At 65.2% G+C, this 224,978-nt stretch carries 214 protein-coding genes, 4 tRNA genes, 1 pseudogene and 1 riboswitch (1 of these 220 running past the window's edge); of the genes and pseudogenes, 127 read left to right on the top strand and 92 right to left on the bottom strand.

The genetic code is table 11. The features are described from left to right. From pyrF to dnaN, 4 genes are all read right to left on the bottom strand, one after another. Window positions 1-549, bottom strand: the 5' portion of a protein-coding gene (pyrF, locus tag GGQ64_RS07590; protein WP_183801581.1) for an orotidine-5'-phosphate decarboxylase. 150 nt of this gene lie to the left of the window's left edge; the window shows 549 of its 699 coding nt (coding positions 1-549); it begins with the start codon at window positions 547-549; the stop codon falls past the left edge of the window. A gap of 2 nt (window positions 550-551) precedes the next feature. Beyond that, window positions 552-1,136, bottom strand: a complete 585-nt coding sequence (locus GGQ64_RS07585; protein ID WP_183801577.1) for a histidine phosphatase family protein — start codon at window positions 1,134-1,136, stop codon at window positions 552-554. Window positions 1,137-1,146: 10 nt separating this feature from the next. Next, on the bottom strand, window positions 1,147-1,749 hold the full coding sequence (pmtA, locus tag GGQ64_RS07580) for a phospholipid N-methyltransferase PmtA (RefSeq protein WP_183801574.1): 603 nt from the start codon (window positions 1,747-1,749) through the stop codon (window positions 1,147-1,149). A gap of 206 nt (window positions 1,750-1,955) precedes the next feature. Further along, window positions 1,956-3,074: a DNA polymerase III subunit beta gene (gene dnaN, locus GGQ64_RS07575; RefSeq protein WP_183801570.1), complete on the bottom strand. Its 1,119-nt coding sequence runs from the start codon at window positions 3,072-3,074 to the stop codon at window positions 1,956-1,958. Between the two features lie 257 nt (window positions 3,075-3,331). Between dnaN and rsmI the strand changes: the two genes are divergently transcribed. The 9 genes from rsmI to gshB all read left to right on the top strand — a co-directional run bounded on the left by rsmI (window position 3,332) and on the right by gshB (window position 11,750). Continuing rightward, a complete protein-coding gene (rsmI, locus tag GGQ64_RS07570) occupies window positions 3,332-4,255 on the top strand; it encodes a 16S rRNA (cytidine(1402)-2'-O)-methyltransferase (RefSeq protein ID WP_183801567.1) in 924 nt (307 codons plus the stop codon). Then, window positions 4,245-4,613 (top strand): YraN family protein, encoded by a 369-nt coding sequence (locus tag GGQ64_RS07565; RefSeq protein WP_183801565.1) that lies wholly within the window; start codon window positions 4,245-4,247, stop codon window positions 4,611-4,613. Before rsmI ends, GGQ64_RS07565 begins: the two co-directional genes overlap by 11 nt. Window positions 4,614-4,743: 130 nt before the next feature. After that, a complete protein-coding gene (locus GGQ64_RS07560) occupies window positions 4,744-6,042 on the top strand; it encodes an extracellular solute-binding protein (protein WP_183801562.1) in 1,299 nt (432 codons plus the stop codon). A 182-nt stretch (window positions 6,043-6,224) separates the two neighbouring features. After that, a complete protein-coding gene (locus tag GGQ64_RS07555; RefSeq protein ID WP_183801559.1) occupies window positions 6,225-7,106 on the top strand; it encodes an ABC transporter permease subunit in 882 nt (293 codons plus the stop codon). A gap of 8 nt (window positions 7,107-7,114) precedes the next feature. Then, window positions 7,115-7,957 (top strand): sn-glycerol-3-phosphate ABC transporter permease UgpE, encoded by an 843-nt coding sequence (gene ugpE / locus GGQ64_RS07550; RefSeq protein WP_183801556.1) that lies wholly within the window; start codon window positions 7,115-7,117, stop codon window positions 7,955-7,957. A gap of 10 nt (window positions 7,958-7,967) precedes the next feature. Beyond that, window positions 7,968-9,104, top strand: a complete 1,137-nt coding sequence (gene ugpC, locus GGQ64_RS07545; RefSeq protein ID WP_183801553.1) for a sn-glycerol-3-phosphate ABC transporter ATP-binding protein UgpC — start codon at window positions 7,968-7,970, stop codon at window positions 9,102-9,104. Then, window positions 9,101-10,093, top strand: a complete 993-nt coding sequence (locus GGQ64_RS07540; RefSeq protein ID WP_183801549.1) for an endonuclease/exonuclease/phosphatase family protein — start codon at window positions 9,101-9,103, stop codon at window positions 10,091-10,093. Before ugpC ends, GGQ64_RS07540 begins: the two co-directional genes overlap by 4 nt. Window positions 10,094-10,197: 104 nt before the next feature. After that, window positions 10,198-10,698 carry a cupin domain-containing protein gene (locus GGQ64_RS07535; protein WP_183802583.1) on the top strand — a complete coding sequence of 167 codons (501 nt, stop codon included), beginning with the start codon at window positions 10,198-10,200 and terminating at the stop codon, window positions 10,696-10,698. Window positions 10,699-10,805: 107 nt separating this feature from the next. Continuing rightward, window positions 10,806-11,750, top strand: a complete 945-nt coding sequence (gene gshB, locus GGQ64_RS07530) for a glutathione synthase (protein WP_183801546.1) — start codon at window positions 10,806-10,808, stop codon at window positions 11,748-11,750. Window positions 11,751-11,808: 58 nt separating this feature from the next. On the opposite strand, the gene mutM is transcribed toward gshB, so the two are convergent. Further along, on the bottom strand, window positions 11,809-12,699 hold the full coding sequence (gene mutM, locus GGQ64_RS07525; protein ID WP_183801542.1) for a bifunctional DNA-formamidopyrimidine glycosylase/DNA-(apurinic or apyrimidinic site) lyase: 891 nt from the start codon (window positions 12,697-12,699) through the stop codon (window positions 11,809-11,811). A 140-nt stretch (window positions 12,700-12,839) separates the two neighbouring features. Between mutM and ubiE the strand changes: the two genes are divergently transcribed. From ubiE to coaBC, 5 genes are all read left to right on the top strand, one after another. Then, window positions 12,840-13,619, top strand: a complete 780-nt coding sequence (ubiE, locus tag GGQ64_RS07520) for a bifunctional demethylmenaquinone methyltransferase/2-methoxy-6-polyprenyl-1,4-benzoquinol methylase UbiE (RefSeq protein WP_183801539.1) — start codon at window positions 12,840-12,842, stop codon at window positions 13,617-13,619. A 140-nt stretch (window positions 13,620-13,759) separates the two neighbouring features. Then, complete coding sequence (ubiB, locus tag GGQ64_RS07515; RefSeq protein WP_183801536.1) at window positions 13,760-15,334, top strand: 2-polyprenylphenol 6-hydroxylase; 1,575 nt, start codon at window positions 13,760-13,762, stop codon at window positions 15,332-15,334. Between the two features lie 164 nt (window positions 15,335-15,498). Beyond that, the gene (locus GGQ64_RS07510) at window positions 15,499-16,464 is read left to right on the top strand and encodes a phytanoyl-CoA dioxygenase family protein (protein WP_183801533.1); all 966 of its coding nucleotides are present in this window, start codon (window positions 15,499-15,501) and stop codon (window positions 16,462-16,464) included. Window positions 16,465-16,575: 111 nt separating this feature from the next. Next, on the top strand, window positions 16,576-17,337 hold the full coding sequence (locus GGQ64_RS07505; protein WP_246422489.1) for an ion channel: 762 nt from the start codon (window positions 16,576-16,578) through the stop codon (window positions 17,335-17,337). Between the two features lie 105 nt (window positions 17,338-17,442). Next, the gene (gene coaBC, locus GGQ64_RS07500; protein WP_183802580.1) at window positions 17,443-18,669 is read left to right on the top strand and encodes a bifunctional phosphopantothenoylcysteine decarboxylase/phosphopantothenate--cysteine ligase CoaBC; all 1,227 of its coding nucleotides are present in this window, start codon (window positions 17,443-17,445) and stop codon (window positions 18,667-18,669) included. Window positions 18,670-18,716: 47 nt separating this feature from the next. Here coaBC and GGQ64_RS07495 read toward each other — a convergent pair whose 3' ends face one another. Continuing rightward, entirely contained in the window at window positions 18,717-19,547 is an 831-nt protein-coding gene (locus GGQ64_RS07495) for a class II glutamine amidotransferase (RefSeq protein WP_183801527.1), read from the bottom strand. Between the two features lie 202 nt (window positions 19,548-19,749). Between GGQ64_RS07495 and GGQ64_RS07490 the strand changes: the two genes are divergently transcribed. The 3 genes from GGQ64_RS07490 to GGQ64_RS07480 all read left to right on the top strand — a co-directional run bounded on the left by GGQ64_RS07490 (window position 19,750) and on the right by GGQ64_RS07480 (window position 21,796). Further along, the gene (locus GGQ64_RS07490) at window positions 19,750-20,154 is read left to right on the top strand and encodes a GFA family protein (RefSeq protein WP_183802576.1); all 405 of its coding nucleotides are present in this window, start codon (window positions 19,750-19,752) and stop codon (window positions 20,152-20,154) included. Between the two features lie 120 nt (window positions 20,155-20,274). Next, a complete protein-coding gene (locus GGQ64_RS07485) occupies window positions 20,275-20,910 on the top strand; it encodes a DUF1326 domain-containing protein (protein WP_183801524.1) in 636 nt (211 codons plus the stop codon). 19 nt (window positions 20,911-20,929) lie between these two features. Continuing rightward, window positions 20,930-21,796: a DUF2182 domain-containing protein gene (locus GGQ64_RS07480; RefSeq protein WP_183801521.1), complete on the top strand. Its 867-nt coding sequence runs from the start codon at window positions 20,930-20,932 to the stop codon at window positions 21,794-21,796. A 49-nt stretch (window positions 21,797-21,845) separates the two neighbouring features. On the opposite strand, the gene GGQ64_RS07475 is transcribed toward GGQ64_RS07480, so the two are convergent. Next, window positions 21,846-23,429: a peptide chain release factor 3 gene (locus GGQ64_RS07475; RefSeq protein WP_183801519.1), complete on the bottom strand. Its 1,584-nt coding sequence runs from the start codon at window positions 23,427-23,429 to the stop codon at window positions 21,846-21,848. 97 nt (window positions 23,430-23,526) lie between these two features. Here GGQ64_RS07475 and dut point away from each other — a divergent pair, with 97 nt between their 5' ends. Together dut and GGQ64_RS07465 are read left to right on the top strand one after the other, a co-directional pair. After that, window positions 23,527-23,997 carry a dUTP diphosphatase gene (dut, locus tag GGQ64_RS07470; protein ID WP_183801517.1) on the top strand — a complete coding sequence of 157 codons (471 nt, stop codon included), beginning with the start codon at window positions 23,527-23,529 and terminating at the stop codon, window positions 23,995-23,997. Window positions 23,998-24,010: 13 nt separating this feature from the next. Then, complete coding sequence (locus tag GGQ64_RS07465) at window positions 24,011-24,907, top strand: GNAT family N-acetyltransferase (protein WP_183801514.1); 897 nt, start codon at window positions 24,011-24,013, stop codon at window positions 24,905-24,907. A gap of 127 nt (window positions 24,908-25,034) precedes the next feature. Here the strand turns inward: GGQ64_RS07465 and GGQ64_RS07460 are convergent, their stop codons facing one another. Further along, on the bottom strand, window positions 25,035-25,478 hold the full coding sequence (locus GGQ64_RS07460) for an Lrp/AsnC family transcriptional regulator (RefSeq protein WP_183801511.1): 444 nt from the start codon (window positions 25,476-25,478) through the stop codon (window positions 25,035-25,037). Between the two features lie 123 nt (window positions 25,479-25,601). On the opposite strand from GGQ64_RS07460, the gene GGQ64_RS07455 reads away from it, so the two are divergent. Continuing rightward, complete coding sequence (locus GGQ64_RS07455; RefSeq protein WP_183801507.1) at window positions 25,602-26,501, top strand: DMT family transporter; 900 nt, start codon at window positions 25,602-25,604, stop codon at window positions 26,499-26,501. A gap of 61 nt (window positions 26,502-26,562) precedes the next feature. On the opposite strand, the gene GGQ64_RS07450 is transcribed toward GGQ64_RS07455, so the two are convergent. After that, window positions 26,563-27,081 carry a Dps family protein gene (locus GGQ64_RS07450; protein WP_112600020.1) on the bottom strand — a complete coding sequence of 173 codons (519 nt, stop codon included), beginning with the start codon at window positions 27,079-27,081 and terminating at the stop codon, window positions 26,563-26,565. Between the two features lie 312 nt (window positions 27,082-27,393). On the opposite strand from GGQ64_RS07450, the gene GGQ64_RS07445 reads away from it, so the two are divergent. Both GGQ64_RS07445 and cysK read left to right on the top strand, forming a co-directional pair. Then, on the top strand, window positions 27,394-28,011 hold the full coding sequence (locus GGQ64_RS07445) for a LysE family translocator (RefSeq protein WP_183801504.1): 618 nt from the start codon (window positions 27,394-27,396) through the stop codon (window positions 28,009-28,011). Between the two features lie 205 nt (window positions 28,012-28,216). Further along, window positions 28,217-29,185, top strand: a complete 969-nt coding sequence (gene cysK, locus GGQ64_RS07440; RefSeq protein ID WP_183801501.1) for a cysteine synthase A — start codon at window positions 28,217-28,219, stop codon at window positions 29,183-29,185. 462 nt (window positions 29,186-29,647) lie between these two features. Here the strand turns inward: cysK and GGQ64_RS07435 are convergent, their stop codons facing one another. Continuing rightward, window positions 29,648-31,180 (bottom strand): YifB family Mg chelatase-like AAA ATPase, encoded by a 1,533-nt coding sequence (locus tag GGQ64_RS07435; RefSeq protein ID WP_183801498.1) that lies wholly within the window; start codon window positions 31,178-31,180, stop codon window positions 29,648-29,650. 532 nt (window positions 31,181-31,712) lie between these two features. Between GGQ64_RS07435 and rpsT the strand changes: the two genes are divergently transcribed. The 3 genes from rpsT to GGQ64_RS07420 all read left to right on the top strand — a co-directional run bounded on the left by rpsT (window position 31,713) and on the right by GGQ64_RS07420 (window position 35,121). After that, window positions 31,713-31,979, top strand: a complete 267-nt coding sequence (rpsT, locus tag GGQ64_RS07430) for a 30S ribosomal protein S20 (RefSeq protein WP_183801495.1) — start codon at window positions 31,713-31,715, stop codon at window positions 31,977-31,979. Window positions 31,980-32,855: 876 nt separating this feature from the next. After that, complete coding sequence (gene dnaA / locus GGQ64_RS07425) at window positions 32,856-34,403, top strand: chromosomal replication initiator protein DnaA (protein WP_183801492.1); 1,548 nt, start codon at window positions 32,856-32,858, stop codon at window positions 34,401-34,403. Window positions 34,404-34,647: 244 nt separating this feature from the next. Beyond that, on the top strand, window positions 34,648-35,121 hold the full coding sequence (locus tag GGQ64_RS07420) for a VOC family protein (RefSeq protein ID WP_183801489.1): 474 nt from the start codon (window positions 34,648-34,650) through the stop codon (window positions 35,119-35,121). 40 nt (window positions 35,122-35,161) lie between these two features. Here GGQ64_RS07420 and hemW read toward each other — a convergent pair whose 3' ends face one another. The 4 genes from hemW to rph form a co-directional block, all read right to left on the bottom strand. After that, window positions 35,162-36,358: a radical SAM family heme chaperone HemW gene (gene hemW, locus GGQ64_RS07415; RefSeq protein ID WP_183801486.1), complete on the bottom strand. Its 1,197-nt coding sequence runs from the start codon at window positions 36,356-36,358 to the stop codon at window positions 35,162-35,164. A 10-nt stretch (window positions 36,359-36,368) separates the two neighbouring features. Then, complete coding sequence (gene rdgB, locus GGQ64_RS07410) at window positions 36,369-37,013, bottom strand: RdgB/HAM1 family non-canonical purine NTP pyrophosphatase (RefSeq protein WP_183801483.1); 645 nt, start codon at window positions 37,011-37,013, stop codon at window positions 36,369-36,371. An 11-nt stretch (window positions 37,014-37,024) separates the two neighbouring features. After that, window positions 37,025-37,465, bottom strand: coding sequence for a VOC family protein (locus tag GGQ64_RS07405; RefSeq protein ID WP_183801480.1), 441 nt, complete (start codon window positions 37,463-37,465; stop codon window positions 37,025-37,027). Window positions 37,466-37,554: 89 nt separating this feature from the next. Next, on the bottom strand, window positions 37,555-38,271 hold the full coding sequence (gene rph / locus GGQ64_RS07400) for a ribonuclease PH (protein WP_183801477.1): 717 nt from the start codon (window positions 38,269-38,271) through the stop codon (window positions 37,555-37,557). A gap of 241 nt (window positions 38,272-38,512) precedes the next feature. Here rph and hrcA point away from each other — a divergent pair, with 241 nt between their 5' ends. Further along, the gene (gene hrcA, locus GGQ64_RS07395) at window positions 38,513-39,592 is read left to right on the top strand and encodes a heat-inducible transcriptional repressor HrcA (RefSeq protein WP_183801474.1); all 1,080 of its coding nucleotides are present in this window, start codon (window positions 38,513-38,515) and stop codon (window positions 39,590-39,592) included. Window positions 39,593-39,854: 262 nt separating this feature from the next. After that, window positions 39,855-40,463, top strand: a complete 609-nt coding sequence (grpE, locus tag GGQ64_RS07390; RefSeq protein WP_183801471.1) for a nucleotide exchange factor GrpE — start codon at window positions 39,855-39,857, stop codon at window positions 40,461-40,463. 267 nt (window positions 40,464-40,730) lie between these two features. Here the strand turns inward: grpE and ptsN are convergent, their stop codons facing one another. The 6 genes from ptsN to lptC form a co-directional block, all read right to left on the bottom strand. Further along, on the bottom strand, window positions 40,731-41,195 hold the full coding sequence (ptsN, locus tag GGQ64_RS07385; RefSeq protein WP_183801468.1) for a PTS IIA-like nitrogen regulatory protein PtsN: 465 nt from the start codon (window positions 41,193-41,195) through the stop codon (window positions 40,731-40,733). Between the two features lie 75 nt (window positions 41,196-41,270). Continuing rightward, on the bottom strand, window positions 41,271-41,846 hold the full coding sequence (hpf, locus tag GGQ64_RS07380) for a ribosome hibernation-promoting factor, HPF/YfiA family (RefSeq protein WP_183801465.1): 576 nt from the start codon (window positions 41,844-41,846) through the stop codon (window positions 41,271-41,273). A 451-nt stretch (window positions 41,847-42,297) separates the two neighbouring features. Continuing rightward, entirely contained in the window at window positions 42,298-43,827 is a 1,530-nt protein-coding gene (gene rpoN, locus GGQ64_RS07375; RefSeq protein WP_484549458.1) for an RNA polymerase factor sigma-54, read from the bottom strand. Between the two features lie 500 nt (window positions 43,828-44,327). After that, window positions 44,328-45,113 (bottom strand): LPS export ABC transporter ATP-binding protein, encoded by a 786-nt coding sequence (gene lptB, locus GGQ64_RS07370; RefSeq protein WP_183802572.1) that lies wholly within the window; start codon window positions 45,111-45,113, stop codon window positions 44,328-44,330. Between the two features lie 31 nt (window positions 45,114-45,144). Continuing rightward, window positions 45,145-45,708, bottom strand: a complete 564-nt coding sequence (locus GGQ64_RS07365; protein WP_183801459.1) for an LptA/OstA family protein — start codon at window positions 45,706-45,708, stop codon at window positions 45,145-45,147. Window positions 45,709-45,715: 7 nt separating this feature from the next. Then, entirely contained in the window at window positions 45,716-46,384 is a 669-nt protein-coding gene (lptC, locus tag GGQ64_RS07360) for an LPS export ABC transporter periplasmic protein LptC (protein ID WP_183801456.1), read from the bottom strand. Window positions 46,385-46,613: 229 nt separating this feature from the next. Between lptC and sppA the strand changes: the two genes are divergently transcribed. The 3 genes from sppA to GGQ64_RS07345 are packed head-to-tail and all read left to right on the top strand — an operon-like array spanning window position 46,614 to window position 48,289. Beyond that, complete coding sequence (sppA, locus tag GGQ64_RS07355; protein ID WP_183801452.1) at window positions 46,614-47,564, top strand: signal peptide peptidase SppA; 951 nt, start codon at window positions 46,614-46,616, stop codon at window positions 47,562-47,564. Window positions 47,565-47,591: 27 nt separating this feature from the next. Next, entirely contained in the window at window positions 47,592-47,894 is a 303-nt protein-coding gene (locus tag GGQ64_RS07350; RefSeq protein WP_183801449.1) for an integration host factor subunit beta, read from the top strand. A 53-nt stretch (window positions 47,895-47,947) separates the two neighbouring features. Further along, window positions 47,948-48,289, top strand: a complete 342-nt coding sequence (locus GGQ64_RS07345) for a DUF1049 domain-containing protein (protein ID WP_183801446.1) — start codon at window positions 47,948-47,950, stop codon at window positions 48,287-48,289. A 303-nt stretch (window positions 48,290-48,592) separates the two neighbouring features. Here GGQ64_RS07345 and GGQ64_RS07340 read toward each other — a convergent pair whose 3' ends face one another. Next, the gene (locus tag GGQ64_RS07340) at window positions 48,593-49,042 is read right to left on the bottom strand and encodes an SRPBCC family protein (protein WP_183801443.1); all 450 of its coding nucleotides are present in this window, start codon (window positions 49,040-49,042) and stop codon (window positions 48,593-48,595) included. 140 nt (window positions 49,043-49,182) lie between these two features. Between GGQ64_RS07340 and GGQ64_RS07335 the strand changes: the two genes are divergently transcribed. From GGQ64_RS07335 to olsB, 5 genes are all read left to right on the top strand, one after another. Beyond that, window positions 49,183-50,349 (top strand): RsmD family RNA methyltransferase, encoded by a 1,167-nt coding sequence (locus GGQ64_RS07335; protein ID WP_343059438.1) that lies wholly within the window; start codon window positions 49,183-49,185, stop codon window positions 50,347-50,349. Then, window positions 50,349-51,215 (top strand): TrmH family RNA methyltransferase, encoded by an 867-nt coding sequence (locus GGQ64_RS07330; protein WP_183801440.1) that lies wholly within the window; start codon window positions 50,349-50,351, stop codon window positions 51,213-51,215. Before GGQ64_RS07335 ends, GGQ64_RS07330 begins: the two co-directional genes overlap by 1 nt. Continuing rightward, window positions 51,212-51,715, top strand: a complete 504-nt coding sequence (gene lspA, locus GGQ64_RS07325; RefSeq protein WP_183801437.1) for a signal peptidase II — start codon at window positions 51,212-51,214, stop codon at window positions 51,713-51,715. Before GGQ64_RS07330 ends, lspA begins: the two co-directional genes overlap by 4 nt. A gap of 56 nt (window positions 51,716-51,771) precedes the next feature. Continuing rightward, the gene (locus tag GGQ64_RS07320; RefSeq protein ID WP_183801434.1) at window positions 51,772-54,051 is read left to right on the top strand and encodes a hybrid sensor histidine kinase/response regulator; all 2,280 of its coding nucleotides are present in this window, start codon (window positions 51,772-51,774) and stop codon (window positions 54,049-54,051) included. Window positions 54,052-54,191: 140 nt separating this feature from the next. Continuing rightward, window positions 54,192-55,070, top strand: a complete 879-nt coding sequence (olsB, locus tag GGQ64_RS07315; RefSeq protein ID WP_183801431.1) for a l-ornithine N(alpha)-acyltransferase — start codon at window positions 54,192-54,194, stop codon at window positions 55,068-55,070. A gap of 80 nt (window positions 55,071-55,150) precedes the next feature. On the opposite strand, the gene GGQ64_RS07310 is transcribed toward olsB, so the two are convergent. After that, window positions 55,151-57,436 (bottom strand): NADP-dependent malic enzyme, encoded by a 2,286-nt coding sequence (locus GGQ64_RS07310; RefSeq protein ID WP_183801428.1) that lies wholly within the window; start codon window positions 57,434-57,436, stop codon window positions 55,151-55,153. A 129-nt stretch (window positions 57,437-57,565) separates the two neighbouring features. On the opposite strand from GGQ64_RS07310, the gene mutS reads away from it, so the two are divergent. From mutS to GGQ64_RS07285, 5 genes are all read left to right on the top strand, one after another. After that, a complete protein-coding gene (mutS, locus tag GGQ64_RS07305; RefSeq protein WP_425488498.1) occupies window positions 57,566-60,304 on the top strand; it encodes a DNA mismatch repair protein MutS in 2,739 nt (912 codons plus the stop codon). A 164-nt stretch (window positions 60,305-60,468) separates the two neighbouring features. Then, on the top strand, window positions 60,469-61,215 hold the full coding sequence (locus GGQ64_RS07300) for an SDR family oxidoreductase (protein ID WP_246422475.1): 747 nt from the start codon (window positions 60,469-60,471) through the stop codon (window positions 61,213-61,215). A gap of 152 nt (window positions 61,216-61,367) precedes the next feature. Continuing rightward, window positions 61,368-64,193: a [protein-PII] uridylyltransferase gene (locus GGQ64_RS07295; RefSeq protein ID WP_183801419.1), complete on the top strand. Its 2,826-nt coding sequence runs from the start codon at window positions 61,368-61,370 to the stop codon at window positions 64,191-64,193. Continuing rightward, complete coding sequence (gene murJ / locus GGQ64_RS07290; protein ID WP_183801416.1) at window positions 64,190-65,776, top strand: murein biosynthesis integral membrane protein MurJ; 1,587 nt, start codon at window positions 64,190-64,192, stop codon at window positions 65,774-65,776. The genes GGQ64_RS07295 and murJ overlap by 4 nt, the downstream gene beginning before the upstream one ends. Continuing rightward, the gene (locus GGQ64_RS07285) at window positions 65,773-66,177 is read left to right on the top strand and encodes a VOC family protein (RefSeq protein ID WP_183801413.1); all 405 of its coding nucleotides are present in this window, start codon (window positions 65,773-65,775) and stop codon (window positions 66,175-66,177) included. The genes murJ and GGQ64_RS07285 overlap by 4 nt, the downstream gene beginning before the upstream one ends. A gap of 28 nt (window positions 66,178-66,205) precedes the next feature. Here GGQ64_RS07285 and GGQ64_RS07280 read toward each other — a convergent pair whose 3' ends face one another. Then, a complete protein-coding gene (locus tag GGQ64_RS07280) occupies window positions 66,206-66,700 on the bottom strand; it encodes a YcbK family protein (RefSeq protein ID WP_183801410.1) in 495 nt (164 codons plus the stop codon). 302 nt (window positions 66,701-67,002) lie between these two features. Here GGQ64_RS07280 and trpS point away from each other — a divergent pair, with 302 nt between their 5' ends. From trpS to trmB, 15 genes are all read left to right on the top strand, one after another. Next, window positions 67,003-68,067, top strand: a complete 1,065-nt coding sequence (gene trpS / locus GGQ64_RS07275) for a tryptophan--tRNA ligase (RefSeq protein ID WP_183801407.1) — start codon at window positions 67,003-67,005, stop codon at window positions 68,065-68,067. Window positions 68,068-68,193: 126 nt separating this feature from the next. Then, window positions 68,194-68,682: a universal stress protein gene (locus GGQ64_RS07270; protein ID WP_183801404.1), complete on the top strand. Its 489-nt coding sequence runs from the start codon at window positions 68,194-68,196 to the stop codon at window positions 68,680-68,682. 116 nt (window positions 68,683-68,798) lie between these two features. After that, window positions 68,799-69,368 (top strand): NifU family protein, encoded by a 570-nt coding sequence (locus tag GGQ64_RS07265; RefSeq protein ID WP_183801401.1) that lies wholly within the window; start codon window positions 68,799-68,801, stop codon window positions 69,366-69,368. A gap of 30 nt (window positions 69,369-69,398) precedes the next feature. Then, on the top strand, window positions 69,399-70,061 hold the full coding sequence (gene tsaB / locus GGQ64_RS07260; protein ID WP_183801398.1) for a tRNA (adenosine(37)-N6)-threonylcarbamoyltransferase complex dimerization subunit type 1 TsaB: 663 nt from the start codon (window positions 69,399-69,401) through the stop codon (window positions 70,059-70,061). A gap of 3 nt (window positions 70,062-70,064) precedes the next feature. Further along, window positions 70,065-70,559, top strand: a complete 495-nt coding sequence (locus tag GGQ64_RS07255) for a GNAT family N-acetyltransferase (protein WP_183801395.1) — start codon at window positions 70,065-70,067, stop codon at window positions 70,557-70,559. 68 nt (window positions 70,560-70,627) lie between these two features. Then, window positions 70,628-71,056 (top strand): Fur family transcriptional regulator, encoded by a 429-nt coding sequence (locus tag GGQ64_RS07250; protein ID WP_183801392.1) that lies wholly within the window; start codon window positions 70,628-70,630, stop codon window positions 71,054-71,056. Between the two features lie 39 nt (window positions 71,057-71,095). Next, window positions 71,096-71,884: a lyso-ornithine lipid O-acyltransferase gene (olsA, locus tag GGQ64_RS07245; RefSeq protein WP_183801389.1), complete on the top strand. Its 789-nt coding sequence runs from the start codon at window positions 71,096-71,098 to the stop codon at window positions 71,882-71,884. Window positions 71,885-71,967: 83 nt separating this feature from the next. Beyond that, window positions 71,968-73,368, top strand: coding sequence for a tRNA (N6-isopentenyl adenosine(37)-C2)-methylthiotransferase MiaB (gene miaB / locus GGQ64_RS07240; RefSeq protein WP_183801386.1), 1,401 nt, complete (start codon window positions 71,968-71,970; stop codon window positions 73,366-73,368). Window positions 73,369-73,396: 28 nt separating this feature from the next. Continuing rightward, window positions 73,397-74,452: a PhoH family protein gene (locus tag GGQ64_RS07235; RefSeq protein ID WP_183801383.1), complete on the top strand. Its 1,056-nt coding sequence runs from the start codon at window positions 73,397-73,399 to the stop codon at window positions 74,450-74,452. A gap of 21 nt (window positions 74,453-74,473) precedes the next feature. Continuing rightward, window positions 74,474-74,977: an rRNA maturation RNase YbeY gene (ybeY, locus tag GGQ64_RS07230; RefSeq protein ID WP_183801381.1), complete on the top strand. Its 504-nt coding sequence runs from the start codon at window positions 74,474-74,476 to the stop codon at window positions 74,975-74,977. 12 nt (window positions 74,978-74,989) lie between these two features. Beyond that, window positions 74,990-76,204: a hemolysin family protein gene (locus tag GGQ64_RS07225; protein WP_183801364.1), complete on the top strand. Its 1,215-nt coding sequence runs from the start codon at window positions 74,990-74,992 to the stop codon at window positions 76,202-76,204. 141 nt (window positions 76,205-76,345) lie between these two features. Then, entirely contained in the window at window positions 76,346-77,932 is a 1,587-nt protein-coding gene (lnt, locus tag GGQ64_RS07220) for an apolipoprotein N-acyltransferase (RefSeq protein ID WP_183801361.1), read from the top strand. A 146-nt stretch (window positions 77,933-78,078) separates the two neighbouring features. Beyond that, on the top strand, window positions 78,079-78,495 hold the full coding sequence (locus tag GGQ64_RS07215) for a helix-turn-helix domain-containing protein (protein ID WP_183801358.1): 417 nt from the start codon (window positions 78,079-78,081) through the stop codon (window positions 78,493-78,495). A gap of 177 nt (window positions 78,496-78,672) precedes the next feature. Next, window positions 78,673-79,929 carry a methionine adenosyltransferase gene (metK, locus tag GGQ64_RS07210; RefSeq protein ID WP_183801355.1) on the top strand — a complete coding sequence of 419 codons (1,257 nt, stop codon included), beginning with the start codon at window positions 78,673-78,675 and terminating at the stop codon, window positions 79,927-79,929. 83 nt (window positions 79,930-80,012) lie between these two features. Further along, window positions 80,013-80,714, top strand: coding sequence for a tRNA (guanosine(46)-N7)-methyltransferase TrmB (gene trmB, locus GGQ64_RS07205; protein ID WP_183801351.1), 702 nt, complete (start codon window positions 80,013-80,015; stop codon window positions 80,712-80,714). Window positions 80,715-80,732: 18 nt separating this feature from the next. Here trmB and GGQ64_RS07200 read toward each other — a convergent pair whose 3' ends face one another. Beyond that, on the bottom strand, window positions 80,733-80,990 hold the full coding sequence (locus tag GGQ64_RS07200; RefSeq protein ID WP_183801348.1) for a BQ00720 family protein: 258 nt from the start codon (window positions 80,988-80,990) through the stop codon (window positions 80,733-80,735). A gap of 137 nt (window positions 80,991-81,127) precedes the next feature. Continuing rightward, on the bottom strand, window positions 81,128-81,559 hold the full coding sequence (locus GGQ64_RS07195; protein ID WP_183801345.1) for an Hsp20 family protein: 432 nt from the start codon (window positions 81,557-81,559) through the stop codon (window positions 81,128-81,130). 182 nt (window positions 81,560-81,741) lie between these two features. Here GGQ64_RS07195 and GGQ64_RS07190 point away from each other — a divergent pair, with 182 nt between their 5' ends. Beyond that, window positions 81,742-82,686 (top strand): nucleoside hydrolase, encoded by a 945-nt coding sequence (locus tag GGQ64_RS07190; protein WP_183801342.1) that lies wholly within the window; start codon window positions 81,742-81,744, stop codon window positions 82,684-82,686. Between the two features lie 61 nt (window positions 82,687-82,747). Here the strand turns inward: GGQ64_RS07190 and GGQ64_RS07185 are convergent, their stop codons facing one another. After that, on the bottom strand, window positions 82,748-85,090 hold the full coding sequence (locus GGQ64_RS07185; protein WP_183801339.1) for a methyl-accepting chemotaxis protein: 2,343 nt from the start codon (window positions 85,088-85,090) through the stop codon (window positions 82,748-82,750). A gap of 229 nt (window positions 85,091-85,319) precedes the next feature. On the opposite strand from GGQ64_RS07185, the gene GGQ64_RS07180 reads away from it, so the two are divergent. Continuing rightward, on the top strand, window positions 85,320-85,982 hold the full coding sequence (locus GGQ64_RS07180) for a phosphoribosyltransferase (protein WP_246422471.1): 663 nt from the start codon (window positions 85,320-85,322) through the stop codon (window positions 85,980-85,982). A gap of 51 nt (window positions 85,983-86,033) precedes the next feature. On the opposite strand, the gene GGQ64_RS07175 is transcribed toward GGQ64_RS07180, so the two are convergent. Both GGQ64_RS07175 and spdA read right to left on the bottom strand, forming a co-directional pair. Further along, window positions 86,034-86,672 (bottom strand): DUF1236 domain-containing protein, encoded by a 639-nt coding sequence (locus GGQ64_RS07175; protein ID WP_183801337.1) that lies wholly within the window; start codon window positions 86,670-86,672, stop codon window positions 86,034-86,036. A gap of 105 nt (window positions 86,673-86,777) precedes the next feature. Next, a complete protein-coding gene (gene spdA, locus GGQ64_RS07170) occupies window positions 86,778-87,581 on the bottom strand; it encodes a 2', 3'cyclic nucleotide phosphodiesterase SpdA (RefSeq protein ID WP_183801334.1) in 804 nt (267 codons plus the stop codon). Between the two features lie 205 nt (window positions 87,582-87,786). Between spdA and GGQ64_RS07165 the strand changes: the two genes are divergently transcribed. Beyond that, window positions 87,787-88,821: a proline racemase family protein gene (locus GGQ64_RS07165; protein ID WP_183801331.1), complete on the top strand. Its 1,035-nt coding sequence runs from the start codon at window positions 87,787-87,789 to the stop codon at window positions 88,819-88,821. A 46-nt stretch (window positions 88,822-88,867) separates the two neighbouring features. Here the strand turns inward: GGQ64_RS07165 and GGQ64_RS07160 are convergent, their stop codons facing one another. After that, window positions 88,868-89,476: a sel1 repeat family protein gene (locus GGQ64_RS07160; protein WP_183801328.1), complete on the bottom strand. Its 609-nt coding sequence runs from the start codon at window positions 89,474-89,476 to the stop codon at window positions 88,868-88,870. Window positions 89,477-89,617: 141 nt separating this feature from the next. On the opposite strand from GGQ64_RS07160, the gene GGQ64_RS07155 reads away from it, so the two are divergent. Beyond that, entirely contained in the window at window positions 89,618-90,250 is a 633-nt protein-coding gene (locus tag GGQ64_RS07155; RefSeq protein WP_183801325.1) for a FecR family protein, read from the top strand. Window positions 90,251-90,269: 19 nt separating this feature from the next. On the opposite strand, the gene GGQ64_RS07150 is transcribed toward GGQ64_RS07155, so the two are convergent. Both GGQ64_RS07150 and GGQ64_RS07145 read right to left on the bottom strand, forming a co-directional pair. Further along, complete coding sequence (locus GGQ64_RS07150) at window positions 90,270-92,165, bottom strand: CHASE2 domain-containing protein (protein ID WP_343059437.1); 1,896 nt, start codon at window positions 92,163-92,165, stop codon at window positions 90,270-90,272. A 5-nt stretch (window positions 92,166-92,170) separates the two neighbouring features. Beyond that, window positions 92,171-92,878, bottom strand: a complete 708-nt coding sequence (locus GGQ64_RS07145; RefSeq protein ID WP_183801322.1) for a Crp/Fnr family transcriptional regulator — start codon at window positions 92,876-92,878, stop codon at window positions 92,171-92,173. Between the two features lie 265 nt (window positions 92,879-93,143). Here GGQ64_RS07145 and GGQ64_RS07140 point away from each other — a divergent pair, with 265 nt between their 5' ends. The 3 genes from GGQ64_RS07140 to GGQ64_RS07130 all read left to right on the top strand — a co-directional run bounded on the left by GGQ64_RS07140 (window position 93,144) and on the right by GGQ64_RS07130 (window position 95,435). Next, complete coding sequence (locus GGQ64_RS07140; RefSeq protein WP_183801319.1) at window positions 93,144-93,584, top strand: DoxX family protein; 441 nt, start codon at window positions 93,144-93,146, stop codon at window positions 93,582-93,584. 142 nt (window positions 93,585-93,726) lie between these two features. Next, window positions 93,727-94,425: an orotate phosphoribosyltransferase gene (locus GGQ64_RS07135; RefSeq protein WP_183801317.1), complete on the top strand. Its 699-nt coding sequence runs from the start codon at window positions 93,727-93,729 to the stop codon at window positions 94,423-94,425. A gap of 83 nt (window positions 94,426-94,508) precedes the next feature. Continuing rightward, window positions 94,509-95,435: a carbohydrate kinase family protein gene (locus GGQ64_RS07130; protein ID WP_183801314.1), complete on the top strand. Its 927-nt coding sequence runs from the start codon at window positions 94,509-94,511 to the stop codon at window positions 95,433-95,435. 165 nt (window positions 95,436-95,600) lie between these two features. On the opposite strand, the gene pgi is transcribed toward GGQ64_RS07130, so the two are convergent. Then, the gene (gene pgi, locus GGQ64_RS07125) at window positions 95,601-97,226 is read right to left on the bottom strand and encodes a glucose-6-phosphate isomerase (protein ID WP_183801311.1); all 1,626 of its coding nucleotides are present in this window, start codon (window positions 97,224-97,226) and stop codon (window positions 95,601-95,603) included. Between the two features lie 143 nt (window positions 97,227-97,369). Beyond that, on the bottom strand, window positions 97,370-99,070 hold the full coding sequence (locus GGQ64_RS07120) for a long-chain-fatty-acid--CoA ligase (RefSeq protein ID WP_183801307.1): 1,701 nt from the start codon (window positions 99,068-99,070) through the stop codon (window positions 97,370-97,372). Between the two features lie 250 nt (window positions 99,071-99,320). Here GGQ64_RS07120 and GGQ64_RS07115 point away from each other — a divergent pair, with 250 nt between their 5' ends. Next, a complete protein-coding gene (locus tag GGQ64_RS07115) occupies window positions 99,321-99,746 on the top strand; it encodes a BA14K family protein (protein WP_183801304.1) in 426 nt (141 codons plus the stop codon). A 166-nt stretch (window positions 99,747-99,912) separates the two neighbouring features. Next, window positions 99,913-101,082: an AI-2E family transporter gene (locus GGQ64_RS07110; protein ID WP_425488497.1), complete on the top strand. Its 1,170-nt coding sequence runs from the start codon at window positions 99,913-99,915 to the stop codon at window positions 101,080-101,082. A gap of 278 nt (window positions 101,083-101,360) precedes the next feature. On the opposite strand, the gene GGQ64_RS07105 is transcribed toward GGQ64_RS07110, so the two are convergent. After that, window positions 101,361-101,436: transfer RNA gene (locus tag GGQ64_RS07105), tRNA-Thr, on the bottom strand. Between the two features lie 122 nt (window positions 101,437-101,558). Next, the gene (locus GGQ64_RS07100; protein ID WP_183801297.1) at window positions 101,559-102,521 is read right to left on the bottom strand and encodes an NAD(P)H-dependent flavin oxidoreductase; all 963 of its coding nucleotides are present in this window, start codon (window positions 102,519-102,521) and stop codon (window positions 101,559-101,561) included. A 284-nt stretch (window positions 102,522-102,805) separates the two neighbouring features. Between GGQ64_RS07100 and GGQ64_RS07095 the strand changes: the two genes are divergently transcribed. Further along, complete coding sequence (locus GGQ64_RS07095; protein ID WP_183801294.1) at window positions 102,806-103,987, top strand: serine/threonine-protein kinase; 1,182 nt, start codon at window positions 102,806-102,808, stop codon at window positions 103,985-103,987. 12 nt (window positions 103,988-103,999) lie between these two features. On the opposite strand, the gene ppk2 is transcribed toward GGQ64_RS07095, so the two are convergent. Continuing rightward, window positions 104,000-104,881 (bottom strand): polyphosphate kinase 2, encoded by an 882-nt coding sequence (gene ppk2, locus GGQ64_RS07090; protein ID WP_183801291.1) that lies wholly within the window; start codon window positions 104,879-104,881, stop codon window positions 104,000-104,002. 137 nt (window positions 104,882-105,018) lie between these two features. Between ppk2 and phoR the strand changes: the two genes are divergently transcribed. The 7 genes from phoR (at window position 105,019) to phoB (ending at window position 112,785) form a co-directional block, all read left to right on the top strand. Continuing rightward, window positions 105,019-106,299: a phosphate regulon sensor histidine kinase PhoR gene (phoR, locus tag GGQ64_RS07085; protein WP_425488499.1), complete on the top strand. Its 1,281-nt coding sequence runs from the start codon at window positions 105,019-105,021 to the stop codon at window positions 106,297-106,299. A 191-nt stretch (window positions 106,300-106,490) separates the two neighbouring features. Beyond that, window positions 106,491-107,525, top strand: a complete 1,035-nt coding sequence (locus GGQ64_RS07080; RefSeq protein WP_183801284.1) for a substrate-binding domain-containing protein — start codon at window positions 106,491-106,493, stop codon at window positions 107,523-107,525. Window positions 107,526-107,609: 84 nt separating this feature from the next. After that, complete coding sequence (gene pstC / locus GGQ64_RS07075) at window positions 107,610-109,091, top strand: phosphate ABC transporter permease subunit PstC (RefSeq protein WP_183801281.1); 1,482 nt, start codon at window positions 107,610-107,612, stop codon at window positions 109,089-109,091. After that, on the top strand, window positions 109,088-110,410 hold the full coding sequence (gene pstA / locus GGQ64_RS07070; protein ID WP_183801278.1) for a phosphate ABC transporter permease PstA: 1,323 nt from the start codon (window positions 109,088-109,090) through the stop codon (window positions 110,408-110,410). Before pstC ends, pstA begins: the two co-directional genes overlap by 4 nt. Window positions 110,411-110,424: 14 nt before the next feature. Further along, the gene (gene pstB, locus GGQ64_RS07065) at window positions 110,425-111,240 is read left to right on the top strand and encodes a phosphate ABC transporter ATP-binding protein PstB (protein WP_183801275.1); all 816 of its coding nucleotides are present in this window, start codon (window positions 110,425-110,427) and stop codon (window positions 111,238-111,240) included. Window positions 111,241-111,297: 57 nt separating this feature from the next. Next, window positions 111,298-112,011, top strand: coding sequence for a phosphate signaling complex protein PhoU (gene phoU / locus GGQ64_RS07060; protein WP_183801271.1), 714 nt, complete (start codon window positions 111,298-111,300; stop codon window positions 112,009-112,011). Between the two features lie 90 nt (window positions 112,012-112,101). Continuing rightward, complete coding sequence (phoB, locus tag GGQ64_RS07055; RefSeq protein ID WP_183801268.1) at window positions 112,102-112,785, top strand: phosphate regulon transcriptional regulator PhoB; 684 nt, start codon at window positions 112,102-112,104, stop codon at window positions 112,783-112,785. A 95-nt stretch (window positions 112,786-112,880) separates the two neighbouring features. On the opposite strand, the gene GGQ64_RS07050 is transcribed toward phoB, so the two are convergent. After that, a complete protein-coding gene (locus GGQ64_RS07050; protein ID WP_183801264.1) occupies window positions 112,881-113,399 on the bottom strand; it encodes a GcrA family cell cycle regulator in 519 nt (172 codons plus the stop codon). A 423-nt stretch (window positions 113,400-113,822) separates the two neighbouring features. Between GGQ64_RS07050 and GGQ64_RS07045 the strand changes: the two genes are divergently transcribed. The 3 genes from GGQ64_RS07045 to GGQ64_RS07035 all read left to right on the top strand — a co-directional run bounded on the left by GGQ64_RS07045 (window position 113,823) and on the right by GGQ64_RS07035 (window position 117,195). Beyond that, complete coding sequence (locus tag GGQ64_RS07045; RefSeq protein WP_183801260.1) at window positions 113,823-115,016, top strand: aspartate aminotransferase family protein; 1,194 nt, start codon at window positions 113,823-113,825, stop codon at window positions 115,014-115,016. Window positions 115,017-115,052: 36 nt separating this feature from the next. Continuing rightward, a complete protein-coding gene (gene argF, locus GGQ64_RS07040) occupies window positions 115,053-115,970 on the top strand; it encodes an ornithine carbamoyltransferase (RefSeq protein ID WP_183801257.1) in 918 nt (305 codons plus the stop codon). A 235-nt stretch (window positions 115,971-116,205) separates the two neighbouring features. Next, window positions 116,206-117,195, top strand: a complete 990-nt coding sequence (locus GGQ64_RS07035; protein ID WP_183801255.1) for an Hsp33 family molecular chaperone — start codon at window positions 116,206-116,208, stop codon at window positions 117,193-117,195. 84 nt (window positions 117,196-117,279) lie between these two features. On the opposite strand, the gene apaG is transcribed toward GGQ64_RS07035, so the two are convergent. Both apaG and GGQ64_RS07025 read right to left on the bottom strand, forming a co-directional pair. Beyond that, window positions 117,280-117,672: a Co2+/Mg2+ efflux protein ApaG gene (apaG, locus tag GGQ64_RS07030; protein WP_183801252.1), complete on the bottom strand. Its 393-nt coding sequence runs from the start codon at window positions 117,670-117,672 to the stop codon at window positions 117,280-117,282. 216 nt (window positions 117,673-117,888) lie between these two features. Beyond that, on the bottom strand, window positions 117,889-119,073 hold the full coding sequence (locus GGQ64_RS07025) for an O-succinylhomoserine sulfhydrylase (RefSeq protein ID WP_183801249.1): 1,185 nt from the start codon (window positions 119,071-119,073) through the stop codon (window positions 117,889-117,891). Window positions 119,074-119,115: 42 nt separating this feature from the next. Continuing rightward, window positions 119,116-119,194: riboswitch (SAM riboswitch) on the bottom strand. A gap of 73 nt (window positions 119,195-119,267) precedes the next feature. Here GGQ64_RS07025 and GGQ64_RS07020 point away from each other — a divergent pair. From GGQ64_RS07020 to GGQ64_RS06990, 7 genes are all read left to right on the top strand, one after another. Next, the gene (locus GGQ64_RS07020; RefSeq protein ID WP_183801246.1) at window positions 119,268-120,365 is read left to right on the top strand and encodes a 2'-deoxycytidine 5'-triphosphate deaminase; all 1,098 of its coding nucleotides are present in this window, start codon (window positions 119,268-119,270) and stop codon (window positions 120,363-120,365) included. Between the two features lie 307 nt (window positions 120,366-120,672). Next, a complete protein-coding gene (locus GGQ64_RS07015; RefSeq protein WP_183801242.1) occupies window positions 120,673-122,052 on the top strand; it encodes an ABC transporter substrate-binding protein in 1,380 nt (459 codons plus the stop codon). A 1-nt stretch (window position 122,053) separates the two neighbouring features. Next, complete coding sequence (locus tag GGQ64_RS07010; RefSeq protein ID WP_183801239.1) at window positions 122,054-122,992, top strand: carbohydrate ABC transporter permease; 939 nt, start codon at window positions 122,054-122,056, stop codon at window positions 122,990-122,992. A 3-nt stretch (window positions 122,993-122,995) separates the two neighbouring features. Then, window positions 122,996-123,829 carry a carbohydrate ABC transporter permease gene (locus GGQ64_RS07005; protein WP_183801237.1) on the top strand — a complete coding sequence of 278 codons (834 nt, stop codon included), beginning with the start codon at window positions 122,996-122,998 and terminating at the stop codon, window positions 123,827-123,829. Beyond that, complete coding sequence (locus GGQ64_RS07000) at window positions 123,826-124,896, top strand: ABC transporter ATP-binding protein (protein ID WP_183801234.1); 1,071 nt, start codon at window positions 123,826-123,828, stop codon at window positions 124,894-124,896. Before GGQ64_RS07005 ends, GGQ64_RS07000 begins: the two co-directional genes overlap by 4 nt. Beyond that, window positions 124,884-125,663, top strand: a complete 780-nt coding sequence (locus tag GGQ64_RS06995; RefSeq protein WP_183801231.1) for a GntR family transcriptional regulator — start codon at window positions 124,884-124,886, stop codon at window positions 125,661-125,663. The genes GGQ64_RS07000 and GGQ64_RS06995 overlap by 13 nt, the downstream gene beginning before the upstream one ends. Before the next feature lie 121 nt (window positions 125,664-125,784). Beyond that, the gene (locus GGQ64_RS06990; protein ID WP_183801227.1) at window positions 125,785-127,416 is read left to right on the top strand and encodes an arylsulfatase; all 1,632 of its coding nucleotides are present in this window, start codon (window positions 125,785-125,787) and stop codon (window positions 127,414-127,416) included. Window positions 127,417-127,447: 31 nt separating this feature from the next. On the opposite strand, the gene GGQ64_RS06985 is transcribed toward GGQ64_RS06990, so the two are convergent. Then, window positions 127,448-128,656, bottom strand: a complete 1,209-nt coding sequence (locus GGQ64_RS06985) for an ROK family transcriptional regulator (RefSeq protein WP_183801224.1) — start codon at window positions 128,654-128,656, stop codon at window positions 127,448-127,450. A 201-nt stretch (window positions 128,657-128,857) separates the two neighbouring features. Between GGQ64_RS06985 and GGQ64_RS06980 the strand changes: the two genes are divergently transcribed. The 5 genes from GGQ64_RS06980 to GGQ64_RS06960 are packed head-to-tail and all read left to right on the top strand — an operon-like array spanning window position 128,858 to window position 133,240. Further along, a complete protein-coding gene (locus GGQ64_RS06980) occupies window positions 128,858-129,934 on the top strand; it encodes a Gfo/Idh/MocA family protein (protein ID WP_183801221.1) in 1,077 nt (358 codons plus the stop codon). After that, on the top strand, window positions 129,934-130,764 hold the full coding sequence (locus GGQ64_RS06975; protein WP_183801218.1) for a sugar phosphate isomerase/epimerase family protein: 831 nt from the start codon (window positions 129,934-129,936) through the stop codon (window positions 130,762-130,764). Before GGQ64_RS06980 ends, GGQ64_RS06975 begins: the two co-directional genes overlap by 1 nt. After that, window positions 130,761-131,570, top strand: coding sequence for an alpha/beta fold hydrolase (locus GGQ64_RS06970; RefSeq protein WP_183801215.1), 810 nt, complete (start codon window positions 130,761-130,763; stop codon window positions 131,568-131,570). Before GGQ64_RS06975 ends, GGQ64_RS06970 begins: the two co-directional genes overlap by 4 nt. A 3-nt stretch (window positions 131,571-131,573) precedes the next feature. Then, a complete protein-coding gene (locus tag GGQ64_RS06965) occupies window positions 131,574-132,275 on the top strand; it encodes a ribulose-phosphate 3-epimerase (protein ID WP_183801212.1) in 702 nt (233 codons plus the stop codon). After that, entirely contained in the window at window positions 132,257-133,240 is a 984-nt protein-coding gene (locus tag GGQ64_RS06960; protein ID WP_183801209.1) for an ROK family protein, read from the top strand. Before GGQ64_RS06965 ends, GGQ64_RS06960 begins: the two co-directional genes overlap by 19 nt. 21 nt (window positions 133,241-133,261) lie before the next feature. Here the strand turns inward: GGQ64_RS06960 and GGQ64_RS06955 are convergent, their stop codons facing one another. The 8 genes from GGQ64_RS06955 to GGQ64_RS06920 form a co-directional block, all read right to left on the bottom strand. Continuing rightward, a complete protein-coding gene (locus GGQ64_RS06955) occupies window positions 133,262-133,987 on the bottom strand; it encodes an SDR family oxidoreductase (protein WP_183801206.1) in 726 nt (241 codons plus the stop codon). 62 nt (window positions 133,988-134,049) lie between these two features. After that, window positions 134,050-134,826, bottom strand: coding sequence for an SDR family NAD(P)-dependent oxidoreductase (locus GGQ64_RS06950; protein ID WP_183801203.1), 777 nt, complete (start codon window positions 134,824-134,826; stop codon window positions 134,050-134,052). A 23-nt stretch (window positions 134,827-134,849) separates the two neighbouring features. Continuing rightward, window positions 134,850-135,581: an SDR family oxidoreductase gene (locus GGQ64_RS06945; protein WP_183801200.1), complete on the bottom strand. Its 732-nt coding sequence runs from the start codon at window positions 135,579-135,581 to the stop codon at window positions 134,850-134,852. An 89-nt stretch (window positions 135,582-135,670) separates the two neighbouring features. Beyond that, a complete protein-coding gene (locus GGQ64_RS06940) occupies window positions 135,671-136,435 on the bottom strand; it encodes an SDR family NAD(P)-dependent oxidoreductase (RefSeq protein ID WP_183801197.1) in 765 nt (254 codons plus the stop codon). A 45-nt stretch (window positions 136,436-136,480) separates the two neighbouring features. After that, complete coding sequence (locus GGQ64_RS06935) at window positions 136,481-137,752, bottom strand: D-tagatose-bisphosphate aldolase, class II, non-catalytic subunit (RefSeq protein WP_183802560.1); 1,272 nt, start codon at window positions 137,750-137,752, stop codon at window positions 136,481-136,483. A 2-nt stretch (window positions 137,753-137,754) separates the two neighbouring features. Then, window positions 137,755-138,756 carry a tagatose kinase gene (locus tag GGQ64_RS06930; RefSeq protein ID WP_183801194.1) on the bottom strand — a complete coding sequence of 334 codons (1,002 nt, stop codon included), beginning with the start codon at window positions 138,754-138,756 and terminating at the stop codon, window positions 137,755-137,757. Window positions 138,757-139,021: 265 nt separating this feature from the next. Beyond that, a complete protein-coding gene (locus GGQ64_RS06925; protein WP_183801191.1) occupies window positions 139,022-140,218 on the bottom strand; it encodes an ROK family protein in 1,197 nt (398 codons plus the stop codon). A gap of 111 nt (window positions 140,219-140,329) precedes the next feature. Continuing rightward, window positions 140,330-141,214 carry a sugar phosphate isomerase/epimerase family protein gene (locus GGQ64_RS06920; protein WP_183801189.1) on the bottom strand — a complete coding sequence of 295 codons (885 nt, stop codon included), beginning with the start codon at window positions 141,212-141,214 and terminating at the stop codon, window positions 140,330-140,332. Between the two features lie 433 nt (window positions 141,215-141,647). On the opposite strand from GGQ64_RS06920, the gene GGQ64_RS06915 reads away from it, so the two are divergent. From GGQ64_RS06915 to GGQ64_RS06870, 10 genes are all read left to right on the top strand, one after another. Next, window positions 141,648-143,081, top strand: a complete 1,434-nt coding sequence (locus GGQ64_RS06915; RefSeq protein WP_183801178.1) for an extracellular solute-binding protein — start codon at window positions 141,648-141,650, stop codon at window positions 143,079-143,081. 129 nt (window positions 143,082-143,210) lie between these two features. Beyond that, on the top strand, window positions 143,211-144,104 hold the full coding sequence (locus tag GGQ64_RS06910) for a carbohydrate ABC transporter permease (protein ID WP_183801175.1): 894 nt from the start codon (window positions 143,211-143,213) through the stop codon (window positions 144,102-144,104). Then, window positions 144,091-144,927, top strand: coding sequence for a carbohydrate ABC transporter permease (locus tag GGQ64_RS06905; protein ID WP_183801173.1), 837 nt, complete (start codon window positions 144,091-144,093; stop codon window positions 144,925-144,927). The genes GGQ64_RS06910 and GGQ64_RS06905 overlap by 14 nt, the downstream gene beginning before the upstream one ends. A gap of 4 nt (window positions 144,928-144,931) precedes the next feature. Then, window positions 144,932-145,153 (top strand): DUF2160 family membrane protein, encoded by a 222-nt coding sequence (locus tag GGQ64_RS06900; RefSeq protein ID WP_183801170.1) that lies wholly within the window; start codon window positions 144,932-144,934, stop codon window positions 145,151-145,153. 9 nt (window positions 145,154-145,162) lie between these two features. Continuing rightward, entirely contained in the window at window positions 145,163-146,206 is a 1,044-nt protein-coding gene (locus GGQ64_RS06895) for an NAD(P)-dependent alcohol dehydrogenase (RefSeq protein ID WP_183801167.1), read from the top strand. A 15-nt stretch (window positions 146,207-146,221) separates the two neighbouring features. Beyond that, entirely contained in the window at window positions 146,222-147,286 is a 1,065-nt protein-coding gene (locus tag GGQ64_RS06890; protein WP_183801164.1) for an ABC transporter ATP-binding protein, read from the top strand. 122 nt (window positions 147,287-147,408) lie between these two features. Then, the gene (locus GGQ64_RS06885; RefSeq protein WP_183801161.1) at window positions 147,409-148,797 is read left to right on the top strand and encodes a rhamnulokinase; all 1,389 of its coding nucleotides are present in this window, start codon (window positions 147,409-147,411) and stop codon (window positions 148,795-148,797) included. Next, window positions 148,794-149,564, top strand: coding sequence for a DeoR/GlpR family DNA-binding transcription regulator (locus GGQ64_RS06880; RefSeq protein ID WP_183801159.1), 771 nt, complete (start codon window positions 148,794-148,796; stop codon window positions 149,562-149,564). The genes GGQ64_RS06885 and GGQ64_RS06880 overlap by 4 nt, the downstream gene beginning before the upstream one ends. A 78-nt stretch (window positions 149,565-149,642) precedes the next feature. Next, window positions 149,643-150,314, top strand: a complete 672-nt coding sequence (locus GGQ64_RS06875; RefSeq protein ID WP_183801155.1) for a class II aldolase/adducin family protein — start codon at window positions 149,643-149,645, stop codon at window positions 150,312-150,314. Window positions 150,315-150,354: 40 nt separating this feature from the next. Then, window positions 150,355-151,128 carry an SDR family NAD(P)-dependent oxidoreductase gene (locus tag GGQ64_RS06870; protein WP_183801152.1) on the top strand — a complete coding sequence of 258 codons (774 nt, stop codon included), beginning with the start codon at window positions 150,355-150,357 and terminating at the stop codon, window positions 151,126-151,128. Between the two features lie 117 nt (window positions 151,129-151,245). On the opposite strand, the gene GGQ64_RS06865 is transcribed toward GGQ64_RS06870, so the two are convergent. The 4 genes from GGQ64_RS06865 to GGQ64_RS06850 all read right to left on the bottom strand — a co-directional run bounded on the left by GGQ64_RS06865 (window position 151,246) and on the right by GGQ64_RS06850 (window position 154,393). Then, entirely contained in the window at window positions 151,246-152,040 is a 795-nt protein-coding gene (locus GGQ64_RS06865; protein WP_183801148.1) for an inositol monophosphatase family protein, read from the bottom strand. A gap of 36 nt (window positions 152,041-152,076) precedes the next feature. Beyond that, window positions 152,077-152,973 (bottom strand): ROK family protein, encoded by an 897-nt coding sequence (locus GGQ64_RS06860; protein ID WP_183801145.1) that lies wholly within the window; start codon window positions 152,971-152,973, stop codon window positions 152,077-152,079. A 272-nt stretch (window positions 152,974-153,245) separates the two neighbouring features. Then, on the bottom strand, window positions 153,246-153,755 hold the full coding sequence (locus GGQ64_RS06855; RefSeq protein ID WP_183801141.1) for a glycosyltransferase: 510 nt from the start codon (window positions 153,753-153,755) through the stop codon (window positions 153,246-153,248). Further along, entirely contained in the window at window positions 153,752-154,393 is a 642-nt protein-coding gene (locus tag GGQ64_RS06850) for a glycosyltransferase family protein (protein WP_246422468.1), read from the bottom strand. Before GGQ64_RS06850 ends, GGQ64_RS06855 begins: the two co-directional genes overlap by 4 nt. Before the next feature lie 338 nt (window positions 154,394-154,731). Here GGQ64_RS06850 and GGQ64_RS06845 point away from each other — a divergent pair, with 338 nt between their 5' ends. Together GGQ64_RS06845 and GGQ64_RS06840 are read left to right on the top strand one after the other, a co-directional pair. Next, window positions 154,732-154,974, top strand: a complete 243-nt coding sequence (locus tag GGQ64_RS06845) for a hypothetical protein (RefSeq protein ID WP_183801138.1) — start codon at window positions 154,732-154,734, stop codon at window positions 154,972-154,974. 290 nt (window positions 154,975-155,264) lie between these two features. After that, window positions 155,265-155,338: transfer RNA gene (locus GGQ64_RS06840), tRNA-Gly, on the top strand. Between the two features lie 102 nt (window positions 155,339-155,440). Here the strand turns inward: GGQ64_RS06840 and GGQ64_RS06835 are convergent. Next, window positions 155,441-157,414: a glycosyltransferase family 2 protein gene (locus GGQ64_RS06835; RefSeq protein ID WP_246422466.1), complete on the bottom strand. Its 1,974-nt coding sequence runs from the start codon at window positions 157,412-157,414 to the stop codon at window positions 155,441-155,443. 96 nt (window positions 157,415-157,510) lie between these two features. Between GGQ64_RS06835 and GGQ64_RS06830 the strand changes: the two genes are divergently transcribed. Then, on the top strand, window positions 157,511-158,311 hold the full coding sequence (locus GGQ64_RS06830) for a transporter substrate-binding domain-containing protein (RefSeq protein WP_246422464.1): 801 nt from the start codon (window positions 157,511-157,513) through the stop codon (window positions 158,309-158,311). 61 nt (window positions 158,312-158,372) lie between these two features. Here the strand turns inward: GGQ64_RS06830 and GGQ64_RS06825 are convergent, their stop codons facing one another. From GGQ64_RS06825 to GGQ64_RS06805, 5 genes are all read right to left on the bottom strand, one after another. Then, window positions 158,373-158,786 carry a tellurite resistance TerB family protein gene (locus GGQ64_RS06825; RefSeq protein ID WP_183801132.1) on the bottom strand — a complete coding sequence of 138 codons (414 nt, stop codon included), beginning with the start codon at window positions 158,784-158,786 and terminating at the stop codon, window positions 158,373-158,375. Window positions 158,787-158,798: 12 nt separating this feature from the next. After that, the gene (locus tag GGQ64_RS06820; protein WP_183801129.1) at window positions 158,799-159,638 is read right to left on the bottom strand and encodes a thermonuclease family protein; all 840 of its coding nucleotides are present in this window, start codon (window positions 159,636-159,638) and stop codon (window positions 158,799-158,801) included. 16 nt (window positions 159,639-159,654) lie between these two features. Beyond that, on the bottom strand, window positions 159,655-160,311 hold the full coding sequence (locus GGQ64_RS06815; protein ID WP_183801126.1) for a S24 family peptidase: 657 nt from the start codon (window positions 160,309-160,311) through the stop codon (window positions 159,655-159,657). Window positions 160,312-160,409: 98 nt separating this feature from the next. Then, entirely contained in the window at window positions 160,410-161,300 is an 891-nt protein-coding gene (locus GGQ64_RS06810; protein WP_183801123.1) for a DMT family transporter, read from the bottom strand. A gap of 170 nt (window positions 161,301-161,470) precedes the next feature. Continuing rightward, entirely contained in the window at window positions 161,471-161,905 is a 435-nt protein-coding gene (locus GGQ64_RS06805; RefSeq protein WP_183801120.1) for a hypothetical protein, read from the bottom strand. A gap of 401 nt (window positions 161,906-162,306) precedes the next feature. On the opposite strand from GGQ64_RS06805, the gene GGQ64_RS06800 reads away from it, so the two are divergent. Continuing rightward, window positions 162,307-163,185: a DMT family transporter gene (locus GGQ64_RS06800; protein WP_343059435.1), complete on the top strand. Its 879-nt coding sequence runs from the start codon at window positions 162,307-162,309 to the stop codon at window positions 163,183-163,185. Window positions 163,186-163,272: 87 nt separating this feature from the next. Here the strand turns inward: GGQ64_RS06800 and GGQ64_RS06795 are convergent, their stop codons facing one another. The 3 genes from GGQ64_RS06795 to GGQ64_RS06785 all read right to left on the bottom strand — a co-directional run bounded on the left by GGQ64_RS06795 (window position 163,273) and on the right by GGQ64_RS06785 (window position 165,433). Next, a complete protein-coding gene (locus GGQ64_RS06795) occupies window positions 163,273-163,626 on the bottom strand; it encodes an EF-hand domain-containing protein (RefSeq protein ID WP_183801115.1) in 354 nt (117 codons plus the stop codon). A gap of 18 nt (window positions 163,627-163,644) precedes the next feature. After that, window positions 163,645-163,893: a hypothetical protein gene (locus GGQ64_RS06790; protein WP_183801113.1), complete on the bottom strand. Its 249-nt coding sequence runs from the start codon at window positions 163,891-163,893 to the stop codon at window positions 163,645-163,647. A gap of 367 nt (window positions 163,894-164,260) precedes the next feature. Continuing rightward, entirely contained in the window at window positions 164,261-165,433 is a 1,173-nt protein-coding gene (locus GGQ64_RS06785; protein WP_246422458.1) for an acyl-CoA dehydrogenase family protein, read from the bottom strand. 138 nt (window positions 165,434-165,571) lie between these two features. On the opposite strand from GGQ64_RS06785, the gene GGQ64_RS06780 reads away from it, so the two are divergent. The 5 genes from GGQ64_RS06780 (at window position 165,572) to GGQ64_RS06765 (ending at window position 170,646) form a co-directional block, all read left to right on the top strand. Continuing rightward, window positions 165,572-166,264: a winged helix-turn-helix transcriptional regulator gene (locus tag GGQ64_RS06780; protein WP_183801111.1), complete on the top strand. Its 693-nt coding sequence runs from the start codon at window positions 165,572-165,574 to the stop codon at window positions 166,262-166,264. A gap of 214 nt (window positions 166,265-166,478) precedes the next feature. Then, the gene (locus GGQ64_RS06775) at window positions 166,479-167,534 is read left to right on the top strand and encodes a Tim44 domain-containing protein (protein WP_183801107.1); all 1,056 of its coding nucleotides are present in this window, start codon (window positions 166,479-166,481) and stop codon (window positions 167,532-167,534) included. A 189-nt stretch (window positions 167,535-167,723) separates the two neighbouring features. Beyond that, window positions 167,724-167,858 (top strand): hypothetical protein, encoded by a 135-nt coding sequence (locus tag GGQ64_RS28060; protein ID WP_281380500.1) that lies wholly within the window; start codon window positions 167,724-167,726, stop codon window positions 167,856-167,858. A 259-nt stretch (window positions 167,859-168,117) separates the two neighbouring features. Beyond that, complete coding sequence (locus tag GGQ64_RS06770) at window positions 168,118-168,612, top strand: DUF6790 family protein (RefSeq protein WP_183801104.1); 495 nt, start codon at window positions 168,118-168,120, stop codon at window positions 168,610-168,612. A 231-nt stretch (window positions 168,613-168,843) separates the two neighbouring features. Then, the gene (locus GGQ64_RS06765) at window positions 168,844-170,646 is read left to right on the top strand and encodes an arylsulfatase (RefSeq protein ID WP_343059434.1); all 1,803 of its coding nucleotides are present in this window, start codon (window positions 168,844-168,846) and stop codon (window positions 170,644-170,646) included. Window positions 170,647-170,787: 141 nt separating this feature from the next. Here the strand turns inward: GGQ64_RS06765 and GGQ64_RS06760 are convergent, their stop codons facing one another. Beyond that, window positions 170,788-171,837, bottom strand: a complete 1,050-nt coding sequence (locus GGQ64_RS06760; protein WP_183801101.1) for a GlxA family transcriptional regulator — start codon at window positions 171,835-171,837, stop codon at window positions 170,788-170,790. Window positions 171,838-171,876: 39 nt separating this feature from the next. Here GGQ64_RS06760 and GGQ64_RS06755 point away from each other — a divergent pair, with 39 nt between their 5' ends. Beyond that, window positions 171,877-173,118 carry a class I SAM-dependent methyltransferase gene (locus tag GGQ64_RS06755; protein WP_246422455.1) on the top strand — a complete coding sequence of 414 codons (1,242 nt, stop codon included), beginning with the start codon at window positions 171,877-171,879 and terminating at the stop codon, window positions 173,116-173,118. 30 nt (window positions 173,119-173,148) lie between these two features. On the opposite strand, the gene GGQ64_RS06750 is transcribed toward GGQ64_RS06755, so the two are convergent. The 3 genes from GGQ64_RS06750 to GGQ64_RS06740 all read right to left on the bottom strand — a co-directional run bounded on the left by GGQ64_RS06750 (window position 173,149) and on the right by GGQ64_RS06740 (window position 178,717). After that, window positions 173,149-175,359, bottom strand: coding sequence for a 3-hydroxyacyl-CoA dehydrogenase NAD-binding domain-containing protein (locus GGQ64_RS06750; protein ID WP_183801098.1), 2,211 nt, complete (start codon window positions 175,357-175,359; stop codon window positions 173,149-173,151). Window positions 175,360-175,530: 171 nt separating this feature from the next. Then, window positions 175,531-176,739: an acetyl-CoA C-acetyltransferase gene (locus GGQ64_RS06745; protein ID WP_183801095.1), complete on the bottom strand. Its 1,209-nt coding sequence runs from the start codon at window positions 176,737-176,739 to the stop codon at window positions 175,531-175,533. Window positions 176,740-176,920: 181 nt separating this feature from the next. Beyond that, on the bottom strand, window positions 176,921-178,717 hold the full coding sequence (locus tag GGQ64_RS06740; protein WP_183801092.1) for an acyl-CoA dehydrogenase C-terminal domain-containing protein: 1,797 nt from the start codon (window positions 178,715-178,717) through the stop codon (window positions 176,921-176,923). 473 nt (window positions 178,718-179,190) lie between these two features. On the opposite strand from GGQ64_RS06740, the gene GGQ64_RS06735 reads away from it, so the two are divergent. The 3 genes from GGQ64_RS06735 to GGQ64_RS06725 all read left to right on the top strand — a co-directional run bounded on the left by GGQ64_RS06735 (window position 179,191) and on the right by GGQ64_RS06725 (window position 185,139). Continuing rightward, window positions 179,191-183,024, top strand: coding sequence for a peptidoglycan-binding protein (locus GGQ64_RS06735; RefSeq protein WP_183801089.1), 3,834 nt, complete (start codon window positions 179,191-179,193; stop codon window positions 183,022-183,024). Between the two features lie 394 nt (window positions 183,025-183,418). Then, window positions 183,419-184,345, top strand: a complete 927-nt coding sequence (locus tag GGQ64_RS06730) for a TSUP family transporter (protein ID WP_183801086.1) — start codon at window positions 183,419-183,421, stop codon at window positions 184,343-184,345. Continuing rightward, entirely contained in the window at window positions 184,342-185,139 is a 798-nt protein-coding gene (locus GGQ64_RS06725; protein WP_183801083.1) for a TIGR02186 family protein, read from the top strand. Before GGQ64_RS06730 ends, GGQ64_RS06725 begins: the two co-directional genes overlap by 4 nt. 19 nt (window positions 185,140-185,158) lie before the next feature. On the opposite strand, the gene GGQ64_RS06720 is transcribed toward GGQ64_RS06725, so the two are convergent. Further along, complete coding sequence (locus tag GGQ64_RS06720; RefSeq protein WP_183801080.1) at window positions 185,159-185,665, bottom strand: winged helix-turn-helix transcriptional regulator; 507 nt, start codon at window positions 185,663-185,665, stop codon at window positions 185,159-185,161. Window positions 185,666-185,770: 105 nt separating this feature from the next. Here GGQ64_RS06720 and GGQ64_RS06715 point away from each other — a divergent pair, with 105 nt between their 5' ends. Beyond that, window positions 185,771-186,328: a dihydrofolate reductase family protein gene (locus tag GGQ64_RS06715; protein ID WP_183801076.1), complete on the top strand. Its 558-nt coding sequence runs from the start codon at window positions 185,771-185,773 to the stop codon at window positions 186,326-186,328. 3 nt (window positions 186,329-186,331) lie between these two features. Here the strand turns inward: GGQ64_RS06715 and pdeM are convergent, their stop codons facing one another. Both pdeM and GGQ64_RS06705 read right to left on the bottom strand, forming a co-directional pair. After that, window positions 186,332-187,063 (bottom strand): ligase-associated DNA damage response endonuclease PdeM, encoded by a 732-nt coding sequence (gene pdeM / locus GGQ64_RS06710; RefSeq protein ID WP_425488496.1) that lies wholly within the window; start codon window positions 187,061-187,063, stop codon window positions 186,332-186,334. Between the two features lie 7 nt (window positions 187,064-187,070). Beyond that, window positions 187,071-189,647 carry a ligase-associated DNA damage response DEXH box helicase gene (locus GGQ64_RS06705; protein ID WP_183802540.1) on the bottom strand — a complete coding sequence of 859 codons (2,577 nt, stop codon included), beginning with the start codon at window positions 189,645-189,647 and terminating at the stop codon, window positions 187,071-187,073. A 178-nt stretch (window positions 189,648-189,825) separates the two neighbouring features. Between GGQ64_RS06705 and GGQ64_RS06700 the strand changes: the two genes are divergently transcribed. Both GGQ64_RS06700 and GGQ64_RS06695 read left to right on the top strand, forming a co-directional pair. Next, the gene (locus GGQ64_RS06700; RefSeq protein WP_183801070.1) at window positions 189,826-190,326 is read left to right on the top strand and encodes an RrF2 family transcriptional regulator; all 501 of its coding nucleotides are present in this window, start codon (window positions 189,826-189,828) and stop codon (window positions 190,324-190,326) included. 37 nt (window positions 190,327-190,363) lie between these two features. Continuing rightward, on the top strand, window positions 190,364-190,825 hold the full coding sequence (locus GGQ64_RS06695; RefSeq protein WP_183801067.1) for a carboxymuconolactone decarboxylase family protein: 462 nt from the start codon (window positions 190,364-190,366) through the stop codon (window positions 190,823-190,825). 67 nt (window positions 190,826-190,892) lie between these two features. Here GGQ64_RS06695 and GGQ64_RS06690 read toward each other — a convergent pair whose 3' ends face one another. After that, a complete protein-coding gene (locus tag GGQ64_RS06690) occupies window positions 190,893-191,528 on the bottom strand; it encodes a DUF6198 family protein (RefSeq protein ID WP_183801063.1) in 636 nt (211 codons plus the stop codon). A gap of 73 nt (window positions 191,529-191,601) precedes the next feature. Further along, window positions 191,602-192,570, bottom strand: coding sequence for a methyltransferase (locus tag GGQ64_RS06685; RefSeq protein WP_183801061.1), 969 nt, complete (start codon window positions 192,568-192,570; stop codon window positions 191,602-191,604). A 168-nt stretch (window positions 192,571-192,738) separates the two neighbouring features. Between GGQ64_RS06685 and GGQ64_RS06680 the strand changes: the two genes are divergently transcribed. Together GGQ64_RS06680 and GGQ64_RS06675 are read left to right on the top strand one after the other, a co-directional pair. Then, window positions 192,739-193,005, top strand: coding sequence for a DUF6460 domain-containing protein (locus GGQ64_RS06680; RefSeq protein WP_183801058.1), 267 nt, complete (start codon window positions 192,739-192,741; stop codon window positions 193,003-193,005). Window position 193,006: 1 nt separating this feature from the next. Then, window positions 193,007-193,510 (top strand): CAP domain-containing protein, encoded by a 504-nt coding sequence (locus GGQ64_RS06675; protein WP_183801056.1) that lies wholly within the window; start codon window positions 193,007-193,009, stop codon window positions 193,508-193,510. A 74-nt stretch (window positions 193,511-193,584) separates the two neighbouring features. On the opposite strand, the gene GGQ64_RS06670 is transcribed toward GGQ64_RS06675, so the two are convergent. Beyond that, window positions 193,585-194,667, bottom strand: a complete 1,083-nt coding sequence (locus GGQ64_RS06670; RefSeq protein ID WP_183801053.1) for a quinone-dependent dihydroorotate dehydrogenase — start codon at window positions 194,665-194,667, stop codon at window positions 193,585-193,587. Window position 194,668: 1 nt separating this feature from the next. Continuing rightward, window positions 194,669-195,013: a DUF952 domain-containing protein gene (locus GGQ64_RS06665; protein WP_183801050.1), complete on the bottom strand. Its 345-nt coding sequence runs from the start codon at window positions 195,011-195,013 to the stop codon at window positions 194,669-194,671. 108 nt (window positions 195,014-195,121) lie between these two features. Between GGQ64_RS06665 and GGQ64_RS06660 the strand changes: the two genes are divergently transcribed. After that, the gene (locus GGQ64_RS06660; RefSeq protein WP_183801047.1) at window positions 195,122-195,550 is read left to right on the top strand and encodes a hypothetical protein; all 429 of its coding nucleotides are present in this window, start codon (window positions 195,122-195,124) and stop codon (window positions 195,548-195,550) included. A gap of 61 nt (window positions 195,551-195,611) precedes the next feature. Further along, the gene (locus GGQ64_RS06655) at window positions 195,612-196,268 is read left to right on the top strand and encodes a response regulator transcription factor (RefSeq protein ID WP_183801044.1); all 657 of its coding nucleotides are present in this window, start codon (window positions 195,612-195,614) and stop codon (window positions 196,266-196,268) included. A gap of 65 nt (window positions 196,269-196,333) precedes the next feature. On the opposite strand, the gene GGQ64_RS06650 is transcribed toward GGQ64_RS06655, so the two are convergent. Then, on the bottom strand, window positions 196,334-199,837 hold the full coding sequence (locus GGQ64_RS06650; protein WP_183801042.1) for a PAS domain-containing hybrid sensor histidine kinase/response regulator: 3,504 nt from the start codon (window positions 199,835-199,837) through the stop codon (window positions 196,334-196,336). 202 nt (window positions 199,838-200,039) lie between these two features. On the opposite strand from GGQ64_RS06650, the gene mscL reads away from it, so the two are divergent. From mscL to galE, 3 genes are all read left to right on the top strand, one after another. Next, window positions 200,040-200,471 carry a large conductance mechanosensitive channel protein MscL gene (gene mscL, locus GGQ64_RS06645; protein WP_183801038.1) on the top strand — a complete coding sequence of 144 codons (432 nt, stop codon included), beginning with the start codon at window positions 200,040-200,042 and terminating at the stop codon, window positions 200,469-200,471. Window positions 200,472-200,638: 167 nt separating this feature from the next. Next, window positions 200,639-201,805 carry a pyridoxal phosphate-dependent aminotransferase gene (locus tag GGQ64_RS06640; protein ID WP_183801035.1) on the top strand — a complete coding sequence of 389 codons (1,167 nt, stop codon included), beginning with the start codon at window positions 200,639-200,641 and terminating at the stop codon, window positions 201,803-201,805. A 68-nt stretch (window positions 201,806-201,873) separates the two neighbouring features. After that, window positions 201,874-202,866: a UDP-glucose 4-epimerase GalE gene (gene galE, locus GGQ64_RS06635; protein ID WP_183801032.1), complete on the top strand. Its 993-nt coding sequence runs from the start codon at window positions 201,874-201,876 to the stop codon at window positions 202,864-202,866. A 151-nt stretch (window positions 202,867-203,017) separates the two neighbouring features. On the opposite strand, the gene GGQ64_RS06630 is transcribed toward galE, so the two are convergent. From GGQ64_RS06630 to GGQ64_RS06595, 8 genes are all read right to left on the bottom strand, one after another. Next, complete coding sequence (locus tag GGQ64_RS06630) at window positions 203,018-203,314, bottom strand: chorismate mutase family protein (protein ID WP_183801029.1); 297 nt, start codon at window positions 203,312-203,314, stop codon at window positions 203,018-203,020. Between the two features lie 352 nt (window positions 203,315-203,666). Further along, complete coding sequence (locus GGQ64_RS06625) at window positions 203,667-203,885, bottom strand: hypothetical protein (RefSeq protein WP_183801026.1); 219 nt, start codon at window positions 203,883-203,885, stop codon at window positions 203,667-203,669. A 311-nt stretch (window positions 203,886-204,196) separates the two neighbouring features. Beyond that, the gene (locus tag GGQ64_RS06620) at window positions 204,197-204,439 is read right to left on the bottom strand and encodes a hypothetical protein (RefSeq protein WP_183801024.1); all 243 of its coding nucleotides are present in this window, start codon (window positions 204,437-204,439) and stop codon (window positions 204,197-204,199) included. Between the two features lie 151 nt (window positions 204,440-204,590). Further along, the gene (locus GGQ64_RS06615; RefSeq protein ID WP_183801021.1) at window positions 204,591-205,760 is read right to left on the bottom strand and encodes a M20 aminoacylase family protein; all 1,170 of its coding nucleotides are present in this window, start codon (window positions 205,758-205,760) and stop codon (window positions 204,591-204,593) included. Window position 205,761: 1 nt separating this feature from the next. Beyond that, window positions 205,762-206,586, bottom strand: coding sequence for an ABC transporter permease (locus GGQ64_RS06610; protein WP_183801018.1), 825 nt, complete (start codon window positions 206,584-206,586; stop codon window positions 205,762-205,764). Further along, on the bottom strand, window positions 206,583-207,314 hold the full coding sequence (locus tag GGQ64_RS06605) for an ABC transporter permease (protein ID WP_183801016.1): 732 nt from the start codon (window positions 207,312-207,314) through the stop codon (window positions 206,583-206,585). Before GGQ64_RS06605 ends, GGQ64_RS06610 begins: the two co-directional genes overlap by 4 nt. A 61-nt stretch (window positions 207,315-207,375) precedes the next feature. Continuing rightward, window positions 207,376-208,158 carry a transporter substrate-binding domain-containing protein gene (locus GGQ64_RS06600; RefSeq protein WP_183801014.1) on the bottom strand — a complete coding sequence of 261 codons (783 nt, stop codon included), beginning with the start codon at window positions 208,156-208,158 and terminating at the stop codon, window positions 207,376-207,378. Window positions 208,159-208,189: 31 nt separating this feature from the next. Next, entirely contained in the window at window positions 208,190-208,963 is a 774-nt protein-coding gene (locus GGQ64_RS06595; RefSeq protein WP_183801011.1) for an ABC transporter ATP-binding protein, read from the bottom strand. Between the two features lie 247 nt (window positions 208,964-209,210). Between GGQ64_RS06595 and GGQ64_RS06590 the strand changes: the two genes are divergently transcribed. The 5 genes from GGQ64_RS06590 (at window position 209,211) to GGQ64_RS06570 (ending at window position 214,390) form a co-directional block, all read left to right on the top strand. Continuing rightward, complete coding sequence (locus GGQ64_RS06590; protein WP_183801008.1) at window positions 209,211-210,089, top strand: dimethylarginine dimethylaminohydrolase family protein; 879 nt, start codon at window positions 209,211-209,213, stop codon at window positions 210,087-210,089. Then, window positions 210,086-210,715, top strand: coding sequence for a TetR family transcriptional regulator C-terminal domain-containing protein (locus GGQ64_RS06585; RefSeq protein WP_183801005.1), 630 nt, complete (start codon window positions 210,086-210,088; stop codon window positions 210,713-210,715). The genes GGQ64_RS06590 and GGQ64_RS06585 overlap by 4 nt, the downstream gene beginning before the upstream one ends. A 15-nt stretch (window positions 210,716-210,730) precedes the next feature. After that, complete coding sequence (locus GGQ64_RS06580) at window positions 210,731-211,921, top strand: pyridoxal phosphate-dependent aminotransferase (protein ID WP_183801001.1); 1,191 nt, start codon at window positions 210,731-210,733, stop codon at window positions 211,919-211,921. After that, window positions 211,918-213,522, top strand: coding sequence for a 5-guanidino-2-oxopentanoate decarboxylase (locus GGQ64_RS06575; protein WP_183800998.1), 1,605 nt, complete (start codon window positions 211,918-211,920; stop codon window positions 213,520-213,522). The genes GGQ64_RS06580 and GGQ64_RS06575 overlap by 4 nt, the downstream gene beginning before the upstream one ends. A 118-nt stretch (window positions 213,523-213,640) precedes the next feature. Beyond that, window positions 213,641-214,390: a DUF1003 domain-containing protein gene (locus GGQ64_RS06570; RefSeq protein WP_183800995.1), complete on the top strand. Its 750-nt coding sequence runs from the start codon at window positions 213,641-213,643 to the stop codon at window positions 214,388-214,390. Window positions 214,391-214,752: 362 nt separating this feature from the next. Here GGQ64_RS06570 and GGQ64_RS06565 read toward each other — a convergent pair whose 3' ends face one another. From GGQ64_RS06565 to GGQ64_RS06515, 11 genes and pseudogenes are all read right to left on the bottom strand, one after another. Beyond that, window positions 214,753-216,192, bottom strand: coding sequence for a DUF6923 family protein (locus GGQ64_RS06565; protein ID WP_183800992.1), 1,440 nt, complete (start codon window positions 216,190-216,192; stop codon window positions 214,753-214,755). 179 nt (window positions 216,193-216,371) lie between these two features. Continuing rightward, window positions 216,372-216,447 (bottom strand) — tRNA-Phe (locus tag GGQ64_RS06560). 224 nt (window positions 216,448-216,671) lie between these two features. Then, window positions 216,672-216,867 (bottom strand): annotated as a pseudogene (yacG, locus tag GGQ64_RS06555) (DNA gyrase inhibitor YacG). 16 nt (window positions 216,868-216,883) lie between these two features. Next, window positions 216,884-217,504, bottom strand: coding sequence for a Maf-like protein (locus tag GGQ64_RS06550; RefSeq protein WP_183800989.1), 621 nt, complete (start codon window positions 217,502-217,504; stop codon window positions 216,884-216,886). A gap of 51 nt (window positions 217,505-217,555) precedes the next feature. Next, window positions 217,556-217,774: a translation initiation factor IF-1 gene (gene infA / locus GGQ64_RS06545; protein ID WP_004435948.1), complete on the bottom strand. Its 219-nt coding sequence runs from the start codon at window positions 217,772-217,774 to the stop codon at window positions 217,556-217,558. Window positions 217,775-217,913: 139 nt separating this feature from the next. Continuing rightward, on the bottom strand, window positions 217,914-218,390 hold the full coding sequence (locus tag GGQ64_RS06540; RefSeq protein WP_183800986.1) for an arsenate-mycothiol transferase ArsC: 477 nt from the start codon (window positions 218,388-218,390) through the stop codon (window positions 217,914-217,916). 5 nt (window positions 218,391-218,395) lie between these two features. Then, window positions 218,396-218,863 carry a UPF0262 family protein gene (locus tag GGQ64_RS06535; protein ID WP_183802536.1) on the bottom strand — a complete coding sequence of 156 codons (468 nt, stop codon included), beginning with the start codon at window positions 218,861-218,863 and terminating at the stop codon, window positions 218,396-218,398. Window positions 218,864-218,879: 16 nt separating this feature from the next. Next, window positions 218,880-220,178 (bottom strand): histidinol dehydrogenase, encoded by a 1,299-nt coding sequence (gene hisD / locus GGQ64_RS06530; protein WP_183800983.1) that lies wholly within the window; start codon window positions 220,176-220,178, stop codon window positions 218,880-218,882. Between the two features lie 121 nt (window positions 220,179-220,299). Continuing rightward, a complete protein-coding gene (locus GGQ64_RS06525) occupies window positions 220,300-220,737 on the bottom strand; it encodes a DUF2948 family protein (RefSeq protein ID WP_183800980.1) in 438 nt (145 codons plus the stop codon). A gap of 308 nt (window positions 220,738-221,045) precedes the next feature. Then, window positions 221,046-222,338 (bottom strand): UDP-N-acetylglucosamine 1-carboxyvinyltransferase, encoded by a 1,293-nt coding sequence (gene murA / locus GGQ64_RS06520; RefSeq protein WP_183800977.1) that lies wholly within the window; start codon window positions 222,336-222,338, stop codon window positions 221,046-221,048. A gap of 268 nt (window positions 222,339-222,606) precedes the next feature. Then, window positions 222,607-222,846 (bottom strand): hypothetical protein, encoded by a 240-nt coding sequence (locus GGQ64_RS06515; RefSeq protein ID WP_183802641.1) that lies wholly within the window; start codon window positions 222,844-222,846, stop codon window positions 222,607-222,609. A gap of 157 nt (window positions 222,847-223,003) precedes the next feature. On the opposite strand from GGQ64_RS06515, the gene GGQ64_RS06510 reads away from it, so the two are divergent. Continuing rightward, window positions 223,004-223,078, top strand: a tRNA-Thr gene (locus GGQ64_RS06510). 90 nt (window positions 223,079-223,168) lie between these two features. After that, window positions 223,169-224,740 carry a tyrosine-type recombinase/integrase gene (locus GGQ64_RS06505; protein WP_183800974.1) on the top strand — a complete coding sequence of 524 codons (1,572 nt, stop codon included), beginning with the start codon at window positions 223,169-223,171 and terminating at the stop codon, window positions 224,738-224,740. The last annotated feature ends 238 nt before the right edge of the window (window positions 224,741-224,978 follow it).

The raw sequence follows: 224,978 nt of genomic DNA, 5'->3' as shown, positions 1-224,978 counted from the left end.
CTTGTCGGCGCCCGCCGGCCGGATGCCGGGCGTCACGATCGCCATGTCCGCTCCGACGATGCCGCGCACGGCGGCTGCCTCCTCGGCCGAGCAGACGATGCCGCCCATGCCGGCGGCGCGCGCCTGTTCCGCCCGGCGCAGCACCAGCCTGTGCGGGTCGGTTTCGTAACCGGCTTCGATCAGGTCTTCTGCGTCCATCGAGGTCAGCACGGTGACCCCGAGCAGGCAAAGACCGGAGCCCCTGGCCGCCTCCACCGCCGCCCGCATCGCCTTCGGATAGGCGTGCAGCGTCAGCATCGACATCCCCATCCTGGCGATGTTCTCGACGCCCTTCGCCACCGTGTTGTCGATGTCGAGCAGCTTCATGTCGAGGAAGACCTTTTTGCCTTCCTGCGCCAGGTCGCGGGCGAACTCCAGCCCGCCGGCAAAGACCAACTGGTAGCCGATCTTGTAGAAGAGCACGCTGTCGCCGAGCGCGCGGACCTTCTCCTCGGCCTCAGTCACCGTCGGCACGTCCAGTCCGACGATCAGACGCTCGCGCGCTTCCATGCTCAGATCCCCCGCCACGATTCCATCGCCGTCCAGTCGCATGTGACGGTGCGATCTTCAAGCCGGAAGGCGAAAAGATTGCCGCCGCTCCCGGGCTGGTCGTGGCTGCGCGCGATCGGCAGTCCCTCCAGGTGGCATTTGAACAGCGTCCCAACCCCGCCATGTCCAACGAAGGCGATCGGTTGCGTCGCGTCGTGCGCTTTCAGGATGGCGTCGACCTGCGTGACGATCCGTGCCTGGGCGTCGACCGCCCGCTCCCAGCCGCGAAAGCTCTCCGTCGGATGGGCGAAGAACCAATCGGCCGCGTCCTGGAAACGGTCGGGCGGGAGGAAACCGGTGGCGCTGCGATCGTTCTCGCCCATGCCGTCGACGGTCTCGACCGTAACCCCGGCGGCACGCGCAAGGATGTCTGCGGTCTCGACCGCCTTCACTTCGTCGCTGGAGACGATGCGCCGCAGCGAGCGGACCCAGGCCGATTGCGCCGCCTGCTCCGCGCGCTGGCGCCCGATGTCAGAAAGTCCCCATTGGGGAACCGGCACGTCCGGTTCGATCCGGACCTGCGGATGGGTGATGTAGAGAGCAAACATCGCGGCAGCTCTAATTCGTCTTGCGATAGACCCAGAGCTGCGCCGGCGGAATGTTGCGCACGACGAAGTCGAGATGGCTGATCTGGTATCGGTCGGGCATCGCGGTCACCGGCGACACCGGCCCGTAGGAGATCTGCACGACCGGACGACCGGCCGGGATGCGCCGCAGGAGATCCTCGATCAGCGCCACGCGGCGGTGCATCGGGAAGTTCAGGAGCGGAACCGCCGAGATGACGCTGTCGAACTGGACGTCCTTCAGCGGGCCGAGCGTATTGTCGAGATCGAAGGCGTCGCCATTGATGAATTTCACGCCCTCGAAGCGCTCGACGAGATGGTTGTAGAAGTCGGTGGAGAACTCGATCGAGACGATCTTGTCCGGCGCCATGCCCGCCTCGAGGATCGCCTTGGTGATGGCGCCCGTGCCTGGGCCGAGCTCGAGGACGGGACGGTGCGAACGCGGATCGATCACACTTGCCATCCGGCGCGCCGCCACCGAGGAGGTCGGAATGATGGAGCCGACCGCGCGCGTGTTGCTGATCCAGCCCTTGAAGAAGCGGATCTCCTCGTCAAATTTCTTGCCGAGCCGTTCCTTCACCTTCACACGCAAACTCATGTCGTCCCCCGGTGTGGCCGTCAAGGAAATCGATCCGGCGCCCGTGTGGACCGGATCCCCTGAACCGTGTCTATTCCATGGCACACTATGTGTCGCCGTTTGCGTCAAAAACAAGTCTGTTCGCGCCGGATCAACAGCTTGTAGCCAAAAAGAAAAACGGCGGACCATCCGGCCCGCCGCTTCGATTTCACAACTGGTCACATATGCTAGACGCGCATCGGCATCAGCACGTAGAGCGCGTCGTCGCCGGCAAGGTCGCGCACCAGCGTCGGCGAACCGGGATCGGCCAGCATGAACACGGCCTCTTCGCCGGTGAGTTGCGACGTGATGTCGAGCAGGTACTTCGCGTTGAAGCCGATCTCCAGCGGGTCGCTCTCGTAGCCGACCGGCAGTTCCTCGGTGGCGCTGCCGGAATCGGGATTGTTGACCGTCAACGTCATCTGGCCCTCGCTCAGGGCCAGCTTCACCGCGCGACCGCGCTCGGAAGAAATGGTGGAGACGCGGTCGACCGCCTGGGCGAAGGACTGGCAGTCGATCTTCAGCTCCTTGTCGTTGCCCGCGGGGATGACGCGCTGGTAATCGGGGAAGGTGCCGTCGATCAGCTTCGAGGTCAGCACCACCGAACCGATGGTGAAGCGGATCTTCGCATCCGACACTTCCACGGTGACGACGAGGTCGGGATTGTCGACCAGCTTCTGCAATTCGCCCACGGTCTTGCGCGGGACGATGATGCCGGGCATGCCCTCCGAGCCCGAAGGCGCCTCCACGTCGGCGCGCGCCAGCCGGTGGCCATCGGTCGCGACCGCGCGCAGCTTCAGCTTGCCGTCACTTTCGATCGTGTGGACGAAGATGCCGTTCAGGTAGTAGCGCGTCTCCTCCGTCGAGATCGCGAACTGCGTGCGGTCGATCAGCATCTTCAGTTCCGTCGCCTTGAGGCGGAAGGTATGGCTGAAGCTGCCGGCGGTGAGATCCGGGAAGTCGGACTGCGGCAGGCACTGCAGCGAGAACTTCGAGCGTCCGGAAGTAACCGTCATGGCGCCGCCGTCCGGCGTGTTGGCCAGAAGCACCTCGGAGCCGTCCGGAAGCTTCCGCACGATGTCGTAGAGCAGGTGGGCAGGAACCGTCGTCGCACCGGCTTGCTCCACCTGGGCCGGCGTCGCCTCGGTGATTTCAAGGTCCAGGTCGGTCGCCTTCATTTCCAGGCTGCCCGCGTCCGCGCGCAGCAGCACGTTCGAAAGGATCGGGATCGTGTTGCGCCGCTCGACCACGCGATGAACGTGGTTCAGCGACTTCAGGAGGTTGGACCGTTCGATGGTGATGCGCATGGGAGTATCGCTTTCGACCGCTCTGCCCGCCGGCTGGGCCGGCGCGGCGTCTTCTTGTTTGCCGGCTGGCGCCGGAAGGATGTGGACGGGCAAATTGGCAGATTTAGCCTCCAAAATGCAAGAGGCTTGGCGATCGTTACAGGGGATACAGCGGCACGCAGGCGCCCCCGCGCCCTTGCGGCCCGTCTTCGCCTCGACCATAAGGAGACGGAGGCCGCCCCGACATCTGGAGGCGCTAGCAGGAATGTAAGCCCGCAATGCAGGAACAGCCGCAAAGGGAGGCAGCACCGCCTGCCCGCCACTACCGCGTCCACGGCACGCTCGTAGCCGCGCGCCCGCTCGAGCCTGCGCTCTATCTCGTCGCGACCCCGATCGGCAATCTGGGCGACATCACCCTGCGTGCGCTGGAAACGCTCGCCGGCGCCGACGTGCTCGCCTGCGAGGATACCCGCGTCACCCGCGTGCTGCTCGACCGCTATGGCATCGCCACCCGTCCCTATGCCTATCACGAGCACAATGCCGACGAGGTCGGCCCGAAGCTCGTCGCGGCGCTCGACGAGGGCAGGTCCGTGGCGCTCGTCTCCGACGCCGGCACGCCGCTCGTTTCCGATCCCGGCTATCGCCTCGGCCAGCTCGCGCTCGCAGCCGGCCACAAGGTCGTGCCGATCCCCGGCGCCTCGGCGCCGCTGGCAGCGCTCGTCGGCTCCGGCCTGCCGAACGACGCCTTCCTCTTCGCAGGCTTTCTGCCGACGAGGGACAAGGCCAGGCGCGACCGCCTGGGCGAACTCTCCATGGTGCCGGCGACGCTCGTCTTCTTCGAATCCCCGCATCGCATCGGCGCCACGCTTGCCGCCGCAGCCGACGTGCTGGGCGCCGATCGCCCCGCCGCCGTCTGCCGCGAGCTCACCAAGACCTTCGAGGAGTTCCGCCGCGGCTCCCTCGCCGGGCTCGCCGCCCACTACGAGGAAAACCCGCAGGTCAAGGGCGAGATCGTCCTGGTCGTCGGCCCCCCGGCCGAACCGCCGCCACCGCCGGCAGCTGATGTCGATGCGCTTCTGTCGGCGCTGATGCGCGACATGCCCGCCGGCAAGGCTGCGACGGAGGCAGCCCGCCAGACCGGCATGCCCCGGCGCGAGCTCTACCAGCGCCTGCTCGAGCTGAAGGCGGGCGATGGCGACTGAGGCGGAAAAAAAGCTTCGCCGCCGGGCCTTCCGTCGCGGTCACCGCGCCGAGCTCGCAGCCGCCCTCTACCTGTTCGCCAAGGGCTACCGCATTCTCGCGATCCGCTACCGCACCAGGGCCGGCGAGATCGATATCATTGCCCGCAAGGGCGATCTCATCGCCTGTGTGGAGGTCAAGGCGCGGGCGAGCGAGGAGGGGGCGGTCTTCGCCGTGACCGGATCGGCCCAGCATCGCATCCGCGCGGCAAGCGACGTCTGGCTGGCCCGCCAGCCGGATGCCCATCTCCTCTCTGTCCGCTACGACATCGTCGCCGTCCTCCCCTGGCGCCTGCCGCGACACCTGCCGGACGCGTTCTGATCGCGCAAAAGGGAAAGCGAAACGAACGTCATGTGAATTGTAATCGTGCTGCCATGAAACTGTTACGCGCCCGTCATGGTGGCGCAATAGGCACCACTCCACCGATGTAACCGGTGGAGAGGATCCTTCCATGATCAAGCAGTTTTCCTTCGCAGCAGTCTCGCTTGCACTGACCGCGACCTCGTCGCTCGCCGCGACCAATATCTCCTGGTGGCACGGCATGGCCGGCCGTAACGGCGAGGTCATCAACGAGGTGGCCCAGAAGTTCAATGCCTCGCAGACGGCCTGCGCGCTGACGCCGGTCTCCAAGGGCACCTATGAGGAGGCGCTTGCCTCCGGCATCGCCGCCTTCCGTTCCGGCGAGCAGCCGAACATCCTGCAGGTCTTCGACGCGGGTGCGGCCACCATCATCAACGCCAAGGGCGCCGTCGTCCCCGCCGAGGACCTGATCAAGGAAGCCGGCTACGACTTCGACCGCAACGCCTTCATCGAGGGCGTGCGCTACTTCTACGCCGACAGCGACGGCAAGTTCGTCGGCATGCCGTTCAACTCGTCCGCGCCGATCATGTACATCAACGACGAGGCGCTGAAGAAGGCCGGCGTCGCAGCACCCAAGACCTGGGAAGAATTCGAGGCGGCTGCCCCGAAGCTGAAGGAGGCGGGCTTCATCCCGCTCGTCCAGTCGCAGCTGACCTGGGAATTCACGGAAAACTTCTTCTCGCGCAACAACATCCAGTTCGCCACCAACAACAACGGCTACGACAGCGTCACCGACACCACGCTGAAGGTCACCGACCCGAACCTCGTCATGATGTTCGAAAAGCTGAAATCGTGGGCTGACGAGGGCTACTTCGCCTACTACGGCGCCGGCTGGAACGACAATCAGAAGCCGTTCGAGGAAAACAAGGTCGCGCTGTGGATCGGCTCGTCGGGCTCTTTCGGTGGCCTCCAGAAGACCGCGCAGATGCCGTTCTCGGCAGACTTCCTGCCCTACTGGGGTTCGATCGCCGGCGCCGGCACCAACTCCTTCATCGGCGGCGCGGCCCTGTTTGCCATGTCCGGCAAGCCGGCCGAGGAAAACAAGTGCGTGGCCGATTTCTTCCAGTTCCTGACCTCGCCGGAAATCCAGAAGTTCTACCATCAGGCAACCGGCTACGTCGCGATCACCACCGCGGCCTACGAACTGACCAAGTCCGAGGACTACTATGAGAAGACCCCGGCCGCCGAAGTCGGCATCAAGCAACTGATGCTGCCGTCCGGCGAATGGTCGAAGGGCTATCGTCTCGGCTTCTACCCGCAGATCCGCGAGATCATGGAGCGCGAATACGGCCGCATCTTCTCCGGCGAGACCACCGTCAAGGACGCCTTCGACACCATCGAGCGCGAAGGCAACGAGCTGCTCGCCCGCTTCGCCAAGACGACTGGCTGAGGTTGCAGGGCTGCCGGCTGGCAGCCTCTTCTCCCCTCGGGGAGAAGGTGGCCCGAAGGGTCGGATGAGGGGGTGGCGAAGCCCCCTCATCGCCTCGCTACGCTCGGCACTTCTCCCCGAGGGGAGAAGAGGGCATCTGCCGCGCCCGCCGCCGTGCACACCTTCCTGACCAAGGTTCGACAATGAAGCGCGTCCAGTTCTCCTCGCCGCTGCTGCCTTACCTGTTCCTGGCGCCGCAGCTGGCGGTCATCGTCATCTTCTTCTACTGGCCGTCCGTGCGGGCGATCCAGTCCTCTTTCTATCTGGAGGACCCCTTCGGCTTCGGCTCGACCTTCGTCGGCTTCGACAACTACATCGGCACGCTGCGCAATCCCGAATATCTCGCCATCGCCCGCTTCACGGCGATCTTCACCGCGCTCGTCACCTTCTTCTCGCTGGCGCTCGGGCTGCTGCTGGCGGTCAAGGCCGACGCGGTGATCCGCGGCAACGCCGCCTACAAGACGCTGCTGATCTCGGTCTATGCCATCGCCCCGCCGGTCGCGGGCCTGATCGGCATGATGTTCTTCGACCAGCACATCGGCCCCTTCGTCAAGATCGCCGCCTTCTTCGGCTGGGAGATGAAGGTGGGCCTCAGCTATTTCGACACTGCGTTTGCGATGATCACGGTCGCCGTCTGGAAGCAGATCCCGTACAACTTCATCTTCTTCCTGTCCGGCCTGCAGGGGCTGCCCGCGTCGGTGCGCGAGGCCGCCGCCATCGACTGCCGATCCGGCATCAAGCGCTTCTGGACCGTCATCTTCCCGCTGCTGGCGCCGACTGCCTTCTTCCTGCTGATCATCAACGTCACCTACGCGCTCTTCGACACCTTCGGCGTCATCGACGTGATGGTGAAGGACAAGGCGGCCAACAACCCGATCACGCTGGTCTACAAGGTCTACATGGACGGCTTCCGCGGCAACGATATCGGCGGCTCGTCGGCCCAGTCGGTGATCCTGATGCTCGTCGTCTTCGTGCTCACCGTGCTGCAGTTCCGCTTCATCGAGCGGCGCATCCACTACACTTGAGGCGCCCCATGTACCGAACCCGCATCCTCGACCATCTCGTCCTCGTCCTCGGCGCCCTGTTCCTGACACTGCCGGTGGTCGTCGCGCTGATGACTTCCACCCACGAAGCGGCCACCATTCACTCCAAGGGGCTGATGCTCTCCCCGGGTGGTCATTTCGTCGAGACCTACGAGACGGTGCTGACGCGTCAGGGCGGCTTCACCGGCCAGGTCACGGGCGCACGGATGATGATGAACTCGTTCATTCTCGGCATCGGCTTCGCGCTCGGCAAGATCACGCTCTCGATGCTGGCCGCCTATGCGATCGTCTACTTCCGCTTCCGTTTTGCCACGCTCGCCTTCTGGGTGATCTTCACCACGCTGCTCCTACCGCTCGAAGTGCGCATCATGCCGTCCTACGAGGTGATGAGCGGGCTCGGCCTCATCAACACCTATACCGGCCTGATCGTGCCGCTGCTGGCGTCCGCCACCGGAACCTTCTATTTCCGCCAGTTCTTCAAGTCGGTGCCGGAGGAGCTTCTGGAGGCCGCCCGCATCGATGGCGCCGGGCCGTTCAAGTTCTTCATCGACGTGCTGGTGCCGTTGTCGAAGACGATGGCTGCGGCGATCTTCATCATCATGTTCGTCTATGGCTGGAACCAGTATCTCTGGCCGATGCTGATGACCACGGACGAGCGCTTCTTCACCCTGATGCGCGGCATCAAGCAGATTCTCCAGGTCTGGATCGGCTCGCAGATCCCCGACTACAACGAGGCCTTCGCCCTGGCCGTCCTCGCCATGCTCCCGCCGGTCCTCATCGTCGTGGTCTTCCAGAGCTGGTTCATCAAGGGCCTCACAGAGAGCGACAAGTAAGGAAACGTCGATGGCAACGATCGAGATCGACAAGGTATCGAAGATCTATCACGGCGGCGTGCCGGCCGTCAGCGAGGTCGACATTGCGATTGACGACGGCGAGTTCATCGTCCTCGTAGGTCCGTCCGGCTGCGGCAAGTCGACCCTCCTGCGCATGGTGGCGGGGCTCGAGACGATCTCGAGCGGCACGGTCAGGATCGGCGGCCGCGTCGTCAACGACGTCGAGCCAGCCGACCGCGACATCGCCATGGTGTTCCAGAACTACGCGCTCTATCCGCACATGACCGTGCGCGAAAACCTCGCCTACGGCCTGAAGAACCGCCGCACGCCGAAGCCCGAGATCGAGACGCGCGTGGCGGAAGCCGCCCGCATGCTGGAGCTCGGACCATATCTCGACCGCAAGCCGCGCGCCCTTTCCGGCGGCCAGCGCCAGCGCGTCGCCATGGGCCGCGCCATCGTCCGCCAGCCGTCGGCCTTCCTGTTCGACGAACCGCTTTCCAATCTCGACGCCAAGCTGCGCGTCTCCATGCGCGGCGAGATCAAGCGGCTGCAGCGCCGCGTCGGCACTACTTCGCTCTATGTCACCCACGACCAGCTCGAGGCGATGACGCTGGCCGACCGGCTCGTCGTCCTGAACGGCGGCCGTATCGAGCAGGTCGGCCGCCCCCTCGACGTCTACCACGCGCCGGCCTCCACCTTCGTCGCAAGCTTTATCGGTTCGCCCGCGATGAACCTCGTCCAGGGTGAACTGCACGGCAGCAGGTTGGCGATCGGCCCGGCGCTGATCGACTTAGGCCAGGCGGTACCGACGCAGGGACCCGTCACCGTCGGCTTCCGCGCCGAGGACCTGCAGGTCGCCGCAATTGCGACCTCCGGCAACGCCTCGATCGGTGAGGGCATCCTGCCGCTCCGCGTCGACTACGTCGAGGAACTGGGCTCGCAGCGCCTCGTCCATGGTGTGGTGGGCGACCAGGCAGTCACGGTTGCGCTCTCCTCCGACGCGCCGCTTTCGGGCGAGATGCCGGTCGCGATTGCGATCGGCCGGCTGCATTTCTTCGATGCCGGGACCGGTCGCCGGCTTGCCTGGTCGGGCAGCGAGCCGCATCGCACGGCGACCGCCGCCGGGCGACTGGAGAATGTCCGATGATCCGCGCCACCGTTCCGGCACTTGCACCCGCCCCCGCCGAAGTCCGTGCCGAAGTAGCCACACTGCCGCGCACGATCGCCGCCCATGACGAGAAGATGGACAGGCTGTCGTTCATGAACGCGATCGAGACGGGCGGGGTTGCCACCGCGTCCGGCCCGCTGGCCTTCCCCTTCGACGTTGCGGCCTGGAACCTGGAGCGCTGCCTGTTTCCCGAAGAGACCGCCGGCATGCTGCAGCGGTCACAGGCACCGGTCGTGCTCGTCTCCGAGATGGATGACGGCATGGCCCGCACCGGCCAGCGCAAAACCACCGCCGACCTCGCCGGCCTTCTCGGCATGACATATGCCTACGGCGTCGAGTTCCTGGAACTCGGCCTCGGCTCGGCCACAGAGCGCGAATTCTGCAAGGACGACTTCAACCTTCACGGCTTCCACGGCAATGGCCTTATGGCAGCCATCCCGCTTGCGCAGCCCTTCATGCTGCGCCTCGAAGGCGAAAGGCTCTGGTTCATCGACGGCGGCGACCAGCCGCGGCTCGGCGAACGCATGGCGATCGGTGCGGTGATCGAGACGGAAGCCGGCCCCTTTGCCGCAGTCTCCGTTCATCTCGAAAGCGCCACTACCGCTGCCTATCGCGAGCGCCAGTTGGTCGGCCTCATCGATGCGCTCGACGAGGCCTTCCCCGGCCTGCCCCTCCTGATCGGCGGCGACTTGAACACCGGCAACCACGCCGGCGGCGATTTCGAGGCGGAGGGCCTGTTCCGGCAGGCGGCCGCGCGTGGCTTTGCCCGTCACGGCGGTCCGCTCACGCAGATGACTACGCGCCCGAGCCTGATCACCCGCTGGCCGGAGCGGGCGATGAAGCTCGACTGGTTCCTCGCCAGCGGCCTTGTCGTCGGCGAGACCCGCATCGTCCCCTCGCTCGACGAGACCGGACGCCCTCTCTCCGACCACGACCTGATCGTCTGCTGCATCGAGGGGTTCGAATAGACCTGCCCGGAAAGAGACACGATCGCTAGAATTTTAACGTCCGCATGAACCCGCCTCGAACCTTCTTCGTCTATGTGATCGGGGACGACGGAGAGGGGACTTCGATGGTTCTGAAACTGATGCTTGCCAGCGCGATCGGCATGGCGGTGCGGACGATCCCGGCAAAGGCATTGCCGCAGCGGCCGCTGATCGCCGCCTCCATGGACGAGTTGGAAATGGCCGATGCGCCGATCGAGCCGTCCTGGATCCTCGAAGGAACACCGCGCGCGCGCCTCGCCCTTCACTCGCGCGGACACGACGACCAGTCGACCACCGCGATCTGGGACTGCACGGCCGGCACCTTCCGTTGGTATTTCGGCTGGGACGAGACGGTGATGATCCTGGAGGGGGAGGTGCATGTCGTCACCGAGGACGGCACCGAGCGCACGCTGCGCGCCGGCGATATCGCCTATTTCGCCGGCAAGACCTGGGCCACCTGGCGCATTGACAGCTACGTCCGCAAGATCGCCTTCTGCCGCAAGCAGTTCCCGGCCCCGGTGGCGATGCTCCTCAAGGTTCGCGATATGATGCGGGCGGGCGGTGCCCGCGGCGGCCTGACCGCCTGATCCTTCGGACATGAAGGCGCTCTTTGACGGGCTGTGCAGGCGCGCCGCCCGTTGCCTTTGCCGGGCGACGGTCCTAAATGGGACCGGCAATCCGTGAGGAACTATCCATGGCAAAGATCAAGAACGTTGCGGTCCAGATGGACCATGTGTCCACCGTCAACATCGCAGGCGATTCCACCTTCGCCATGAGCCTCGAGGCCCAGGCCCGCGGCTACAATCTCTTCCACTATACGCCCGACAGGCTCAGCCTGCGCGACGGCACGGTCTTTGCGACGGTCGAGCCGATGACGCTGCGCGAGGTGAAGGGCGATCACTACGAGCTTGGCGCGCCAGAGCGGATCGACCTGTCGACGATGGACGTGGTGCTGCTGCGCCAGGATCCACCCTTCGACATGGCCTACATCACCTCCACCCACATGCTGGAGCGCATCCACCCGAAGACGCTGGTGGTCAACGACCCGGCCTGGGTGCGCAACTCGCCGGAGAAGATCTTCGTCACCGAATTCGCCGACCTGATGCCGGAGACGCTGATCACCCGCGATCCGGGCGAGATCCGCCGCTTCCGCGACGAGATGGGCGACATCATCCTCAAGCCGCTCTACGGCAACGGCGGCGCCGGCGTCTTCCACTCCACTCGCGACGACCGCAACCTGTCCTCGCTGCTCGAGATGTTCGGCCAGATGTTCCGCGAACCCTTCATCGCGCAGGCCTACCTGCCCGACGTGCGCAAAGGCGACAAGCGCATCATCCTCGTCGACGGCGAGCCGGTCGGCGCGATCAACCGCGTTCCCGCCGAGCACGACAGCCGCTCCAACATGCATGCCGGCGGCCGCCCAGAACCCACCGAGCTGACGAAGCGCGAGGAGGAGATCTGCGCGCGCATCGGCCCGGCGCTGAAGGAGCGCGGCTTCCTGCTCGTCGGCATCGACGTCATCGGCGACTACATGACCGAGATCAACGTCACCTCGCCGACCGGCATTCGCGAAGTGAAGAAATTCGGCGGCGCCGACATCGCAAGCCTGTTGTGGGATGCGATCGAGAAGAAGCGCTAGCCGCAAGGAGGCGCCAGACGCGCCAGCGCCGTCATGCCCAGTCACGTCGCGGATGCGGCTATTTCTGGCAGCTCACGCAGCGGAAGGTCGAGCGTCCACCCTGGACGATGCGGTTGACGGTGCCGCGGCAGCCGGGCGTGCGGCAGGCCTCCCCCTCGCGGTCGTAGACCGAAAACGAATGCTGGAAATAGCCGAGCGAGCCGTCGGCGCGGATATGGTCGCGCAGCGTCGATCCGCCGGCCTCGATCGCATCCGCGATCACCGCGCGGATCGCCTCCGTCAGTGTCAGCAGTTCGCGCCGCGGCTTGCCCGCCGCCGTCACCAGCGTCCCCGCCGCCCGTTCGGGCGAAAGATGGGCCCGCCACAGCGCCTCGCAGACATAGATGTTGCCGAGCCCGGCGATGGTCTTCTGGTCGAGCAGGGCCGCCTTCAGCGGCTGGCTACGGCCGCGAAGCCTTGCCGCCAAATAGGCGGCGTCGAGCGTGTTGCCCGTCGGTTCCGCGCCGAGGTCGCGCAGGTAAGGGTGCTCGGAAAGCCCCTCGCGGCGGGCGAGGTCCATGAAGCCGAACCGGCGCGGATCGTTGTAGATGACGCGCTGTGGCCCGTCGGCGGTGTCGAGGTGGAGTACGACATGGTCATGCCGCTCGTCCTTGCCGCGCGGCATGTGGAAATCGCCGGGCACGGCCTCTTCCTGCGGTCCCGCGACGCGGAAGGAGCCGGACATGCCGAGATGGGCGATGACCACGTCGCCGCCGTCGAGATCGATCAGCAGATACTTCGCCCGCCGCCCGAGCGAGATCACCCTGCGCCCGGCCAGCGCGTCCGCGAAACCGGCAGGGAAGGGAAAGCGCAGGTCCGGCCGGCGCAGCTCCGCACGCGCGATCACCGCGCCCTCCATCACCGGCGCCAGCCCGCGCTTGACCGTCTCCACTTCCGGCAATTCCGGCATCGCAAGCTCCTGAAGCGATTTAACCCTGCGACGCATTTGCCGCCGCTTCGCAATTCCCTATCGCCGATCTTTATCCTATATACCAGCCCGACGATGCCGCGGGACGACCGGCCCGGCGGAGCGCAACAGTGGAGACGGACATGAGCGATCGGGAACGCACCTCGGCGGATGGCGGCATGGAAACCTCCTACGGCTTCCGGCAGGTGGCTGAGGGCGAGAAGCAGGCGCTCGTCAACGATGTCTTCCACAAGGTGGCCAAGCGCTACGACATCATGAACGACATCATGTCCGCAGGCCTTCACCGCGCCTGGAAGGATGCGATGATCGCAGCGCTCAACCCGCGCAAGGAGGCGTCCTACCGCACGCTCGACGTCGCCGGCGGCACGGGCGACATCGCCTTCCGGATCGTCGAGGCGTCCGATCGCCTCGCCCATGCCACCGTGCTCGACATCAACGGCTCGATGCTCGCCGTCGGCGCCGACCGCGCCGCGAAGAAGGGGATTGCGGCCAATCTCGATTTCGTCGAGGCGAACGCCGAGGAACTGCCGTTCGAGAACAATTCCTTCGACGCCTACACGATCGCCTTCGGCATCCGCAACGTGCCGCGCATCGATGTGGCGCTGTCTGAGGCCTATCGCGTGTTGAAGCGCGGCGGCCGGCTGCTCGTCCTCGAATTCTCAGAAGTCGAGGTGCCGCTGCTCGACCGCGTTTATGACGCCTGGTCGTTCAAGGCGATCCCGCAGTTCGGCAAGATGGTGACCGGCGAGGCCGAGCCCTACCAGTACCTGGTCGAATCCATCCGCAAGTTCCCCAACCAGGCCGACTTCGCCGAGATGATCCGCGCAGCCGGCTTCTCCCGCGTCAGCTTCACCAACTATACCGGCGGTATCGCAGCGCTGCATTCCGGCTGGAAGCTCTGACGCATGCCGCAGTCCGCTGACAGGCCCCCGGTCGCCCGAACGAAGACGTGCCCCACGGCATGCTGCGCCGCACAGGCCGCCGGCGGTTCCGCAGATCTCGCCGGATATGAAGCGCACAGCCGTTCGCGTGGTGGCGCCGCATGACCAATCCCACGGCCTATTTCCGCCTTGCCCGCGTCGGCTGGGTGCTCGTGCGCGAAGGCGTCGTCACGGAACTGCCGTTGCAGGAGCTTCCGGCCTCCGCCCGCTTCCTCGCGCGCGTCGTCGGCCTGTTCGCCCGCCGTCGCAAGCCCGGCGAGGGCCGCAGCGCCCGCCTCGCCCACGCGATCGAACGGCTCGGCCCGTCCTACGTCAAGATGGGCCAGTTCCTCGCCACCCGGCCCGACGTGGTCGGCGTTGCGATTGCCGAAGACCTCTCCGCTCTGCAGGACCGCATGGCGACCTTTCCGATGGCGGAGGCGAAAGCCACCGTCGAGGGCTCGCTCGGCCGCCCGGTCAGCGATCTTTATGTAAGCTTTGACGAACCGATCGCGGCCGCCTCCATCGCCCAGGTCCATCCCGCCGTCGTCCGCGACAAGGACGGCGAGCGCCGCGTCGCCGTCAAGGTGATCCGGCCCGGCGTGCGCCAGCGCTTCGTCCACGACCTGCAGGCGATGTATGCTGCCTCGCACCTGCAGGAGCGCTTCCTGCCGCACACCCGCCGGCTGAAGCCGGTCGAGGTCACGCGCACGCTGGAGCAGACCACCAAGGTCGAGATGGACCTGCGGCTCGAGGCGGCCGCCCTGTCCGAGCTCGGCGAGAACACCGCGGGCGATCCCGGCTTTCGCGTGCCGAAGGTCGACTGGGAGCGCACTGGCCGCGACGTCGTCACCATGGAGTGGATCGACGGCGTCAAAATGTCGGACATCGAGGGCCTGCGCGCAGCCGGCCACGACCTCAACGCGCTCGCCGACAGCCTGATCCAGTCCTTCCTGCGCCATACGCTGCGCGACGGCTTCTTCCATGCCGACATGCACCAGGGCAATCTCTTCGTCGATCCGGAAGGACACATCGTCGCCGTCGACATGGGCATCGTCGGACGGCTCGGGCGCAAGGAGCGCCGCTTCCTGGCGGAGATCCTGTTCGGCTTCATCACCCGCGACTACGTGCGTGTGGCGAACGTCCATTTCGAGGCCGGCTACGTGCCCTCGCACCACGACGTCGCCAGCTTCGCCCAGGCGATCCGCGCCATCGGCGAGCCGATCCACGGGCAGCCGGCCGAGACGATCTCCATGGCCAAGCTTCTCACGCTCCTGTTCGAGGTCACCGAACTGTTCGACATGGAGACGCGGACCGAGCTCGTGATGCTGCAGAAGACCATGGTCGTGGTCGAGGGCGTGGCGCGCACGCTGAACCCGCGCTTCAACATGTGGAAGGCTTCCGAGCCCGTGGTCGGCGGCTGGATCCGCGACAATCTCGGGCCGAAGCGCATCCTCGCCGACCTGCGCGACGGGGCGCACGCCGCGCTGCGCCTGGCCGAGGCTGCCCCCGAGATCGCGGCAAAGGCCGAGAAACTCTCCCTCGACCTTAGCGCCATGGCGGACAAGGGCTTCCGTTTCGACGAGGCCACCGCCGAAGCGATCGGCAAATCCGAGGCCCGCCACGGCCGCGCCGGCCGTGTCGCGCTGTGGGTGATCGCGGCGACGCTCGTCTATATCGCCTGGGTGGTCAGTTGATACCACGGCCGGCCGGCCTACGTTTCGTTAATCATGCCGGTTCGTCGAATGTTAACGCCTTGCCCGCAACGTCCATGCTGCACCGCAGCACAAATCCACCGCCGCCGCGTGGTCGTGTGTGCGATTGAAGATCGTCCTTAAGGACGGTCCGGTAAGGATGCACCATGCGCACCATGTCTAGACCACAACCGAAAGACCTCGAAGCCATCGCCCGCAGCGGGGGCCGTTTCAGCCGCATCGCGGCGCGGATTCCCACCTATCTGACCGACGTGCGGGAAAATCCCGCCTGGCTGCCGATGTTCCTGCTGGCGCGGACGATGCCCTTCCGCCGGGCCCATTGGCTGACCTCCAGGCCCGTGCCGGCCGCGGACAAGGGGGAGACGTCGATGTTCGGCGATATCCGCGCCGAGGACGTCGCCGTGGAACTGAAGAGATCGGGCATTTTCTACGGCCTGGTCCTGCCGGCCGAGATCCAGCAGGAGATTGCCCGCTTCGGCCGGGATACGCCCTGCTTCGGCAATTTCGAGCGCAGGCTCGAATTTGTCGCCGGCGACCACGCGGAGGCCGAGCGCCGCTTCGGCCGCACGATCCTGAGCGGTCATCATTTCGAGCGCGTTCTGCAATGCGAGGCGGCGGTCGCGGTCCAGAAAGATCCGCTGCTGCTCGACATTGCGCGGCACTATCTCGGCGGCGAGGCAAGGCTGATCACCACGCGGACCTGGTGGAGCTTCCCGACGAAGACGGCCTCGGAGGCCGACCTCAGCCGCGCCTCGTTCAAGTTCCATTTCGATCTCGACGACTGGCGGATGCTGAAGTTCTTCTTCTACCTGTCCGATGTCGACCAGGATGCCGGCCCGCACGTCTATGTCCGCGGAAGCCACAACCGAAGGCACATCAAGCATCAGTTGACCCTGCTCGTGGGGCACCCGGCAGGCGAGGTCCTTGGCTACTACGGGGCCGAGAATGCCGTCACCATCACCGGCAAGGCGGGTTCCGGCTTCGTCGAGGACCCGTTCGGTTTCCATATGGGAACACTGGCGAAGAACACGCCGCGCCTGATGATGGAAGTCGGCTTCGGCGTGTCGAAGCCGTCCAGGCGCCGGTACCACGGCGAGCCGGTGGTCCGGTAGATGATCCTCCTCCCGGTGACGCTGGCTGTCTCCGGCGCCGCTTGACCCGGGGGAGGCGCGACATACATTGGCGCCATGGCTGAGCGAGCGCATTCCGGGGAACAGGTATCGATGATCGAGGGGTTGCGCCGGCACCTGCGCGGCCTCTATTACGGCAGCGATCCGCGTGCCATCGCCTTCCAGTTCGGCATGATGGTCGTCGATCTCGCCATCATCGTCTTCTTTTTGACAGGGCCCTATCTTCGCGCCGGCCACGCCTATCTGTTGGTCGACTATGTCGTCGCCGTCATCATCGCCTTCGAGATCCTGGCGCGCATGCTGGTGGCCCCCACCTTGCGCTACTGGCTGGCCCGGCCGATGACCTGGGTCGACCTCTTCATCCTCGCCACGCTGCTCTTTCCCAACCAACTCGCCAACTTCGCCTTCCTGCGCGCGCTGCGCATCTGGTCTGTGAGCCAGAGCCGCCTGTTTTCGCTGATCCTGCGGCGGCAGGGCCTCTCCGACTACGAGGACACGATCCAGGCCTGCGTCAATTTTCTCGTGTTCCTCTTCGTCGTCACCGGTTTCGTCTATTCGACCTTCTTCTATGCCGACAACGTCAGCGGCTTCGTCGATGCGCTCTATTTCACCGTCGCCACCGTGACCACCACCGGCTTCGGCGACATCACGCTGCCGGGAACGCTTGGAAAGCTCACCTCCATCGTCACCATGATCATCGGCATCTCGCTGTTCGTGCGGCTGGCGCAGACGATCGTGCGGCCGCACAAGGTCTCGTTCGCCTGCCCGCAATGCGGTCTCCAGCGCCACGACGCCGATGCCGTGCACTGCAAGGCCTGCGGCCATGTGCTCAACATCCCCGACGAGGGCTCGTGACGGTTGGCCGCGCGGCGCCGAACGCGCGGCCGCTTGGAAACGGGTGGCGAAAGCGTTAGGAACGCATCAGACCTCATTCCGCCGGAGCGGCACATGACCCTGCCCATGACATTGAAGGACAAGCGCATTCTCCTGATCATTTCGGGCGGGATCGCGGCCTACAAGAGTCTCGACCTGATCCGCCGCCTGCGCGAGCGCGGCGCCCGGGTGATCCCGCTCATGACCGCCGGCGCGCAGCAGTTCGTCACCCCGCTCGCCGTCGGCGCGCTTGCTGCCGGCCATGTCTACACTGACCTCTTTTCGCGGGAGGACGAGCAGGACGTTGGGCATATCCGGCTGGCGCGCGATTGCGACCTCGTGCTCGTCGCCCCCGCCACGGCCGACCTGATGGCCAAGATGGCGAACGGACTGGCCGACGACCTCGCATCGACCGTGCTCCTCGCCACCGATCGTCCGGTGCTGATCGCGCCGGCGATGAACCCGAGGATGTGGGCGCATCCGGCGACGCTGCGCAATGCCGAGACGCTGGCCGGCGACGGCATCGGCTTCGTCGGGCCGAATGCGGGCGAGATGGCGGAGGGCGGCGAGGCCGGGCTCGGACGCATGGCCGAACCGCTGGAGATCGTCGCAGCCGTCGAGGCCCACATCGGTGGCGATGGCGGCAAGGTCTCCGGGCCGCTTGCCGGTAGGAAGGCGATCGTCACCTCCGGTCCGACGCACGAGCCGATCGATCCCGTGCGCTACATCGCCAACCGCTCTTCCGGGCGGCAGGGCCATGCGATTGCCGCGGCGCTGGCGAAGCTCGGCGCGGACGTCACCCTCGTCTCTGGCCCGGTCGGGATCGCCGATCCTCCCGGCATCCGAGTCGTTCATGTCGAACGCGCCGAGGAGATGCTGGAAGCGGTCCTGGCCGGCCTTCCGGCCGACATCGCCGTCATGGTCGCAGCGGTCGCCGACTGGCGCGTCGCGACCACAGCGGGAGAGAAGATCAAGAAGAAGCCCGGCGAGGCGCCGCCGCCGCTGCAGCTTGCGGAGAACCCCGACATCCTCAAGACGGTCGGCCACCATGCGCAGCGGCCGAAGCTGGTCGTCGGGTTTGCGGCCGAGACGCAGAACCTGGAGACGAATGCGCGCGAGAAGCTGAAGCGCAAGGGCGCCGACCTGATCGTCGCCAACGATGTCTCGCCCGGGACCGGCATCATGGGCGGCAGCCGCAACAGCGTGCGCGTCGTCTCGAAAGCCGGCATCGATGCCTGGCCAGACCTGTCGAAGGAAGAGGTGGCCGAGCGGCTGGCTGCACTGATCGCCGAAAGGCTGGCGGCGTTGTCGTAAGGCCCGCCATCAGCGGTCCGTCGATGGCATTCGCTAAAGAAGGTGGCTCAGCCGGCGACGGCGAGTTCCGGCCTTGCTTGTTCCGGCTGCGGCGCCGGGCGGCCGGCGGGCGAAAAGAGGCGGACGTCGACACCGTCCTCGCCGAGCACCACGGCGCTGCCGTCCGGTATCTCGACCCAGGCGTCGGTGTCGTCGTTCAGCGGTTCGGAGACGAGGCAGTAGCCGCCGGCCCCGCCCATCGGCGCCGCATAGAGCGTCGGTGCTCGCAGGTCGGTGGCGTAGCGGATGGCATAGAGCGTGCGGCCGTCCGTGAGCGCGGCCGTGAAGCGGACCAGTTCCCGCCGTTCCAGGTGCCGCGCCAGCCGCTCGACGAAGGCGATCGTCTCGCCGATCGCCGCCAGCGGATCCTCCGCCAGGCCGAACTGCAGGGCGAGCAGGAACAGCAATTCCGAATCCGTCGCCCCGGTACGGGCCGCGTAGAGGTCGTTGTCGAGCATCGTCTCCATCGGCCGGCGCAGGTGCTCGAAATCGGCGATCTGGCCGTTGTGCATGAAGGACCAGACGCCGTGGACGAAGGGATGGCAGTTGTCGCGCCGCGTGCCGCCGCCGGTCGCGGCCCGGACATGGGCGAGGAACAGGGGCGAGCGGATCTGCCGGGCGATGCTTTTCAGGTTGCAGTCCGACCAGGCCGGCAGGATATCGCGGTAGCGTCCGGGTTCGGGCCGCTCCCCGTACCAGGCGATGCCGAAGCCGTCGCCATTGGTCGCCGTCTTGGCGCGGGTCGCGCAATGAGACTGCTCGATCAGCGAATGCGCCGGCGAGGAGACGAGCTCCTCGAGAAACTGTGGTTCACCGCGGTAAGCTGCCCAACGGCACATAGGTTCAACTCGCTTGGCTGCCGGCCGCAACGGCCGAAGGGGAGGAATGCATGTGCACCTGCGAGAATCATCGAAAAAGGGTAAAAATGCGTTAACGGAAGTAAATGGCGCGGAAACCATTTGCGCCATCGCGGGTCAGTTCGCAGCGGACGGCGCAGGCCGGCCCGTTGGCGTCGGACAAAACGGCGCGGAGGAGGTCGACATGCGCATCGACGGACAATGCCATTGCGGGCACGTGACCTATGAGGCGGAGATCGATCCCGACATCGTCTCGATCTGCCATTGCAAGGACTGCCAGCGCATGACGGGGTCCGCATACCGGGTCACCGCGCTCGCGAGGGCAGAGGATTTTCGCCTGACCGGGGGCACGCCCACGCTCTACGTGAAGGTCGGCGACAGCGGCAACCGAAGTCTCCAGTACTTTTGCCCGATCTGCGGATCGCCCTGCTATCGCGCCGGCGAGGGCGAGGATGCCAATGAGGTCGGCATTCGGGTGGGCACGATCAACCAGCGCCGGGATCTTGTTCCGAAGCGGCAGATCTGGTGCCGATCGGCCCTGCCGTGGGCCATGGATATCACCGGGCTGCCATCCCGGGACGATGAATAGCTACGGTCGGGACTGCCGGGTAACGACCTTGGGTACAGGCGGGTCGCGCTGGACAAGGTGTGCTTGCGGGTATTAAATTACGATCCGGTAATATACCAAGCGCGCGCAGCGGAGGGCGTCATGACGAATGTCAGTTGGAAGCTCCAGGGACGCGAATTCATCCATTGCAACTGTGCCTATGGCTGCCCTTGCCAGTTCAACGCACTGCCCACGCACGGACAGTGCCATGCGATCGGCGCGATCGACATCGAGGACGGGTTCCACGGCGACACCCGCCTCGACGGGCTGAAGATCGGGTTGATCGCCGCCTGGCCCGGGGCGATCCACGAAGGCGGCGGCCAGTGCGTGCCGATCGTCGACGAGCGCGCGACCCCCGAGCAGCGCGAAGCCTTGCTGCGCATCATGAGCGGGGAGGATACGGAGCCCGGCGCCACCTTCTTCGCCGTGTTCGCCACCACCTTCGACACCGTGCACGAGCCGGTCTTCACCCGGATCGACTTCACAGTCGACGTCGACGGCCGAACGGCGCGCGTCGATATCCCCGGCTGGATAGATGCCCGGGCCGAACCGATCCGCAATCCGGTGACCGGCCAGGAGCATCGCGCCCGGATCAACCTGCCGCACGGCTTCGAGTATGACGTCTGCGAGATCGGGCGCGGCTGGGCAGAGACGAAGGGGCCGATTGCGCTGTCGCTCGCCGACAGCCACGCCCATTTCAGCACGCTGCACATGACCGGCGCCGGCGTCGTCCACTAGGCCCGGAGCCATGGAGGCCATGGGGGATCCGGCACTCGAACGGCTGCTCAGGCGTGACCGCGTGATCGTCGCCGTGTGTCTCGCGGCGATGACAGTGCTGGCCTGGCTCTACCTGCTCACGCTCGCCCGTTCGATGGGCGCCGTGCCCTTGCCGGCGGACGATGCCGGCACCATGGACGGCATGCCGGGCATGGAGACAATGCCCGGCATGGACATGGCCGGCATGGCAATGACGCCCGTGGCTGCAGCCGGATGGACCGCGAACGACACGGCGCTGGTGGTTGCCATGTGGTTCGTGATGATGGTGGGGATGATGCTGCCGTCCGCCTCGCCGATGATCCTGCTCTACGCCCGGGTCGGGCGGCACGCGGCCGCGAAGGGTACGCCGATCGCCGCCACCGGTTTCTTCTGCGCAGGGTATCTGGCGATCTGGTTCCTGTTCTCGCTTGCCGCCACTTTCGGCCAATGGCTGCTGGAGCGGGCGCTGCTGCTGACGCCGATGATGGAGAGCGCGAGCCCCTTTCTCAGCGGCGTGCTCCTGGTCGCCGCCGGGCTCTATCAGTGGACGCCGCTGAAGGGCGCCTGCCTCGGCAAGTGCCGTGCGCCGGCCGCCTTCCTGCAGGCCGCAGGCGGCTTCCGGCGCGACACGGCCGGTGCCTTCCTGATGGGCATGCGCCACGGCGCCTATTGTGTCGGCTGCTGCTGGCCCTTGATGCTTCTGCTGTTCATCGGCGGAGTGATGAACATCCTCTGGATCGCCGCGATCGCGATCTTCGTGCTGGCGGAGAAGCTGCTTCCCGGCGGCGACCGGATGGGCCGCGCCGCCGGTGTGCTGCTGGTCGTCGCCGGTGCCTGGCTCATGGCGCGCGGGTTTTTGCCAGTCTGACGGGGGCAACCGGAACCGGCATTCGCGACGCCGATCGCCTCACTCCTGCTTATGCCGCCTTGGCGACGTGATACTCCTTGATCGCGACCATCTTGATGGCCGGATAGCGTTCGGCCTCGTAGCGCAGCGAAAAAGCGTCCTGCGCCAGGAACACCGGGTCGCCGTCGAGGTCGCGGGCGATGTCGCCGCGCCGGGCGGTGACGAACTTGTCGAGATCGGCGGCACTGTCCGCCGAGATCCAGCGGCAGACGGAGAAGCGCGACATCTCGAAGGACACGGGAAGGCCATATTCGGCCTGCAGCCGTTCCTTCAGCACGTCGAGCTGCAGGGCGCCGACCACGCCGACGATTGCGGGCGAGCCGTCCTCCGGCGAAAACAGTTGCACGACGCCTTCCTCGGCCATCTGCTGCAGGGCTTCCTTCAGCTTCTTCGCCTTCATCGCATCCTCGAGACGGACGCGGCGGAGGATTTCCGGAGAGAAGTTGGGCACGCCCTCGAACACCAGCGCCTCGCCCTCGGTCAGGGTATCGCCGATGCGCAGGGTGCCGTGGTTGGGGATACCGACCACGTCGCCGGCATAGGCGGTATCCGCCAGCTGGCGCTGCGAGGCGAAGAAGAACTGCGGAGCGGTCAGGCCGAGCTGCTTGCCCGTGCGCGCCAGCCGCGCCTTCATGCCACGCTCCAGCTTGCCCGAGCAGACGCGGGCAAAGGCGATGCGGTCGCGGTGGTTCGGATCCATGTTCGCCTGGATCTTGAACACGAAGGCAGTCATCCGGTCTTCCGCCGCATGCACCGTCCGGATGTCCGCCACCTGGTCGCGCGGCGGCGGGGCGATGGCGCCGAGCGCGTTGATGAGGTCGCGCACGCCGAAGTTCCGAAGCGCCGAGCCGAAGAACACCGGCGTCAGGTGCCCCTCGAGGAAGGCCTTCTGGTCGAAAGGCTTGCAGGCTTCGATCGCCAGCGTCAGTTCGTCGATGAAGGCCTCGCGCTCGTTCTCCGGCAGTCGGTGCGAGGCCATCTCGGGATCGTTGACCTTGGTCAGTCGCTCCTGCGTGTCCGCGCCGCGCACCTCGTTGGTGGAGAGGTGGTAGGAGCCGCAGAAGGTCTTGGCGCGGCCGATCGGCCAGGTGACGGGAGCGCAGTCGAGCGCCAGCTTCTCTTCCACCTCGTCGAGAATCTCGAAGGGATCGCGGCTTTCGCGGTCCATCTTGTTGATGAAGGTGATGATCGGGATGTCGCGCATGCGGCACACCTCGAACAGCTTCAAGGTGCGCGGCTCGATGCCCTTGGCGGCGTCGATCACCATGACGGCCGCGTCCACCGCCGTCAGCGTGCGGTAGGTGTCGTCGGCGAAGTCCTCGTGGCCGGGGGTGTCGAGGATGTTGAAGACGTTGCCTTCATACTCGAACGTCATCACCGAGGTGACGACCGAGATGCCGCGCTCGCGCTCGATCTTCATCCAGTCCGAACGGGTCTGGATGCGATCCTTCTTCGCCTTGACCTCGCCGGCGAGCTGGATCGCGCCGCCGAACAGCAGCAGCTTTTCGGTCAGCGTCGTCTTGCCCGCGTCCGGGTGGGCGATAATAGCAAAGGTGCGGCGGCGGGAGACCGCCTCGGCGAGACTTTCGGCCATGCGATGAAAATCCTGTTGATCGGGCGCTATGTAACGGTTCCGTGGAAAACTTTCAATTCGCGTTTGACCCGGACAGCCGGCGATCCGCAAATGGGCCATGAACATGCACGCCGCCTCCCAACCGACCCTGAACCTCGTCCGCCTGCCGCATGGCGCGGGCCTCGATCTGCCCGCCTACGAGACGGCGGGCGCTGCCGGCATGGACCTGCGCGCCGCGGTCGCGGACGGCGAGCCGCTGGTGCTGGCGCCGGGTAGCCGCGCGCTGGTGCCGACCGGCTTCGTCTTCGAGATACCCGCCGGGTTCGAGGCGCAGGTGCGTCCGCGCTCCGGCCTCGCCTTCAAGTGTGGCATCACCTGCCTGAACACGCCCGGCACGATCGACAGTGACTATCGCGGCGAGGTGAAGGTGCTGCTGGTCAATCTTGGCGAGACGGACTTCTCGATCGAGCGCGGCATGCGGATCGCCCAGATGGTGGTCGCGCCCGTGGTGCAGGCGAGGGTCTGCGAGGTCTCGCAGGCGGGGGCGACCGAGCGCGGCGCCGGCGGCTTCGGCTCGACCGGGGTATAGCGGGGATGGCCGCATGACCGGAGACCGCGCCGGGCTGGCCTACCGCGAGGATTATTTCGACGATCCGGCCGGCTGGGCGGCGGTGAAGGCGCTGCTCGTCGCCGTGTTCGACGTCGACGTGAGCCCGCTGGACCGGATGGGCGGGCACGACCGAACGTTGATGTCCTCGGCCTGGTTCGACGGCGGCGGCCGGTGCGTGGCGAACTTTTCGGCCTTTGTCATGCCGCTCGTGATCGACGGGCGGCCGGTCAACGCCGCCGGCCTCCAGTCCGGCGCGGTCTTGCCGGAGTATCGCGGCCGGGGCCTGTTTCGCGATCTCGTCCGCCGCACGCTGCAGCGCTGCGAGGACCGCGGCTTCGAGGCGATCGTGCTCTATACCGGCAAGCCGGGCCTCTACGCGCCCTATGGCTTTATGACCCTGCCGGAACATCGCTTCGTTGGCCCGGCGCCGGCCCCGGTCGATGCGAAGCCGTCCTGCCGGACGCTCGACATGGCCGACCAGCGCGACCTGTCCCTCCTTCGCGGCCTGCTGGAGGAGCGTGCGCCGGTCTCGCAACGTTTCGCCGTGACCCGGAACACGCAGACGTTCATGCTCAACACGGCGCTGGTCGAAGACGTGACGCTGAGCCTCCTGCCGGCATTCCCGGCCGCCGTCGCCTGGCGGCACGAGCGGGAAAGCGGCGTGTTCACGCTGCTGGACGTGGTCGGCACCCGCATGCCCCCGCTCGCCGCGATCCTGCAGGCGCTCGGATTGCAGCCGCGCAGCGTCGAAATCCTGTTTCCGCCCGACCGGATGGACTGGGAGGGCGAAAGCATCGCCGAAGACCATGATCTCCGCTTCATGCTGCGCGGCCCGCCCGGTCTCGCGCCAGCCGGCCCTTTCCGCCTTTCGCCCATGGCGGAGTTCTAAAGCGCGTCGCGATCTTTCAGATTCGCTCCTGCGCTTTAGGCCTTTGATTTTGCGCATGTCGTAGTCGCAAAACCGCTGCACACTTTTGCGCGACATGCTGTAAGCAGGCGCTGGACCCCGCCCGGCCTCACGGCAGGAAGGCGGGCAGCCGTCGCTTCACCGGCGTGGACTTGACGATGGATGTATTCGTTTGCGCGCGCTCGGCGATGCCGTCGAGCAGCGTGTCCAGCTCTTCCATGCTGCGCAGATGCAGGCGCGCGATGAAGCAGTCGTCTCCGGTGACCTTGTCGCATTCCACGCATTGCGGCATCTCCTGGATCAGCCGTTCGACGATGTGCAACTGGCCCGGCATCGGCCGCACCCGCACGATCGCCTGAAGCGTATAGCCGAGCGTCCGCGCATTCACGTCGATGGTGAAGCCGTCGATCACGCCGCGCTCTTCGAGCTTGCGCAGCCGCTCCGCCACGCTCGGCGACGAAAGCGCCGTGGCCGCCGCCAGTTCCTTCAGCGACAGTCGCCCGTTTTCTGCCAGAAGCGACAGCAGTCGCCTGTCGGTGTCGTCGAGGGTCATGAAAGCTTCTCCCGAAAGTTACCTTACATAATAAGGAGAATGGAGAAAAAGTCATAATTAAAATCATGGAGTAGATCAATGCCGGCTTCTATCCTGACGGCCTTGCTTCAAAGGATCCGGATCATGGATAGACAGGTTCGCACAGGCGCAATCGAGATGACGGCGGCCATGCTGATTTCCGGGACGATCGGCCTGTTCGTCCTCGCTTCCCATCAGCCCGTGATCAACGTCGTCTTCTGGCGCTGTGCGATCGGGGCGGTGTGCCTTGCGCTGGCGTGCGGCTACCTCGGCCATCTGCGCCGGGGCATCCTGACCGGGCGGCGCCTCGCCGTCGCCATTGCCGGCGGCATGGCCATCGTTGCCAACTGGATCCTGCTGTTTGCGGCCTATCCGCTGGCATCGATCTCGATTGCGACGACGGTCTATAACACCCAGCCCTTCATGCTCCTGGGCCTCGGCGCGCTGTTTCTCGGCGAAAGGATCACCGCGACCAAGCTGTTCTGGCTCACGCTGTCGTTTGTCGGAATGGTCGCGATCGTGCAGGCGGGCCCGGGCGGCGGCGGCAGCGAATATGCGCTCGGCATCGTTCTCGCGCTGGGTGCTGCCTTCTTCTATGCGCTCGCCGCGATCGCGGCCAAGGGGTTGAAGGGCACGCCGCCGCATCTGATTGCGCTCGTCCAGGTTTGCACCGGCGCCGTCCTGCTGGCGCCGTTTGCGGATTTCTCCGAGATGCCGGCCACGACATCGGCCTGGTCCAGCATCGTGGCGCTCGGCGTGGTCCATACCGGGTTGATGTATGTCCTGCTCTACGGCGCGATCCAGAAGCTGCCGACGCACATCACCGGCGCACTCTCCTTCCTCTATCCCGTCGTCGCGATCGCAACCGATCACATCGCGTTCGGACACGCGCTGGAACCTGTCCAGGTCGCCGGCGCGGCGGTGATCCTGCTTGCGGCGATGGGCATGAACCTCGGCTGGTCTCCGGGGCGGCTTTTGCGGCGGGCCACGCCCGTGTCACGCTGAAGCCTTCCGACAGCAAACGGCCGCCTTTCGGCGGCCGGAGCGCTTGCGAAACCTTGCGGGTCTACTTTGCCTGCCGCGTCGTTTCGAACAGGAACCAGGTGCGGCGCTCGGCCTCGTCGATCCAGTTCTCGAGCAGGCTCGCGGTGGCGACGTCGTTATGCTCGTCGCACAGGTCGTGCGTCTCGCGCAGGAGCGAGACCAGGTGCTTGTTGTCTTCCAGGAGCTCGGCCAGCATGTCGCCGGGGGTGACGTAGTCGGCATCGTTGTCGGGGATGCGCTGCAGGCGCGCCGCATGGCCGACGGATCGAAGCGTGGTGCCGCCGATCTTGCGGGCGCGTTCGGCAATGTCGTCGGTCGTGGCGAAGATCTGTGCGGCCTGCTCGTCGAGCAGCAGGTGGTAGTCGCGGAAGTGCGGGCCGGAGACGTGCCAGTGGAAATTCTTGGTCTTCAGGTAGAGCGCGAACATGTCGGCAAGCAGCGTCGTCAGCGCGGCGGAAATATCGGTGATCGCGTTCGAGGCGAGGCCCGACGGCGTCTTGAGCGGGGCAGTCCTGCGCTTTTCGGCGGAACCGGTGGACATGGAGGCTCTCCTTCTGTTTCTGGCGCGAGAATAGGGCGGTGCAGGCCCCGCGCATGTGTCGGCAGCATCGCCGACCTGCCAGCGGCGGCCGGCCACAACAAGCTAGGGCGCAGCGCATGTTCTTCAACGGCTGCGCGTTCCATATCAGCGCCCCTTCTCGGCTGTGTGACATCGGGTCGCGTTCGGCGGCATCCCGCGCTCGCGCGAGGGCAGGCGGGCGACGGCACGGGGGGCCTGCTTGAAACCGCAGCGACACCGGCGTAGAGAGGGCGACAGAAAATCTCCCGGACGTCTATTTCAAGAGCGGTTGCCATGACACTTGCAGCATTGCTTGCCTATAGCGGGGCGCTCTTCATCGCAGCCGCGATCCCGGGGCCCGGCATCACCGCGATCGTGGCCCGCGCGCTCGGCTCCGGCTTCCGGGAGACCTTCTTCATGGGGCTCGGGCTGATCCTGGGCGACATGATCTACCTGACGGCGGTGATCCTGGGGCTCGCCTTTATCGCGCAGACGTTTACGACGGCCTTCATGGTGATCAAGATCGCCGGCGCCCTCTATCTCGGCTACATCGCCTGGAAGCTCTGGAAAACGGGGCTCGTGCCGCAGGAAATCCAGGCGCGGGGCTCGTCGAGCATGGCGATGTCGTTTTTGTCCGGCCTACTGGTGACGCTCGGAAACCCCAAGACGATGCTCTTCTACGTCGCGCTCGTGCCGACGCTGATCGATCTCGCCGCGATCGGTCTTGACGAGTACGGACTGCTGCTGGCGGCGACCTTCATCGTCCTGCTGGTCGTGCTGATCCCCTATATGGCGCTCGCGTCCCGCGCCCGGCTGCTCCTGAAAAGGCCAACCGCCCTGCGGACGCTGAACCGCATCGCAGCCGGCGTCCTCGCCAGCACGGCGGCCTACATCGCAACGCGCGCTGCTTGAAATATCGCAACGCGCGTTGCGTGAAATAACGCAGCCCGCGCTGCGTGAAATATCGCAGCCCGCGCTGCGTGAAATAAAGATCTTTGCGCAACCCGGATGGGAAGCGCTTTTTTCCAGTCCGGCGACAACGCGTGGACGATCTGACACTGGCCTGCGGTCGCCTTAGAACCTATTCTCCCTCCAACAGCAGAAAAGGGAGACCAAAATGCCTGAGATCCGCAAGCCCGGCCGCGGGCGCGTCTATGCCTCCATCACCGAGACGATCGGCGACACCCCGATCGTCCGCCTTGACAAACTGGCGAAGGAGAAGGGCGTCAAGGCCAACCTTCTGGCCAAGCTGGAGTTCTTCAACCCGATCGGATCGGTGAAGGACCGCATCGGGGTCGCCATGATCGAGGCGCTGGAGGCGCAGGGCAGGATCACCCCCGGCAAGACGACGCTGGTGGAGCCGACCTCCGGAAACACCGGTATCGCGCTCGCCTTTGCCGCTGCCGCCAAGGGCTACAAGCTGATCCTGACCATGCCGGAAACCATGTCGATCGAGCGTCGCAAGATGCTGGCGCTGCTCGGCGCCGAGCTCGTTTTGACCGAGGGGCCGAAGGGCATGAAGGGGGCGATCGCCAAGGCAGAGGAACTGGTCGCGACGCTGCCTGACGCGGTCATCCCGCAGCAGTTCGAAAACCCGGCCAATCCCGAGATCCACCGCAAGACGACGGCGGAAGAGATCTGGAACGACACCGACGGACAGGTCGACATCCTCGTCTCCGGCATAGGCACGGGCGGCACGATCACCGGCGCCGGCCAGGTGCTGAAGGCGAAGAAGCCCGGGTTCAGGGTGGTTGCCGTCGAGCCGGCCGACAGCCCGGTTCTTTCGGGCGGCAATCCCGGACCGCACAAGATCCAGGGGATCGGCGCCGGCTTCGCGCCCGCCATCCTCGACACGAAGGTCTATGACGAGGTTGCCACCGTCACCAACGACGAAGCCTTCGAGATCGCCCGGCTCGTGGCCCGGCTCGAGGGCGTGCCGGTCGGCATTTCCTCGGGCGCGGCACTGGCAGCGGCGATCAAGGTGGGCGGCCGTCCGGAAAACGAAGGCAAGACCATCGTCGTCATCATTCCCTCCTTCGCCGAACGCTATCTTTCGACGGCGCTGTTCGAGGGTCTCGGCGGCTGATCGATTCCTCCCGGCTGAAATGGATCGGGGCGCGCGCGCCGCGCGGGCGTCCCGTTCAGGCGTCGTGCACAGGCGTTCGCGGATCACTCCGTGAACGTCGCCAGGTTGTCGAGCGTCGATCGCAATCCGGTCTCGCCTCGATCTTCCAAGCGGTTGTCGCCCGCGAAGGCGAGTGCTGAACCGGATCACCGCCGCGATCCCGCGGTAGGCCGCCCGGTTGACGGAGTGACAACGGACGCTGCTTGCAGCAAGGCCCAAGGCGGGATGTTCCCGTCATCCTTCCCAACGTATCCGACGCCATGGCGAACTGCGAGACTGGACACTGGCAGTCTCCGGGCAACAGTCTCCAGAGGGCAGTCCGTGGACTTCCTATGTACGCAGTCCACCGATCCGCCCGCGACAGCCATCACCGCCGCCGGATGGCCTGTCGCAGCAGCGGGCAACATCATCGGCTCGCGGACGTCAGGCGGCGGCAGCCAGCCGCTCGCCGGCGATGCGATAGGAGATCGCCTCGGCGAGATGGATGCGGCCGACGATGTCCTTCCCGTCCAGGTCGGCGAGCGTCCTGGCGACTTTGAGGACCCGGTGGTAGCCGCGGGCGGAAAAGCGCATCTTCTCCGCCGCATCCCTGAGAAGCTGCAGGCCGCCCGGGTCCGGCTCGACGATGCGTTCGATCAGCGCCGTCGAGGCACGGGCATTGGTGGAGACCTGCGGATGGCCGAGGGTCGCAAAGCGATCGCGCTGGGCCTCGCGTGCCCGGGCCACGCGGCGTGCTATGACCGCGCTCGGCTCGGCGGGCATCGGCCGGATCAGGTCGGCCGCAGACACGGCCGGCACGTCGATGCGGATGTCGATGCGGTCCATCAGCGGGCCGGAGATACGCGCCTGGTAGTCGGTCATGCAGCGCGGGCCGCGGGCGCAGGATTGTCCCGGCTCGCCCGCCATCCCGCAGCGGCAGGGGTTCATGGCTGCGACCAGTTGGATCGCCGCCGGATAGCTGACCCGGTGGTTTGCGCGGGCGATCACGCATTCGGCGGTTTCCAGCGGCTGGCGCAGCGCGTCCAGGGCCTGCGGCGTGAATTCGGGAAACTCGTCAAGAAACAGCACGCCGTGATGGGCCAGCGACGCCTCGCCCGGGCGGGCGCGCAGGCCGCCGCCGATGAGCGCAGCCATGGTCGCCGAATGATGCGGGGCACGAAAGGGCCGGCGATCTGACAGGCGGCCGCCGGCAAGCTGGCCGGCGATCGAATGGATCATCGAGACTTCCAGCAGTTCGGTGGGCGCCAACGGCGGCAGGATGGAAGGAAGGCGGGAAGCCAGCATCGACTTGCCCGATCCGGGCGGGCCGACCATCAGCAGATTGTGGCCGCCGGCGGCAGCGACTTCCAGCGCCCGCTTGGCGCTTTCCTGCCCCTTGATGTCGGCGAGGTCCGGCATGTCCGCCGGTGCCGCGCGGATGGCCGGCTCGGGCCGCGACAGCACCTGCGTGCCGCGAAAGTGGTTTGCGAGCGCGATCAGGCTGCGGGGCGCAACGATGTCGAGTTCCGCCCCCGCCCAGGCAGCCTCCGCGCCGCTGTCGGCCGGGCAGATCAGGCCCTTGCCGAGGGCGTTGGCCCCGATCGCGGCCGGCAGCGCGCCGGAGATCGCGGCGATCGTGCCGTCGAGATTGAGTTCGCCGATGACGACATAACCCTCCAGCGCATCGGCAGGAATGGCGCCGAGCGCCGCCATCAGGCCGAGCGCGATCGGCAGGTCGAAGTGGCTTCCCTCCTTGGGTAGGTCGGCAGGCGCGAGGTTGATGGTCACCCGCTTGGCCGGCAGCGAAAGCCCCGACGCATGCAGGGCCGCCTGTACCCGTTCCCGGCTTTCGGCGACCGCCTTGTCCGGCAGGCCGACGATCTGCATCCCGATCTTCCCCGGCGCCACCATCACCTGGACGTCGACCGGAACGCCGTCAATGCCCTGAAACGCCACCGTGCTCACCCGTGCCACCATGACAATCCCCAAAATAACCCGGCATCATGCCGCTCGAAAGGGAGGGTGGGAGAAGCCCGAGCGTTCCGGTCGTCGCGGCCGGCACACCGGCATCCGTCCCGACACGGAGGTTGTCTTCAATCATCCCTCAAGTCATGGTTGCTACACTTGCATGAGAAAAGGAATATAACAAGAACAATTATCGAACAAAGGCGCGAATTGTTCCCGTATGAGATGTATGCGGTTGTGGAAGCGGAACAACCGTGGACAAGTCGCCAACGGCTGCCTCCGATTGCCGGCCTGTTGGAGGCAGACGGAGCCAACGCGCAGGCGCAAAGCCCGCATTCTGAATCGGTCCGGCGGGAATTGCTCGCGGCATTTCTTCAATTTGCTCGTTGACGGGCCTGCCAATTCCCGCTATACGCCGGCCCACAGTTTGGAAAGCCACTTCCAAGGTTTTCCGATAGTACTCCCGAATTGCTTGGATGACAGGTCGCAGTGACCCGGCACGGCGAAGGTGGAGTTCGTGTCCGGTTTCTGAAGAGAGGCATCCATGGCCAATACGACTTCGGCAAAAAAGGCGACCCGCAAGATCGCCCGCCGCACTGAAATCAACAAGGCTCGCCGTTCGCGTGTCCGCACTTTCGTCCGCAAGGTCGAGGAGGCACTGGCCTCCGGTGATGCAGCGGCAGCAGCCGCTGCGCTGAAGGCGGCACAGCCGGAACTGATGCGCGCCGCGACGAAGGGCGTCGTCCACGCCAACACCGCGTCCCGCAAGGTTTCGCGACTCGCACATCGCGTGAAGGCACTCTCTGCCTGATTTGCATCAGTAGCTATGCGATTTTGATAGAGCCCGGCGTTTTCGCCGGGCTTTTTCTTTGCCTTTTTGACGCCGCTATGGTTAACGCGCAAGGCTGCCTCATGTCAGTGGCATGACAGAAAAAAGAAAACGAATTCAGATATTTATAAGAGGATGCTCGCTGGGCGCCTACCTGGGGTGGGGGCAATTGCGGCGGACCGCGAGTCAAGAAAATTATTATTTTTTTCGATTCGCGCTCTCGTTGAAACGGCCGATGAAACAAAGCCATTGATTCATAATGGATTCTTCTGCAGGCCCCGGTTTGCGAGACAAATTGCGTGTAAGGAGTCAACGGCTGCCCGTTAATTTTGCTGAAAATTCGGCATTGATCTTGCCGTTTGATCCTGCCTAAATGCCTTCCACAGGGGGCGTACACACAAGCGTAGACGAAACGCCAAACACTGCCGTTGAAGGCTGGTGCGCGGATGTTTTAACCCTGTGCGGAGTGCATAGCTCCGGTTCATCAGGACACCTGAAGCAGGAGACCGGCTGCCCGTCTGGGTTTGGCCGGAGCGGTCGAGTTTTGCCGCTGGTCAGCTTCGCCCGATGCTGTTGCGAGGACGGCGGCAGCGGGGAAGGTGGACGAGAGCGAATGTGAGTGAGAGTGACGGCCGCGCGATCTGTACGAGGAGTTCGCGTTGCCGGATGGGCGGAAGACGGGTGGCCATCGGCCGGCTCGTCCAGGCCCCAGTTTGCTGGTCGCGTTCAGGAGTGGGGCGATGCGACCGGCAAAACCGAGTCCGCGCTGCCGATGGCTCCGGTAGAGGCGGCTGAGGATGGACCATGCGGCGCCGGCATGAAATGCCGGTGCGTCGACTGAACTTGAAAGGCGGCACAATGCAAGGAAATACGGCCACGTCTGTCGGTGCATATTCGAACGGGGACGATGCACTGAAGGCAATCACAGACGGCAGCGGGAAGCCAGGCGAAAAATCCGAGACACGGCATGACGCTCTCTTTGAACGGGTCAGCGCGCGCCTCAAGGCGCAGGTCGGCCAGGACGTCTATGCCAGCTGGTTCGGCCGGCTGAAGCTCCATTCCCACTCCAAGACCGTTGTTCGGCTCTCTGTGCCGACGACCTTTCTCAAATCCTGGATCAACAACCGCTATCTCGAACTGATCACGTCGCTCTTCCAGCAGGAAGAGCCGGAGATCATGAAGATCGAGATCCTGGTGCGAACGGCCACCCGCAGCGTGCGCGCCGGCATAGAGGAGGCCGTGGCAGCCGTGGAGACCGCTCCGGCTTCCCAGGCGCGTCGCATGGCCGGTCCGCAGACGGTTGCGCAGGCCGCAGCCGGCCTCACGGAAAAGGCACAGCAGCGCCAGCCGAGCCACGGCCCGCTGTTCGGCTCGCCGCTCGACGCGCGCTACACCTTCGACACGTTTGTCGAGGGCTCGTCCAACCGCGTGGCGCTCGCCGCCGCAAAGACGATCGCCGAGGCCGGCGCCAGCGCGGTTCGCTTCAATCCGCTCTTCATCCATTCCAGCGTCGGCCTGGGAAAGACGCATCTTTTGCAGGCGGTCGCCAACGCGGCGCTGGCCAGCGCCCGCAGCCCGCGGGTTGTCTACCTGACGGCTGAATACTTCATGTGGCGCTTCGCCACGGCGATCCGCGACAACGATGCGCTGTCGCTGAAGGAGACGCTGCGCAACATCGATCTCCTGGTTATCGACGACATGCAGTTCCTGCAGGGCAATTCGATCCAGAACGAATTCTGCCACCTGCTGAACATGCTGCTTGATTCCGCCAAGCAGGTGGTGGTCGCGGCCGACCGTGCCCCCTGGGAGCTGGAATCCCTTGATCCGCGCGTACGGTCCCGCCTGCAGGGCGGCGTTGCCATCGAGATGGAAGCGCCGGCCTACGAGATGCGGCTCGAGATTCTCAAGCGCCGCCTCGAGGTTGCCCGCCTGGAAGATGCTTCGCTGGAAATCCCGGCGGAAATCCTCAATCACGTCGCGCGCAGCATCACCGCAAGCGGCCGTGAACTGGAGGGTGCCTTCAACCAGCTGTTGTTCCGGCGCACCTTCGAGCCGAACCTCACGGTCGAGCGCGTCGACGAGCTTCTGGCGCACCTGGTCGGCGCCGGCGAACCGCGCCGCGTGCGCATCGAAGACATCCAGCGCGTGGTGGCCAAGCACTACAACGTCTCGCGCCAGGAACTGGTCTCCAGCCGACGCACGCGCGTCGTCGTCATGCCGCGCCAGATCGCCATGTATCTGTCGAAGACGCTGACGCCGCGTTCCTTCCCGGAAATCGGCCGCCGCTTCGGCGGACGCGATCATACGACCGTGCTGCACGCGGTCCGCAAGATCGAGGACCTGATCGCCGGCGACACCAAGCTGAGCCACGAGATCGAACTGCTCAAGCGGCTGATCAACGAATAGTATCCTTGAAGCCTGGGGGTGCGGCCCTTGAGCCCGGGAGCGCGAGGCCCCGGGCTCTTTTTTGTTTGCGGTTGCTGAGCCGGATAGAGGTTCGCAGGAAGATTGCGAATCCGGGTGTTTTCATGGCGCCGGCACCTTCTTTCCACGCAGGGGAAGAAGGCGAAATGGCGTGCATGGGCTGGACAAAAGCGACTTGCCTCATATTTCGGAAGGGCACGGGGCCGTAGAGCGAAAGGACCATGTGATGGCGAAGAACACGATCTGCCTTTGGTACGACAAGGACGCCGAGGCGGCCGCCCGCTTTTATGCCGAGACGTTTCCCGATAGCGCAGTCGGTGCCGTCATTCGCGCACCCGGAGACTATCCCTCCGGCCAGCAGGGAGACGTGCTGGTCGTCGAATTCACCGTTGCGGGCATCCCCTGCATCGGCCTGAACGGCGGCACTGCGTTCCAGCACAACGAAGCCTTCTCGTTCCAGATCGCAACGGACGACCAGCAGGAGACCGACCGCTATTGGAACGCCATTGTCGGCAATGGCGGGCGGGAAAGCGAGTGCGGCTGGTGCAAGGACAGGTGGGGCGTGTCCTGGCAGATCACGCCGCGCATCCTGACCGAAGCGCTCGCGATCGGCGGCGACGAGGCAAAGCGCGCCTTCGACGCGATGATGACCATGAAGAAGATCGACGTGAAGGCGATAGAGGCGGCCCGGCGCGGCTGAGACGCTGCCGCGCCCGGCTTCAGGCGTGGGAACGTCGCCTTCAGCAGGCGAGGTCAGCAACCACCGCGTCGAGGATCAGCATGCCTGCGGGCGTGCAGCGCAGGCGCGAATTGCCGAGGCGCTCGATGAAGCCGTGGTCGATCAGGAACTGTTCGCGGTCAGGGTCCGGTCCGCGGCCGGCGAGCGCCTGCCAGCGGGCGAGATCGACGCCCTCGGTCAGGCGCAGGCCCATCAGGAGTAGTTCGTCGGCCTGTTCGGAAAGCGCCAGCACCTCCCGGTCGACCATGCCGTGGCCCTCCGCTTCGACCCGGCCGAGCCAGGTCTCGGGATGGCGCTCGGTGGCCGTCGCGACCTTGGCGTCGCCCGCAGACAGCCGGCCGTGGGCGCCGGGGCCGATGCCGACATAGTCGCCGTAGCGCCAGTAGGTGAGGTTGTGCCGGCTTTCCGCGCCCGGGCGGGCGTGGTTGGAAACCTCGTAGGCGGGCATGCCCTCGCGGGCGGTGATCTCCTGCGTCGCCTCGTAGAGGATTGCCGACTGCTCGCCGTCCGGAACCACCAGCTTGCCGGCCTTGTGCAGGCCGTAGAAGGGCGTGCCCTCCTCGATCGTCAGCTGGTAGAGCGACAGGTGGTCGACGGCATAGGAGACGGCCTGCTTCAGCTCCGCGTCCCATTTGGCGACCGTCTGGTTCGGCCGCGCATAGATCAGGTCGAAGGACATGCGCGGAAAGATCTCGCGCGCCAGCCGGATCGCCTTCAGCGCGTCGTCGACGTCGTGTAGCCGTCCGAGGAACTTCAGGTCGCGGTCGTTGAGCGCCTGAACGCCTAGCGAGACGCGGTTGACGCCGGCTGCGCGGTAGCCGCGGAAGCGTTCGGCCTCGACGCTGGAGGGGTTCGCCTCCATGGTGATCTCGATACCGTCCGGCATGTGCCAGTAGCGGCCGATGCCCGAAAGGATGGCGTCCACGGTCGAAGGCAGCATCAGCGACGGCGTGCCGCCGCCCATGAAGATGCTGGTGACGGTGCGCGGGCCGGTCAGCCGCCGCATCGTCTCCATCTCCGCCAGGAAGGCAGCGACGAAGCGGTCCTGGTCAACCGGCTGGTGGCGGACATGGCTGTTGAAGTCGCAATAGGGGCATTTGGCGGCACAGAAGGGCCAGTGCACATAGACCCCGAAGCCGGGATCCAGCGGATCGCCGGTGACCGGCTGCCTCGTTGCAAAGGGAGTGACCGCCGTCATCGGTTTGCCTTCAAGCGTCCAGGCAGGTTTCGACGAAGCGCTTGAAGGCGCGCGCCCGGTGCGACAACGCCTGCGCCTGGCCCGGCTTCCAGCCGTGCTTTTGCTCCGCGCTCATCTCGCCGAAGGTCACCGCGTGGCCCTCCGGCTGGAAGACCGGGTCGTAGCCGAAGCCCTGGCTGCCGCGCGGCGGCCAGACGACCGTGCCGTCGATCTCGCCGCGGAACATTTCGGTATGCCCGTCCGGCCAGGCCAGGCAGAGCACGGAGACAAAGCGGGCGGTGCGGCCCGCGGGCGTCGTGGCGCCCTTCTCCGAGAGCGCCTTTTCCACCTTATCCATCGCCATGGCGAAATCGCGGCTGCCGTCTTCCTTCTCCGCCCAGTTGGCGGTGTAGACGCCTGGCGCGCCGCCGAGCGCGTCGATGACGAGCCCGGAATCGTCGGAGAGGGCGGGAAGCCCTGCAGCCTTGGCTGAGGCCAGCGCCTTGATCGCCGCATTCTCCTCGAACGTCGTGCCGGTCTCGTCCGGTTCGACGAAGTTCAGGTCGGCGGCGGATTTCGCTTCGAATCCGAGCGGGCCGATCAGGTCGCGGATCTCGCGGATCTTGCCGGCGTTGTGGCTGGCGACGACGATCGTTCGGGTATCAAGCTTGCGCATGTCTGTTCCTGTCAGGTCGTGTCCCCGTGGTCCAGTCCCCAGAGGCCGGGCTCGGCGCATTCGAGGCTGTTTCCGGCGGGGTCGCGGAAATATATGGAGCGGGCGCCGTTCGGCCAGCGGAAATCGGCCTCGATGGCGACCCCTGCTTCTTTGAGCTTTTCCGCCCAGAAATCAAGCGCTGCGGCCGATGCGCGAAAGCAGACGTGGCCTTGTCCCGTCATACCGTGTGCGGGGACCGGGAATGCTTCCGCAGTCGGCGGCACCACCGTCTCCTTCGGGTTGAAGATCAGAAGCACGCCCTGGCCGCAGCGATAGAAGACATGGCGGTCCGCGTGCCGGGTGATCCTCTCCAGTCCCAGCAGCCCGCCATAGAAGGCTTCGGCCGCGTCCAGGTCCTCGGCATAGAGGGCGGTCTCGAGGATGCCGTCGAGAGGATGCTGCGGGTCGGCCATTGGTCTCCTCCTGTCCTTCTCCCCGCTGGCGGGGAGAAGGTGCCCGAAGGGCGGATGTCGGGCAAGGGGGCTGTTCGCTCCCCCGCCTCTCAGGCGATCGCCTGCTTCTGCATCTCGACGAGATCGGCGATGCCGGCCTTGGCGAGCGCCATCAGGCTTGCAAACTCCTCGTCGGTGAAAGGCTTGCCCTCCGCCGTTCCCTGGATCTCGACGATGCCGCCCGAACCGGTCATGACGAAGTTCGCGTCCGTCTCGGCCGCGGAATCCTCCAGATAGTCGAGATCGATCACCGACTGGTCGGCGAAGATGCCGCAGGAGATCGCGGCGACATGGTCCTTCAGGACCTTCTCGACCTTGATCATGCCGCGCGTCTCCATCCACTTCAAACAATCGTTGAGGGCGATCCAGGCGCCGGTGATCGATGCCGTGCGCGTGCCCCCATCGGCCTGGATGACGTCGCAGTCGATGGTGATCTGCCGCTCGCCCAGCGCGGTCAGGTCGACGACAGCGCGCAGCGAACGGCCGATCAGGCGCTGGATCTCCTGTGTGCGGCCACCCTGCTTGCCGGCCGCCGCCTCGCGCCGCATCCGCTCGCCGGTGGCGCGCGGCAGCATGCCGTACTCGGCTGTGACCCAGCCCTTGCCGCTGTTCCTGAGCCACGGCGGCGTCTTTTCCTCCAGGCTTGCGGTGCAGAGCACATGGGTATCGCCGAACTTCACCAGGCACGAGCCTTCCGCATGCTTGGAGAAATTGCGCTCGAAGGAAACCTTGCGCATCTGATCGGTCTTTCTGCCTGACGGCCGCATCGTGTACTCCGTGTTCGCTTGAAATCTGCGGCTGCTTCTAGCGCATCGGCCGGAGAATCGAAATCGAATTTCGGTCCGGATGTCGCTTCATTCGATCGGGCGCAGGCGCTCCGGCGAAAGAGAGGCTTCCGAACCGGCGCGATTTCAGGGTATTGCGGCACGGCGCGGATGCAATTGTCCTTGTGCGGGGCCGGGGGCCACCCCTATATTCAGGCGCAATGGCAATGTTTGTTTGATCGGCATGGTACTGAGGACTCCCGCGGACACGGACATCTATGCGTCGCTTGACGAACGCGCGGGCGAGATATTCCGGCGGATCGTCGAGAGTTACCTGGAGCGTGGCGAGCCGCTCGGATCCCGCAACCTTTCCCGCATCCTGCCGATTTCGCTTTCGCCTGCCTCCGTGCGCAATGTGATGGCTGACCTCGAGGCGCTGGGGCTGATCTATTCGCCGCATGTCAGCGCCGGGCGGTTGCCGACGCAGATGGGACTGCGATTCTTCGTCGATGCGTTCATGCGCGTGGGCGGCGTGTCCGACGAGGACAGGGCCTCGATCGAGCGCCACGTCCATCGCCCGGGCCACGGCCAGAGCGTCGAGACGATGATGACGGAGGCGAGCAGCATGCTGTCGGGGGTGTCGCGCGGCGCCGGCATCGTCATCACCACCAAGAGCGATTCAATTCTCAAGCATGTGGAGTTCATCAGGCTGGAGCCGACCAAGGCGCTGGTCGTGCTCGTCGGCGAACACGACCTGGTCGAAAACCGCATCATCGATCTTCCGGCCGGAACCACCAATTCGCAGCTGACGGAGGCTGGCAACTTTCTCAACGCCCATCTGGCGGGCAACACCATCCTGGAGGCGCGCACCAAGCTCGAGCGGCTACGCCAGACCGTTCGCCAGGAACTGGACCAGCTTTCCCAGGACCTCGTCGAGCGCGGGCTCGCCGTCTGGTCGGGCGGCAACGACGCATCGAATCCGACCCGGCTGATCGTGCGCGGGCGGGCCAACCTGCTGGAGGGGCTTGCCGGCGCCGAGGATGTGGACCGGCTGCGGATGCTGTTCGACGACCTGGAGAAGAAGGACAGCCTGATCGAGCTTTTGAACCTCGCCGAGACCGGTCCGGGCGTCCGCATCTTCATCGGTTCGGAGAACAAGCTGTTCTCGCTCTCGGGCTCTTCGTTGATCGTGGCGCCCTATCGCGACGGCGAGGAGCGGATCATGGGCGCCGTCGGCGTGATCGGGCCGACGCGGCTCAACTATTCGCGCATCGTGCCGATGGTGGACTACACCGCGCAACTGATGTCCCAGCTCTCCCGTTGACGCTGGAGCATGTCGCGCAAAAGACCGCGATTTTGCCGAGTTCGGCGAAGGAGCCTTGATTTTTTCGCCGCGAAGCTCGATATCCGCCTCAACTCCCTCTCATTGTCCCCGCAGGTTGAAGCTGCGCGGACGGCTGGGGAATGAAGGAGCGCCGCGCCGCCTGAAGGGTTGTGCCGGCTCGCTCCGCCCGTTTAACCCATGCGCGGCCCGGCGCATCGCGATAGATCCCGGGACAGGCCGCTTTCTCAATCCGGAGAAAATCATGACCGACGATACCAGCAAGCACGCACCCGAAGCCGCCAATGACGAGGCCGAGATCGCCGCTGTGTCGCCAGAGACCGATGCAACCGAGGCAGAAGCCGATCCGGTCGACCAGCTCGTGGCGGAGAACGCGGAATTGCGCGACAGGTACCTGCGGCTTGCCGCCGAGATGGACAATCTTCGCCGCCGCACCGAGCGCGACGTCAAGGACGCCAAGTCCTATGCGATTTCGGGATTTGCGCGCGACATGCTCGCTGTCTCCGACAACCTGCGGCGAGGTCTCGATGCCATCCCGGCGGACGCACGCGAGACGGGCGACGCCGGGCTGAAGGCCCTGATCGAAGGCGTGGAGATGACCGAGCGCGCGATGCTGTCGGCGCTGGAACGCCACGGCGTTCGCAAGCTGGAGCCGATCGGCGAGAAGTTCGACCCGAACTTCCATCAGGCGATGTTCGAGGTGCCGAACCCGGAAGTGCCCAACGGCACCGTGCTGCAGGTGGTGCAGGACGGCTACAAGATCGGCGATCGCGTCCTCCGGCCCGCCATGGTCGGCGTCTCCAAGGGCGGCCCCAAGGTCGCCGCAGGCGGCGACAAGCCCGATCAGGCCTGAAACCCCGCCAAATCAGCAATCGACAAGTTCGAAACCCGGCATCCTCGCGGCTGCCGGGTTTTTCTTTGAGCGGAAAGCGGGGAAGTGCGTTGCAGCCGTGAGGCGAAAGAAAACCGGCCCGCCACAAGGCTGCCGGTTTTTCTTGTCTCCATGCCGCCGATCAGGGGCGACGGCGCTGACCTGTCGGGAGCTTCCATGCACAAAAAGCCCACGCCAAGGAAGAACGCAGAGCGCGCTCCCTCTGTGTGCCTCCGGCCGGCGGCCCGATCAGGCGGCGTTGGACGCCTGTTCCTCGCTCAGGCAGGCGTAGATCGCCGTGGCCGAATCCGAGGAGCGCAGCTTCGCCACCATGGCCGGATCGCGCAGCACCCGGGCGATGCGCGAAAGGGCCTTGAGATGATCGGCGCCCGCACCTTCCGGCGCGAGCAGCAGAAAGACCAGGTCGACCGGCTGGTCGTCCAGGGCTTCGAAGTCCACGGGCGTCTCCAGGCGGGCGAAGAGGCCGGTGATCTGGTCCAGCTCCTTGAGCTTGCCATGCGGGATGGCGATGCCGTTGCCGACCCCGGTCGAGCCGAGACGCTCGCGCTGGAGGATGACATCGAATATCTCGCGCTCCGGAAGCCCGGTGATCTTCGCCGCTTTTATTGCCAGTTCCTGAAGTAGCTGCTTCTTCGAATTGGCTTTCATAGCCGGAATTATCGCACTCTGCTGCAGCAAACCTGCCAATGCCATTCTCTTGTCCTCGTGAGCCGCAGTGAAGGATTGAAGCGGAAAGCGCCCAGCCCCCGGACGCTTTCCCCTGCCACTTTAGCCTTTGATATTGGCTGCATCTATCCAGCCAATATTTCCGTCGTTTCGTCTGTAGACGATATTGAGCTGCTCCTGGCCGACGCTACGGAAGAGCAGGACCGGTTCGTCCGTCATGTCGAGCGCCATGACGGCGCTCGCAACGGACATGGTCTTCAGCTTCTTCGTGCTTTCCGCAACGATCGTCGGTGCGTAGTCGGCCGGAAGTTCATCCGTGTCATCCGGTATGGCGTCCACGACGGCGTAGGCGACTTCCGCATAGGCGTCATGGCCGTTTCCATTGTGGTGGTCCTTGAGCTTGCGCTTGTACCGCCGGAGGCGCTTTTCAATCCGATCGGAAGCCGCGTCGAACGCGATAATCGGATCGTTCGCCTCGCCATTGGCCTGCAGGGCGGCACCGGTGTCGAGGTGAACCTTGCAGTCTGCGCTGAATCGCGAACCGGATTTTTCCACGGTGACCTGGCTCGAATATCCTCCATCGAAATACTTGGTTACAGCCGCCCCGATCTGCTCTTCAATTCGCAGCCGGAATGCATCGCCGATTTCCATATGTTTGCCGGATACACGCACACTCATGGAGCTTCCTCTCAGATTGTGATTTGCGTGTCACAGTCTATTCCAACCGGACCCGTCATCCAAGCACTTCACGCGAGCAACACTTTTTCGCCTGTCGTACCGGGGAAAACGGGCATACCAGATCCGGCCTGTCTTCTCGCTGGAATTGGGGCGGGCATCTATCCCTTCCTTTCCCGAGAGTCAACAGCGCCGGCCGGAACAGGCCGGACACATTCTCGCCATCAATGATAACGGCACCGATGAAAAATGGATCCATCGGACGATACCGATCGCCGCCGCGATGGCAACGACGATCCCGCAGGCCGCGCTAACGCCTTGGTTTGCATCGGCCTTCTGCGGTGCCCGACGACGCCCGCCGCCAGGCACGAATGCGTGAAGCGACGGTGAGGCGTCGTGCTTGGACTTTCACGTCGATTTGTTCGGAATGGGAACTGCGGCGCTGACGCCGGCGTCAGAAGCCGGCAGCCTTGGCTAGCGCCCGCTTCTCGCGGCGGCGCTGGACTGAAGAGGGGATGTTCATCGCCTCGCGGTATTTCGCGACCGTGCGGCGGGCGATGTCCACGCCCCCCTTCTTGAGGATATCCACGATGTCGTCGTCGGAGAGCACGTCTTCCGGCGTCTCCTGGGTGATCATCGTGCGGATCCGGTGGCGCACGGATTCCGCCGAATGCGAATCGCCGCCGCCGGAGGCGCCGATGGACACGGTGAAGAAGTATTTCAGCTCGAACAGGCCGCGGGGCGTCAGCATGTACTTGTTGGACGTCACGCGGCTGACGGTCGATTCGTGCATCTTGATGGCCTCGGCGACCGTCTTCAGGTTGAGCGGCCGCAGATGATCCACCCCATGCATGAGGAAGGCGTCCTGCTGGCGAACGATTTCGGTCGCCACCTTCATGATCGTCTTGGCCCGCTGGTCCAGGCTTCGGGTCAACCAGTTGGCGCTTTGCAGGCATTCGTTGAGAAAGGCCTGGTCGTCGCTCGCCCGGTCGGACCTGCACGAGACGGAGGCATAGTATTCGTTGTTGACCAGGACGCGCGGCAGTGTCTCGGGATTGAGCTCGATGATCCAGCTTCCGTCCGGTGCGGTCCGCACGACGATGTCGGGGACGACGGATTCGCTGACGCCCGCCTGGAAGCGTGTCCCCGGCTTCGGATCGAGCTTGCGGATCTCCGCCAGCATGTCGATCAGGTCTTCCTCGTCGACGCCACACAGGCGCTTCAACGTGGCGAAGTCGCGGCGGGCGAGAAGCTCGAGGTTGCCGATCAGCGCTGCCATCGCAGGATCGAAGCGGTCGCGGGCGCGAAGCTGGATCGCCAGGCATTCGGCAAGCGTGCGCGCGAACACGCCGGGAGGATCGAACTGCTGCAGGGTATCGAGCACGCGCTCGACCTCCTGCAGCGGCTTTCCGAGCTTCAGCGCGGTTTCGGCGAGGTTCGAACTCAGGTAGCCGGCTTCGTCCAACTGGTCGATCAGGTGACCGGCGATCAACCGGTCGATCGGTGCCGTGAGCGAGAACGGGACCTGGGCTTCGAGGTGGTCGCGCAGCGTGGTCTGCCCGGCGATGAACTCGTCGAGGTCGTAGCCCTGGCCGTCGCAGTCTCCGGCACCCGGCATCGACTTCCACTGGCCGAGCAGTTCCGGTGCGTCCGCTGCCTTTGGGCCGGCGTCGTCGGGAAACACGTTCTCCATGCTGGTGTCGAAGGAGTCCGCCATGCTTTCGGTCCGGCCCGCCGTCGCCGATTCGTAGAGGTCGCCGGCATAGCCGTCCGCGGCAAGCTCGCCACTTGCGGCGGGGCGCTCCTCGTTGACGGAGTAGTAGTCGCTCTCTGCATGGACGACGTCGTCGCCGCCCCGCGCATTGTCGTCGCTCGACGCAAGTTCAAGCAGGGGATTGCGCTCGACTTCGTTTTCGATGAACTGCGTCAATTCCAGGTGCGTCATCTGCAGCAACTGGATCGACTGCATCAGTTGTGGCGTCATCACCAGAGACTGGCTTTGCCGCAGAAGAAGGCTGGCTGCGAGTGCCATGCGGACGCTCATACTCCCTTACGCCGCCGCATGTCGCTCGAAATTCAACAAGGACGCCGTACGCAAGCGCAGTCCTTTGCGGAAATCGATACCGATCTCCGCAACGGTCGATGCGCAGTTTCACAATTCTGATGCTGCTCTGAGCGCCCTCCAAGGGCTGCGCGGTGCAGCATGTACCCCAGGTCCACCGTCCCAAAACCGGTCCCGGACAGGCCGTGTTGCGGTGTTGGCTCCGGCGCGTGGAGCTCAGCTCCCACCCCCGGAATTCAGACTGGCCCAAAAATTGCTTTTTTATCGGATTTGGTCAAGCAGCCGTTGCGCGATAAGGTGAATTTCGTCGCTTCCGCGGTGGCAAAAGCGTGAAAATGCCGCGGTTCTGCCCTCCCTGCACGAAAGACGGCCGCCGCCGCCCCTGAAAATCCAGTGGTGGCGTGAAAATGCGTGAAAGAAGCCTAGAGGCTGAAATTGTCGCCCAGATAGAGACGGCGCACGTCGGGATTGGCGACGATGTCGTTTGCGCGGCCGTGGGTCAGCACCTCGCCGGCGTGGATGATGTAGGCGCGGTCGATCAGGCCCAGCGTCTCGCGGACGTTGTGGTCGGTGATGAGAACGCCGATGCCGCGCGACGTCAGGTGGCGCACCAGCGCCTGGATGTCGGCCACCGAGATCGGGTCGACGCCCGCAAACGGCTCGTCGAGCAGCATGAAGGTCGGATCGGTGGCAAGTGCCCGGGCGATCTCGAGCCTGCGGCGTTCGCCGCCCGAAAGGGCGATCGCCGCCGATTTGCGCAGGTGCGAGATCGAAAATTCGGCCAGCAGGCTGTCGAGCTTGCGCTCGCGGCGCGCCCGGTCGCGGTCGTGTACCTCGAGGACGGCGCGGATGTTCTGCTCCACAGTCAGCCCGCGGAAGATCGAGGCCTCCTGCGGCAGGTAGCCGACGCCGAGACGGGCGCGTCGATACATCGGCATCGTCGTGACGTCGTTGCCGTTGAGCTCGATCGTTCCCTCGTCCACCGGCACGAGCCCGGTGATCATGTAGAAACAGGTCGTCTTGCCGGCACCGTTGGGCCCGAGCAGACCGACCGCCTCGCCGCGCCGCACGACGAGCGACACGCCGTTGACCACGCGCCTGCCGCCGTAGCTCTTCGTCAGGTTGCGGGCAATCAGGGTGCCTTCATAGCGCGACGTGTCGGCCGTGCGCCGGATGAGCGGCTCGGCCTTCTTCACGCGGCGGGACATGCGGGAGAGGGAAACAAGGGACACGGCGTCGTCAGTTCGCGGTTTTGCGGGATTTGGGGTCGAGCTGTATCATGACCCTGCCGCCGCAGGCGTCGAGTTTGGCTTCGCCCGTGCGCATCAGCACGGTGAGCTGGCAGCCGACGAACACGTTCTTGCCTTCCGAAAGCACGACCTTGTCGCCCTTCAGCACGAACACCTCGTCGATGAGGTTGAAGGTGCCGGTATCGGCGGTGGCTTCCTGCGTGCCCGACTGGAGGAACACCTTGTCGGCAACCTCGATCTTCTCGATGTCGGCATCGCCGCTCGAGATCGAGCCACCGCCCTGGGCGGTGTAGTGAACCACCATGCTGCCGGCCTGCAGGGTCGTGGTGCCCTGCACCACCTTGACGTTGCCGGTGAACTGGGCGGTGTTGGACTGCTGCTGGATCTCCAGCTTGTCGCTCTGGATCTGGATCGGCTGGTCGTTGGACAGCTGAAGCCCCTTCAACTGGCTCTTCGTTTCCTGCGCGCCCGCAGTCGTTGCGGCAAGCAGGAGACCGGCTGCGAGAAGCGGCAGGATGGCATGTCTTTGCGCGGGTTCAGAAAATGCGGACATCGTGGCCCTACTTCTCTCTGTTGCGGATAGCTGCGGGATCGACATTGACGACGACGTCTCCCTCGAAGACGACGGTTCGCCCTTTATCCGTCATTCGCAGCGACTGCGCAACAATCGAAGCTTCCTTGGACTGGATGGTGACGGGCTGCTGGGTCGACATGCGGCCGCCATTGATGTCGAGATGGGCGTCGCGGAAGGCGGCCTCGAGGCCGGTGTTGAGGCGAATGGTGAAGGGCGCGGTCATGTCGAGGATGTTGCGGCCGCGGTCGTAGATGCCGGTGACGGCGTCGACCTGCGCAACCATCTTGTCGTTGACCGGCATCTGCGCCTTGATGTTTTCCAGCTGGATGATGTCGGGATTCTTCATGTCCTGCAGCGCCCGGTCGGCTTTCATCGAGTAGCTGATGCCGTCACGGTTGCGACCGGCAATGGCGGGATTTTTCATCACCACCTTGCCGTCCTCGATCGTGGCGCTTTCGACCTCGAGTTCGTCGGGAATGTATGTGCTGACGATGGAGACGATGGCGAAGGCGGCGGCGATCACAAGGCCGATCACCGGCAGCGCGATCTTCAGCACGCGCACGCGCGCCGAATGGCGCGCCGCCCGACGGTATGTCTCCGTCATGCGGCTCTCCGGCTGCCCTGCGTGATGCGTATCTGCGACTGTTGTCAGCATAAGCCTTGTTCGATGTCTGCGGCCCCAAGGCCCGTGCCGGCGCAGTCGCCTGTGCCCCGAACCATAGTAACGCGCCCCATATGGCAATTATTCCAGAAGAAACAATGGATGTGTAGATTTTGATGCGAATGATTTGCTATCTGCCCGGCTAATGCCATATCGATGGGGCATTTGGCAAATGGCGCCTTCGCCGTCGGCCATGAAAAATCACCGCACGGGGAATTTGCAGATGGATCAGTCCGCTATAGCCGATCGTCGGCAGTTGCGCCGCAAGCTCACCTTCTGGCGGGTCGCCGCCGTGCTGCTTGCGGCTGCCGCCGCATTCGTCGCAGTGGCTGTCAACTGGGAGACCGGTGCGGCCCAGAACCACATCGCGCGCGTAAAGATCAGCGGCATCATCCAGGACGACACCGAGCTTCTCGAGCGGCTGGAGCGGATCGAGCGCAACGACCGCGTCAAGGCGCTGGTGGTGTCCATCACCTCGCCGGGCGGGACGACCTATGGCGGGGAGGTCATCTTCAAGGCGCTGCGCAAGGTGGCCGAGAAGAAGCCGGTCGTTGCCGATGTGCGCACGCTTGCCGCGTCCGCGGGCTACATGATCGCAGCCGCCGGCGACACGATCATCGCCGGCGAGAGCTCGATCACCGGCTCGATCGGCGTGATCTTCCAGTATCCGCAGATCAAGCCGCTGATGGACAAGCTCGGGGTCTCGCTGGACGAGGTGAAGTCGGCGCCGCTGAAGGCCGAGCCCTCTCCGTTCCATCCGGCCAGCGAGGAGGCCAGGGCGATGATCCGCCGCATGGTCGACGACAGCTTCGCCTGGTTCGTCGATCTGGTCGCCGACCGCCGCAAGCTGCCGCGCGAAGAGGTCCTGCGGCTTGCCGACGGCAGCATCTATACCGGCCGGCAGGCGCTCCAGGCCAAGCTCGTCGACAAGCTCGGCGGCGACGACGAGATCCGCGACTATCTTCAGACGCGGGACGTCAGCCGCAGCCTTTCCGTGATCGACTACGAACCGCCGCGGCGCTCGGGCCTGTTCGGCATCGGCATCGACTCCGCCGATCTGCTGAAGGGGTTGCTCGGGCTCGACGTCGGCCCCTCGAACGCGATCGAAAAGCTCGGGGGCGAAAAGTTGTTCCTTGACGGTCTTGTCTCTGTTTGGCAGGTTGGACGTGATTGAAAAGACACGCGTTTTGAGGGGACAACAGTGATCAAGTCAGAATTGGTACAGATCGTCGCCGCTCGCAATCCGCATCTCTATCACCGCGACGTGGAGAACATCGTCAACGCGGTGCTGGACGAGATCTCCGATGCTCTCGCCGCCGGCAACCGGGTCGAGCTGCGCGGCTTCGGTGCCTTTTCGGTCAAGAACCGCCCGTCGCGTTCCGGCCGCAACCCGCGCACCGGCGACAGCGTCTTCGTCGAGGAGAAGTGGGTACCCTTCTTCAAGACCGGCAAGGAGCTGCGCGAGCGGCTCAACCCTAATCACCTGGACGACGACGCCGATTGATGTCGGCGCCGCGCCGCGGTCCATCGACAGTTCCGTTTGCGGGAGGCGGCCCCATGGCCAGGAAAATCGTCAACATCGTCGTGCTGGTGCCGGTCGCGATCGTGCTCATCGTGCTCTCGGTCGCCAACCGTCAGCCGGTGCGCATGGCGCTGAACCCGTTCAGGCCCGAGGATTCGGTTCTCTCGATGACCGCGCCTTTCTTCGTCTTCCTCTTCCTGGCGCTGTTGCTCGGCATGATCATCGGCGCCGTCGCCACCTGGATCAGCCAGCACAAGTACCGCAAGCGCGCCCGCGTCGAGGCCACCGAGGCGGTCAAGTGGCAGACCGAGGCGGACAAGCAGAAGGCCCGCGCCGAAACGCTCGCCTCCCAGACGGCTCTGCCGCCGCCGAAGTAGGAAGGGGTACCGCTGGCCTTGTGGTGCCCGCCGCCCCCTCATCCGGCGCTGCGCGCCACCTTCTCCCCGATGGGGAGAAGAGGGAACGCGAAGTAGTGCCATAGCCGAGCGGAGTTGCTGCGGCTTCGGGCGATGTCTCATCCAAGCAGAAAACGCATGTGACGGACGTGATCCGGGCAGGGCCGAGCAACGGTCTCCCTCTTCTCCCCAGCGGGGAGAAGGTGGCCCGAAGGGCCGGATGAGGGGGCTTTCCCGCACACTCTGTGCCCGCTGCCTCCCCCACATTTGACGGAGAGAGCTCCCTTAAGCGACGCCGCCGTTCAGGCGGGTGCCGAGATCGGCGAAGAACTGCGCGGCGAGCTTCTTCGAGGTGGAATCGATCAGGCGGGAGCCGAGCTGGGCCAGCTTGCCGCCGATCTCGGCGTGGACCGTGTAGGACAGCAGCGTCTCAGTGCCCTCGTCGGTCAGCATCACGTCCGCCCCGCCCTTGGCGAAGCCGGCAATCCCGCCCTTGCCCTCGCCGGCGATGGTATAGCTCTCCGGCGGATTGAGGTTCGACAGCGTCACCTCGCCCTTGAAGGTGGCGGAGACCGGCCCGATCTTGATCTTGACGGTGGCCTCGAGTTCGGTCGGCGACGTCTGGCTCAGCGACTGGCATCCGGGAATGCAGGCCTTCAGTGTCTCCGGGTCGTTCAGCGCGGCCCAGACGGCTTCGCGCGGGGCGGCGATGCGCTCCTCACCTGTCAAGTCCATGGCGTCTCTCCTCCTGAACCGCTCGCTTGATTTATCGCAGATCGGAAAGCGCTTTGCCAAGTGGGAGAGGGGTGCTATTTGGTCTCGCTTTCCCGCGGATCTGCGTCCGCTTTCCAAAAAAGAACCAGACGGACCGCGACGTGAAGGACAGGAACCGCCGGCAGAAGAAGGGCCCCGCTGCATCGGGTGCGGCGCACGCCAGCGATCGCGCCCGGCCGGCTGCGTCTGCCAAGGCTCCCGCCAAGCCGGAGATGAAGGGCGGCCCCAAGCATCCGGGTCCCGCGCGGACACTTGCAAAAACACGCAATGTCGCAGCCGATACGGCGCGCACCCGCCCGCAAAAGGTGGTCGAACAGCCCTCCGAGCCACCGCGCCCGGTGAGAGTGCATGCCGGCGACAAGCCGACCGAGCGGGTTCCGGTCATCCTCGAGACGGCCGGCACCGACGACTATCGCCTGATCGACAGCGGCGACGGCGAAAAGCTCGAGCAGTACGGGCCTTACCGGATCGTGCGGCCCGAGGCGCAGGCCCTCTGGCCGCGGAGCCTGCCGGCGCACGTCTGGGACCGGGCGGATGCCGTCTTCACCGGCGATACCGACGAGGACGGCATGGGGCGCTGGCGTTTCCCCGGCGCGGCACTCGGCGAAACCTGGCCGATGCGGCTGCTGGAGACGGATTTTTACGGCCGCTTTACTGCTTTTCGCCATGTCGGCGTCTTTCCCGAGCAACTGGCCCACTGGAGCTGGATGAAGGCGCGGATCGAGGCTGCCGGCCGGCCGCTGAAGGTGCTGAACCTGTTCGGCTATACCGGCGTCGCCTCGCTGGTGGCCGCGCGTGCCGGCACCGAGGTCACCCATGTCGACGCCTCGAAGAAGGCGATCGGCTGGGCGCGCGAGAACCAGGCCCTGGGTCGCGGCGAGAAGCTGCCGATCCGCTGGATCTGCGAGGATGCGATGAAGTTCATCCTACGCGAGGAGCGCCGCGGCAGCCGCTACGACATCATCCTCGCCGACCCGCCGAAATTCGGCCGCGGGCCGAACGGCGAGGTCTGGCAGTTGTTCGAGGGCCTGCCGCTGATGCTCGACATCTGCCGGGAAATCCTGTCGCCGAAGGATGCAGCCCTGGTGCTGACGGCCTATTCCATCCGGGCGAGCTTCTATTCGATCCACGAACTGGTGCGCGAGACCATGCGCGGCCGCGGTGGGCTGGTCGAATCTGGCGAACTCGTCATCCGCGAGGGCGGCCTCGACGGCAGCGTAGCCGGCCGCGCTCTTTCCACGTCCCTTTTCAGCCGGTGGACTTCCTGATGAGCGAGCATCGCCACGAGCACGACAGGGGTCCGCACCGCGTGGGCCAGGTCAAGGAGGTGACGAGCCTCGCCAATCCGATCGTAAAGGACCTCAAGGCGCTCGCCCAGAAGAAGACGCGCGACGAGACGAAGACGTTCATGGCCGAGGGGCTCAAGCTGGTGATCGACGCGCTGGAGCTCGGCTGGGCCATCCGCACGCTGGTCTATGCCAAGGCCGCCAAGGGCAAGCCGCACGTAGAGCAGGTCGCTGCGAAGACGTTCGCCAGGGGCGGACTGGTGCTGGAGGTCAGCGAGAAGGTGATGTCGGCCATCACCCGGCGCGACAATCCGCAGATGGTGGTGGGCGTCTTCGAGCAGCGTTATACGCCGCTGAAGGACCTGCGCCCGGGCACCGGCGAGACCTACGTGGCTCTGGATCGCGTTCGCGACCCGGGGAACCTCGGCACCATCATCCGCACCGCCGACGCGGCCGGCGCCTCCGGTGTCATCCTCGTCGGCGATACGACCGATCCGTTCTCGCTGGAAACGGTCCGGGCGACGATGGGATCCGTCTTCGCCATGCCCGTCACCAAAGCCTCGGTCGCCGATTTCCTGCGCTGGAAGAAGGAGGCGGGCGTGAAGGTCGTCGCCACGCACCTGGCCGGCGCCGTCGACTATCGCACGATCGACTACAAGGGGCGGCCTGTCGTTCTCCTGATGGGCAACGAACAGGCCGGCATTCCCGACGAACTGGCGCAGGCGGCCGACGCGCTCGCGCGCATCCCCCAGGCCGGCCGCGCCGACAGCCTCAACCTGGCGATCGCGACCGGCGTCATGCTGTTCGAAGCCCGCCGTCATCTCCTGTCCCTGGACGGCTCCGAATGAACGATCGCATACCGTTGTTTTCCAGGCCGATCCCGGTCGCCATGTTCATCGTGCTCGCGGTGCTGGTCGACCAGCTCGTGAAATTCGCTGTCGAGGCCTGGCTGCCGTTCCAGCAGCCGGTTCACGTCTTGCCGATGCTGGCGCTCTACCGCACCTACAACTACGGCGTCGCGTTCTCGATGCTGTCGGGCATGGAGGACTGGTTCATCGTCGGCCTGCGCCTCGTGGTCGTCGCCTTCGTCAGTTGGCTCTGGTGGCAGACGCCGAAGGCGAGGGGGGTGGCGCATGCGGGCTATGCGCTGATCATCGCCGGCGCGATCGGCAATCTCGTCGACCGCTTCCTGTACGGATACGTGATCGACTACGTGCTGTTCTACACCTCGACCTGGTCGTTCGCCGTCTTCAACCTCGCAGACAGCTTCATCACCATCGGTGCCGGCCTCATCCTGCTGGACGAACTGTTGCTGATGCGCCGGCGCAAGGCACCCGCCGATCGTTAAAATGCGAGCGGTTTGCTGAAGCGGTTCTGAACGCTTGGCATGCTATCTGCGCCTGCATGAGCGAACCAGCCAAGCTCCAGGACAGGCTCCGGGCGGAATTCGCGGACGAGCCGAACGACGACAGGGGAGCGCCGCGCAACGACGGCGGCGAGCCGGGCGATAGTGTGCGCGCGGCCCGGTCTCCGGCCGATGTCGCGGGCCAGGCGCCCTTCGACCAGGCATTCACCTCGGCGATCGTCGCCGGCCTGACACTGCTTTCGGCCGGGCTCGTGCTGGTCACCGGCATCCTCCAGGACTTCCACATCGCGGCGTTCGGCCTCGGGACGATCGGGATCGCCGGCTCGATCCTGCTGATCCGGCACGGATTGCACAGCGCACAGCGAAGCGGCCGTCACGCAGAGCATAGTCACGACCTCTACTGGGAGCAGAACGAGACGGCGGCGGTGACGGCGGCGATCCACGACATCCTGCGCGACATCGTCATGGTTCGTTCGCTGGACGGAAAGATTCTCCGCGCCAATGCCGTGATCAGCGACCTCGTCGGCATCATCGATCCGACGGGGCTGTCCTGCAGCGAGATAGGGCTGGATTTCCGCTCTCAGGCGCTGCCCTATCACTACGACGTCGAGATCGCGACGCCGGGCGGTCCGCGCATCTATGCCTGGCACGACATCACCATCCGCGATCCGGCGACCGGCGAACTGGTGATCCACAGCATCGCCCGCGACGTCACCGAGGAACGCCGTGCGGAGAACGAGCGCGAGATCGCACGGCGCCGGGCGGAGATGGAGAGCGAGACGAAATCCCGCCTGCTCGCCACCGTCAGCCATGAAATCCGCACGCCGCTGTCGGGTATCCTCGGCATGTCGCACCTGATCGGCCAGACGCGGCTGACGGCGGAGCAGAAGAACTACCTCGCCGGCATCCGCCAATCCGGCCACGCACTGGTGCAGCTCGTCGACGACCTGCTCGACTTCTCCACGATCGAGGCGGGGCGCTTCCAGCTTCGCCCCTGCGAGGAGCCGGTGCGTCCATTGCTGGAAAGTGTCGTCGAGATGCTGTCGCCGCGGGCCCACGAGAAGGGGATCGAGATCGGCTCCTTCGTTTCCGCCGACGTGCCCGCCGTCATGCTCTTCGACGGACCGCGGCTCAGGCAGGTGCTCTACAACGTCATCGGCAATGCGGTGAAGTTCACCCCCGCGGGAGGGGTCTATCTCGAGACGATGCTCGAGGGCGAGCATATCGTCGTCACGATTGCAGACACCGGCCCCGGCATGACGGCGGAGGAGCAGGCGCGCGTGTTCGAGGCCTTCGAGCAGGCGGGTGGCGTCTCCCAGCGCCGCGGCGGCGCCGGGCTCGGGCTCGCGATCTCGGCGCGCATCCTGCGCGAGGCCGGCGGCGCACTGACGCTTGCGAGCGAACTCGGCCGCGGCTCCACCTTCACGATCCGGATGCCGGCGGCGCCCTCGCTCGCCCCCGTCACCGGTCGTTCCGGGCCGCTGCGCGGCTCGGCCGTCTTCCTGTTCGCCCCGGAAGGGCCGGTCTCGAAGGCCCTGAAGCGGACCATCGAGACGCTCGGCGGCACCTGCCGCCATGTCGCCGAGGTAAACGAGGCGCTGGAGATCGCCCAGGGCGCGGTGGCTTTTCCGCTGACCGACATCATCGTCGACAATAGGCTTTCCGGCGATTTCCGGCGGGAGCTGTTGCACCTTCCGGTCTTCGCCGACGCCTGCATCCGCCGCGTCTATCTCGTCAACCCGGAGGAGCGCACAGGCCGGGCGATCGGCAACGGCGAGGGCTATGACGCCTGGCTGATCCGTCCCTTGCGCGAACGTTCACTGGTGGAGGTCCTGCGCGGGCGCATGAAGGGCATCGAGATCCGCGACGCGATCAACGACAACCGCCCGGTCCTGAGCGAGCCGCCGGCAGACGACCTCCCGCCAGAGCCGGATCGGCCGGCCGGCCGGGTGCTCCTGGCCGAGGACGATCCGATCAATGCGATGCTGGTGCGCTCGATGCTCTCGAAGGCGGGCTTCGAGGTCATGCTCGTCGAGGATTTCCCGGCGCTGCTTACAGCCCTCGGCGAGGGCAGGGTTCGGCCGGACATCGTCATCACCGACGTCGGCATGCCGGGCGGCGAAGGGCGCGAGGTGATCCGCGCGATCGCTTCCGGAAAGGGAGCAGTGCCGCTCATCGTGCTGACCGCCGACCGGCGTGCGGCGCTTCACCAGGAATTGATCGCCTTCGGCGCGGCCTGCGTCATGGTCAAGCCCGCAGAGCCGCCGGCGTTGCTTTCCGAGGTCTCCCGGCTGATGGCCGCGCGCGTGTCGAACTAAGTTCGCTGCTGCCCCTGATTGTGGCCTGCATGTCCTTGCCGGCCGGCGTGCACGGTCCTATGGTCCCGGTCGCGTGGATGTCACCATCCTGTTGCAGATTCGTGTTTAAAGACGCGCAAATCAACGCAGGAAGGTGGCCCATGACCGTGGAGATCGCAGAGCCCAACGTGGTGACCGAAACCGTACCGCCGACGTGCCAGCTTCCTGTGCGCAGGTCTGCCGAGGTGCTCGGCCGGATCGGCACGCTCGAGACGCGCCTGGCCCTGAAGAACAGCGAGATCGATGCCGCCCAGGCCGTCCGCTATCGCGTCTTCGTCGAGGAGATGAACGCCCAGATTGCCCCCGATGCGATGCGCCGCCGGCGCGACATCGACGCCTGGGACATGGTCTGCGACCACTTGCTCGTGCTCGACACTGCGATCGAGGGCGACCCGGAAGAGCAGATCGTCGGCACCTACCGCCTACTGCGGCAGGACGTGGCCAGGGGCTCGGGCGGCTTCTACTCGCAATCGGAATTCGACGTCGAGACGATGATTGCCCGCCATCCGGACAAGCGTTTCATGGAGCTCGGCCGCTCCTGCGTCCTGCCGCAGTACCGCACCAAGCGCACGGTCGAGCTGCTCTGGCAGGGCGCTTGGGCCTATGCGCTGAAGCACGGCGTCCAGGCGATGTTCGGCTGCGCCTCGTTCGGCGGCGTCGTCCCCGAGGAGCATGCTCTGGCGCTGTCCTTCCTGCACCAGAATGCTCTGGCGGGCGGGGAATGGGCCGTCAGGGCCCATGAGGACCAGTATCGCACCATGGACCTCGTGCCGAGCGAGGCCGTCAATGCACGGCGCGCGCTCGCCGCCATGCCGCCGCTGGTCAAGGGCTACCTGCGGCTTGGTGCGATGATCGGCGACGGCGCCGTCGTCGATCATGCCTTCCGCACCACCGACGTCCTGACCGTGCTGCCGATCGGCAGCATCTCTGGCCGCTACATCAACTACTACGGCGCTGACGCCGGGCGGTTTGCCAGCTGAGGCAATCCATCATTTCCCCGGTCAAAGGTTTTGAATGACAATCCCTCCCGTTGCCGGGAGGGATTGTCGTATCGAAGCCCTCAAACCCCGGCGTTGTACGCCGCGAGCGCCGCCATGTTGACGATATCGCTGTCCTTTGCGCCCATCGAGACGATCTGGACCGACTTGTCGAGGCCGACCAGCAGCGGGCCGATCACGGTCGAGCCGCCGAGTTCCTGCAGCATCTTGGTCGAGATCGCCGCTGAGTGGAAGGCGGGCATGACCAGCACGTTGCCGGGGGCGGAGAGGCGGCAGAACGGATACTGCTCCATGATCTTCGGGTTCAGCGCCACGTCGGCGGCCATCTCGCCGTCGTACTCGAAATCGACGCGCCGCTTGTCGAGGATCTTCACCGCCTCGCGCACACGCTCGGAGCGCTCCCCGGAAGGATTGCCGAAGGTCGAATAGGCGAGCATCGCCACGCGCGGTTCGTAGCCGAGCCGGCGGGCGAGACCGGCGGCCTCCTCGGCGATGTCGGCCAGTTCCTCCGCGTTCGGCATGTCGTGCACGGCGGTATCGGCGACCAGCACGGTGCGGCCGCGGCAGAGCGCCAGCGAGGCGCCGATGACGCGGTGTCCCGGCTTGGCGTCGATGCAGCGGCGCACGTCTTCCAGCGCGGTCGAGTAGTTGCGCGTCAGGCCCGTCACCATCGCATCCGCGTCGCCGAGCGCGACCATGCAGGCGGCGAAATGGTTGCGGTCGTTGTTGATCAGGCGCTGGGCATCGCGGAACAGGTAGCCGTTGCGCTGGATGCGGGCGTAGAGATAGTCGGTATAGGCGTCGTTGCGCTTGGAAATGCGCGCGTTCAGAAGTTCGATGCCGGGCCGGTCGAGATCGATGCCGGCACGCTCGGCGGTGTCGCGCATGCGCTCTTCCCGGCCGACCAGGATGGCGGTGCCGAGCTGCTGGTTGGTGTAAGAGACGGCGGCGCGCATCATCTGCTCTTCCTCGCCCTCGGCGAAGACCACGCGCTTGGGATGCCGGCGCACGCGCGCATAGATGCTTTGCAGCGTCGAGGCGATCGGGTCGCGCCGCGCCTTCAGTTCACGCGCATAGGCGTCGAGGTCGAGCAGCGGCCGGCGGGCGACGCCGGTGTCCATCGCCGCCTTCGCCACGGCCACCGGGATTGCCGAGATCAGGCGCGGGTCGAAGGGGACGGGGATGATGTACTGCGCGCCGAAGCGGGGCCGGTTGCCCTGGTAGGCGGCGGCGACGTCGTCGGGCACGTCCTCCTTGGCGAGGTTTGCGAGCGCCTCGGCGGCGGCGATCTTCATCGCGTCGTTGATCGTGGTGGCGCGCACGTCCAGCGCGCCACGGAAGATGTAGGGAAAGCCGAGAACGTTGTTGACCTGGTTCGGGTAGTCCGAACGCCCCGTGGCGACGATCGCGTCGTCACGGATGCGGGCGACCTCCTCCGGGGTGATCTCGGGGTCCGGATTGGCCATGGCGAAGATGATCGGATGCGCCGCCATCGAGCGCACCATCTCGGCCGTCAGCGCCCCCTTGGCCGAAAGACCGAAGAACACGTCGGCGCCATCGAGCGCTTCCTGCAGGCTGCGCCGGTCGGTCTTGACGGCATGGGCCGACTTCCACTGGTTCATGCCCTCCTCGCGCCCCTGGTAGATGACGCCCTTGGTATCGCAGAGGATGACGTTTTCGGGATTGAAGCCCATCGACTTGATCAGCTCGACGCAGGCGATCGCGGCAGCACCCGCGCCGTTGCAGACGAGCTTGGTCGTCTTGAAATCGCGGCCGGTCAGCGTCAGCGCGTTCGCCAGGCCCGCGGCGGCGATGATGGCGGTGCCGTGCTGGTCGTCGTGGAAGACGGGGATGTCCATCAGTTCGCGCAGGCGCTGCTCGATGATGAAGCAGTCCGGCGCCTTGATGTCTTCCAGGTTGATGCCGCCGAAGGACGGACCGAGATAGCGCACGCAGTTGATGAACTCGTCGACATTTTCCGTATCGACCTCGAGGTCGATGGAATCGACGTCGGCGAAGCGCTTGAAGAGTACGGCCTTGCCCTCCATCACCGGCTTTGAGGCGAGCGCGCCGAGATTGCCGAGGCCGAGGATGGCCGTGCCGTTGGAGATAACGGCGACCATGTTGCCGCGGGAGGTGTAGTCGTAGGCGCGCGAGGGGTCTTCCGCGATCGCCTTGACGGGGACGGCCACGCCCGGCGAATAGGCCAGCGACAGGTCGCGCTGCGTTGCCATCGGCTTGGTCGGGGTGATCTCGAGTTTTCCGGGACGACCCTGCGCGTGGAAATCCAGCGCTTCCTGATCGGTCACGCTTGCAACCGCCCGCTTCGTCTTGCCTGTCTGCGCCATCGGTCTCCCCCCAATGCATTTCCGGTCAACCTCTTGTGGGCAGCAGGCCCTGCGCCCCCTTGAGGTGTTGTCTTCTATAGCGACAGGCGGATAGGGTGACACCTCTTTTTTGGGATGAACAGCTTTTCCGTGAACGACCAGATCGTGCGCCCCGGCGACATATTGACGACCTCCGAACTTGCCAGCGTGGCGAGCCGTGCATCGGCGACGCCGATGATGGAACAGTATATCGAGATCAAGGCCAACAATCCCGATTGCCTGCTGTTCTACCGCATGGGCGATTTCTACGAGCTGTTCTTCCAGGACGCTGCCGACGCCTCGCGTGCGCTCGGCATCACCCTGACCAAGCGCGGCCAGCACCTGGGGCAGGACATCCCGATGTGCGGCGTACCGATTCATGCCGCCGACGACTACCTGCAGAAGCTGATCGCGCTCGGCTTCCGCGTCGCCGTCTGCGAGCAGGTCGAGGATCCGGCAGAGGCCAAGAAGCGCGGCTCGAAGTCGGTCGTCCGCCGCGACGTCGTCCGTCTCGTTACCCCCGGAACGCTGACAGAGGAAAAGCTGCTCTCGCCGTCCGACGCCAACTACCTGATGACGCTGTCGCGCATCCGTGGCGGCGCCGATCCGGCTTTGGCGCTCGCCTGGATCGACATCTCCACCGGCGTCTTCCGGCTGGCTGAGACGACCGGGCAGCGGCTCCTGGCGGACATCCTGCGCATCGAGCCGCGCGAACTGATCGTGCCCGACACGCTGTTCCATGATCCCGAGTTCCGTCCCGTCGTCGACGTGCTTGGCAGGGTCGTCGTTCCCCAGCCGGCGGTGCTGTTCGACAGCGCGACGGCGGAGGGCAGGATTGCCCGCTATTTCGACGTCGGCACGCTCGATGGTTTCGGCACCTTTTCGCGCGCCGAGCTGTCGGCGGCCTCTGCTGCGATCGCCTATGTCGAGAAGACGCAGATCGCCGAGCGCCCGCCGCTCGGGCTGCCTGAGCGCGAAAGTGCGGCCTCGACGCTGTTCATCGACCCGGCGACCCGGGCCAACCTCGAGCTAGTGCGCACGCTCTCCGGCGAGAAGAGCGGCACGCTCCTGAAAGCAATCGACCGGACGGTGACGGGCGGCGGCGCGCGGCTGCTGGCCGAGCGGCTGATGTCGCCGCTGACCGATCCTGAGCCGGTCAACGAGCGCCTGGATTCGATTGCGGCCCTTGCCGCCCGTCCTTCCTTTGCCTCCGACCTGCGCGATGCGCTGAAGCTTCTGCCGGACATGCCGCGTGCGCTCTCCCGGCTGGCGCTCGGCCGCGGCGGCCCGCGCGACCTCGGCGCCCTGCTGCAGGGGCTGCGGGCGGCCTCAATGGTCGCCGGCATGATGGCGGGCGAGGATCTGGAGGGCGAGCTGGCCGCGGCCCGCAAGCACATCGAGGCCCTGCCGGGGGAGCTGGTCGAACGGCTCGCTTCCATGCTCGGCGACGAGCTGCCGCTGCTGAAGCGCGACGGCGGCTTCATCCGCGAGGGCGCGGACGCCGAGCTAGACGAGATGCGCGCGCTGCGCGACCAGTCGCGCCGGGTGATCGCCGGCCTGCAGCTGCAATATGCCGAGGAGACCGGCGTCAGGTCGCTGAAAATCAAGCACAACAACGTGCTCGGCTACTTCATCGAGGTCTCGGCCGGCAACGCTTCGGCGCTCACCGAGGGCGGCGAGGCCAAGGCGCGCTTCATCCACCGCCAGACCATGGCCGGCGCGATGCGCTTCACCACGACCGTGCTGTCCGAGCTGGAGACGAAGATCGCCAACGCCGCCGACCGGGCGCTGGCAATCGAGCTTGCGGCGTTCGAGGTGCTGACGGAGGCGGTGGTGGCGCAAGCCGATGCGGTCAAGGCGGCCGCACGCGCCCTGTCGGTCGTCGATGTCTCGCAGGGGCTTGCGGTCCTTGCCGAGGAGCAGGCCTATTGCCGCCCGGTCGTCGATCGCTCGAAGATGTTTGCGATCGCGGGCGGTCGCCATCCGGTCGTCGAGCAGGCGCTGCGCCGGCAGGCCGGCAATCCTTTCGTCGCCAATGCCTGCGACCTCTCCCCGCCAAGCGGCGAAGGCGACGGGGCGATCTGGCTCCTGACCGGCCCGAACATGGGCGGCAAGTCGACCTTCCTGCGCCAGAACGCCCTCATCGCGATCCTGGCGCAGATGGGATCCTATGTTCCCGCCGAAAGCGCCCATATCGGCGTCGTCGACCGCCTGTTCTCGCGCGTCGGCGCCTCGGACGACCTGGCGCGGGGCCGCTCGACCTTCATGGTCGAGATGGTGGAGACGGCGGCGATCCTCAACCAGGCCACCGAGCACTCGCTGGTGATCCTCGACGAGATCGGCCGGGGAACCGCGACCTTCGACGGCCTGTCAATCGCCTGGGCCGCCGTCGAGCACCTGCACGAGGCAAACCGTTGCCGCGGCCTGTTCGCCACCCACTTCCACGAGCTGACGGTGCTCTCCGAGAAGCTCGCCCGCCTTTCCAATGCGACGATGCGGGTGAAGGAGTGGGACGGCGAGGTGATCTTCCTGCACGAGGTCGGCCCCGGCGCCGCCGACCGGTCCTACGGTATCCAGGTGGCGCGGCTGGCCGGTCTACCCGCCTCCGTCGTGGCGCGGGCGAAGGACGTGCTCGCCAAGCTGGAAGACGCCGACCGCAAGAACCCGGCAAGCCAGCTGATCGACGACCTGCCGCTGTTCCAGGTGGCGGTGCGGCGCGAGGAGGCCGGGCGGGCTGCGGGCATCTCGAAGGTCGACGAGATGCTGAAGGGCCTCAGTCCCGACGACATGTCGCCGCGCGAGGCTCTGGAGGCGCTCTATGCGCTGAAGAAGGAAGCCGGCGCACGTTAGGGTTTCGCGGCACCATGCAGCGGATGCCACCAACGGCGACTTTCGGCCCTGAGCGGGCATCGAAGGGCCGATCTGGATATGTCGTTGATTGGTGGATTGCTGACTGACGGATTTTTGTGGCCTATGCGTTATGAGCGGAATATCGCTGCGAGAACCGAGCCGGGATGGGAGCGTCAGTGCAAGGCAGAAAGATCGTTATCACAGGAGCGAGCCGTGGACTTGGTCGGGCTTTGGCAATTGTGGCCGCGTCTCAGGGAGCACTTCCGATCCTTCTAGGGCGCTCTCTGGATGCCTTGCAGGAGGTGAGCGACACTATTTCAAGCAACGGAGGGCCGCGAGCCGATAGTTTTGTCTGTGATCTTTCGAGCCCTCGGTCCATCGCCAGCGCGGTGAACAAGATTGCAATGATGCATCCTGATATCGATGTATTGGTCAACAATGGCGCGCAGTTCACGACAGGCAGTCTGGAAGACCATACTGACGAACAGATCATGGCCGTGGTGAACTCGGCGGTCGCGGGCACCATGATCCTGACGAGAGAACTGTTGCCTTTGCTGAAAGCGAGGGCACGTGCGGACATCCACAATGTCGTTTCGATGTCGGGTTTGCCATATGCGAGGTTCGTTGGCGCTTCGCTTCCGTTCAGGGCAGCGAAAGCGGCGCAAGATGGCTTCACTCAAGGTTTGGTAGAGGAGCTTCAAGGAAGCTCCATTCGTATCACCTCGATCTATCCGGGTATTATTGAGGACGTTTCCCCGGTCACGGCAGACTGGCAGAGGCAGCGTGGGATCGACGAGGGCCTAACCAACAAGGAAGTGGTCGACGCGATTATCTACGCCCTATCCGCGCCTGCGAACGTCTCGTTGCGCCAGATTGTTATCGAGCGTACCCGTTCAGACTTCCTATTGTAGCTTGGTCGATCCTTCGGGTGCTATAGCCCACGCACTCGCCCCAAGGCTATGACTGTCGCTTGCGGCCAAAAAGGGCTATAGCCCTTCTGCACCGACAGGTGACCACAGGCAGAAGGGCAGCAGGCGGCCGCAATTCGATGGACAGTAAAGTAATGGTACCGGCCCATTCGGGCCTGCTCGACGTCGCCGCCCTGCGGGCAAAGTGCGAATTCATCGCCAGCACGAATGCCGAACAGCGCGACCGCATGCGCCAGGCGCTGCTGGCCGAGCTGAAGAAGGCCTATCAGTTGGGGCGCGAGCAGGCGCGCGAGCTTCTGTTTGCCGACGGCAGCGGTCTTGCCTGCGCCGCCCGCCTCTCCTGGCTGCAGGACCAGCTGATTTCCGTCGTCCACGATTTCGCGCTGAACCATGTGTTCAATGCGGCGATGGCGCCGCAGGCCGCCCGCATCACGGTGACCGCCGTCGGCGGCTACGGTCGCGGCACGCTGGCGCCGGGATCCGACATCGACCTTCTGTTCCTGCTGCCGCCCCGGCCGCAGCCCTGGAGCGAGCCGGCGATCGAGTTCATGCTCTACCTGCTCTGGGACATGGGCTTCAAGGTCGGCCACGCCACCCGCAGCATCGAGGAGTGCATCTCGCTATCCAAGGGCGACATGACGATCCGCACCGCGATCCTTGAGGCGCGCTACCTGTGCGGCTCGCTGCCGCTGTTCGACGAGCTCTCCGTCCGCTTCGAGCGCGAGATCATGCGCGGCACTGGGCCGGAGTTCATCGCCGCCAAGCTTGCGGAGCGCGACGAGCGCCACCGCAAGGCCGGGGACACGCGCTACCTGGTGGAGCCGAACATCAAGGAAGGCAAGGGGGGGCTGCGCGACCTGCACACGCTCTTCTGGATCGCCAAGTACTACTACCACATCCGCGACCCGGAGGATCTGGTCAAGCTCGGCGTCCTGTCGCGCCACGAGTTCAAGCTGTTCCGGAAGGCCGACGATTTCCTATGGGCGGTGCGCTGCCACCTCCATTTCCTCACCGGGAAGCCCGAGGAACGCCTGTCCTTCGACGTCCAGGCCGAGATCGCCGCCTGCCTCGGCTATCAGCCGCATCCGGGGCTGTCGGCGGTCGAGCGCTTCATGAAGCACTATTTCCTCGTCGCCAAGGATGTCGGCGACCTGACGCGCATCTTCTGCGCGGCGCTGGAGGACCAGCAGGCCAAGGAAGCGCCGGGCATCACCGCCGCCATCAGCCGCTTCACCCGCCGCAACCGCAAGATCCCGGGCTCGCTCGACTTCGTCGAGGACCGCGGCCGCATCACCATCGCCACCCCGGATGTGTTCAAGCGCGATCCGGTCAACCTGATCAGGCTCTTCCACATTGCCGACCTCAACGGGCTGGAGTTCCACCCCGACGCCCTGAAGCTGGTCACCCGGTCCCTCCGCCTGATCAACAACGCGCTGCGCGAGGACGACGAGGCCAACAGGCTGTTCCTGTCGATCCTGACCTCCCCGCGCGACCCGGCCCTGATGCTGAGGCGGATGAACGAGTCGGGCGTGCTCGGCCGGTTCATCCCCGAATTCGGCAAGATCGTCGCGATGATGCAGTTCAACATGTATCATCACTACACGGTCGACGAGCATCTGATCCGCTCCGTGGGCGTGCTTTCCGGCATCGAGCAGGGACGCGAGACGGAGGCGCATCCGCTGGCCGCCATGCAGGTCATGCCCAGCATCGAGGACCGCCTGCCGCTCTATGTTGCGGTCCTGCTGCACGACGTGGCCAAGGGCCGGCCGGAAGATCATTCGGTCGCCGGCGCCCGCCTGGCGCGAAAGCTCTGCCAGCGCTTCGGCTTGACGCCGAAACAGACCGAGCTCGTCGTCTGGCTGATCGAGGAGCACCTCGTCATGTCGATGGTGGCGCAGACCCGCGACCTGAACGACCGCAAGACCATCATCGACTTTGCCGACAAGGTGCGCTCGATGGAGCGGCTGAAGATGCTCCTGGTGCTGACCGTCTGCGATATCCGCGCGGTCGGCCCGGGCGTCTGGAACGGCTGGAAAGGCCAGTTGCTGCGAACGCTCTACTACGAGACCGAGCTCGTGCTGTCAGGAGGCTTCTCCGAGGTTTCGCGCAAGGAACGGGCGAAGGCCGCGCGCGAGGCGCTGTCGGAGGCGCTCGCCGACTGGAGCCAGAAGGACCGCAGGGCCTACACCCGGCTGCACTACGATCCCTACCTGTTGACGGTTTCGCTGGAGGAACAGGTGCGCCACGCGGGCTTCATCCGCGGCGCCGACAAGGCCGGCCAGGCGCTGGCGACAATGGTGCGCACGGATAGCTTCCATGCCATCACCGAGATCACCGTGCTCTCTCCCGACCATCCGCGGCTCCTGGCGGTGATCGCCGGCGCCTGTGCCGCTGCCGGCGCCAACATCGTCGACGCGCAGATCCACACCACCTCCGACGGCCGCGCCCTGGACACGATCCTCGTCAATCGCGAGTTTCCCGACGATGCCGACGAGATGCGTCGCGCGGCCAACATCGGCAAGATGATCGAGGACGTGCTTTCGGGCCGCAAGCGCCTGCCGGAGGTGATCGCCAACCGCACCCGCGGCCGCAAGCGCTCCAAGACCTTCACCGTGCCGCCGGCGGTGACGATCTCCAATGCGCTGTCCAACAAGTTCACCGTGATCGAAATCGAATGCCTCGACCGGCCGGGTCTTCTGTCCGAGGTGACGGCGGTGCTGTCCGACCTGTCGCTCGATATCGCCTCGGCCCACATCACCACTTTCGGCGAGAAGGTGATCGACACCTTCTACGTCAACGACCTGCTCGGCCAGAAGATCACCAACGAGAACCGCCAGGCCAACACTGTGGCCAGGCTGAAGGCGGTGATGGCCGAAGAGGCCGACGAGGCGCGCGACCGCATGCCGTCGGGCATCGTCGCACCCGCCGGCGCGCAACCGGGGATCAGGGTCGCGGAATGAGCCTTGTCAAGAAATTCGCCACCGTCGGCGGCGCGACGCTCGGCAGCCGCATCCTGGGCTTCGCCCGCGAAACGCTGATGGCGGCGGCGCTCGGCACCGGCCCGATGGCGGATGCCTTCTATGCCGCCTTCCGCTTTCCGAACCTGTTTCGCCGCCTGTTTGCCGAAGGCGCCTTCAACGCCGCCTTCGTGCCGCTCTTTGCCAAGGAGATCGAGGCCGGCGGTATCGACGGCGCCAAGCGCTTTTCCGAGGAGGTCTTCGGCGTCCTCTTCACCGTGCTGATGCTCATCACAATCGCCATGGAACTGGCGATGCCGCTGATCGTCGCCTGGGTCATCGCGCCGGGTTTCGTGGGCGACCCCGAAAAGTTCGACGTGACGGTCAGGCTCGCCATCGTCATGTTCCCCTACCTGATGTGCATGTCGCTGACGGCGATGCTCTCGGGCATGCTGAACTCGCTGCACCATTATTTCGCCGCAGCCGTGGCACCGATCTTCCTCAACCTCGTGCTGATCGGCGCGCTCGGCTACGGGCTCTACACCGGTGCCTCGCCGCTGGATACGGCCTGGTATCTCGCCTGGGGTGTGCTGGTTGCCGGCATCCTGCAGATGGTGGTGCTCTATGCGGGGGTCCTGCATGCCGGCATGCGCATCGGCTTCCGCTGGCCGAAGATGACGCCGAACGTCAAGCGGCTGCTCTGGCTGGCGCTGCCGGCCGCCGTCACCGGAGGCATCACCCAGATCAACCAGATCATCGGCCAGATGATCGCCTCGACCAGGGAGGGCGCGATCTCGGCCTTGCAATATGCCGATCGCGTCTACCAGCTGCCGCTCGGCGTGGTCGGCATCGCCGTCGGTGTCGTGCTGCTGCCGGAACTGGCGCGCGCGCTGAAGGGCGGGCAGGAGCGGGAGGCGGCCAACCTGCAGAACCGGTCGTTGGAATTCGTCCTGTTCCTGACGCTGCCGGCCGCCGCAGCCCTCTGGGTCATCTCCGACGAGATTGTCCGCGTCCTCTACGAGCGCGGCGCGTTTTCGCCCGAGACCACCTCCATCGTTGCAGGCACGCTGGCGATCTACGGCCTCGGCCTGCCCGGCTTCGTCCTGATCAAGGCACTCAATCCCGGCTTCTTCGCCCGCGAGGACACCAAGACGCCGATGCGCATCACGCTTTTCTCGGTGGTGGTCAATTGCGTGCTGGCTGTCTCGCTCTTTCCCTATTTCCACGAACGCGGCATCGCCACCGCCGAGGCGACCTCGGGTTGGCTGACGGCGATCTTCCTGTTCGTGACGCTGGTGCGCCGCGGCCACTGGCCGCTGGACAAGGCGCTGGCCTGGCGCGTGGCGCGGCTGGTGATGGCCGCCCTCGTCATGGGCGCATGCCTGCACTACGCCTCGGGGCTGATGGCGACGCGGCTCGCCTCCACCGCCTCGCTGCTCGAGCAGGTGGCTGCGCTCGGCGCCCTGATCGGGCTGTCGATGGTGATCTATTTCGGCGTGGCCTTCCTGATCGGCGGTGCCGATCTCGGCATGATCCGCCGCAACATCAAGCGCAAGACCAAGCCCGCGCCGGAGAGTGGCGAATGAGAGGACGGATCGCGCTCGTCACGCTCGTGGTGCCGGACTACGACCGCGCGATCGCCTTCTATTGCGGCGCGCTGCGCTTCGACCTCGTCGAGGACACGCAACTGCCCGACGGCAAGCGCTGGGTGGTCGTGCGGCCCAAGGGGGGCAACAAGGGCGGCGATGGCGCGGGCCTGCTTTTGGCGGAGGCCGTCGGCGAGGCGCAGATGGCTGCGATCGGCCGGCAGGCGGGTGGCCGTGTCGGCTTCTTCCTCCATACCGGCGATTTCGAACACGACTTTTCTGCCTTCGTCGCCGCAGGCGTCCGTTTTCTGGAGCAGCCGCGCACGGAGGCCTACGGCACCGTTGCCGTCTTCGAGGATCCCTTCGGCAACAAGTGGGACCTGCTGCAGCCGGCGGCCTGATCGCCGGTGCATCGATCCCGCCCGCGCCTCAGCGCATGGCGACGACCTTCGATTTCGACTTGTTCAGCTTGGCGAGACCGCGCCCGCGCGCGCCGCAATAGTTCCAGCGTCGCTTCGGTCCGACGTCGACATGGACGATGCCGTTGCAATAGGTGCCGATGCCGCCGATGCCGGGTGCGGTCTTTGCCGCAGCGATGATGCGACCGACCGAGACGCCGGGCACGCGGATGTCGGCCGCCATGCACTTGCGGTGATAGGAACCCCGCCTGCCGCCTGACCGGTTGCCGGAGGTCACCAGAGGACGCCTGCCGGTCTGTGCTGCAATATGGGCGAGCACGGCGTGCAGCCGGCCGGGAAAACAGCGATGCTGGACCCGCGGCGTCTGGGTCGCATAGGCGAGCGTAACCCGCCCCTTGTCCTTCTTGAAGTTCAGTTTGGTCTCCTCGCCCGCCTGCGCGCCGTCGATGGCGAGCGTCGAAAGCGCGAACAGGCCGGCCAGTAGCATGGAACATGCTCTCCGCATGATACCTCTCCTGATCAGGTCGGTCAGCAAAGCTGACCGGGATACCTCCACCCCCGGAGAGAACTGAAATCCCAAAATTGGCTTTTGTGAGGATTTTATTACTAATGTTAGTTAATACTTAAGGAGTATTAAGGGCACGCCGCGATTGTGCCGTCTTGGCGCCACGATCGCTGCCCGGACCGTGTCGGGATAGCGTCCCCGATTGCACCCTTGATTGTGTTTCGGCCGCCGTGCATAAGCGCGCCCGTGAACCAGTTGCAGCACCCGCTGCTTGGGCCCTCCACCAGCCTCACGAGGACATCATGACCGCTTTCAAGCCGCTCGTCTTTTCCGGCGTTCAGCCGACGGGCAACCTCCATCTCGGCAACTATCTCGGCGCCATCCGCAAGTTCGTCGCGCTGCAGGCAGACAACGACTGCATCTACTGCGTCGTCGACCTGCACTCGATCACCGCCCAGCTTGTCCACGAGGACCTGAAAGGGCAGATCCGCTCGATCGCGGCAGCCTTCATCGCTTCCGGCATCGATCCGGAAAAGCATATTGTTTTCAACCAATCGGCCGTGCCGCAGCATGCCGAACTGGCCTGGATCTTCAACTGTGTGGCCCGCATCGGCTGGATGAACCGGATGACCCAGTTCAAGGACAAGGCCGGCAAGGATCGCGAGAACGCCTCGCTCGGACTGCTCGCCTATCCGAGCCTGATGGCCGCCGACATCCTCGTCTACCGTGGCACCCACGTTCCGGTCGGCGACGACCAGAAGCAGCACCTGGAACTGGCCCGCGACATCGCCATGAAGTTCAATCTCGACTTCAGGGACAATATCCGCGCCACCGGCACCGGCGTCGACATCCTGGTCGGCGACGAGCCCGTGCACGCCTACTTCCCGATGGTCGAGCCGATGATCGAGGGCCCGGCGCCGCGCGTCATGAGCCTGCGCGACGGCACCAAGAAAATGTCGAAGTCCGACCCGTCCGATCTGTCCCGCATCAACCTTATGGATGATGCCGAGACGATCTCGAAGAAGATCCGCAAGGCCAAGACCGACCCCGAGGCGTTGCCTTCCGAGGCCGAGGGGCTGAAGGGACGGCCGGAGGCGGAAAACCTCGTCGGCATCTATGCCGCCCTGTCAGACAGGTCGAAGGCTGACGTGCTGTCCGAGTTCGGCGGCCAGCAGTTCTCCACCTTCAAGCCCGCGCTGGTCGATCTTGCCGTCACCGTCCTCTCGCCGATCACCGCCGAGATGCGCCGGCTGATGGACGACACCGCCCATATCGACGCCATCCTCAGGAACGGCGGCGAACGGGCCCGCGCCCGGGCGGAGAAGACCATGGCCGAGGTCTCCGACATCATCGGCTTCCTGCGCTGAGACGTTAGGCGCCGGAGGCGCCTCTTCTCCCCGGGGGGAGAAGAGGGAGGTGGAGGTTTCTGGCCAATTCCCATCGCCCGGATTTGGTATAAGCTGGGGCTGAATCAGGGCGAAGGTGAGTGAGAAATGGTATCGACACGACTGTCACGCCTGGAGGGCCACCGGCGGAAGTTCCTGGCGATCGTCGACGAGACGCCCGAGTGCCAGCGCGCCACGCACTATGCGGCGTCGCGGGCGAGGAACTCCAACGGCGCCGTCGTGCTGCTCTATGTGATCCCGACCGGCGATTTCCGCGAATGGCTGGGCGTTGAGGAGATCATGCGCGCCGAGGCGCGCGAGGAGGCCGAGGCCATCGTCGCCAAGGCGGCCCAGACGGTGCGCGAAAGCCTTGGCATCGAGCCGGAGATCGTCATCCGCGAAGGTAGCGCGGCCGACCAGATCAATGCCCAGATCGAGGAGGACCGGGACATCGCGATCCTCGTCCTGGCGGCGGGCTCCGCCAAGGAGGGCCCCGGACCCCTGGTGTCGTCGCTTGCCGGCCGGGCCGCTTTCCCGATCCCGGTCACCGTCATTCCGGAGACCCTGACCGACGAGGAAATCGACGCGCTGAGCTGATGTCACGATTCCGGCGGCCATGCCTTGATGCGGCGGCCGGAAAAGCCTATTTTCTTTTGAATAGTTCTAAACATTCGCCGCGGAGCCTTGAACCCCGACGGCATGGAGACGAAACGATGTTCATCCAGACCGAGACGACGCCGAACCCGGCAACCCTGAAGTTCCTTCCCGGCAAGGTCGTGCTGGAAGAGGGAACGGCGGAGTTCCGCGACGAGACCGAGGCACAGGCAGCGTCGCCGCTGGCCGCCCGCCTGTTCGGCGTCCCCGGCGTCACCGGTGTCTTCTTCGGCTACGACTTCATCACCGTCACCAAGGACAGTGCCGACTGGCAGCACCTGAAGCCGGCGATCCTCGGCACGATCATGGAACACTTCATGTCCGGCCAGCCGATCCTGGCCGGCGGCGCGCTCGGCGGCGACGAGAGCGACGAGGACGAATTCTACGACGAAGGCGACGAAGCCATCGTCGCAACGATCAAGGAACTGCTCGCAACCCGCGTCCGCCCCGCAGTCGCCCAGGACGGCGGCGATATCACCTTCAAGGGCTATCGCGACGGTCGCGTCTATCTCAACATGAAGGGCGCCTGCTCGGGATGCCCCTCTTCAACCGCCACCTTGAAGCACGGCGTGCAGAACCTGTTGCGCCATTTCGTACCGGAAGTTCAGGAAGTTGAAGCGATCATGTGATTTCCGGCACCCCTCTCGCGGGTGCCACCGATGATCCTGCTGGCGATCGATACGTCCGGCAGCGGCTGCTTCGCGGCCATCCACGATAGCGACAGGAACGTCACGCTCGGCATTGCCGGGGAAGAAATCGGCCGCGGCCATGCCGAGCGGCTGATGGATTTCATCGACGTCGCGCTCGAAAGGGCCGGCGTCGAACTGTCTGCAGTCGAGCGTATCGCCGTGACCATCGGGCCGGGCTCTTTCACCGGCATCCGCGTCGGCGTGGCGGCGGCCCGCGGACTGTCTCTGGCGCTGGGGGTTCCCGCCGTCGGTGTTTCGACGCTGGCAGCGATCGCAGCGGCGCATCTTTCCGGCCATCCGGCGACGCCCGTATTCGCCGCGATCGACGCCAAGCGCGGCGAGGCCTATTGCCAGGCCTTTGCCGCCGACGGTTCGGCGATCACAGAACCGCTGATCCTGCCGCTCGAAGAAGCGCGATCGGCAGCCGATGCCTCCCGTGGGGCCGTCATCGGCTCGGCAGCGCCGCTCCTTGCCGGAACCACCGGCGAGAGCGAACCGCCCCGGCCGATCCCGATCGAGGTGGTGGCCCGCCTCGGCGTGCTGGCCGACCCCGTGGCCGACAAGCCGAAACCACTCTATCTCCGTGGCCCGGGCGCCAAGCCCCAGGCCGGTTTTGCCATTGCGAGGGCGTGATCCGTGTCACTGACCGACTTCTTCCTCCGCAAGCCGCCCGAATTCGAGATCTTCCCCATTGAGCCGGAGGATCGCGGGGTGATCGCGAGCCTGCACAAGGCCCGCTTTGCCCGCGCCTGGAGCGACGGCGAGTTCCATTCGCTGCTGTCGCAGGACACCGTGTTCGGCTTCATCGCCTGGCAGACCAATGCGTCCGGCCGTCCCTCGGGCGGATTCGTCCTGGCGCGCGCGGCGGCCGGCGAGGCGGAGATCCTGACGATCGGCGTCGATGCCCGCTTCGAGCGTGCCGGGCTCGGCTGGCGGCTGATGCAGGCCGTCCTGCGCGAGGCGCGCATGCGCGGCGCCGAGGAGATATTCCTCGAGGTGGACGAGGGAAATCTCGCAGCGCTCAGGCTCTATGAGAAGCTCGGCTTTGCCAAGGTCGGCGAGCGCAAGGCCTACTACGAGCAGGCCGGTCGCCGGTCCACGGCGCTTGTCATGCGGCGCGATCTTCGCTAGTCCCCTTCTGGCAGGGCCGCATGTTCGGGTGCAGCCCTGGACGTGCTTGCGATGGGACCTGGGACGACATGACGGAAGTGGAAAAAACGCTGGAAGAGCTTTGCGTCGAGCGCGGCATGCGCATGACCGAGCAGCGTCGCGTGATCGCCCGCGTTCTGGAGGGCTCCGCCGATCACCCGGACGTCGAGGAACTCTATCGCCGTTCCGCCGAGGTCGATCCGCGCATCTCGATCTCCACGGTCTACCGCACCGTCAAGCTGTTCGAGGACGCCGGCATCATCGAGCGCCATGACTTTCGCGACGGCCGCTCGCGCTACGAGACCGTGCCCGAAGAGCATCACGACCACCTGATCGACCTGAAGACGGGTACCGTCATCGAGTTTCATTCGCCGGAGATCGAGGCGCTGCAGGAGAAGATCGCCCGCGAGCACGGCTTCCGGCTGGTCGATCACCGACTCGAGCTCTACGGCGTGCCGCTCAAGAAGGAGGGCGAGTAGGGCGGTCGCATGGTGCCATCGCCTGCTTGCAGGATCTGATTGATCTCCTGGCTTCGCATCGTCCTTGTCCTCCTCTGCCTGGCGATCGTGACGCTGGCGTTGCTTCCGGCCCAACTCCTCTGTCTCCGCTTCGATCTGAAGCCCCGCCGCCGCATCCCGCGGCTATGGCATCGGGTGGCCTGCGCGCTGCTCGGGCTGAAGGTGCGGGTGCACGGCTCGCCGGAGAAACGGCGGCCGCTGATGCTGGTTGCGAACCACGCCTCCTGGAAGGACATTCTCGTGCTCGGCGCGATCGCCGACGTCGTCTACATCGCCAAGTCAGAGGTGCGCGACTGGCCGGTGTTCGGCCTGCTCGCACGCCTGCAGGCCTCGATCTTCGTCGTGCGCGAGGAGAAGCGCAAGACCGGCGAGCAGGTGAGCGAGATCGCGCGGCGGATGGCGGACGGCGAGATCGTGGTACTGTTTCCGGAAGGCACGACCTCGGATGGAAACCGGCTGCTGGAAGTCAAGACGTCGCTGTTCGGCGCGGCAGCCACCGCGGCGGCCCAGGTGCCGGGCGGGACGGTTTTCATCCAGCCCGTCTCGATCGCCTATACCGGGATCCATGGCATGGCGATCGGGCGCTATCACCGGCCGATCGTCGCATGGCCTGGCGACATCGAGATGGTGCCGCACCTGTTCGGCATCCTGAAGGAGGGCGCCTTCGAGATCGACGTCGATTTCGGCGAGATGATCCCCTACGATGCCTCCGGCAATCGCAAGGCGCTGAGCCGCGAGGTGGAGAGGCGCATTCGCACGATGCTGGGCGACAGGCTGCGCGCCCGATGACCGCCACCACCGTACCGGCCCGTTCACCGGCTTTCGATCGACAGGGCTTCAATTCCCGGGCTTTTTCGACTAAGGACCCGCCCATGACAGACCAGATTTCCGCAAGCCGGGCGACCGAGCAGCCGGCCACCGCTCCACGCAGCAGCCGCAAGGTGTTCGTGAAGACCTATGGCTGCCAGATGAACGTCTATGACAGCGAACGCATGACGGATGCGCTGTCGAAGGACGGCTATGAGCCGACGACGACGATCGAGGACGCGGACCTCGTGCTCCTCAACACCTGTCACATCCGCGAGAAGGCGGCGGAGAAGGTCTATTCCGAGCTCGGGCGCCTGCGCGACATGAAGAAGGCGCGTGCCAAGGACGGCCGCGAATTCGTGATCGGCGTCACCGGCTGCGTCGCCCAGGCCGAAGGCAGCGAGATCCTGCGCCGGGCGCCGGCCGTCGATCTCGTGATCGGCCCGCAGACCTATCATCGTCTCCCCGAGGCGCTGAGCCGTGCCAAGGAGGGCGAGCGCGTCGTCGATACGGACTACGCGATCGAGGACAAGTTCGAGCATCTGCCGGCACCGAAGAAGGCGCAGACGCGTGCCCGCGGGGTCACGGCGTTCCTGACTGTGCAGGAAGGCTGCGACAAGTTCTGCACCTTCTGCGTCGTACCCTATACCCGCGGCTCCGAGGTCTCCCGGCCGCTTTCCCAGATCGTGGCGGAGGCGGAGCGGCTGGTCGAGGCCGGGGTGCGCGAGATCACGCTTTTGGGCCAGAACGTCAACGCCTGGCACGGTGAAGGCGGAAACGGCGTGGAGATGGGACTGGGCGCCCTGCTTTCCCGCCTGTCGGAGATCGAGGGACTGGCGCGCATCCGTTACACCACCAGCCATCCGCGCGACATGGACGAGGCGCTGATCGCAGCCCACCGCGACCTGCCGAAGCTGATGCCCTACCTGCACCTGCCGGTGCAGTCCGGTTCCGACCGGATCCTGAAGGCGATGAACCGGCGCCACACGGCAGCCGACTATGTCGCCCTGATCGAACGCATCCGCACCGTCCAGCCGGACCTCGCCATTTCCGGCGACTTCATCGTCGGCTTCCCCGGCGAGACGGACGAGGACTTCGAGGACACGATGGCACTTGTCCACAATGTCGGCTATGCGCAGGCTTTCTCCTTCAAGTACTCGATCCGGCCGGGCACGCCGGGTGCGGAGATGGACGGACACGTTCCCGAGGGTGTAAAGTCCGAGCGCCTGGAGAGACTGCAGGCCCTGCTGTTCCAGCAGCAGACCGCCTTCGCCGCAGGATGCGTCGGCAAGGAGATCGATCTTCTGCTCGAAAAGCCGGGCCGGATGCCCGGGCAGCTCGTCGGACGATCGCCTTGGCTTCACCCTGTTAATGTTGATGCAAACGGCTCCGAAATCGGTGACATTATAAGGGTACGAATCACCGGTGCCGGCCCGAACAGCCTTTTCGCCGAGGCGATTGGTTGAGGGGCGGACAGCAAGGGAGCGTTGCCGCTTGAACGGACACGAATTGATGACGACATCGCCGCGCCAGTCGAAACCGCCTGCGACAGACGCAAATCACTTCGTGCTCACCTTCGAAAACAACCGATACGCAAGCGAGCTCTTCGGTCAGTTCGACCAGAACCTCAAGCTTCTGGAACAGCGGCTGCAGGTCGAGGCGCGGCCCCGCGGCAATTCGGTCTCGATCAGCGGCGACATCGTGGCGACCAACCAGGCCCGCCGCGCGCTCGACTATCTCTACGGACGGCTGCAGAGCGGTGGCTCGGTCGAACTCTCCGACGTCGAGGGTGCGATCCGCATGGCCGTTGCCGCCGACGACCAACTCCTGCTGCCGACCATGGAGCGCAAGGCCAAGCTGACCATGTCGCAGATTTCCACCCGCAAGAAGACGATCGTCGCCCGCACGCCGACGCAGGATGCCTATATTCGCGCGCTGGAGCGCTCGGAGCTCGTCTTCGGCGTCGGGCCCGCCGGCACCGGCAAGACCTATCTCGCCGTCGCCTATGCGGCGCAGCTGCTGGAGCGCGGCGCGGTCGACCGGATCGTGTTGTCGCGACCGGCGGTGGAGGCGGGCGAGCGGCTCGGCTTCCTGCCCGGCGACATGAAGGAAAAGGTCGACCCCTATCTGCGGCCGCTCTATGATGCGCTCTACGACATGATGCCGGGCGACAAGGTCGAACGCGCCATCACCGCCGGTGTCATCGAGATCGCCCCGCTGGCCTTCATGCGCGGGCGCACGCTGGCGAATGCCGCCGTCATCCTCGACGAGGCGCAGAACACGACCTCGATGCAGATGAAGATGTTCCTCACCCGCCTCGGCGAGAACGGCCGCATGATCGTCACCGGCGACCCGAGCCAGATCGACCTGCCGCGCGGCACGAAATCCGGCCTGGTCGAGGCGCTGCAGATCCTTCGCGGCGTCGAGGGCGTTTCGGTGGTGCGGTTCAAGGACGTCGACGTCGTCCGCCATCCGATGGTGGCGCGGATCGTCCGAGCCTATGAGTCCCAGAGCGCCGTTCAGGACGAAAGCGAGCACATGGACCGCTGAGGCGGTCCTGCCAAAAGATCGATGAGCGAAATTGAGATTCAGATCAGCGTCGAGGCGGGCCCCTGGCCCGCCGAGAAGACGCTCCTTTCCATGAGCGAACGCGTGATCGTAACGGCCGCGCGCCATCTTGCGCGCGAAGAGGGGCAACCCCTGCCGGGTACGCCCCCCGAACTGTCCTTGCTCTTCACCGACGACGCCTCGATCCGCACGATCAACGCCGAATGGCGTGGGCAGGACAAGCCGACGAACGTGCTTTCCTTCCCGGCCTTTCCGGTGCAGCCCGGCGACATGCCGGGCCCGATGCTCGGCGACATCATCCTGGCGCACGAGACTCTGACGCGCGAGGCGGCCGAAATGGGCAAGCCGTTCGAGGAGCACCTGACACATCTTTTGGTGCATGGATTTCTGCACCTCTTCGGTTATGATCATCTGGAAACCGACGAGGCCGAAGAAATGGAAGGGCTGGAGACTCGCATTTTGGGCGAGCTTGGCCTATCTGATCCGTACGGGGACGACCCGGTTTGACAGTTTGGAACAATGAGCGATTTGAGATCACAGCCGCTTTCGGCTGATACCGACGAGGCCGGTGCCTCGGAACAGGATGACGGGGGCAGTACGCCCAGGCCGGAACCGCAGGCGAGTCCGGCAAGGAATTTCTGGTCACGCGCGATGCGCTTCTTCAGAAGCAGCGATGCGTCGTCGCTTCGCCACGACCTGGCAGAAGCGTTGAGGACCCCGGCCCCCGAGGGGGATGCCGCCTTTTCGCCCGAGGAACGGGCGATGCTCCACAACATTCTCCGTTTCCGCGAGGTTCGGGTCGAGGACGTGATGGTGCCGCGTGCCGATATCGAGGCGGTGGAGCAGGACATCACCATCGGTGAACTGATGATGATCTTCGAGGAATCCGGCCATTCGCGCATGCCGGTCTACTGCGAAAGCCTCGACGATCCGCGCGGCATGGTCCACATCCGCGATCTTCTGGCCTACGTGACCAAGCAGGCGCGCAACAAGCGGCGCAACGGCACGAAGGCCGCAGCCTCCCCGAAGGTGGCAATCAGCGCCAGGTTGGCCGCCGGCGCCAAGGCGGCGAACGGCGTTGCCGCGGCAACAGCCGGAGAAAAGCCGGCAAAGACGCCGAAGGCGGAATTCGACCTGGCCCGGATCGATCTGACCAAGACGGTCGTCGAAGCCAGCATCATCCGCCCCGTGCTGTTCGTGCCGCCCTCCATGCTGGCCTCCGACCTGATGGGCCGGATGCAGGCGACGCGCACGCAGATGGCACTTGTGATCGACGAATACGGCGGAACCGACGGCCTGGCCTCGCTCGAGGACATCGTCGAGATGGTCGTGGGCAATATCGAGGACGAGCACGACGACGACCAGGCGACGATCACGCGCGTTTCCGACGACGTCTTCATCGCCGATGCGCGCGCCGAGCTCGAGGAGCTTTCCGAGACGATCGGCCGCGATTTCGACATTCGCGAGCAACTCGAGGACGCCGATACGCTGGGCGGCCTCATCTTCGGCTCCCTCGGCCGCATACCGGTGCGCGGTGAAGTCGTCCAGGCGCTGCCGGGGTTCGAGTTCCACGTGCTCGATGCTGATCCCAGGCGCGTCAAGCGCGTGCGCATCACCCGTAAGCGTTCTTCTCCCACCCGCAGGCGTCTGGCGAGGCCGGAAGGCGAGGGGCAGCTTCCGCCGCCCCAGGAGCATGTGCTCACCGAGGACGGCAAGACCGAAGGCAATGCCTGAGGACAGCAGGCGTCGGCCAGACGGCCGGCGGTTTCCCGATGCCGTTTCCGCATCCCCTGTATTCTGCCGACGGCGCGCGACAAGCGCTGCTTTTTTTGGAAGACTTGCCGCGCTGATTCGCGATGGTTCGAGAGAGGCGGCATGACACGTCTGGCGGGGAGGGTGATGCTGTTGTCCGGTTGGGCCCGGGCGCTGACGGCATTCCTGGCGGGATTGTTCGGCGTGCTGGCGCTGCAGCCCTTCGGCTTCTTCGCAGCCCTGTTCGTATCCTTTTCAGTCCTGGTCTGGCTGCTCGACGGCGCCAGCGGCAATCCCGATGCGGGGTTCGTCCGCAGGCTCGCGCCGGCATTCCGCGTCGGCTGGTGCTTCGGCTTCGGCTATTTCCTGGGCGGGCTCTGGTGGCTCGGCAACGCGCTGCTCGTCGATGCCGAGGCGTTCGCCTGGGCATTGCCGCTGGCGGTTATCGGCCTGCCCGCCATCCTGGCGTTCTACTACGGATTTGCCGCAGCACTTGCGCGCCTGTTCTGGTCGGATGGCGTCGGGCGCATTTTCGCGCTCGCCGCGGCCTTCGGTGTCGCGGAGTGGCTGCGTTCGTTCCTGTTTACCGGCTTTCCCTGGAACGCCATCGGCTACGGCGCAATGCCGATCCCGCTGATGATGCAGCCGGCGCGCATCATAGGCGTCGCCGGCATGAATGTGCTGGCGGTGTTCGTCTTCGCAGCCCCGGCGCTCCTGTGGACGGGACGGGGCAAGCGGCTCGGGCTGTCGATCGCAGGGTTGCTCCTGGTGCTGCAGGCGGGTTACGGTTTCTATGCGCTCCGGGTGATGCCCGAGCCTGCCGATACCGATGTGACGGTCCGCCTGGTGCAGCCCAACATCGACCAGGCCGGCAAGTGGGACGACGCCAATCGCGTGGCGATCTTCGAAAAGCACCTAGCCCTCAGCGGCGCCCCGCCCTCCGGCGAGAAGCGGCCGGACATCATCGTCTGGCCGGAGACATCCATCCCCTTCATCCTGACGGACAATCCCGACGCGCTGACGCGCATCGCCGCTGTCCTGCAGGACGATCAGGTGCTGATCGCAGGCGCTGTGCGGACCGAGGACGCGGGCGCCGGCAAGGAGCCGCGTTACTACAACTCCATCTATGCGATCGACGGGACCGGCCAGATCCTGGGCGCGACTGACAAGGTGCATCTCGTGCCCTTCGGCGAGTACATGCCGTTCGAGGATCTCCTGAACTCCTGGGGCGTCAGCGCCGTGGCCACGCTGCCCGGTGGTTTTTCCGCCGCGCGCGCGCACCAGGTGCTGGCTCTGCCCTCCAACCGCTCGTTCTACCCGATGGTCTGCTATGAGGCGATCTTTCCCGATGAGATCGAAGCCGCCGCCTATTCCACCGATGCCCTGCTGAACGTCACCAACGATGCATGGTTCGGCGACACCCCGGGTCCCTACCAGCATTTCCATCAGGCGCAGGTGCGTTCGGTCGAGACAGGGCTGCCGCTGGTGCGGGTCGCCAATACCGGAATTTCCGCCGTCGTGGACGCAAAAGGCAGAGTTGTATTAGGGCTTCCTTATAATATGGAAGGCTTTATAGATGCAACCATTCCGGGAAAGAACGCTGCGTTTCATGACACTGTGTCACGAAACCTGTGGTTTTGGTCTGCAGTTGCAATTTTTTTCGGAATAGGGGCGTTTTCTCGCATTGGTTTTATCCGGCATGCGAATTGACCAAAAACCCCTAAAATTGCATAGTGGCAAATACCGGCATTTTATAAGTATTATAAAGTCCGAAAAGTTCTCGGATACAACGTGACGTTAAGGCTTATGATAGATGCCGGGTAAATGGGGCCATTTCGTGCGTTAGGACAACAGCAATGATGGAAAACAAAAAGAAGCCGAACCCGATCGACATTCACGTCGGTAGCCGGATCCGCCTTCGCCGAACCATGCTTGGTATGAGCCAGGAAAAATTGGGCGAAAATTTGGGGATCACCTTCCAGCAGATCCAGAAATACGAAAAAGGCACCAACCGCGTCGGCGCGAGCCGTCTGCAGAACATTTCCAGCATACTCAACGTGCCGGTTTCGTTTTTCTTCGAGGATGCGCCGGGGGACAACACCGGAAACCAGCCGGGAATGGCCGAAGCGTCCAGCTCGAATTACGTGGTCGACTTTCTCTCCTCTTCGGAGGGGCTGCAACTCAACCGGTCCTTCGTCAAGATCAGCGATCCCAAGGTTCGCCGCAAGCTCGTGGATCTCGTGAAGGCGCTCGCCGCCGAGGCGGAGGAATAGACGTTCGCCTCGACAGAAAAACTCATGCAAGAAAACGGCTCCTTTTGGAGCCGTTTTCTTTTTGCGGGCTCATTGGGGAAATAATCGCATATAAAGATATGTTTATGTCGTTCTGTGCTTGTTTTTCGACCTCGAACTGACTAATACGGGACACATCTTCATTGAGGGGAATCCCGTATGCGCAGCAATTACCTCTTCACCAGCGAGTCCGTGGCCGAGGGGCATCCCGACAAGGTTTGCGATCGCATTTCCGACGAGATCGTCGACCTGGTCTACCGCGAGGCGGCCAAGACCAAGTATGATCCCTGGACGGTCCGTATCGCCTGTGAAACGCTGGCGACCACCAACCGCGTCGTGATTGCCGGTGAGGTGCGCCTGCCGCCGAGCCTTCTGAAGAAGGACAAGGATGGCAACGACGTCATCAACCCCTCGAAGTTCAAGTCCGCGGCACGCAAGGCAATCCGCGACATCGGCTACGAGCAGAGCGGCTTCCACTGGAAGAGCGCCAAGATCGACGTGCTTCTGCACGCCCAGTCCGTCGATATCGCCCAGGGCGTGGACAGCGCCGCCGACCAGCAGGGCGAAGAGGGTGCGGGCGACCAGGGCATCATGTTCGGCTATGCCTGCCGCGAGACCGCCGAGCTGATGCCGGCGCCGATCTATTACTCCCACCGCATCCTGCAACTGCTCGCCGACGCCCGCAAGAACGGCAATGGCGACGTCGCCAAGCTCGGCCCCGACGCCAAGAGCCAGGTGACGGTGAAGTATGTCGACGGCAAGCCCGCCGAAGTCGCCTCGATCGTGCTTTCCACCCAGCATCTCGACGGCAGCTGGGATTCCAAGAAGGTTCGCCAGGTTGTCGAGCCCTATATCCGCGAGGCGCTGGCCGACATCAAGATCGCCGGCGACTGCAACTGGTACATCAACCCCACGGGCAAGTTCGTCATCGGCGGCCCGGACGGCGACGCCGGCCTGACCGGCCGCAAGATCATCGTCGATACCTACGGCGGTGCCGCTCCCCATGGTGGCGGCGCCTTCTCGGGCAAGGACACCACCAAGGTCGACCGTTCGGCTGCCTATGCCGCGCGCTACCTGGCCAAGAACGTCGTGGCAGCGAGCCTTGCCGAGCGTTGCACGATCCAGCTGTCCTACGCCATCGGCGTGGCCCAGCCCCTGTCGATCTATGTCGATCTTCACGGCACCGGCAAGGTGACCGAGGACGAGGTCGAGGCCGCGATCCGCAAGGTCATGGACCTCTCGCCCTCGGGAATCCGCCGTCACCTCGACCTGAACCGGCCGATTTATTCCAAGACCTCGGCCTACGGCCATTTCGGCCGCAAGGCCGGGCGCGACGGTTCCTTCTCCTGGGAGAAGCTCGATCTCGTCAAGCCGCTGAAGGAAGCGCTGAAGGCCGAGACGGCCAAGGCGGCCTGATCGGCCTTTACGGACCCTGTTTGAAGACTGTAAAGCGGGTGCCTCCCATGGGAGACGCCCGCTTTTATCGTGAGAGACCCGTCATGACAGAACAGCCGCACCCGACACGCGCCACGGAAGCCTTTTTCGGACGCCGCAAGGGAAAGCCGCTTCGCGAGGCCCAGGCACGCCGGCTCGACGAGGTTCTGCCGACGCTGGCTCTCGACCTGTCGCAGCCGGCACCGGAGAGGCTCGCCGCTCTTTTCTCGGTCGACCCGCAGCGGATCCGGCTGGAGATAGGCTTCGGCGGCGGCGAGCACCTGATCCATCGGGCAGTCGAGAACCCGCAGACCGGCTTCATCGGCGTGGAGCCGTTCGTCAATTCCATGGCGAAGCTCGTGGGGCGGATCGAGGAGACCGGCGCGCGTAACATCCGCCTCCACGACAATGACGCGATGCAGGTTCTGGACTGGCTGCCACCGGCCTCGATAGACCAGGTCGACCTGCTCTATCCCGATCCGTGGCCGAAGAAAAAGCACTGGAAGCGCCGCTTCGTATCGCGTGCCAGCCTCGATCGCTTTGCAAGGGTGGTGAAGCCCGGCGGGCTCTTCTGTTTCGCGTCCGACATCGACACCTACGTCAACTGGACGTTGGCCCATTGCGCGGCGCACCCCGCGTTCGAATGGACCGCCGACAATGCCGCCGACTGGCTGACGCCTTTTGCCGGCTGGCCGGGCACACGCTACGAGGCGAAGGCCAAGCGCGAAGGTCGTAGCTCGGCCTATCTCACCTTCAGGCGGGCCTGAGCCCGCCACGGTTCTTTGTCAGTGCAGGCTGACGGTGCGAAGTTCGTCCTCGGCAGCCTTGTAGAAGGTGCTGGAACGGTTGTCCGTCAGGAGAATAGGCGTGCCGTCTGCGCCGAAGAGCGCCCAGAGGTCGAGAGTGGGATCGATATCCGGCGCTTCGGGGAAGCAGCGCGAAACCTCGTCGGCGCGCATCTTGCGGATATAGCCCACTTCGCCCGCGCCCAGATGGGCGAGGTCCGCCTTGGTGACTTGAGGGGTAATGGCTTTCAGTCCCATGTTTGCCTCCTGGCATATGCCGGATTGGCTACCGGCCTGCCGAATGCCCGCCGTCGATATGACCTGTCGGTGCATCCGGAAAATATCCGTATGTGGGTGAAGCTCCGGCGGGTGTTCCCGCAGGAACGGCACTTGGTCTAGTCTGGTACGGAAATGTTAATTTTCCTTACCATGCGCTCGGGTTCGGGCCGTGCAAGGTCGATGGCGAGAAGGCCGTTGCGTAGCTCGGCGCCCAGCACCCGCATGCCGTCGGCAAGGACGAACATGCGCTGGAACTGCCGCGCGGCAATGCCCCGGTAGAGGTAGTCCCGCTCTTCGCTGTCGGTCTGGCGACCGCGCACGATGAGCTGGTTCTCCTCCGTCGTCACTTCGAGTTCCTCTTCCGAAAAGCCGGCCAGCGCGAGCGTGATGCGAAGCCGTTCCGGGGAGCCGGAAGCGCCATCGGCGCGAATGCGTTCGATGTTGTAGGGAGGGTAGCCGTCATTGCCCTTGGCGATCCGCTCGAGAGTTTTCTCCATGGCGTCGAAGCCGAGGAGGAGTGGGCTGGCAAAAGGCGTAATTCGGCTCATGTCGTTAGTCCTTGGTTTCAAGCGACTTGTTGAGGGACCCGCATTCGGCATCCCTGCATGAGGCAATATGGGTGTTGCCCTGCACCCGTGCAAGACGCTTGCGAAGTGCCGTCCGGCAAATATAGTCGCCGTTTCGCCGCGTCCTGCCGGTGCGGCAACACGATTCGGAGAAGTGAAGGCCCATGTCGCAACCAAGAAAGATCATCATAGACACCGACCCGGGCCAGGACGATGCCGCGGCGATCATGTTGGCCTTCGGCAGCGCCGACGAACTGGAGGTGCTGGGGATCACCGTCGTCGCCGGCAACGTTCCCTTGAGCCTGACTGCGCGCAATGCCCGCATCCTCTGCGAGCTCTGCGGGCGCCCGGACGTCAAGGTCTTCGCAGGCGCCGATGCCCCCATCAGGCGTCCCCTCGTCACCGCGGAGCACGTCCACGGCAAGACGGGTCTCGACGGTCCGGATCTCAAGGAGCCGACCATGGCGCTGCAGGACATGCACGCGGTGGATTTCATCGTCGAGACGATCCGCAGCGAGCCGCCCGGCTCAGTGACGCTGTGCACGCTCGGACCCCTGACCAACATCGCTCTCGCCCTGGAAAAGGCGCCGGACCTGGCAGGCCGGATAGCCGAGATCGTCATGATGGGCGGCGGCTTCTTCGAGGGCGGCAACATCACGCCGGCCGCGGAGTTCAACGTCTATGTCGACCCCGAGGCGGCCGATGCGGTGTTCCGGTCCGGCATCCCGATCGTCATGATGCCGCTCGACGTCACCCACAAGGTCCTCACCCATCGCACCCGGGTGGAGAAGTTGCGTGCGATCGGCACGCAGCCCGCGCTGGCCCTCGTCGCCATGCTGGAGTTCTTCGAGCGTTTCGACGTCGAGAAATACGGCTCCGACGGCGGGCCGCTGCACGATCCGACGGTGATCGCCTACCTGTTGCGGCCGGAGCTTTTCAGCGGGCGGCAGTGCAACGTCGAGGTCGAGACCACCTCGCCCCTGACTGCGGGCATGACGGTCGTCGACTGGTGGCAGGTCACCGGCCGCAACTCAAATGCCCGGGTCATGCGCGAGATCGACGCCGACGGCTTCTTCGACCTTTTGACCGAGCGCGTGGCGCGGCTCTGACGTAAAACGGCGCCGCAGGGGCGGCGCCGTTCGCTTTTCTTCCTCAAGCGCAGTTCCCGGCTCAGAACTCTTCCCAGTTGTCCTGTGCAAGTGCGGTGTTGCCGGCCACCTGCGGGACTGTGCGGGGAGCGGCGGGACGGGAGAACGCCGAACGGGGCGCCGTTGCAACCGGAGCGGTTGCCCTCGCTGGACGCTGGGGCTGGCGCGCGGCTGCTGCCTGGGCCTGCCCGGTGCGGAAGCGGGCGACGAGCGACTGCAGCGTGCGCGCCTCCTCGTTCAGCGAGACGCTGGCGGCGGTCGTTTCCTCCACCATCGCCGCATTCTGCTGGGTCACCTGGTCCATCTGGTTGACGGCCGAGTTGATCTCCTTGAGGCCGACCGCCTGCTCGGAGGCAGACGACGAGATCTGCCGGATCAGGCCGTTGATCTGCATAACCTGCTCGGCGATCTTCTCCAGCGCATTGCCGGTCCGGCCGACGAGATCGACGCCCTCGCGCACCTGCGTTTCGGAGGCATTGATGAGGGTCTTGATCTCCTTGGCGGCATTTGCCGAGCGCTGTGCCAGTTCGCGCACTTCCTGGGCGACGACGGCGAAGCCCTTGCCGGCGTCGCCGGCGCGGGCGGCCTCGACACCGGCGTTCAGAGCCAGAAGGTTGGTCTGGAAGGCGATCTCGTCGATGACGCCGATGATGTTGGAGATCTCGCTGGAAGACGTCTCGATGCCCTTCATGGCGGCGATCGCCTTCTGGACGACTTCGCCCGACCGGCCGGCGTCCTCGCTGGCCGTGGCGACCGACTGGGCGGCGACGCGGGCGTTCTCCGCGCTCGAATTGACCTGGGAGGTCAGCTGGTCGAGGGCGGCGGCCGTTTCTTCCAGGCTTGCGGCCTGCTGCTCGGTGCGATGCGAAAGGTCGGCGGCGCCGTTGGAGATTTCGTTGGTGCCGTTGCCGATGTTGGAGACCGACGCATTGACGGTGCCGATCGTCTCCTCGAGGCTGCCCATGGCGGAATTGAAGTCGCTCTTGAGCTTTGCATATTCGCCCGGGAAGTCGTCGGAGAGGCGGTAGGACAGTTCGCCGGCAGAAAGCCGCGAGAGCCCTTCGGCAAGCCGCGAGACGATGTCGCGCTGCAGGGCGCCGGAGGCCTGGCGCTCCGCTTCCGACCGGCTGCGCTCGCTCTCGGTCATCTGCCGCTGGTTCTCCGCGTCCGCTTCGAGGCGCTTGGTATCAGCGAGCTGGTGGCGGAAGCCTTCGAGCGCCTTGGCCACCGCGCCGGTCTCGTCCGAACGCTCCTGGCCGGCGATCGGCGTTGCGTATTCCCCGCGGCCAAGCCTGTCGACGTCGGCAACGAGGCTTGAAAGCGGCTTCTGCACGAAGTGGCGGACGGCGAGCCACAGGCCGAGCAGCACGACGCCGAGCACGATCACGCCACCAAGGACCATCATGACGGTCTGGTCGCGGACCGGTGCAGCGGCCGCCGAATGCGGGATGTCCACGAGGACGGCCCAGGTGGTGTTCACGCCAGGCAGCTCGACCGGATAGACGACGCGGTCGAACGGTTCCTGGCCGTCGGAGGAGAGATTGGCGATGAAGCCCGGCTTCTGCGCGCCGAGGGCCTCCTTGACGATATCGCTGCCGGCGCCGTCATAGTCCTTCATCAGAAGGTCCGGCTGCGGCGGAACGAGCCATTGGCCCGTCTGCGTCAAAACGAGAACGCGGCCGGAGCCGAACGGGTGCAGCGCGGAGACGCGCTCGGCCAGCGTCGAAAGACGGACATCGACGCCGCTGACGCCGATCAGCTTGCCGTTGGACAGGACCGGGTAGGCGATGGAAGCCATCGAGACGTTGTCTCCGGTCGTGCTCTCGGCATAGGGCGGGCTCATGGCGCCCTTGCCGCTCTTGGCCGCGAGCGCGTACCAGCCGCCCTCATAGTCGGACTCGAAGGTCGAGAAGGTCAGGCCGCCCTCCTTGTTCTTCGTCCAGTAGGGGTTGAACGTGCCGTCCTTGCTGCCGGCGAGCTCCTTGTTTCCGACATACTCGGAGGAGTTGCCGTCGAAGGCGTCCTTCTCCGCAGCGAACCAGCTGCCGAAGGCGAAGTCGTTGGCCTCGGCGCCGACCCGCAGCATGTCGATGACCGCCTTGCGGTCGAGGTACTGGCCCTCGTGTCCCTTGGCGATGATGCCTGCGTTCGAGCGGGCAGCGCTTGCCAGTTCCCCGATGGCGCCGGCGACGTCTTCGGAAATGGCACGGGCCTCGCTGTTGGCTTCATTAAGGATCAGCGCTTCGACGCGACCCTTGGACTGCGAGATCAGGATGAAATTCGATGCAAGCAGGACGACGGCGATCGTTCCGCCGGTAACTGCAATCAGCTTTGTCGCGAGCGACTTGGGCCGTAGGTTGAACATGAAATCCTCACAAGCTGAGACGTTCGCCGCGCGGGTGCGCGGCGGCAGGACGCAATCGAAATGGGGATGGCTCCATCATGGAGAACGGGACAGGCCGACCGGCTCCCGGGGGCGGATCCGGCTTTCCGCCAGCTATCCGTCCAAGCACTTCAAATATCTGCAAGTCCTTAATGAATTTGATATGATGCGGCTCGAATTCCAGCCTATCGCCCCCTCCAGGAGGGCGGAAATGCCCGACGGACAGCAGTTCGAGGATCGCCCGGATGCGGGGCGAAAATTGGCCGCGGTGCTTGCCGGCGAAAGGATCGGGCAGCCGGTCGTTCTCGCCGTCCCGCGGGGCGGCGTCCCCGTGGCCGCCGAGATCGCGGCCGTGCTCGGCGCGGAGATGGATCTTCTGTTCGTGCGCAAGATCGGGGCGCCGTCAAACCCCGAGGTCGCGATCGGGGCGATCGCCGGAAGCGGCGAGCCGCAGGTCGTCCTGAACGAGGAACTCGTCGGCTTGAGCGGCGCCACAGTGGCCTATGTCGACGCCGAGGCGGCCAGGCAGCGGACGGAGATCGATCGCCAGCGCCGGAGGTATCGGGGCGACAGGGTAGAGATCCCGCTCGAGGGCCGCAATGTCATCGTCGTCGACGACGGCGTGGCGACCGGCGCTACCCTGGCTGCGGCGCTGAAAGCGCTCCGGCTGCAGGAGGTTGCCTCCATCACCCTGGCGGTGCCGGTCGGCCCACCGGAGACGCTTCGGCTTCTGGCGCGCTCGGCCGACCGTATCGTATGTCTGAGGCAACCGGCCGGCTTCCGCGCCGTCAGCTGCCACTATCGCGACTTCCCCCAGGTTAGCGACCAGGAGGTGATCGATCTCATGGCGCGCGCTGTGGCGGGCCCGTCATAGAAAAACGGCCCGCAAGCTGCGGGCCGTTCGTCTGCGTCAGGTCGTTCGGCTTCAACGCGTCCAGAGGATCTGGCGGCTGCCGCGGTCGACCAGCACCGGACGGTCTTCCACATAGATGTAGCCGTAGTCCGGGCTTTCCGGGACCGCGACGATATCGACGTCCTCGGGGACGACGGTGCCGGCCGCAACCGGCCCTTCGAGAATAACCGGGCCGACCGGGTGACGCTCGATATAGGTGATCGTCGTCTCGGGGATCGGCGGAGCGACGCTGCCGGTCGCCTGCACTTCGTCGACATAGACGACCTGACGGTCGTCAGTCCGCACGATCACCGGCCGGTTCTCGACATAGACGTACGAGAATTCAGGCTGGTCGGGGATCGGCGTCAGCACGACGTCCTCGCGCAGGCGCGTCTCGGTCGTCACGGGCCCGTCGAGCACGACAGGCTCCACCGGGTTTTCCATCACATAGACGCGTGTTTCCTGCGGAACGGCCGAAGCAGCACCAAGCGTTGCGCCGGCAACCCCGCCGATAGCGGCGCCGACCGGACCGCCGACAAGCGCGCCCGTCAATGCGCCGGCAGCACCACCGGTGGCCGCTGCCGCGCCCGGATTTTCCTTACGCTCCTCCGCGTGGGCCATCGATGCGCCGGCGATCGCGAGCGCAACGCCCGTCATCAGAATCTTGTACATGGGTATCTCCTTCCGATTACTGGATCTGTGTGTCCCTTCGCCCAACAGAACGTGGCGCAGGGCTTACGGTTCCCTCGTTACGGAAAGAGGCCGGGTAACGAAGTGTTACGCGATCACGCTGTCGCGCCGCGCAATTTCATAGTCTTCGGTGTGGACCTGCAGGCCCTCGGGCGTCAGCACGACGATGCCGTAGGCGCCGGGCTCGTCCACCGACAGCGAGGGATTTGGGGTGTCGAAGGGCATCGGCTGCTGATGCACCGGGCTCTTGAAGATGGAGAAGGGAATGCCACGATGCGAGCCGCCGATCGTGCGGTGGACGTGGCCGGCGAAGATGTGGCGGACGTTCCCGTGCCGCAGCACCACCTCGTAGAATGCCGCCTCGTTCGTCAGGCGGATCGTGTCCATGCCGGTGAACCCGGTACGATGCGGCGGGTGATGCATGAAGAGCAGCACCGGCTTTCCGGTTTCCGCAAGCCGCTGGCCAAGCCAGGCAAGGCGCCGGTCGCAGAGTAGTCCGGCATGGCTGGCCGGATAGTCGTAGGGCGGGGCGAACAGCGTATCGAGCAGCAGCACCCGGCAGTCGTCGAAGTCGATCGCCTGTTGCACGAAGCCGTCCGCGTCGGGCGTGACGTGATCGAATATGTCCAGGAAGCGCTCGCGATTGTCGTGGTTGCCGATCGTGATGGCGGCCGGCGGAACGAGCGTCGACAGCAGCGCCTTGAGCCGCCGGTAGGAGGCCGTGTCGGCCCGGTGGGTGAGGTCGCCGGTGAAGATCACCCGATCGGCGTCCGCATGATAGCGGTTCACATGGTCGATCCCCTTGCGCAGGCGTTCGAACGGGTCGAGGCCGATGATGGTGGTGCCCTCGGGCGTCATGGGGAGGTCGGTGAAGACGATGAGCTTGGTCATGAAAAGGTCCATGGAGAAAGGTGGCGGCGGAATGTCTCCGGCGGCGATGCAGCGGTCAAGCCCGCAGGCGATCGGGGTGCCGATGGGGCCGCTCCGGGGACTGGGGGGTGAGGCGATGAAAGCAGTTGGATTGCGCCCCGCCGTGATGTAGCAGGTAGGCGATCGGTGCCGCAGCGGCGGCGCGGGACAAGAGTGGAGTAGCGCGATGAGATGGAAACGCACGATCCAGCTTCTGGACGTTCATTGCGAGGGCGAGATCGGCAAGGTCGCGATCGGCGGGGTACCGAAGATCCCCGGCAACTCGATCGCCGAACAGCTCAACTACATCAATACCGTGGACGACAGCCTGCGCCGTTTCCTCTGCCTGGAGCCGCGCGCCGCAGCGACCGGCTCGGTGAACCTGCTTCTGCCGGCCAAACGCCCCGAGGCCGATGCGGGCTTCATCATCCTCCAGGCCGATCAGGCCCATGCCTCCTCCGGCTCCAACTCCATCTGCGTGACGACGGCGCTGCTCGAGAGCGGCATCGTGGAGATGAAGGAGCCGGAAACGGTGGTCGTGCTCGACACCGCCGCCGGTCTCGTCAAGGCGACGGCAACCTGCAGCGACGGCCGCTGCGAGAAGGTCAAGCTCACCATGGTGCCGTCCTTCGTCCATGAGCTCGATGCCGAGATCGATACGCCCGACTGGGGGCGTGTGCGCTTCGACATCAGCTACGGCGGTATCTTCTACGCGCTGGTCGATGTCGAGCAGATCGGCACGACGATCGAGAAGGCCAACGCGCGCAAGCTGGTCGATGCCGGCATGGCGCTGAAGGACCTGATCAACAAGACCATGCCGGTCGTCCATCCGGAAATTCCGGAAATCAGCGGCATCGCCTATGTGATGTTCCGCGAGCGCGAGGCGGACGGGACGATCCGCACGGCGACCACGATGTGGCCCGGCCGCATCGACCGCTCTCCCTGCGGCACCGGCAATTCCGCCAATCTCGCGACGCTGCATGCGCGCGGGAAGGTCAAGGTGGGCGACACTTTCCGCTCCCGCTCCATCATCGGCTCGCAGTTCGAGGTGGGCCTTGAGGCTGAAACCGAGGTGGCCGGCCGCAAGGCGATCATCCCGACGATCACCGGTCGCGGCTGGACATTCGGGCTGCATCAGGTGGCGCTCGACCCGACCGACCCGCTGGCGAACGGCTTCGCCATGACCGATACCTGGGGCCCGCAGGCCGGCGAGATCGGCTGACGCCGGGCGAGGGCCGGCTGGCACCGCGCGACCCGCGGGCGCAGTGTCACTGGGCGCCGTTGAACGGCGCGTCCGGGGCTTGCGGAAAATCGGCGACGAGGGCTGCGATCTCGTAGCCGCCGGCGGCGGCCGCATCGAGCCACACGGCGGCCTTGCCGGCATCCGACGCCGTGCCGATCCCGTCGCGATAGGACATTCCCAGCGCATAGGCGCCGAGCCGGTCCCCGGCTTCGGCCGATTGCCGGTAGAGCGCGTGGGCGGCGGCAAGATCGCCCTTCCTCTGTAGAAGCTGCCCGTAGCGCACCATGGCGACGGTGTGGCCGCCTTCCGCCGCCTCGCGGTAGAGGTTCTCCGCTGCGAGCCCCTGACCGCCCTGCTCCAGCGCGCGGGCGAGCTGGAAGGCGAAGCGGACCCCGCCGCCGGAATTGTAGGCTTCGCGGCAGGCCGAAAGCGCCACGCCGAGCGTGATCTGCCCGTCCTCGATCGGCGGGAAGGCCGGGTTGCGGGTGCCGTCGTGCCGGCTGGCGGCTGCGGCATCGCATTGGTCTTCGATCGAGAGCCCGGATGCGCCGGCAGGCCCAGCAGGCACTGTCGCGATCAGGGTCGTCGCGATGAAAAAAGCAATCCCGGCCGTTTTCGTTCTGGTGGTACGCAAGTTCCGTCTCCCTTACCTATGCACAGGATAAACGTCGCTTGCGTGCGGATTTGTTCCCGAGGGGACAGGCCTGTATCCTTTCGCGGGGCATAGTCGGAACTTCGCCCGACGCACGCGCGGGAAGAGACAAAGAGGTTCATCATGCTGGACAATAGACATCGCGTGGTCGTCGACCGCCGCACGTTCATTGCAGGCGGCGTGCTGGTCCTGACGGCCTTCGCCGGTGACGCTGCGGCGGCCACGGCGGTCATCGGCACGGTCGACGAGGTGCGCGGCACGGTCAGCCGCCGGGCGAGCGGCAAGCTCGCAGCGATGGGGGTCGGTGCCGACATCATGGATCGCGACGTCGTTCTCACCGGTGACGGCAGCTTCGCCGAAATGACGCTCGGCGAAGCGACGAAGCTCCTGCTCGGCAGCCATACCGAGCTGCTCGTCGACAGCTTCATCGCCGACCAGGGCGGCACGATCGAACTCGGCACCGGCGGGATGATCTTCGACCGGCCAGAGCAGCAGCCGAAGATCGACCTGACCGTGCGCACCGCCTTCGGCATGATCGGCGTGCGCGGCACGAAGTTCTTCGCCGGGCCGAACAGGAGCGCCTTCGCCGTCTTCGTCGAACGCGGCCTGGTCAGCTTCACCGCCGCCGGCGTCACGCGCGCGGTCGGGGCGGGGCAGGGCATCGACGTCGTTGCGGCCGGTGATCCGCCCGGCCCTGTGGTTCAGTGGGGCGAGGCGCGCATCCGCGAGGCCTATGCCAGCATCGGCGTCCGCTGACCGCTTTCGCTGTCGACGGTCAGATCGGCCCGCCGGGAGCCTCGTCGACAGGAGCCACATCGTCAGGAGTGAATATCTCCATCGGCGCGATCCCGCGGATTTCGTGGACGCCGAGCGAGCGGAGCGACCGGGCCGTCTCGGTGGCGGCCGCGGGGCCGATGCAGATGGCGGTGCCGAACAGCTTGTTGGCCTCCTGCAGTCGCGCTGCGACATTCATGGCTTCGCCGTGCGCCGTGTAGTCCAGCGTGCTGCCGGGGCCGATGTCGCCGAGCACCACGATGCCGGTCTCGATGCCGATGCGGGTGCGGCCGAACTCCACCTCGGAAAACTGCGGTCGCCGGCGCATCTCCTCCGTCAGCGCCCGGATTGCCCGCGCGCAGTCGATTGCCCGGTCCACGTGCCTGTCGAGGTCCTCCGGCGCGTTGAAGAGCGCATGCACCGCATCGCCCACGACCTTGTTGACCATCCCGCCGTGCTCGGCGACCAGCGTGTTGACCTCGCGGTAGTAGACGTCGAGCAGGGCCACCAGCCTCTGCGGCCCGATCCTGTGGGAGAGGCCGGAAAAGTCCTCGATATCGGTGAAGACTGCGGTCACCTGGCGTTCCTCTCCACCGACGCGCTCGAGGCCCGGATTGTCGAGATAGCGCGATACGACCGAGGGGGGCAGGTACTGCCCGAAGCGCTGGCGCGCGGTCTGCTCGGCGCGGCGAACGTCGGCGAACTTCAGGATACCGGTGACGAGCAGAACGGCGGCCAGCGCCATGGCAATCGCCGGCGCATCGACGAGCAGGCCGCTCTGGCGATAGATCAGCGCCGAGCCGGCGACCGTGGCGACGATCAGCCCGAGGCCGGCCGCCGCGGCATGCGTCGGGCGCATGCGCGTGACGGCGAGCGCCCCGGCGATGCCGGCAACCAGCGCAAATGCCGCTTCCCACCGGACGAGGAGCCGGTCGCGCGAGGGGACGAAGCCGGTCAGGATCGCAGTGGCGACATCGGCGTGGATCTGCACCGATGGTTCGAGCGGCATGGAGGCGCTGGCCCTGAGCCCGCCGAGCGTCGGCAGGCTGCTGCCGACCAGCACGACCTTGCCGCGGATCCGCTCGGGCGCGACGTCGCCGTTCAGCACATCGATGGCAGACACCGTGCGGCGGGCGATGCGCTGCGCGTCCGAGGCGGCAAAGCGCAGGCTTCCGTCGTCTTCCAGGCGCAGCAGCCGCGCGTCCAGGCGGATCCATGCCGGCGTTCCGCCGAGCACCGGGGTTCCCGCACCGGCGGCACGCCGCGCAACCTCGAGCCCCAGGGCGGGGTAGGGTGCATTGTCGACGATGGTGTAGGCCGCGACGCGTCGCACGAGCGCATCGCTGTCTCCGACGAAGAACGCCGCGGCAGCGGCGGCAGACCTGTTCTGGAAGAGGGGGCAGGATGCCTCGGTTCCTTCGACGAACCAGAGGTCCGGAATAGCCACCGGCCGCTGCACGGCAAGCTCCGGCACCGGCTGCGGGGGCCGCTCGGTGCCGTCGCCGACCAGAAAGCCGAGAATGGTCGGAGCCCGGCTGATCGCTTCCGCCAGCGCCCCGTTGGCGGGATCTGCCGGTTCGCAATGGCCGCTGAAGACGAAGTCGAGCGCCACCGCGGCCGGTGCGGCGTCGGCCAGCGCATTGACGAGTTCGGCCGACTGCGCCCGGCCCCAGAGCTCGCCGGGGGTGGCCTGGGAGGACCTGCGGTCGACATCGACGACCAGCAGCCGATCCGTCTCCGGCGCGCTGACTGTCTGCGTGAGTGCGTCGAAGAACAGCTCGCGCTGCCGCGCGAGCAGGGTATCGGCGAAGGCATAGATCAGGAATGCGCCGAGCAGGCTTGCGAGGGTTCCGGCAAGAAGTGGCTTCCCGCCGAAAGATCGCAGGCCAAAGGGCACCGCCGCTACTCGTCTTCCGGCTCGGCCACCGAAAGCAGCCTGCCGGTATGGCAGAAGATGATGCCGTCGGCGGTGCGGCGGATGGCGCCCGCGTCCTCCAGTGTGAGGATCGAGCGGTTGATCTTGGGTCTGCTCGCGCCGACGATGCTGGCGATATCCGTCTGGCTGAGCGCGAGCTGGAGATTGGCGCTTTCCGGCAGTTCGTTGCCGTGAATGTTGCGCAGCATGGCGAGGAAGAAGCGCGCCACGCGCGAATCCAGGTCGTAAAGCGCGATCGTCTCCAGTTGCTCGGTCGTCTCGCGCAGCTTCGTGCAGAGATAGTGGATGATCGACTGGTAGGATTGAGCATTGCGGGTCAGCACATCGAGGAAGTCGCGCTTGCTGATCACGTATCCCTCGGCCGCGATCATGGCGGTTGCGTCCGCCGAACGAGGCTGACCGTCGAGGATCGCCAGTTCGCCGAAGATCGAGCCGGCCTCCAGGTGCCGCAGTGTCAGCTCCTTGCCCTGCGGGGTCAAAAGCGAGATCTTGATGCGGCCGGAGATGACCACGATCAGGTAGGTTCCCTCGTCGCCGCGCTGGAACAGCACCGTCCCCGCCTTCCACTTGCGGTAGTTCGCGATCGTAGCGATGTCGGCGATCGTTTCCTTGTTGAACCCCTCGAAGATCGGAAACGAACGCCAGAATGCAGTGCTTCTCGTGACCTCGTTCATGTGCGACGTCCCCGGTTGCCGGGCGAAATCCCGGTAGTCCCCCTACATTGGCGGGCAATTCTTCCCGCACTCGGCTGCTGCTTGCAACAGAAAACTCCACAAGACAAGCCAGGTGTGGCCGGCTATGGTTTTCGCGTGGGCCGTGCGCCGAATCGTTTCGTCGTGCTGAAATGTTGAACGATGTGTCCACCTTGCGACGGTCTAGTGTAAACGCAACGATCTGGTAAGAATTCCTGCAACGAAATCCAACCGCCAGGAGCCTGCCATGCCTCACAACCTCGTCGTCCTCGTCGGACGCATTCTTCTCGCCGCCATGTTCATCCTCGCCGGCTATCCGAAGCTGCTCGACCCGTCGGGCACCGCCGGCATGATCGCCGGTGCCGGCCTCCCGGCCGCGACCGCGCTCGCTTATCTGACCGGCCTGTTCGAACTCGTCGCCGGCCTGTTCATCCTCGTCGGCTTCCAGACGAAGATCGCAGCCTATCTCCTGGCCCTCTTCTGCGTGTTCACCGCGCTGGTGTTCCATAGCGGCCCGATCAATGTTCCCGATTTCCCGGAAGGCGCAAACAACCTGCTGACCATGTTCAACGGTCTGATGATGATGAAGAACCTGACGATCGCCGGCGGTTTCCTCGTCCTCGCAGCCTTCGGCCCCGGCTCGATCTCGGTCGATGCCCGCCGCGGTGTCGCCCCCCTCGTCGCCTGAAGCATCCCGTCTTTTCTAGACGAGCCTCCCCGGTCCCGCTGGGGAGGCTTTTTTGTGTCCGGTGACGCGGTCGATTGCCGGTTCGTCTGGCATCGCGAGCCGCTAGCTGCTATGCGCTCAAAAACGCCGAAGGAGAGGTTCCATGTTTTCCAATTCGTTTCCGGATCGCGACACCATGGCGGAACTGCTGGCCCGCATGCTGTGGGAAATCAAGGCGGTCCATTTCCGGCCCGAAGAGCCCTACAAGCTGGCATCCGGCATGGCGAGCCCGGTCTATATCGATTGCCGCAAGCTCTTGTCCTACCCCCGCATCCGTTCGGCCGTGATGGACTTCGCAGCGGCCACGCTCCTGCGTGACGCGGGCTTCGAGCAGTTCGACGTGATCGCCGGCGGCGAGACGGCCGGGATCCCGTTCGCGGCACTTCTGGCCGACCGGCTCGGGCTGCCGATGATCTATGTTCGCAAGAAGCCGAAGGGCCACGGCCGCAATGCGCAGATCGAAGGCGTGATGCCCGAAGGCGCGCGCGTGCTCGTCATCGAGGACCTGACCACCGCCGGCGGATCGATGTTCACCTTCATCGACGCGATCCGCGAGGCCGGCGGCGTCGTCGAACACGGCATGGCGCTGTTCTACTACGGCATCTTCGCCGAGGCGGGGGCGCGTTTTGCCAACGGCAAGGTCAAGCTGCATCACGTCTCCACCTGGCGTAGCGTGCTTGCGGTCGCCCGCGCGCAGAAGCTCTTCGACGAGGGGACGCTCGCATCGGTCGAGGCCTTCCTCAACGCGCCGCTCCTGTGGTCGGCCGACCACGGCGGCGTGAGCGCGCTGCCGACGTCCTGAGCCGGGGCCTTTAAGACAAAAGCTGCTGGCGTTTTTTCACGCCGTCCATTAAATCGATTGAAAAATCGTTGGAGGATGATTTCATGATCCTGTGTTGTGGCGAAGCGCTGATCGACATGCTGCCGCGCACCTCGACGCTCGGCGAGGATGCCTATGCGCCCTATGCGGGCGGGGCGATCTTCAACACCGCGATCGCGCTCGGCCGCCTCGGCGTGCCGGCCGCCTTCTTCACCGGCCTGTCGGACGACATGCTCGGCGACGTGTTGCGCCAGGCGCTCGCCGGAAGCCACGTCGACTACAGCCCCTGTGCCACGCTCTCCCGCCCGACCACGGTCGCCTTCGTGAAGCTGGTCGACGGTCAGGCGACCTATGCCTTCTACGACGAGAACACCGCAGGCCGCATGATCGGCACGGAGAACCTGCCGGTTCTTGGCGACGATTGCGAGGCACTGCATTTCGGCGCCATCAGCCTCATCCCCGAGCCCTGCGGTTCGACCTATGAGGCGCTGCTCATGCGCGAGCACGAAAAGCGCGTCATCTCGCTCGATCCCAACATCCGTCCCGGCTTCATCAAGGACAAACAGGCCCACAGGGCGCGCATCGAGCGCATGGCCGCCCGCTCCGACATCATCAAGTTCTCCGACGAGGACCTCGAATGGTTCGGCATGCACGGCAGCCATGACGAGCTCGCCGCGCAATGGCTGGAGCGCGGCCCCAAGGTCGTGGTCATCACCAAGGGCGCTGACGGCGCCGACGGCTACACGAAGGACCTCAAGGTTTCTGTCGCAGGCGAGAAGGTCGAGGTCGTGGATACGATCGGCGCCGGCGACACCTTCGACGCCGGCGTGCTGGCATCGCTGAAGCGCAACGATCTGCTGACGAAGGAAAAGGTCGCCTCGCTCGGTGAGACAGGCCTGCGCGACGCGCTTACCCTCGCCGCAAAAGCCGCCGCCGTCACCGTCTCACGCGCCGGCGCCAACCCGCCTTGGGCCCGCGAAATCGGCCTGTAATCACCAGGTCTGCGCTCGTTGCCTGCTATGCAAATGGCCCCTCACCCTAACCCTCTCCCCGCAAGCGGGGCGAGGGGACTGAGACGCTGCGGCAACCGCCTTCTCCCCGCCTGCGGGAGAAGGTGCCGGCAGGCGGATGAGGGGCAGCCCTCACGCAAGCGCCTCTTACTTCGCAGCCTTCAGCAGCGCCGCGACCAGCCCGGCGGTGGACGAATCGTGACCGGCGGCGCTTTCCTTGCCCTCGACCACCGGCAGCAGCCCGGTCGCCAGTTCCTTGCCGAGCTCCACGCCCCACTGGTCGAACGAATTGATGTTGAACAGCGCGCCCTCGACGAAGACGCGGTGCTCGTAGAGGGCGATCAGGCGTCCGAGCGCAAACGGGGTGAGTTCGTTATGGACCATCGTGATCGACGGACGGTTGCCCGAGAAGACACGGTGCGGCGCGATCCTGTCGGCCTTCGCCTCGTCCATGCCCTTGGAGGTCAACTGCGCCTTGGCTTCGTCGAGGGTACGCCCCTTCATCAGCGCTTCCGACTGCGCCAGGCAGTTGGCGATCAGCAGTTCGTGCTGGTGGCGCAGGTTCTTCTCGTGGCCGTTGGCGGCGATCATGAACTCGGCCGGAATGACGTCCGTGCCCTGGTGGATCAGCTGGTAGAAGGCGTGCTGGCCATTGGTGCCGGGCTCGCCCCAGACCACCGGCCCGGTCTTGCCTTCGACCGGCGCGCTGTCCATCGTCACCGACTTACCGTTCGATTCCATGTCGAGCTGCTGCAGATAGGCGGGAAAGCGCAACAGCCGCTGGTCGTAGGGCAGAATCGCCCGCGACGGGTATCCGAGGACGTTGCGGTTGTAGTAGCCGATCAGGCCGAGCAGCATGGGGATGTTCTGGCGGAACGGCGCCGTGCGGAAGTGGTTGTCGATCGCATGCCCGCCGGCGAGGAATTCGCCGAACTTCTCCTTGCCGATGGCGATCATCAGCGGCAGGCCGATCGCCGACCAGAGCGAATAGCGCCCGCCGACCCAGTCCCAGAAGCCGAACACCCGTTCCCCGGCGATGCCGAAGGCGGCCACCTTGTCGAGCGCGGTGGAGACGGCGCAGAAGTGGTGGCCGACGGCGACCTCGCCGAGCTTGCCGGCGATGAAGGCGCGCGCCGTTGCGGCATTGGTCATCGTCTCGATCGTGGTGAAGGTCTTCGAGGCGACGATGAAGAGCGTCGTCTCCGCCTCCAGCAGCTTCAGCGTGTCGGCGATGTGCGCGCCGTCGATGTTGGAGACGAAGTGCAGGCGCGGCCCGTCATGGTAGGGGGCAAGCGCCAAGGTCGCCATCACCGGGCCGAGATCGGAGCCGCCGATGCCGATATTGACCACGTCGGTGATCTTCTTGCCGGTCGCGCCCGCAAGCTTGCCCGAACGGATGCCGTCGGAAAAGGCGCCCATGGCGTCGAGCACGCCGTTCACGTCTGGCATCACGTCGCGGCCGTCCACCAGCACCGGCGTGTTCGAGCGGTTGCGCAGGGCGGTATGCAGCACCGCGCGCTCCTCGGTGATGTTGATCTTCTCGCCGGCGAACATGGCGTCGCGCTTCTTCTCCACGCCCGCTTCCCTGGCCAGCGCCTCGAGCCCGTCGAGCACGCGACCGTTGACCGCGCATTTGGAAAAGTCGAACAGGAAGTCGTCCAGCGTCACGCTGAAACGGGCGAAGCGTTGCGGATCTGCGGCGAAGGCGGCACGGATGTCCGTGGCGTTGGTGTCCTTCGCGGTGGCTTTCAGCGTTTCGACGAGCGCGTTCATGACAGTCTCCCTGCATCGCAACATGGCTGGTGCGATACCTAGGCGGTTTGCATGACGCGAATCAAGGGCGGCAAGTCGCTTTCAGGCGAAGATAGCCGCTTTTCCGGCGGGTATTTAAATCGATTTATGTGCCGGCCTTTCGACTAGGGACGCAGCTCCCGCCGCAGGATCTTGCCGACATTGGATTTCGGCAGCTCGTTGCGGAACTCGATGTAGCGCGGGCGCTTGTAGTTGGTCAGGTTGTCGGCGCAGTGTGCCTTCACCGCCGCCTCGGTGAGGTCAGCGTCCCTGCGCACGACGAAGAGCTTGACCGCCTCGCCGGAATGCTCGTCCGGGATGCCGATCGCCGCGCATTCGAGGATGCCGGGCATAGTCATCGCCACCTCTTCCACCTCGTTGGGGAAGACGTTGAAGCCGGAGACGAGGATCATGTCCTTCTTCCGGTCGACGATCTTGACCAGCCCTCTCTCATCCATGAAGCCGATGTCGCCGGTGCGGAAGAAACCGTCAGCGGTCATCGCGCGGGCCGTCTCGTCAGGACGCTGCCAGTAGCCGGCCATCACCTGCGGACCACGGATGCAGATCTCGCCGACATCGCCGACCGGCAGCGAGCGGCCGTCGTCGTCGCGAATGTCCACGTAGGTGGACGGGATCGGCATGCCGATCGTGCCGGTGAATTCGGTCGCGTCCAGCCGGTTCGCCGTCGCCACCGGCGAAGTCTCCGAGAGCCCGTATCCTTCCGCGATCGGGCAGCCGGTCATCTTGTGCCAGCGCTCCGCGACGGGCCGCTGGACGGACATGCCGCCGCCGAAGGTCAGCGCCAGGTTCGAGAAGTCGATCTTCTGGAAATCCGGATTGTTCATCAACGCGTTGAACAGCGTGTTGAGGCCGGGGAAGACGTTGACGCGATAGGTCGCCATGTCCTTGACGAGGGCGGGGATGTCGCGCGGATTTGCGATTAGGATGTTGGTGGCGCCGGTCAGGAGGCCGGCGAGCGAATTCACCGTCAGCGCGAAGATATGATAGAGCGGCAGGGCGCAGAGGAAGACCATCCGCTCCGGCCTCTGCCTGCCGAGGAAGGCGGTCTCCAGCCAGAGGCCCATCTGCTCCATGTTGGAAAGCAGGTTCGCATGCGTCAGCATCGCGCCCTTGGAAACGCCCGTGGTGCCGCCGGTATATTGCAGGAAGGCGATGTCGGTGCGGGCGACCGTCTTGTCGCCAAGGGTCAGGCCGGCCGCCTTCGCCATCACCGACGAAAACGGGTGATGGCCCGGCAGCGACCACGCTGGCACGAGCTTCTTGACCTTGCGCACGATCACGTTGACCACGAGGCCCTTCAGGCCCAGCATGTCGCCCATGCTGCAGACCACGACGTCCTTCACCCCGGTCCTGCCGATCGCCTGCTGGACGGTGTGGGCGAAATTCTCCAGCACGAACAGGACCTTCGCGCCGGAATCGTTGAGCTGGTGTTCCAGTTCGCGCGGCGTGTAGAGCGGATTGACGTTCACGACGGTGAACCCGGCGCGCAGGATGCCGTACACCGTGACCGGGTTCTGCAGGATATTGGGCATCATCACCGCGACGCGGTCGCCCTTGACCAGGCCGCGCGACTGCAGCCAGGCGCCGATCCGCGCCGATTGCGCCTCCAGCTCCCGGAAGCTCAAGGCCTTGCCCATGCTGATGAAGGCAGGGCGGTCGGCATATTTCTGGCAATAGTGGACGAGTGCGTCGCCGATCGATTCATAGGCCAGCGGCGGGATCTCGGCAGGAGTACCGGGCGGATAGGAGGCGAGCCAGATCCTGTCCGAAGAGGGTCCGGTCCGATCCTGAACGGTTGCTGCCATGTATGTCGATCCTCCCTCGCATGCCCGGTCGCATTGCTGCCGTATAAGCGCAACCGGCAGGTCCTCCAACCTCCCGGTGCGGCAGCATGATGCCTTTGCTCCATGTCATCAAGCACAATCGCTATATAACCTTGACGTAAACGTCAACAAGTGAACCATGGAACTCCACCGCTGATCAGGGCCTGCTGGTAAGCCGGTCGCATCCGTGGGAAAATGTTGATGCAGCCGAACGCCGGAAGGAGGCAACAAGATGGGCCAACATACCGGTCTGGTGGTTTCGACGCTGCTCCTGGCCTTCCTGGCCGCCGTGCCGGCGTCTGCCATCGATGCCCTGCGCCCCCGTCATGGCCCGGTCGTGGTCGGCCAGGATCCCGTGGATGCGCTCGGGATTGCCCGCAATCCCGTCGACAGCTTGCGCGGCGCCCCGACCTACCGCGGCCTTCGCGGCTATTCGACCTACCGCGACGGCTACTATCGCCATCGCAACGGCTACTGGTATCCGCGATGGGCCTTCGGCACCGGCGAGATGCTCGGCGACGTCACCGTCGGGCCCGGCGCGCCGGTCTATGGGATGACACCCCAGCGATGGTGCGCCAATCGCTACCGGAGTTACCGGCTTTCGGACAACAGCTACCAGCCCTTGAGCGGGCCGCGACGAACCTGCGTGCCGCGCTAGCCCCTGATTCCTGGTATCCCATGCCGATCCCGATTGCGGCCGGGGCAAAAATATCTCGCACCGGCAAGGTTTTCTTTGCCGTGACATCAGACACTGGTATCACCATATGAGGCAATGCGCCCCGAATTGCGTGACGTGCGGAGCCGCATCGAACAGGAGGAACACGGTGCACCAGCCCGAACTGCGCAACATCCGCCACGAACCGCGCCTGCTGGGAGCTGCGCGGACGACCGGCGTTGCCCTGATCTCCTCGATCTCTGCCGCGCGCTGGCTGCTGTTTCTCGTCATCATTGCCGGCGTCTATTTCTTCCACGGCTTCGTCGTGCCGGTCCTTGCCGCGCTGGTGATCGCCACGGCCAGCTGGCCGCTGTTCTGTCGGCTGCGCCTGGCGCTCAACGGGCAGCGCACGCTGGCTGCTGCGATCGCCATCCTGCTGATCCTCGCCTTCATCATCGTGCCCATCATGTTCGCCGTCACCTACGCTTTCCAGGAGGTGCGGGAGTGGATCGGCTGGGCGGTGGCGACAAACAAGACCGGAGCCCCCGTACCGGAATGGATCCGCGCCCTGCCGGTGGTGGGTGAGTGGATGGCCAACCGCTGGACCCAGCTTCTCGATCATCCCGGCGCGGTCGGCGAACTGACGCAGATCGTCAGCGGCGCCAACATCGCCAATATCTATCGCGTCGCACTGGCCGCCGGCGGCGCGGCCTTCCATCTGCTCCTGACGACGCTGTTCATGCTGATTGCGCTCTTCTTCATCTATCGTGACGGGGAAAGTTTCCTGTCGCAGGTGGACAGCATCGGCGAACGCATCCTGCCGATGCGCTGGGAGCGGATCTCGCGCATCGTGCCTGCCACGATCAGCTCCACCGTCACCGGCATGACGCTGATCGCGATCGGCGAGGGCATCGTGCTCGGCATCGCCTACTGGATCGCCGGCGTCCCCTCAGCCGTCACCCTCGGCGTGCTGACGGGGCTGATGGCGCTCTTTCCCGGCGGTGCGCCGCTGGCCTTCACGCTGGTGTCGATCTACCTCGTCGCCAGTGGATCGGCCGTCGCCGGCACCGCCCTCTTCCTCTGGGGCTCCATCGAGCTCTTCATCGTCGACAAGACACTGCGCCCGAAGCTGGTCGGCGGGCCGATCAAGCTGCCGTTCCTGCCCACCTTCTTCGGCCTCATCGGCGGGGTGAAGACCATGGGCTTCCTCGGCCTGTTCATCGGCCCCGTGCTGATGGCGCTCCTGGTCGCCATCTGGCGCGAATGGGTCCGCGAGGTCGAGATGACCGAGGAACCGGCGGTCATCGAGAAGGCGGCCGAGAAGACCGCAGCGGAATAGCCTGCCAGGAGGCGGACATTCGGCGGCCACGGGTCAGGCCGGGGCTGCATCGGATCGCGCGCCTTCGGCGGACGCATCGAGAGTTGCGCTTGCCGGCCGAGCCATAGTGGCAGAGCGCTCTGCTACCGGATCTGCAATGGCAGGCCTCAAGCCGTGAACCGTCCCACGCCGTTCGCGATTTCACGGTCCATCAAGCAACCTTGGCTGCTATTTCGGGGCACACCGCGCATTCCGCGGCTAGATAGTCGCGCAATGGCTCGGGAATCGGGAATGAGAAATGGTGCCGCTTGCAGGACTCGAACCTGCGACCCCATCATTACGAATGATGTGCTCTACCACCTGAGCTAAAGCGGCCCGCTCCGGCCCGAAGCATCGTGGGCCGGAATGTGTGGCGCTGATAGCCGCATTGCGGCAAGATTTCAAGTCATCTGTTTCCGCTCCGGCAATTTTCTCCCCTGCATCCGGGAATGCGGGCTTCAGAGGGCAGCGAGGCGCTCGCGGGCGGTCCCGTATTCCTCCTCCAGGCGCGCCACGAAGGTCCCGGTGCTCGTGATCTCCTTGACGGCGCCAATGCCCTGGCCGCAGCCCCAGATATCCTTCCAGGCCTTGGCGCCGGTCTCGGCCTTCTCGAAATCCATCTTGGTCGGGTCGGCTTCCGGCAGGTTGTCCGGGTCGAGGCCGGCGGCGCGGATCGACGAGCGCAGGTAGTTGCCGTGGATTCCGGTGAAGGAGTTGGAATAGACGATGTCGGCCGCACTCGCCTCGACGATGGCCGCCTTGTAGGCCTCGCTGGCGCGCGCCTCGGTCGTGGCGATGAAGGGGGAGCCGATATAGGCCATGTCCGCGCCCATCGCCTGCGCAGCGAGGATTGCGCTGCCTGTGGCGATCGCACCGGAGAGAACGAGCGGCCCGTCGAACCAGGCGCGGATCTCCTGGACGAGCGCGAAGGGCGACAGCGTGCCGGCATGCCCGCCAGCCCCGGCGGCCACTGCGATCAGCCCATCGGCGCCCTTGCGGATCGCCGAGTTGGCGTGGCGGTTGTTGATGACGTCGTGCAGGACGATACCGCCATAGGAATGGATGGCGTCGTTGACTTCGGGGACGGCGCCGAGCGAGGAAATGACGACCGGCACCTTGTATTTGACGCACAGCATAAGGTCGTGCTCGAGCCGCCGGTTCGACTTGTGAACGATCTGGTTGACGGCAAAGGGGGCGGCCGCGCGATCCGGATGCCGCGCGTCGTGGTCGCGCAGCGTCTCGGTGATCTCCGCCAGCCACTCGTCGAGCTGCGATTCCGGCCGGGCATTCAGCGCCGGAAAGGCGCCGACCACGCCCGCCTTGCACTGCGCCAGCGTCAGCGCGGGATGCGATATGATGAAGAGGGGGGAGGCGATGACGGGCAGGCGAAGCTTGTCGCGGAGAATGGTAGGCAGGGTCATGTCGCGGTCCGGGCTATAGTTACGTTTACGGAAACGTCAATAGCAGCGTTCGCCGTCGTTGGAAAGGTGTGGTGCCGGCTGCCCGGCATGTCGCATCGACAGTGTGGGACGCGGGAAACGGCAGCCCTCGCCGTTATCCCCGGCAGCGACTTGCCTTGCGTCATCCGAGACTTGCGGAAAGTGACGTCAACGTTTACCGAATTGTTAACAGGCAATAAACGAAGACGCCTTGGCTTCGTTTGCCCGCGCGGCATGGGCCGTGCGCGGGCACCCAGGGAGGCAATGTGAGCGGACTGGAACAGGCCATCAGAAGCGCTTTGGCGCGTGCCGAAAGCGGCAATCCCGAAACCCGCGCGCGGATCTATCAGTCGGCCCGCAATGCGCTCGAGGCGGGCCTGCGAAAGCAGGAGATCAACGATCCCGAAGCGATCGCGGCCCAGCGCCATCGCCTGGAAATGACGATCCGCCAGATCGAGGGCGAACAGCGCGCAGCGCTGAAGGCCGAGCGCCAGGGCCCAGTCTCCGGAAGTCCAGTCTCCGGCGGTCCTGTCGCCGACAGCCCAGAATCCGCGTCGCGCCCGCTGGCGGCAGGCGACGTGAGATCCCCCGCCTCGGACGTCCCGCGCACGGCGAAAGAACCACCGGTTGCCCCGGCGGTTGACCGGGAGCCCACGCTCGACGAGATCCGGCCGGAGCGTAGCGACGGTTTCGGGCCGGCTGCGAAAGCGCCGAATTCGACCGCGCGGCAACCGGCGCCCGAAGCGGAATCTGTTGTCGCCGCCTCGCCGCGCGTCGCCAAGGCGCCGCGGCGCCGGGGGCGGTTTTTCTCCTTCCTGCTCGTCGTGGCGACCCTTGTAGCCGTGTTGGGAACGGCTGCCTGGTGGATCAGGAGCAGCGGCCTGCTCCTGCCGCCGTCCGAGCGCGACGGCAGCGTCGCCAACCCGCCGCAAAGCGTGAGCGGGGAGGATTCCCCGGCGGGCCAGCCGGGCGGCGAGGCGCTCGACACGCACAACAGCTTCTCCGCCGAGTGGCGCGAGGTCTTCGACCCTGCCGACACCAGCGCCCTGTCGGCGTCAGCCGGCGGCCGGTTCGAACCGGTCAGCACGGACGAGGGGCCGGCGGTCAGGCTCGTCTCGACATCGGCGGACCGCGAGGGTGCCGTCGCGGTCGCCGTCGCGCCCGAGGTGCTGCAGGCGATGGCGGGAAAGACCTCGACGATCGCGCTGACCGTGGAGCCGGACAGCGGCAAGCCGGTTCAGGTCTCCGTCGAATGCGACTTCGGCACGCTCGGCAATTGCGGCCGCCACCGGTTCGCCGTGGCCGACCGCACCGACCTTCTGTTCCAGGTCACCTTCGAGGGTTCGCTTTCGCCGAGTGCGGCGGGCCGTCTTCTGATCAACAGCGATGTCACCGGCGCCGGATCGGGCGTCAACCTCTTCGCCGTCCGCATCCTCCCGGGCGAGTGACCGGGCGCGTCCCTATTTCAGGAATTTCGGCCCCGAGCCGATGATCTTGTCGTCGATCTGGCCGATCGCCTTCTTGTCCTTGCCGTCGTAGTCGAGCCGGTCGAGGATGCAGCGGATCGCGTTGATCCGGGCGCGACGCTTGTCGTTGGCGCGCACGACCGTCCACGGCGCCCAGGGCTTGTGCGTTTCCTCGAGCATGCGGTCGCGCTTCTCGGTGTAGTCGTCCCACTTGGCCAGCGCCGCGATGTCCATCGGCGACAACTTCCAGGTCTTCAGCGGGTCGTGCCGGCGGTCGTGGAAGCGCTTGATCTGCATCTCGCGGCCGATGTCGAGCCAGAACTTGAAGAAGACGATCCGGTCGGTGATCACCATCCGCTCGAAGTCGGGCGTCTCGACCAGGAATTTCTCGTACTGCTCCGGCGTGCAAAAACCCATGACGGGCTCGACGCCCGCGCGGTTGTACCAGGAGCGGTCGAACAGCACGAATTCGCCGGCGGTCGGAAACTGGGCGACATAGCGCTGATAGTACCATTGGCCCTGCTCGGTCTCGGTGGGCTTGGCGAGCGCCACCACCCGCGCCGAGCGAGGGTTGAGATAGGCGCGGGTGACGAAGATCAGCCCGCCTTTTCCCGCGGCATCCCGCCCCTCATAGACTGAGATCACCCGCTTTCCGGTCGCCTGCAGCCAATACTGTGCCTTGACGAGCTCGATCTGCAGCCGCTCCAGCGTTTCCTCGTATTCGTCCTTGTCGAGCTTCTTCTCATAGGGAAAGCCGCCGGAGGAGAACGCCTTGTCGTCGACCCACGCCGGAAGCTTCGGGTCGTCGATGTCGAAGCTGCGCTTCTTGCCGCCGATCTCGATTTCCACGGGTTTGATGTCGGGAAACGTGACCATGCTTTAAGCTCCTCCGCGCGACGGTGCGGCGAGGAGGCCACATCTGGATTGCGATTTCAAGCGCACCGTGAAAAACATGTCATGAAATCAGGTTAGGTCTGCCTGTTGACGAAGAATCACGGAGCAGGCCGATGCGGATGAGGAAGGGAATTCTGGTGGAAGAGCGCGGGTCGACCGTCCGGTGGCTCTTGGCCCAGCTCTGGGACGAGCGCGTCCTCCTGGCTGCAGTCGTCTTCACGGGCTTTCTCATGTGGATGGGCGGCATACCGGCCGGCTGGATCGCCTTCGTCGTCATGCTGCTGGCGCTCGCCGGCTTCGCACGCGGCGAACGCCTGGAGGGCCTTGCGCCGGCGGCGACCGCCCCGGCCCTGCGCACGGAGACGGAGACGACCGATGGGCTCGATGCGATCGCGGCGCTGATCGACGCGCTCGACATGCCCGTGCTGATCGTGACCGCCGACGAGACGGTCCGGCTGCAGAACCGCGCCGCCACGGCGCTGTTCGGGCCGATCCCGCGCAATGCCGACCTCGCCGGGCGCATCCGCGCGCCGGGAATCCTCGACATGGCGCGCGACGTGATCGCGAGCGGGCAGGCACGGGAGACCGAGCACTCCGAACGGCTGCCGTCCGAGACGGTCTATATCGTCCGCGCGGCCCCGATGCCGGCCCTCGACCACCGTCTCGGTGCGGGACGCTATATTCTGATCACCTTCCGCGACGTCTCCCAGGCGCGCAGGATCGACCGGATGCGATCGGACTTCGTCGCCAATGCCAGCCATGAGCTGCGTACGCCGCTGGCCTCGCTCAGGGGCTTCATCGAAACCCTGCAGGGGCCGGCGAGGGACGACCACAAGGCGCACGAACGCTTTCTCGGCATCATGCACGACCAGGCGACGCGGATGAGCCGGCTCGTCGACGATCTCCTGTCGCTCTCGCGGCTGGAGCTCAAGGCCAACATCGCGCCCGACCAGATGGTCGAGCTCGGCGCCCTGCTCGGGCATGTGCGCGACAGCCTGCAGCCGTTCGCCGCCGATCTCGGCGTCGAGATTTCCCTGGATCTTCCGCCCCACCCGGTACAGGTCGCAGGCGACCGCGACGAACTGATCGAGGTCTTCGAGAACCTCGTCGAGAACGCCTGCAAGTATGGCCAGGAAGGCAAGCGGGTCGAGGTGCGCCTTTCCGCGGCCGAAGGCGGCAACACCGAAGTGTCCGTCACCGATTTCGGCCCGGGCATCGCGCCGGAGCACGTCCCGCGCATCACGGAGCGATTCTATCGCGTCAATGTCGAGGCCAGCCGCTCGAAAAAGGGCACCGGCCTCGGCCTTGCCATCGTCAAGCACATCCTGACCCGCCATCGCGCGCGCCTTGCGGTGAAGTCCGAGATCGGCAAGGGCACGGTATTTGTCGTCAAGTTCTGACACAAAGAACGTTCGTCCCCGGTTTCTTTGAAAAATAAGACAGCGTTCCCAATGGTTTGCACTGTCATAAATGTTTCGTCAAACTGACATAAAAGCTATGACGATCGGGCGCTAGACAGGAGCCGCTGATCGACGGCAGGCATGAGCCGACCGCCGGCCTACCCACACAAGCCCATAACGGGAGAATTCAAATGAAATGTGTTAGCCTCACCGTAGCCGCGCTGGCTGCCTCGGTTGCCTTCGCTGGCGTTGCCGCTGCGCGCGACCAGGTCCAGATCGCCGGCTCCTCCACGGTCCTGCCCTATGCCAAGATCGTTGCCGAGACCTTCGGCGAGACGTTTGGCGACTTCAAGACGCCGGTCGTCGAATCCGGCGGCTCGGGCGCCGGCCTGAAGGAATTCTGCAAGGGCGTCGGCGAGGATACGATCGATGTCGCCAACTCCTCGCGCCCGATCAAGGACTCCGAACTCGAGGCCTGCAAGGCTGCCGGCGTGACGGACGTCCAGGAAGTCAAGATCGGCTATGACGGCATCGTCTTCGCGACCGACGCCGGTCTCGCAGACATCGCCTTCGTGCCCGCCGACCTCTACAAGGCGCTCGCTGCCGAGGTGGTCGTCGACGGCAAGCTCGTCGCCAACCCCTACAAGAAGTGGTCCGAAGTGAACCCGGCTCTGCCGGACGTCGACATCGCAGCCTATATCCCGGGCGAAAAGCACGGTACCCGCGAAGTCTTCGAAGAGAAGGTTCTGGCCAAGGGCTGTGAAGACTCCGGCGCTGGCGAAGTGATCAAGGCTGCCGTTGCCGACAAGACCGAGCAGTTTGAAAAGTGCGTCGCAGTCCGCAAGGACGGCGTGGCTGTCGATATCGACGGTGACTATTCCGAAACGCTTGCCCGCATCGCCGCCAACAAGACCGGCGTCGGCGTCTTCGGCCTGTCCTTCTACGAAAACAACGCCGACAAGCTGAAGGTTGCCACCGTCAGCGGCATCACGCCTTCGGTCGAGACGATCTCGTCCGGCGAATACCCGGTCTCGCGCCCGCTGTTCTTCTACGTCAAGAAGGCACACATCGGCGTTGTTCCGGGCCTGAAGGAATATGTCGAGTTCTTCGTGTCCGACCAGATGATCGGCCCCGACAGCCCGCTGGCTGAGTACGGCCTCGTCTCCGCTCCCGACGCAGAGCGCGAAGAGATCCGCTCGGCTGTCGAAGGCGGCAAGACCATGTAATGAAAACGGAATCGGCGCAGGGCACACCCTGCGCCGATTCCGCCTTTCCGCACTGATACCGCGTAAGGCAGCTGGGACATCCGCATGAGCACGACGCTTCTATTTGCCATCCTTCTGGTCATCGCTGCGGTGGCCTATGTTCTGGGACGCATGCGGGCGGGGACCCTTTCGCAAGGGCGGTCCTCGGCGCTTCATTCGCGTCCGAACTACTACGGTGCCTTCGTGGCGCTGGTGGCCTTCCTGCCGCCGCTGATCCTTGTCGCCATCTGGCTCGCGGTCAGCCCGTTCGTCATCAATTCGGCCGTTAGCGACACCTTTCCCGAAGAGGTGAAGGGACAGTCCCAGGCCCAGCAGAGCCTCGCCTTCGGCATGGTCAAGACTATCGCGCGCGGCCTTCCATTGCTGTCGGAAGAGGAGGTGCGCGCCGTCAAGCAGGATCCGTCGAGCCTGCAGTCGGTCTTCGCCGGCAAGGGCTTCGCGGTTGCCGCCGAGGCTCAGTCCTACATGCTGGATTCCGCTGCCACGCTGAACGCGAAGTCGCAGACGAGCCGCACGGTGCTGGCAGCACTTGCGCTCGCGCTGTCCGCCGCCGGCGCATTCTTCGCTCTGCGCGTGGTCACACCCCGGTTCCGCGCCCGTAACCAGGTCGAGCGCGTCATGCTGTGGGCGCTTCTACTCGCGTCCTCCATAGCCATCCTGACGACTGTCGGCATCGTCGCCTCGATGCTGACCGAGGCGCTGCGCTTCTTCAGCGCGGTGCCCGCCTACGAATTCTTCTTCGGCACGGTGTGGGATCCGCGCTTTGCCGGCGCCGGCGCAAGCTCCAGCGGCCAGTTCGGCCTGATCCCGCTTCTGGCAGGCACGCTCTATATCGGCTTCGTCGCCATGCTCGTTGCGGTTCCGGTCGGCCTGTTCGCGGCGATCTACATGGCGGAATATGCGAGCCCGCGCATGCGCTCGCTGGCAAAGCCGTTGCTGGAAGTGCTGGCCGGCATTCCGACGATCGTCTACGGCTTCTTCGCGCTCGTCACCGTCGGTCCGTTCCTGCGTGACCTCTCCGCTCAGATGAGCGGGCTCCTCACCGGAAACTACGCCAGTTTCATCCAGGCCCAGAGCGTGATCACCGCCGGCATCGTCATGGGCATAATGCTGATCCCCTACGTGTCGTCCCTGTCCGACGACATCATCACCGCCGTGCCGCGGGCCCTGCGCGACGGCTCGCTCGGCCTCGGCGCCACCCGGTCGGAAACGATCAAGCGCGTCATCCTGCCGGCGGCCCTGCCGGGCATCGTCGGCGCACTGCTGATGACGGCCTCGCGCGCGATCGGCGAGACGATGATCGTCGTGCTCGCCGCCGGTGTCGCCGCGCGGATGCAGATCAACCCGTTCGAGCCGATGACGACCGTGACGGTGAAGATCGTCAACCAGCTCACCGGCGACCTCGAGTTCACCTCCCCGCAGACGCTCGTGGCCTTTGCGCTCGGCATCACGCTGTTCTGCATCACGCTGGCGCTCAACATCTACGCGCTCTACATCGTTCGCAAGTATCGGGAGCAGTACGAATGACCGAGATCGTCTCACAGGCTTCCGGCCAGCTCACCTCCACGGCGCCTGCGCGCCGCGACATCGGCATCCGCCGCCGCTACGCCGCCGAACGCCGCTTCCGCTTCTACGGGCTGGCAGCGATCGCCTTCGGCCTGGTCTTCCTGTTCCTGCTCCTGTGGTCGGTCGTCGGCAAGGGCTACACCGCCTTCTGGCAGACCGAGCTCACCCTGCCGATCACCTTCTCGCAGGAGATCATCGATCCCAACAACAAGCGCGAAACCGATCCCAAGGTGCTGCAGGCGGCCAACTATCCGGTGCTGGTCCGCAACGCGCTCGCCGAAAGGCTCGGCGTCGCCTCGAGCGACCGGGCGGCGCTGCGCCAGGTGTCGGGTCTGTTCTCCGACAGCGCGCGCGTCGAACTGCGCGACATGGTGATCTCCGACCCGTCGATCATCGGCAAGACCCTGCCCGTGACGGTACTCGCCAGCGCCAATATCGACAGCGCCTTCAAGGGCCAGTTCGACATGACCGTCGACGAGGGCAGCCGTCGCGTCTCCGACCAGCAGGTCGCCTGGATGGACCAGCTCGTCAAGGATGGCGTGCTCGCCAAGGGCTTCAATACGGGCCTCTTCGTCAACGGCAATTCCAGCCGCCCGGAAGCGGCAGGCCTCGGCGTGGCGCTGGTCGGCTCGCTCTACCTGATGGGCATCGTGCTGGTCCTGTCGCTGCCGATCGGCGTCGCGGCCTCCATCTACCTGGAGGAGTTCGCGCCGAAGAACCGGCTGACCGACCTGATCGAGGTGAACATCAACAACCTCGCAGCCGTCCCCTCGATCGTCTACGGTCTGCTCGGGCTTGCCGTCTTCATCAACTTCGCCGGCCTGCCGCGGTCCGCGCCGCTTGTCGGCGGGCTGGTGCTGACGCTCATGACGCTGCCGACGATCATCATCGCCACGCGTGCGGCCCTTCGCGCCGTGCCGCCCTCGATCCGGGCGGCGGCGCTCGGCCTCGGCGCCTCGAAGATGCAGACGACCTTCCACCACGTGCTGCCGCTCGCCATGCCCGGCATCCTGACGGGCACGATCATCGGCCTGGCGCACGCGCTCGGCGAAACCGCACCGCTGCTTCTGATCGGCATGGTCGCCTTCGTCGCCAACGTTCCCGCCACGCCGCTCGACCCATCGACGGCGCTGCCGGTACAGATCTACATGTGGGCGAACGAGGCCGAGCGCGCCTTCGTGGAGCGCACCTCCGGCGCGATCATCGTGCTGCTCGTTTTCCTGATCATCATGAACCTGGGCGCCATCCTGTTGCGGCGTCGTTTCGAACGCCGCTGGTAGTAGGGTAGAAACAGATGAACATCATGACCGAAGCTGCGACCGAAGAACTTTTGGAAAAGAAGATGAACGCTGTGCCCCTGAAGATGGTCGGCAAGGACGTCTCCGTCTACTACGGCGACAAGCGCGCCCTGTACGACGTGAACCTCAATGTCCGCGAGAACACCGTGACCGCGCTGATCGGCCCCTCGGGCTGCGGCAAGTCGACGTTCCTGCGTACGCTGAACCGCATGAACGACACGATCGACGGCTGCCGCGTCACCGGCTCGATCACGCTGGACGGCGATGACGTCTACGACCCCTCGATCGATGTGGTCGAGCTTCGCGCCCGCGTCGGCATGGTGTTCCAGAAGCCGAACCCGTTCCCCAAGACAATCTACGAGAACGTTGCCTACGGCCCGCGTATCCACGGACTGGCGAAGTCCAAGGCCGACCTCGACCTGGTGGTCGAGCACAGTCTGCAGAAGGCGGGCCTCTGGAACGAGGTCAAGGATCGCCTGCAGGAGGGCGGCACGGGCCTTTCCGGCGGCCAGCAGCAGCGCCTGTGCATCGCCCGCGCCGTCGCCGTCAGCCCGGAAGTGATCCTGATGGACGAGCCCTGCTCGGCGCTCGACCCGATCGCCACGGCCAAGGTCGAGGAACTGATCCACGAACTGCGGGCGAACTTCACGATCGTCATCGTCACCCACTCGATGCAGCAGGCCGCCCGCGTCTCCCAGCGCACCGCCATGTTCCACCTCGGCAACCTCGTCGAGGAGAACGACACCGACAAGATGTTCACCAATCCGGACGACCAGCGTACGCAGGACTACATCATGGGTCGCTTCGGCTGACGCCTGCCGTCGCCAGCATGGACCATGGGCGCCCGCGCCAGTTGAGGACCAAGAGACATGACACCGACCCATATCGTTTCGATCTACGATGAAGAACTGAAGTATCTCACCCGCCGCATCTCCGAGATGGGGGGCACGGCCGAGCAGATGGTGGGCGACAGCGTGCGCGCGCTGGTCAACACCGACATGGCGCTGGCGCAGAAGGTGATCTCCGAGGACGTCATCCTCGACACCGCCGAGCGGCAGATCAACGAGAAGGCGATCGTCACGATCGCCAAGCGCCAGCCGATGGCGGCCGACCTGCGCGAGATCATGGGGGCGATCCGCATCGCCGCCGACCTCGAGCGCGTCGGCGACCTCGGCAAGAACACGGCCAAGCGCGTCATCGCGGTGCAGGGTTCCAGCATTCCGCGCAATCTCGCCCGCGGCCTGGAGCACCTGGCCGAGCTGGCGCTGATGCAGCTCAAGGAAGTCCTCGACGTCTATGCCTCGCGCAACATCGAGAAGGCCAAGGAGATCCGCGAGCGCGACGACGAGATCGACGCGATCTACACCTCGCTGTTCCGCGAACTGTTGACCTACATGATGGAAGATCCGCGCAACATCACGCCCTGCACGCATCTGCTCTTCTGCGCCAAGAACATCGAACGCATCGGCGACCACGCGACCAACATCGCCGAGACGATCTTCTACATGGCGACCGGCTCGCAGCCGGAAGGCGAGCGTCCCAAGGACGACCACACCACGTCTGTAGGTGCCATCGAGGAATAACGATCGTCGAACGCGTGCTGATCGACGCGGCGGCGAGTGGCCGTCCAGGGCGGCCGCCGACGGGCCGCGCGGACCAGGAGTGAGCAAGGCATGGTTCCAAAGATTACCGTGGTCGAAGACGAGGAGGCGCTGAGCGTCCTCCTGCGCTACAACCTCGAGGCCGAGGGCTTCGAGGTCGATACGATCCTGCGCGGCGACGAGGCGGAGATCCGCCTGCAGGAGCGCCAGCCGGACCTTCTGATCCTCGACTGGATGCTGCCCGGCGTGTCCGGCATCGAGCTTTGCCGGCGCCTGCGCCAGCGCTCGGAGACCGAGCGTCTGCCGATCATCATGCTGACGGCGCGCGGCGAGGAGAGCGAGCGCGTCCGGGGGCTTGCCACCGGCGCGGACGACTACGTGGTCAAGCCCTTCTCGACGCCCGAGCTGATGGCGCGGGTCAAGGCGATGCTGCGGCGTGCCCGGCCCGAAGTCGTCTCGACGCTTCTCAAGTGCGGCGACATCGAGCTCGACCGGGAGACCCATCGCGTCCATCGCCGCTCGCGCGAGGTACGGCTGGGGCCGACGGAATTCCGCCTGCTCGAGTTCCTGATGGCATCGCCTGGCCGCGTCTTCTCCCGCTCGCAGCTTCTCGACGGCGTCTGGGGTCACGACATCTATGTCGACGAGCGAACCGTCGACGTCCATGTCGGCCGCCTGCGCAAGGCGCTGAACTTCTCCAACATGAGCGACGTCATCCGTACGGTTCGCGGCGCAGGCTATTCGCTCGAAGCATGAACGGGGCGACGGTCACTGCCTAAACGAAAAACGGGCCCGTCATAGGCCCGTTTTTCGTTGTTCCGTATGCTGCTGCCAAGGGCGGCAGCCCGCGATCAGCGCGCCCGCCGGCGTTCTGCCGAGGGCTGGTAGGCCAGCCGCTGGTGGTAGGTGCAGTAGGGGGAGTTGTCCGGGGACTCGTTGCCGCAGAAGTGGAAGTCGTCCTTCAGCGGGTCGCCGTTCGGCCACTTGCAGGTGCGTTCGGTCAGTTGCGTCAGCTCGAGGCGGCGCGACATCGGCACGACGACGTTGGCGACGGTCCGGGTGACCGGCTGTTCGTCATATTCGAAGGCGACCTCTTCCTTGGTGACGACAGCGCCGGTCGGGCGGGCGACCGTGCGGGTCGCAACGCGTGGGGCGAAGTTCGTCGGGCGCGGGGCCGTAGCCGGGCGCTTGGCGCGGGTGGCCGTCGGTGATCCGCCGGCCTTGGCCCGGCCGGGCAGGGAGAGGCGGTGGACCTTGCCGATGACCGCATTACGGCTGACGCCGCCGAGTTGTGCTGCGATCTGGCTGGCGCTCAGCCCCTCGGCCCAAAGCTTCTTCAGCTTCTCGACCCTCTCGTCGGTCCAGTTCATCTCCGTCGTCTCCTCGTTCCAGCGATCGTTGCCGAGAATCCATCGGCGCTGCCCGGATTACTCCGCAGCACGAAATGCTCTGATACTGTTGGTGACTAGTTCCGCCGCATGCAGTCTAGCAATTGAGTTTTAACCTACCGGTAGGGGGACTCTGTGACAAGAGTCGCCGGAATCTGCCCGAATCGATTTCCCGGTTTTCCCCAACTTGCTCGCCAGGTGTGACTCACTTGCGACACTTCGCCGGGGATCCGAATCCTCACGTAACGGCATATTAAGGCGGATTTCATCGCCCCGCCGTTTGTTGACAATAACCGCTGAAATGCCGATAGTGCGGCCCGCCGCCGTAAGGCGGCATTTTCGATTTTTCCGCACTGGAAAGATCCGGGATCCATTTCCGCATCCGCTGCGAAGGAGATACGCGCCATGGCTGATGCCACGCCGCTCTACGAGACCTATCTGCGTGCACCGCTGCGCTTCGAGCGCGGCGAGGGCGTCTGGCTGATCGCAGACGACGGCTCGCGCTATCTCGATTTCGCAGCCGGCGTCGCGGTCAATTCGCTGGGCCACGCCCATCCGCATCTGGTCGAGAGCCTCAAGGCGCAGGCCGACAAGGTCTGGCACCTGTCGAACCTCTACGAGGTCCCCGGGCAGGAGACACTCGGCAGGCGCCTGACCGCGGCCACCTTCGCCGACAAGATCTTCTTCACCAATTCCGGCGCCGAGGCCCTGGAATGCGCGATCAAGACGGCGCGGCGCTACCAGTATGCCAAGGGCACTCCCGGCAAGTTCCACATCATCACCTTCGAGGGCGCCTTCCACGGCCGCACACTGGCCACGATTGCCGCCGGCGGTCAGGAGAAGTACCTGGAAGGCTTCGGCCCGAAGGCGCCGGGCTTCTACCAGGTTCCCTTCAACGATATTGCCGCCCTCAAGGAGGCAATCACCGAGGAGACGGCGGCGATCCTGATCGAGCCCGTGCAGGGCGAGGGCGGCATCCGCGTCGTCTCGAACGAGTTCCTGCGTGAGCTGCGCTCGCTCTGCGACGAATACGGCCTGCTTCTCATTTTCGACGAGGTCCAGTGCGGCGTCGGCCGGACGGGCAAGTTCTTTGCCTATGAATGGTCGGGCATCGCGCCGGACATCATGGCGGTCGCCAAGGGGATCGGCGGCGGATTTCCGCTGGGCGCCTGCCTTGCGACCGAAGAGGCGGCCTCGGGCATGGTCCCGGGCACGCACGGCTCCACCTACGGCGGCAACCCGCTCGCCATGGCCGTCGGCAACGCCGTGCTCGACGTCGTTCTGGCGGAGGGCTTCCTGGAACATGTACGCGACGTCGCCCTCGTGCTGCGCCAGGGCCTTGCCTCGCTGAAGGACCGCTTTCCCGATGTCGTCGAGGAAATCCGCGGCGAAGGCCTCATGCTCGGCATCAAGGCGAAGGTGCCGTCGGCGGATCTGCTGAAGGCGGTTCGCGCCGAGCATCTGCTGCTGGTGCCGGCGGGCGAGAACGTGCTGCGGCTGCTGCCACCGCTGATCACCACCGCCGAGGAGGCCCGCGAGGGCCTGGCGCGGATCGAGCGCGCCGCGGAGAAGCTGAGCGCGGAAAAGAGGAAGGCCTAAGGCGCGAGCCGGGCGATTGAGCAGGATTGAAAGAGCATGGCAGGCACCAGACATTTCCTCGACCTCTCCGCCATGACGGCTGGAGATCTCCGCACGATCATGGACGATGCTCTCGTACGCAAGGCCGCCACCAAGGCGGGCACGGCCGACAAGCCGCTCGCCGGCAAGATGCTGGCGATGATTTTCGAGAAGCCGTCCACGCGCACCCGCGTCTCCTTCGATGTCGGCATGCGCCAGCTCGGCGGCGAGACGCTGTTTCTGTCCGGCACTGAAATGCAGCTCGGCCGCGCCGAGACGATCGGCGACACCGCGAAAGTGCTGTCGCGCTATGTCGATGCGATCATGATCCGCACCACCGACCATGCCCGGCTGCTGGAGATGGCCGAGCACGCGACGGTGCCGGTGATCAACGCCCTGACCGACCTGACCCATCCCTGCCAGATCATGGCCGACATCATGACCTTCGAGGAGCATCGCGGTCCGGTGAAGGGGCGCACCATCGCCTGGACCGGCGACGGCAATAACGTACTGCATTCCTTCGTCGAGGGCGCCGCCCGTTTCGGCTACCGGATGAACATGGCCGTTCCGCTCGGCTCGGAGCCGGCGGACAAGGTTCTCAACTGGGCGCGCAACAATGGTGGCGACATCATGCTCTGCCATGACGCCGACCGGGCCGTCGCGGGCGCCGACGTCGTCGTCACCGACTGCTGGGTGTCGATGAACCAGGAGCACCGTGCCCGCGGCCACAACATCTTCCAGCCGTTCCAGGTCAACGAGGCGCTGATGCAGAAGGCGGGCAAGGAAGCCCTCTTCATGCACTGCCTGCCCGCCCATCGCGGCGAGGAGGTCACCGACGAGGTCATCGACGGCCCGCAGTCCGTCGTCTTCGACGAGGCCGAGAACCGCCTGCACGCGCAGAAATCGATCCTGGCCTGGTGCCTGAGCGCGATCTGACCGGCACGCCGGGCGGCGGCGCCTGCGAGGGGCGAACCGGCTATTGAAATTGCGGGAGCCTGCCACGATCTATGGCCCAACCCGCTGTCGTCGCGGTGCCGCTGCTGGCATCGCACTGCCGGATATGGAATCATCCCGGCGGTCACGACGCAGAATCACTGAAGAACGCAACCCGTCGCAGGCGGATGTGACCAACGTCCGGCCGCGTCGACATGTTGCGTCGAAGGAGCGAATGATGGCTCAGCCAGCCCCCAAACTCGGCGAACTCGATTTTGCCGGCGACGATCACGTCGTACCTTTTCAGGTCGAAGGCCTCGATGTCCGCGGCCGCGCGGTCCAGCTTGGCGCGATGCTCGACGCGATCCTCGAACGGCACGACTATCCGCAGCCGGTTGCCCGCCTCCTGGCCGAGGCGATCGTCCTGACCGTCCTGCTCGGCACGTCGCTGAAGTTCGAAGGCAAGCTGATCCTGCAGACCAAGAGCGACGGCCCGGTCGACCTGTTGGTCGCCGATTTCTCCAGCCCGGAGAACGTGCGGGCCTATGCCCGCTACGACGCCGATGCGCTGCAGGCGGCCGTCACCGAGGGCCGGACCGCGGCGCACGAACTGCTCGGCAAGGGCATCCTCGCCTTCACGATCGACCAGGGCGCCCATACGCAGCGCTACCAGGGGATCGTCGCCCTCGACGGCCATACGCTGGAGGAGGTCGCAGGCGTCTATTTCCGCCAGTCGGAACAGATCCCGACGCGCGTCCGCCTCGGCGTGGCCGAACTCTATGTCCGCGGTGACGACGGAAAGACGCGCCATCGCTGGCGGGCCGGCGGCATGGTCGCACAGTTCCTGCCCGAGGCGCCGGAACGTATGCGCCAGGCCGACCTTCCGGGCGGCGATGGCGAGGAGGCCGGCCACAAGATCGCAGAAGACGACAAGTGGGCCGAAGCCCGCACGCTCGTCGAGACCATCGACACCGACGAACTCACCGATCCGAACGTCGGCACGGAGCGCCTGCTGTACAGGCTCTTCCATGAAAGCGGTGTCAGGGTCTATCCGCCACAGCGGGTGCTCGACCAGTGCTCCTGCTCGCGCGACAAGCTGAAGACGGTGCTTTCCGGCCTGTCTGCAGAGGAGGTCGAGCACACGGCAACCGACGGCCATATCGAAGCGACGTGCGAGTTCTGCTCGACGACCTATCGTTTCGAGGTTTCCGAGGTCGCGCCCGCCTGATGCCCGCCTGATGCCCTGTGCCCCGTAAGGGCCCGGGGCCAGAGCGCAGGGTCCCGCGCTCCTGCAACGAGGCCGGCGACGGCCTCAGTTCAGGGTGCGGGACTGGCCAGGCGTGTCGAGCGAGAAGGCGGGAATTGCGACGTCGAACGCCTCGCCGGAGGGGGTCTGCATCTGGTAGTGGCCGAACATCATGCCGGACGGTGTGTCGAGCGGGCAGCCGGAGGAATATTCATAGGTATCGCCCGGTTCCAGGATCGGCTGCTCGCCGACGACGCCGGGACCGGTCACCTCGTCGACCAGGCCGTTCTGATCGGTAATGTGCCAGTAGCGGGCGATCAGCGTGATGGTGTCATCGGAATGGTTGGAGATGACGATCCGGTAGCCCCAGACATAGCGGCTGTCGTCCGGATCGGATTGCTCCTCCAGGTAGTAGGGCTCGACCGTCACCTCGATATCGCGGGTCAGCGCTCTGTACATTCTGATGCCTTGGCTTGTACCTGTTGCGACCGTTGCGCCCGCAGGATGCCGGGCAGGCATGTGCGAGCGGACGGAGGCGCTTTCGAATATTCACGTCCGCTCATTGGTTGCCACGTCTGCCGCGGCCGGATCAAGTTAAATGTGCCGGTGGGACGGCCACCTTTTGGCGGAACGGGACACGCTGCAAATTGCGATGCGTGTCCCACGGTCAGGCGCTCAGCCCCTGACCTTTTCCAGGGCCTGGGCGAAGTCGGCCAGGAGATCCTCGCCGTCCTCGATGCCGGCCGACAGCCGGACGGTGCCGGGCGAGATGCCAAGTTCGGCACGGGCCTCGTCGGTGAGGTTCTTGTGCGTCGTGGTGCCGGGGTGGGTGATGAGGCTCTTGGCATCGCCGAGGTTGTTGGAGATCTCGACGATCTCCAGTGCGTTCTGCAGGGCGAACGCCGCTTCCTTGCCGCCCTTCAGGTGGAGGCAGACGAGCGTCGAGCCCCCCGACATCTGTTTGGCGACAATATCGGCCTGCGGATGGTCCTTGCGGCCGGGATAGATCACCTGCTCGACCTTGGGATGGCCGGCGAGGAAATCGGCGATCTTCGAGGCGTTCTCCGTCTGCTGCCTGACGCGCAGCGGCAGCGTCTCGATGCCCTTCAGCAGCGTCCAGGCATTGAAGGGCGACATGGCGGGCCCTGTGTGGCGGAAATAGTCCTGCAGGCTTTCCTCGATCCACTCCTTGTCGGAGAGCACGATGCCACCCAGGCAGCGGCCCTGGCCGTCGATGTGCTTCGTCGCCGAATAGACGACGATATGCGCGCCGAGTTCCAGCGGCTTCTGGTAGAGCGGTGTGGCAAAGACGTTGTCGACCACCACCTTGGCGCCGATCTGGTTTGCGAGCCTTGCCACGCCGGCGATGTCGACCACCTCCAGCGTCGGGTTGGTGGGGCTCTCCAGGAAGAAGACCTTGGTGTTCTTGCGGATCGCCTTTTCCCAGTTGGCGAGGTCGCGCCCGTCGACGAGCGTGAATTCGATGCCGTAGCGCGGCGCCAGCGTCTCGACCACCCAGCGGCAGGAGCCGAACAGCGCGCGCGCGGCGACGATGTGGTCGCCGGCCTTGACCTGGCAGAGGATCGCCGCTGCCACCGCGGCCATGCCCGAGGCCATCGCGCGGCCTTCCTCGGCGCCTTCGAGCAGGCACATGCGGCGCTCGAACATGTCGTTGGTCGGGCTGCCGTATCGCGCATAGATGAAGCCGTCGGTCTCGCCCTTGAAGCGCGCTTCCGCGGCCTCCGAGCTCTCATAGACGAAACCCTGCGTCAGGAAGATCGCTTCGGAGGTTTCGGCATGCTGCGAACGCATGGTGCCACCATGGACGAGTTGGGTAGCCGGGCGCCAGGACTTGCTCATCGGATCATTGCCTTCCAAACAAAAAAACCGGCCGCAATGCAGGCCGGTTTTCACCCGGCCTTTTTAGCTACTTGTTTAACGTGGCTGCAAGCCGACCGGCCAAATCACCACGGGATATCCGGTCCATACTGCGTGGCGGCGCTTGCGTCAATTGCCGGCATTTGGTTTTGTCGGCCAACTTGAAGGATAGTCTCATGACCGCTGCTACAGGGATACTGGCCGACCGCGCCATCAGGGCGCTGTTCGACGCCGGCAGGTTGAAGAGCGAGGCGGCGCTGGACGCGGACCAGGTGCAGCCGGCGAGCCTGGACCTGCGCCTGGGATCGACGGCGTTTCGCGTCCGCGCGAGCTTCCTTCCCGGCCCCTCGCATCTCGTTGCCGACAAGCTCGACCGGTTGAAGCTGCATGTCGTCGATCTTTCCGAAGGCGCCGTGCTCGAGACGGGCTGCGTCTATATCGTCCCGCTGATGGAAAGTCTCGACCTGTCGAAGGAGCTGTCCGCCTCCACCAATCCCAAGAGTTCTACCGGCCGGCTCGACATCTTCACCCGCGTTATCACCGACCGCGCCCAGGAGTTCGACAAGGTCCCGGCCGGCTACTCGGGCCCGCTCTACCTGGAGATCTCGCCGAGAACCTTCCCCATCGTCGTCCGGCGCGGCTCGCGCCTGTCGCAGATCCGCTTCCGCAAGGGCAACGCGCTGCTTTCGGACGCCGAACTGCTCGCCCTGCACAAGACCGACACGCTGGTTGCGAGCGACAAGCCGAACGTCTCAGGCGGCGGCATCGCCCTTTCGATCGACCTGAAGGGCACCGGACCCGAGGGGCTCGTCGGCTATCGCGGCAAGCACCATACCGCCGTTGTCGATGTCGACAAGAAGAACCAGCACGATGTCTTCGACTTCTGGGAGCCGCTGTTCAGCCGCGGCCGCAACGATCTGATCCTTGACCCGGACGAGTTCTACATCCTCGTCTCGCGCGAGGCCGTGCACGTGCCGCCGGTCTACGCCGCCGAGATGACCCCGTTCGACCCGCTCGTCGGCGAATTCCGGGTCCACTACGCCGGCTTCTTCGACCCCGGCTTCGGCCACGCCGCCGCCGGCGGCTCCGGCAGCCGCGCGGTCCTCGAAGTCCGCAGCCACGAGGTCCCCTTCATCCTCGAACACGGCCAGATCGTCGGCCGCCTCGTCTACGAGCGCATGCTCGAACTCCCAGAAAGCCTCTACGGCTCGGGACTGGGTTCGAACTACCAGGCCCAGGGGCTCAAGCTGTCGAAGCATTTCCGGGCGGGGTAAGGGGCCCCCTCTTGAGCCTGAGTTCCTGTTCGACGCACAGGGTGCCAAGACAGGGATCGCGTGGTCGAGCGCTGAGAAAAAAGTTATGACATATTCGTTTTGTGTCGATCATTTTTCTATTAATTCGGTAAACTAAGTTCTCCTGTGCCTCGCACCAATAGAGCCGATCTGGTCCTATCAGCGCGTCGCATAACGACTTGTCGCAACGGGAGAGCATTGTCATGCGGATTAAAAGTTATAACTTATTTGACGCGTCAAAGCTTTTGAGCCAACCTGACGGGGTTCCATCATACGAAGGGAGGATCGGATGAACGGAATGTCGTTTACGCGCAGAAGCGTCCTGAAGGGATTGGGTGCGTCGGTCGCCTTTCCCTTGATCGCCAATCGCGCTTTCGCGCAGGAAAGCGATCTTGGCGCCTATCAATCCGCCAAGATCGACTGGCGACAGGCCGAAGGCGAAAACATTACGGTCGCCGTCATCCCGGCCGGGTATTTCGAGAACCTCATTGCGCTTGCGCCACAGTTCCAGGCGTTGACCGGCGTCAACGTCCGTTTCGAAAAGGTGCCGCCGGCGCAGATCCGCCAGAAGGCCGTGCTCGACCTGACGGCCGGGACGGGTACCTATGCCACCCATGCGGCGGATCCGATGTATTATCCGCTCTACCAGGCAAATGGCTGGGTGGACGATCTCACGCCCTATCTCGACGATCCGGCCCTGACGGACAAGGCCTGGTTCAAGCCGGAGGATATCGTTCCGGCCTGGCTGTCGGCCAACTCGATTGACGGCAAGGTCTACGGCATCCCCTATGATGGCGAAGTCACGCTCCAGGTCCTGCGCAAGGATCTGCTGGAAGCCAAGGGCCTCAAGCCGGCCGAGGATCTCGATGCATTCCTGGCCAATGCCAGCGAACTGCATGCGCCGAACGACCGGGTCTGGGGCACGGCGCTGCGCGGCGTAGCGGGTGCGGGCCAGAACGTCTACATCTATTCTTCGCTCTTCCGCTCCTTCGGCGGCGACTGGCTGCCGGGCGGCAAGTTGACCGTCAACGGCCCGCAGGCCGAGGCGGCGCTCGCGTGGTACGTCGACACGATGAAGACCTATACCCCGGCTGCGGCGCAGAACTGGAACTGGCCCGACATCGCCGATGCCTTCTCGCAGGGCACGCTGGCGAGCTATGTCGATGCCCATTCCTCGGCATCCGTGATCAACAATCCCGAGAAGTCGCAGGTGATCGGCAAGATCGCCTATGCCCGCTGGCCGAAGGGTCCCTCGGGCAAGCGGGTGAGCTCGATCTGGAACTGGGGCTTCCCGATCAACGCCAAGCTGTCGGATGCGCAGAAGAAGGCCACCTGGCTCTTCATCCAGTGGGCCGCGAGCGCCGAGACCCAGATTCGCACCTCCTACAGGTTCGAAGGCGCAACCAAGCGCTCCGGCGTCAACCGGCTCTCGCTCTGGAGCGACCAGGATTATGTCGAGACGGTCAGCAAATTCGGCGACAATTTCGTCGAGGCCACGCTGACGGCGCTGAAGGACGATACCGATGTCGACTGGCGTCCGCGGGTTCCGCAATGGCCGGCCGTCGGCGATGCGGTGGCAACCGCCGTGGCGTCCGCGCTTGCCGGGCAGGCGACGCCCAAGGCGGCACTCGACGCCGCCCAGCAACGCGTCGAAGGCTTCTTGAAGTGACATGAGCATGTCGGCTGCGCAGGGCATAGGGGAGCGGGATCCGCTCCCCCACGCTTCCGATCACGACCGGACCGCGCTTTCACGCGAGCGCCGCTTCGCGGCCGCACTGCTCGCGCCCGCCTTCCTGGCGCTGATCGCCACCACCACCTTCCCGCTGCTCTTCCTCGTCTGGATCAGCACCCGGCGCATGGATCTCGCCATGCCCTTCATGGATGGCTTCGTTGGGTGGGAGAACTACCGCCAGCTCTTCGCAGATCCCCGCTTCTGGGAATCCCTGGTCCTCAGCCTCGTCTATACCGTCGGCACCGTCGTGCTGCAGGTCGTCATCGGCCTGGCGCTGGCGCTGCTGGTCATCCGCATGAAGCGGGGACAGGCCCTGTTCCGGATGGTCGCCATCCTGCCCGTCGTGCTTTCGCCGGCGGTCGTCGGCATGGTCTGGCGCAGCTTCATGCTGACACCGGAATTCGGCGTGATCGACTATCTCGCCATCACCGCGGGCCTCGGCAGCCGGAACTGGCTCGGCGACCCGACGCTGGCGATGGTCTCGGTCATCGTCATCCATACCTGGCAATGGACGCCCTTCGCCTTCATGGTGCTGCTGGCGAGCCTCGCCTCGCTGCCCGACGATATCTATGAAGCCGCGCGGATCGACCGCGCCAACGCCTGGCAGCGTTTCATTCGCATCACGCTGCCCCTGCTCAGGCCCGCCATCGTCATGGTCGTCATCATGCGCACCATGGTGGCGCTGACCGCGTTTGCCGCGATCTACACCGTGACAACGGGCGGGCCGGGCACGGCGACCGAGATCCTCAATCTCTATGCCTACCGGAAATCCTTCACCGAACTCTCGCTCGGCTATGGCGCGACGCTGGCCGTGGCGTTGCTCGTGCTCACGCTGGCGATCTCGGCCCTTCTCTTCGTCATCCGGCGAAAGGACTAGGCCATGCGGAAAGCTCGCAACATCGCCATGTTCCTGGTCACCCTGGTCTTCGTCGTGGCCTGGGCCTTCCCCATCGCCTGGAGCGTGCTCAACTCGTTCAAGACGGAGCGGGACATCCTCGCCTACCCCCCGCGTTTCGTGTTCGAGCCGACGCTTGCGGCCTATCGCGAGGTGCTGTTCGGCGCCCAGTCGATCCTGCCGAATCTCTGGAGCAGCATGGTCATCTCGGTCGGAACCACGGTGCTGACCATGGTGCTCGCCATCCCTGCCGCCTATGCGCTGGCGCGGCTGCGCGTGCCGGGCCGCCGCATGACGGGCTTCTACATCCTGGTGACCCAGATGCTGCCCCCGGTCGGCATCATCATTCCCTATTTCCTGCTTCTCAGGAACATCGGCTGGATGGCTACCTATCACGGCATCATCATCATCTACCTGTCCTTCTCGCTGCCCTTCGCCATCTGGCTGATGGTCTCCTATTTCGAGGACATCCCCTTCGAGATGGAGGAGGCTGCCGCGGTGGACGGCGCGAGCCGCCTGGTCACTCTGAGAAGGATCATCCTGCCGCAGGTCAGGGGCGGCATCGCGGTCACCGTCGTCTTCGTCTTCCTCAATGCCTGGAACGAGTTCCTCTTCGCCGTCGTGCTGAGTGGAAACACGGTCCGGCCTGTCACCATCGCCATGTTCAATTTTGTCTCCGTCGAGCAGACCCTCTGGGCACAGCTCGCCGCCGTTTCGGTCATCGCCATGCTTCCCGTCGTCATCCTGGGCATCGTCGCCCAATCGCATATCGTCAAGGGCCTCACCGTCGGGGCAGTGAAGGGCGGAGGCCGCCGATGAGCCGGAGCGGTGCCGTTAATTTCGAAGGCGTGGCCAAGTTCCACGGTCGCTTCGCCGCCCTCAAGGGCGTGGATTTCGCAATCGAGCCGGGCGAGTTCTTCGCGCTTCTCGGCCCCTCGGGCTCCGGCAAGAGCACGACGCTGCGCCTGATGGCGGGGCTCGACAAGCCCTCCCGCGGCCGCATCCTGTTCGACGGCAAGGACGTGACGGCGCTCGATGCGCAGCACCGCGACGTCGCCATGGTGTTCCAGAGCTACGCGCTCTATCCGCATATGTCGGTGGCGCAGAACATCGCCTTCCCGCTGGAGATGGAGAAGACGCCGAAGGCGGAGATTGCAGGCAAGGTGGAGGAGGCGGCGCGAAAGGTCCGCATCGAGCATCTCCTCGACCGTCGCCCCGGCCAGCTCTCGGGCGGCCAGCAGCAACGCTGCGCGCTCGCCCGCGCCATCGTGCGCAAGGCCTCGCTCTTTCTGCTCGACGAGCCGCTCTCGAACCTGGACGCCAAGCTGCGGCTCGAAACGCGTGGCGAGCTGAAGCGCCTGCAGCGCAACCTCGGCGTGACCACGGTCTATGTCACCCATGACCAGGAGGAGGCGCTGACGCTGGCCGACCGGATGGCGGTGTTCATGGAGGGTGAGATCCGCCAGATCGGCAGTCCGGCCGAAGTCTTTGCGAAACCGAATTCCATCGACGTCGCCGCCTTCATCGGCTCGCCGCCGATGAACCTGCTGAAGGCCACGCTGAGGGACGGGATCCCCACCGTCGACGGCACGGTGCTGAACATCAAGGCGCTGGACAGACCAACGGGCAATGTCGTCGTCGGCGTCCGCCCTTCCGCCGTCCGTCTCGAAGCCGAGGGCATGCCGGCCACGGTCGATCTCGTCGAGAACCTGGGCGACAACGCCGTTCTCGAACTCGCCTTCGCCGGCACGACGGTGCGGGCGCGCGTGGCCGATCCGCTTGCCTATCGCGAGGGCGACACGGTCCACATCCGCTTCGATGCGAAAGACGTCCATCTCTTCGACGCCGAAAGCGGTTGCCGTCTGGAGGTCACATGGCAGGCGTAGAGACTCCGCTCAAGGGCATGGCCGACGCGATCGACAGTTCGAGCCGCGTGCCGCTGCACGTCCAGGTGAGAAGGCTGATCCGGGAACAGACGCTCGCCGGCGCGCTCGTCGATGCCGAGGGCCGGCTGATGACCGAAGCCGAGCTCGGAGCCCTCTTCGGCGTGAGCCGCATCACCATCCGCAACGCGCTCCAGCCGCTCGTAGAGGAGGGCCTGTTCTCCCGCACGCGCGGCAAGGGCACCTTCCTGCGCTCCTCCGAGATCGAGAACTGGAGCGGCAAGCTCATGGGCTTCGTGGAAACCGTCCGCGAGGCTGGCCTTGAGCCGGGTTCGGAACTCCTGCACCAGGGCATGACCAACCGGCACGACGCCGAGGTCGCCGCCGCCATGAAGGAGCGCGCCGTCTTCGAACTGCGCCGCATTCGCCTCGCCGACGGCACGCCGATCGCGATCGAGCACGCCTACTATCCGCCGGATCTCGGCCTCGAACTCCAGAGCCGCGACCTTTCCAGCGCCGCCATCTACCGCATCCTGGAGGACGAACTGGGCTTCGTGATCAAGGAGGCGATGCAGACGATCGAGGCAAGGCTCGCCGATGCGGAACAGGCAAGGCATCTCGGCGTCGAGCCCGGCACGCCGCTGACATCCGTCGAGCGCCTGACCATCGACGAGGACGGGCGCCCGCTGGAGCTCCTGCGCGCGGCCTATGTGCCCGAGCGCTATCGGCTCTCGATCAAGCTCACCCGCCGGCGCGCCGACCGCGACTAGAGCAAGCCGCGCAAAAGTGCGCACCGGTTTTGCGGCAACGGCATGCGACAAAACCAAAACTGAAAGCGCGTAAAGCGAGTCCGAAGGACCGCGACGCGCTTTGGAACAAGAGGACCCTGTCATGGCCAAGACGAAACCCGACATCATCATCATCCTGAACGACGACATGGGCTTCTCCGACATCGGCTGCTATGGCGGCGAGATCGAGACGCCGAACCTCGACAGGCTGGCGGCCGGCGGACTGAGCTATTCCCAGTTCTACAACACCGCCCGCTGCTCGCCCTCGCGCGCCTCGCTGTTGACGGGGCTCCATCCGCACCAGACCGGTATCGGCATCCTGACCTATGACACCGGACCGGAAGGCTATGCAGGCGACCTCAACCGGCGTTGCGTCACGATCGCCGAAGTGGTGAAGGAGGCCGGCTACGGCACCTATCTCAGCGGCAAGTGGCACGTCGCCAAGAACCTCACCGAGCCCACCGATTCCTGGCCGATGCAGCGCGGCTTCGAAAAGTTCTTCGGCACGATCATCGGCGCCGGCAGCTTCTACCACCCCAACACCCTGACCCGCGGCAACGAGAGCGCCGAACACGAGGCGACCGAAAACCCGGAGTTCTTCTATACCGACGCGATCAGCGACCAGGCGGCCGCCTTCATCCGCGACCATCATCGCGACACGCCGGACAAACCGCTCTTCCAATATGTCGCCTATACCGCCCCGCATTGGCCGCTCCATGCCCATGACGAGGACATCGCCAGATACAAGGGCCGCTTCGACGAAGGCTGGGACAAGCTGCGCGAACAGCGGCTGGAGCGTCTCGTCCGGGCCGGCATCATCGACGCGTCCTGGGTGCTGACCGAACGCGACCCGACCCAGCCGGCCTGGGAGAATGCCGAAGAGAAGGAATGGCTGTTGCGCTGCATGGAGGTCTATGCCGCGCAGATCGACCGGATGGACCAGGGCATCGGCCGCATCGTCTCGGCACTCGAGGAAACCGGGCGGCTGGACAACACGCTGTTGCTCTTTTTGTCCGACAACGGCGCCTGCGCCGAGGATATCCCCGAGGGCGTGAACGTGCAGTCTCTCGTCGACGATCTCATGATCGCCCAGGCCGAGACCCGCGACGGCCGCCCCGTGCTTCTCGGCAACGATCCCTCCGTCATGCCCGGGCCGGAGGACACCTACCAGAGTTATGGCGTCGCCTGGGCCAACATGTCCAATGCGCCCTTCCGTCTCTACAAGCACTGGATCCACGAAGGCGGGATCGCAACGCCGCTGGTTGTTCATTGGCCGAAGGGCATTTCCGATCAGGGCGGCGTCCGCCACGTGCCGGGGCAACTTCCCGACCTGATGGCAACAGTGCTCGAGGTCAGCGGAGCGGCCTATCCCCGCACCTACAAGGACAACGACATCCTGCCGCTCGAAGGCGTCAGCCTCGTAAAGTCCTTCGGCGCCGACTACGAGCGTCAGGAACCCCTCTTCTGGGAGCACGAAGGCAATGCCGCCGTGCGCGTCGGCAAATGGAAGCTCGTGCGCAACTATCCCGGCGACTGGGAACTCTACGACATGGACGCCGACCGGACGGAGACCCGCGATCTCGCCGCTGCCCATCCCGAACGGGTCGCGCAGATGCTGGCGCTCTATGAGGAGTGGGCAGCGCGCTGCGGCGTGATTCCGCGCGAGAAGATCCTCGAGGAAATGAAGAAGCTCGGCGGGACCGCGTTCTGGGAGAAGGACGAGGACGAGGAGTAATACGGGCCGAAGCTTTGCTCCGCGCGCTGGGTTACGGCCGGTGCGTGCGCGGCGGGGAATTGCTCTTGAACACGAGGGCCTCGTCGACGGCGAACATCGTTCGATGCATCTGCATCGCGCCGCCGAGCGCCGGGCCTTCGAGGCCGAGGGGGGAGAGGACAATTTCGGGGATCGGCTGGTCGCCGAACAGGTTCGACCGGATGCGGGCGAACACGTCGTCCCGGCAAAGCTGGAACAGCGGGGCGACGGGGCCGCCGAGCACGATGCGCGAGGGATTGAAGATACTGCTGATGATGGCAAGGCCGCGGCCGAGATAGAACGACCAGTCGGCTGTCGCGGCTGCCGCGGCCGCCGTTCCGCGGGAAGCCTCCTCGATGAAGTCCTCGATCGTCCGTGCGTCGCCGCCATAGTGGCGATGCCGCGCCATGATCGCATCGCGACCGATGAAGCTTTCGAATGAGCCCGCCAGTGTCGCGACCTTGGCAAAACCCTCTTCGCCCAGGATCATGTGCCCGAACTCGCCGGCATAGCCGTCGTGGCCTCGCAGCAACCGACCCGACGCCATGATCGCCCCGCCGACGCCGGCATCGAGGAAGACATGGATTTCGGTGTCCGGCGCGAGCGCGTCGCTCTTGTACCCGTCCGCGATCGCAAACGCTTTGGCATCGTTTTCAGCAACGATTGTCGGCATCTCCGGCAACCGGTCCCTCAGGTGGTCGATGATCGGGACGTCGTGCCATCCGAGAAACGGCGCGCGCAGCACCCTGCCGGCATTGTCGATCACGCCGGGAAGCGTGACGCAAAGGCCCTTCAATGGGTGGGTCGACTCCAGCGGCCGGCAAATTTCTCGCACGTTGCCGGCCAACTGGTCCAGCGCCGTCGTGACGTCGCCCGGAAGCGCCTGAAGCGGGAAGTGACGCTCGGAGACGATGTTACCGGAAAAATCCAGGGCGACCACGCTGATCCGTCCGACGGCGATCTCCGCGCCGAGAAAGAGCGCATGCGTGGGGTTCAGGCGGACGAGCGTGCCCGGTCGCCCTGTCCCCGCGCTCTTGTCGTCCCCGGCACTGTCCTCGATGATCAGGCCCTCAGTCGCCAGGCTGGCAACGATGTTCCCGGCCGTCGATCTGGTGAGGTCCAGTTCGCGCGCGATGCTTGCCCGGCTCGCACTACCAAGACGAAAGACGACATCGAGGACCCGCATTTCGTTGATGTGCCTGACGGCGCGGGGCATCGACATGCAGTGTTCCTCTATCGAGAGAATTCGGCGGCCGGTGCGCGCCCACCTTGACATCTATAGGATAGCATGTTTGTTTTCAATCCAAACAAAGTGGAGCGCCGACCGGGGAGGGTCGCATTCGGTTTTGCTTCAGGACTGCGGCCGGCGCTGCCGGGCCGCTTGGGCGCAGGCGAAGCTCCGACGACAAGGCGAGGAACGGGAATGCCGGAAAAGCAGCCAAGGCGGCTCAGGGTGGGGGTGCTCGGCGCGGGCCAGATTGCCCAGGCGGCTCATTTCGAAAGCTGCACCAAGGCGATCAATGCCGACCTCTATGCGATTTGCGACGTGGCGGACGACCTGCGCGAGCGCATGGTGATCACGCACGGCGCGGAAAGGGGGTATGACGACTACGACCGGATGCTCGCCAATCCCGATGTCGACGCCGTCATCGTTGCGACAGCCGATCCCTTTCACGTACCTGCCTCGATCCGCGCCTTGGAAGCCGGCAAGCACGTTCTGTGCGAGAAACCGCTCGGGTTGACGGTCGAGGAATGCCTCGAGCTGAAAGCGGCCGTCGCACGGTCCGGCAAGGTGCTTCAGGTCGGGCACATGAAGCGCTTCGATGCGGGGCTGCAGGCCGCGAAATCCTTCATCCGCGACGAGATGGGCGAGGTGGTCGCGCTCAAGGCATGGTATTGCGACAGCACGCACCGCTATCCGATGACAGACGCGGTGCAGCCGCTGATCGTCACCAGCGCCAACGCGAGAAGGCCGGCAACCAATCCGAAGGCGGATCTCCGCCGCTACTACATGCTCGCGCATGGATGCCATCTGATCGACACCGCACGCTATCTCGCCGGCGATATCGTCTCCGTGCAGGCGCGCCTGTCCGAGCGGGCCGGCATCTGGTGCTGGTTCGTGGACGTCGCGTTCGCTTCCGGCACGCTCGGCCATCTCGACCTGACCGTCCAGGTGCGGATGGACTGGCACGAAGGCTTCCAGATCTACGGGCAGAACGGCAGCATTCTCGGCAAAACCTATAACCCCTGGTACTACAAGTCGAGCGACGTGGACATCTTCCGGGAGGGGGATGGCGCGACCCACCGCGTTCTCGGGGCGGACGGCCACTTCTACCGTCGCCAGCTCGAAGGATTTGCCCGTACCATCCTCGACGGAACGCCGATGGAGGGTGCGGACGTCGATGACGGCCTCGCCTCCGTGCAAGCCATGGTCGCCATTGCCCGTTCCGCCGAAAGCGGCAAGCCCGTCGCTCTCGCCGATGTCGACGGTGGCGTCTGATGAAGCTTGGAATTTTCGCCAAGACATTCGAAGGAACGGATCCCGGCACGGTGCTGGCAGCCGTCGCCGATGCCGGCTACGCCTGCACGCAGTACAACATGTCCTGCTCGGGGCTACCGCCCATGCCGGATGCGATCAGCGATGCGCAGGCGCAATCGGTCGCCCATGCCGCCCGACAGAGCGGCATCGAAATCGTTGCCGTGTCCGGCACCTACAACATGATCCACCCGGACGCCTCCGTGCGGCAGGCGGGCCATCGACGGCTGGAGGTCCTTGCTGGGCACTGTGCATCGATGTCGACGCGGTTGATTACGCTGTGCACGGGCACCCGCGACCCGCTCGACCAGTGGAGGGCTCATCCCGCAAACAATTCGCCCGAGGCCTGGCGTGATCTTCTGGAGGCCATGGAAACGGCCGTCGGGATTGCCGAGCGACACGACGTCGACCTCGGCATCGAGCCCGAACTGGCCAATGTCGTCAACTCGGCCGAAAACGCGCGGCGGCTGATCGACGAGATGGCCAGCCCGCGGATCAAGGTCGTCCTCGATCCGGCGAACCTCTTCGAAGTGGCGACCCTGGAAGAACAGCGGGCCATCGTCACCGCCGCGGTCGATCTCCTGGCGGATCGGATCGTCATGGCGCACGCGAAGGACAGGAATCCCGACGGCAGTTTCACCACCACAGGCAAAGGGGTTCTCGACTATCCGCACTATCTGGCCAGCCTGAGAGCTGCCGGCTTCCAAGGCAGCCTGGTGACGCACGGCCTGACGGCGTCGGAGGCATCGGATGTTGCCCTTTTCCTCCGCGATATTCTGGCGGGCGGCCGATGAGCGGGGCCCGATCCTTCGCCACCGACGATGGCACGCGCCTCAATATCGTGTCTGTGGGGGAGGGCATTCCGGTCGTCTTCCTGCACGGACTGTGCGGCGATGCGGGCCAGACGTCGGAGGTCTTTCCCGCCATGTCCGGCTACAGCCGCGTCACCGTCGAGGCGCGGGGACACGGCAGCTCGCAGCCCGGCCCCCTCGACCGGCTGTCGATTGCAACGTTTGCCGGCGATATCGAACGCTACATCGAAAAGCACCTGGAGGCGCCGGTCGTCATCGGCGGGATTTCGATGGGAGCGGCGATTTCACTGCGCTTCGCAGTAATGCGGCCGGATCTCGTCAGGGCACTGATCGTCGCCCGGCCCGCATGGCTGACGGCAGCGGCGCCTGAGAACATGGCTCCCAATGCCGAAGTGGGTCGCCTGTTGGGAAAGCTTCCGCCGGAACTGGCGAAAACGCAGTTTCTCGCCGGGCCGATCGGGCAGCGTCTTGCCGAGCTGGCGCCGGACAACCTGGCGTCGCTGACCGGCTTCTTCGACCGCCGGCCGATCGACGTGACGGCAGCACTTCTTACCGCCATTGCGAATGACGGACCCGGCATCGCAGTGGAGGATGTCGCCCGCATCGACGTCCCCGCGCTCGTCCTCGGGCACGGGCAGGATGTCATTCATCCCGTCGAATATGCGCAGGCGATCGCCGCCGCGATCCCCCGCGCCCGTCTTGTCGAAATCATCCCCAAATCCGTCAGCCGCGCCGGCTATGTCGCCGATTTCCGCCGAGCCCTGGCGGATTTCCTTCAGGAGATCTGACAGATGGCCGACCGCCCCGCCCGCTGGATCGATGCGCTGCCGAGAGACCGGCTGATCGCCGAATTCTCGGTCTGGTCGGCCGATCTCCTGCGCCTCGCCGATGACATCGCGCGCGTGGAGCCGTTCGCGGATCTCCTTCATGTCGATGTGGCCGACGGGCATTTCGCCCCGTCCATGCTGTTCTTCCCCGACCTGGTGGCGGCAATCCGCAGGGCATCGGTCCGGCCGGTCCATGTCCATCTCATGGTGGCGGACGGCATCGTCCTTTCGCAGATCGAACAGTTCGCGGATGTGGGCGCGGACCTCATCAGCATCCATGTCGAGAACGAGACCGTTGCCGACGAGGCGCTGGATCTGCTGGGCAGGAAAGGCGTTTCCGCCGGCATGGTGCTTCGCGTCGAGACGCCGGTCGAACGCATCCGCCGCCATCTGGCCCGGCTCGATTTCGTGACGCTGCTCGGCACGGCAATCGGGGTGAAGGGGCAGGGGATCGATCAAAGGGCCGGTGCGCGCCTGCAGGAGGCAAAGCGGATCATTGCGGATTGCGGGGACGACCGGCGCATCGTTCTGGCCGCAGACGGCGGCATTCGCGAGCAGACGGTTCCGATGCTGCGCCGGGCGGGCGCCGCGACCGTGGTGCTGGGCTCGCTCGCCTTCAATGCCCCCTCCCTCGAAGAGCGAATGGAATGGCTGCGCGCACTTTGACACCTCCCGATACGCGGGTCGCCGTCGGCGTGGACCTCGGCGGAACCCATGTCCGCGCAGCGCTCGTCGACGCCCGCGGCACCATCCGGGCGAGGGCGGAAGAGCGGACGGAGGCGACAGCGGGACCCGATCGCGTGCTGGCGCAGATCAAGCGGCTGACCGACGCGATCCTGGCGGATGCGCCCGAGGAAGTCGTCGGCATCGGCGTATCCACACCCGGCCCCGTCGATACGATTGCCGGCGTCGCCAAGAACATTCCGACCCTCGCGGGGTTTGTCGGCTACCCGCTTCGGGCGGAACTGCAGAAGCAGTATCCATTCCCCGTCATCCTCGAGAACGACGGCATCGCCGCCGCGGTCGGCGAGTGGCGGTTCGGTGCCGGGCGGGGCCTGGACAATATCGTCTACGTGACGATCAGCACCGGCATCGGCGGCGGCGTGATCGCCGATGGTCGGGTCTTGCGCGGCCGCATGGGCATGGCGGGGCATATCGGCCACATGTCGATCGCGCCCGACGGTGCGCTCTGCCCGTGTGGCGGACGCGGATGCTTCGAGGCCTATGGATCGGGAACGGCACTGGCCGCCCGCGCCCGCATGGCGGCCGTGGGGTGCGGCGACACCGTTCTGGGCCGGGACGGGGGCGGGATCGATGGTCGCAGCGTCTTTGCGGCCGCGCGCGATGGCGATCGCCTTGCCAATCAACTCGTCGACGAAGAGGCGGAGATCCTGGGTCGCGGCATCACCAGTCTGTTGCACATCTTCAGTCCCGACATCGTCGTCGTCGGCGGCGGGCTTTCCGAAGAGTTCGACCGGTTGCAACCGGGCCTGCGCAGTTATGTCGCCACGTTTGCGATGCCGGCGTTCCGCGACGTGAATGTCGTCAAGGCGGCGCTGGGCCAGAATTCGGGCCTCGTCGGTTCTGCCGCCCTGGCGCTCCTTGCGGATGCTGCTCGCGAAGAGAGGTAGGAGCACAGCGCTCGGCGCCCCTCAGGACGCCCGGAAGCCCCCGTCGACCTTGATCGATTGGCCGTTGATCATGCTGGCGGCGTCAGAGAGAAGGAACAGGATGACTTCGGAAATCTCGTCCGGCATTTCGAAGCGGCCGAGCGGGATGCGTGAAAGCATGGCATCCGCCTTGTCCTTGTCGCTCCAGGCCTTCTCCGCCATGGGCGTGAGGGTGACGATCGGGTTGACGCAATTGACGCGGATGCCGTGGCGGCCGAGCTCGTTGGCCATCACGCGCGTCATCGCGTCCAGCCCGCCCTTCGAGGCGCAATAGGCCGTATGGTCGATGACGCCCTGGAAGGCCGCCATGCTGGAAACGTTGACGATCGACGCCGGCTGGCCGTGCCTCAGCCTATCGCGGACGAATTCCTGCGCCACGATCATCGGTGCGCGGGTATTGACGGCGATGATGAGATCGAAGGTCTCGACGGTCACGTCGACGAAGGACTGCAACTCCGTGGTGCCCGCGCAATTGACGAGCAGGTCGGCCGGCAAGGCCTTGATCGTCGCCTTCCGCGTGGCCTCCGCGTCGGCAAGGTCGACGGCAATGGTCTCCGCCCCGATTTCCGCCGAAAGCCTGTCGAGATCGTCTTGCGAACGCGACAGGGCGATCACCGTCGCGCCGCGGCCTGCCAGCAGGCGGGCGGTGGAATAACCGATACCCTTGCCGGCGCCGGTAACGATGACGCGCTTTCCGGTGAAATCCATATCCCTCGTCCTCCTTCAAAAGCCGGCGTTACGACGGACCGGAGTCCGCCGTAGCACTGCACTCACCAGCAGGTGTAGCCGCCGTCTACCGGCAGGACGGCGCCGGTGATCAGGCTCGCGGCGTCGGAGGCCAGGAACAGGATCGCTGCTGCGACTTCGTCGGCCTGGCCCATGCGGCCCATCGGCGTGTCCTTGAGCCAGAGCGGGAGCCGCTCTGCGTTGAGCGGATTGGCGCTGACCATCGGGGTTTCGATGTAGGTCGGCGCGACGGCATTGACGCGGACGTTGTACTGCGCCCATTCGGCAGCCATCGACCGCGTCATGTGATGGACGGCGGCCTTCGAGACGTTATAGGGTGTCTGCGGCTGCGGCCTGTTGGCGATCGTGCCGGACATCGAGCCGAGATTGACGATCGAGCCCCGCTTCGCCTTCACCATGTGGGAGCCGAAGGCACGCGAGCACCAGAAGACGCCGTTGATGTTGACGTTCATCATCCGCAGCCATGCATCGTCCGTCACAGCCTCGGAGGGGACGCCGCTTTCGCCGATCCCCGCATTGTTGATGAGGATCGTCGCCGGCGTCCCGCGATTTGCGAGCTCGTCGGCGATCGCCGTCATCCGGCCGGAATCGGTGACGTCGCCGGCGATCAGTTCCGCCTTGTATCCCTTGGCCTCCATCTGCCCCACCGCGCCGCGTCCCATCTCCTCCCTTGGCTCGATGATCACGACATGGGCTCCGGCCTCGCCGAGTGCGAGTGCCGTCTGGAAGCCGATGCTGCGGCCGCCGCCGGTCACGACGGCGACATCGCCGCTGGTCTTGAAGCGCTTCTCGAATGACATCGTCTTATCCTCTCGTGCGGTACTCAAACATCCTGCGTCAGCGGCAGGATCACGACGTCGCGGATCGTGACGTGGCGCGGGCGCGTCAGCATGAACATCAGAACTTCGGCGACTTCCTCCGGTTCGATCAGGCCCTTTGCGGCCTTCGCCTTCTCCAGCTTCTCCTCCAGCCAGTCGTCGAGCAGGGCGGTGATGACAGGCCCCGGCGCGATCGAGCCGACGCGGATGCCGTGCTTGGAGACCTGGCGGCGGAGCGTGTAGACCAGCGTCTTCACCGCATGCTTGGAGGCCGAATAGACCGGTTCCCAGTGGATGTGCTCGTAGCCGGCGACGGAGGTGGTGACGACGATGTCGCCCGTCTTGCGCTCGATCATGTGCGGAAGCACGGCATGGACCGTGCGGAAGACGGCGTTGACGTTGAGGTTCAGCATCTTGTCGAAGTCGTCCGGATTGCCGTCCACGAGATCGCCGGCGACATAGGTGCCGGCATTGGCATGGAACACGTCCAGTTGCCCGGCGCGCGCGAGGATGGCGGGCACCATGCCCTTGATGCTCTCCGGGTTCAGAAGGTCGACGACCAGCGGGATCGCCCTGTCCGTGCCGATATCCTTGCAGACCCTGTCCAGCGCATCCGCAGCGCGATCGACGAGAAAGACGGTTGCGCCGGCCTCGACGCATGCTTTCGCGCAGGCAAGGCCGATGCCGGATGCTGCGCCGGTGATGGCAACGACCTTGCCAGCCAGTGACTCTGCCATGGTATCCTCCATTGGGTAAGCAGATGATGACGGATGTGAAATGGGCGGCGGCGGGGAGGCCGCGATCTCGCCCGTGTCGTAGGTAGGGTTCAGCGCGTCGTGTAGCCGCCGTCCGCGACGAGAACCGAGCCGGTGACGTAGCTCGATGCCGGCGAGCAGAGAAAGAGAATGCAGTTCGCCATTTCCTCTGGCATGCCGTAGCGGCCGATCGGTGTGTTCGCGCGCCAGACGCTGTCCCACTCCTTGTTGGTGTTTCGAACGTCCGTCATGTCGGTTTCGATATAACCTGGGGCGAGCGCGTTGACGCGGATGTTGTCGCCGGCGAGTTCGTTGGCGAGGCTCTTTGTCAACATGTGCACGCCCGCCTTGGAGGCGTTGTAGGCGACCTGGTCCTGCGGCACGTTGGTGACGATGCCGGAGATCGAACCGACGTTGAGAATGGCGCCGCCCCCCTGCCGGCGCATCGGCGTGATGACGGCGCGGCAGAAACGGAAGAGTTGCGTCAGGTTGGTGGTCATGATCTTCTCGTACATCTCGTCGGTGAAGCTCGGCGTCTCGCCGTGCTGTGCAACGCCGGCATTGTTGACGAGAATGTCGATCCGGCCGTACTTGCTGATCGTGTGGTCGATCAGCCGTTCGGGCGTCTTGGGATCGGTCGCGTCGGCGGAGACGAAATCGAATTCGTAGCCTGACTTTTTCAGGAGCGCCTCGCCCTCCGGGTTGTCGCGGCGTGCGGTCAGCACCGACTTCGCGCCTGCCTCGCCGAATAGCTGTGCGACCGCGAGCCCGATGCCGCGATTGCCGCCGGTGATAAGGGCGACCTTGCCATCCAGTCTGAAGTCCTTGAGCGACATGTTCTTTCCTCCTCATGAAACGGTTCGGGCAGCCGGCGCATCCTCTTAGCGCCGACCGGTGCAGGCATAGGCATAGTCCTCGACGACGCCGGCCACCGCCGCGATCGCGATCGCAGCCGGATCAAGTGGCCGGCCCGCGAAACGGATGAGCGCGGGCAGGTGCTGGCGGAAGACGGTGAGCGGCACCGAGACGCCTTTCAGGCGATCGAAGAGCCGCGCGACGGCGTCCGTCGCCTCCGGCTGGTTCCAGTAATAGCGGATGCGATCGGAGAACGAGTAGTGCCGCTGCACACGCTGCTGTGCCTCGGAGCCTCCATAGTGGCGCGCCCAATCCTCCGGGCGTGCCAGCATCAGTCGCTCCATCACGCCGTAGAGCGTGCGCTGCGGATAATCCGCGAAGAGATCGCCGGCGATCAGGTCGAGACCGTAGAGCGCTTCGCGCAGCGCAAAGGTGAGTTCGGGCCCGACCTTCAGGATGGCGAAACCGTCCTCGACCAGTTCGCGCAGGGGTGCCCGGCCCTGGTAATCGGTCGAGTGCGCCTCGAAGACGAATTGCGGCTCGCCATTAAGAACCTTGCAGAGGTCGCGAGCCTTCGGGCGGTCGTAGAAGAGGACGTTCTCGTTGCCGAATTCGACGCCCGGCTGCACGACGATGCCGATGACGCGGCTGAAGGCACCGGCGATGCCGGCCTGTTCGAAGATGTCGCGGTGGATCGTGATCGTGCGCCGGGCGGCTCCGGCACTCGTCGGTTCGATCGCGGTCAGCGCGTGGTCGGCGCCGCCGGGCGGGGGAACCTCGGTGCCGATGACGTAGACCGGAAGCGGTGTGCCCGTCCGGCGCGCGACGTCTTCCGCAACGACGGCAAGACGGGCGGCGCGGCGGGCGGTCGTCTCGTCGTCCAGCGCTTCCGGTTCCCCGGCGCAGCCCATCGAGGCATCGAGATGGATCTTGGCAAAGCCGGCGGCAACATAGGCCGCGACCATCGCCTCTGCCTCGTTCATGGCGATCTCGGCAGGCTGCTTGCGCCACGGGTTGGGGCCGAGATGATCGCCGCCCAGAATGATCCGGGAGCGGTCGAGGCCGGCTTTGTCGGCGATCGCATGGACGCGCCCGGCAAAGTCGGCCGGCTGCATTCCGGTATAGCCGCCGCGGTGGTTGACCTGGTTGCAGGTGGCCTCGATCAGCACGCTCGTGTCGTCGCGGGCCGCATGCTCGATCGCCGCTGCCAGCACGAGCGGATGGGCGGAGCAAATGGAGGTGATGCCTGTCGCCTCACCGCGCGATCCTTCCCCCGTCCGTCTCAACAGCTGGGCGATCGTCACGGGCGCCTCCCCGTGCTGCGCTTGAAGAGATCGAGCTCGGCAATCGTTCCAGCACCTTCCATCGGTCCGCGGACGGTTACGTTTCGTGCGCCGGCGGCGTTCGCGTAGTCGAGCGCATCCTGGGGACCCATGCCGAGGCGCCGGCAGGCGACGAAGGCGCCGCCGAAGCAATCGCCCGCGCCGGTCGGGTCGAGCTCCGCCACCGCGAAGCCCGCGCTCTCGCAACGCACGCCGGCGGCGCTGTAGTAGCTGGCGCCGCGCTCGCCGCGCTTCAGCGCGATCTCGGCGACGCCCCGGGCGAAAAGGGCTTCCACGGCCGCCTCCTCGCTGCCTTCGACGCCGGCGGCCAGGTAGAGTTCCTCGCCGGACGGCAACAGGAGGTCGGCGTTGTCGATGGCGCGGGCGAAGCGCTCGGCGGTCTGTCCGTGCTGCAGCAGTTCCTTGCGCATGTTCGGATCCACCGAAACGCTGCCGCCATTGCTGCGGACCGTGGCGAGCGCCTCGTCCAGCATGTCGGCAACGACGGGAATGGCGAAGGCGGTGCCCATGATATGCAGATGGCCGGCACGCGAAATCAGCGCCCGTGCACTGGCCGTCAGTTCGAGCCGGGCGGCCGCCGACTTGCCGATATTGTAGACGAAATCGCGCGAGCCGTCCGGGCGATAACGCACGAAGGCACTGCCGGTCGGATAGGCGGGATCGACGGCAATGGCGGAAACATCGACCCCATCACGCAGAAGCCGATCGGTGTTGACGCGGCCGAAATCGTCGTCGCCGACGCAGGCGATGATGCCGGCGCTGCCGCCGGCGCGCGCGCATTGGTCGATGAATATGGCCGGGGCGCCGCTGGGATAGGGGCCGATCAGCGCCAGCGGCTCGCGAAAACCGTGCCCCTTCTCGACCGCCATGATCTCCACGAGGATCTCGCCGATCGTGATCGTGGGACCGCTTTCATTCGGACTCAAGCTCCCTGGCCGGCCTGGCGATGAGGTGTTCATGCTCTCTCGACTTCGTCATGGGAAGATCGCCGCCACGCCTTCGCGATGCGGTGCCTTCGTTGTTGTCTGTCGTGAGCCGCCGGCATCCCCGGGCCGGGTACAGCTCCTCCCTGACCGTCACCTTAAGCATAATTGTATCTTAATGCAACATATTACTGTTTAACCGACTTAGTTTTGAAAAACGGCTGTGCGTGTCATCCGCCGTGTGGACAGCGGTAAGCGGCATTAGTTGTTGCTTTGCACAAAATAGGTCAGCGACGCTGTCTTATGCGTCGCCGACGAAGCGGTTGCTTTCCGGCGACAGGTATCGCTGGTGGACCATGCAAGCGGCCCCGAAGGCCGATCCGTATATGGCTTCGCGGTTGAGCAGCAGGGTCGGCAGGGGGAAGCTCGGCTCCTGCGCGGACTTCATGTGCGCGGTCAGCCTGGCTGCGACCAGCGGATAGAGCTTCGCCACGGATCCGCCGAGTACGATACGATCGGCATCGATGACCCGACAGATCTGGGCCAATGCATAGCCGAGCGCCTTGGCCCAGTTCTCCGCGATCGAAACCGCGTCGGGCGCCCGATCGCGCACGTCGGCCAGGAAGTCGTCGAAGCTGGTGCCGCGCCGATCGGTGACGGCGCGATAGCTTGAAAGGATGCTGCTGAGGCCGACGATCTGCTCGAGATTCTGCTCGCTGCCGGCTTCTCCGCCGATATACATGTGTCCGATTTCGCCGGCGAGGCCGTGCGCGCCGCGCAGTAGTCGGCCTTCGACCAGGATGCCGCCGCCGACGCCGCTCTCCATTACCACGAACAGGGTCACCCCTTCGTTCAGTTCCGGCCCCGAATAGCCGGCGCCGATGGCGAACGCGTTCGCATCGTTCTCGACCATGACCGGCACCTTCACGGGGAGCTCGTTTCTGGCGAGTTCGACGAGATTGACGTTCTTCCATCCGAGCAGCGGGGCGAGATGGATGGTGCCGTCCCGGCTGAGCTGTGACGGGGTCGAGATGCCCACGCCCTCCAGCCGCCGGAGGCTGTCCTTCGGCATACCCGAAAGGGAGAGATCGATCGCATGCCGTATCGCCTTCTCCGCATTGTGCTGCGGCCCGTCGAAGGGTTCGGTCTTGACGTTGACGACCGTGCCGGCGAGGTCGATTTCGACGCAGGTGATATGCTCGACGCCGATCTCGATGCCGACGAACAGCACCGCCTGCGGCACGAGTTCCAGCAGGACACCGGGGCGTCCGGCCCGGGCGTGGCTCTTGCGAACCGGTTCTTCCTCCTCGACCTCGCGGACCAGCCCGTCGGCCGTCAGCTCGGCGATGATATGGCCCGAGGAAGAGCGGTTCAGCTTCATGATCCGCGCGAGATCCGCACGGCTCAGCCGCCCGGCGCGATGCAGCGCCCGCAGGGCCGCGATCTCGTTGTTCTGCCTTATTTTCTTTGGCGAGCTGGCGACAATGGGGTCATTCATGGCCGAGTTCCGCGTCTAGCATCGCCGGTTTCCGCCCGAGCAGCGGGTTGCTCTCGGGAGCGGATTCTTACCCGGCTTGTACCATCTTCACGGCAAGAAACCAGTCTGCTTTCAGGGGCGCGCATTCGTGGTGCGGCGGCGCTTTGCTTCCGCCATCTTCAGGTCGATGTACTGTTTTGCGTGCTCCGCCAGCGGCCGGTTTTCCGTCCAGGTATCGCGCCAGATCGCACAGGCGATCGTCAGTCCTTCGTCGACGACCGTACTCGAGAAGGACTCGAACGTGATGTCGCGCTGGTAGTCGATATCGAGCAGGGCGTCGAACATCAGGTCGAAATTGATGGTGCCGTCGCCGAGATAGCCACGGTTGCTTTCGCCGATGTGGAAGTAGCCGAGCTTGTCGCCGGCCAGGCGCAGTGCTGCGGCCGGGTTGGCCTCCTCGATGTTCATGTGGAACGTATCGAGGTGCAGCCGGACGTGATCGGATCCTGTCTCGTCGATGAAGGCCAGGCCCTGCGCCGTGGTATTCAGAAGGTTGGTCTCGAAGCGGTTGACGACTTCGAGAACGAGGTCGACGCCGGCCGCCTTGGCGATGTCCGCCGTCCTGGCGATCGCCGCGATGCTATTCTTCCGTCCGCGGTCCGTGGGCGTGCGCGAATATTTGGTGTGGGCGGAGTAGAGGATGCCGCCGAGCTTGGAGCCGCCGATGTCGCGCACGGCCTTCACGGCATCCGAGAGGATCCTCTCGCCCTTGCCGGCCGCATCGGCATCCTCGCTGGAAACGTCGGCTGCGAGCGGCAGACCCATGGTGACGGCAATGTCCAGGTCGAGCGACTTCGCGTGCTGGCCGAGACGGTCCAGGTTGAACTTCTCCGGTTTCAGATAGGCGAGCTCGATCAGGCGGTAGCCGCATTCCGCTGACTGGCTCATCGCTTCGAGGAGGGCTTGTTCGGTCGTACCGTCGGTCCAGACGAAAGAGTGGATGCCTAACCTGGCCATACAATTCCTCCCATGGGCATTTTGGTGTTATATGCAACAAAATATCTTTTTTGTTTGGTGTCAAGCTCGAAGAAGGCGCGACGTCGCCCATTGGAGGCCCGAATGGTTCCCTGAGGCGATTTTTTGCTATGCAGCAGGATTTTGCTGCGAATGCGTCCTGTTTGGCAAGTCTAAATCGATTTATTGTGGAAAAGTATTACCGATCTGGCAAACGTCAAGTGTGCTCGTGCGGACTGCATGTCCATACCGAAGAATTGGTCCTGGGCCACCGGAGATGGAAATTTGAATGTTTGTGCAACAAATGTTGCGCTTCGGCTTTTTATAGTCTAGAGAGGGTGCCATGGTGCTCGGGACGAGGAGGTTCCGCACCGGCAGTCCGGTCGTTGAGGAGTGGACGAGACTGTCGCCGTTCACATCGTTTGGGAGGAAACAGATGAACGTGAAAATCAAGATTGGCGCCGTTGCACTCGTTGCATCGCTCATGGCGGGCACGGTTCCGGCGTTCGCCGACTTCTGGTCGGACGCCGGCGCGAAACTCAAGGGCGTGACGCTGCGCGGTGTGACCGAATCCACGCCGCCGTCCAACTACATCAAGGACGTGCTGGCGCCGGAATTCGAGCAGAAGACCGGCATCAAGGTCGAGATCGAGACCACGTCCTGGGACCAGATGTACGACAAGGCCATCAAGGACATGGAAGCCAAGACCGGCATCTATGACATGGTCTATATCGAGCAGGACATCGTCTACGCCTATCTCGCCCGCAACTTCCTGGTCGATATCACCCAGACGCTGAAGGGCGATCCCTCGCTGAAGGCGCCGGACTTCGACGAAACCAAGTTCACGACCTTCGCCAACTATTTCAAGGGCGCGAACGGCGATCTCTTCGGCGTGCCGATGGAAGCCTTCATCAAGATCTACCTGTACCGCAAGGACCTGTTCGACGATCCGAAGATCAAGGAAGCGTTCAAGGCAGCGACCGGCAAGGACCTCGCACCGGCCAAGACGCATGAGGACTACACCCAGATCGCGGACTTCTTCACCAAGTACGCCAAGGACAACAGCCTCGAATTGTGGGGCACGACCGCACAGGCCCACACCGGTCACCCGGCATCCTGGTACGAATTCTTCGAGTCCGTCGCGCCGACCTTCGGCGTCTACAACTGGGGGATCGACGCTTCCAACAACTATGCTGCTTCGGTCGCCAACGGCGGCACGATGAACAGCGACAAGTCCAAGGAAGCGCTGAAGTACTGGTTGCATCTGCGTGACATCGCGCCTCCGGAATCGGCTGCCTCCACCTGGACGGAAGTGGCCACCACCTTTGCGGCCGGTCGCGCCGCCCAGGGTCTGGTCTATGGCGAAAACGCAGCCTGGATCGCATCGGATGCGGAAAAGTCGAAGGTCGTCGGCAATGTCGGCGTCGCGCTTCCGCCGGTCGCCGACGGCGTGATCGCCGAAGCGGAAGCCGGCAAGGGCTACATCGGCTACTACGACGGCGGTGCCTTCGGCATACCGGTCACCTCGAAGAGCAAGGAAGCAGCACTGCTCTTCCTGCAGTATATCGGCCAGGACTCCGTCCAGGGTGGCTGGGCCGTGGCGGCGCCACGCATCACCAACACCTCGACCTACGAGGATCCGGGCGTCAAGGACATGGATGCCAAGCTCGGCGGCTACTACACGATGCTGAAGGACGACGGCAAGCTGTTCGCCGGTGCGCCGCCCTATCCGTTCCATGCCCAGGTCCGTGAAGCCACCTCGCCGATCTTCTACCGGATCCTGACGGGCGAGGTCGGTCCGGATGAGGGGCTCGACCAGATGGCGGCAGCCGCCGAGGCCGAGTTGCAGAATCTCGGCTACCGCAAGTAGCCGGCCAGACCGCCGCCCGCTTGCCCGCTCCGGGAGCCGCCCGAACACGGCGGCTCCCTCTCGCCCGAAGGATTTTTCCTGCCCCGGAGAAAGGGGCGTTGAAGTCCTTCGCTCAACGGGAGTGCTTTCATGGGATCGAACAGGACCGGCTGGCTCATGCTGGCTCCGACGCTCTTAATTCTCGGCGTCTTCGGCATCGTACCCTTCTTCTATGTTCTGTACCTGTCGTTCCATCAGTGGAACCCGTTCGCCGCCAATCCGAACATGATCTTCATAGGCGCGAACAATTTCCGCCGCCTGGTCTTCGACGGGGAGTTCCTGACGTCGCTCTGGTTTACCCTGAAGTTCGCCTTCTTCGCCGTCGTGAGCGAGATCATCATCGGCTATATGCTGGCCCAGATGCTGACGCGCGACTTCTACGGCAAGGGCTTCTTTCGCACGATCCATACGCTGCCGCTGATCGTTGCGCCGATCGTCGTCGGCTCCGTCTGGCGCCTGATGACGACGCCGTCCATCGGCATCATTCCCTATTACTTGAACAAGTGGTTCGGCTATCAGCTGAACATCGGCTCGGATGCGACGGCAGCCTTCATCATCACCGTCATCATGGACATCTGGCACTGGACGCCGCTCGTCACCCTGACATTGCTTGCGGCGATCGTCTCGCTGCCGAAGGACCCGTTCGAGCAAGCCCAGATCGATGGCGCCAACCGTTGGCAGATCTTCTGGCACATCACCTTGCCGATGATCCGGCCGGCGATCCTGGCGACCGTGTTCATCCGCCTGATGGATGCGCTGCGAACAGTCGACGAGGTCTGGATGCTGACGGGCGGCGGCCCGGGAGCCGCGACCCGCTTCGTCGGCCTCCATATCTGGAAGATCGTTTTTCCGAAGACCGACTACGGCTACGGCTCGGCCATATCCATCATCGTTCTCTATCTCACGCTCGTCATGTGCTGGCTGCTGTATGTCGGCCTGGTGGCGCCCCGGGTCAGGAGGAGCAAAGTGAATGCAGACGCGTAGCCCTCTCATCGGCATGATCTTCTGGATCGTGCTGAGCTTCGTAACGCTCTTTCCGATCTACTGGCTCTTCGTCATCTCGGTGAAGCCGGCGGTGGACCTCTTCAGTTCGCCGAGCGTCTTTCTCGACACCATCTACTGGAACAACTATGCCAAGGTGCTGACCGACGAGACGCTTCGCCGCTACATGTTCAATTCGGTGGTCATCTCCAGCGGCAACGCCATCCTCGTCACGGTGCTTGCCTTCTTCGCCTGCTATGCGCTGTCGCGCTACAACATCGCCGGCAAGGAGAACATCTTCTTCTGGACGATCACCAACCGCATGGCGCCTGCGGCCGTGTTCCTCCTGCCGTTCTTCCTGCTCTTCACGCAGGTCTTCGCGTTCGGCGACTTCAAGCTCTACGATACCCGCATCGGGCTCATCCTGCTCTATTGCACCTTCAACCTGCCGTTCGCGATCTGGACGCTCAGGCCGACGATAGACGGCATCCCGAAGGAACTCGACGAGGCGGCCACCGTCGACGGGGCCTCCACCTGGCAGGTGATCCGCGAAGTCGTCTTCCCGCTCGCGCGGCCCGGCCTTGCGGTAACGCTGATCCTCACCTGGGTCTTCGCCTGGAACGAGTTCCTTCTGGCCGCGACGCTGACGAGCTTCAATGCCCGCACGCTGACCACCGGCCTTTCGGAATACGTCACCACCACCGGCACGGAATGGGGTACGATGGCGGCCATCGCGATCATAACGCTCATCCCTGCCCTTATCGTCTTCTCGGTGGTGCAGCGGCATATCATCGCCGGCCTGACCTTCGGCGCGGTCAAGGAGTGAATCCATGGAAAGCCCCAGCGAAATTGCCGATGTCCCAGTCCGCAAACCGGCCAGGCACGGTTTCCTGCCGATCGTCACGAACTGGTTCGACCGCCTCTTTATCGGCATCTACCTGTTCGTCGCCCTGGAACTGTTCTGGATGCGCTTCCTGGAACAGTCCATCCCGCTCGCCGTATGCCACGTTCTGGCGATCGCGCTCGGCGTCCTGATCGTGTGGAAAGGATAGGAGAAAGTCATGAAGTCGCTTGTCCTCGAAGAAAAGATGAAGCTCTCGCTCCGCGACTTTCCGATCGAGAAGGAAGAGGTCCTGGGGCCGCATGACGTGCGCATCAAGCTGCACACGGTCGGCATATGCGGGTCCGACGTCCACTACTATACCCATGGCGGCATCGGCGTTTTCCAGGTGAAGGCGCCGATGATCCTCGGACACGAGGCTTCGGGCATCGTCATCGAGAAAGGGTCGGCTGTGACCGGTCTCGAGCCCGGCGACCGCGTCTGCATGGAGCCTGGAATACCGGATCCGCTCAGCCGCGCGACGCGGCTCGGCCTCTACAATGTCGATCCGGCCGTCCGCTTCTGGGCAACGCCGCCGGTCCATGGCGTACTCCGCCCGACCGTTGTGCATCCGGCCGCCTTCACCTTCAAAATTCCGGACAACGTGTCCTTCGCGGAGGCCGCGATGGTCGAGCCGCTGGCCGTCGGCGTTCATGCCGCCACCAAGGCACAGGTCAAGCCCGGCGACATCGCGCTTGTGATCGGCGCCGGTCCGATCGGCCTCGTCACCGCGCTCTCGGCGCTGGCCGCCGGCTGTGCCCGCGTCTTCGTCAGCGACGTCGACGACACCAAGCTCGAGCTCGCCGCGAGCCTCGGCGCCGTTACGCCGATCAACGTCGCAAGGCAGGACCTGGTCCAGGAGATCCACAAGGCTACGGACGGCTGGGGCGTGGAGATCGTCTTTGAATGCTCGGGCAGCCCCAAGGCCGCAGAAGGCGTGTTCGATCCCCTGTGCCCGGCCGGCCGCGTCGTGTTCATCGGCTCACAGACGCACGACATCCATTACAGCGTCGGCAAGGCGATGGTGCGCGAGGCCCGCGTCGAGCATGTCTTCCGCTATGCGCACGTATTCCCGCGGTGCGTCGCCATGCTCGCCTCCGGCGCCATCGACGTCAGACCGCTGATCACGCGCAAATTTGCCTTCGACGACAGCGTCGAGGCGTTCGAGATCGCAGCTTCGGCTCCCAAGGGCGAGGTGAAGATGCAGATTGAACTGCCGCAGTAGGATAGGGAAGCAAACATGGCGGAAGTGAAGATCAAGGATATCGTCAAGCGTTACGGGGAGCTGCAAGTTATCCATGGCGTCAACGTCGACATCCGCGACGGGGAATTCGTGGTTCTCGTCGGACCGTCGGGCTGCGGAAAATCCACCCTGTTGCGCATGATCGCCGGCCTCGAGCCCATCTCCGACGGAGAAATGCTGATCGACGGCAAGGTGGTCAACAAGGTCCTGCCGAAGGATCGCGACATCGCCATGGTGTTCCAGAGTTACGCGCTCTATCCCCACAAGACGGTGGCGGAGAACATGGGCTTCTCGCTGAAGATCAAGGGCGTGCCCAAACCAGAGATCGAGGCGAAGGTGAAGCAGGCGGCCAGTGTCCTGGATCTCGGAAAGCTGCTGGACCGCTATCCGCGCCAGCTATCGGGCGGCCAGCGCCAGCGCGTCGCGATGGGGCGTGCCATCGTGCGCGATCCACGGGTCTTCCTGTTCGACGAGCCGCTGTCGAACCTCGACGCGAAGCTTCGGGTGGCGATGCGCGTCGAGATCAAGGAGCTGCACCAGCGGCTGAAGACGACGATCATCTACGTCACTCACGACCAGATCGAGGCCATGACCATGGCCGACAAGATCGTGGTGATGAAGGACGGATATGTGGAGCAGATCGGCGCGCCGCTGGACCTGTATGACAATCCGAGCAACGTCTTCGTGGCCGGCTTCATCGGCTCGCCGTCGATGAACTTCATCAAGGGATCGATCCGTTCGGATGGCGGCGCGCAGCGCTTCGTCTCCGACCACGGCTCCGTCCTGCCGGTCAGGCCGCTGCCGGTATCGGACGGCCACCCGGTGATCTACGGGGTGCGGCCGGAACATATCACGCTGGGGCCCGGCGGCCTGCCGGTGCGCGTTGCGGTGGTCGAACCGACGGGCGCTGAAACTCAGATCTTCGCGCGCTCCAACGAGGATGCGATCGACGCCATGTTGCGCGACCGCATCGCAGTTCGGGCCGGGGATCACGTCAATTTCGTCGTCGATCCGGTGAACGCCCACGTCTTCGATCAGCAGACGACAAAGCGGATCAGCTGACGGAAGGGCGCTTAAGTGACGATGCGCGCCGGCGACACGGTCTCCACGACGCCGATGCTGCATGACCTGACGGCCGTTGTCACTTCAGTGCGACTCGTGCCATGAATGCCGGATGTCAACCGATGCGCTGCCTTGTTTTCGACCTCGGTGCAGGTTCCGGGCGGGCGATGCTCGCGGAGCTTGCCGGCGGTCGTCTCGTTCTGCATCAGGTTCACCGGTTCTCCGGCTATGAGGTCCACGTCGATGACGGTCCGGCCTGGGCGATCGACATGATCCGCGCGGGCATACGCGAAGGACTGGCGAAGGCCGCCGCAACCGGCCCGATCGCCTCGGTCGCGGTCGACAGCTGGGGCGTAGATTTCGCCCTGCTCGACGACGACGGCGCGCTCGTCGATACGCCGCGCACCTATCGCCATCCGCGCGGTGTCGAGGGCATGGCGGCGCTCACACCCTATCACGACAGGATCGCCGAGCAGACCGGAGTGCAGATCCTGCCGATCGCGACGGTCTTTCACCTCGGCCAATGGGCAAGGGACAACCCCGACAAGATGCAGACGGTTCGACATTTCCTCATGATGGCGGACCTTCATACCTACGAGTTGAGCGGTGTCGTCGCCTGCGAGAAGACGCTGTCGCGGACGTCGGGCCTTTTGCAGGTCGATGGCGGAGACTGGGATCGCGATGTCATCGGCTGGTGCGGCATGCCTGAGGAAATATTCGGCCGTCTCGTCGGTCCGGGAACCGTGCTCGGTCCGCTGCGGCGCGAACTGGTGACCAGCGAGACTTTGGCTGGCACGAAAGTGGTGACGGCGGCGGGGCACGATACGGCCTGCGCCGCCTTCGCCCTTGCCCCGGCGGACGGCGAGGCATTTGCCTGCTGCGGCTCCTGGAACCTCTTCGGCGCCGACGTTGCCGATGGCAAGCTGCCGAAGGACACCCACCGCCTGGGCTTCGGTCTCGAAGGCGGCATCGGCGGCCGGGCGCTGCTCACGAAAAGCCTGCCGGGGCTGTTCCTGCTGCGCCGGCTGAGGGAGCACTGGAACGCCCGCACCGGGGAGGACGTCGATTTCCCGGAACTGGGCGCCATGGCGCTGGCGGCCGATCGCACGACGCCGGCGATTGCGTCCTCCGATCCGCTTTTCTTCGATCCGGCCGACCTGGTCGGCGCCATGCAGGAGCACCTGCCCGCGCTTCAAGGCAAAGGCATCGGGGTGCTCGCCAGGTCGCTCTATCTCGGGCTTGCGCGGGATGCGGCCGCATGCATCCGCCAGCTCGGCGCGCTCTCCGGCACGCCCATCCACACGATCCGGGTCGGCGGCGGCGGAACCCAGGACGAGGCATGGATGCATTTCCTGGCCGAAGAGAGCGGTTGTCGCGTGGTGGCGGGGCCAGTCGAGGCGAGCGTGGTCGGCAGCGCGCTCATCCAGCTGGTGGCGCTCGGCGCGATCCCGTCCTTTGCGGCAGCGCAGGAAATGGCCCGGACGGGCGCAGCCGGGACCCTAGTTCAATGAACCTCCTGCCCGAAGAACGCGCCGAAACGATCTTGCGGCGACTTCAGCGCGATGGTCGCGTGCTGGTCGATACATTGGCCGGCGAGCTTTCTGTCTCCGGGGAAACGATCCGGCGCGACCTCAAGCGGCTGGAACGAAGCGGCCTGCTGCGCCGCAGTCATGGCGGAGCGGTACCGATGCCGCCAAGTCAGGCGGAGGATCTCTCGTTTCCGGCGCGTTCGATCCTCAACATCTCCGCCAAGCGCCGGATTGCGGCTGCTGCCGCAGCACACGTCGCCGATGGGCAGGCGCTGATGATGGACTCCTCTTCGACGGTGCAGGAGGCGTTGCGCGCACTCGGCGACCGCCGCGACCTGACGATCGTGACGAATTCCATCGGCGTTCTCACCGACCCCGCCTCCCGGATGCACCGCGTCATCTCCGTCGGGGGCGAGTACGAGCCCGACATCATGACCTTCCACGGACCGCTTGCCGTCGCAGCCGCACGGCAATTCCATGCCGACCTCGCCATCATCTCCGTCAAGGCGCTTTCCAGGCGGTCCGGGCTGATGGTCGCGAATGCGGCCGAGGCGGAGATCAAGCGCGCCTTCATCGAATGTGCCGACCAGACGCTGCTTCTCGTCGACGGCGACAAGTTCGACAGCTCCGGGCTTGTCGCGGTCGGACCGCTCTCCTCCGTCGATATCCTCATCACCGACCGCGAGCCGGACGAGGAGTGGTCCGAAATCATCGCCGGCGCCAATGTCAGGCTGGAAATGGCAGGGTGACCATTCGCGTTGATTTGTGTTGATTTGTGTTGATTTGATGGTTCGCCTGGGGCAAGGTCACTTCCATGGGAGGCGTTCATGGAAGACACGAAGGACCTGAGGGAATTCATCTGCGATATCGGCCGCCGCGCCTGGCAGAAGGGCATGGGGGCGGCCAACGACGGCAATATCTCCGTCCTGCTCGACGACGGCACGTTGCTCTGCACGCCGACCAGCGTCTCGAAGGGCTTCATGGCACCGGAGATGATCTGCCGCATCGACCGTCAGGGCAGACCCGTCGATGGCGGCAAATGGAAACCTTCGAGCGAAACCGGCATGCACCTGACGGTCTATGACTTCAGGCCCGACGTGCGCGCTGTCGTCCATGCCCATCCGCTCTATGCCACCGTGCACGCCATCTGCGGCAAGCCGCTGACCGAGCAGATCATGCCCGAGTCGACGATGTTCCTCGGCGAGGTGCCGCTGTCGCCCTATGCGGTGCCTGCCTCCGAGGAACTGTCGCAGGCGATCGCCCCCTATCTCGAGCGGCACGACGCCATCCTGCTGCAGAACCATGGCGCGCTGTCCTATGGCCATGACCTGCAGGCGGCCTGGTTCAAGATGGAGGCGCTCGACTACTACGCGAAGGTCGTCTACCTGGCCGCCGCCTATGGCGGTCCGCGCCAATTCACCGCCGAGGAGGTCGACAAGCTGATCGACCTGAAGCGCACGCGCTTTCCCTCGCCCGGCCGGCATCCGTTCATTCCATAGGCAGGAATTCTTGGAAAGTGAGATCTTGGGAGGAGAGATCATGTACGCAAACAAGTTGCGGCTGGACGGCCGCGTTGCCGTCGTGACCGGCGGCGGCCGCGGCATCGGGCTTGCGATCTGCGAGGCGCTCGCCGAATTCGGCGCAAAGGTCATCATCGCCGACATCGACGCATCGGTCGCCAGATCCGGCCAGTCACGCCTTGCCGAGAAAGGCTTCGACGCTGAAATCCACGCCCTCGACGTGACGAGACCGCAGGATGTCGAGGCACTTGCCGAAAAGATCGTCACCGATCACGGCAAGGTCGATATCCTCGTTGCCAATGCCGGCATTGCCCGGTCCGGCGTCGCCTCGGAAGACGTGGAGGACGAGCACTGGCTGCAGGTCAACGACGTCAACTATAACGGCGTCTTCTGGTCCAACCGCGCCTTCGGTCGCCATATGCTCAAGGCGGGGAAGGGGGCGATCGTCAACATCGGGTCGATGTCCGGCTATATTTCCAACCGGCCGCAGAAACAGACCTACTACAACGCGTCCAAGGCCGCCGTTCATCAGCTGACCTCGTCGCTGGCTGCCGAATGGGCCGATCGCGGGGTACGCATCAATGCCGTCGCCCCAACCTACATCGAGACCGAGATGACGAGCTACCGCAACGACAACGACGGCATGATCGACGTCTGGCTGCGCGATACGCCGATGCACCGCATGGGCCGCCCGGACGAGATCGCCTCCGTCGTGCAGTTCCTGGCAAGCGACGCCGCAAGCCTCATGACCGGAGAGACGGTCCTGGTCGACGGCGGCTTCACCTGCTGGTGATCGACGCCGCCCGTTGACGATGCAGGACGGCCGTAGGTTCGAGCAGTGTGCCATCCATGTGAAAGACGAAGGAGTCGTGCTACCGCTTTGCCGGAATGGCCTTGGGTCGGCTCACGTTCAGGCCTCGCTGCCGTAGATCGAGACGAGTTCGGCATAGACGGCCTCGTTTCCGGCGATCAGGCGGTTGCCCTTGTTGAGGCCGTCATCGGCGAGAAAATCGTTGGTCGTCAACCCGGCCGCCCTGATCACCGCGATGGCGCCCAGGCAGTCCCACGAATTGATGTGCGGTTCGATATATCCCAGCAGCCTGCCGCTTGCGACATAGCAGAGCGTCAGCGCGCCGGATCCCTCGCGGTAGAACATGCCGCCCTGCTGCAACAGCCGGCCGAACATCGGAAGGAATTCGTCCGGGGTGACGCGCGGCGAATAGCCGACCCCGCAGATCCCGTCCCTGACCGATCGCCCCGGATGCTTGTCCACGGGCCTGCCGTTCAAGGTGGCGGGAAAATCAATGCCGCCGGCGAACAGCTCGTCGCGGGCGGGTGCATAGACCATTCCGAACTTCAGGACGTCGTCCTGCACGAAGGCGATCGAGACGCACCAGCTCGACAGGCCCGAAATGAAGGGCTGCGTGCCGTCGATTGGATCGACCACCCAGATCCCCTGGCCCGGGCCATGGGCCGTGATGCCGGTCTCCTCGCCAAGGAAGGCATCTTCGGGGAAATGCTGGCCGAGCCGCTCCTTGATCAGGAGTTCGGTGTTCAGGTCGGCCTCGCTCGCCATGTCCTGCGCACCCTTGCTCTTGACGGTCAGTGTGTCGCGCGAGCGGAAATAGCCGAGCGCCAGGTCGCCGGCATCGCGTACGAGGGAGAGCGCGAATGTGTAGCGCTCCGAAAGTCCGGTGTCGGTCATCGTCTGTTCCTCGTTGAGAAGGGCAAGCCGGCAGGCTCAATCGCGCCAGAGCCAGGCGGCTCCGCGCACGCCACTCGAATCGCCGTGGACCGCGCGCTTGATCGGCGTGTGGAAGACGGTCGAGAAGGTGCGCCGGGCAAGCGCGGGCAGCAGGTCCTCGTAGAGCTCGTCGACGTTGGACATGCCGCCGCCCATGACCAGCACGTCCGGGTCGAGCGTATTGACCACGGTGGCAAGGCCGCGGGCGACGCGGTCGACATAGCGCTCCCAGAGCAGCCCGCAGAGCCGGTCGCCCTGCCGCTTCTTCTCGATGATCTCGCGCGCCTTCAGCTCCTCGTTCGTATGGCGGGCATACTCGGCCTCGAAGGCGCGGCCGGAGACCCAGGTTTCCATGCAGCCGTGCCGTCCGCAATAACAGGCGCGCCCGGCGATCTCGGTCACGTCGGGAAAGGGCAGCGGATTGTGACCCCATTCGCCGCCGCTGTTGTTCGGCCCGTGATGTGCCTTGCCGCCGACCGCGATCCCCGCCCCGGCGCCGGAGCCGAGAATGACGGCGAAGACGACATTGTGGCCGGCACCGGCGCCGTCGACGGCCTCCGATGCGGCGAAGCAGTCCGCATCGTTCTCCACGCGCAGATCCCGCCTGATGGCGTCATGCAGGTCCTTCTCGACCGGCCGTCCAAGCAGCCAGGTGGAACTGGCGCCCTTGCCGAGCCGGCTGACCGGCTCGAGCGAGCCGGGGATGCCGATCCCGATCGATCCCGTGCGGCCGGTCTTTAATTCCAGCTCCGCAATCATCTCCCGGATCATCCGGATGCAGCCGGCATAGTCGTATCTCGGTGTGTCCTGGCGCAGGCGCAGCAATTCCTTGCCATCCCGCCCCATCGCCACGCCTTCGATCTTGGTTCCGCCCCAGTCGATACCGATCAACATGCAAATCCTCCCGAACCGCGACACCCCGCATGTCCATGGCCGCGCGCGTCTCCGGCGCGCCCCCATCTGGTGCGGTTGATGGTGTAATCGATTCCTGTGGAAAATAAAGAGATGGGCGGTGGGAGGCGTACTGGTGCGTCTTGTACGCTCTTCGGCGTGCCATTTTTGCGATCAGGACGTCAAATGATCTCGAAGAGGTGAGGGCGTTCAACCGTATATCTCATAATTATCGACATTGACCGCGTCAGACAGGCCAAGCCTCACCTTGTGCATCAACTCTGGTTCGATTGGCGTGCGGATGCACCACTGAGCAGCACGGCTCGTATGCGTGCGACGAAAGCGTCAGGGGCGGTACGGGGCAACAACTGATGCGCTGCTCCGACACTCGACATCGCTGCGTCGATCGCTTCCGGAAGCTCGTTGTCGGACATCGCGACGTGTATCCCTGGACGGTCCATGAAGCGCTTGGCCGTATGCACCTGGTGGTCGGTCGTATGTTCTTTCAGCGATGCAAAGCGTGGAAGGATGACGATCGTTTTCCCCGCTTCGGCCGCACTGATGATGCTGCCCATGCCGGCGTGTGCGACGATTATGGTTGATTTGGCGACCAGATCGGCAAACTCGGCCGGCGTCACGCTTCGCGCCCATCTCATGTGATGAGGCTCGTCGCCACCGCCGATTTGGGCAAACACCTTCACTTCCGGCCTGGCCGCCGCCCACCGGTCCATTGTTTCTATGAGGCGATTGAAGGGCATCACCGAACCCACGGTAACAAAGATCATAAGACGGCACCCCAGTAGTCGGGACCCTGCTGGCCCTGCAATTGCGGCCATTGTGTCAGCCAGACATCGGCAACGCGCCGCGCCTGCAGACCTGAGGACGACAACTGCTCGCAATTTGCTATGCTGTCGATCCATACCGTTTCGGCGCGGACCAGGAACTTGGCCAGGGCCAGGCAGACCAGACCGGGAGCTGCTCCCGTGGAAATGACTGTGTTTGGACGCTCGCGCAGGAGGATCCAGGCCAGTTGTCCTATGAGCACTGCAAAGCTCGCCTTGTCGAAACGATGGGCGTTGCGAACCGGGTAAAAGCGGTGCCCCGGAACGTCTGCAGCATAGTCGGGAGAAACGGAAACGAAGGCGACATCCATTCCCTCGAAAGCCGGCATCAGCCGGCGCATCTGGATCCAGTGCCCACCACCTGAAGCGACTGCGAGTACTCTTCCCTTCATCGCAAATGCCCCTTCGCGCGGATGGACAAATTCGCGGTCTCGCCGCCTGATCGTTTCGTGGCCGGCTCGTGTGGACAGCGCTTGTGCCGCACCATCCATCGGATTTTGAACCGGACATTCTCCTCGTCGGAATAACGAAGCCAGTCTTTCAAATTTCGCTTCCGCTGGGCAGTTGGCCTTTGAGCGCATCAACCGCCCCCTTATGGGGTATCCGCGGCTGCTCTTGGACTGAGGCGTTGCGACAAGTGTTGTGTGGGATGGGCCGCCCTCCTCGGAGACATTGACTATGAGGTTCCGCTGACGTGCATGATGAAAGGATACTCGGCAAGGAGGAGGACAACGCGCTGCGTCGGGTGGAAGACGGCAGGAGAATTCTCCGAAGACGCCGGTAGGACGCGGTCGAAGTGCGTCGGATGGGGAAGCGCGGGAAGACATGCAATCTGCTGCCGAGTTATCCATAGAATAAACGCAATTCCGGCCACAAGCTCTGGTCACATCGTGCCATTCCAGGAAAACCAGGTGCGTCTATGAAAGCCCTTTTTTGCATGGGTCTGTTGGCTGCAGTGATATCTCTCGCCGGTACTGCAATTGCAGACGAACGCTCGCATCCGAGCACCTTGGAATCCCAGGTGGGTTCCAATGTCGAAGGTGTTCCGGTGAAACTGAAAAGAAGCTGTTGGCCAGCCCGCAACGTGGGCATCGCCGAAAGTGCAAAAGACTACTATGCTTCGTGTGGCGATGACGACATTGCAGGAAATGGGGATAAGTAGGAGAGCCAGTCAAGTCCGTGAAGTAGCCCCTGCCACAGCTCGAGGCAATTGATCCGCTCACAATCCGGATCGTCACCCTGCCTGACAGGCGATCGCCGGGAACGGGTGCAGGTGGTATTGCATGCCTCAAGCATTCGCCCCCCGCCAATCTGTTGGCCGCCCACCTCGCGCCGCCGGACGGCAGATGGACACATGGCCCAGTCCGATCTTATCTGGTGTGCATGCCAGGACGCTTGCCCCAACCCTTGACACGTCCCGCATTCTCGCCGATGACTTCGCGCAGGCCATTCGCGGGTATGATGTAATGGTAGCCTGTCAGCTTCCCAAGCTGAACGCGCGGGTTCGATTCCCGCTACCCGCTCCAGCCTCTTTTTCATCCTGCCCAATCCTGCCGAGTTCCGGGATCAGACGGGCTGTTTCGTAGCCGGCCTTGCCGGCTGTCGGCTGCCGAAGGTAGGCGCCGGCCCTATGGGGCGTGGACAGAGGTTCCGGCGCCAGTCTGCGGGCCGGACGCGGTAGGCCGATGCGCGGTCTTGTTCCAGAAGAAGGGATCGCGGCGCAGTTCGGCGACGGCCCGCCAGGCGGCGAGCGACATCAGCATCCAGTAGCCGGGGACGAGAACCCAGCGCCAGCCGATCGCCCTGCGTTCCCGCGCGCGCATCGGCGCCCAGCCCAGCGCGATGAAGACCGCATAGCTGCCGAAGATGTTCACCACGTCGACGGCAAAGAGCGACAGGGCCAGCGGGCCGGCGACGAAGGGGCCGTCGGCGGCCATCCTGACCATGACCTGGACGACATAGGCGAGAAGGAGCGGATGGGCGAGCGCGGAGAGCAGGAGCCCGCCGATCAGCACCTGGAAGGCGGCGAACGGCAGCAGGCCCATTTCGCCCAGAAGCAGGCTCGGCCGGCGCATCAGCACGAGCCAGGTCTGCAGCCAGCCCTTGAACCAGCGGGTCCGCTGACCGAGCCAGGCGCGGACGTCTTCCGGCGCGTCCTCCAGCGTCGGCAGTCGCAACGTGGCGCAGCGGTAGCCCATCCGGTACAGCCGCATGCCGAGGTCGGCATCCTCGGTGACGTTGTAGGGATCCCAGCCGCCGCAGGTCTTGAGAACATCGGTGCGAAAGTGGTTCGACGTGCCGCCGAGCGGCATCGGCAGGCACCTCGCTGCCAGCAGCGGCAGAATGCGCCGGAACAGACCGGCATATTCCAGCGAGAATAGCGCGCTGATCCAGGAAGCCCGCCCATTGGAGATGACGAGCGGCGCCTGCAGGCAGGCGAGGTCCGGCGGCGCCGCGCTGAAGCCGGCCCAGGCCTCGGCAAGCTGCCCGGGATGCGGTCGGTCCTCCGCGTCGTAGACCGCGAGATAGGAGCCGCGGGCCGCCGGCAAGGCATAGGCCAGCGCTCGCGGCTTCGTCCGGGGACGGCCGGGCGGTACTTCGACGATCTCGTACTGCGGCCCGAGGTCCAGCTTTCGCAGCGCTGCGAGCGTTCCGGCGTCGTCGCCCTCGCAGATCAGCTTGATGTCGAGGCGAGAGCGTGGCCAGTCGAGCCGATCGAGATGGCTGACGAGTTGCGGGACGACCTCCGCCTCGCGGTAGAGCGCGACGAACACCGAATAGACCGGCCTCGGCCCGGTCGGCAGCAGGGCAGGGTGTGCCGTGCCCTTCGCCTCCGTACCGAAGAGTGCGGTGAGCCGGATGACGAGGGCTGCGACGAAGAGCGTGCTGAGGACGAGGTGCAGGGCCAGGACGGCGATTTCCGGCGCCAGCATGGCGGTAAAGAGCGCAGCACAGATGGCAGCGCCGGTATAGAAGCCCTGCCGCCCCCAGAACGTCACGCGGGCGCTGAATTCCGGTGCGGTCTCGAACAGGCTCGCCGTGGCCTCGCGCACCCGTCGCGTCGCGCCGGTCTGCCACACGGCCTCCCGCATGGCCCGCGGCGTGGTCACCGCCAGCGCCGCGCGCAGCGCCGGTTGCCTTGAAAGGGTTGCCTGAAGATGCTCCATTCGTCCGGCCGTCGGCACGATCGCGGTGACCGGAGGTCTCGTGCCGGAAGACAGCCGCACCATCTGCGGCTGCAGCAACTGGCTGTCCAGTCCCTCCATGTCGACGACGCGGCCGGCGTCGATCCGGGGCAGAAACGCCAGGCCGAGCATTTCCGCAAGCGCCTCGTAGTAGATGTCGCTGCGGACCGGGCCGGAGGCGATCAGTTCGGCCTCCAGGCTCGTGCGGTTCACCGTCGCCTTGAGCAAGAGCTCCGATATCAGCGGCTTGCCGAAGCCGAGCCGCCGCAGCAGCCTCGCCTCGTCGAAGAGTTCGGGACGGAGCGCCGGCGTTTCTGGCCGCGCCGCAGGCCCATCCACGGCAACCGGGATTGCGGTGGAAATGGATCTTTGATCGGGATAGTCTGCCAGTCGCATGCGGCCAGCGCCGCTCGTCATGTAGCGGCGTCCCCTCTAAACCCCAAGTTGATATTTATGCGGCAACTAAAAAAATCTGCAAGCGAAATTTTCGCAGCGCTCGCGCTATGCGTGTCAATGGGTTGTGCGGCCGCGGCCGCTGAGCCGGGCGCGCCCGGCGGCCTGCCGACGAGCTTCGACAGCCGGGAGCGGATTGCCAAGCCGGACCTGTCCGGTGTGCCGCGGCTACGGTTCCTGACGACGGTCGATTTCCCGCCGTTCAATTTCATCGACCAGACGGGAAAGCTGGCCGGCTTCAACGTCGACCTCGTGCGCGAGATCTGCCGGGAGCTGGAACTGGCGGCGAAGTGCCAGATACAGGCGCTGCCCTTCGCAGAACTGCGCGAAAACCTCGAGAAGGATGCCGGCGAGGCGGTCGTGGCGGGGGTCGCGGTGACGGCCGGCCTGCGGCGCGACTTCGTCTTTTCCCGGCCCTACCTGCGACTGCCCGCGCGTTTCATGACCCGCTCCGACGGGCAGGTGAAGGCCGTTGCCGCGCTCGACGGCCGTGCGGTCGGCGTCGTCCGTGGCAGCGTGCATGAGGCCATGCGCGCGGCCTATTTCCCCGCGCAACGCCCGGTGCCGTTCGAGACCCAGGCCGCAGCGATGCTTGCCCTGAAGGAGGGCAAGGTCGACGCGGTGTTCGGCGACGGGATGCAGTTCGCGTTCTGGACGGTCGGCCCGCAGGCGGCAAGCTGCTGCAGGCTGCTGCCGGGCGCCTATGTCTCGGAAGCCTTCCTCGGGGAGGGGCTAACGATCATGACCCGCAAGGACGAGCCTGCGATCGGCGGCGCGATCGACCATGCATTGCTATCGCTCGCCCGAAGCGGGCGGCTGGGGGAAATCTACCTGCGCTATTTCCCGGTCGACATCTACTGAACAGTCGCGCGCTGGTCTCGCCTGCCCGACGAACGGTCGCAGACGGCGGCTCGCGGGCTGGTCAGAGCCGGCGGAACCGGGCAATGGCTGCGCGCTCGATCGCAGCACAAGTCAGCTTGTCCAGGCCCAGCCGGTCGCGCAACAGTTGCAAAAGGCGGATCTCCTCGTTGCGGATCCTGTGGTCGGCGGCGGCGATCTCGACGGCCAGCGCATAGGCTGTGTCGGCAAACTGGGCTGGCAGGCGATCGCGGATGACCTCGAGCGCGACGTCGAGCCCCTCGGGCGCCGAGAGCATCGCCGCGCATTCCTGGGCGAGCAGGACGATGAGCGAATCGTCGAAGCCGTCGAACACCGGCAGCGACCGCGCCAGGCGGCCGATGCGGGCCAGCTCTGCATCCGTCATCGCATTGTCGACGGCCGACATCATCACCATCACGTGGATGAGGGCTTCCTGTGGCTCGTGGGGACCGGTCATGGCAATCTTTCTTCAGGGCTGTTGCGGGGCGGTCTGGTCCGGCGGAACGGGGGCCGACCTGTCGCGCGGTCGTGACGCGTTTCCGCGCGGGTTCGGGCTGTTGAGGCCGAGCCCGGCCTGCCGCGCGGCATCAGCCGCCTCCTCGAACGGCGATCCGGGTGCGGTCTCCGCCCAGCCGTTCTCGGCAAGCCATTGCGAAAGGTCCTTTCCCGCCACCGTACAGCGCGCCGTCGCCGTGCCGCTCCATTGCTTGGCGGGCACGGCGCAGTCGATCGTCCGCCCGCGTACGAGATTGGCGAAGGCGGTGCGCGCCATCCGCCCGCACGGCCAGCCTTCGCCGGCGCTGTCCTGGCACTGGCGGGTGACCGGGACGGGAAGGATGCCTTCGAGTTCCAGCACCTTTCCGGCGATGCTGAAGCGCCCGGCCGCCAGCACAATCGGGCGGGCGAACGAAACCGGCGGCTCGGCGACAGTCACGGTTTCGGCGTTGAACCGCGGCGTCGGCTGTGCGGGCAGCACCTGGGGCTCTGGCGACGGCCTCGGCCCGGCTTCGCCCCCCGCGCCGCTTCCGGTCGTGACGGCGCCCTGTTCCGGGGCCGGCGTCTGCGGGGCGGTTACGTTCCCCGGGGCTGCATTTTCGCCGGAGGGGGCGGGCATGGGAATATCGTCCTGACCTCCTTCCGCCGGAAACAGGCTGGCATCGGGGACCTCGAGGGTGAAGTCCTGCCCGCCTGCCGCCTCGCGGCTGCGGATCTGGCCCGCGCCGATCGCAACGAGGAGCGCTGTCAGCGCGACACAGCCGATGCCGCCGAAGAGGGCACGGTTCGCGGAGGCTGTTGCAAAGGTGTTCAAGAGGAAATCTCCCGCTTCACTGGCTCGCCCAGATGATCCGTGCGATCCAGTCGATCTCCTGGATGTCGAAGGTGCGGTTGGGATGTTCGGGATTGAGCGACAGGAGCTCGATCGAGCGCGGCGTCAGCCGGTGCAGCACCTTTGCCATCACCTCGCCGCCGTTCGTCCTGACGACGACGCGGTCGCCGCGGCGCACCTGGGCACCCGGCTCGACGATCAGCATGTCGCCGTCGCGATAGAGCGGCATCATGCTGTCGCCCTGGACTTCGAGCGCATAGACGCCCTGCTTGCGCTCGGGCGAGGTCGGGAATTCGACGACGTCCCAGCCCTGGCCGGCCGGAAAGCCACCGTCGTCGAAGAAGCCGCCGGCGCCGGCCTGGGCGAAGCCGAGCAGCGGGATCGACCCGGGCTGCGGCGGAAAGGAGCCATGCGGCAGCCCGCCACCGTTGGTCTGCAGGCCGATGAATTCGTCGATTGTCGTTCCCGTCGCGTCGAGGACCTTGGCGATCGATTCCGTCGAGGGCCAGCGCAGGCGCCCGTCGGTGCCCAGCCGCTTGGACTTGTTGAACGAAGTCGGATCGAGCCCGGCCCGCCGGGCAAGTCCCGAAGGGGAAAGCCGGTGGCGCTCTGCAAGGGCATCGATCGCCGCCCAGATCCTGTCGTGGGAAAACATCTCTTTCTTCCTGGTCCGCGGCCCGGCTGTGTCTGTCGGATGCCGGGAGCATAGCGAAACGGCCGACGCCAGTAAAGAAAAAAGGAATATAATCCTTTCTACGCCTCGTCCGTCATCCCCGCCCTGCGTCGAGCGACCACGCTTTCGCGCCAGATCGTGAAGATGCCGGCCCCGACGACGATCACCGACCCGATCAGCATGTTCAGCGTCAGCTGCTCGTCGAAGAGCGTGGTGCCGATCAGGGCTGCGAGCACGAGCTGGAGGTAGGTCAGCGGCTGGACGGCGGCCGCATCGAGCAGGTCGTAGGCGCGGATGAGGAAATAGTGGCTGGAGATGCCGGTCGAACACAGGAGCGCCATCCATATCCAGTCGACGGGTTCGAGCGATGTCCAGTAGAAGGGAGCGGTGAAGGAAAGCACCACTGCACCTGCCACGCCGGTGTAGAAGAAGCTCGTCGATGCGGAATCGTCGTGGCTGACGAGGCGGGTGGCGATCACGTAGAAGGCAAAGAGCACCGCACATGCGAGCGGAACGATCAGCATGGGGTCGATGCCGTCCGCGCCGGGCTCGAGAATGACAATCACGCCGCAAAGCCCGAGCAGGATCGCACTCCACCGGCGCCAGCCCACCTTTTCGCCGAGAAGCGGAACGGACAGGAGCGCCACGATCAGCGGCGTCGCGGCGAAAATGGCCTGGCTATGGGCGAGCCCCACCAGTGTGAAGGAATTGATGGTGACGATGATCTGCACGGCCAGCAGCGTGCCGCGCGCGACTTGCAGGAGCGGTCGCTTCGTCGCCGCTGCCGCGCGCAGGCCGCCCCTGGACCGGGACGCCATCAGGATGACGAACGCACCGAATGCCCAGAAGCGGATCATCGTGATGAAGACGGGAGGGTAGAGCCCCCCGAGATGCTTCGATATGCCGTCCTGGACCGCGAAGATGGCGATGGCCAGGAGCGTGAAGATATATCCGGTGCGTTTGGAGTCCATTTCCGCCTAATACCAGCCTTGCGCTGATATTGACCGATTGCGTGGGATCGTCTGCGGTCATCCGGCGAGGCGCAGATTGGTATTATACCGCGGCGGGCTGATTTGCATGCACATTTGCGCATTGCAGCATTGCGGCATTGCGCCCGGGCGGGGTGACCGCCCGGGCCTGGTCAGCCGCGGCGGTATTCGAGCACGTCGATGCGCATGTTTATGGCGTCGATCACCTGCCGGTGGAGGCGCTTCTGGTTGACGCTCATCTTGCCCATGCGCAGGTCGCCCGTCTGCGCCTCCGCCAGGAACTCGCAGCGCGCGATGTTGGCGCCGTCCGGGCCGAAGCGGATGATGCGCGTGTTCGCATCCGGGCTTTCGGCAAGCTGGATGTTCACCGCGCCCGGCGCCAGCCGCTTGACGGCATCGGCGCAATAGGCCTCGCGGCGGATTTCCGTCAGGCTCACCTTGCCGGCGGCCACGCGGTCGCCGAACGCGCCCGGATGCGCCGAAAGAATGGTGAAGCCGCCGCTGACCGTGACGATCGCGGCAAGCAGGAGCCCGCTGACAAGCGCTGCCCTTGCGTCGTATGCGTCCTTTCTGGATTCGTTCGTCATGTCCGTTCTCCTGCCGCCTTTCGCGTGCGTGTCGCGCAGGAGCACGGCACTGGCGGACTATCCCTGTTCTTCGATCATGAATTCCCGCATTCGCGTGACGTCCCCAAGGGACGCACTCGTTTCATTCGTCTCGCATCTGGCGCGTAGATTGCGGCTGCCAGGCAGTCCGCATGTGCCTTCAACGTCGCTGTCGCGATGTTTATTCGCGATAGCTAATTTTTATGAAGGAATATTTTCAGAAATTGTCGATTGGCGCTGTTTCCTGTGTAACAGGCTCTTCAGAACGGGTGGCTGCGGGGGAGGGCCGCATCCCGGAGATCGTTGCCCGTCCCCCTTTCGCAACGGCGTGGCTGGCGCTATCAAAGGTGCGGGTGCAACTCCTGCACCCGGAGTCCCCGGCCGTGCAAACCCGTACCCTCATCGGCATTCTGCTGACGTCGTTCTCGTTCTTTCTGTTCTCGCTCCAGGATGCTTCCGTCAAATGGCTGGTCGCAGCCCTGCCGGTGTGCCAGGTGCTGTTCATCCGCAGCCTGACCATTGTTGCGATCTGTGCCGCGATCGGCCGCGGGCCGGCCCTGCGCCGCGCCTCCTGCTCGCCCATCCTCCGACCGATGCTGCTGCGAACGCTGCTTCTCCTTGCCGCCTGGCTCTCCTACTACACCGCGGCGCGCGATCTCGGGCTGGCGCAGCTCACGACCCTCTACTATGCGGCGCCGATCGTCGTCACGGTGCTGGCCATGCCGGTTCTCGGCGAGACCGTGCCGCCGAGCAGGTGGATCGCGGTATTGACGGGTTTCGTCGGCGTGCTGATCGCCTGCGATGTCTTCGGCCAGGGGTTCAGCCTCTCGCTGCCGGTCTATCTCGCCCTGCAGGCGGCTTTCTTCTGGGGGATCGCCACCATCCTGCTGCGCAAGACGGCGCTGGAGGAAAGCACCTTGGTGCAGATGCTGATCTCCAGCACCTTCCTGATGCTCTTCACCGGCATCGCATTGCCTTTCCTCTGGACGCCGCTGGGCCTGGCCGAGCTTGCGCTGATCGTCGGCACGGGTGTCCTTGCCGGTGCCGGGCAATTTGCGCTGTTCGAGGGCATGCGACGGGCGGAGGTGTCGCTATTGGCGCCCTTCGAGTATTCTTCGCTGATCTGGGGATTTCTGCTCGGTTTCCTGATCTGGCACGAGGTGCCGTCAGCAAACGTCTTCGTCGGCGCCGTGCTGATCATCGGCGCCGGCGTCCTGGTCATCGGCGCCGAGCGTTTCGGTCGCCGCGCCGTTCAATCCTGATCGTGGCGGCCAAGGCCGGGATCATGATGCCGTCTAGCCGGGACGCGGCAGCCGGCTCCGCACCTGCGGAGCCGCGCCCGTCGTCTGCTACTGCAAGGTTCCGTCCCCGCTGCGATCGGCCGACGCGAAGTCGGACATCACCCGGTTCATGAACTCCGCCTGGCTGATGCTGCCGTTAGAGTCGCCGTCGGTCGCTGAGAACTGCTCCACGGTCAGGATCGTTCCGACCTCCGACTTGCTCAGGCTGCCATTCTTGTTCTTGTCGAGGCCCGTAAAGGCCGCCGCCATGAACGTCTGGTATTCGGAACGCTGGACGGTCCCGTCCTTGTTGGTGTCGAGTTGGTCCTTGTGACCTTGATGGATCGCAGCCGGTTGCGCCTGGGCAAACGACAGAGTGCACTGGCAAGCCACGAGAGCCGCCACCAGAAAAGCCTTTTTCATCAACCTGTCCCTTTCCGTCTACCTGCATGCCAGGCGATTGCCGAGGAGGCCGCCGACGCCGATGCCACCGCCGATGGCGGCGATCTGGCCGGTTCCGGCGCCGATCGTCGCACCGACCATGCCACCGACGATCGCCCCGCCGACCGTTCCGGCCACGCAGCCGAATTCGGCATTGCGGTCGACGACGCTCTGGGAAACCGGTTGCGACTGGCAGGCTGACAAGGCGAGCGCGGCACAAATTACGACAGTTACGGTACGCTTCTTCATTTTAACCTCCAAGTGTACTTCTGCGATTCTCACGTGGAGCCGTGGCCGTGCCGGGCATGAAAAGGAATGAGATTGTGTAGACCTCGTATTCCCCTTCAGCAACGGCTGGATTTGATCGTATGCTGCCAGCGAGAGCTGACCGTGAGAACACCGAAATACATCAAGCGAACGCGGTGAGCGTCGCTTCCCAGTCTGAATCCACGCCGGAAGGGGTGTGGAAGCGGCATCCTACAGTCGGCCATTGACGATGGCAACACCCACAGGAGGCCGAACCGGTTGCCCCCAAACGGGTGCGACCGGCGGCCTTGCGGCGCGTTGCGGGTCCTCGTACCGCCGGTCCTCCGGACCAGGGAGAGGTGCCGCATCGTCAGAAGATCGTCGTGACCGGCAGTCCCAGCGCCATCGCACCCGCATACTGCGCCTGCGGCCCGGGCTGCAGCGGATGGAACCGGGCGCCCTGTATGTCGCGAAAGCGCCGTTCGAGGCCGGCCGCGCGGTAGAAGCCGCTGCCGCCGGAGAGTTCCATCGCCAGTTCGACGGTCTCGATCGCATGCCGTGCGACGAGCGAGCGGCCGATCATCACCTCGTCGACCGTCTCGGCCGACGGCGCGTTGCGCTCGACGGTCTCGATCATCCACCGGTGCGCGAGCTGGGCGGCCCGCAGCGAGGTCTCCATCCGTCCGGCGATGTCGAGCAGCCCCGGTCCGGGGTGCTTCCGGCGCGCTAGGTCGAGCGCGATGTCGCGCGCGCTTTCGGCAACGCCCAGATAGACCGCATAGATCAGCGGGAAGGCGGTGGTGGCGATGATCTGGAACACCGGGTGCCATTCCCCGGCACGACGGCTGAAGGCAACACCGGCGTCCGGTATGAAGAGGTCGTCGATGACGACGTCGTTGGATCCGGTGCCGCGCATGCCGAGCGCGCGCCAGGTCTCGACGACGCTGACTTCGGGCGCCTTCATCGGCACGGCGAAATGGATCACCGCATCCGGACCCTCGCCGGTCGCAAGAACCGCGCCGGTCATCAGCAGGTCGCCGGCCATGGCCCCGGAAGTGAAGCTCTTGCGTGCCTTGATCCGGTAGCCGCCTTCCACCTTCACCGCCTTGCCGGAGCCGCCTATCCAGTCCGAGCCACCGCTGGAGAGCAGGATCAGCCGCTCGGCCGCCACGCGTTTCAGCAGCGGCTCCACGGCGGTGACCTGCTGGTGGCGCCAGCGCCAGGCCGGGATCGCCACCTGGTGGGTGTGCATCGAAAAGGCAAGGGCCGTCGACGAGCAGGCATGCGCCATGACCCGCAGCATCTCGGCGAGCGTGCGCACGTCTGCGTCCCCGCCGCCAAGCGGCGCCGGCACGCCCGCCTCCACCAGGCCCGATTGCTTCAGAAGCTCGTAGTTCTCCGCGACAAAGCTGTCCTCTTCGTCGAAGCGTGCGGCGCGCTCGGCCAGCACGGGCGAAATCGCCCGGGCGACTTCCACCGGATCGACCGGCGAAGCAGGTCGCTCGTTGCCTTCGTTCGACGGTACGTTCATTGCCGTGTTCATGGGGCCCTCCTCGAAAGAATGGCGACAGGGTCCTCCCAAAGAGCAAGTCCGTCCAGTTCACGAACTGTACTACCCCCGTGGTCGCTCCCCCGAGTTTACACTATGATGCCGTCCGAACGACGTTGCCGGATGACGATCATGGATGAGCATGGAAGTTACGGCCAGTTCTGCCCCGTATCGATGGCCGCCGAAATCCTCTGCACCCGCTGGACGGTGCTGGTCCTGCGCGAGCTTCTCTGCGGGACGACCCGCTTCAACGACCTGCGCCGGGGCGTGCCGCGCATGTCTCCGGCGCTTCTGTCCAAGCGGCTGAAGGAACTGGAGCGGGCCGGCGTGATCGTGGCGCGGCCGGGCGAGCGGGGGGTAACCGAATACCGCCTCTCGCCCGCAGGCAAGGACCTCGAGCCGATCGTCATGGGGCTCGGCTTCTGGGGGCAGCGGTGGGTGGAATCGCAGCTCTCCCTGAAGCACCTCGATCCCTCGCTGCTCATGTGGGACATGCGCCGCAATCTGAACCCGCAGCCGCTGCCCAGGCGCCGCTGCACCATCCAGTTTCTCTATCCCGAGCTGCCGGAAAGCCGGCAGAACTGGTGGCTGGTCGTCGACGGCGGCGCGGTCGACCTGTGCGGCTTCGATCCCGGCTTCGAAATCGATCTTCTGGTCACCAGTTCGCTGCGCAGCATGACGGCGATCTGGATGGGGTTGTCGATGATCCGCCGGGAGGTCGATGCCGGAAATCTGGAGTTCGACGGCGATCCGGAGATTGCGAAGGCCATGCAGCAATGGCTGGGGCTCAGCAAGTTTGCCGGAGCGCCGCGCAGCGTGGCCTAAGCATGTCACGCAAAAGTGTGCTGCGGTTTTGCGACGACGACATGTGCGAAATCAAAGGTCTAAAGCGCCGGAGCGAATCTGAAAGATCGCAAGCGCTCTAGCCACATTTACGGTCACAAAAATGTGGCCGGACCTTAAACTCGGCCTCTCGGGACGCTATATGCTGCCGGTGTGCGCCTTTCTGGCGCGGGAAGAGATGACGGGAAGAGTTGAGATGCAGCGTTTTGGACGAATTTTCGCGATGATGGGCGTCGCCCTCATGGTCATGGTTACCGCGGTCGATGTTGCCGAGGCCCGCCGGGCCGGTGGCGGATTCGGCAGCCGTGGCACCCGCACCTTCGCGCCGCCGCCCGTGACGCGCACCGCGCCCACGCAATCGGCGCCGATCGACCGGAGCATGACCCAGCGCCCGGCCGGCCAGCAGACGGCGCAGCCCCAGGCGGGCCAGCAGGCCAACCGGCCGTTCGGCCAGCGCCCCGGCGGATTGTTCGGCGGCTTCGGCGGCGCGCTGCTCGGTGGCCTGGCCTTGGGCGGCCTGGTCGGCATGCTGATGGGCAACGGCATCGGCGGGGCGATGGGTTTCCTCGGCCTGCTGTTCCAGGCAGCCCTGATCTTCGGCGCGATCACGCTCGCCATGCGCTTCTTCCGCCGCTCCTCCCAGCCTGCCTATGGCGGCGGCGCGGGCAACATGGCCAATCGCCAGTCTGAGACAGGCATGCCGTCCTTCAAGATTCCCAGCATCGGCGGCGGTGTCCGAGGTGGCCCCGGGGCCGGTCTTGGGGGCGGCCTGGGGCGTGGTCTTGGCGGTGGCCTCGGCGCAGGCGCGGGTGCTTCCGCCAGCCAGTCGACCGACGAGATCGGTGTTGGGCAGCAGGATCTCGAACAGTTCGAGACGATGCTGAAGGAGGTCCAGACCGCCTATGGCGCGGAAGACTATGCCGCCCTTCGCAGCCTGACCACGCCGGAGGCCATGTCTTGGCTCGCCGAGGAACTGAGCGAGAACGCCACGAGCGGCGTCAAGAACGAGGTTCGCGACGTCCATCTGGTTCAGGGCGACGTGGCCGAGGCCTGGCGCGAGGACGACGGCACCGAATTCGCCACGGTCGCGATGCGCTACGAGAGCATCGACGTGATGCGCGACCGCGCCACCGGCAAGGTCGTCAGCGGCGATCCGGAACAGATGAGCGAGGCCGTGGAGGTCTGGACCTTCCAGCGCAAGCCGCGCGGCCCCTGGCAGGTTTCGGCTATCCAGGGCACCGAGGCGGCCTGACGGCCGCTACCGCCGGGCGGCGCCCACGTTTCCGGGGCAACAATTCCGGACAAGGCCACTTCGTGTGCGCCCGGCACTTGCCTTGTGCGGCGAACTGGCCTCATCTGCGTGCCGGCGGGGTTTGTCGCCGGTGGCGCGTCTCTCACAGGGGCGCGCTTCCTGATAGTTGATCTTCATTCGGAGAAATTGATGCCGTTCAAATCCATCTTCGCCGCTGCGATCGTGCTCATGACGCTGGCGGGCTGCACGACGAGTGCCGCCCACAACACCACCTACGCTCTTCCCGCCGATACCGGCGGCGGCGTTCGCATCCCGATCAACTGATCCCCTTTTTTCCGAATGGCTGCCGGGCGTCACGCTCGGCGGCCCCAGCGGAGCGCGGCCCTCCGTGCCTCCGAGCGCGCGTTTGGTCACCTGCCCCACAGCGCCACCTGCGTTTCCCCCAGTCGACCCGGCCCGCAAGGCAGTTTCACCCTGGAAACGGGGGAGGGGATGATTTTTGCCGGCGGGGCCGGCTTGGCAAGCGGCGCCGGCTCTGTCACCTTGCCGCGAATCTCTCGGCGAAACATCCGCAGGTGGTGGCATGGCAGATGCAATACGGCTGGTCCTGACGAACATGCCGACGGTCCTGTTCGTGGTAGCGCTTGCGATCGCCACCTTCCGGCGTGACGGACCGCCTGCCCAACGCTATCTCTCCTGGCTCCTGTTGCTCTCGGTCGGCGCGGAAATGATCTGGGGCGGCTTCTTCCACGTCTTCCTGCCGCAGGTGGCCGCAGCCCAGATCGGCTGGCAGGTGAGCCCGTTCCAGTTCGAGATCGGTGTCGCCGACCTTTCCATCGGCGTCGTCGCCGTCCTGTCGTTCTGGCGAAGCCTTTCGTTCAAGGCCGCCGTCGTCCTCTATCTCGTGCTGTTCAACATCGGCGTGGCGATCGGCCACGTTCGCGAAGCCGTCGTCAATGCGGACTATGCTCCGGATAATTTCGGCCTGCTGTTGCTGCTCACGGTCATCAAGGTTCCGCTGCTCGCGTGGTTGCTCTGGAAGGCGCACCGGGAAGAGACGGCGGTGCGGGCGCGCTGAGAGACGTGATCGCAAGCGCAAGTCGCGATGGTCACGGATCGCCCTCGCTTGTGTAAGTAATGGCTTGTTTAGCTTCGCATTTCCGCCCGATCGCGCGCCCGAAAAAAATGATCGCCGACATAGACTTGACATTGTGACGGGGGGATCCATCCTCAACCCACTACATCTCTTCATACACAATGATTGCCCGAACATATCTTTAGTTGACGCAAATGCTCGAGGAGAATTCCCGTGGATAAGCATGATATCGCGCATGGCAGGAACGAAGGCGGGCTGAGCCGTCGAAACTTGTTGCTTGCCGGCGGCACGCTGACGGCCGCCGCACTCTCCGCCACAGCAGCCCAGGCCCAAACGCAATCCGGCACCGCGGCGCAGTCCCAGCCGCAGGGAGGGTCGGCCGCAAAGCCCAACATCCTCATCATCTTCGGCGACGACATCGGCATCGCCAACATCAGCGCCTATACGCACGGCCTGATGGGCTATCACACACCCAACATCGACAGCATCGCCCGCGACGGCATCATGTTCCTGCACTACTACGGCGAGCAGTCCTGCACCGCCGGCCGCGCCGCCTTCCTGACCGGACAGCACGGCATCCGCACAGGCCTGACCAAGGTCGGCTTTCCCGGCGCGCCGATGGGCATGAGCCAGCTCGACCCCTCGATCGGCGGCCTGTTGAAGAACCTCGGCTACGCCACCGGCCAGTTCGGCAAGAACCACGTGGGCGACCGCAACCCGTCACTGCCGACCGTCAACGGCTTCGACGAATTCTTCGGCAACCTCTACCATCTCAACGCCGAGGAGGAACCGGAACTGCCGGACTACCCGAAGGATCCCGCCTACCTCGCCAAGTTCGGCCCACGCGGCGTGCTGCGCTGCAAGGCGACCGACGTGGACGATCCGACCGAGGATCCACGCTTCGGCAAGGTCGGCAAGCAGACGATCGAGGACACCGGCGCGCTGACGAAGAAGCGCATGGAGACCATCGACGACGAAACCTCGGCCGCGGCGATCGATTTCATGAAGCGGCAGCAGACGGCGGGCCAGCCGTTCTTCTGCTGGTACAATTCGACCCGCATGCACCTTCGAACCCATGTGCGCGACAGCCATCGCGGCCGCTACCAGCATGGCGACAGCGAATATATCGACGGCATGATCGAGCATGACGACACGATCGGCTCGGTCCTGAAGGCGCTGGAGGACATGGGCATCGCCGACAACACCATCGTGGTCTACACGACCGACAACGGCCCGCATATGAACACCTGGCCGGACGGGGCCATGACCTGGTTCCGCTCCGAGAAGAACACCAACTGGGAAGGCGCGTTCCGCGTGCCCTGCTTCGTCCGCTGGCCGGGGGTCATCGAGCCGGGAACGGTGACGAACGAGTTGATGAGCCACAACGACTGGGTGCCGACGCTCTGCGCGATCGCCGGAGAGCCTGAGATCATCGACAAGCTGAAGGCGGGCTACACGGCGAACGGCCTCGAATACAAGGTGCATCTGGACGGCTACGACCAGTCGGAACTCCTGCGCACCGTGCGCGGCACGGCCGCCGTCAACAACGGCGTGAAGAGCGCGCGCGACACGTTCTTCTATGCCGACGACGACGGCCTGCTCGTGGGCTTGCGACAGGGTGACTACAAGTACGTCTACTCAGAGCAGCGCAAGGAAGGGACATTGGGCGTCTGGGCCGAGCCGTTCACGACGCTGCGCCTGCAGAAGATCTTCAACCTCTTCCAGGACCCGTTCGAGCGGGCTGACATTACCTCCAACACCTTCTGGGACTGGCAGCTCAACCACGTCGGCAGCGCCTATGGCATGATGGACGTGGTCTTCGCATTCGTGTCGACCTTCAAGGATTTCCCGCCGCGATCGTTCCCGCCGAGCTTCAACCCCGCCAACGTGATGGAATCGACGCTCGACAGCATCAAGCGCAGGGACGCATTGAAGCAGAACCTTGACCTCGAGCGCATCCGCGGCGGCCTGAACAAGATGCTCGACGACGCGCTGCAGCACCGCGGCGTACAGTGACGTCCCGTCCTGACGGGTAGCTTGGGATTCGGCGGATGCCAAAAGCATGTCGCGCAAAAGTGTGCTGCGGTTTTGCGACGACGACATGCGCAAGATCAAAGGTCTAAAGCGGGGAGCGAATCTGAAAGATCGCGACGCGCTTTAGCTGCCCACGCGCGGCTGGGCGTAGGCGGGAATCCTGAAGCGCCGGCGGTAGACGCCCGGCGGCAGGCCGGTCAGCCGGCGGAACAGGCGGCGAAAGAAGGCGGGGTCCTCGTAGCCGACCTGCCAGCTGATCTCGTCTATCGACGTCTCCGTCCGCTCCAGCCGTCGCTTGGCATCCTCGATCCGAAGCCGCTGCACATAGGCGATGGGGCTGAGGCCGGTCGCGCCGGTGAACCGGCGCTTGAAGGTTCGCTCCGTAAGCCCTGCCTTTCGGATCGATTCTTCGAGCGGGTTCGCAACCGAGAAATGCGCAGCCAGCCACGTCTGCGCTACCTGGATGGCGACGTCGCCGTGATCGCTGCGCCCCTCGAAGATCATGTAGGGCGCCAGTCCGTCCTGGTGCCATTGCAGGGCGAAGAAGCGTGCGACGCCTTGCGCCGCCGTTGCCCCGGTAAAGCGACCGATCAGGTACAGGACGAGATCGTGCCAGGTCATGGAAGCGCCGGAAGTGATCAGTTCCTCATGCCTCCCGCAGACGATCAGGACGCGCTCCGGCTGGATCGGCACCTGCGGAAACGCCGCGGAGAAGGTTTTCGCGTAGCCGAAATGCACCGTTGCCTCCACGCCGTCGAAGAGGCCGGTCTCGGCGAGCAGGAAGAGGCCGGAACAGGCCGAGCACAGCAGTGCGCCGCGCCGGTGCATGGCGCGCAGCCATTCGACGAGGTCGGGGTATCGCCCCGTCCGCCATCCGTCCGGTCCCAGCAGGAGGGAGGGGACGATGACGATGTCTGTGGTCGCGAGCGTGTCGACGCCGCGCTGCACGGTGATGGGCAGGCGGCTGGCCAGTTCGAGCGGACCGGGGCTCATGCCGACGATTTCCACCCGGAACGGGGCAGCACTGAGCGAGGTGTGCTCACGGATCGGCGTCATGGCGAAGGCATTCATCACGTCGAAGATGCCGCTCAGCGTCGAGACGACCGCCTCGGGAATGGCCACGAGACTGACATGGAGCGGCTGCGGCACCGTCGGCACAGATAGGCTCGGCATTTGGAACTCCGTCATGGTTGGAGCAGGGATCAACCTAGCATGGCAGCACCGGCCATGACGATGGGTTGCGTCGGCCCGGCACGTCGCCCGGTGGCACGAATGACCCGGTTCTGGACAATCCCGCTCTGCCGCCGGCGGCCGGCACCTGCGATCATCCTCTCGACCCTCCAGACGGGTCTTGTCGAAGAGAAGAGGAACCGAAACGTGGACCACGTCCGAAACCAGACAATCGATACCGCCAAGCTCGACGCCTTGATTTCACGCGCGATCGGCGACCTTTCCGCCGGCTACGGCGGCGTCATGGTCAGCCTCGGCAACCGGCTGGGGCTCTACCGGGCCATGGCCGCAGCGGGACCGCTGACGTCATGGGAACTGGCCAGCCGCGCCGGCTGCGCCGAGCGCTATGTGCGCGAATGGCTCGGTTCCCAGGTGGCCGGCGGCTATGTCGACCATCACGCCAACAGCAATACATTCGAGCTGACGCCCGAGCAGGCGCTCGTGCTCGCCAATGAAGATAGCCCCGTGTTCATTCCCGGTGCGTGGGCCGTGCCGGCCTCGATGTGGGCGGACGAGGAAAAGGCGATCGAAGCCTTCCGCACCGGCAGCGGCATCCCCTGGGGAGACCATGACGGGCGGCTCTTCTGCGGCGTCGCCGCCCTCTACCGCAATGCCTATGCGGCAAGCCTGGTCCCCGAGTGGCTGCCGGCGCTCGACGGCGTGGTCGACAAGCTGAGTGCCGGAGGCCTGGTAGCGGACGTCGGCTGCGGCCACGGGCATTCGACCGTGCTGATGGCCAAGGCCTTTCCGAGGTCGCGGTTCTTCGGCTTCGATAACCACGAGCGGTCCGTAGCCGAGGCCGAGACGGTTGCAGCCGAGGCCGGCGTGGCGGAGCGGACAAGCTTTTCGACCGCCCGGGCGGGAGACTATCCGGGAACCGGCTACGACCTGATCTGCTTCTTCGACTGCCTGCACGACATGGGCGACCCGGTGGCTGCGGCAAGGCACGCGGCAGGTGCGCTGGCACCGGATGGCACCGTGATGCTGGTGGAGCCCTTCGCCAATGATCGCGTCGAGGACAACGTCTCGCCGGTGGCACGGATGTACTACGCCGCCTCTACGACGATCTGCTGCGCGCACGCCATCTCCGACGGCGGGCACATGGTGCTGGGCGCGCAGGCGGGGCAGGCGCGGCTGGCCGACGTCTTCCGCAAGGCCGGCTTCACCCGCTTCCGGCGGGCGATGCAGACGCCCTTCAACCTCATCCTCGAGGCGCGGCTCTGAGCGGCAGGCAACAGATGCGCGGAGGCGGCCTCAGGCCGCCTCCCTCTTCGCATAGGGGTCGAAGCGGCCGTAGAAGGTCTCGCCCTTGGCGGCCATGTCGAGCAGCAGCGGCGTCGGCTTGAAGTGGTCGCCGTATTTCGCAGCGAGCTTCTCGCACAGGTCCACGAATGTCGCCACACCCATGCCGTCGATGTAGGACAGCGTGCCGCCGGTATAGGGGGCGAAGCCGAAGCCGAGGATCGAGCCGACATCGGCCTCGCGCGGATCGGTGACGATGCCTTCCTCCACGGTGCGCGCCGCCTCTAGCGCAATGGTCACGAGCAGGCGCTCCTTCAGCACCTTCACGTCGACCTCTTCCGGCTTCTGCTGCGGATAGAGCGCCTTCAGGCCGGGCCACAGCTTCTTCTTCTGCGGCTTCGGCGGATAGTCGTAGAAGCCCTTGCCGGCCTTGCGGCCGAGGCGACCGTCCTCGACCATCTTGGTCACCAGCTCCATGTGGCGTGGATCGACGGATTGCGGACCGAGGTCAGCGATCGCGGCCTTGAAGATCTTGTAGGAGAGGTCGACGGCAACTTCGTCGTTGAGCGAGAGCGGACCGACCGGCATGCCGGCCATCTTCGCCGCATTCTCGATCATGGCCGCCGGCACGCCCTCGACCAGCATGTCGTAGGCCTCGCCGATGTAGCGGAAGACGCAGCGGTTGACGTAGAAGCCGCGCGTGTCGTTGACGACGATCGGCGTCTTCCTGATCGCCGCGACATAGTCCAGGGCCGTGGCCAGCGCCTTGTCGCCCGTCTCCTTGCCGAGGATCACCTCCGTCAGCATCATCTTTTCGACCGGGGAGAAGAAGTGGATGCCGATGAATTGGGCCGGGCGCTTCGTGTTTTTCGCAAGCCCGGTGATCGGCAGCGTCGAGGTGTTGGAGGCGAAGATCGCTCCTTCCGGCAGCACGGCCTCGATCTTCTCGGCGACGGCCTTCTTGACGTCGCGGTCCTCGAACACCGCCTCGATGACGAGGTCGGCGTCGGAAAGGGCCGCGTAGTCGGCTGTCGGCGTGATCAGCGACAGAAGCCTTTCGCCTTCCTCCTTGCTCATCCGGCCCTTGGCGACGCTGCCGGACGTCAGGCCCTCGCAGACGGACTTGCCCTTGTCGGCCGCCTCCTGGTCGCGGTCGATCAGGACCACCGGGATGCCGGCGGCCGCGGTGACATAGCCGATCGAGGCGCCCATGAAGCCCGCGCCGACGATCCCGACCTTCTTGAATTCGGTCTTCGGCACGCCCGCCGGCCGCCGCGCGCCCTTGCCCAACTCCTGCATGGAGATGAACAGCGAGCGGATCATCGAGAAGGCCTCGGTGGTCTGCAGGATATGGGTGAAGTAGCGCTGCTCGATCTTCAGCGCCGTGTCGAACGGCACCTGCAGGCCCTCATAGACGCACTTGAGGATTGCGAGTGCTCCCGGATAGTTGCCGGCGGTCTCGCGCCGCAGGATCGCCGGCGCTGCCGGCCAGAGCTGGGCAGAAGCCGGGGTCCAGATGCCGCCGCCCGGAGCCTTGAAGCCCTTCTCGTCCCAGGGTGCGATGGGCTTCAGCCCGTCCTTGATCATCTGCTTGGCGGCCGGGATCAGCTCGTCCGGAGCGACCACCTGATGGACGAGGCCCATCGCCTTGGCGCGTGCGCCGGTCAGCGACGAGCCGGTGGTCATCATCTGCAATGCGTCCTGCGCATTTGCAAGCCGCGGCACGCGCTGGGTGCCGCCGGCGCCGGGGAAGATGCCGACCTTCACCTCGGGAAGGGCGATCTTGACTGACTTCGCATTCGACGCGACGCGGCCGTGGCAGGCGAGCGACAGTTCGAACGCGCCGCCCATGCAGGTGCCGTTGATCGCCGAGACCCAGGGCTTGCCGCAGGTCTCGAGCTTGCGGTAAAGGCCGCTCATCCGCCCGGTCAGTGCAAACAGCTTCTCGACGGCCTGCGCCGGATCCTTTGCCTTTTCCTCGGCCTGAAGGGTAAACATCGACTTGATCATCGAAAGGTCGGCGCCGCCGGAGAAGGACGACTTGCCCGACGTGAAGACCACGCCCTTGACGGCGGCATCCGCGACGGTCGCGTCGATGATCGCGTCGAGCTCGTCCATCACCTCGGCGGTCAGCACGTTCATCGACTTGCCCGGCATGTCCCAGGTGACGAGCGCAATGCCGTCGGCGTCGGTTTCGATCTTGAAGTTTTTGTAGTCGGTCATTGCGGGATTCCTCTTCCCTTGAATTCTTCCGTTGGGGCTGGGCCCTCACCCCGCCTCCGCTTCGCTCGGCGACCCTCTCCCCGAGGGGCGAGGGGGAACGGCGCCGTTGCTGCCCGCTCCCACTTACCCACCGGGGAGAAGGTGCCCGAAGGGCGGATGAGGGGGCGTCCCTCACACCCTTTCGATGATCGTCGCCGTGCCCATGCCGGCGCCGATGCAGAGCGTCACCAGCGCGGTGTTGAGGTCGCGCCGCTCCAACTCGTCCAGTACGGTGCCGAGGATCATCGCGCCGGTGGCACCCAGCGGATGGCCCATGGCGATCGCCCCGCCGTTGACGTTGATCCTGTCGTGGCCGATCTCGAAGGCTTGGCAGTAGCGCAGCACGACGGCGGCGAAGGCTTCGTTCAGCTCGAACAGGTCGATGTCGGCAAGCGTCATGCCGGCGCGCTTCAGCAGCTTCTCGGTCACGTCGACCGGCCCCGTCAGCATCAGCGCCGGGTCGGACCCGATATTGGCGAAGGCCTTGATGCGGGCGCGCGGCTTCTGGCCGAGGATCGCGCCGCCCTCCTTCGAGCCGACGAGCACGGCAGCGGCGCCGTCGACGATGCCGGAAGAATTGCCGGCATGGTGGACGTAGCTGATCGCCTCGATCTCGGGGTGCGCCTGGATCGCGACGGCCTCGAAGCCGCCCATCTCGCCCGGCATCTGGAAGGAGGGATTGAGCGAAGCAAGCGCCTGCATGTCGGTGCCCGGCCGCATCGCCTCGTCGCGGTCGAGGATCGTCAGCCCGTTGATGTCCTTCACCGGGATGACGGACCCCTTGAAGTAGCCCTTCTCCCAGGCGTTGGCCGCGCGCTTCTGGCTCTCCACCGCGTAGGCGTCGACGTCGTCACGCGAAAAACCGTATTTGGTGGCGATCAGGTCGGCGGAGACGCCCTGCGGCATGAAGTAGGCGGGGAAGTTCACCGATGGGTCCATGTACCAGGCGCCGCCGGACATGCCCATGCCGACGCGCGACATGCTCTCCACCCCGCCGGCGATGACGATGTCGTCGGCGCCCTGCGCGATCTTGCCGGCGCCGAAGTTGACGGCATCGAGGCCGGAGGCGCAGAAGCGCGAGATCTGCATGCCGGGTGCCTTGGTCGAATAGCCGGCCTCGAAGGCGGCGGCCTTGGGGATGACGGCGCCGGCGTCCATCACCGGATCGACGCAGCCCATGATGATGTCGTCGACCTTCTCGGTGTCCAGCCCGTTGCGGTCGCGGATCGCTTCCAGCACCCTGGCGGCGAGGCGGACGGAGGGCACCTCGTGCAGCGCTCCGTCCTTCTTTCCGCGCCCGCGCGGGGTGCGCACGTGATCGTAGATGAAGACGTCGGTCATGTGGTCTCTTCTCCCTGGCGGCGCAGAAGCGCCGAAAATGCATCGTCAATGCTGCTCGCGATCTTCCTCTTCTCCCCAGCGGGGAAAAGTGCCGAGCGAATGCGAGGCGATGAGGGGCGCCGGCAGCCCCCTCATCCGGCCCTTCGGGCCACCTTCTCCCCGCCGGGGAGAAGAGGCAATATCAAAACGCCGCTGCGGCCATCGCCATCATCGTCTCGGCGCCGCTCTCGATCCGCGCCTTGCGCAGCGCCGTCTCCGGCATGATCCGCTCCATGTAGAAGCGGCCGGTAATCAGCTTGTTGCGCAGGAATTCCTCGCGCTCGCCGGCCCCTGCCGCAAGCCCGGCCTGGGCGGCCTTGGCCATGCGCGCCCACATGTAGCCGACCACGACGAGGCCGAACAGGTGCATGTAGTCGGTCGAGCCGGCGCCGGCGTTGTCCGGCTTGGCCATCGCGTGCTGCATGAACCACATGGTCGAGGCCTGCAGGTCGCCCAGCCCCTTCTTCAGGTGCTTGGTGAAGAAGGACAGGCTCTCGTCATTGCGGTTTTCCTCGCAGAAGTCGCCGATCTCCTTGAACAGCGCCATCACCGCGCGACCGCCGTTCATGCCGAGCTTGCGGCCGACGAGGTCGAGCGCCTGGATGCCGTTCGCGCCCTCGTAGATCATGGCGATACGGGCGTCGCGCACGAACTGGCTCATGCCGTGCTCCTCGATATAGCCGTGGCCGCCATAGACCTGCTGCGCCATCACTGCATGGTCGAAGCCCTTGTCGGTGAGCACGCCCTTCAGGATGGGCGTTGCCAGTCCGAGCAGGTCGTCGGCCGCCTGTCGCTCCTTTTCCTCGCTGGCACGATGGGCGATGTCGGATTGCAGCGCCGTCCACAGCAGGAAGGCGCGCCCGCCCTCGTTCCAGGCCTTGATGGTCAGGAGCGCCCGGCGGATGTCGGGATGGACGATGATCGGGTCGGCGCGCTGGTCGGGCGCTTTTGGTCCGGAGAGCGACCGGCCCTGGATGCGCTCGCGCGCATAGTTGGCGGCGTTCTGGTAGGCGGCCTCGGCAACGGCGAGCCCCTGCAGGCCGACGCCGAGGCGCGCCTCGTTCATCATCACGAACATGGCGTTCAGGCCCTTGTTCTCCGTGCCGATGAGAAAGCCGGTCGCCTCGTCGTAGTTCATCACGCAAGTGGCGTTGCCGTGGATGCCCATCTTGTGCTCGATCGCGCCGCAGGAAACGCCGTTGCGTTCGCCCGGTTCGCCATTCGCGTCCGGCAGGAATTTTGGAACGATGAAGAGCGAAATACCCTTGGTGCCCTCCGGCGCGCCCTCGATGCGGGCCAGCACCAGGTGGACGATGTTTTCCGCCATGTCGTGCTCGCCGGCGGAGATGAAGATCTTCTGGCCGGAGATTTTGTAGGAGCCATCGGCCTGCGGCACCGCCTTGGTGCGCAGCAGGCCGAGGTCGGTGCCGCAATGCGGCTCGGTCAGGTTCATCGTGCCGGTCCATGTGCCTGCCACCATCTTCGGCAGGTAGGCCTTCTTCTGGGCATCCGAACCGTGCACCAGGATCGCCGCGATCGCGCCCTGGGTCAGTCCCGGGTACATCATCAGAGACATGTTGGCGGACGACATGTATTCGCCGACGGCGGTGTGCAGCACGTAGGGCAGTCCCTGTCCGCCGAATTCCTCGGGTACGGCGAGCCCGAGCCAGCCGCCCTCGCGATAGAGGTCGAACGCAGCCTTGAAGCCCTTCGGCACGCCGACCGAACCGTCCTCGCCGCGCTTGCAGCCTTCCTGGTCCCCGGAAAGGTTGACGGGAAATAGCACCTCCTCCGAAAGCCTTGCCGCTTCGCCCGCGATCGCCTCGACCATGTCCGGCGTGGCATCGGCAAAGCCCGGCAAGTTGTTGTAGCGCTCCAGTCCCAGCACGTCGTTCAGCACGAACAGGGTTTCGTTCACGGGGGCCTTGTAGATGGGCATAGTCTCGAGTTCCTCGCCTTCTCGATGGACGAACGTCCAGTCATTGATGAGGATACTATGAAACTTTGACGTTTGCGTAAACGTCAAAAATTGTCACTCACTTGATTTTCCCCGGCCCGTCCTTGACCGATCACGCAAGAGCGCCAGCCTCGCACCCGCTTTGCCGCTGTATGAGCAAATCGTTAAAAAGTTTGCGCCGGTTAACGGCTTGTTTACCATGTTGCGTGAATTGTGGCGCCTGAGGGCAGTTCACGAAATAGTCTCATCTTTCCACTTTTTCGCCTGCCATTCGTTTCGTCAGGGCCGGAGGAGATGCGCCGCATCGGCGCGTTCCCGGTCTGCACGTGGACATCGAACATGCCGGCGCGCGTCTTGCCGGTTCAATGCAGCAACAGGGCGTCACGCCGCATGAGCGGCAGGCGTGGGGCGGGTTCTCCCGGCGAGCCGACGGGCTCCCAAGCGAGGCGAAGAACATGAGCGGATCGCGAGCAAATCCTCCACGTTTTGGCGACAGGTCGTCGTTCGATGCACTCAACCGCACGATCGAGGGCCTCGAGGCCCGGATAGAAGGCCTGATGGGCAACCGCGAACGTGGCCGCGACGGCGCCCACGGACGAGCAGAGCCAGCGCGCCCCGATCCGGCCCGCCCCGATATGGCTCGAACCGGCGTCTTGCGCGACGATCCGGTCGGCGAGATCATGCAGCGCCAGCGCGCGATCGAGACCGTGCGCGAGCGCGCCGCAACCCGTAGCGAACGCGTGCCGCACGCCTTTGACACCGCCGTCCCCACGCATCAATCCGCCGCGCGCAGCGGGCCGGATCATCCCGCGCCGGATTTTGCCGCCCGGGAGATCGCCCAGGCGCTCGTCGGCTTGCGGCAGGATCTCAAGCGCGACATCGCCGAAGGTCTCGGTCGCGAGATGGACGTACTGCGCGGCGAGATGCGGGCTATCCGCCAGGCCGCAGAGGTCCGCGGCCACGACGACGACATCCGCGGCGACCTGCAGCGGCTGGCGCACGGTATCAGCCAGCTCGGCCTCCAGTCGGGCCGCTCGGACACAGACGGCCTCCGGGTCGAGTTCGACGAATTGCGCTCGGTCCTCGACGGCCTTGCCCGCGAGGATTCCGTGCGCCGCATGGAAACCCGCTGGAGCGGCGTCGAGGAGAAGCTCGCCGCCGCCGACCAGAGCCGCGACGACGAACTGCTCGCCCTGGCCTACCGGCTCGAGGAACTGAAGACGCAGATCCAGTCCGTCAGCCCCACGCCCGCTTTGCGCGGCCTGGAAGACAAGCTGCACGCGATGGGCCAGGCCGTCGAAGCGCTCGGCCGCAGCGTCATGCCGGACGATCGCCGCTACGCCAGCCAGTTCGAGGGTCTCGACCTGCGTCTCGACGAAATCAGCCGCGCGATTGCTGCAGGCGCACGCGTCCCGGGATCTGTCGCCGACACAGCCATGCTCCAGCGCCTGGAAGGCCGGATCGCCGACCTTGCCGGCCAGCTCGACACGATCTCGCACCGGCCTTCGCCCGAGCAGGGGCTCGGCCAGCGGTTGGAAACGCTGGCCTACCGCATCGAGGAGATGGCCAACGAGAAGGCCGCCATTCGCCTGGAAGAGCGCCTCGACCAGTTGTCCTCCATGATCGAGCAGAGCCAGCGTGCCCCGGCTGCGGGCGCCGACCTTGCCGGTCATCTCACCGACATTTCCCGCAAGATCGACGCGCTCGACCAGGGTGCGGTCAACGATGTGCTGGCCGAACGCCTCGATCTGCTCGCCCGCCGTATCGAAGATCTCGACGTCCCGTCCGCCGCGCCGATGTCCGGCGAGAGGTTCTCCTCCATCGAGGGCCGGCTGCAGGCGATCGCCGACCGTTTGGACAGAACCAGTGCCGCCCCGGCGGGCGACAATGCCGTCCTGCAGAGCCTCGAGGCGCAGATCGCGCATCTGTCGACCCTGATCAGCGCGCCGCAGGCGACATCGTCCGCAGCCCTTCCCGCCGACTTCGACAACCGCATGGCGACGATCGAAGACTACATGGCGACGAACGACGAATACATCATCGAGGCGGCCCGGCAGGCTGCCGACGCGGTGATGCAGGCCTATCAGCGGGCCGAGACGGGGGGCGCATCCTCCTCCGACATGGCGGCGATCTCCGCACTTGCCGAAGACCTCCGCACGCTGGAAGACATGATGCGCTCCAGCGAGGAGCGCACCGCGCGGACCTTCGATGCCCTGCACGACACGCTGGTCCAGATCGCCGGCCGCCTGGAGCAGCTCGATGCGCCGCGGGACGGCTACCGGGCCGATGAACACCAGGCTTCGCCCGCGACGCCGCGCGCGGCGGCCATGGCCTTCCACGACGACGAATATCCCTTCGTCGACGACGGCTTCGATGCCGGGCCCGAGGATTTTGGACAGCGTACGGTCACGGCGGACGCCGAGGCGTCGGGCTTTGCGGACGAGGCAGCGGTCGAAGGCGAGGAGGGCTCCCAGCTTGTTGTCGCGGAAGTCGCCGGGACCGCGACTGTAGAGAAGAAGGCCAAGGGCGGACTGATCTCGGGTTTGGCGCGCCGGTTCGCGCCGGCGCGGAAGGAAGTGCCTGCCGCCCCCGTCGAGCGCCAGCACATCGATCCGGCACCGTCGCTCGATCCGGGCGACGAGATCGCGCCGGAAGTGGCTAACCAGCTACTCGAGCCGGGTTCGGGCGCCCCCGACGTGCGCAAGATCCTGGAACGCGTCCGGGCAAACCAGGCCGCGGATGGCCGCGGCAAGCCGAGCGATGCCGGCAAGTCCGACTTCATCGCCGCCGCCCGCCGTGCCGCACGCATGGCGGCAGAAGAATCCGATACGATCTCCCGTCTCGCGCCTGAAAAGAAGGCGTCCGGCTCGGGTGCTGCCGCCTCGGCCTTCGGCCGCCATCGCCGGCCGATCCTGATGGCCGTTGGCGCGATCCTGCTGGCCATCATGTCCTACCCGCTCGTCGACACACTGGTGCGCGGCGACGAGGCGCCTTCGACCGCGCCGGTCGAGCAGGCAAGAATGGCGGCCCCTGTCGCCGGCACGCCGGTGGCAAACGAGGCCGTTGCACCACAGGAGGCCGCTTCCCCGGCGCCCGTCGAGAGCGCCCCGGCTCCGGTCCAGAGCGCCCAGGTGGAGGTGATCGAGGGCGACGACGCGTTGCCCGACGGCGTCACCGCGCCCGCCGACGATATCCCCACGCCGACCGTCGAGGACACCGGCATGGACACGGGCGATCCCGTGCTGGCGATCACCGGTGCGCAGCAGTTGACGCGTCCGGCCGATGCCGCGGCGGAGACCGGCGGGTTCGAGCCGATCGTGACGAACGAATCCATGGAAGGCGTCGAGGACGTCCCGGTCACCGACGAAAGCACGACGGAATCGGTCGTCGGTGCCGGCGATCCCGACCAGGACGTCACCGAGGCGATCACCGTGCCGACAGCAATCGAGCCCGCCTCGCTGGCGAAGTCGGCCGGCGAGGGCGACAGCTTGGCGCTGTTCGAACTCGGCGCACGCTTCACCGACGGCCGCGGCGTCGCGATCGACATGGCGGAAGCGGCAAAATGGTACCGGATGTCGGCCGACCGCGGCTTCGCGCCGGCGCAGTATCGCCTCGGCAGCCTCTACGAGAAGGGACAGGGGGTCGAACGCGACCTCGGCACGGCGCGCGGGCTCTACGAGCAGGCCGCCCGGCAGGGTAACGCCAGCGCCAGCCACAATCTCGCTGTCCTGCTCGCCACGGGCGGCGGCAAGGCGCCGGACTATGCCGCCGCTGCCGAATGGTTCAAGAAGGCCGCCGAGCTCGGCGTTCGCGACAGCCAGTTCAATCTCGCCATTCTCTATGCCCGCGGCAACGGCGTGAAGCAGGACCTCGAAGAGTCCTACAAGTGGTTTGCGATCGCCGCCCGCGAAGGCGACCGGGATGCGGCCGAGAAGCGCGACGAGGTCGCCAACGCCATGAAGCCGGAGCAGCTTGCGAGCGCCAAGGCGAAACTCGAGCTGTGGAAGCAGCAGCCGCTCGACGACAAGGCGAACTCGACCGACCTGCCGGACGAATGGGTCGGCAAGGGAACCAAGACCGCTTCCGTCGATATGAAGAAGGCGATCCGCAACATCCAGGCGATCCTGAACAACAACGGCTTCAACGCTGGCACGCCGGACGGCGCGATGGGCCCGAAGACGGTGGAGGCCGTCAAGGCCTTCCAGAAGTCCGTCGGCCAGTCGGAGACCGGCAAGATCGACGACAGGCTGATCAACGAGTTGCTGAAGCGCAACAAGCAGCAGGGATGATCCCCGGTGCGCCCCGCCGCACCGCATAAAGCCCGGCGCCGATCCGTGCAGCTGTTGACGGCGTGCGACGCTTGAGGGCATGACGCACCTTGAAAAAACCACAAGCCGCTCAGAATGATACGGGAGCGGCGGGTCGAGGCAATCCGGCTCCGATCGGTTTGTCCGGCCCGATATCGCGGCGGTTCCCGGGGTCGTCTTGCGACTGTTCGGGTCCACGCCGATGACGTGCTGAGGGACTGTCGAACCGGGCATGCGTTCCGCCTGCCTGGCGCTTACCCGTATGCCGAACCTGCTACTACCGGACCTGGCGGGGCCAGCTCCGGTCACGAGATTGCTGTAAGGCGGCGACAGGGGCGCTGCGCGTTCCGGGCCTGCGGCCCATCGGGGTAATGCTGTGACGGTTTATCTGCCCATCGCCGAGATATCGGTGAACATCTTCATCATCCTGGGGATGGGCGCGGCCGTCGGCTTTCTGTCGGGCATGTTCGGCGTCGGCGGCGGCTTCCTGATCACCCCGCTCCTGATCTTCTACAACATCCCCCCGATCGTTGCGGTCGCCACCGGCGCCAACCAGGTGGTCGCCTCGTCGATTTCCGGTGCCATCACCCATTTCCGCCGCGGCTCGCTCGACATCAAGCTGGGGACGGTCCTGCTTGTCGGCGGTCTGCTTGGCGCGACGGCGGGCATCTGGCTGTTCGCGCTCCTGCGCCGCGTCGGCCAGCTCGATCTCGTCATCTCGCTGCTCTATGTGCTCCTGCTCAGCGTGGTCGGCGTGCTGATGCTGTTCGAAAGCGTCAGGGCGCTCAGGCGCGCGGCCAAGAATGAGCCCGTCAACCTGCGCAAACCCGGCCACCATAACTGGGTACACGGACTGCCGCTGAAGATGCGGTTCAAGAAGTCCAAGATCTATCTCAGCGTCATCCCGGTCGTCGTGCTCGGGTTCTCGATCGGCATCCTGACCTCGATCATGGGTGTCGGCGGCGGCTTCATCATGGTGCCGGCGATGATCTACCTGCTGCGCATCCCCACCAACGTCGTGGTCGGAACCTCGCTGTTCCAGATCATCTTCGTCACCGCCTACACCACCGTCATGCAGGCGGCGACCAACAATTCCGTCGACATCGTGCTGGCCTTCATCCTCATGGTGGCCGGCGTCATCGGTGCGCAATATGGCGTGCGCGTCGGCCAGCGCCTGCGCGGCGAGCAACTGCGCGCGCTTCTGGCGATGCTCGTGCTCGCGGTCGGCATGCGCCTTGCCGTGGACCTGGTGCTGACGCCTGAGGAGATCTACTCCATCGTCAGCGAGGGGGTGCGGCGATGAGAACCCTCCTGCGTGCGATCCTCGCTGTTTTCGTCCTGGCAACCGCCGCGCCGGCGGGCGCCCAGGAAGACCGGCGGCCCGAAATCGGCGAGCGGCTCGAGATCGGCATGTCCACCGACGAGATCGCCATTGCCTCCGATTTCCGCGGCGCCGACCTGACCATCTTCGGGGCCATCGAAGGCTATGATCCAGATCTTCTGGCCCAGGCCAAGTATGACATCGTCGTGGCGCTGGAAGGGCCCAAGGACAACCAGACCGTCCGGCGCAAGGAGCGCGTGCTCGGCATCTGGGTCAACCGCCATTCCATGACCTTCGAGCTCGCCCCGGAATCCTACTCGCTTTCGAGCACGCGCGACGTCGACGACATCGCGCCCGTGGCGGTTCTCAACAGCATCGGCGTCGGCCTGCAGCACATCCGGCTCGATCCCGTCGGCTTTTTCGGCGACGGCAGCAACGTCTCCGAGTTCCGCACGGCTTTCCGCCGGCTGAAGGAAACCGGCGGCTACTTCCAACGCCATCCGGGCGGCGTGCAGTTCATCAGCGCCAGCCTGTTCAAGGCGACCGTGCGGTTGCCGGCAAACGTTCCGAACGGCACCCATGTCGTGCGCGCCCAGCTCTTCCGCGACGGCGTCTTCATCAGCGAGAAGGCGATGCCCCTGCGGGTGGTCAAGACCGGCCTGGAGCAGATGATCTCGAACGCCGCCTTCAACAATCCGGTCTCCTACGGCGTCCTTTCCGTCATCCTGGCCGTCCTCACCGGCTGGATCGCTAGCGTAGTCTTCCGCAGGGACTGACGTCCGGCCCGCCGCTCTCCTATAGCGGCGGCATCGCCTGCTTGCGCGCGAGCACGGCTTCATAGGCAGCGCGAAGTTCGCCGAAGACGGAGCGGGCCGGCATCGGCGTGCCAAGATGGATGGCGCGCAGTTCCTCCATGAAGGCGTCCCACAGGGCCGGGCCGCCGTCCTCGAGCAGTTCGGCGCGGATGCTCAGTTCCTCCGTCACCGGCAGGTGGCGCCGGCCCCAGGCGCCCATGTGGGCGAACAACGGCACCAGCCCGATCGCCATCTCCGTCAGGCTGTAGAGGCCCTTCTGCTTGTGGCTCGGATCGTCCCTTCGCGTGATGAGACCCTTCTCCATCAGCTTCTTCAGCCTGTCGGCCAGGATGTTCGAGGCGATGCCTTCCTCGGATTGGGTCAGCAATTCGCGGAAATGGCGGCGGTTGCCGAACATCATGTCGCGGATGATGATCAGGCTCCAGCGATCGCCGAGGATCTCGAGCGTCAGGTTGATCGGGCAGCCCGAGCGGTGGTCTTCATTCATGGCGGTCTCCGGAGAATCTGCTTGCATTTTGCCATCGGTCTGCGTAGCCTTCAACCGATTTCGAAATGCAACTGGTTCGTTGCCCGCCAAGGGATGGAGGATGAAATGAGCAAGGTGATCGTCTGGAATCTGGTCAGCCTCGACGGCTACTTCGAAGGCGAGGAAAAGTGGGACCTCGCGTTTCACGCCGACGCCTGGGGCGAGGAACTGGAGAAGATGAGCGAGGCGTTCGGCGAGCGTGCCCGGATGCTCGTCTTCGGCCGCGTGACCTACGAGGGCATGAAGTCCTACTGGACGACGACGCAGGGAGAGACCACGGTCAAGGGCTTCATGAACACGCTGCCGAAGCTCGTCGCCTCGCGCACGCTCGAGAGCTCGGACTGGAACAACACGACTGTGACCGCCGACATCGTCGGCGACCTGCGCCGGCTGAAACAGGAGCCGGGCAAGGACATCTTCGTCTTCGGAAGCGCCGAACTGACCCACGCGCTGCTCGGCGAAGGCCTGGTCGACGAGGTGATGCTCGGCCTGGTGCCGACGCGGCTCGGCAAGGGCACGCCATTCTTCAAGGCCGGCGACGCGCCGCAGCGCTTCGACCTGATCGAGGCGCGGCCGCTGTCGAACGGCACGGTCATCCTGCGCTACGCGCCAAGGGCAGCCTGACGTTCAGGCCAGGAGATTGGCGAAGCGCACCGAATAGACACGGTCGCGGCCGAGCAGGTGTGCCACCAGCGTTTCGCGTTCGAACAGTCCCGCCATCGCGCGGTGTCGCAGGTCGAGCCCGCCGGTGGTGACGCCGAAGGCCGGCATCAGGAGCCGTCTCCCGTCCGTGGCAAAGCACGGCCGGCGCACGGACTTGTCCCGCCGGCGCACGGTTGCGGAAGGGTGCAGGTGCCCGGCGATCTCGCCGGCACTCTCCTTGTCCGAAGGTTCGTGGCGGAAGGCGAGCCCGGCATAGTGGACCTCGTCGGCGGACTGGCCGGGCAGGCCGGTGGTGCCGTCCGGGTCGTGGTTGCCGTTGATCCAGATCCACTCGCGCCCCCGCGCCATCTGCTCGATCCGGGCACGGAAAGTCTCCGGCAGGTGCAACGAGCCGACGCGGTCGTGGAAATTGTCACCGAGGCTGACGACGATGGCCGGATCGTGCCGCGCGATCACTGCTTCCAGGATCTTCAGCGTCGCCAGCGTGTCATAGGGCGGCAGCAGCATGCCCCGCCGCGCAAAGGCCGCGCCCTTCTCCAGATGCAGGTCGGAAACGACGAGGAGCCGCGTCGCCGGCAGGTAGAGCGCGCCGAACGGATCGCACACGGCCTCGACGCCGGCGATCACCGTGCGGGCCGACAGCGAGCCGAAATCCTCGATCTCCATCGCGGCGAGCGCGAGCCTGTTCATCGACACTCCATTCTCATTCCCGCTCCCGTCGGCCGTCGATCTCGCGCGGGCTTGCTTCGGCCTCGCGCATCGCCGCGTCGCCCATGGCCTCGGCGATCAGGTCTTCCGCCGCCTCGGCCAGGACCTGGTCGTGCGCTTCGCCCGAGACCGGCTCCTTACCGATCTCCAGCATGACCGGGACCGCGAGCGGCGAGATCCGGTCGAGCGCCCGATGGGTGATGTGACCCCTGATTCGGTTCAGCATAGCGCCGAGCCGGGCGATGTCCAAAAGCCCGGCCGCCGCATCCTGCCTTGTCGCCTGCAGGAGGATGTGGTCCGGCTCGTGGCTGCGCAGCACGCCATAGATCAGGTCGGCCGAGACCGTCACCTGCCGTCCCGTCTTCTCCCGGCCCGGGTGGCGCTGGTCGATCAGCCCTGCAATCACGGCACAATTGCGGAAGGTGCGCTTCAGCATCCAGCTTTCGTCGAGCCAGGCCTCCAGGTCGTCGCCGAGCATGTCCTCGTCGAAAAGGTCGGCGAGCGACGGCTGGCGGGTCCTGAACGCCGCCCCCAGGTCGTCCAGCGCCCAGACGGCCAGCGAATAGTCCGTGGCGACGAAGCCGAGCGGCTTCAGTCCCGCCCGCTCCAGCCGGCGCGTCAGCAGCATGCCGAGCGTCTGGTGGGCAAGCCGCCCTTCGAAGGCATAGGCGACCATGTAGTGCCGGCTGCCACGCGGGAAGGTCTCGATCAGCAGCTCGTCGCGCCCAGGCAGCATCGAGACGTCGCGCTGGATTGACAGCCAGTCGCGGACCTGCGGCGGCAGCGCCCGCCAGCGCTCCGGATCGGCCAGCATCGCCCGCACCTGGTCGGCCAGGTAGGTCGACAGCGGAAACTTGCCGCCGGCATAGACCGGAACCTTGGGATCCATCGAAAACGCCTGGCTGACCAGGCATTCGTTTTCGCGGATCGCCTCGAAGCGCAGCACCTTGCCGGCAAAGAGAAAGGTATCGCCGGGTGTCATCGTCTCCAGGAAGTATTCCTCGACCTTGCCGAGCGTCGCTCCGCCCCGGCCGAGCGAGCCGCGCGCATTGCGCCTGACGAGCCGCAGGTTCAGCATCGGCATCTCGACGATCGTGCCGAGGTTCATCCGGTACTGCTGCGCGACCTGCGGATTGGAGACGCGCCACAGCCCGTCCGTCGTCCTGCGGATCCGCGCATAGCGCTCGTAGGTGCGCAGCGCGTAGCCGCCGGTGGCGACGAAATCGACGACGCGGGAGAAGGTCTCGCGCGGCAGCGCCGCATAGGGCGCTGCTGAAATGACCTCGGTAAACAGCGCGTCCTCGTCGAAGGGGGCCGCGCAGGCCATGCCGAGCACATGCTGGGCGAGCACGTCGAGCGCGCCTTCCGTCATCGGCGGCGTATCCTGCGCGCCGACATAGTTGGCGTCGAGCGCGGCCTGGCATTCCATCACCTCGAAACGGTTGGCCGGGACCAGGATCGCCCGGCTCGGCTCGTCCATGCGGTGGTTGGCTCGGCCGATGCGCTGGGCGAGCCGCGAGGCTCCCTTCGGTGCACCGACATGGATGACGAGGTCGACGTCTCCCCAGTCGATGCCGAGGTCGAGCGTCGAGGTGGCGACCACCGCCCTCAGCCGGTTTTCCGCCATCGCCGCCTCGACCTTCCGGCGCTGGCCGACGTCGAGCGAGCCGTGATGCAGCGCGATCGGCAGCGTCTCCTCGTTGATGTTCCACAGCTCCTGGAACAGCATCTCCGCCTGGCTGCGGGTGTTGACGAAGAGCAGCGCCGTGCGATGCTCGCGGATCGCCTGGTAGACCTCCGGCATGGCGTAGCGTGCCGAATGGCCGGACCAGGGGATGCGCTCCTCGCTCTTCAGGATGGTGATGATCGGCCTCGCGCCTTCCGGCCCGAGCACAAGGCCGGCATGGTGGTCGGCGTCGGGCGCCTGTTCGACCAGCCAGCGGCGCAGATCCATCGGTTCTGCGACCGTCGCCGAAAGCCCGATGGTGCGCAGGCCCGGCGCAAGCCGTCGCAGCCGCGCCAGCCCGAGCGACAGGAGATGGCCGCGCTTGGAGGTGACGAGCGAGTGCAACTCGTCGAAGACGACGATTTGCAGGTCCTTGAAGAAACGGTCCGCCTCGCCGTTGGCGATCAGCAGCGCCAGCTGTTCCGGCGTGGTCAGGAGGATGTCCGGCGGGTTCAGTCGCTGGCGCTGGCGCTTCGATTGCGGCGTGTCGCCCGTCCGCGTCTCGATCGTCACGGGCAGGCCCATCTCTTCCACCGGCGTCGTGAGGTTGCGCTCGATGTCGACGGCAAGCGCCTTGAGCGGCGAGATGTAGAGGGTGTGGATACCGGTGAAGCCCGATCCCGGCGGCATCCGTCCGCGGGCGAAAAGATCGGTCAGCGACGGCAGGAAGCCGGCCAGAGTCTTGCCCGCCCCGGTCGGCGCGATCAGAAGCAGGCTCTCGCCAGATCGCGAGCGCGCGAGCAGCTCCAGCTGATGCGCACGCGGCGCCCATCCCCGCGCCAAAAACCACTCGGCAAAGGGTCCGGAGAGGAGGCCGTCATGCCCCGGATCGGTGGAATGGGTCACGCTCACGGGGCGAAACTAGCGCATATCGCGAGGCGACGATATCGATTTTCACGTTGCAACGCGGGCAATTTCAAGACGTTACACCGATGTCGGTCGCTACGTTTTCGCTCCTTCGAGGATGCCGCTTGACTCCGCCAATAATCATGGATAAAAAATATCCACGAATTAGGAGGCGACTTTGAAACTCAGCGAAGGCGTTGAACAGGCGATCCACAGCGTCGGGATGCTGGCGGGACTTTCCGCCGAAGGCGTTCTGTCGGCGGCAGCGCTTGCGGAGTTCCATGCAGTCTCGACCAGCTACCTGCTGAAGCATCTGCAGGCGCTGTCGGGGGCGGGGATACTGCAGACCGTGCCGGGGCCGCGCGGTGGCTATCGGCTGGCGCGCGCCAAAGAGGAGATCACGCTTCTCGATATCGTTCTTGCGGTCGAGGGCCCCGAGCCGGCCTTCCGCTGCAAGGAGATCCGCCAGCGCGGCCCCAATCAGCTGCCGGCCGGTTACTTCGCCCGCCCCTGCGGGATCAATGCGGCGATGCTGCGGGCCGAGAGGGCCTACCGCGCCGAGCTTGCGAGAACCAGCATCGCCGACATCCTCGGCGACCTGGAGAAAGAAGACGGGGACGGCGCCATCGCCGCGCGCGGATGCGCCTTCCTCGAACAGCATGAGCGCAGGTCGAACTGACGCTGCCAATCCGAGCCCAACCCGAAAGGAAGACACGATGCAACCGCGTTTCAATTACTTCAAGGCCTCTCCCGACGCCACAAAGGCCGTCGTCGCGCTGGAGGAGTACGTGCAGAATTCCGGCCTCGAGCGCCGCTTCATCCACCTGATCAAGCTGCGCGCATCGATCATCAACGGCTGCGCCTTCTGCGTCGACATGCATGTGAAGGAATCCCGCCACGACGGGCTTTCCGAGCAATGGATCAACCTGATGTCGGTGTGGCGGGAATCGCCGGTCTACGACGCCCGCGAACGGGCGCTGCTCGGCTGGGTGGACGCGGTCACCAACATCGCCCAGACCGGCGTGCCGGACGAGGCCTACGAGGAACTGAAGGCGCACTTCTCCGAAGAAGAGATGACCAAGGTCACGGTGGCGATCGGCGCCATCAACGTCTGGAACCGGCTGGCCGTCGGCTTCCGCTCCCAGCATCCGATCGACAAGTCCGCCAAGGCGGCCTGACCCGACTATCCGCAAAGACTGCCAGCAAGGGGCGGCCCGATGCCGCCCTTTGCCAATACGGCGACATCTATACGGCGACGTAGCGGTCGGAGCGGTGGTTGATCGTCAGAAACAGGTTCAGAACCAGCGCCCCGATCACCGAGCAGAGCACGATGAACGGGGCCGCGACCGCAAAGGCTGCGGCCAGCACCACGGTGTCGAAGGCGAGCTGCACCAGGCCGGCCCGCCAGCCGAACCGGTCCTGCAAATAGACTGCGAGGATGCCGAGACCGCCGAGGCTTGCCCGGTGGCGATAGAGCGCCAGCAGCCCGAAGCCGAGCAGGATGCCTGCGAGAAGCGCCGTCCAGATGGGATCGAGCGTCTCGATCATCAGGTAGCGCGGCTGGATCTCCGTGATCAGCGACGTCAGGCCGACCGCGAGGAAGGTCTTGATCGTGAAGGCCTTGCCGAGCCGGCTGAGCGACAGCAGGTAGAACGGCAGGTTCAGCACCGTGTAGTAGAAGCCGAAGCCGTAGCCGGTCAGGTACTGCAGGATGAAGGCCACGCCGGCGATGCCGCTGGTGACCAGCCCCGCACTGCCGATCAGCGACAGCCCGAGGGCGGCGACCATGCTGCCGGTGAAGATGCCCTGCGCGTCCTCCAGCAGCGAATGGCGCGTAGGCGCGGGATTCCAGAACCCAAATCGACGCTTGTCGCCGCTCATCGACGTCTCCGCTGCAGGAGGTCCCCGTTCATATATTGCATTGCAACAAATGCAAGACGCACATGGTGCAGCGTCAGCCGGCGGAGCCGCCCGGGGTTGGGCCGCGGCGCCGGGCGAGGTAGAGCCTCCCGGTCACCGGTGCGCCGGCATCCGTGCGGATGACGGTTTGCCGGCTCTCGAGCACCGTGAATCCAGCTTCTTGCGCGCATTCGCGTACATAGCCCTCGCCATGGGCATAGCGCAGCGACGGGCGCAGGACATAGGCCTCCTCCGCCTCGGCATCCTCGACCGAAAAGGCGAAATGCCCGCCGGCTGCGACGAGCCTCGCCGCGATGACGAAGACCGGTGCGAGATTGCCAAGATACATCAGGACGTCGGCGGCACTTGCGAGATCGGCGCGCTCGACGGCGTGTGCGGGATCGAACACGCCGCTATCTTCCGGGGAAAGCGAAAGGTCCGCCTGGGCCAGCCGGTCGTAGACCCGCTTCTCCCGCGCCTTGGCCAGCATGTTGGCCGAAAGGTCGAAGCCCTCGAGGAATGCCGCGCGCTCGCGGATCCGCTCGCCGAAGAGCCCGGTGCCGCAGCCGAGATCGGTCACGTGCGCGAAATGCCGGGTCTCGATGCCCTCGTCGACGAGTGCGGCGAGCTTCTGCGGCACGCTGTAGTCGAGCTTGTCGACCAGCGCCGTATCGAAGCGCTGGGCATAGTCGTCGAACAACTGTTCGACATAGCGGCTCGGCGGGGCGGCGGGAACATCGGCGGCGCCGAGCACGGCAAGCCGCAGCGTCGCGCCGAAAGGGTCTTCAGGCGCAAGCGCGAGCACCCGGCCGAGTGCTGCCGCAGCCGCCTTCCTGTTTGCCGCCTTCTCCGCATATTCGGCCAGATGGTACCAGCCGGCGGCCCAATCCGGGGAAATCTCCAGCGCCTGCTCCATCAGTTCGGCGGCGCCCGAAAAATCGCCACCTTCGGCGAGCATGCGGGCATAGTCGGCGCGGCGATCGGCGAGGATATCGCCGGAGGAATGCTGCGAGGCGATGGTCATGGTTGCGTCTTTTTGCGTGAGGTGGCATCGCTATTCGGCAAGCGTGGCCAAAACGCAAGCAGATTCGGCGTGAGCCCGATGTGGCCCGCAGGGCCTGCGTTGCGGATTTTACCGGCGCGCCTTATGAGAGGACGCCCTATGAGTGGGCGGGAAACAGGAGCAGGCAGCATGGCGGACGGTGTCAACAGGTTCCTCGGCGATACACCGCTTCGGATCGTCGTGAAGCTACTGATCCTGTCGGTGGCACTCGGCTTCGTGATGTCGGTGCTGGGCCTCTATCCGGACGACATCCTGCGCGCCGTTCGCGATTTCATCGTCAATCTCTGGGAAACCGGCTTCGAAGCGCTCGGTCGCGTCGGTGACTACCTGCTGCTTGGCGCGGTGATCGTGATCCCGGTGTTCATTCTCATCCGCATCCTGAGCTACAGACGCTGACATGACGACGAAGACGAACCCGATCCGCCGCAGGGTCCTTCTCGCGACCGCTCTCGGCGCGACCGCGACCGCGATTTCAAGCTGCACCACCATGGGCGTGATCGGCACCGCGTCCGATACCAGCGACCAGACAGACGCCACGCTTGCCATGATCAACAAGCTCAGGGGCGATCGCGGACTTGAGCCCCTGTCGCACGAGCGTGCCGCGGCCAACGCTGCGCGTGATCAGGCAAGCCGGATGGCGGTGGCGGGCAAGATGCAGCACAACATCGGCATCGGTGCCGATTTCGGCAAGCGGATGAAGGGCATGGAAGTGCCCCTGCCGGCAGCCGAGAATATCGCCGTGGGGCAGGACGACGCGGCGCGCGCGTTCCAGGCCTGGGTCGATTCGCCCAAGCACCTCGCCAACATGCTGGGCTCCGGCTATCGCGGCCTCGGTGTGGCCGAAGCCAGGAACCCGAAATCCGGAAACCGGCCGTACTGGGCCATGGTGCTCTCAAGCTGAGAAGGATCGGTCAGTGGGCGCTGACGGCGGCAAAACCGTCGATTACCCGCAGCCTATCTTCAGAGGCTGGACCGTCAGATGCTCCGGTCGGCCCAGTCGTCGGTGCGCGTTCCGCGGATGTCGCGGATGGAGGCGAGCCGTTCGCGGTCGCAGATTTGCGATAGCCCCCTGACGATCGCGGCCGGAAGACCCGGCCCCGCATAGACCATGCAGGAATAGAGCTGCACCAGATCGGCGCCCGCGCGGATCTTTTCCGCTGCCGTCTCCGCCGAGTTCACCCCGCCGACGCCGATGATCGGCAGCGCCGCGCCGACCCGTCTGCGCATCTTCGCAAGCACGATCGTCGATTTCGCAAACAGCGGCTTGCCCGAAAGCCCGCCCGCCTCGCTAGCCTGCGTCCGATCGGTGAGGCCGTCGCGCGACAGCGTCGTGTTGGAGACGATCAGTCCGTCGAGATGATGGGCGAGCGCCACTTCCGCGATGTCGTCCAGTCCCTCCTCGGTGAGGTCGGGGGCGATCTTGAGGAAGACGGGCACGCGCCGGCCGGCACGCGCGGACTGTTCGTCCCGCGCCGCGAGCACGGCCGAAAGCAGGGTGGCGAGACTATCGCGCGCCTGCAGGTCGCGAAGGCCCGGCGTATTGGGGGAGGAGATGTTGGCGGTGAAATAGCGCGCCACGTCGTAGAAGGTACCGATCCCGGCCGCGTAGTCGGCGATCCGGTCCTCGCTGTCCTTGTTGGCGCCGATGTTGACGCCGATCAGCGACTGGCGCGAGCAGGCATTGAGGCGCTGAAGTGCGGCCGCATGGCCCTCGTTGTTGAACCCGAGCCGGTTGATGACCGCGTCGTCGGCCGTCAGCCGGAAGATGCGGGGCTTCGGGTTGCCGCTCTGCGGCCGGGGCGTCACCGTGCCGATCTCGGCGAAGCCGAAGCCGAGCCGGATCAGCGCCTCGGGCACCTCCGCGTTCTTGTCGTAGCCGGCCGCCATGCCGAGCGGGTTTGCAAAGTCCAGCCCGGCGATCGTCTGGCGCAGGCGCGGGTCGGCCTGCAGGCTGCAGGCCGGCATGAGCCCGCTCCTCAAGGCGGCGATCGACAGGCCGTGTGCGGTTTCCGGATCGAACAGGAACAGGCCTTTGCGGGCGAGGTCGGCGAACGCCATGTCAGATCATCTCCGGAAAGAGGTGCGTGCCGTCGTCGCCGAGCGGCAGCGGCTTTTCCCAGAGCACGGCATCGAGCGGGAGCGCGCCGTAGAGATGGGGAAAGAGCTGGCCGCCGCGGGAAGGCTCATAGACCAGCGCCGTTCCAAGCGCCCCACCGTCGATCGCGACCAGAAGCAGCTCCGTCTGTCCGGAAAAGTGCTTCGTCGCCGTCTCCTTCGCCTGGGCGGCGGTGGAGAAGTGGATGAAACCGTCGGCAAGGTCCACCGGCGCACCGTCGAAGCTGCCCTTCTTGCGGGCGGATTGCCACAGACTCGCCGGAACGATCTTGTATATAATATCGGACATGGTGTGCTTTCCTCTGCGCGACGGCGGGTGACCTAGCGCTTGCCGCATCGCCGCAGGAATGTCCACGGGCAAAATCAATTGCCATTGCCGTTTCGAGGAGGAAGTCGCATGCGCAAAGTGATCGCCGGCCTGGCCTTCGTATCGCCGCTGCTGCTGGCGGGGCCGGGCCTTGCCGAAGGCGAGGGGCGCTATCAGATGGAGCGGACGGCCGAGGGCTTTGTGCGGCTCGATACCGTCACCGGCGAAGTCTCGCTTTGCAAGGAGGCCTCCGGCCAGATGGCCTGCCGCATGGCCGCCGACGAGCGGGCCGCCTTCGAAGTGGAGCTCGATTCGCTGACGCGGCGCGTGGAAGCTTTGGAAAAGGCGGAGAAATCGGCGCTTTCCGACGACAAACCGCGCCTGCCGACCGACGAGGAGATTGACCGGACCATGGGCATCATGGAAAGAATGATGCGGCGCCTGATGGCTATCGTGAAGAATCTGGAGGGTGAGGAGGAGAAGATCGCCCCCCAGCAGCCGGTGCCGGAAAAGACCTGAGCGCCGATGCGCCCACGTCGAACCGCGACCATCATGACCGTGCTCTTGGGAGGGAGCCCGCATGACCACAGGATTGACGATCATCATTGCAGATGACCATCCGCTCTTCCGTGGCGCGCTCAAGCAGGCGTTGCTCGGAAGCGGCGATGAAACTGCCATCGTCGAGGCCGGGGATTTCGACGCAGCCCGTGCCTCGGCCAGCCAATGTCCCGATGCCGACCTCATGCTTCTCGACCTGTCGATGCCCGGCGCGAGCGGCCTATCCGGCCTGATCACGCTGCGGGCGGAACATCCCGGGCTGCCGGTGATCGTGGTTTCGGCCCGCGATGACGCCGCCACGATCAGACGCGCGCTGGATCTCGGCGCGTCCGGCTTCATTTCCAAGTCCGCCTCGATCGAGGAGATCCGCGAGGGCATCGCAGCCGTCCTCGACGGCAACATCCATACGCCCGGCGGTTACCAGCGCGGCCCCGAGCAGGATGCGGAGATCGGCGACCTGATCAGCCGCCTGCGCACGCTGACGCCGCAGCAGTCACGCGTACTGTCGATGCTCGCCGAAGGCCTGCTCAACAAGCAGATCGCCTACGAACTCGGCGTGTCCGAGGCCACGATCAAGGCGCATGTATCGGCGATCCTTCTGAAGCTGAACGTGGACAGCCGGACGCAGGCCGTCATCCAGCTCGGCAAGATCGGCGCGACCTCTGCGGCCGCCGCCTGAACGCTTCCGGCTGACGTCACTCGAAGGCCTTCGCCTGATGTTTTCATGGCGCGCGATGCCATGCGCTATTCGGCCGCCGCCTTTCCCAGGTTTGCCAGGCGCGTCAGCCACGCCCGCATCGAGGCGGGACGGACGGGCTTGTTCTGCACGACGATATCCTTGCCTTCGGCCAGTGCCCGCACCTCGGCGGATCGGTCGGCGGTGACGAGGAGACACGGCAGTTCCGCGCCGAGCACGGCCCGGACCCGGTCGATCGCTTCGATGCCGGTGCCGTCGCCGAGATGGTAGTCGGCGATGACGGCGTGGAACGCGGGCTGTGCTGCCGCCAGGAGCGCGTCCACCGCGGCGATCGAATCCGTCGTGACGACCTCGCAGCCCCAGCCGGTCAAAAGCAGCCGCATGCCTTCGAGGATCTTCGGCTCGTTGTCGATGCAAAGCACCCTCAGTCCGCGCATCGGTTCGGCAGCGGGTGGGACGGGCGCCGGCATCGACCCCTTCCGGCCGGCAGCGGTGGCGTCGATCGGCACGCGGACCTTGAAGCCCGTGCCTTTGCCCGGCGTCGATTGCAGGTCGACCGGATGGCCGAGGACCCTTGCGATGCGATCGACGATGGAAAGCCCGAGCCCCAGCCCCGGTGCTGTCCGCACGCCCTCGTCGAGCCGGGCGAACTCCTTGAAGACGGTGCGGAACTTCGATGACGGGATGCCGATGCCGGTGTCGAATACCTGGATGGAGGCGCTGAGCCCCTGCCGGCGCACGCCGACCAGCACCTTGCCGCTGTTGGTGTACTTGATCGCGTTCGAGACGAGGTTCTGCACGAGCCGGCGAAGCAGGTTGGGATCGCTGCGCACCGCAACCGAGGTCGGCATGACCTTGAGCGTCAGATTCTTGGCAAGCGCCATCGGCGCGAAGTCCGTCTCGACCCGCCTCAGAAGATCGTCGAGCTGCACCACTTGCAGCCGGGGTTTCATCGCACCGGTATCCAGCCGCGAGATGTCGAGCACCGCCCCAAGGATCGCCTCGACCGAATCCAGCGAGGAATCGATGTTGTGCACCAGCGCGCCGTTGTCGGATTTGCCGAGCCGCTCGACAAGCGAGGAGGAATAGAGCCGCGCTGCGTTCAACGGTTGCAGGATGTCGTGGCCCGCAGCGGCGAAGAAGCGCGTCTTGCCGAGATTGGCCTCTTCCGCAGCCGCCCGCGCCTCGCCCAGTTCCTTGTTGACCCGGGTCAGCTCCGCGGTCCGTTCCGCCACGCGCATTTCCAGCGTCTCGTTGGCTAGTTTCAGCGCGCGGTCGGCCTCGACGCGCTCGGTGATGTCGGTGAAGGTCGCAACGAAGCCGCGCTCGGGCATGGCGTTGGAATGGACCTCGACGATGCGCCTGCCGCCGGAGAGCACCAGTTGGAACGGCTGGTCGAAGTTCAGGGCGCCCTCCAGGATCGCCTGCTTCTCGCTGGTGGCGATGCGGCCTTCCGCAACGAGGATGTCGATCATGTCCTTCAGCGCAAAGCCCACCTGGCCGACCTGTTCGGGCAGGTCCAGCAACTCGCGGAAGCGGCGGTTCCAGACGGTGAGGTTGCCCGAGCTGTCGAAGACGGCGATCCCCTGGTCCATCTGCCCGAGTGCGGTCTGGAGCATGCCCTGATTGTATTGCAGCGCCTCGCTCGCCTGGTCGAGCAGCCAGCTCGTGTCGGCGGTGGTCTCGTCGATCCGTTGCAGCGTGAGCGACAGGACGAGGCGGGCGGAGGAAGAGCCGATGGCGCTGCCGAGAACCTGCTCGGAGAAATGCACGAGTGCGATATCGGCCGGCGCACTGTCCTCCAGCCAGCGGCCGGCCTGGCGCTCGTAGCTGTGGAAGGAGCGCTCGGTCCGCTCCTCACCGAGATAGGTCGCCACCGTGCTCTTCAGGTCGCGCACCGTCACCTTGGTCCTGCTGCCGCGAAAGGCGCGTTCCAGCTGCGGTCGCGAGCGGATGAAGATGTTGGCCTGGAGGCGCTCGATGTTGGTGGTGCTGCGCGACAGCGAACCGATGACGAAGGCCGCGACATTGACGAGCAGCGACAGCACGGATGCGGCGACCAGCGGATCGGCCTGTGGGCCGGAGAGCACGCTGGCGCCCGGCAGCAGGAAACCGAGAACGGCAGAAGCGATCCCGGAATTGTCGCTGACGCCGAGGCTCGGCAGGAACAGGAGATAGGCCCAGACGACGAGGCCGGAGACCATCCCGGCGATCGCGCCGCGCGCATTGGCTTGGCGCCAGACAAGGCCGCCGATGAGGGCAGGGGCCACCTGCGCGATGGCCGCAAACGCCAGAAGGCCGATCGAGGCGAGCCCGGCATTCGAGGTCGAGAACCGATAGTAGGCGTATCCCAGGAGCAGCACGAAGAAGATTGACAGCCGCCGGATGCGCAGCAGCGTCTTCGTCAGGTCCTCCTGCGGCTCGCCGCGCCCGATCAGGTTGCGGCGGAGCACGACGGGGATGACGATGTCGTTGGAGATCATGATCGACAGCGCCACGCATTCGACGATCACCATGGCGGTGGCCGCCGAAAAGCCGCCGATGAAGGAGACGAGCGTCAGCGTCGGCTGGCCCTGTATCAGCGGAAGCGCCAGCACGTAGAGGTCGGCATCGCCGAGCCCCTGGAAGGCGATGACGCCGCCGATCGCGACGGGCAGCACGAAGAGATTGATGGCGACCAGATAGAGCGGGAACAGCACGCCGGCAGTGCGCAGCTCGCCCGCGGTCCGGTTTTCGACCACGGTGACGTGGAACTGCCGCGGCAGGATGACGATGGCAAAGGCCGAAAGCACGATCAGCAGCAGCCATCGGGCGACCGGCGTCTCGTGCGTCAGCGCCGCGGTCACGCGCTCGCTCTCGGCGGCCCGCAGCCACAGGTCCCCGAGCCCGTCGAACATGAAGTAGACGACATAGATGCCGACGGTGGCGAACGCCACGAGCTTGACGACCGATTCCATCGAGATCGCCAGGATCAGGCCGTCCTGGTGCTCCGTCGCATCCGTGTGCCGCGTGCCGAAGACGACGGCGAAGCAGGCCAGGAACAGGGACACGATCAGCGGCAGGTCGAGGAAGGTGCGGTTATCGTCGAAGCCGTAGTCGTAGAAATCGACCACCACCTTCACCGAACTCGATACGGCCTTGAGCTGCAGGGCGATGTAGGGGATCGCGCCGATGAGGGCGATCAGCGCCACGATCGCGGCAACGCCCGGGCTCTTGCCGTAGCGTGCGCCGACGAAATCGGCGATCGATGTCAAGCGCTCGGACTTCGCGAGGTTCACGATCCGGCGGATCAGCGGCATGCCCAGCGTGAACATCAGGATCGGGCCGATATAGATGCCCAGGAACTCCAGCCCCTGCGCGCTCGCGAGCCCGACCCCGCCGAAATAGGTCCACGACGTGCAATAGATGGCGAGACTCAGCGCATAGACCAGCGGCCGGCCGCGATGTGCGGCGTCCGGATCGCGCGATTTGCGGTCGCCATAGGTCGCCACCGCAAACAGCAGCAGAAGATAGCCGAAGGCCGCGGCGAAGATGGTCCACCCAGGCAGCATGCGTCCTCCGGAAAACGACGGACCCTCCCGTCCGCCGAAAGCACCATAGGCCATTAAAACAGCAAAGAAAATCGGCGCGGGCCTTGACTTAAGTCCCATAGCGGAAAGTTGCTTGCAGTGTGTGGAGGAACGCAGCCGCGTGGTTCCATCTATAGGCAATCTAAATTACGCTGCCACTGTCACGCAGCAAGAGGAGAAGGGCATGCTCAAGGAATTCAAGGAGTTTATCGCTCGCGGCAATGTGATGGATCTCGCCGTCGGCGTGATCATCGGCGCGGCCTTCAGCCGGATCGTCGAGTCGGTCGTCAATGATCTTGTCATGCCGATCGTCGGTGCGCTGACAGGCGGCGGTTTCGACTTCTCGAACTATTTCCTGCCGCTTTCCTCCAACGTTACGGCCAACTCGCTGGCCGCCGCGCGCGAGCAGGGGGCGGTCCTGGCCTATGGCAACTTCATCACCGTGGCCATCAACTTCATCATCCTGGCATGGATCATCTTCTTGATGGTCAAGGCCGTGAACCGTATCCGCATCAGCGTCGAGAAGGAAAAGGCTGCCGAGGCAGCACCGCCGCCGGAAGACGTGGCGCTGCTGGCGGAAATCCGCGACCTCCTGAAGGCACGTCCCACCGTCTGATATCCCGCCAGGCCCCGGTGATCGCAGCCGGGGCCGCTTCCTTCCATCACCGAAATCGATCAGACGGTCAGAGAAACTGGCGTGATCGGGCAATCGAATCCCGCTAAGGGTTGCCCCAATGGATGTCGCGCCGTTGCCGGCACGGCCATTGTCCTGACGGAGACACGATGGATATTCTCGGCCAATTGAGCCCGCGTGCGCTGAATGCGCCGGAAAGCGGTATCGTCGAACTGGTCAACTATGCGCGCGGCCGGGACGGGCTGATCCCGCTCTGGGTCGGCGAGGGAGACCTGCCGACGCCCCAATTCATTTCGGATGCGGCGATGGCGGCCCTGAAGGCCGGCGAGACCTTCTACACCTGGCAGCGCGGGATACCGGACCTGCGGCAGGCGCTGTCGCGCTACTACGAGCGCCACTTCGGCCACACGCTGTCGCCCGAGCATTTCTACGTCGTCGGCTCCGGCATGCAGGCGATCCAGCTCGCGCTGCAGGCACTGGCCTCGCCGGGCGACGACATCGTCTACCTGACGCCGGCCTGGCCGAACCTGGCCGCCGCCGCCGAGATTGCCGGCGTGCGCCCGCTCGCCGTGCCGCTGCAGTTCGCCGACGGTCGCTGGCGGCTGGACCTCGATCGCCTCGAAGCCGCGATCACGCCGCGCACCCGGGTGCTCTTCGTCAACACGCCGTCCAACCCGACCGGATGGACGGCGACCCGGGAAGACCTGCGCGCGCTGCTGGAGATCGCCCGCCGGCGCGGCCTGTGGATCATGGCCGACGAGATCTATGCGCGCTATTTCTATGCCGGCGGCAGGGCGCCATCCTTCCTCGACGTCATGGAGGACGGTGACCGCATCGTCTTCGTCAATTCCTTCTCGAAGAACTGGTCGATGACGGGGTGGCGCGTCGGCTGGATCGTGGCGCCGCCGCAGATGGGCCAGGTGCTCGAGAACCTGGTGCAGTACTCGACCTCGGGCGTCGCCCAGTTCATGCAGAAGGGGGCGATTGCCGCCCTCGATGAGGGCGACGCCTTCGTCCAGGCCAATATCGACAAAGCGGCCCACAACCGCGACCTGCTCTGCGATGCGTTGATCGCCACTAACCGGGTGGAGACGCTGAAGCCGGACGGCGCGATCTACGCCTTCCTCAAGATCGACGGCGTTACGGACGCGCGGCAGGCTGCAATGGACATCGTCGACAAGACGGGCGTGGGCCTTGCCCCCGGCACGGCGTTCGGCGAGGGCGGGTCGCTTTTCCTGCGGGCCTGCTTCCTGCGCGACACGGCGCAGGTGGAGGAAGCGGCAGGACGGCTGTCGCGCTACATCGCCGCCCTCTGATCGCCACATTTGCGTTTTCGATGCCATCACCGTCTTATGCGGCGGACAAAACAGATTCGGAGAGAACGATGGCAGTATTGGTGACGGGCGGGGCGGGCTACATCGGCTCGCACATGGTCTGGGCGCTTCATGATGCCGGGGAGGAGGTCGTCGTCGTCGATCGCCTGTCCACCGGCTTTCGCTGGGCGATTGCGCCGGAGGCCCGCTTCTACGAGGGCGACATCGCCGACCGCGAATTGCTGAGGCAGATCTTCGCCGAGAATGCCATCGACGCGATCATCCATTTCGCCGGCTCGGTCGTTGTGCCGGAATCGGTCTCCGATCCGCTGAGCTACTACGACAACAACACGGTCAAGTCGCGCGCGCTGATCGCAGCCGCCGTCGAGGCGAAGGTGCCGCACTTCGTCTTCTCCTCCACCGCCGCCGTCTACGGCACGCCGCAGACGGCCGATCCGGTCGAGGAAACCACTCCGTTGAGCCCGGAATCACCCTATGGCTCGTCGAAGCTGATGACGGAGATCATGCTTCGGGACACGGCACTGGCCCACGACTTCGCCTATACCGCCCTTCGCTACTTCAACGTCGCCGGCGCTGATCCGGGCGGGCGCACGGGCCAGTCGACCAGGGGGGCGACGCACCTGATCAAGGTCGCCTCGGAAGCAGCGCTTGGAAAGCGGCAGGGCATGGACGTCTACGGCACCGACTATGCGACGCCCGACGGCACCTGCGTGCGCGACTACATCCATGTCTCCGATCTCGCCAATGCACATCTGAAGGCGCTCGGGCGCATGCGCGCAGGCGGCGGCTCGATCGTCGCCAATTGCGGCTACGGCCGGGGTTTCTCGGTGCTGGAGGTGCTGAACCGGGTCAAGGAAGTCTCCGGCGCCGATTTCCCCGTGCATTTCGCCGGGCGTCGGCCGGGCGACGCCGTCTCGATCGTCGCCAACCCGTCCGTGGCGATGAAGGAATTGAACTGGCAGCCGCAATACGACGATCTCGCCTTCATCGTGCGCACCGCGCTCGATTGGGAGAACCATCTCGGTCGCCGCAACCAGGTCTGACAACGGTACTCAAGCGCGTCGCGATCCTTCGGATTCGGTTAAACGCGCTTGAGTTTTCTTTTTTGGCCGCAAAACCGCTGCACACTTTTGCGCGACATGCCTCGGTGGCGGGAGCGTCGCGCCACCCACCGCCCAGTGCCTGTCGGCGGCGCTACTTGCCGAGCGTCTTTTCCTCATGCTCGATCGAATGGCGGATAAGCTGCGCCCAGAGGTCGTCGTAGAAGTCGCCGTCGAGGCCGTGCGCCTGCGCGTTCTCGCGGGCGTTGTTGCGAACCTCTTCGACGCGCGTGGGAATGTCTGCCTTCAGGCCTAGCTCGGCCTTGATCTCGGCGGCGCGACCGATAAAGGTCCAGCGTTCCGCGAAAAGCGCCATCAGCGCCTGGTCGATCCGGTCGATGTTGTCGCGAATTTCCGCCATGGTCCGGCATTCGGCTGCTTTTTCGGACATTCCCGTCTCCGCTTCTGTGCAAACGTCGGTCCGCCACCGCGGACATCGCGGTCGGCTGTAACAAAGCAGAGGCGGGGAGGAAAGACGAAAGCGCTACGGGGCGGCGCTGTGCCACATACGGGCCGCGCGAAATTCAGGGAGGGTGCGGTCCTGTTCCTGTCTTCCGGCGGTCCCGTATGCTGGCAGGGAGAGTTCTAAACGATGAAGCTTGAGCGAACCTTAAATTAATACTCTCTAATAGGTTGTATTCGGTTGAAGAGGTTTACCTAAGGTGAGGCGTCAGCCCGCGCGCAGGCCGCCGCAAAGCCGCGGCGGACGCGAAGAGATCGAATTGGCAGCCGCCGGCGTGCGGCTATTTCTGCGCCTCCGGAAGGCGGCAACGCCCGTCGGTCGGCGCAATGGCCCGGCACGCCCTCGGTCTGGCTTGCATCTGCGTCAAGGGTTCGAAGACGCTGGCATCCGGCCATTGGTCGACCCGGACGAAATGGGGCAGGCCGAAACTGGCCGGGAATGCGATCGCCGTCATGGCCGACACGGCCAGGATGGCGGCGGAAAGGACAAGCGCTCTCATGTCGATATCCTCGGATCAATGGAAGTTCCACGCGATCCTCAAGCCCAACGCCATATATGGGAGGCGATCTCTATATTTTAATAGTTGCTAATATAAATAGTCCGAGTGCGATGGGCGCAAGCCGCCTGCGGCATCCGCAGACGAGCCGCGCGCGGCGCTCCGGGAGCGCAGGCGCAGTCAGCCGCCATCCTCGACGTTGCCACGCCGTTCGTCCGGATATGTCTTCGGGAGCGGCATTGGTGCCGCGATGGGACGCTCCCCGCCTGACCGCCCGCCGCATGGGCGGTCATTGGGGGCATCGATGCTTCGGGCTAGTCCTTGCGGATGCCCTCTTCGGTCGGCCTGGCAGAAGGATCGACGCAACGCCGAACCGTCTTGACGCCGAACTTGCAGATCTGTGGCTCGACAGAACCGGTGACGGTCTGGTCGATCATGCTCTCATTGGACGCAACGATCGGATCGCCGAACCTTGCGCGGTCAAAATTTCCAAGGGCTGCGAATGCACTAGAGGCCGCAACGGCCACGACAGCGATCGATACAACGAATGTCTTCATCTTGAGGTCCTCTGATTGCGGGTAACATCGGACATCCTCGTGCATGCGAAAATATCATATGGGGCGCGGGGCCTGTGTGTTAAGGGCCCCTGCCGAAAAAACGTCACATTTTGTTAATGGCCCGCTGCTACGGCGCGAACGGTGATTCGGTTCAGGCCGGCTTCAGATAGCTTTCGGCCACTTCCGTCCAGAAGGCGGCGCCGACCGGCAGCAGATCGTCGTTGAAATTGTAACCCGGATGGTGGAGCTGCGGGTCACTTTCGGAGGTCTTCGCGCCGAGGAAGAAGTAACTGCCGGGGCGCTCCTTCAGCATATAGGCGAAATCCTCGCTGCCCATGAAGGGGCGAGGGAGGTCCATCACCTTCTCCGCACCCGCAAATCGAATGGCAATGTCCCGCAGAAGATCAGTCTCGTGCTTGTGGTTGATGGTAGCGTCGTAGCTGCGCAGGTAGTCGACGGTGGCGGTCATCGCGTAGCTCTCCGCCTGGCGCTCGGCAATCAGGCGTATGCGCCGTTCCAGCTCGTCGCGCACGTCAGCATCGAAGGAGCGGATGCCGACGACGATTTCGGCACGCCCCGGAATGATGTTGCTGGCCGTTCCGCCGTGGAAGGAGCCGACGGTGACGACGGTCGGATCGAGCGGATGGATGTTGCGGGAAACGATCGTCTGCAAGGCCATCACGATCGAGGCGCCGGCGACGATCGGGTCTGCCGTTTCCTGCGGCTCGGCGCCGTGGCCGCCGCGGCCGTTGACCGTGATGGTTGCCTCGTCGACGGCGGCCATGATCGCTCCCTCGCGGAAGTAGAACTGGCCGAAGGGCAGCGCCGGCTCGTTGTGAAGCGCGAAGACGGCGTCGCAGGGGAAGCGGTCGAACAGCCCCTCCTCGACCATGATCCTGGCGCCTCCGAAGTTCTCCTCGGCCGGCTGGAAAATCAGGTGGACGGTGCCGTCGAAGTTCCGCCGCTCGGCAATGGCACGCGCCGCACCCAGGAGCATCGTGGTGTGCCCGTCATGGCCGCAGGCGTGCATCAGGCCCGGTGTCTTGCTGGCATAGGGCAAGCCGGTCTCCTCCAGGATCGGCAAGGCATCGATGTCGGCGCGGATGCCGACGGAACGCCGGCCGGTGCCGTTCGAAAGCGTCGCCACGAGCCCGGTCTTGGCGAGGCCGCGCGTCACCTTGTAGCCGTAACTCTCGAGGTGGCGGGCGATCAGCTCCGACGTGCGCACCTCCTCGAGCCCCAGTTCCGGATGGGCGTGCAGGTCCTGGCGGATTGCGGTCAGCTCCGGCATCGCATTGGTGAGGGCAGCACGTACGTTCATGTCAGGCACCACGGGTTGGAATCTTGTTTTCGAGCGTGCGGAACGCCACGACGAGGATGGCCGTCAGGCAAAGGTAGATGAGCGCCAGCAACAGCAGCGGCTCGTATGTAAGGTAGGTCGTCTGCCGGATCTTGGAGATGACGGCATAGACGTCGATCACGGTGATCGTCGCCACCAGTGGTGTCGATTTCAGCTGCAGCACGGTTTCGCCGTTGAGCGTCGGCAGTGCCCGATGGACGGCGCGCGGCAGCCAGATGCGCCGGAACACCTTCCACCGGCTCATGCCGTAGGCCCGTGCGGCCTCGAGCTCGCCGGCCGGAACGCCGGCGAAGGCGCCGCGCATCACCTCGCCCTCGTAGGCGGCAAAGGAGATTGTCAGCGCCGCGGCGCCGTAGGGCCATGCCTCGCGCAGGTAAGGCCAGAGGAAGGATTCCCTGATGGCGGGAAACTGCGGAAAGAGCGAGCCCAGCCCATAGTAGAGCAGCCACAGCTGCAGGAGCAGCGGTGTGCCGCGGATGATCGTGCAGAACGTCTTTGCCAACAGCTTCAGCGGCCAGGGGCCGGTGACCTGCGCGAGCCCGAGCGGGACTGCGAAAAGGAAGCCGAGAACGCAGGTGCTGAAGAGCATCAGCAGGGTGACGCCGACCCCCTGGGCAAGCCGTCCGGCATACTCGGGTATCCAGTCCCAGCGCATGAACCAGGCCATGCAGAAGACCGCGATCACGGCGACCGCCAGCAGGATGATCCGGTGCGGCTTCAGAAAGTCCCTTCCGCTCGGAAGCTCGGTCAGGGCGGTGGCCTCGATGGTGCCTGTCTCGCCGTTCATGCCGGTGCCGCCATGCCGCGCCGGGCGCGGGTTTCGATGATGCGGATGATCACGTTCGAGACCAGCGTCAACGCCAGGTACAGCGCGCCGGCGGCGCAGAAGAACAAAAGATAGGCCTTGGTGCTGCCTGCCGCCTGTCGTGTCACCAGCGTCAGTTCGCTGAATCCGACGACGGCCAGAAGGGCCGTGTCCTTCGTGGCGATGAGCCAGAGGTTGGAAAGGCCGGGAATGGCATGCGGCAGCATGGCCGGCAGCGTGATGCGGCGCATGATCTGCACAGGCGACATGCCGTAGGCGCGGGCAGCCTCGATCTGCCCGGCCGGCACGGCCTTGATCGCGCCGCGCAGCACCTCGGTCGAATAGGCGCCCTGTACGACACCGATGACGAAGATGCCGGCGGCAAGCCCACTGATGTCGACGGGGCCATAGCCCATCGCCGCCATCAGCTGGTTGAGCAGATCCGTTCCCGCATAGTAGAGCAGCAGGATCAGCACGAGCTCGGGAATGGCGCGGACGAGGGTGGTATAGACCTCGAGCAGATCCTTCAGCACGGGTCCGCCATAAAGCTTGCCGAAGGCGCCGCCGGTTCCGAGCACCAGGCCGAGCGCATAGCCGCCGACCGCGATCTTGATCGAGTTCAGGAGGCCGCCCAGCAGCACGCCGCCCCAGCCGGGCGGTTCGAGCGCCAGAAGGCCCCAGTTGATCAGGGTTGCGGGATCTGCAGCCATGTCACTCTAGTCCTGAAGGGGAGATGGGCCGGCGGTATCGCCACCGGCCGTCTGACGTCGATCAACCGCCGTAGATGTCGAAGTCGAAGTACTTCTTGGAGAAGGTGTCATAGATGCCGTTGGCGCGGATCGCCTTGATCGCGGCGTTGATCTTGTCCTTCAGTTCCGTCTCGCCCTTGCGCAGGCCGACGCCCACGCCGGCGCCCAGGATTTCCGGATCGTCCTTGACGTTGCCCTTGTGCTCGCAGCAGTCCTTGCCCTGGTCGGACTGCAGGAAGGCGTCGAGCGCGATCGCATCCGCCTGCACGGCGTCGACGCGCCCGGCTGCCAGGTCGTTGTTGGCTTCGTCCTGGGTCTGGTATTCCTTGATCGTCGCGCCGGCCCCGCCGAAATACTTGTCGGCGTAGGACTGGTGGATGGTGGCTACCTGGACGCCGATGGTCTTGCCGGCAAGGCTCTCCGGCGTGGCGTCGAAGGCGGCGCCCTTGGGGCCGATGATGCCCGTCGGCGTGTTGTAGTACTTGTCGGAGAAGTCGATCGTCTTGAGGCGCTCCGGGGTGATCGACATCGAGCCGACGATCATGTCGATCTTGTTCGTGGTCAGCGCCGGAATGATGCCGTCCCAGGCGACCGGGGTGACGACGCAGTCGAGCTTGGCCTCGGCGCAGATCGCCTTCATGAACTCCACTTCCCAGCCTTCCCAGTTGCCCGAAGCGTCGGGCGAGGCAAATGGCGGATAGGGCTCGGCGGCAAAGCCGACCTTGATCTGCTCGGCCATGGCGCCGCCGATGCCGGCAAAGCCGATGACGGCGGCAAGTGCGATCGTCTTCAATGCAGTCTTCATGTTTTTTCCCTCTGTTGGTTTTTTGGTAGTCTCAGTGGATGGAGCTGATGAATTTCTTCAGCCGCTCCGATTTCGGTGCGCCGAAGATTTCCTCCGGTGGTCCCTGTTCCTCGATGACACCGTTGGCCAGGAACACGATGTGGTTGGCGACGTTGCGGGCGAATTTCATCTCGTGGGTGACGAGGATCATCGTCCGCTTCTCCTTCGCCAGGTCGCCGATGACGGTGAGGACCTCGCCCACCAGCTCCGGGTCGAGGGCCGACGTCGGTTCGTCGAAGAGCATGACGTGCGGCTGGACGGCGAGCGCCCGGGCGATTGCCGCGCGCTGCTGCTGGCCACCGGACAGGAAGGCGGGATAGGCGTCGCGCTTCTCGAACAGGCCGACGCGCCGGAGGATCGTCTCGGCCCGCTCCGTGGCCTCGGCCTTGCCGATCCCGAGCACATGGACGGGCGCTTCGATGACGTTCTGCAGGATCGTCATGTGCTGCCAGAGATTGAAATTCTGAAACACCATTCCGAGGCGGGAGCGGATGCGCTGCACCTGCTTGCGGTCGGCCGGCATGAGGCCGCCGCGGCCGTCCTTCTTCATGGCGATCTGCTCGCCATGGATCGTGACCGATCCGGCGCTGGGCAGTTCCAGCATGTTGATGCAGCGAAGGAAGGTGGACTTGCCCGATCCGGAGCCGCCGATGACGGCGATGACGTCGCCTTCCCGTGCCGTGAGGGAAACCCCTTTAAGGACCTCGAGCGGTCCGAAGCGCTTGTGCAGGTTTTCGACTGCGATTGCCTCAGCGCGATCCGTCATCGGATGGTCTGCTCCGATGCGCGGCACAAATGAGCTTGGCTCATGCCAAATCTTCCCCTGTTCGTCTTTTGCAACCCGTCCTTGCGGCGGGCTGTCCTGCTTGGCGCGGCCATCTTCGTGTCCGTCGCTTCCTTCCATTGACACCATCGTTGCACTTGTGGCGTAGTTGTTCAAGCGTATAATAATCCCGCCGCCGGCTTTTTGTCCGGCCCTGCCCAAACACTGTTTGCAATCAAAGGAGTAGCGGATGTCCGCTTTCGGTTCCCAGGAGATGTCGGCTTCCCTGCTGCGCGTTTTGATGCGGCGTCCCGGTCCCAGCCTCGTGTCGGCCGATCCGGCGAAGTGGCACTACGGACCGACGTTCGACGGGAACAAGGCGGTGCGCCAGTACGCTGAATTCGCCCGGCTTGTGGAAAAGTCCGGAACCGAGATCATCTGGCTGGAGGACGAGGGCGACGGGCTTGCCGACGCCATGTTCACCCACGATCCCTCGCTGATGTCCGACCATGGCGCGATCCTGCTGCGCATGGGAAAGCCGCTGCGCGTGAACGAGACGGAGCTGCACGAGAAGGCCTATGCGGATCGCCAGATTCCGATCCTCGGCCGTATCGAGGCACCCGGCACCGTCGAGGGCGGCGACTGCATCTGGCTCGATGCGAAGACGCTCGTCGTCGGCCGCGGCGTGCGCACCAACCAGGAGGGCATCGACCAACTGACGACGATGCTCTTCCCGCACGGCATCGCCGTGCTCGCCTACGACCTGCCGCTGTGGCAGGGCGAGGAGGCCTGCCTGCACCTGATGAGCGTCATGAGCCCGCTTGCCGGCGACCTGGCGCTCGTCTTCGCGCCGCTCCTGCCGGCTGCCTTCTACCAGTTGCTGAAGGCGCGCGGCATCCGCCTGATCGAGGCACCGGCCGACGAGTTCCGCGCCAGCAACGGCCTGAGCCTGAACGTGCTGCCGGTCCACCCGAACGAGGTGATCATGGTGGCGGGCTTTCCGAAGACCAAGGCGGCGATGGAGGCTGCCGGCTGCGTGGTCGAGACCTTCGAGGCCGACGCGCTCTGCATTGCCTGCGAAGGTGGCCCGACATGCCTCACCCGGCCCGTCCTGCGGCGGGCGGCATGAGCCGCCGGTCCTTCCATCGTGCCCCGGAAGCGGAGCGCCGCCATGACCTGATCGAGGCGACGCTGGACTGCATCGCCGAAGGCGGGTTGCAGGGCGCGACGGTCCGCCAGATCGCGATCAAGGCGGGCGTGACGGCAGGGCTGATCCGGCACTACTTCGTCTCCAAGGAACAGATCCTCCAGGAGGCCTACCGGGTGGTGATCGGCCGATTGACGGAGAAGGCGGAGCGCGTGGCGGGCACCCCGGACGAGCGCCTGCGCTCGTTCATCGTCATCAACCTGACCGAGCCCGTCGCAAACAGCCGTAGCCTGTCGCTCTGGGCGTCGTTCATCAGCCGCGTAAGCGTCGACCCGGCTCTCGCTGCCATTCACCGCGAGGGCTATCTCGGTTTCCGCAACGCGCTGGAAGGGCTTTTGGCGGATTTCCTGGCGTCCAGGGGGCTCGATGCCGGCCCGGCGCGCTGCCGGGCGCTGGCGATCGCCATCAACGGCCTGCTTGATGGCCTCTGGCTGGAAGGATGCCTTGCAGGTGAACTCTTCGAGGAAAGCGAGTTGGTCTCGACCGCGCTCTCCTCCATCGAGGCCCTGATCGGCCAGCCGATAGCACCGCCGGCACCAACAAAATAAGATAGGGAGAACACAATGCGCTACGCATCCATCACCGAGAGGCTGGCGAGCCTGGGTTCCGAGAAATGGGCGGTTCACGTCGAGGCGCGCCGGCGCAAGGGCCAGGGCGAGCCGATCATCGAGCTCACAATCGGGGAGCCCGACCTGCCGCCGCACCAGAGCCTGCTCGAGGAGGCGACGCGTGCGATGCATGCCGGCCGCTATCGCTATTCGAACGGCCGGGGCGAGCCGCCCGTCGTGGAAGCGCTGGTGCGCAAATACGCAAGGCGCCGCCCGGACGTGACGAGTGCCAACGTGCTCTGCTTCCCCGGCACGCAGACGGCTCTCTTCGCCGTCATGCTCGGCCTCGTGGAAAAGGGCGATGCCGTGCTCGTCGGCGATCCGCTCTATGCCACCTACGAAGGCGTGATCCGAGCCACCGGCGCCGAGCAGGTGACCGTGCCGCTCCGCCCGGAGCATGGCTTTCACATGCAGGCGGACGATCTCGAGCGCTCGATCACGCCGCAGAGCCGTGTGCTCCTGCTGAATACGCCGCACAATCCCACTGGAGCCGTCCTGACTGCAGATGAGATCGCCGCGATCGGCGAAGTCTGCCGCAGGCACGACCTGTGGATCGTCTGCGACGAGGTCTATGAGGAACTGGTGTTCTCCGGCTCCTTCGCGTCGCCCTTCGACGATCCGGAACTCGCCGAGCGGACGATCGTCTGCTCCTCGATCTCCAAGTCGCATGCCGCGCCGGGCTTCCGCAGCGGCTGGGCGATCGGGCCGGCGGAATTCGCAAGCCGCCTGCTTGCGGTGTCCGAGACGATGCTGTTCGGCGTGCAGCCCTTCATCGCCGACATGACGGCCTATGCCCTGGACAACCCGATCGATACCTCGGCCAGGATGCGCCAGTCCTACAAGAGCCGCGCCGACCAGGTCATCGCCGGTCTCGCGGACGCACCCGGCCTGACGCCGGTCGCCCCCGAGGCCGGGATGTTTATCGTCGTCGACGTCTCGGCAACAGGCATGGACGGCGAGGCCTTCGCCTGGGCGCTTTTGGACGAGGAGCAGGTCGCCGTCATGCCGGGATCGGCCTTCGGCAGCGGCGGCGACGATTTCATCCGCATCAGCCTGACCGTGCCGGACGAAATGATCGACGAAGCCTGCAGACGAGTATCCGCCCTTGCCATGCGCTCGGGCGTCAGGAAGGAATTGCGAGCATGAGCACGACGAAGACGGTCGGCGAGGCGATGGTCGACCTCCTCGAGGCAAATGGCGTGGAGGTGGTGTTCGGCATTCCGGGCGTGCACACCGTCGAACTCTATCGTGGGCTCGCCGCCTCGAAGATCCGCCACATCACGCCGCGCCACGAACAGGGCGCCGGCTTCATGGCCGATGGCTATGCGCGCGTCACCGGCAAGCCCGGCGTGGCGCTGGTGATCACCGGTCCCGGCCTGACCAACACCATCACGGCGATGGCGCAGGCGCGGCAGGATTCCGTGCCGATGCTGGTGATCTCCGGCGTCAACCGCCGCAACTCGCTCGGTCACGGCCGCGGCCTGCTGCATGAGCTGCCGGACCAGGCGGCGATGATGAAGAGCTTCGCCCTCTATTCGCATACGCTGGTCGACCCGGCCGACCTGCCGTCGGTGATCGCCCAGGCCTTCTCCGTCATGGGTTCCGCCCGTCCGGGCCCGGTGCACATCGAGATCCCGACCGACGTGATGCCGCTGCCGGCAGGCGAGATCGCGCTGAAGGCGACGCGCGCGCCGCGCCCGAGCCCGGATCCGGCAACTCTGGCCGAGCTTGCCGCACTCTGCGACCGCTCCAGGCGCATCGTCCTGATGTGCGGCGGCGGGGCTCCCTCCGCCGACAGGTCAGTGACGGCCCTTGCCGAACGGCTGGACGCGCCGGTGGTCCTGACCACCAACGCCCGCGGCATGCTCGCCGGCCATCCGCTCCGCGTGCCGGCGAGCCCGAGCCTGAACGCCACCCGCGCGCTGATTGCCGACGCGGATCTCGTCATCGGGTTCGGCACCGAGATGGGGCAGACCGACTACGACATGTATGCGACAGGGACGCTTCCCGCGATGCGAACCTTCGTGCGCGTCGACATCGATGCACAGCAACTCGCCCGCGAGCCGCGCGCCGAGCTTCCCGTGCTCTCGACGGTCGAGGCCGCAGCCGTCTTGCTCCTGCCGCTGGTCAAGGCAAAAAACGGGGACGGCGCGGAACGGGCGGGAAGAGCGCGCGAGGCTGCCTTTGAAGAGCTGACGCCGAAGATCCGGACGGAGATCGGCGTGATCGGCATGGTCTACGAGGCGCTGCCGGATGCGATCGTCGTCGGCGATTCCACCCAGGCGGTCTATGCCGGCAACCTCTATCTCGATGTCGCCCGCCCCCGGTCCTGGTTCAACGCCGCGACCGGCTTCGGCGCGCTGGGCTACGGCCCGCCGGCTGCCATCGGCGCTGCGATCGGCGCTCCCGATCGCCCGGTCGTCTGCCTGACCGGCGACGGCGGCTTCCAGTTCTCGCTGGCCGAGATCGGCTCGGCAGCCGATGCCGGCGCCAGGGTCGTCTTCCTCGTCTGGAACAACGACGGCTACCAGGAGATCGAAAACTACATGGTCGAATCCGGCATCGAGCCGGAGGGCGTCAAGCCGTCCGCGCCGGATTTCCTCGACATCGCCAGGGCCTATGGCCTGCCGGCCGTTCGCCTCTCCGATGTCGGCGAGCTTGCCGCAGCCCTTCAGGCCGCAGCCAAGCGCAACGGCCCTAGCCTGATCGAGATCCACCAGACCCGCACCCGGGGTGCGACGGCCTGATGCCAACCTGCCGGCGGCAGCAGCAGTTGTCGCCGGGCGGGGCCGCGCTATAGTCTGCCCGTACGGTTTTGAGCGCGCCGCGAGCAGTCTGGCACGGCGTTGATGGAGATGGCCGCCGATGGGACGGAACGGATCGGCTGCGCGCACCAGGATGGAAACCTGCGCCGTCTGCGGAAAGCTCTTTCCCTCCGGTAGGCTCTATCACGCTTCCTCCATTCGCCCGGGCATTTTCGAGCTGATCCGCCAGGATGTGGGCGGCTGGAGCCTGGACAGCCGCATCTGCGGCCCCGACCTGTCGCAGTATCGCCGCCGCTATGTGGCGGATCTGCTGGAACAGGAGCGGGGGGAACTCTCCGGTCTCGACCGGCAGGTGCTGGAAAGCTTCGAGAAAGGCGTCTCCTCGGTCCATGCCAGCGCCGCCGGCCTGGATAAGGAACTGGAGGGAGAGACGCTCGGCCAACGCGCCGCAGACCGCGTGGCCGCCTTCGGCGGCTCCTGGGGCTTCATCATCACCTTCGTCGTCGTCCTCCTCTGCTGGATGACGATCAACGTCATCGGTTTCCTCGGCGGCGGCTTCGACCCCTATCCCTTCATCCTGCTCAATCTCCTCCTCTCCTGCATCGCAGCGCTCCAGGCGCCGGTGATCATGATGAGTCAGCGGCGGCAGGAGGAGAAGGACCGTATCCGGGCGGAGAACGACTACATGATCAATCTGCGCGCCGAACTCGAGATCCGCCAGTTGCACGACATGATCGAGCACCAGATGGCGCACCAGTGGGAGCGCCTGGCCGAATTGCAGCAGATCCAGATCGAGCTTCTCGAGGGCCACCAGCCGCCGACCCAACCACCGGCAAAGAATAGCTCCTAGAACGAAGGGGCGAGGTGGAGCCGGACAATGGCGCTGCGAAGTTGCAGTGGAACCCCTGTCCGGCGATGCGCGTTTCGTCCTGGTTCCGTCGCCGGAAGCGTCGGACGGCCGGGCTTTCGGCCCGTGCCCCGGTGTGAGTCCCGGATCGGCGGCATAAAAAAGCCGGCGGGCGGACCCGCCGGAATTGGCTCGGTCTCCAATCCGAGCAGGTGCAGTGACAAGCACCTGTCGATAAGACGTTCAAAGCCGGCTTTTTGTTCCGCAGGGGACTGCCGGAAAAGCTCACGTATGCGTGACGGGTCACGGGCCCTGTTTCGCGGGCCGCATTGCCGGCGGCCCACACAAGGAGGCCCGGATCGGCCTCAGAGGATGAAGTCGGACTTGCTCATCGTCAGCAACTGGTCCAGCTTGATCGCAAAGTCGGCCTTCGTGTCGCCATTGACGTCGCCGTAGATGAACGTGTCGCCATCGTTCTTGAAGAAGCGCAGTTCGCCGGCCTTGCCGTGGAACTTCTCCGTGCCGATGAACTTGAACGCCTGATCCCCGCTGGCCTTCGTGTTCGCGTCGATCGCCTTGAGGTCGATCTTGTCGCGCTCCGTGCGCGAGAAGTCGTAGAGCGTGTCGCGGCCGGACCCCGAAACGGCGGAATCCTTGATCGACTTGAACACGAAGCTGTCCGCGCCGGTTCCGCCGTAGAGCTTATCCGCACCGTTGCCGCCGATCAGTCTGTCGCTTCCGGCCCCGCCTTTCAGCGTGTCGTTTCCGCCGCTGCCGCTGAGCGTGTTCTTCCCCGAATTGCCGACGATGGTATTGGCAAGGCCATTGCCGGTACCGTTGATGTCGCCAGACCCGGCAAGCGTGAGCTTCTCGACGTTGCCGGTGAGCGTGTAGCTGATCCAGGCGTTGACGAGGTCGGTACCCTCGCCGGCCTTCTCGACGACCTTGTCTGCCTTGTGATCGACGATGTAGGTGTCGTTGCCCTTGCCGCCGTACATGCGGTCTGCGCCCGCGCCGCCGTCGAGCCGGTCCTTGCCGTCCTCGCCGCGGAGCAAGTCGTTGCCGGCGTCGCCATAGAGGAAATCGTCGCCGCCGCGGCCATAGAGCGTGTCCGCGCCCTTGTTGCCGAACAGCCAGTCCTGGCCCTTGGTTCCGGTCAGGGTATATCCGTCGTCGTCGGGGTCGGAAAACTGGCGGCTGGCAGCGCCCATGAACACGCCGTAGCCGTCGACCTTGCTCATCGTGACGAGCTTTCCGGTCTTCGCATCGACCGAGTAGAATGTGCTGTTGGCGAAGCCATAGAGGGTGGAGCCGCTCTGCTCCAGGCCGTACATCTGCGCGACCGGGATCGAGACCGAGCTCAATGCCTTGCCGGTTTCGGGATCGAGGCTGAGGATCTTCTTGTTGGACGTGGTCAGGTACAACTTGCCGTCATAGAAGGCCAGGTCCCCGGACGATACGGTGCTCGAGGAATACTTGCCGATCAGTGTCGTGTCGCCACTTTTGAGATCGACCCGATAGAGCCCGCCGTCGTTGGAAGAGGCGATATAGGCGTTCCCGTCCTTGTCGATCTCGAACGCATTGGCGCCGTACATGTCCAGGCTGCCGACGATGGTTGTCGCCGCCGTCCTGGGATCGATCCGATAGAGGGTGCCGAAGGAAATGCCGTACAGCTTGCCGTCCGGGGCAAACGCCACGTCGGTCATCGTCACGCCGGTGTCGCCTACCTCGCGGGCCTTGAGCGTCTGGGTGTTGATTGCAATCAGCTTGGCCCCGGACGTTACGATATAAACTTCATTTGCCATGGTCGATCCCCTATCTCATCGATTCGCATCGCGCGGGACTGTAGGCATGCAACCAATTGGCTGCAACCCTTAGGGGTACATGATTGCAACTGGAAAAATGATGCGGCCGTATTGACCAATGCGTTCCGGAGCATTGGAGCCGAAGGCCGAGGCAAATGATGAGAGAACAAGCTTGAAAATGGTGCCCGGAGGCGGATTTGAACCACCGACACGCGGATTTTCAATCCGCTGCTCTACCAACTGAGCTATCCGGGCATCCGGCTGGGTTTCGTTGCAAAACCCGTGGGGCGTTTGGTTTCGCCCCGGAAGCGAGCGGGGTTATAGCATCTTGCTCGATCGTGTCCAGCCCCCATGACAGATTTTCGACGTGAAAAAGTGCGGGCTCTCAAGTGTCGGAAAAGGTTCGGCTTTTCTGGTGGTTGCGCGCGGTCGTGCGGGCCCCGTGACGGGGATGCGGACGGACCTGGTGGGTGTCCGTGTCAGTCGTTCTCGCCGGCTTGCGCCTCGTCGTCGCTGACGGGGATGGTGTAGGAGCCGGAGAGCCACCGGTTGAGATCGGAGGCTGCGGCAGCGCTCCGAGCAGAACGGGTAGTGGTCGCGGACCGACTGGCGGCCGCATTCGGGGCAGGGGTGGGTCTTGCGCAGGGGGGCGACCTTTGCCTTCGGCTTGTCCATGCCGTCACTCACAGTCTCAACCCTCCGACCAGCGGCGGTGGACATCGTATCCTTCGCCGACGAGCAGGGACAGCGTCTCCTGCAGCGGCAGCCCGACCACGTTCGTATAGGACCCCACCAGCTTGACGACGAAGCTGCCGGCGATCCCCTGGATCGCATAGCCGCCCGCCTTGCCGCGCCACTGGCCGGAGGCGAGATAGCTCTCGATGTCGAGGCCGGAAAGCCGCTTGAAGCGGACTTTAGTATCGATGATGCGCTGGCGCACCTTTTTGTCCGGGGTGATCAGGCAAATGCCGGTGAAGACGCGGTGGCTGCGACCGGAGAGCAGATGCAGGGCGCTTGCGGCCTCGTCGACCATGTCACACTTCGGCACGATGCGCCGCCCGACCGCGACCACGGTGTCGGCGGCGAGGATGTAGCCGCCTTCGGCGGCCGGATCGCCCTTGATCGCGGCCAGGGCCGCCTCCGCCTTGCCGGTGCAAAGCCGCCGTGCCAGCGAGCGCGGATGCTCGGATTTCTTCGGCGTCTCGTCGATGTCCATCGGCATCAGTCGGTCGGGCTCGATGCCCATCTGTGCCAGAAGCTCGACGCGGCGCGGCGAGCCGGATGCCAGGATGAGCTTGTGGGCGAATTCCATGGAACCTCGAGGGAGTCGGGTGCGCGCTCGGCGGAGCGCTGAAGGACAGGCTTACTTGAAGCGGTAGGTGATGCGGCCCTTGGTCAGGTCGTAGGGCGTCATCTCGACGAGCACCTTGTCGCCGGCGAGCACGCGGATGCGGTTCTTGCGCATGCGGCCGGCCGTGTGCGCGATGATCTCGTGCTCGTTCTCGAGCTTGACGCGGAAGGTTGCGTTCGGCAGCAGTTCCGTAACGACACCCGGGAATTCAAGGACTTCTTCTTTTGCCATATTGCGGTGGTGATCCTTCGTTGGCGGGCAGCAGGATGCCGCCGGCCGAAATTTTGCCGGAAACTACACAATAGAGGGTGTTTTGTGAACACCAATGATCCGGCTTTCTTCACATGCGTGTGCCGGCCCCTAGGTTTATTCAAGAGGAAACGGATATGCGGGGGCCGAGCCGCCTCTCGATCAGTGCCGCGAGGTGGTTCCTGACCTCGCGATAGGACGAAAGGATCTGCTCGCGCGTGCCGGTGGCGACCGTCGGATCGGGGGTCGGCCAGTAGATCACCTCGACGGCGCTCGACCGGGTCAGTTCGAGCGCTGCGTGGTGCGCCTCAGGGGCGAGCGTCACGATCAGGTCGAAATAGTCGTCCTCCAACTCCTCCAGCGAACGCGGCAGGTGACGCTCGATCGACAGCCCCACCTCCTCCAGCACCGCCTGGACGAAGGGATCGCGCTCGCCGGGGCGGATACCCGCGGACGCCACGTAGGTGCCCGCCGGCAGAACACTCCGGGCGATCGCCTCGGCCATGGGCGAGCGCACCGCATTCATCCGGCACATGAAAAGCACCGAGCCGGGGCTCCGCGTCGTCGCCTGCCCCTTGTCCGTCTCCAGCGCGCTCATGGCGTTCACCCGCGCCAATAGAGCACGCAGACCAGCGTGAAGAGCCGCCGCGCGGTGTCGAAATCGAGCTTGATCTTGCCGGAAAGCCGATCCAACAGCGTCTGCGAGCCGTCGTTGTGGATGCCGCGCCGGCCCATGTCGATCGCCTCGATCTGGCTTGGCGTGGCCGAGCGGATCGCCTGGTAGTAGCTTTCGCAGATCAGGAAATAGTCCTTCACGATCCGCCGGAAGGGCGTCAGCGACAGGATGTGGGTGGCGACCGCCCCGCCGTCTTCGGTGGTGATGGCGAAGATCAGCTTCGAATCCATCAGCGACAGGTTGAGCCGGTAGGGGCCGCCGGTATGGCCGACCGGCTCGAAGGAGTTCTCCTCGATCAGGTCGAAGATCGCCACCGCCCGCTCGTGCTCGACGTCCGGGGTGGCACGGCCGATCGTCTCGTCCAGCACCACGTCGCACAGTCGGAAGGCGGGCATCCTCGTCATCCCTCCATCATCCTCCGGGGTTGAGGCGGATGGAAACGGAACGCGCATGCGCGCCGAGCCCCTCGGCCTCGGCGAGTGTCACCGCCGCAGGCCCCAGCGTGCGCAACTGCTCGGGGCCGAGGCGCAGGATCGAGGTGCGCTTCATGTAGTCGAGCACCGACAGCCCGGAGGAGAAGCGGGCCGAACGCGCCGTCGGCAGCACGTGGTTGGAGCCGCCGACATAGTCGCCGATCACCTCGGGCGTATGCCGGCCGACGAAGATCGCCCCGGCATTGCGGATCTTCGGCAGGAAGGCGTCGGGATCGGATGTCGCGATCTCCAGGTGCTCGGCGGCGATGCGGTTGGCGAGAGGCACGGAATTTTCCAGGTCCGGCACCAGGATGATCGCGCCGAAATCACGCCAGCTGGCTTCAGCCGTTTCCGAACGTTCCAGCGTCTTCAACTGGCGGGTCACGGCCGCCTCGACCGCGTCGGCGAGTTCGGCGCTGTCGGTGATCAGGATCGCCTGCGCGCCGCGGTCGTGCTCTGCCTGGGCCAGGAGGTCGGCTGCCAGCCAGTCCGGGTCGTTCTCGCCGTCGGCGATCACCAGCACCTCGGAAGGCCCCGCGATCATGTCGATGCCCACCGTTCCGAAGACCTGGCGCTTGGCGGCGGCGACAAAGGCGTTGCCGGGGCCGGTGATCTTGGCGACGGGCGCGATCGTCTCGGTGCCGTAGGCAAGGGCGGCCACGGCCTGTGCGCCGCCGATGCGATATATCTCGTCGATGCCGGCGATCTTCGCCGCCGCCAGCACCGCCGGGTTGATCGCACCGTCCCTGGCCGGCACCACCATGACAATGCGCGGCACACCGGCGACCCTGGCCGGCACGGCGTTCATGAGCACCGAGCTCGGGTAGCTGGCGGTGCCGCCCGGCACATAGAGCCCGACCGCGTCGATCGCCGTCCAGCGCGATCCGAGGCCGACGCCGATGTCGTCCTCGTAGATGTCGTCCTTCGGCAGCTGGCGGGCGTGGTGTTTCTCGATGCGCTTCGAAGCGAGTTCCAGCGCGGACACCACCGCAGCCGGCGTCGCGCGGAAGGCGGCCTCGATCTCGTCCGCGGTAACGCGCATCGGCACGGTGTCGAAATCGAGCCCGTCGAAGCGCAGCGTGTAGGCTGCGAGCGCCCGGTCGCCGTTCTCGCGCACGTCGTCGATGATGGCGCGGACCGTGGCGTTCACGTCCTCCGACACCTCGCGCTTGGTGGTGAGAAAGGCGGCAAACCGCTTTTCGAAGTCGCCGTCGCGATAATCAAGCCTGATCGCCACTGTTCAATCGTCCTGTCGTGTCGCGGGAAGATCCCCGCCCTGCCTGGCTGGTAGGGGTGCGAGGACACCCATGCGTCCCGTCGCGCGGCATTGCGAGGCCGGCGGACGATGCCTCAATGCTCTAGCTTGCCGGATGATGCGGTTTCAAGCCCGTTTCCCACGCCCCGCCGGTATCGGCGAGCTGGCTCTCGATGCATTCGACGTCGAGCGCGAACTGGGCGTCGCCCGCCATGACCAGCTCCACCGTCCCTTCCGGCCCCTCGCCTTCGGGGACGAACCGGATCGCCAGCAGGGAGAGGACCGCGTCGCGGTCGCTGCGATCGATGCCGATCGCACGCACGGCACGCACGCGCTTGAAGGCGATCATGGCACGCCGGCGCTCGAAAGCCTTGCCGCGCGATCCGGCCGTTTCCCAGACGAAGCGGTTGACCGCGAGCGAGAACACGCCGAGCCGGGCATCCCAGCTGACGTCGCCGGCCTTGAACACGGCGTCCTGCAGATGCGCGGAAACGACCGCAAGATCGTCCCCGTCGAGGGCCAGCAGCTTCAGACTGTCCATGATACTCCTTTTCGGCAGCCTCCCGGCCGCGCCTGAATTCCCGGCATCGCGCTCCGCCGGCTGGCCGGCCGCCCGGTGCCATCGGGTGACGTGCGGCAAGGCCAGCGGGCATGCCGCCTGTTTCCGTTCAGTTCAGGAAATAGGACGGGAAGCGGGCGAGCGCAACTGCGCACGGGTGCAGCCGACAGCAATCCTGCCGGTGTAACAATAGGCAGGCGAGGGGTCCTGTCGCAGATCTGCGGCAATGCGGGGGCGTTTTCATGCCATGCCCGCCGCATGCGCTTCGCGGGCATGGCCTTGCCGGTCCGTCAGTCGCTGACGCGTTCCACCGAGGCGCCGCAGCGGTTCAGCTTTTCTTCCAGCCGCTCGAAGCCGCGGTCGAGATGGTACACGCGCGAAACCATCGTCTCGCCTTCGGCAGCTAAGCCGGCGATGACGAGCGAGACGGAAGCCCGAAGATCGGTCGCCATCACCTGCGCGCCGCGCAGCCGCTCGACACCCTCGATCTTGGCGGTCTGGCCGGAGAGCGAGATCTTCGCGCCGAGCCGGGCAAGTTCCTGCACGTGCATGAAGCGGTTCTCGAAGATCGTCTCGGTAATGTGGGAGACGCCGGACGAGCGCGTCATCAGCCCCATGAACTGCGCCTGCAGGTCGGTCGGGAAGCCGGGATAGGGGTCGGTGACGATATCCACCGGCTTGATGCCGGCGCCGTTGCGCACCACGTGGATGCCGCTGCCGGTCGTGGAGATCTCGGCGCCGGCGCGGCGGATCGCCTCGAGCGCGGTGTCGAGCAGGTGCATCTCGGTGCCCTCGAGCACGACGTCGCCGCCGGTCATGGCGACCGCCATGGCATAGGTGCCGGTCTCGATCCGGTCGGGCAGCACGCGGTGGCGCGCGCCGGAAAGCGAGGTGACGCCCTCGATCGTGATCGTGCTCGTCCCGGCGCCGGTGATCTTCGCGCCCATGGCGTTCAGGCACTTGGCGAGGTCCTGCACTTCCGGCTCGCGCGCCGCATTGCCGATGACGGTGGTGCCGCGGGCGAGCGTTGCGGCCATCATCATCACGTGCGTGGCGCCGACGGAAACCTTGGGGAAGGTGTAGCGGGCGCCGATCAGGCCGCCGTCGGGGGCCTTCGCGTCGATGTAGCCGCCGTCGATCTCGATCAGCGCGCCGAGCGCCGTCAGCCCCTCGATGAAGAGGTCGACCGGACGCGTGCCGATCGCGCAGCCGCCCGGCAGCGACACGCGCGCCTTGCCCTCGCGGGCCAGGAGCGGGCCGATCACCCAGAAGCTGGCGCGCATCTTCGAGACCAGCTCGTAGGGTGCGGTCGTATCGACGATGTTGCGCGAGGTGAAGTGGATCGTGCGGGAGTATCCCTCGCTCTGGCGTTCCCGGCGGCCGTTGACGGAGATGTCGGCGCCATGGTTGCCGAGGATGCGGATGAGCTGCTCGACGTCGGCGAGATGCGGCACGTTTTCCAGCGTCAGCGTATCGTCGGTCAAAAGCGAGGCGATCATCAACGGCAGCGCCGCATTCTTGGCGCCGGAGATGGGGATGACGCCCTTGAGCTCGTTGCCGCCTACAATCCTGATACGATCCATGTGTGCCTACGGGCCTGCGCCCGCCTTTCTCAATCTACCGGCTCTCGGAGGAAGGCGCCTCCTTAGAGCATCGCGGCATAAAAATGAAGCCTCCCGCAGGAGACCGGCCCGGCGCGAATGCCGGAAGCTGTGCATGAACCGCCTGCAGGAGAGGAAAAGGCTTTCCGAGATGCCGATGGCCGGCCTTCGGGCGGGCCTGCCGCAAACGCAGGCCTGATCTCGATATGTCCGTTTGTCCCCTCGCGCCGGAAGCGGCGGCAGTTGCACTCTATGACTGTGATTCGTCCGATTTTGCGGCAGGCAGCCCCTCGGTCTCGTCGGCGTCACCCGCACGGCGCGCGCGCGCCTGCTGCTTGCGGCGGGCGAGGTTGTCGCGCAAGGTCTTGGCAAGGCGCGTCTTGCGTTCCTCGGCCCGTGCACGCACCGCATCGCTCTCCGGCATCTGCGCCTTCGCCGTGCGCTTGCCCTCTTCGCGGCGGCGGCCGCCCGTTTTACCGTCCTTCTCCATGGCCCATCGATAGCGCGAAACGCGCCTTCGCAAAAGCGCTGCGGGCTTTTGCCGAATTTGTTGTCCCCATGATGCGTTTGCGGCTTGCATAGGGGGTGAGACTATGGCAATAGGCGCCTCGCTCGACGCGAACGCAGGCAACACTGCTTCGCCGGATGCTGCTATAGCTCAGGGGTAGAGCACTCCCTTGGTAAGGGAGAGGCCGAGAGTTCAAATCTCTCTAGCAGCACCATTCTTTCCCATTGAAAACATTGAAGCTCTTGATTTTCAGGGGTTTCCGTACATTCTTCCGTTACAAAGCTTGTTACAAGACGGAAGATTCATGGCTCGCCAACCTCGATATCTGCTCAACCGAAACGGCCGCTACTTCGCTCGCTTGGTAGTACCTAAGAATCTTCGTCCTTTTCTGGACAACAAAACAGAGCTCCGAGAGGCGCTTGGTCCCGACCGTCGTAAAGCGCTGGCTCGGCTTCACAGTGCGGTGGCGAACCTGCAAAGCCGGATTTCGATCGCCGAACAGGAGGCAAAGGCAGCGAAGGGCGAGCCGATCACTTCAGGACGCTACCTCCTGTCGGTCGAGCAGTTGGCGGTGCGACATTACAAGGAGCGCTTGGCCGAAGATGATGTCCGGCGGAACCAGAGTCTGCTATGGTGGAACGTGGGCATCAATGACCTGTACGTCGCCGAATTGCGCGCAGGTGTTGCAGGCAAGCTTAGTGATGTCGCCCTTCAGGAGCTTTTTGGGGACAGAATAGAGCGCTACAGCTCGATCGGTAATACGGTCGTCGTCTACGGAACCGAGGAGTGGCGAGCCGTTGCGCGAGCGATGTGCATTTCCGAACTGGAGGTTCTGGCGCGTCTCGCTGAGCGCGACGAGGGCGATTTTGTCGGAAAGCCCGTGCACCCAATGATCGCGAACGCGGAAGTGCCGGTCGAAGAGGAAGCGCCCGTCCTCATCCGTGAACTATTCGATCGTTACATGAATGAGCTCAGAGCCAATGGCAAAGGGGAAGGCGCAGAAAAGCGTTGGCGACCGATTATTGAAGACGTAATTAAGTTTACGAAAACAACCGACGCCAGAAAACTCTCGAAAAAGATGTTGGTTGAATGGAAGGATGCAAAACTCGCGACCCTCTCGCCGCGCACCGTGCGTGATGTCTATCTGACCGCCATTAACGCCGTGTTGAACTGGGCGGTGTCGAATGATCTCATCACCATTAACCCCGCAAAGGAAGTTAAGCTCAAGGTCGCCGCTAAGATTCTTAACCGGCCGAAGGGGTTCACTCGTGAAGAGGCGATCGTTGTTTTGGACATCTCACTGGGCTATGTGCCTGCCCATTCTGACAATTCCCAGACTCGGGAAAAGCCAGGCACGAGTGCGGCCAAGAAATGGGCGCCATTGATTTGTGCGTTCACTGGTTCGCGTATTTCCGAGATTACGCAACTGCGAAAGGAGGATGTCCGAGAAGAGAACGGCATCTCCTATATTCGTATCACACCGGACGCCGGCAAAGTAAAGAACCGGCAGTATCGCGACATACCCTTGCACAACCAGATCATCGAGAAGGGTTTTCTTGATTTCGTTTCGGCTGCGCCGGACGGGCCGCTGTTCTATCCGCCGATGAAGGGCGCTCGAAAAGCAGACCCGGCACAGACGGTTTCGGGACGAATCTCAAACTGGCTGCAAAGGGAGGGTGTGGTGCCCGACGGCGTATCTCCAAATCACGGATGGCGGCATGCCTTCAAGACTACAGGGCTTGAGGTGGGAATAGACGGTCGTGTGCTCGACGCGATTCAAGGGCACGCAGCTCGAACTGCCGGCGAAAATTATGGCGATGTGACTATCGCGGCGAAGAGGAGGGCTATCGATAAGTTTCCTCCGTATCCAGTCTGACCGAACCCCACTAGATCGAGGTGCCGGTTCACAAGCGCTCCGTACTAAACATAAACACTCACACACAAATCTGGATACGCGCGTAGCGGGCGCTTCGGTTGCGCGGACAGCTCCAAGCACCTACGTAGTTGCCCATCTCTTTGTGAATTGGCCCCCGAAAGGCCCGGACATGCTCCCCCACTTAGCTAAGTGGGTAGGAGTAATGTTGGTATTATGACTATCACCACCCATAAGATGC

The sequence above is a fragment of the Mycoplana azooxidifex genome (genome assembly GCF_014196765.1).
GTDB classification, from domain to species: domain Bacteria; phylum Pseudomonadota; class Alphaproteobacteria; order Rhizobiales; family Rhizobiaceae; genus Mycoplana; species Mycoplana azooxidifex.
Note: the sequence above shows the minus strand (reverse complement) of the source record. Positions and strands in the feature narration are given on the sequence as shown.

Coding starts and splice junctions, on each gene's coding strand:
- GGQ64_RS07585 (WP_183801577.1), bottom strand. CDS start 1,136: ATGTTTGCTCTCTACATCACCCATCCGCAGGTCCGGATCGAACCGGAC.
- pmtA (WP_183801574.1), bottom strand. CDS start 1,749: ATGAGTTTGCGTGTGAAGGTGAAGGAACGGCTCGGCAAGAAATTTGAC.
- dnaN (WP_183801570.1), bottom strand. CDS start 3,074: ATGCGCATCACCATCGAACGGTCCAACCTCCTGAAGTCGCTGAACCAC.
- rsmI (WP_183801567.1), top strand. CDS start 3,332: ATGCAGGAACAGCCGCAAAGGGAGGCAGCACCGCCTGCCCGCCACTAC.
- GGQ64_RS07565 (WP_183801565.1), top strand. CDS start 4,245: ATGGCGACTGAGGCGGAAAAAAAGCTTCGCCGCCGGGCCTTCCGTCGC.
- GGQ64_RS07560 (WP_183801562.1), top strand. CDS start 4,744: ATGATCAAGCAGTTTTCCTTCGCAGCAGTCTCGCTTGCACTGACCGCG.
- GGQ64_RS07555 (WP_183801559.1), top strand. CDS start 6,225: ATGAAGCGCGTCCAGTTCTCCTCGCCGCTGCTGCCTTACCTGTTCCTG.
- ugpE (WP_183801556.1), top strand. CDS start 7,115: ATGTACCGAACCCGCATCCTCGACCATCTCGTCCTCGTCCTCGGCGCC.
- ugpC (WP_183801553.1), top strand. CDS start 7,968: ATGGCAACGATCGAGATCGACAAGGTATCGAAGATCTATCACGGCGGC.
- GGQ64_RS07540 (WP_183801549.1), top strand. CDS start 9,101: ATGATCCGCGCCACCGTTCCGGCACTTGCACCCGCCCCCGCCGAAGTC.
- GGQ64_RS07535 (WP_183802583.1), top strand. CDS start 10,198: ATGGTTCTGAAACTGATGCTTGCCAGCGCGATCGGCATGGCGGTGCGG.
- gshB (WP_183801546.1), top strand. CDS start 10,806: ATGGCAAAGATCAAGAACGTTGCGGTCCAGATGGACCATGTGTCCACC.
- mutM (WP_183801542.1), bottom strand. CDS start 12,699: ATGCCGGAATTGCCGGAAGTGGAGACGGTCAAGCGCGGGCTGGCGCCG.
- ubiE (WP_183801539.1), top strand. CDS start 12,840: ATGAGCGATCGGGAACGCACCTCGGCGGATGGCGGCATGGAAACCTCC.
- ubiB (WP_183801536.1), top strand. CDS start 13,760: ATGACCAATCCCACGGCCTATTTCCGCCTTGCCCGCGTCGGCTGGGTG.
- GGQ64_RS07510 (WP_183801533.1), top strand. CDS start 15,499: ATGCGCACCATGTCTAGACCACAACCGAAAGACCTCGAAGCCATCGCC.
- GGQ64_RS07505 (WP_246422489.1), top strand. CDS start 16,576: ATGATCGAGGGGTTGCGCCGGCACCTGCGCGGCCTCTATTACGGCAGC.
- coaBC (WP_183802580.1), top strand. CDS start 17,443: ATGACATTGAAGGACAAGCGCATTCTCCTGATCATTTCGGGCGGGATC.
- GGQ64_RS07495 (WP_183801527.1), bottom strand. CDS start 19,547: ATGTGCCGTTGGGCAGCTTACCGCGGTGAACCACAGTTTCTCGAGGAG.
- GGQ64_RS07490 (WP_183802576.1), top strand. CDS start 19,750: ATGCGCATCGACGGACAATGCCATTGCGGGCACGTGACCTATGAGGCG.
- GGQ64_RS07485 (WP_183801524.1), top strand. CDS start 20,275: ATGACGAATGTCAGTTGGAAGCTCCAGGGACGCGAATTCATCCATTGC.
- GGQ64_RS07480 (WP_183801521.1), top strand. CDS start 20,930: ATGGGGGATCCGGCACTCGAACGGCTGCTCAGGCGTGACCGCGTGATC.
- GGQ64_RS07475 (WP_183801519.1), bottom strand. CDS start 23,429: ATGGCCGAAAGTCTCGCCGAGGCGGTCTCCCGCCGCCGCACCTTTGCT.
- dut (WP_183801517.1), top strand. CDS start 23,527: ATGAACATGCACGCCGCCTCCCAACCGACCCTGAACCTCGTCCGCCTG.
- GGQ64_RS07465 (WP_183801514.1), top strand. CDS start 24,011: ATGACCGGAGACCGCGCCGGGCTGGCCTACCGCGAGGATTATTTCGAC.
- GGQ64_RS07460 (WP_183801511.1), bottom strand. CDS start 25,478: ATGACCCTCGACGACACCGACAGGCGACTGCTGTCGCTTCTGGCAGAA.
- GGQ64_RS07455 (WP_183801507.1), top strand. CDS start 25,602: ATGGATAGACAGGTTCGCACAGGCGCAATCGAGATGACGGCGGCCATG.
- GGQ64_RS07450 (WP_112600020.1), bottom strand. CDS start 27,081: ATGTCCACCGGTTCCGCCGAAAAGCGCAGGACTGCCCCGCTCAAGACG.
- GGQ64_RS07445 (WP_183801504.1), top strand. CDS start 27,394: ATGACACTTGCAGCATTGCTTGCCTATAGCGGGGCGCTCTTCATCGCA.
- cysK (WP_183801501.1), top strand. CDS start 28,217: ATGCCTGAGATCCGCAAGCCCGGCCGCGGGCGCGTCTATGCCTCCATC.
- GGQ64_RS07435 (WP_183801498.1), bottom strand. CDS start 31,180: ATGGTGGCACGGGTGAGCACGGTGGCGTTTCAGGGCATTGACGGCGTT.
- rpsT (WP_183801495.1), top strand. CDS start 31,713: ATGGCCAATACGACTTCGGCAAAAAAGGCGACCCGCAAGATCGCCCGC.
- dnaA (WP_183801492.1), top strand. CDS start 32,856: ATGCAAGGAAATACGGCCACGTCTGTCGGTGCATATTCGAACGGGGAC.
- GGQ64_RS07420 (WP_183801489.1), top strand. CDS start 34,648: ATGGCGAAGAACACGATCTGCCTTTGGTACGACAAGGACGCCGAGGCG.
- hemW (WP_183801486.1), bottom strand. CDS start 36,358: ATGACGGCGGTCACTCCCTTTGCAACGAGGCAGCCGGTCACCGGCGAT.
- rdgB (WP_183801483.1), bottom strand. CDS start 37,013: ATGCGCAAGCTTGATACCCGAACGATCGTCGTCGCCAGCCACAACGCC.
- GGQ64_RS07405 (WP_183801480.1), bottom strand. CDS start 37,465: ATGGCCGACCCGCAGCATCCTCTCGACGGCATCCTCGAGACCGCCCTC.
- rph (WP_183801477.1), bottom strand. CDS start 38,271: ATGCGGCCGTCAGGCAGAAAGACCGATCAGATGCGCAAGGTTTCCTTC.
- hrcA (WP_183801474.1), top strand. CDS start 38,513: ATGGTACTGAGGACTCCCGCGGACACGGACATCTATGCGTCGCTTGAC.
- grpE (WP_183801471.1), top strand. CDS start 39,855: ATGACCGACGATACCAGCAAGCACGCACCCGAAGCCGCCAATGACGAG.
- ptsN (WP_183801468.1), bottom strand. CDS start 41,195: ATGGCATTGGCAGGTTTGCTGCAGCAGAGTGCGATAATTCCGGCTATG.
- hpf (WP_183801465.1), bottom strand. CDS start 41,846: ATGAGTGTGCGTGTATCCGGCAAACATATGGAAATCGGCGATGCATTC.
- rpoN (WP_484549458.1), bottom strand. CDS start 43,827: ATGACGCCACAACTGATGCAGTCGATCCAGTTGCTGCAGATGACGCAC.
- lptB (WP_183802572.1), bottom strand. CDS start 45,113: ATGTCCCGCCGCGTGAAGAAGGCCGAGCCGCTCATCCGGCGCACGGCC.
- GGQ64_RS07365 (WP_183801459.1), bottom strand. CDS start 45,708: ATGTCCGCATTTTCTGAACCCGCGCAAAGACATGCCATCCTGCCGCTT.
- lptC (WP_183801456.1), bottom strand. CDS start 46,384: ATGCTGACAACAGTCGCAGATACGCATCACGCAGGGCAGCCGGAGAGC.
- sppA (WP_183801452.1), top strand. CDS start 46,614: ATGGATCAGTCCGCTATAGCCGATCGTCGGCAGTTGCGCCGCAAGCTC.
- GGQ64_RS07345 (WP_183801446.1), top strand. CDS start 47,948: ATGGCCAGGAAAATCGTCAACATCGTCGTGCTGGTGCCGGTCGCGATC.
- GGQ64_RS07340 (WP_183801443.1), bottom strand. CDS start 49,042: ATGGACTTGACAGGTGAGGAGCGCATCGCCGCCCCGCGCGAAGCCGTC.
- GGQ64_RS07330 (WP_183801440.1), top strand. CDS start 50,349: ATGAGCGAGCATCGCCACGAGCACGACAGGGGTCCGCACCGCGTGGGC.
- lspA (WP_183801437.1), top strand. CDS start 51,212: ATGAACGATCGCATACCGTTGTTTTCCAGGCCGATCCCGGTCGCCATG.
- GGQ64_RS07320 (WP_183801434.1), top strand. CDS start 51,772: ATGAGCGAACCAGCCAAGCTCCAGGACAGGCTCCGGGCGGAATTCGCG.
- olsB (WP_183801431.1), top strand. CDS start 54,192: ATGACCGTGGAGATCGCAGAGCCCAACGTGGTGACCGAAACCGTACCG.
- GGQ64_RS07310 (WP_183801428.1), bottom strand. CDS start 57,436: ATGGCGCAGACAGGCAAGACGAAGCGGGCGGTTGCAAGCGTGACCGAT.
- GGQ64_RS07300 (WP_246422475.1), top strand. CDS start 60,469: ATGGGAGCGTCAGTGCAAGGCAGAAAGATCGTTATCACAGGAGCGAGC.
- GGQ64_RS07295 (WP_183801419.1), top strand. CDS start 61,368: ATGGTACCGGCCCATTCGGGCCTGCTCGACGTCGCCGCCCTGCGGGCA.
- murJ (WP_183801416.1), top strand. CDS start 64,190: ATGAGCCTTGTCAAGAAATTCGCCACCGTCGGCGGCGCGACGCTCGGC.
- GGQ64_RS07285 (WP_183801413.1), top strand. CDS start 65,773: ATGAGAGGACGGATCGCGCTCGTCACGCTCGTGGTGCCGGACTACGAC.
- GGQ64_RS07280 (WP_183801410.1), bottom strand. CDS start 66,700: ATGCGGAGAGCATGTTCCATGCTACTGGCCGGCCTGTTCGCGCTTTCG.
- trpS (WP_183801407.1), top strand. CDS start 67,003: ATGACCGCTTTCAAGCCGCTCGTCTTTTCCGGCGTTCAGCCGACGGGC.
- GGQ64_RS07270 (WP_183801404.1), top strand. CDS start 68,194: ATGGTATCGACACGACTGTCACGCCTGGAGGGCCACCGGCGGAAGTTC.
- GGQ64_RS07265 (WP_183801401.1), top strand. CDS start 68,799: ATGTTCATCCAGACCGAGACGACGCCGAACCCGGCAACCCTGAAGTTC.
- tsaB (WP_183801398.1), top strand. CDS start 69,399: ATGATCCTGCTGGCGATCGATACGTCCGGCAGCGGCTGCTTCGCGGCC.
- GGQ64_RS07250 (WP_183801392.1), top strand. CDS start 70,628: ATGACGGAAGTGGAAAAAACGCTGGAAGAGCTTTGCGTCGAGCGCGGC.
- miaB (WP_183801386.1), top strand. CDS start 71,968: ATGACAGACCAGATTTCCGCAAGCCGGGCGACCGAGCAGCCGGCCACC.
- ybeY (WP_183801381.1), top strand. CDS start 74,474: ATGAGCGAAATTGAGATTCAGATCAGCGTCGAGGCGGGCCCCTGGCCC.
- GGQ64_RS07225 (WP_183801364.1), top strand. CDS start 74,990: ATGAGCGATTTGAGATCACAGCCGCTTTCGGCTGATACCGACGAGGCC.
- lnt (WP_183801361.1), top strand. CDS start 76,346: ATGACACGTCTGGCGGGGAGGGTGATGCTGTTGTCCGGTTGGGCCCGG.
- GGQ64_RS07215 (WP_183801358.1), top strand. CDS start 78,079: ATGATGGAAAACAAAAAGAAGCCGAACCCGATCGACATTCACGTCGGT.
- metK (WP_183801355.1), top strand. CDS start 78,673: ATGCGCAGCAATTACCTCTTCACCAGCGAGTCCGTGGCCGAGGGGCAT.
- trmB (WP_183801351.1), top strand. CDS start 80,013: ATGACAGAACAGCCGCACCCGACACGCGCCACGGAAGCCTTTTTCGGA.
- GGQ64_RS07200 (WP_183801348.1), bottom strand. CDS start 80,990: ATGGGACTGAAAGCCATTACCCCTCAAGTCACCAAGGCGGACCTCGCC.
- GGQ64_RS07195 (WP_183801345.1), bottom strand. CDS start 81,559: ATGAGCCGAATTACGCCTTTTGCCAGCCCACTCCTCCTCGGCTTCGAC.
- GGQ64_RS07190 (WP_183801342.1), top strand. CDS start 81,742: ATGTCGCAACCAAGAAAGATCATCATAGACACCGACCCGGGCCAGGAC.
- GGQ64_RS07185 (WP_183801339.1), bottom strand. CDS start 85,090: ATGTTCAACCTACGGCCCAAGTCGCTCGCGACAAAGCTGATTGCAGTT.
- GGQ64_RS07180 (WP_246422471.1), top strand. CDS start 85,320: ATGCCCGACGGACAGCAGTTCGAGGATCGCCCGGATGCGGGGCGAAAA.
- GGQ64_RS07175 (WP_183801337.1), bottom strand. CDS start 86,672: ATGTACAAGATTCTGATGACGGGCGTTGCGCTCGCGATCGCCGGCGCA.
- spdA (WP_183801334.1), bottom strand. CDS start 87,581: ATGACCAAGCTCATCGTCTTCACCGACCTCCCCATGACGCCCGAGGGC.
- GGQ64_RS07165 (WP_183801331.1), top strand. CDS start 87,787: ATGAGATGGAAACGCACGATCCAGCTTCTGGACGTTCATTGCGAGGGC.
- GGQ64_RS07155 (WP_183801325.1), top strand. CDS start 89,618: ATGCTGGACAATAGACATCGCGTGGTCGTCGACCGCCGCACGTTCATT.
- GGQ64_RS07145 (WP_183801322.1), bottom strand. CDS start 92,878: ATGAACGAGGTCACGAGAAGCACTGCATTCTGGCGTTCGTTTCCGATC.
- GGQ64_RS07140 (WP_183801319.1), top strand. CDS start 93,144: ATGCCTCACAACCTCGTCGTCCTCGTCGGACGCATTCTTCTCGCCGCC.
- GGQ64_RS07135 (WP_183801317.1), top strand. CDS start 93,727: ATGTTTTCCAATTCGTTTCCGGATCGCGACACCATGGCGGAACTGCTG.
- GGQ64_RS07130 (WP_183801314.1), top strand. CDS start 94,509: ATGATCCTGTGTTGTGGCGAAGCGCTGATCGACATGCTGCCGCGCACC.
- pgi (WP_183801311.1), bottom strand. CDS start 97,226: ATGAACGCGCTCGTCGAAACGCTGAAAGCCACCGCGAAGGACACCAAC.
- GGQ64_RS07120 (WP_183801307.1), bottom strand. CDS start 99,070: ATGGCAGCAACCGTTCAGGATCGGACCGGACCCTCTTCGGACAGGATC.
- GGQ64_RS07115 (WP_183801304.1), top strand. CDS start 99,321: ATGGGCCAACATACCGGTCTGGTGGTTTCGACGCTGCTCCTGGCCTTC.
- GGQ64_RS07100 (WP_183801297.1), bottom strand. CDS start 102,521: ATGACCCTGCCTACCATTCTCCGCGACAAGCTTCGCCTGCCCGTCATC.
- ppk2 (WP_183801291.1), bottom strand. CDS start 104,881: ATGGTCACGTTTCCCGACATCAAACCCGTGGAAATCGAGATCGGCGGC.
- phoR (WP_425488499.1), top strand. CDS start 105,019: ATGAGGAAGGGAATTCTGGTGGAAGAGCGCGGGTCGACCGTCCGGTGG.
- GGQ64_RS07080 (WP_183801284.1), top strand. CDS start 106,491: ATGAAATGTGTTAGCCTCACCGTAGCCGCGCTGGCTGCCTCGGTTGCC.
- pstC (WP_183801281.1), top strand. CDS start 107,610: ATGAGCACGACGCTTCTATTTGCCATCCTTCTGGTCATCGCTGCGGTG.
- pstA (WP_183801278.1), top strand. CDS start 109,088: ATGACCGAGATCGTCTCACAGGCTTCCGGCCAGCTCACCTCCACGGCG.
- pstB (WP_183801275.1), top strand. CDS start 110,425: ATGAACATCATGACCGAAGCTGCGACCGAAGAACTTTTGGAAAAGAAG.
- phoU (WP_183801271.1), top strand. CDS start 111,298: ATGACACCGACCCATATCGTTTCGATCTACGATGAAGAACTGAAGTAT.
- phoB (WP_183801268.1), top strand. CDS start 112,102: ATGGTTCCAAAGATTACCGTGGTCGAAGACGAGGAGGCGCTGAGCGTC.
- GGQ64_RS07050 (WP_183801264.1), bottom strand. CDS start 113,399: ATGAACTGGACCGACGAGAGGGTCGAGAAGCTGAAGAAGCTTTGGGCC.
- GGQ64_RS07045 (WP_183801260.1), top strand. CDS start 113,823: ATGGCTGATGCCACGCCGCTCTACGAGACCTATCTGCGTGCACCGCTG.
- argF (WP_183801257.1), top strand. CDS start 115,053: ATGGCAGGCACCAGACATTTCCTCGACCTCTCCGCCATGACGGCTGGA.
- GGQ64_RS07035 (WP_183801255.1), top strand. CDS start 116,206: ATGGCTCAGCCAGCCCCCAAACTCGGCGAACTCGATTTTGCCGGCGAC.
- apaG (WP_183801252.1), bottom strand. CDS start 117,672: ATGTACAGAGCGCTGACCCGCGATATCGAGGTGACGGTCGAGCCCTAC.
- GGQ64_RS07025 (WP_183801249.1), bottom strand. CDS start 119,073: ATGAGCAAGTCCTGGCGCCCGGCTACCCAACTCGTCCATGGTGGCACC.
- GGQ64_RS07020 (WP_183801246.1), top strand. CDS start 119,268: ATGACCGCTGCTACAGGGATACTGGCCGACCGCGCCATCAGGGCGCTG.
- GGQ64_RS07015 (WP_183801242.1), top strand. CDS start 120,673: ATGAACGGAATGTCGTTTACGCGCAGAAGCGTCCTGAAGGGATTGGGT.
- GGQ64_RS07010 (WP_183801239.1), top strand. CDS start 122,054: ATGAGCATGTCGGCTGCGCAGGGCATAGGGGAGCGGGATCCGCTCCCC.
- GGQ64_RS07005 (WP_183801237.1), top strand. CDS start 122,996: ATGCGGAAAGCTCGCAACATCGCCATGTTCCTGGTCACCCTGGTCTTC.
- GGQ64_RS07000 (WP_183801234.1), top strand. CDS start 123,826: ATGAGCCGGAGCGGTGCCGTTAATTTCGAAGGCGTGGCCAAGTTCCAC.
- GGQ64_RS06995 (WP_183801231.1), top strand. CDS start 124,884: ATGGCAGGCGTAGAGACTCCGCTCAAGGGCATGGCCGACGCGATCGAC.
- GGQ64_RS06990 (WP_183801227.1), top strand. CDS start 125,785: ATGGCCAAGACGAAACCCGACATCATCATCATCCTGAACGACGACATG.
- GGQ64_RS06985 (WP_183801224.1), bottom strand. CDS start 128,656: ATGTCGATGCCCCGCGCCGTCAGGCACATCAACGAAATGCGGGTCCTC.
- GGQ64_RS06980 (WP_183801221.1), top strand. CDS start 128,858: ATGCCGGAAAAGCAGCCAAGGCGGCTCAGGGTGGGGGTGCTCGGCGCG.
- GGQ64_RS06975 (WP_183801218.1), top strand. CDS start 129,934: ATGAAGCTTGGAATTTTCGCCAAGACATTCGAAGGAACGGATCCCGGC.
- GGQ64_RS06970 (WP_183801215.1), top strand. CDS start 130,761: ATGAGCGGGGCCCGATCCTTCGCCACCGACGATGGCACGCGCCTCAAT.
- GGQ64_RS06965 (WP_183801212.1), top strand. CDS start 131,574: ATGGCCGACCGCCCCGCCCGCTGGATCGATGCGCTGCCGAGAGACCGG.
- GGQ64_RS06960 (WP_183801209.1), top strand. CDS start 132,257: ATGGCTGCGCGCACTTTGACACCTCCCGATACGCGGGTCGCCGTCGGC.
- GGQ64_RS06955 (WP_183801206.1), bottom strand. CDS start 133,987: ATGGATTTCACCGGAAAGCGCGTCATCGTTACCGGCGCCGGCAAGGGT.
- GGQ64_RS06950 (WP_183801203.1), bottom strand. CDS start 134,826: ATGTCATTCGAGAAGCGCTTCAAGACCAGCGGCGATGTCGCCGTCGTG.
- GGQ64_RS06945 (WP_183801200.1), bottom strand. CDS start 135,581: ATGGCAGAGTCACTGGCTGGCAAGGTCGTTGCCATCACCGGCGCAGCA.
- GGQ64_RS06940 (WP_183801197.1), bottom strand. CDS start 136,435: ATGTCGCTCAAGGACTTCAGACTGGATGGCAAGGTCGCCCTTATCACC.
- GGQ64_RS06930 (WP_183801194.1), bottom strand. CDS start 138,756: ATGAACACCTCATCGCCAGGCCGGCCAGGGAGCTTGAGTCCGAATGAA.
- GGQ64_RS06925 (WP_183801191.1), bottom strand. CDS start 140,218: ATGAATGACCCCATTGTCGCCAGCTCGCCAAAGAAAATAAGGCAGAAC.
- GGQ64_RS06920 (WP_183801189.1), bottom strand. CDS start 141,214: ATGGCCAGGTTAGGCATCCACTCTTTCGTCTGGACCGACGGTACGACC.
- GGQ64_RS06915 (WP_183801178.1), top strand. CDS start 141,648: ATGAACGTGAAAATCAAGATTGGCGCCGTTGCACTCGTTGCATCGCTC.
- GGQ64_RS06910 (WP_183801175.1), top strand. CDS start 143,211: ATGGGATCGAACAGGACCGGCTGGCTCATGCTGGCTCCGACGCTCTTA.
- GGQ64_RS06905 (WP_183801173.1), top strand. CDS start 144,091: ATGCAGACGCGTAGCCCTCTCATCGGCATGATCTTCTGGATCGTGCTG.
- GGQ64_RS06900 (WP_183801170.1), top strand. CDS start 144,932: ATGGAAAGCCCCAGCGAAATTGCCGATGTCCCAGTCCGCAAACCGGCC.
- GGQ64_RS06895 (WP_183801167.1), top strand. CDS start 145,163: ATGAAGTCGCTTGTCCTCGAAGAAAAGATGAAGCTCTCGCTCCGCGAC.
- GGQ64_RS06890 (WP_183801164.1), top strand. CDS start 146,222: ATGGCGGAAGTGAAGATCAAGGATATCGTCAAGCGTTACGGGGAGCTG.
- GGQ64_RS06885 (WP_183801161.1), top strand. CDS start 147,409: ATGCGCTGCCTTGTTTTCGACCTCGGTGCAGGTTCCGGGCGGGCGATG.
- GGQ64_RS06880 (WP_183801159.1), top strand. CDS start 148,794: ATGAACCTCCTGCCCGAAGAACGCGCCGAAACGATCTTGCGGCGACTT.
- GGQ64_RS06875 (WP_183801155.1), top strand. CDS start 149,643: ATGGAAGACACGAAGGACCTGAGGGAATTCATCTGCGATATCGGCCGC.
- GGQ64_RS06870 (WP_183801152.1), top strand. CDS start 150,355: ATGTACGCAAACAAGTTGCGGCTGGACGGCCGCGTTGCCGTCGTGACC.
- GGQ64_RS06865 (WP_183801148.1), bottom strand. CDS start 152,040: ATGACCGACACCGGACTTTCGGAGCGCTACACATTCGCGCTCTCCCTC.
- GGQ64_RS06860 (WP_183801145.1), bottom strand. CDS start 152,973: ATGTTGATCGGTATCGACTGGGGCGGAACCAAGATCGAAGGCGTGGCG.
- GGQ64_RS06855 (WP_183801141.1), bottom strand. CDS start 153,755: ATGATCTTTGTTACCGTGGGTTCGGTGATGCCCTTCAATCGCCTCATA.
- GGQ64_RS06850 (WP_246422468.1), bottom strand. CDS start 154,393: ATGCGCTCAAAGGCCAACTGCCCAGCGGAAGCGAAATTTGAAAGACTG.
- GGQ64_RS06845 (WP_183801138.1), top strand. CDS start 154,732: ATGAAAGCCCTTTTTTGCATGGGTCTGTTGGCTGCAGTGATATCTCTC.
- GGQ64_RS06835 (WP_246422466.1), bottom strand. CDS start 157,414: ATGACGAGCGGCGCTGGCCGCATGCGACTGGCAGACTATCCCGATCAA.
- GGQ64_RS06830 (WP_246422464.1), top strand. CDS start 157,511: ATGGGTTGTGCGGCCGCGGCCGCTGAGCCGGGCGCGCCCGGCGGCCTG.
- GGQ64_RS06825 (WP_183801132.1), bottom strand. CDS start 158,786: ATGACCGGTCCCCACGAGCCACAGGAAGCCCTCATCCACGTGATGGTG.
- GGQ64_RS06815 (WP_183801126.1), bottom strand. CDS start 160,311: ATGTTTTCCCACGACAGGATCTGGGCGGCGATCGATGCCCTTGCAGAG.
- GGQ64_RS06810 (WP_183801123.1), bottom strand. CDS start 161,300: ATGGACTCCAAACGCACCGGATATATCTTCACGCTCCTGGCCATCGCC.
- GGQ64_RS06805 (WP_183801120.1), bottom strand. CDS start 161,905: ATGACGAACGAATCCAGAAAGGACGCATACGACGCAAGGGCAGCGCTT.
- GGQ64_RS06795 (WP_183801115.1), bottom strand. CDS start 163,626: ATGAAAAAGGCTTTTCTGGTGGCGGCTCTCGTGGCTTGCCAGTGCACT.
- GGQ64_RS06790 (WP_183801113.1), bottom strand. CDS start 163,893: ATGAAGAAGCGTACCGTAACTGTCGTAATTTGTGCCGCGCTCGCCTTG.
- GGQ64_RS06785 (WP_246422458.1), bottom strand. CDS start 165,433: ATGAACACGGCAATGAACGTACCGTCGAACGAAGGCAACGAGCGACCT.
- GGQ64_RS06780 (WP_183801111.1), top strand. CDS start 165,572: ATGGATGAGCATGGAAGTTACGGCCAGTTCTGCCCCGTATCGATGGCC.
- GGQ64_RS06775 (WP_183801107.1), top strand. CDS start 166,479: ATGCAGCGTTTTGGACGAATTTTCGCGATGATGGGCGTCGCCCTCATG.
- GGQ64_RS28060 (WP_281380500.1), top strand. CDS start 167,724: ATGCCGTTCAAATCCATCTTCGCCGCTGCGATCGTGCTCATGACGCTG.
- GGQ64_RS06770 (WP_183801104.1), top strand. CDS start 168,118: ATGGCAGATGCAATACGGCTGGTCCTGACGAACATGCCGACGGTCCTG.
- GGQ64_RS06760 (WP_183801101.1), bottom strand. CDS start 171,837: ATGCCGAGCCTATCTGTGCCGACGGTGCCGCAGCCGCTCCATGTCAGT.
- GGQ64_RS06755 (WP_246422455.1), top strand. CDS start 171,877: ATGGCAGCACCGGCCATGACGATGGGTTGCGTCGGCCCGGCACGTCGC.
- GGQ64_RS06750 (WP_183801098.1), bottom strand. CDS start 175,359: ATGACCGACTACAAAAACTTCAAGATCGAAACCGACGCCGACGGCATT.
- GGQ64_RS06745 (WP_183801095.1), bottom strand. CDS start 176,739: ATGACCGACGTCTTCATCTACGATCACGTGCGCACCCCGCGCGGGCGC.
- GGQ64_RS06740 (WP_183801092.1), bottom strand. CDS start 178,717: ATGCCCATCTACAAGGCCCCCGTGAACGAAACCCTGTTCGTGCTGAAC.
- GGQ64_RS06735 (WP_183801089.1), top strand. CDS start 179,191: ATGAGCGGATCGCGAGCAAATCCTCCACGTTTTGGCGACAGGTCGTCG.
- GGQ64_RS06725 (WP_183801083.1), top strand. CDS start 184,342: ATGAGAACCCTCCTGCGTGCGATCCTCGCTGTTTTCGTCCTGGCAACC.
- GGQ64_RS06720 (WP_183801080.1), bottom strand. CDS start 185,665: ATGAATGAAGACCACCGCTCGGGCTGCCCGATCAACCTGACGCTCGAG.
- GGQ64_RS06715 (WP_183801076.1), top strand. CDS start 185,771: ATGAGCAAGGTGATCGTCTGGAATCTGGTCAGCCTCGACGGCTACTTC.
- GGQ64_RS06695 (WP_183801067.1), top strand. CDS start 190,364: ATGCAACCGCGTTTCAATTACTTCAAGGCCTCTCCCGACGCCACAAAG.
- GGQ64_RS06690 (WP_183801063.1), bottom strand. CDS start 191,528: ATGAGCGGCGACAAGCGTCGATTTGGGTTCTGGAATCCCGCGCCTACG.
- GGQ64_RS06685 (WP_183801061.1), bottom strand. CDS start 192,570: ATGACCATCGCCTCGCAGCATTCCTCCGGCGATATCCTCGCCGATCGC.
- GGQ64_RS06680 (WP_183801058.1), top strand. CDS start 192,739: ATGGCGGACGGTGTCAACAGGTTCCTCGGCGATACACCGCTTCGGATC.
- GGQ64_RS06675 (WP_183801056.1), top strand. CDS start 193,007: ATGACGACGAAGACGAACCCGATCCGCCGCAGGGTCCTTCTCGCGACC.
- GGQ64_RS06670 (WP_183801053.1), bottom strand. CDS start 194,667: ATGGCGTTCGCCGACCTCGCCCGCAAAGGCCTGTTCCTGTTCGATCCG.
- GGQ64_RS06665 (WP_183801050.1), bottom strand. CDS start 195,013: ATGTCCGATATTATATACAAGATCGTTCCGGCGAGTCTGTGGCAATCC.
- GGQ64_RS06660 (WP_183801047.1), top strand. CDS start 195,122: ATGCGCAAAGTGATCGCCGGCCTGGCCTTCGTATCGCCGCTGCTGCTG.
- GGQ64_RS06655 (WP_183801044.1), top strand. CDS start 195,612: ATGACCACAGGATTGACGATCATCATTGCAGATGACCATCCGCTCTTC.
- GGQ64_RS06650 (WP_183801042.1), bottom strand. CDS start 199,837: ATGCTGCCTGGGTGGACCATCTTCGCCGCGGCCTTCGGCTATCTTCTG.
- mscL (WP_183801038.1), top strand. CDS start 200,040: ATGCTCAAGGAATTCAAGGAGTTTATCGCTCGCGGCAATGTGATGGAT.
- GGQ64_RS06640 (WP_183801035.1), top strand. CDS start 200,639: ATGGATATTCTCGGCCAATTGAGCCCGCGTGCGCTGAATGCGCCGGAA.
- galE (WP_183801032.1), top strand. CDS start 201,874: ATGGCAGTATTGGTGACGGGCGGGGCGGGCTACATCGGCTCGCACATG.
- GGQ64_RS06630 (WP_183801029.1), bottom strand. CDS start 203,314: ATGTCCGAAAAAGCAGCCGAATGCCGGACCATGGCGGAAATTCGCGAC.
- GGQ64_RS06625 (WP_183801026.1), bottom strand. CDS start 203,885: ATGAGAGCGCTTGTCCTTTCCGCCGCCATCCTGGCCGTGTCGGCCATG.
- GGQ64_RS06620 (WP_183801024.1), bottom strand. CDS start 204,439: ATGAAGACATTCGTTGTATCGATCGCTGTCGTGGCCGTTGCGGCCTCT.
- GGQ64_RS06615 (WP_183801021.1), bottom strand. CDS start 205,760: ATGAACGTACGTGCTGCCCTCACCAATGCGATGCCGGAGCTGACCGCA.
- GGQ64_RS06610 (WP_183801018.1), bottom strand. CDS start 206,586: ATGAACGGCGAGACAGGCACCATCGAGGCCACCGCCCTGACCGAGCTT.
- GGQ64_RS06605 (WP_183801016.1), bottom strand. CDS start 207,314: ATGGCTGCAGATCCCGCAACCCTGATCAACTGGGGCCTTCTGGCGCTC.
- GGQ64_RS06600 (WP_183801014.1), bottom strand. CDS start 208,158: ATGAAGACTGCATTGAAGACGATCGCACTTGCCGCCGTCATCGGCTTT.
- GGQ64_RS06595 (WP_183801011.1), bottom strand. CDS start 208,963: ATGACGGATCGCGCTGAGGCAATCGCAGTCGAAAACCTGCACAAGCGC.
- GGQ64_RS06590 (WP_183801008.1), top strand. CDS start 209,211: ATGTCCGCTTTCGGTTCCCAGGAGATGTCGGCTTCCCTGCTGCGCGTT.
- GGQ64_RS06585 (WP_183801005.1), top strand. CDS start 210,086: ATGAGCCGCCGGTCCTTCCATCGTGCCCCGGAAGCGGAGCGCCGCCAT.
- GGQ64_RS06580 (WP_183801001.1), top strand. CDS start 210,731: ATGCGCTACGCATCCATCACCGAGAGGCTGGCGAGCCTGGGTTCCGAG.
- GGQ64_RS06575 (WP_183800998.1), top strand. CDS start 211,918: ATGAGCACGACGAAGACGGTCGGCGAGGCGATGGTCGACCTCCTCGAG.
- GGQ64_RS06570 (WP_183800995.1), top strand. CDS start 213,641: ATGGGACGGAACGGATCGGCTGCGCGCACCAGGATGGAAACCTGCGCC.
- GGQ64_RS06565 (WP_183800992.1), bottom strand. CDS start 216,192: ATGGCAAATGAAGTTTATATCGTAACGTCCGGGGCCAAGCTGATTGCA.
- GGQ64_RS06550 (WP_183800989.1), bottom strand. CDS start 217,504: ATGGAATTCGCCCACAAGCTCATCCTGGCATCCGGCTCGCCGCGCCGC.
- infA (WP_004435948.1), bottom strand. CDS start 217,774: ATGGCAAAAGAAGAAGTCCTTGAATTCCCGGGTGTCGTTACGGAACTG.
- GGQ64_RS06540 (WP_183800986.1), bottom strand. CDS start 218,390: ATGAGCGCGCTGGAGACGGACAAGGGGCAGGCGACGACGCGGAGCCCC.
- GGQ64_RS06535 (WP_183802536.1), bottom strand. CDS start 218,863: ATGCCCGCCTTCCGACTGTGCGACGTGGTGCTGGACGAGACGATCGGC.
- GGQ64_RS06525 (WP_183800980.1), bottom strand. CDS start 220,737: ATGGACAGTCTGAAGCTGCTGGCCCTCGACGGGGACGATCTTGCGGTC.
- murA (WP_183800977.1), bottom strand. CDS start 222,338: ATGGATCGTATCAGGATTGTAGGCGGCAACGAGCTCAAGGGCGTCATC.
- GGQ64_RS06515 (WP_183802641.1), bottom strand. CDS start 222,846: ATGGAGAAGGACGGTAAAACGGGCGGCCGCCGCCGCGAAGAGGGCAAG.
- GGQ64_RS06505 (WP_183800974.1), top strand. CDS start 223,169: ATGGCTCGCCAACCTCGATATCTGCTCAACCGAAACGGCCGCTACTTC.